The sequence below is a fragment of the Microbispora siamensis genome (genome assembly GCF_016863095.1).
GTDB lineage: Bacteria > Actinomycetota > Actinomycetes > Streptosporangiales > Streptosporangiaceae > Microbispora > Microbispora siamensis.
Window position 1 is genome coordinate 1 of sequence record NZ_BOOF01000003.1, and the last position, 228,273, is coordinate 228,273.

Genomic DNA, 228,273 nt, shown 5'->3' on the forward strand with positions numbered 1-228,273 from the left:
CGGGGGCGTCGTCGTGTTCCGGGCCGTCCACCACGATCACCGGGAATCCGGCCTCCCGCGCCTTGGCGCCCATCGCCCGGTCGGTGAGGAGCACCGTCGCGCCGGTGTCGTGCAGCACCCAGCGGATCCGGTCCACCGGATAGCTGTCGTGCAGGGGCACGTACACGCCGCCGGCCTTGAGCACCGCGAGCATCGACACGACGGCGTGCGGAGCGCGGCTCTGCAGGATGCCGACCCGGGACTCGGCGGTCACGCCCGCCGCTGTCAGGCGCCCGGCCAGCCTCGCGGCCATGCCGTCGAGCTCCGCGTACGTGAGGGTGAGATCGTCGGAGATCACGGCGCGCTCGTCCGGGCAGGACCGCGCCCACTCGGCGACCAGTTCGTGCACGCACCGGTCGGCGGGGTAGTCCCGCGCCGTGTCGTTCCACTCCACGAGCACCCGCCGCCGCTCGGCCTCGGTCAGCGGCGGCAACTCGGACAGCGGTACGGACGGGTCCGCGGCCACCGCGGCCAGCGTCGTCGTGAGCGTGGCCGCCATCCGCTCGACCGTGCCGGCGAGGAACAGCCCGGCGTCGTAGGCGATGGTCACCTCGATCGGACCGGCCACCTCGATCGGGCCGGTCCGCTCGCTCAGGACCACCGCCAGGTCCACCGGATCCGCCGGCGCTTCGCCCTGCACCACCAGCACGCGCGTCCCGGCCGGCGCGCCGCCCTCGGCGCGGGCGGCGAGCACCGTCTCCCCCACCGTGGCCAGGAAGGCCCCGAACGGCTGCGTGCCCGCCACCCGCGAGCGCAGGATCAGTTTCCCGGGGTGATCTCCGCCGGTGGCCACGCCCACCGCGACGTCCTGCTGACCCGAATAGCGGGCGAACAGCACCTGGCATGCGGCGACCAGAATCGTGAACAGCGAGGTGTGATGACGGGCGCCGAGCTTTCGCAGCTCGTCGGCGAGTTCTCCGGTGATCGTGAATCGGTGTGCGGCGGGGATGTGCGTGCCCGCCGCGGACCGGTGACGATCGGCCGGCAATAACAGCGGGACCGGATCCTCGATTTCCCGTACCGACATGGTCGACCTCCGTCATCGACGAATAAATCTGGATTTGACCCATTCAGGGAATGCCAGCTTCGCCCGGAATGATGGGATAGATCCATGTCATTGACTGGGTCGCTAAAAAGGATGGTCAACGCGTTCGCGCCTATTCGGCGCCGATGGTCTCCACCGGCCGCCGCCGCATGGCGACGCGCGCGGAGATCATGATGGACGGCCAGGCGACGAGGACGGCGGCCACGACGATGCCCGCGTAGGCGAGCGGCGGGATCGACGGCAGGGGCCGCCTGCTCACCGCGATGCCGATGCCGGCCAGCGAGGGAAGCGCGGCCAGAGTGCCGATGAGCACGGCGGCGACGGTGATGATGCGCGCCTCGCCGCGCATCATCGACAGCACCTGCTCGCGCCGGGCGCCGATCAGCCGCAGCATGGCGAACTCGCGTACGCGCGCCGCGGTGGCCATCACCAGGGTGTTCACCACCGCGATGGCGATGTAGCCGAGCAGGACCGCGTTGAGTATGAGGCCGACCGCGTCGCCTCCGGCCTCCGCGTCGTCCTGGGCGGCCATGAAGGACTCCCGGTCGGCCACCCGGGCCGTCGGGTAGGCCGCCAGGGCCTGCCGCAGCCCGGCGTCCCCGCCCGTCGCCCTGACCAGCATCCAGGAGTCGAGACGGTCGGTGGTGTGCCGAATCACCAGGTCGTGCGGGAGCGTGACGTCGCCGAAGCCGAGGCCCTTCTCGTAGATCGCCACCACCCGTGCCCGTACGGGGGTGCCGTCACCGAGGCGCAGGTCGACGGTCCCGCCGACGTCCGCGCCGACGGTGCCCGCGGCCATCCGGCTCAGCGCCACCGCCTCGCCGCTCAGGCCGGCGAGGTCGCCCCGCAGGACGCCGAGGTCCATGGTCGCCGCGATGCCCCCCGGCTCGACGCCCTGGGTGGGGAAGATCTTGTACTGCCGGCTGTCGCCGTCGGCGTAGGTGATCAGCGTCTGCGTCCGTACGACCGGGGTCACGTCCGACACGCCTGCCGTCTTCCGCAGCACGCCGGCCAGCTCCGGTGACAGTCCGGCGGCCGCGGGGGTCACGACGTAGCCGGCCCGGAGCCCGTCCACGACCTGGTCCTGCGCGGCGGCGCTCAGCGTGGTGGCGCTGAAGATCTGCGCGGCGGCCATCGTGACGCCCATGATCAGCGGCGTGGTGGCCGAGCTGAGCCGCCGCGACCTGGCGCGGGCGTTGGCGACGGCGAGGAACCCGCTGGCCCCCCGGCCTCGGTTCAGCCGCGGGCCGAGCAGGACGACGGCGCCGGTGAGCAGCCGGGGACCGAGCAGGGCGACGGCGACGACCAGCAGGAACGCCGAACTGCTCGCGCCCTCCACGGCCGACTCCCCCGGCAGCGCGATCGGCAGCACGACGGCGGCCGCCAGGGCGGCGGGGACGAGCAGCGAGCCGATCGTCAGCCGGACCCAGCCCAGCTTGCGCGGCTCCACGGCCGCCTCGCCGATCGCCTCGATCGGGCTGACCTTCGCGGCGCGCCTGGCGGCGATCCAGCCGCCCATCCGGGCGCCGGCCACGCACAGCAGCATGGCCGCGAGCACGGGCAGCGGGCCGACCACGAGCTCGAAGTCCTCGGGCAGCACGCCGACCGCGGCGAAGACCCGGTGGAACAGGAAGCCCAGGGCGATCCCCGGCACCGCGCCGGCCACCGCGCCGGCCGCGCTCACGAGGGTCGCCTCGGCTCCGATCATGGCGAGGACCTGCTTGGGCGTGGCCCCGATCGCCCGCAGCAGCGCCAGCTCCCGCCGCCGCTGCTGCACCGAGAGCGCGAGCGTGCCGGCGACCACGATCACCACGACCATCACCATGGTGGCGCCGAACGACAGGGCCAGTTCGATCACGAACGCCCGCGTCGCCCCCACGTCGAGCATCTCGGCGTCGCCGCGCTCGTCCCCGGTGTAGGTCACGACTCCGCGTACGGCCTTCTCGATGTCGGCGGCCAGTTCATCGGGGTCCGCCCCGGGCGCGGCCAGCACGCCGACCGTGTCCACCCGGTCCGGCTGCCCGGTGAGGCTCCGTGCCCGATCTTCGGTCAGGAACAGCGCGCCCTGCCTGGTCAGCGGCCCGCCGCGCGGGGTCACCAGACCGGCCACCCGGTAGACCGACGAGGTCGTGCCGACCGCCAGGGTCACCGTGCCGCCGACGGACACGCCCGCCTCCTCGGCGAGCCGGGACTCCAGCACCACCTCGTCCGGCGTCTGCGGCTGCCGTCCGGCGGTCAGCGCGAACGGGGTGAGCACCGCGGCCGGCCAGCCGTGGCCCAGCAGGGGCGCGCCGTCAGGACCCGCCAGCACCCGGCCGTCCTTCGTCACCAGGCTCATCGGGACGCTGACGTCCCCGACCGCGGCCCGCACGCCGTGCACGCGCCGCACCTGTTCGACCCGCCCGGCCGGCAGCCGGACCCGCTCGGAGTAGCGGGGGTCGACGTCCTCGGCGACCGGGAAGGTCTGCGGGGCGCCGGCCACCACCTCGGCCGCCCGATAGCGCTCGGCCGGGACACCGGAGGACAGGCCGGTCTCGAGCAGGATCCCGCTCGCGGTGAGGACGGCCGACCCGAACGCGACCGCGACGAACGCGGCCACGAATCCGCCCTTGCGGCCCTTGATGGTGCTCCAGGCCAGGGACAGCGCACGTCTCGACAACACCCGCCGCGTCATGTCACCACTCACCAAGGCGCGTCATGCGGTCGGCGACCCGCTCCGGCGTGGGCTTGCTCATGTCACCGGCGAGTTTGCCGTCGGCGAGGAACACCACCGTGTCGGCGTAGGAGGCGGCGACCGGATCGTGGGTCACCATCACCACCGTCTGCCGCAGGTCGTCCACGATCCGCCGTAACAGTTCGAGGATCTGCCGGCCGGTGCGCGTGTCCAGCGCGCCGGTCGGCTCGTCGGCGAACACGGCCTCGGGCTCGTGGATCAGCGCGCGGGCGACGGCCACCCGCTGCCGCTGCCCGCCGGAAAGCTGGCCCGGATAGTGGTCGTGCCGGTCGGCGAGGCCGACCTGGGCCAGCGCGGCACGCAGCCGGTCGTACGGAACGGGCCGGTCCGCCAGGCGGAACGGCATCGTGACATTCTGCTCGACGGTCAGCGCGTCCAGCAGGTTGTATGCCTGGAACACGAACCCGACCCGCTCACGGCGCAGCACCGTCAGCTGCTCCTCCTTCAGGCGCGACAGCTCCGTCTCCCCCAGCCACACCCGCCCGGAGGTCGACCGGTCGAGACCGGAGGCGCAGTGCAGGAACGTGCTCTTGCCCGAGCCCGACGGACCCATGATCGCGGTGAACGTGCCGCGTGGCAGCGCGATCGAGACATCGTCCAGCGCCCGCACCGCGTTGCGCCCACCTCCGTACACCTTGTTCACGGATTCCAACCTGACCGCGTATGTCATCGTCATTCCCGAAAGTTATGGAGAGCGCACTCCGACTCTGTCATCGTGCCCGACAATTACAGCGTCCGCCAGCCGTTCCGGCCCGAACATGCTTCCGAACTCGCTTATCAACCGAGACGTCAACAAGGCCGCCTCACGCGGCCGCACCTGGAATAATCTGGGGTCGCGAAATACCACCTCCAGCGGAGAACGGGCGTCCGCGTTTAACCGGCGGAGAAAAATCCTTGGGGCCGTGCCGCGCATCCGCGGAAACTGACGTGACATCCCCCTGCCCGCGCGAAACGAGCGCGACGCGCGAGCGGACACGTCATCTTCTTATCAAGGATTTCGCCCATGATCCCAGTGCATCTCGAACGCGCGGTCTTCGGAATCTACGCCACTCATTCACTGCACTTCGCCGACAGGTCGGGCGTGTTCGTCCATCTCGCCGACCACGGGAGCGCCACCGCCGCCGAACTGTCCGGCGCGCTCGGCGTCGACGGCGAGACCCTGGAGCGCCTGCTGCTCGTCCTGGTCTCCCTGCAGGTGCTCACCCGCACCGGGGAAGGCCGGTACGCGCTGGCCGAGGGAACCAGGCCCTACCTCGACAGCCGGGAGCCCCGCTATCTGCTGGGGTTCGTCGACCACCTGGTCGGCAGCACCGCACAGCGGTTCGGCCAGGTGCACGACTACCTGTCGCGCGGCAAGGCCGCCGTCGACGCCGAAATGCCGGACCCGTTCGCCACGCTCTACCGCGACGACGACTCCGTCCGGCGCTTCCTGACCGCGATGTGGCAGCTCAGCTTCCACGTCTCGCACGAGCTGGCCAGGCTCGCCGACCTCGGCGACGTCCGGCGGCTGGTGGACGTGGGCGGCGCGAGCGGCCCGTTCTCGGTGGCGGCCCTGCTCGCCTATCCGCGCCTGCGCTCGACGGTCTTCGACCTGCCCCAGGTCGGGCCCTACCTGGCGGAGAGCGCGAAGGCGTACGAACTCGGCGACCGGCTCACCTTCGCCGGCGGCGACTTCTTCCGCGACCCGCTGCCCGAGGGCGACTGCGTCGCCTTCGGCTACATCCTGTCCGACTGGGACGACGAGACCTGCGAAGGGCTGCTGCGCAAGGCGTACGACGCCTGCCGGCCCGGAGGCCGGGTGCTCGTCATGGAACGCCTCTTCGACCCCGACCGCGGCGGCCCGCTGTCGACCGCCGTGATGAACCTGTCCATGCACCTGGAGACCCAGGGCCGGCACCGCACTCCGGAGGAGTACCTGGGCCTGCTGCGGCGGGCCGGGTTCGCCGACTGCGCCGTCCGCCGCTCCACGGCCGACAAGCACCTGCTCGTCGGCCGGCGGAGCCCGGTGACAGTGGGGGCGAGATGACCACCGAGACCTTCCGTACGGCGTTCCCCGGGCACAGCGAGGCGCTCGCCGGCCTGCTGGCCTCGACCGCGCTCGCCGAGCTGAGCCGGGAGGAGCTGGCCGACCTGTCCCGCCGCTACGACGAGGCCGTGGCGGGGGACGACGTCGAGATGCGGCTCCTGACCCGTCCGTTCAGTCACCGCCTGGCGATTCCCGAGTACTACCGCTACACGGGGTTGCACGTCTTCGGGTGGTTCCTGGCCCAGCAGGACGACGCCTACGGCGGCGCCCTGCTGGCGATGCACGCGATCCTGACCGACCTGTCGGAACGGGAGCACGAGGAGGCGGCGCGGCACCGGGAGCCGCCCGGCCACATCGCGGAACGCCTGCGCCGCCTGGGGCCCGTCCTGGACCGGATCGCCGCCATGCCCGTGACGCCGCAGGGTGCGCCGCGCGGCGCGGACCTGGTGCGGAGCCTGGCGGGCGACGAACGGCTCCACCGGCAGGTGCTCGTGCTCAGGCGGTTCTGCGGTTTCCGCCGCTCGGACAAGCACGACGAGCACATCTTCATCCGGGCCGTGCAGGCGTGCGAGCTGACCTTCTTCATGACCAGGCTGGCCGCCCGCCGGGCCGTCTCGCTGGTCGAGCGCGACCGGGCCGGATGCCTGTTCTGGATGGACCAGGTGGACGCGTGCGCCGAACTGCTCAACGCGATCTTCCATGCGCTGAAGACGCTGACGCCCGAGCTGTTCCTCGGCTTCCGCGACGCGACCGGGGACGCGAGCGCGGTGCAGTCGCTGAACTACCACCTGATGGAGCTGGTGGTGTACGGCTACGACGATCGCAAGAGGGACACCTTCACCCGTTTCGACCATCTCCGGGTGATCGGCGATCCGCGGCTGCGGAAGTTCCGCTCCCTGCGGGACGCGGCCGGCACCAGCGAGGACCCCGAGGTGGCCGCCGCGTACGCCGCGCTGGAACGGCGGCTGCTGGTCTGGCGGGGCAGGCACTACGGATTCGGCCGCACGTACCTGCCGAACATGAAGGGCTCAGGCGGCACGGAGGGGGCCGGTTATCTCAAGCGGTTCGTCGAGAAGGACGGCCTGCCCTCGGGCCCCCGGCTCACCGACCCGGAGCAACTGCTGTCGGCGTTCGCCTTCCGCTGACGCCGAGCCGGCCGGCCGAGAGGGAGGGTGGGGTCGCCTCACCCTCCCTCTCCATGTCATGCCACCCTCGGTGTCGCCGCGCACGCCGGCCGCACCCGGACCACGACGAGCGGACCACGACGAGACCGCCGGGAAGGACTTCCCGGCGGTCTTCCTCTCCAGGGCTCGGCGACCGGCTCAGACACACCCCTCCTTGCTCGCCGCCGTCACGGCCATGGCCGTGTACGGGCACTGGAAGCCGATCCAGCGCAGCCGGGGCCACAGCCGCGACCACGGTTCGCGCGGCCCGCGGCACACCATGAACTCCTGGCCCGCGTCCGAGACGGGCAGGTCGACGGTGAACCGGCCGGCGGGGGTGCACTGGGCGAACAGCTGCGAGAACTTCGCCCGGTCCACGCCGATCGTGATGACCACCGTCTTGTCGTCGGCCGGGCGGCCGAAGTCGGCGTACGAGTTGTGCCCGCTGTAGGCGGGCGGCAGGCCGTAGGCGGGGCCGTACTTGTCGAGGGCGCCCGCCTGGCCGTAGTGGTTGCCGTAGAAGACCGCGTGCGACCGGTCCTCCGGAGGCAGCGCGCGGTAGACGGCGGCGGCCTGGGCGGTCAGCTCCGGCCATCCCGCCTGGTCGAACTGCGTGATGGCGAGCTGTGCCAGCAGCGGGTTGTCCGCGTAGGCCTGGATCGGCAGGACGGGCAGCAGCAGCACCGCGGACGTCACCAGGTTGGCGGCCAGCGCCACCCCGGCGAGGCAGCGGCGTACGGCGGTCCGCGCCCAGTCCGCCGCGACGACGCATCCGGCGGCCAGCAGGACGAACTGCAGCGCGCCGGCGTAGACCGCCTGCCCTCCGATGGCGATGAGCAGCGCGATCATGAAGAGGTAGGCCACCGCGACGAACCGGTACGGACGCCACTGGGCGCGGCGCAGCAGGGCCACCAGGCCCGCGATCCAGAACGGGGTCAGGAACAGCCCGACCACGAGGATCAGCATCGGCAGGAACGAGATCCGCGACAGGTCCGCGAGCGCGATCGACAGCGCGTCGGCCATCTCGAACTGCGGCCAGCCGTGCGTCGCCTGCCAGATCAGGACGGGCGAGGCGATGAGGACCGCGATCGCGGCGCCCGCCGGCACGTACGGGTGGAACAGCAGCCGGCGCGGCCCGCCGACCAGCATGCCCACCCCGATGGACAGCAGGAGCAGGACGAGCAGGTACTTGGCGTACAGGCCGGCGCCGACCACGACGCCCATCGCCAGCCACAGCCGGGGGTCACGGGTGCGGGCGAGCCGGATCGCCAGCCAGCAGACGGCGACCCAGACCAGGACGTCGAAATCGTTGGTGCCCAGGAGGTGCGCGGTGATCAGGGCGAGGCCCGACACGGCGGCGGCGACCGTCGCCAGGAGCTGCGCCCTCTGGCTTCCGCCCAGCTCGCGGGCGATGAGCCCGACGAGCACCACCGTGACGCCCATCAGCAGCGCGGGCACCACTCGCAGGGCGGTGAGGTTGTCGCCGAACACGGCGGTCTCCACCCTGGCGACCAGCGCGACCAGCGGCGGCTGGTCGATCTGCCCCCAGCCGAGGTGGCGGCCGGCCACCCTCGTGTACAGCTCGTCGAGGTGATACCCGTGCCGCCCGGACAGCGCGAGGACCATGGCGGCCAGGGCGGCGCCCACGCCCAGCGAGGGCCACCATCGCACGGGGGCGAGCGCCGGCTCCCCCGCGGCCACCCTGCCGGGTGTGCCGGTAATCGTCGCGGCATTCACGACATGACCTCCAGTTGCTTTTGTCGTCACCGCATCCGGGGCGGACGCGTCTGGCGGTTCCAGAATGTGACCGCCCGGCGCCGCGGGCAATCAAGTTGAATGGTGCAGAAATATGGCTCGCCGGCGGCGTGGCCTTCGGCTTTCGCGTACCCGTCAAATACCTGGCCGCGCGGCGAATTCCGGCGCAGCATCGACGCGGACCGGTTGTTTTTCCACTGCTGCGAGGACATGACATGGCGATGACAGGAAATGAGACCGCGCGGAAACAGGACGGGCCGGAGCCGGTCCCGTTGTCCAGAAATCGCGGTTACACCATCTTGTGGAGCAACATGTTCCTGTCGGAACTGGCGAGCGAGATGGTGTTCATCGCTTTTCCGCTGTTGCTGCTGGCGCACGCGGCCTCGCCGGTGGAGGTCGGGCTGCTCACCTCGGCGCTGGCCGCGGCACGGATGATCGCGAACGTCCCCGCGGGCGTGCTGGCCGACCGGTGGGACCGCAAGAAGATCCTGCTGCTGTCACAGGTGGTGCGCGGGGCGGCGATGGGCAGCGTCGTGGTCGCGCTGCCGCTCGGGTTCTACTCCTTCCCCCATCTCGCGCTCGTGGCCGTGCTCGAAGGCGTCTTCAGCTCGGTGTTCCAGCCCGCGGAGCACGCGGTGCTGCCGCAGGTCGTGCCCGCCTCCCAGCTTCGCGAGGCGCTCACGCGCAACGCCGCGCGCCCGTTCGCGGCTCTCCTGCTCGGCCCGGCGCTGGCCGGGTTCGCCTTCGGCGTGCACGAACTGGGGCCGTTCTCGATCGACGCCGGCCTGATGGCCGTCTCCGTCGCCGCGCTGCTGTTCCTGCGGCTGCCCCGCCGCCCGGTCACGTCCGCGGCGGACGCCGGACGAGAGCCGGCCCGGGACGCGCTGCTGGGCGGGTTCCGCTGGCTGCTGCGGCAGCCGGTGATCAGGACGACCGCGGTGTGGATCGTCTTCGTCAACCTCGCGTTCCACGCGCTCATCGTCGTCATCCTGGTGGCGTCGGGCGAGGCCGAGGTGGCCTCCGGGGAGATCGGGCTGATGATGGCCTGTTTCGGCGTCGGCGGGCTGCTCGGGGCCGTGGTGGCCGGCCGCCTGCAGGACGCGCTGCCCGCCCCCGTGATCATCATCGGTTCGTCGTGGGCCTTCGCCGCGATAGCGGCGTCGATGGCGTTCGTGCCGGGCGGTGTGCCGCTCGGAGCGCTGCTCGGGCTGGCCGCGGTGTTCCTGCCCGTCACGAACGCCACGATCGTGAGCTACCAGTTGTCGATCGCCCCGGACGAGATGCGCGGCCGGCTGAGCGGGGTCGTCGGCCTCTGCGCCGACCTCGCGGGAACGGTCGGCCCGGTGGCCGGCGGACTGACGGTCACCCTGGCCGGGGGCGGGGCGGAGAGCCTCCTGATATGCGCCGCGGCCCTGGGCGCCGTGGCGCTCGGAGCGACGCTCAGTCCGGCTCTCCGCCGTTTTCCTCGAATGCCGGTCAGTAGATAGTGCGGGATCGCGCGGTGAGCCGCCGGCCCCGGGACCTGCGCAGATCCCTCGCGATGTTGAGACGGCGCAACCACCTGTCGGTGCCGTCGAACCTGGGCGTGAACGCGTTCCGCCCGTGCACCATCCGGTAGTTGTCGATGAAACAGATGTCGCCGGGCCGCAGGACGATTTCGGTGAGCGCGGCGTCGAGCGCGCGGGTCACCTCATCGAGTGCCTCCTGCTCCGAACTTCCCTGAACGCCCTGCATGAAATGCGGATCGATGCGGATGTAGGGATCGTCGGGATCGCCGAACAGCACCGCGACCGCCGTCGGCGAGCGCAGTTCCTCCTCGACGATCTCCCGGCTGCTTCGCATGAGCGTGGCGGCCTTGCGGCCGAGCCCGCTCGCTTCCGCGGGCACGTGCGCGTTCTCTGCCCGGTGGGAGTGGTCGGGCAGGATCCGGAAGCGCTCCTGGCGCAGGACCTCGGCGGTGGCCTCGTCCAGCCGTATGTCGGCGACGTCGGCGACGGTGGTCGCGATCGCGTCGTGGTTGCGCATGCAGGCCAGCCCGAGGTAGTCCGTCCTCAGCGGGTGGAAGGCGTCCTCGGTGTGCCAGGTGAGCACCTCCTGCGAGCCCGAGCCGATCTGCTCGTGCTCGTGCCCCTTGATGGGCAGGATGTCGTGCATGAGATAGCCGTCCTGCTGCGTGGCCCAGCCGATGGGCTCGCCCAGCAGGGACGCCATCAGGTAGAAGGCGATGTCGTGCCGCAGCGTCGGCGACGGCACCGGCTTGTCCTTCCAGTGCGCCGGCGTGGGGCCGATCTCAGCGTCGTCGACGGGCAGCCCGGAGATCACGCAGGCGCCGTGGCGCTCGGCCGCCGTGAATCCGTTCAGCTCCGCGCGCAGCCGGCGCGGCAGCTCCTGCGCGTAGGTCTTGCCCTCGCGCTGGAACTCGGGCGACTCCACGCTCTCGTGGCGTTCGCACAGTTCCTCGACGAGTTCCCGCACGAGCGCGGTCTCGGTCTCGGTGAGCTTGATCGTGAGCACGGTCGGTCCCTTCACGGTGTGTTCATGGAAGTGATCAGGCTGGCCGGACGCATGTCGGTCCAGTTCGCCGTGACGTAGTCGAGCGCCGACTGCCGGTCGGTGGCGGCCTTGGCCACCGACCATCCCGCGGGCACCTCGGCGAACGCGGGCCACAGCGAGTGCTGGCCCTCCTCGTTGACCAGGACGTGGTAGGTGCCGTCCGGGTCCTCGAACGGGTTGGTGCTCATGGTGGATCCCCTTTTCTCGTGGTCAGTGAGCCTGGACGGGCTCACGGCGCTGCAGGAGCGCGACGCCCAGCGGCGTCAGTGTGTGGAGCACGGTGTTCCGGCTCCGTGAGGCGTTCGCCAGCCCGGCCCTGCGGAGGACCGTCGCGTGCTTGCTGGCGCCGGCCAGCGAGATGCCCAGCCGCTGGGCGAGCTCGCCGGTGGTGCAGCTCTCGGCGAGCGCCTGGAGCGCCGCCGCTCTCGTGTGCCCGACCAGGGCGCCGAGCGCCTGCTCGGGCGGGGCCTCGACGCCGATGACGTCGGACACGTCGGCCCGCATGGAGTAGACGAGGGCGGGCGGTCTCTCGTCGCCCCCGTCGATCACCACACAGGACCTGCCGCGCAGGAACAGCGACGGGCTGAGCAGCAGCCCGCGCCCGCGCAGCTCGACGTGCCGTTCCTCGTCGTCGCGGATCTCCAGCAGCGGCGGCTGCCATTCCACGTTGGGGTGCAGGGTGCCGAGCAGCCCCTCGACCCCCGTCGTGATGCCGATCCTGCCGCGAACGGCCCGCTCGGCCTCGAGGCGGCTCTGCACCCTGTCCCAGTACGGGACGACGGCCGCGCTGCAGAACTCGAAGACCAGTCCCGCCACCCGGGCGTCGGCGCCGCTGTCCGCGGCCCCGCGCCGGAACGTCTCCAGCAGTTCGGACAGTGCCCGGCGCTCGCGAAGCAGCGGCTCCAGGTCCGCGACGCGCGACCCGAGCCGCTGACGCACCTGCTTGCGCCAGCCGTCGAAGAACGCGCCGTTGCGCCGGAACAGGTCCAGCGCGAACACGCCCTCCGTCACCAGGCCGAGTCCCGCACTCATGCGAATTCGGCCCATATCCTGGACCGTGAAGTGAATCCTCAGCACACTTCATTAATTAGGGACGTGCGCTATCCCGGGACTACCGCACCCCTACCCGAGTGCTCGCGCGCGGGAGACGAGGGCCTATTCACCCCGCTCCGCGGACGCCGTCTCACCCGGCGCCGCCGACGCGGCCTGGGCGAGCAGCCCGTCGACGAGGGCCCGCAGTCCCTGGGGGTAGGTGTCCTGTGCGGCCAGCGTCCGCCAGCGGTCGCCGATGGCGACCAGGCGTGGCATCCGCGACGTGTCGAGGCCGCTGAAGAGGGGGTCGCCGTCCGTGGGTCGCCCGGCGTCCGCCGGTCGCTGGGCGGAGTGGGCGCGGACGAGGATCTCGCCGACGGTGTAGTACCAGATGTGGCGGAAGACGTGCACGGCCTGCTCGGGTGTGCATCCGTGGTCGATGGCTCCGGCCACGATGGTTTCGACCATCCACACTGATTCGCCGAGCCTGCCGACGAACCCGTCGGCCGTGAGGACCTCCGCGGCCCACGGCCAGGCCGCGAGGGCGTCGTGGATCAGAGTGGCGGTCGCGACGATGCGGTCCCGCGGTTCGCCGGGCAGGTCGGGCTGCGGGACCTGGTCCGCGTACTCGGTGATCAGCAGAAGCAGCAGGTCTTCTTTGTCCCGCACATGGTGATACAGGGTCATCGTCCCGATACCGAGCTCCGCGGCCAGCCGGCGAATGCTCAGCTTCTCCCAGCCGTCCCGGTCGATGAGCCGGCGGGCCGCCTCCAGGATCTCCGCCCGGGAGGTCACCGGTGGACGACCGGTGCGGCCGTGCGAGGCATTGCGTCGGGACACCGTCCCATCATTCCGTCCGGCCACTCCCTTCCGCCAACCGGGGCTTCGGCCGTCGACACCGAACCGGTTCCGATGTACTTTCGGTACGTGTACGAAAAGACCACGAGAACCGGCCAGAGGATGGGGGAACGGTGACGGACACGAAATCGGCGAGCGGACAACCGGTCGTCCACACGGCGGCTCGGCCAGGGCTCACCCTTGCCGCGGTGGCCGTGGTGCAGTTCATGGTGTCGGTGGACCTGTCGGTCGTGAACCTCGGACTCCCGCGGATCGCCGCCGGCCTCGGCTTCGGCATGATCGGCCTGACCTGGGTGATCCACGCCTACGCCCTCACCTTCGGCGGGCTGCTCCTCCTGGGCGGCAAGATCGCCGACCGCTACGGGCACAAACGGGTGCTGCTGCTGGGGCTCGCCGTCTTCGGCCTCGCCTCCCTCGCCGGCGGCTTCGCACAGGAGCCCGGCCATCTGGTGGCCGGCCGCGCCCTGCAGGGCATCGGGGCCGCCGCGCTGTCTCCGGCCGCGCTGGCGCTGCTGACCGTCACCTTCCCCTCCGGCAAGGCCCGCGTCCGGGCCTACGGGATATGGAGCGCGGTGAACGCCGCAGGCGGCGCCCTCGGCGTCCTGATCGGCGGTGTGCTGACCGAGTACGCGGGCTGGCGCTGGGTGATGTTCGTCAGCGTCCCGATGGCCGCCGTCGCGCTGGCCCTGGCCTGGCGGGGTGTCGCCTCCGCTCCGCCCACGGCTCCCGGCGGCCGCCCGGACGTGCCGGGCGCCGTCCTGGCCACTGCGGGGATGTCCCTGCTCGTGTTCGGTGTCGTCCGCACCGACCAGTACGCGTGGACCTCGCCTGTCACCCTGGCGACCCTGGCGATCGCCGTCGCGCTGCTGGCCGCGTTCGTCCACGTCGAGCGGACCACCGGCCGCGATCCGCTGATCCGCCTCGGCCTGCTGGCCAACCGCTCGGTCGCCGGCGCCAACTCCTACAACCTCCTCCTCGGCGCCGCCATGGCGTCGTCGTTCTACTTCGCGTCCCTCTACCTCCAGCAGGTACTCCATGCCAGTCCGACCGTGGCCGGGATCGAGTTGCTGCCCTTCGCGATCGGTGTGATCGCCGGCGCCGCAGTCGCCGTCAAACTCGGCTACCGTCTCCCGCTCCGCACCATGCTGGTCATCGGCGGGCTGGTGACCGCGACCGGGTTCGCCTGGTTCGGCCTGATCAGCGCCGACGGCTCCTTCCTCGCCGACGTCCTGGGTCCGTCGCTCGTCACCAGCGTCGGCTTCGGGCTCTGCCTCGGACCGGTCGTCTCCGCCGCCACCGTCGGTGTCGCGCCGAGCGAGACGGGCACCGCCTCAGGCTTGCTCGCCAGTTCACGCCAGATCGGCGCCTCACTCGGACTGGCCGCTCTCGGCACGGCCGCCCATGCGCGCACCGGCGAGACCACCACGTTGGAGGGTCTCACCGAGGGGTACGCGCTCGGCATGACACTCGCCGCGGCGCTCCTGGTCGGCGCCGTCCTCATCGCCTTCACCGTCCTGCCGCGTACGAACGCGGCCTCGCCGGCGGAGCACGGCAGCCGTGACCTGGTCCCCGAACCGGAATAGCCGGCCGTGCGACGAGTGAGGCGTTCACCGGCCCCGCTTTCCTGACGGCGGTCACGGCAACCTCGAGGACCAGCGCGGTTTCGGTCAGCGGTTCACCGTGACGACCCGGAAGGGACCGGAGACGGGGCTCGGCCGAACATGTGCGATCGCAACCAATGCGCCTCAATGATGTGGCAGGAATCCAGGGACCGGCGTAAAGGGATTGTCGGCACGGGGAAATGGCCCGACAACGCCTCCGATCCCATTTGTTTTCTGTTGCGGAAAGCGGTTGTTTGCGCATTGCTGGGCGACGGAGCCTTTTGTTACCTCTAGCGTGAGAATCAGGGTCTGGATCCAAGGTTCGATGGATCGATTCGCGCTCCGTGGTCCGGGTGTTCCCCGGAACAGTCACGGAGTCGACGGAGTGATACTCATGCTCAAGGAAGCACTGGCTGCTGGCGCGATCACGGCGTCGGCCCTCATCGTCCCGGTGACGATGCAGACGCAGCCGGTCAATGCGGCCGGCAGCACCGCGCAGGTCATGCAGAATCCGACACAGCCCTGCCCCGGAGGTAGGTGCCGTGGCCGTGAGCGCCACCGGACGTACGGCCACTATGGTCGCGAGCGCGGACGTGAACGCGAGCGCGGCCGGGAACGCGGACGTGAACGCGGCCGGGAACGCGGCCGATTCGAAGAACGCGGACGGGAACGCGGACGCGAGCGCGGACGGTTCGAGGAACGCGGGCGCGAGCGCGGCCGGTTCGAAGAACGCGGACGCGAACGCGGCCGATTCGAGGAACGCGGACGCGAACGCGGGCGCATGGAAGAGCGCGGGCGCGAGCGCGGACGGTTCGAGGAACGCGGGCGCGAGCGCGGCCGGTTCGAAGAACGCGGACGGGAACGCGGGCGATTCGAAGAACGCGGCCGGGAACGCGGGCGCATGGAAGAGCGCGGACGTGAACGCGGACGATTCGAACGCGAACCGCGGTAGCGGCATCAGCAGCGGGGAGAGTGAGGCAGCAACAGCAGCAAGGACCGGATAACCGCACATCGAACCTGCCGGACCCTCCTGCCCCACGAGGCCGTCGCCTCGCGGGGCTCTCCCCCTGCCGACGGGGCGGCCGGCCCGCTCGTCCGCATTTCGGCCGTCGCCGCGAAAGCGGATTCTCAGGCCTCCGCGATTGATTCAGGCCGGCGACGGCATCGGGCTTATCGCGACGCGATCCGACCCGTCGGGATGCGGTAGACGGACACGTGCGAACGCGACTCGGCGGTGAACTCGGTGCCGATCCAGTCCGCGTGCCTGGCCTCCAGCTCGAACCCGGCCAGCTGGGCCATGAGATCGAGCTCGGCCGGCCAGATGTACCGGTGGGGGCTGCGGAACAGCCGGGCCTGTCCGCTCTCGTCGAACCTGAAATGGTGCGACACGAGGTGTTGCCGCAGGACGTCGTAAGTGTCCAGGCCGATGTAGCCGGGTTCGCGGTGCCACACCACGGCCTCCTGGCCCGGCGGGAGCTTGCGCAGCTCGGGCACCCAGAGCTCGATCACGAAGCGTCCGCCGGGTGTCAGGTGGCGCGCGGCGTTGCGGAAGCACGCGACCTGCTCGGCCTGGGTGAGCAGGTTGGAGATCGTGTTGTAGACGAGGTAGACGAGCGCGTACTTCCCTGGGGCGGTGGCGGTCGCCATGTCGCCGACAACGACCGGAATCTTCGTTTCGTCCGCTTTCGTGCGCAGTTGATCGATCATCGGACGGGACAGCTCGATGCCGCTGACGGGCACCCCGCGCTCGGCGAGCGGGACGGCCACACGGCCGGTACCAATGGCGAACTCGAGCGCCCGCCCGTCACCCGCGAGATCGGCGAGGCGATCGACGGCCGGCACGAGGACCTCGGGCGCGAACATTCCGGTGCCCGGCGTGTCGTAGCGCTGGGCGGCGTCGGCGTTCCAGATCTCCTCCTGCCGCATGCTCCCCACGATCGCCATCGCCGTACGGCGCTGTCCAACGGTTTTCCGTCCGGCCGACGTCTTGTGCCGCGCGGCCCGGCGGTCCGGGTCATCCGATGGGCAGGGTGGGCGGGGCCTTGAACTCCAGCCACCGGCTGGTCTGCAGCGCGGCGACTGTGTGCGGCGCGCCCCGGGGGTGCAGCAGGGTCTGTCCCGGCAGCAGCTCGCACTCCTGCCCGTTCACGGTGCCCGCCAGATGGCCGGACAGCAGGTAGATGAAGCTGTCGTGATCGTGGAAGTGTTCCGGCGAACTCACCCCCTCCGGATACTCGATCTCCAGCAGTAGCCCGCGCTCGGTGCGCAGCGGCAGCCGGAACAGGGCGTGCCCGCCCAGCAGGGGCAGCCCTTCGACGGAGGTCATCGTCCGCCACGGGCGCCCGTCGTCGTCGCTCATCGTTTCCTCTCGAATCGGTTTCTGGCGCCGGTCGTCCACCGGGTCACAGCGGCGCCGGCAGGACCTCGACGTCATAGGCGGAGACGATCTCCTCCCCGGTCACCGGGTCGACGAGGGCGGTCTCCCATCGGGACGCGAACTGGTCCGGCCCCTTCACCATGGGGATCGTCCCGGACAGCAGGACGGTCCCGGTCCGGTGCAGCCCTGCCTGCCTGAGCACGTCCAGCCAGTAGGTGGGCGGCAGCAGCTCGGCGCAGGTGCCGTCCTGGATCAGGGCGCGCTCGTGCCCGACCCGGCCCACGATGCGGATCTCGTCCAGATGGCCGACGACGTCGGACAGCCTCCACGCCCTGCGGGCCAGGACGTCGGGCGCGGCGTTCTTGCTCCACGCCACCCCGTGCACCTCCAGCTCGCGGTCGGTGTGGTCGCACGCGCTCGTCAGCAGCACGTCGTCCGGCCCGGGGCCGGTCACGACCAGCGCCCACTCGGCCTCTCCCGACGTGCGCGCGTGCTGCGCCCGTACGAGGGAGGTCTGCCGGGCCAGATAGGGCGACACGGGGTAGAGGCACGGGGTCCTCTCCGGCGCCGGCACCCCCAGCTCGGCCAGTTCGTCGATGTGCGCCTGCACCTGCACCCGGTCGCGTCCGGCCCAGCCTGCGTTGAACACCTGGGTGACCTCGGTGGCGGCGACGGTGCCGTCGGGGAGCTCGAAGCTCAGTGCGGACACCTCCCAGCGCCTCCCTCCCACTAACAATCTGGCGTATGCGAATTGTATACAAAAAGTATGGGATGACCGTAGCGGGTGACGGCCTGAGCCGGTACCCGAGATCGGCGGCCTACAGGGCCAGGAGCGCCTGCGAGGTCTTCCCCAGGTGCGCGTCGATCGCTGCGTGCGCGTCGGCGACGGCGCCGGCGCGCACCGCCTCGGCGATCGCCCGGTGCTCCAGGCAGACGTCCTGCCAGCGCCCGTCACCGGCCCGCAGCGCGGCGATGCCCACCCGGACCTGCCGCTCGCGCAGCCCCGCGTACGTCCGCGACAGCAGCGAGCTCCCGGCCGCGTCCACCATCAGCTGGTGGAAGCGGCGGTCCAGCTCGATGAACGCCCGGGCGTCCCGCCGGGAGGCGTCGCCCGCCATCGCGGCCTGCTCCTCCAGCACGCCGAGCATCGCCGTCCCGGTCGCCTCCGCGTCCAGGCCGGGGACGGTCACGGCGTAGCGCTCGATGACCCCGCGCAGCTCCATCAGCTCGCGGATCTCCCGCGCGGACAGCGGGGAGATGTACACCCCCCGCTGGGGCAGCATCTTCAGCAGGCCCTCGGACGCCAGGATCAGCAGAGCCTCCCGCACCGGCGTCCGGGAGAGGCCGACGTCCTCGGCCAGCTGCTGCTCGTTGACGAACGTGCCCTCCCGGGCCGGATCGGACAACACCACCTCGCGCAGATAGGTCAAGGCCCGCTCTCGCCCGGTCAACCGCTGTCCGACACCATTCACGAGCACAATGTATACAAGTCGTAGACAGGGAAGGAAGCTCATGCGCGTCGCTATCGCCCAGGTCAACAGTGGTCCCGATCCCGAGGACAACCTGCGCCTCGTACGGGAGTGGACGGCCCGCGCGTCGGGCACGGGGGCCGATCTGGTCGTCTTCCCCGAGGCCATGATGCGCCGGTTCGGCCTGCCCCTGCGGGAGGTCGCGGAGCCGGTGGACGGCCCGTGGGCGGACGGCGTGCGGGCGGTCGCCCGCGAGTCCGGGCGTACGATCGCGGTCGGCATGTTCACCCCCGCACCGGACGGCCGCGTCCGCAACACGCTGCTGCTGACCGGTCCGGAGGTGGACACGGCCTACGACAAGATCCATCTCTACGACGCGTTCGGCTACCGGGAGTCGGACACCGTCGCGCCCGGAACCGACCCCGTGACCGCGACCGTCGCGGGGGTGCGGATCGGCTTGGCCACCTGCTACGACGTCCGCTTCCCCGGGTTGTTCACCCGGCTGGCGGGGCAGGGGGCGCAGGTCGTCGTGCTGTGCGCGTCCTGGGGCGACGGCCCGGGCAAGGTGGACCAGTGGCGGCTGCTGACCCGCGCCCGGGCGCTCGACTCGACCACCTTCGTGGTCGCCTGCGGCCAGGCGAGCCCGCCGGACGGTACGGGCGCGGGCTCCGCGCCGACCGGGATCGGGCACAGCGTGGTCGTCTCACCCTGGGGGCGGCCCCTCGCCGAGGCGGGGCCGGAGGCGCGGCTGATCGACGTCGAGATCGATCCGGACGAGGTCGCACGCGCGAGGGCGGCCATCCCCGTCCTCACCGACGCACGCCTGTAGGAATCGCGGACGCGCAGCCCCTCAGGCGGCCTGCCGGTCGCGGCCCGCGAAGTATCCGGCCGCGATCTGCGGCACCATGAGGCACACCACGAAGGCCAGCGGCCCCCGCCAGCCGCCGGTGTGCTGGTAGAGCGCTCCGACCAGGATGGGACCGGGAACCGACAGCAGGTAGCCGACGCTCTGCGCGAAGGCGGACAGCCGGATCACCGTCGCGCCGTCCCGGCCGCGCATCCCGATCATCGTGAGCGCCAGCGGGAAGGAGCAGTTGGCGACGCCGAGCAGCACCGCCCACAGCCAGGGCGCGGCGGCGGGAGCCGCCCACAGTCCGGCGTACCCGGCGAGCCCGAACACTCCGAGCAAGACGGCCATGCCGCTCTGGTTCCGCAGCCGCCCGGCGACGGCGGCCAGCACGAAGGACAGCGGCACCCCGAGCACCGAGGTGACGGCGAACAGCAGGCCGGCGGTCTCTGCCGACAGCCCGGCATCGCGGAAGACCTGGGGGAGCCAGCCCATGATGACGTACGCGGAGGTGGCCTGCAGGCCGAAGAAGACCGCGAGCGCCCAGGCCGTGGGGCTGCGGGCGACCCGTACATGCGTCCCGGCCCCCGTGGCGGCGTCCCCGCCCGCCTGCTGCCCGGCCTGCTGTTCAGCCCGCCGCCGGCCGTCGCGGGCGAGGGCGACCCAGGGCGGCACGGCGACGGCGGCGAGGACGGCCCAGGCGCCGAGGCCGGCACGCCAGTCTCCGCCGAACGCGCCGGCGAGCGGGACGGTGACGGCGGCGGCGGCCGAGGCGCCGAGATTGAGTGCCATGGAGTACAGGCCGGTCATCGTGCCGACCCTGTCCGGGAAGCGTTGCTTGACCACGACCGGCAGCAGCACGTTGGCGACCGCGATCCCGGCCAGTGCGAGGCCACTCAGCGCGAGGAACACCGGAGTGCTGCCGACGAACGGACGCAGGGCGAGCCCGAGCGCGACCGCCGCCATCCCGGCGAGGACGACGCCGTCCGGTCCGTGACGGCGGGCCAGGCGGGGTGCGACCGAGCCGACCAACGCGAAGCACACCGCCGGCACGGACGTGAGCAGACCGGCGACGGTGGCGCTCATCCCGAGGGCGGCGCGGGCCTCCTCGAGCACGGGCCCGAGACTGGTGACCACGGGCCGGAGGTTGAGCGCCGCCAGCACCAGGGCGGCGACCGCCAGGCGGCGCGTCCATGCGGCGGACCGGACGCGGCCCCGCCGCCGCTTCGCGGGGCTCCGCCGTGCCGCGTCGTCCTTCGGCGCCGTCACATCGCGAACCACCGGCTCGGTCCGGATTCCGGCGTCGTCCGGAACCACCTGGTCGTCCCCAGCCACCCTGTCATCCACGCGCTGTCATCCCGTAAACCACCTCGTCACCCTCAAACGACCAGGTCATCCTAAAATCAGCGCCTTATTCCGAAATCAACCGGGTCGCCCCAGAGCCGCGGCCGACCTGCCGCCTCCGGCGATCCCGCCCGCCCCACCGTCCTAATTGGGGGCTTGACACCCCATTTGTGGCGGAAAAAACTCGGAGCACTTCCGCTCCACAGCACCCCCGACTGCGGCCCCGTGAGCACGTGCCGCGAAGGAGACAGGCATGAGGCGATTGTTCGCCGTTCTCGCGCTGGTCGCAGGCTTCCTCCTGCCGGTGTCCGCGCGCGCCGACGCCGCCGTCGCGAACGTGGCCCCGTCCGCCACCGCCTCCGCCTCCTACACCTCACCCTGGGAGAGCGTGGCCGCCGTCAACGACGGCATCGGCCCGGCTCGCTCCGACGACAGGCGGAACCGCCGCTGGGGCACCTGGCCCGAGGCCGGCGAGCAGTGGGCCCTGCTGACCTGGCCGACCGCCCAGACGATCTCCTCGGTGCAGGTCTACTTCTTCGACGACGGAGGCGGCGTCCGGCTGCCGGCCTCGTGGAAGCTCCAGAGCTGGGACGGCGGCACGTACGTGGACATCCCGGCCTCCTACCCCACCGCGATCGACACCTACAACACCGTCACGTTCCCCGCCGTGACCACCACCCGGCTGCGCGTCGTCCTGCGCAGCGGTGAGGCGTCGGTCGGGCTGCTGGAGATCAGGGCGCTCGCCGACGCCGCCGGCCGGCAGAGCGACTGGAGCCCGCCGGCCGACCTGGTCGCGCCGCTCGACGAGGTCTGGCGGCACGCCGAGTCCGCGTCCACCGACCTGTACGGCTACCGCAACTACGCCTGGGACCAGATCATGGCCAACGGCGGCAGCGTGAACTACTGCGTCCGGTGGGACTCCGGCGCCCCGGTCTCCGCGGAGCTGCGCGACAGGATCCAGGCCGCGCTGGCCAGGTCGTTCAAGAAGTGGACGGACGTCATGGCGGGCCACAACGGCTGGCCGTACGTGGACGTGCCGCTGAAGGTGGTCGGCTGGGCCGTACGCGACCGCGCCCTGCTGCAGTGGAGCGACGACTCGGTGGACGTGTACGTCGGCGACCTGAGCGAGAACGCGCCGCAGTGCGCCGAGCCGTGCGGACGCCTGTTCGACCAGTCGGGCGCCTACTCCGACTGCCCGGGCGGCGCCTCCCACCACTACGACATGTCGCTGTGGCTCACCGAGGGCATGATCGGCGGCATGGGAGGCGCCTGGGGACAGCGCGTCGGCAGCGAGTATCTGGTGGACAACCTCGGCAGCGACGACATCCACATCCTCCTGCACGAGATCGGGCACGGTTTCGGCCTGAACGACTTCTACGACTGGACGCCGTCCGGGCAGTGCTGCTTCCTCATGAAGGCGGGCTCGGCCACGTCGATCACCGAGTTCGACGCGTGGATGCTGCGCGACGTCTGGCGGCACCTGAAGAGCCGCTACGGCTACTGACGCCCTTCCGGGCCGAGGCCGGATTTCGACATCTGTCGAAAACAGTCGTGATCAAGACAGAACGGTCGTCCGAAGACATTCCACACTTGCGTCCCTAGCATCGCCCTCTACGGGCCGAATCCCCCGGCCCGAATCCCCCCGATCGTTCTTGGAAGGTTTGCCGATGTCCTCATCGCGCCGGGTGACGCCTGGTCCCCTCCCTCCAGCCGCGTCACGCCGTACGGGAGCCGCACGCCGGGGCGCGGCGGCGCTGGGCCTCGCCGTCGCCACGACCGTCACGGGGCTCGCCGTGAACCCGGCCACCGCGGGCGCCGCCGCCGTTTCCGTCGGACCGGTGTTCCAGAACGGCATGGCCCAGCCGGTGTTCTCGACCAACCGGAACGACTGGATCCGCGAGGAGGTGTGGGTCGAGACCCCGGTCGACAGCGACGGCGACGGACGGGGCGACCGGGTGCACGCCGAGGTGACCCGGCTCAGGGAGACCGAGACGGCCGGCCTGAAGTCGCCCGTCGTGTACGAGGTCAGCCCCTACTACGCCGGCGGCAACCCCATCACCAACCACGACGTCGACCACGAGCTCAACGAGGCGCTCCGGCCGGGCAAGGGCTGGCTGAACCGCGGCGGCAAGGTGCTCGACCCGGCGGCCGACGAGCGCCTGGCCGCGGCGACCGCCGACGACGCCGGGACCGGCGGCGCGGACGCGTCCCTCGCGGCGACCGGCCCGCAGCCGGTCATCAGCACCAGCCACGAGTCCAACTGGCTGCCTCGCGGTTTCGCGGTGGTCCACGCCGAGTCGCTGGGCAGCGGCAAGTCCGACGGCTGCCCGACCACCGGCGGGCGCAACGAGACCATCGGCGCCCAGTCCGTCGTCGACTGGCTGAACGGCCGCGCCAAGGCGTACGACGCCTCCGGGCGGGAGGTCACGGCGACGTGGACGACCGGCAAGGTCGGCATGATCGGCACCTCGTACAACGGCACCCTGCCCAACGCGGTCGCGAGCACCGGCGTCGAGGGGCTGGAGGCCATCGTGCCGATCTCGGCGATCTCCAGCTGGTACGACTACTACCGGGCGAACGGCGCCGTCGTGGCCCCCGGCGGCTACCAGGGCGAGGACACCGACGTGCTCGCCGAGTACGTCTACACGCGCGCGGACAAGCAGGTCTGCCGCAGCGTCATCGAGGAGCTCGCGAAGGCGCAGGACCGCGTCACCGGCGACTACAACGCCTTCTGGGACGAGCGCAACTACATGAACGACGTCGGCAAGGTCCACGCCGCGGTGCTGGTCGCGCACGGCCTCAACGACTGGAACGTCAAGACCAAGCACGCCGCGCAGTGGTACGAGGCGCTCAAGGCGCGCGGGGTGCCGCACAAGATCTACCTGCACCAGGGCGGGCACGGCGGCTCCCCCAGCGTCGACGTGCTCAACCGCTGGTTCACCCGCTATCTGTGGGGTTACCAGAACGGCGTGGAGGACGACCCCCGCGCCCTGGTGCAGCGCGAGGACCGGACCCTGGTGCAGTACCCCGAGTGGCCCGACCCGGCCGCCGCGGACACCGAGCTCAACCTCGCTCCCGGCGCCGGCGGCGCGGCCGGCGTCCTCACCTCCGACAGGACCCGGACCGGCAAGCCGGTGACCGAGACGATCGTGGACGACGCCACCAAGCGGGCGCAGACCCTCGCCGACGCCGCCACCTCGCCCAGCCGCCTGGCGTACAAGTCGGAGGCGCTGACCGCGGCCGCCAGGCTCAGCGGCACCCCGCGGGTGTCGCTGCGGATGTCCTTCGACCAGCCGGCCGCGAACGTCACGGCGCTGCTCGTCGACTACGACCAGAACGGCAAAGCCAAGATCATCACCCGGGGCTGGATCGACCCGCAGAACCGCACGTCGGTCTCACGGACCGAGCCGGTCAAGCCGGGCACGCCCTACCGCCTCGACTTCGACCTGCAGCCGCACGACTACGTCTTCCCCGCGGGGCACCGGATCGGGGTCGTGCTGCTGTCGAGCGACTACGAGTACACCATCAGGCCCGCCCCCGGCGCGCGGCTGCACCTCGACACGACGAAGAGCACGGTGACGCTGCCGATCGTGGGCGGCGCCGGCGCGCTCACCCCCGCGAGCTGAGCCTCTCACGACACGCCGTCCCCGCCGGCCGACCTGGCCGGCGGGGACGGCGTCCGTGTGACTACAGCAGAGCCTCGCGATGCCGCCAGGCGAGGTCCAGCACGGCCGCGCCCGCCGCCTGCATCGGCTCGTCGCGGACGTACCGCCGCACGGTCTCCGCGTCGAACGGGACGCGGCCCACGACCTGGCCCTCGCTGTTGGCGGCGGCGACGTCGCCGAAGACGGCGTCGAACGTCTCCGCCTCCAGCACGGTCACCGTGAGGAAGTCGGTCGCGAAGGTCAGCGGATCGACTCCCACGCCCAGCACGAGGGAGCGCACCCGCCCGTCCTCGCGGGCGTCCGTCAGCAGCCGGTAGAGCGGCCAGCCCTCGTAGTCGAAGCCGTCGCCGTACTCCTCTCCCCGCCCGAGAAACTCCTCGGCGTACTCGCGGACCACGCACTTCCACAGGTCGAGGTCGGCCTTCTCCGCGCCCGCCGACTCGTGCGCGGGCTGGAACACCCCGACCGGCATGACCTGGAAGAGCCCGCCGCCGTGCGCCACCCGGGCCGGGTCGCGCCAGTGCAGGACGAACGACGTCTCCCCCGTACGGCGGTCGTGGCGCAGCGTCAGCGTCGAGATCGCGCAGAGCGCGGGCCGGCGGCGCAAATCGGTGGGGTCGCCCACGAGCGCGCGGAACGGCAGCGGCCGCCCGTCCCCATGCCCGGCGAACTCCTGCCCGGCGAGTTCGCGCGCGACGATTTCTTGCGCGACGGGCTCGTAGGCGGCCAGCTCGTGGGCGGCCGCCTCTCCCACGCTCACGCCGTCGAAGTAGCGCGCGCGGGTGAACGTCAGCTCCGGCCAGGCGACCTCCAGCAGCCGGTAGCAGGTGCGGTCCTCGAAGAGCCGGGGGCGGGCGAGAGCCCCCAGCGCGTCCGGGTAGGCGCCGGCGCCCTCCGGCAGCAGGGCCGCCGCCTCCGGCTCCCGGCCCGTGACGGCGGGGGCGGGCGCGTCCTCCACCCAGCCGAGCCGCACCTCACGCAGGTCGAGCGGCGTGGCCAGGGTCCATGGGGTCGCAGTCCAGCCGTCCCGGGTGAGCAGGCGGGTCGATCCGGCCCTCGCGAGTCCGGGATAGAGCCGATCCGCCACCGCGGCCAGCTCGTGCCTGCGCCCGTTCAGGCGTCGCCGTGTCTCGGCCCATTCCGGCCCCGACGGCCGCATCCGCACCTCCTCGTTCGATCTCACGAGTCCGCACCCTAACCGCTCACCCGAGGACCGTACGCAGCGCGCCTTCCAGCTCCACGAGGCCGGCCTCGGCGGGCGGCCGCCAGGCGATGATCCCATCCGGCCGCACGAGCACGGCTGGCGTGTCACAGGCGCCGCACGTCCTGCCCGCGGACGGACATGAGGACGCCGACCGCCGCGAGGCAGGCCACGACGGACGACCCGCCGTACGACACCAAGGGCAGCGGGACCCCGACGATCGGGAGCAGGCCGACGACCATGCCGACGTTCACGAACGTCTGGACGCCGAACCAGCACACGATTCCGGCCGCCGCGAGGGTGCCGTACGGCGAGGCGGCCCGCGCCGCGACGCGCAGCCCGCGCGCGAGAACGGCCCACAGCAGCAGGAGCACGAGCGCGGAACCGGCGAACCCGAGTTCCTCCCCCGCCACGGTGAAGACGAAGTCGGTGTGCTGCTCCGGCACGAAGCCGCCGCCGGTCTGGTCTCCCCGCAGCAGCCCCCGGCCGGACAGCCCGCCGGAGCCGACCGTGATCAGCGCCTGGGCGGCGTTGTAGCCCGCGCCCTGCGGGTCGGCGAGCGGGTCGGCGAAGGTGAGCAGCCGATGCACCTGGTGTGGCCGCAGCAGCCCGAGGACCCACGCGAGCACCGCGGCGGCCGCCCCGGCGGACGCGAGCAGCCCGATCCACCGCCAGCGCACCCCCGCCGCGACGAGCATGCCGAACGTGATCGCCGCGATGATCGTGAACGTGCCGAGGTCGGGCTGGAGCATGACCAGCCCCAGCGGCACGGCGGCCACGGCGAGCGCGAGCAGCACCTGCGCGCCGCGCGGCCGGTGCTCCCCGTCGGGCTGCTCCCCCAGCAGCATGGCGAGGATCAGCACGAGCGCCGGCTTGACCAGCTCAGACGGCTGCACCTGGAGGGCTCCGGCGCCGAGCCACGACTGCGCCCCGTTGACGGTGCGGCCGAGCGGGGTGAGCACGGCCAGCAGGCCCAGGCAGCCGAGCGCGTACAACGGCGGGGTCCAGGCACGCAGCGCTCCGTGGTCGGCCAGCGCGAACGCGACCATCACGACGGCTCCCACCGCCACGTTCAGGAGCTGCCGCCGCAGGTAGGTCCGCGGGTCCTCACCCTCCGCCGCCAGCCTCGGGCCGGTCGACGCCCACACCAGCACGACTCCGACCAGGCACAGCGCGCCCGCGGCCCCGGCGAGGCCCCAATCGGGGACGCCTCCGGCGACGCGGCGCGCGAGGCGGGCGGCGGACCGCGACGCGGACCGTACGGCGGAGCTGGCCGGCCGGACGGGCCACCGGTACGGGGCCGGGGGCGTCGGGCGCGGCCGGACGGGAGCCGGCACAGTCATCGCGGCCTCCCCGTGTCGTCCCACGAGCCCCTGGTTCCGGACAGGCCGGTGGTTCCGGACAGGCCTATGGCAGCGGGCAGGCCATCGGTCTCGGAGACCCCCGTGGTCTCCGGAAGGCCGGCGGGCGGGCGTCCGCCCGGCAGCGCGGCCCTCCTGCCGTCGAGGCCGTAGATGCCGGACCAGATCTCACGGGCGGCCGGGGCGGCCGCCTCGGCCCCCGTGCCGCCCTCCGACACCACGACGACCACCGCCAGGCGCGGATGGTCCGCCGGGGCGAACGAGGCGAACCAGGAGGTGTCGGCGGCTCCGTACGCCTCCGCGGTGCCCGTCTTGCCCGCCACCGGCACCTTGTCGAGCGGGAACCCGGCGAACGCCGGAGCGGCCGTGCCCGACCGGGGCACCTCGGCCAGGGCGTGCCGGATGTAGGCCAGCGTCCTGTCCGGCACCGGGAGGCGACCGGTCACCGGCGGGGTGATCTCCCGCAGCACCCGCCCGTCCCGGCCGACCACCGCTCTGCCGACCCGGGGGCTGAACAGCGTGCCGCCGTTGGCGAGGGCCGCGTACGCGCGGGCCAGTTGCAGCGGGGTGACGACCACGTCGCCCTGCCCGATCGAGAAGTTGGCGGCGTCACCGGCCGTCCACAGGTAGCCGTGGTCGCAGTTCTCCTTCGCGATGGCCGTGAGGTAGGCGGCGCGGCGCGGGTCGGTCCTGGCCACGGAGGGGTAGCCCGTCCGGGCGTCCGCGCACGTCTGCTTCCTCGTGCGCTCCCACGTCTCACGCTTCCAGGTCCGGTCGGGCACCCGGCCCGCGGCCTCGCCGGGCAGGTCCACGCCCGTACGGACGCCGAAGCCGAAGGCGCGGGCCATGTGCTGCATGGGGTCGGCGGGCCGCGGGGCGCCGTCGTCCTTCAGCCACAACCGGTGGGCGAACCGGTAGAAGATCGTGTCGCAGGACACCACGAGGGCGCGGTGGAGGTCCATGCCGCCGAGATTCGCCCCGCCGAAGTTGCGGAACGACCGGTCGCCGATCCGGTAGGAGCCGGAGCAGTCGTAGTGGCCGTCCAGGGGGTAGCCGGCCCGCGCCGCCGCGGCGGTGGACACGATCTTCCACGTGGAGGCGGGCGGCCACTGTCCCTGGATGGCCCGGGAGATCAGCGGCAGCCCGTGCGCCTCGCTCGTCAGGCGCGCGTAGTCGGCCTGCCGGATGCCGCCGGTCCACACGGAGGGGTCGTAGGCGGGGTATCCGGCGAGCGCGACGATCCGCCCGGTGCGCACGTCCATGACGACCGCCGCCCCCGAACCGGCCGCGCCCGCGACGCGCCCTGCCGCACGCTTCAGCGCCTTTTCCACCACCGCCTGGACGCGGGCGTCGATGCTGGTGACCAGCGTCGCGCCGGGGACGGGCGCCCGCTCGCGCACCGTGCGCACGGCTCGCCCCGCGCTGTCCACGACGACCTCGCGGCTGCCGGCCCGCCCGCTCAGATCGTCCTCGTACTGCGCTTCCAGTCCGTCGCGGCCTGTCGGTTCCGCGCCGCCCCGGCCGGCGCCGGAGGAGCCGGGCGCGAGGTAGCCCAGCAGGTGGGCGGCGAGCGTGCCCCGCGGATACTCCCGCACCGGCCGCCGCTCGACCCGTACCCCCGGCAGGTCGTCCTCGCGCTCCATGAGACGCAGCGCCACCCGCTCGCTCACCCCGCCCGCCACCGGCACCGGCTCGTACGGCGAGCCCGCCCAGCACGGCTTGTTCACCCCCGGCCCGCAGGGGCGCAGCCGGGCGGCCAACTCCTCTCGGGGCCGGCCGAGCAGTTCGGCCAGGCGGCTCAGCACCGCCCGCCCCCGGTCGGGCAGCCGGTCCAGCGCGGCGCGGTCGACGGACACCCGCACGGCCGCCCGGTCGCGCGCGAGCGGGCGGCCCCGGTCGTCCACGATCTCGCCGCGTACGGCGGGGACGACGACGCGGCGGGTGTGGTTCTCGGCGGCCATCCGGGCGTACCGGTCGCCGTCGAGGACCTGCACCTGCCACAGACGGCCGAGCAGGACGAGGAAGAGCACGGCCACGAGCAGGTGCACGACGAGCAGGCGGGAACGAGTCGGTCGTCGCATCATCACCGAGTTGACGTAAAGGTCGGCGAGCAGGGGGAACGGTCAGCCGCGGGGTTCTGGCACCAGGACGTTCTGGAGCCGGTCGAAGTCCTCGACACAACGGCCCGAGCCGAGCGCCACGGAGTGGAGCGGGTTGTCCGCGAGCCTGACGGGCATGCCGGTCGCCTCGGCCAGCCGCCGGTCGAGCCCGCGCAGCAGCGCGCCGCCTCCGGTCAGCACGATGCCGTTGCCGACCAGGTCGCCGGCCAGCTCCGGGGGGCACTGGTCGAGCGCGGTCTGGACCGAGTCGACGATCGCGTGGACCGGCTCCTCCAGGGCCTCGCGCACCTCCTCGGAGGACAGCGTCATCGTCCGCGGCAGGCCGGTCACCAGGTCGCGGCCCCGGATCTCGGTCGTGCGTTCCTCCTCGTGCTCCCACGCCGTCCCGATGTCGATCTTGATGCGCTCGGCCGCCCGCTCCCCGAGCAGCAGGGCATGCTCCTTCTTGACGTGGGCGATGATCGCCTCGTCGAGTTCGTCGCCGCCGACCCGCAGCGAGCGGGCCGTGACGACACCGCCGAGCGCGATGATCGCGACCTCGGTGGTGCCGCCGCCGATGTCGACCACCATGCTGCCGGTGGCCTCGTTCACGGGCAGGCCGGAGCCGATGGCGGCGGCCATGGGCTCCTCGATGATGTAGACGCGCCGGGCGCCGGCCTGGTAGCCGGCCTCCTTCACGGCGCGCTGCTCGACGGCGGTGGTGCCGCTCGGCACGGCCACCACCATCCGCGGCTGAGTCAGGTAGCGCCGCCGGTGGACCTTCTGGATGAAGTAGCGGAGCATGCGCTCGGCCACGTCAAGGTCGGTGATGACGCCGTCGGCGAGGGGGCGGATCGCCACGATGTTCCCGGGCGTCCGCCCGATCATCTGTTTCGCCTCGGCGCCCACCGCGACGATCCTGTCGGTGCGGGTGTCGACCGCCACCACCGAGGGTTCGTCGAGCACGATCCCGCGATCGCGCACGTACACGAGCGTGTTGGCCGTACCAAGATCGACTGCCATGTCACGGCCAAGCAGATCCAGAGAAAACCGCATCGCGATTCCCACAAGAAGATCGAAAAAGGCCGGAAGGATCCCCCAAAAGGGAGGATCAGTGGATCTACGGACATTTTACTCCGGCTAGCGATCTCCCTCACACCCGGAGGCTGCCCGTTTCGTTACGTTCACCGCTCTTGACCGTCCAACACAGCCGGGTATAAACACATACGAAACAACATCGAAACGGCGGTGAACCAACACGATGTACGCCGAGGAGCGGCAGCAGGAGATCCTGCGGGCGGCCCGCGACGCCGGCCGGGTCGACGTGGTGACGCTGGCCGAGCGGTTCGGCGTCACGACGGAGACGATCCGCCGCGACCTGACCGCACTGGAGCGCGCGGGCGTCCTGCGGCGCGTGCACGGCGGCGCCATCCCGGTCGAGCGCCTGGGGTTCGAGCCCGCCCTGGCCGCGCGGGACGAGGTGATGACGGCCGAGAAGGAGCACATCGCCAAGGCCGCCCTGGCCGAACTCCCCGAGGACGGCTCCGTGGTGATCGACGCGGGCTCCACGACGAGCCGGCTCGTGCAGGCGCTGCCTCCGGACCGCGAGCTCACCGTCGTCGTGAACTCGCCTCCGTTGGCCACGGTGCTGGCGGCCCGCCCCAACCTGACCGTGCTCATGCTGGGCGGCCGGGTGCGCGGCCGGACGCTGGCGACGGTGGAGGACTGGGCCATCCAGCAGTTGTCGCAGCTCAACGTCGACGTGGCCTTCATGGCCACCAACGGCTGCTCGGTGGCCAAGGGCCTGACCACCCCCGATCCGGCCGAGGCGGCGATCAAGCGGGCGATGATCGCCTGTGCCGACCGCGCCGTCCTGCTTGCCGACCACACGAAGTTCTCCGGCACCTACCTGGCGCGCTTCGCCACGCTCGGCGAGATCGACGTCGTCATCACCGACACCGGACTCGACCCCGACCAGGCCGCCGCGCTGGCCGCCGCGGGACCGGAGGTCGTCCGGGCATGATCCTCACGCTGACCCTCAACCCCAGCCTCGACCGCACGATCGAGGTCGGCGCGCTCACCCGCGGGGCCGTCATCCGGGCGGCCGCCACCCATCTCGACCCCGGCGGCAAGGGCGTCAACGTGTCGCGGGCCCTGCTGGCCAACGACGTCCGGTCGTGCGCGGTCATCCCGTACGGCGGCAGCGAGGGGCGCCGGCTCCTCGACCTGCTGTCGGCGGAGGGCATCGACATGATTCCCGTGCCGGTGGAGGGCCCCACCAGGTCCAACGTCGCGATCGCCGAGCCGGACGGCACCGTCACCAAGGTGAACGAGCCGGGCACCGCGCTGACCCCCGCCGAGCTGGACACGCTGGCGGGCGCCGTGCTCGACGCCGCCAGATCGGCCGACTGGGTGGTCGCCTCGGGCAGCCTCCCGCCCGGCGTGCCCGTGGACGTCTACGCCGGGCTGTGCCGCCGGTTCGCCGGCGCCGGCATCAACCTCGCGGTCGACACGAGCGGCCCCGCCCTCGTGTCCGCGGTGAACGCCGGCCCCGCGCTGGTCAAGCCGAACCGCGACGAGCTCGCCGAGGCCACCGGCACGTCGATCGCCTGTGTCGGCGACGTGCTCGACGCGGTCGGCAAGCTGCGCGCCATGGGCGCGCGGTCGGTCCTGACCAGCCTCGGTGCGGACGGCGCGCTGCTGGTCGAGGACGACGAGCAGGTCTGGTACGGCGAATGCGCGGTCGAGGAGCCGCGCAGCAGCGTGGGCGCGGGCGACGCCCTGCTGGCGGGCTTCCTCGCCGCCGGGGCCCGCGGCGGGGCGGCCCTCGCCGAGGGCCTGGCCTGGGCCGGCGCGGCCGTGGGGCTGCCCGGCAGCCGGATGCCCGGCCCGGCCGACATCGATCGCACACACGTCCGGATCGGTCCCCCCGACCCGGCCCGGCCGCTCACGCCACCCCCTCGCTCGGCGCTCGGGGGCGCTTGAGCGCGACGACCGTCCCTACCGATTCACTCGCCTCGCTCGCTCATACCCGGGGGATGAGCGCCACCCCCCACCAACCGGCCAGCCAGGCCGGTCGCCCCGGAAGGAGCACGTCAATGGCCACGCCTTATACCCCCACCGTTCACGGCACCGGTGTGCGGGCCACGATCCAGCGCTTCGGCGGCCATCTCGCCGGGATGATCATGCCCAACATCGGCGCCTTCATCGCCTGGGGCCTCATCACGGCCCTGTTCATCCCGACCGGGTGGCTGCCGAACAAGACACTCGCCGAGCTCGTCGGCCCGATTATCAGCACCCTCCTCCCGGTGCTCATCGGCTACACCGGCGGCCGGATGGTCCACGCCCAGCGGGGCGCGGTCGTCGGCGCCGTCGCCACGATGGGCGTGGTCGTCGGGGCGGACGTCCCGATGTTCCTCGGCGCGATGATCATCGGCCCGCTGGCCGCGCTGATCCTCAAGTACGTCGACCGGTTCACCTCCGAGCGGACCAGGGCCGGCTTCGAGATGCTGGTCGACAACTTCACCGCCGGCATCGTCGGCGCGGTGATGGCGATCGCCGGCGTCCTCGCCATCGGCCCGGTCGTGGAGAAGGTCACCGAGGTCGCGGGCAGCGGCGTCGAGTGGCTCATCACCCACTCGCTGCTGCCGATCGCGTCGGTCATCATCGAGCCCGCCAAGGTGCTGTTCCTCAACAACGCGATCAACCACGGGGTGCTCGGGCCGCTGGGCGTCGCCGAGTCGGTCAAGCACGGCAAGTCGATCCTGTTCATGCTGGAGTCCAACCCCGGCCCGGGTCTCGGCCTGCTGATCGCCTACCTGCTGTTCGGCCCGAGGTCCCTGCGTCCCAGCACCCCCGCCGCCGTGATCATCCACTTCTTCGGCGGTATCCACGAGATCTACTTCCCGTACGTGCTGATGAAGCCGCGCCTGATCCTCGCGGTGATCGCCGGCGGCGCCTCGGGCGTGCTCACCTTCCTGGTCACCGGGGCGGGCCTGGTCGCGACGCCGTCGCCGGGCAGCATCTTCGCCTACATGGCGGTGACCCCGAAGGGCGGCTGGTTCGGCGTGATCGCCGGAATCGTGGTCGCGACGGCCGTCTCCTTCGCCGTCGCCGCCGCGCTGCTGGGCTTCGGCCGCGCCAACGGCGACCAGGCGGACGACCCGGCGCCGGACGCCATCGCGAACGACACCACCGACACCCCCATCACGAGCGGCGACGACCGCGACACAACCGGCGAGACGGCGGCCGAGAGCGTGCCCGCCACCAAGGAGGCGTAGAACCGTGTCCAGCATCGAGGGCAAGGACGTCCGCAAGCTCATCGTGGCCTGCGACGCGGGCATGGGCAGCAGCGTCATGCTGGCGAGCACGCTGCGCAAGCAGCTCAAGGGCACCGCGGTCAGCGTGGAGCACACCCCGGTCAACTCGATCCCCGGGGACGCCGACGTGATCGTATGCCACACCGGGCTGGCCGACCGGGCCAGGGCGAGCGCCCCCGGCGTCGTGCTCGTGCCGTTTCAGGTCTTCATCGGCGACCCGGCCGTGGCGCGGGTCGTCACCGCCATCAAGAACGGGGGCACGATCGATGGCTGACCGGGCCGGCACGGCCCCGCTCCCCCTCGACCCCCGCGCCGTACGGACGGCCGCCACCGCCGCGGACGTCGAGGACGCCATCCGGCAGTGCGGCGCCGTCCTCCGGGAGGTCGGCGCGGTGGACGGCGGCTACACCGAGGCCATGCTCGAACGCGAGCGGTCGATCTCCACGTACGTCGGCGAGGGCGTCGCCATCCCCCACGGCACGCTGACCTCGAAGGAGGCGGTCCGCCACGACGCCATCTGCGTGCTGCGCTTCCCCGAGGGCGTCGACTGGCACGGCGAGCGGGTGACGGTGTGCGTCGGCATCGCGGCCCGCGGGGACGGCCACCTGCGGCTGCTGTCGGAACTCGCGCAGATCCTGCTCGACCCGGACCGTGCCGCGGCCCTGCGCGCCGCCACCGAGGTCGACGAGATCATCGAACTGCTGCAACCGGACGGAGAGGAAGACTCCGAGTGAAAGTCGCCCGTTTCCACGCTCCCGGGGACATCCGGCTGGAGGAGGTGCCCGAGCCCGTCGCCCGCCCCGGCGAGGTCAAGATCCGCGTACGCAACTGCTCGACGTGCGGCACGGACGTGAAGATCTACCGCTTCGGGCACCACCACATCAGGCCGCCCCGGGTGATGGGCCACGAGATCGCCGGGGAGATCGTGGAGCTCGGCGAGGGCGTCACCGGCTGGAACCCGGGCGACCGGGTGCAGGTGATCGCCGCGATCCCCTGCGGCGAGTGCGAGGAGTGCCGCCGGGGTCACCGCACGGTCTGCCCCAACCAGGAGTCGATGGGCTACCACTACGACGGCGGCTTCGCGCAGTACATGGTCGTGCCGGCCAAGGTGCTCGCCGTGGACGGGCTCAACCGCATCCCCGACGGGGTGGGGTTCGCCGAGGCGTCCCTCGCCGAGCCGCTCGCCTGCGTGCTCAACGGGCAGGAGCTGGCCCGTGTCGGCGAAGGCGACGACGTGGTCGTCGTCGGCTCGGGCCCGATCGGCTGCCTGCACGTGCGGCTGGCCCGCTCGCGCGGCGCGGCCCGGGTGTTCCTCGCCGACCTGAACGCCGAGCGCCTCACGATGGCCGCCGACCTCGTACGGCCCGACGCGGCGATCTGCTCGGGCGAGACCGACCTCGTGGACGAGGTGCTCAAGCTGACCGGCGGCCGGGGCGCCGATGTGGTGATCACGGCGGCGGCCTCCGGTGCGGCCCAGCAGCAGGCGTTGCAGATGGCCGCTCGGCAGGGCCGGATCAGCTTCTTCGGCGGGCTGCCGAAGGACGACCCGATCATCGCCTGCGACTCCAACCTCGTGCACTACCGGGAACTGACCATCGTCGGCGCCAACGGGTCGAGCCCGGCGCACAACGCCCGCGCCCTGCGGCTCATCGCCGACGGAGCGGTGCCGGTCGCCGACCTGATCACCCATCGCCTCGGCCTGGACGAGGTCATGGACGCCATCGACGTCGTCGCCCGCGGCGCCGCCATCAAGGTCACCATCGAGCCCTGAGATCCGAGAGGTACAGCGATGCCGGAAAGGACAGTGGCGGTCGCCTCGCGCTCCGGCCTGCACGCCCGCCCCGCCAAGATCTTCGTCGAGGCGGCGGCGCGGCAGACGGCGCCCGTGCGCATCCGCGTGGGCGACGGGAAGGCCGTCCCCGCCAACAGCATGCTGGGCGTGCTGACCCTCGGGGCCGGGCATGGCACCGAGGTCACCCTGGAGGCCGAAGGCCCGGGAGCGGAGGAGGCCCTCGCCGCCCTCGTGGACCTGCTGTCCCGCGACCTCGACGCCGAAGGGGCCGAGGGGGCCGCGGACCCCGGAGCCGCCGAGGCTTCCGGGGCCGCCTGAGCCGCCGGGGGCCGCCTGACCGGTGCCGAGGCTGCCCGGCCGCCCGGCCGGGCAGCCGTCCCGGACGGTAGGTGGGTGCTCGATCAGGGGGCGACGGCGCGGGCGACGCACTCGCGCAGGAGGGCCCGGCGGCGGTCGTGGTCGGCGGCGGGCTCATCCGCGGTGGCGGCGTAGAAGCCGCTGGCCGGGGACCAGGCACAGGCCATGGCGATGACCAGGGCGATCAGGTCGAGAGGGTCGCCCTGGCGGAGCCGTCCGGCGGCCTGGGCGGCGGCGATGGCGGCGAGTTTCGGTTCGTCGCGGGGGGTGTCGGTGAGGCGTCCTGTCGGACGTCGTTCCAGCCGCAGCCAGGCCATGAGGCGGACCAGTTCGGGATGGCGCAGGTTCTCGTCGTACATTCCCACGGCCCAGCCGGGCAGGTCGTCGGCGTCGAAGGCGACGGCGCTCATGAGCCGGTCGGCGTGGTCGGCGATCACCGCGTCGAACAAGCCGTCCTTGCTGCCGAAGTAGCCATAGACCTGGGCTTTGTTGGTGCGTGCGGTGGCGGTGATGCGGTCGATCCTGGCGCCGGCGATGCCTCTTTGCGCGAACTCCTCGGCGGCCGCGTCCAGAATCCGGCGCCTGGTCGCGGCACCCTTCGGTGTGGTCGGCAGCTCGGGCATGACCTCAGCCTAGCAGACAGACTAGTCGGTTTACTTCTCGGTCGAGTGTGCCCTACGCTGAAAAACAGACCGAATAGTCTGTTTGGAGGATCCATGCGTACCACCACCGGCTGGATGAGCACTGGGGGCGCCACCGCGCTGCGGCGTGTCCGGATCGAGCGCCGCGACCTGCGCGACGACGACCTCGCGGTCCGCGTCGACTACTGCGGCGTGTGCCACAGCGACCTGCACCGGATCGGCGGCCTTCTCGGCGAGGGCGCTCTGGTCCCCGGCCACGAGTTCACCGGCACGGTCACCGCCGTCGGCGTCGCGGTTACCGAGTTCTCGGTGGGCGACCGGGTCGCGGTCGGGACCGTCGTCGACTCGTGCGGGGTCTGCGAGATGTGCCGGATCGGCCAGGAGAACTTCTGCTACGAGGGCCCCGTCACCACCTACGGCGGGATCGACCGCGTCGACGGCACCAGGACCCAGGGCGGCTACAGCCGCGAGTACGTGGTACGCGACCGGTTCGCCTACCACCTGCCGGACGGGCTCGACCAGGCCGCCGCCGCACCGCTGATGTGCGCCGGGGTCACCGTCTGGGAGCCCCTGCGCACGGCCGGGATCGGGCCCGGGAGCCGGGTCGCCGTGGCCGGCCTCGGCGGGCTGGGGCACCTGGGGGTGAAGCTGGCCGCCGAGCTGGGCGCCGAGGTCACCGTCCTCAGCCGCACACCCGCCAAAGCGGAGGACGCCCACAAGCTCGGAGCGGTCGACACCCTGGTGACCACCGACGACCGGCAGACTCAGCGGGCACGCGGCAGGTTCGACCTCATCCTGGACACCATCCCCGTCGCGCACGACCTGTCCCCGCTGCTGCGCATGGCGGCCCTGGACGGCACCCTCGCCCTGCTCGGCTACCCCCTGGAGCAGGCGGTGCGGATCCTCGACCTGGTTCAGGGCCGCAAGAAGCTGACCTCCTCGGGCACCGGCGGCCGCCGCCACACCGGCGAGTTGCTGGACTTCTGCGCCGACCACGCCATTACGGCCGACGTCGAGGTGCTGCCCTCGGCGCGCGTTCAGGAGGCACTCGACCGCCTTGGCCGCGGCGACGTCCGCTACCGCTTCGTGCTCGACCTGTCCGACCTCGACCAGCCCGCCGACTCATGAACCGCGGCCGCTCCACAGCGCGCTCCCGTTCGTGGAGACTGGGAGGGCGGGGAAGGAGGACCAGCCGATGGTGGCGCGGACACGGGGGACGGCGGACTCGGACGAGCGCGACGAGCGCGACGAGTCGCGCTTCCTGCACCGGTTCTTTCTCCACCGGCGGCCCGCTCCCGCGCTGCGTCCGCTGGTCGCGTGGTACAGCGGCTATCGCGAGGCCGGAGTCCCCCCGGCCACGCATCGCGGCCTGCCGTCGCCCTACCTGACGATGATCGTCACGCTCGACGACCCGCTCGTCGTCACGGCGCACCCCGATCCAGGCACCCCGCCGGGGTCGTACGACACGCTGGTCGGCGGGCTGCACACGAGCCCGGCGCTGATCGAGCACGACGGGCGGCAGTCGGGCGTGCAGCTCGCGCTGACGCCGCTCGGCGCGCGGGCCCTGCTCGGGCTGCCCGCCGGGGAGCTGTCCGGGCTCGATCTGGACGGCGCCGAGGTGCTCGGCCGGCTGGCGGGCGAGCTGCGCGAGCGCCTGCTGGAGGCGTCCGGCTGGGACGAGCGCTTCGCGGTCCTCGACACGGTCCTGTCCCGGCACGCCCGCCCGACGCGGGCGCACCCGGCCGAGGTGGCGCGGGCGTGGCGGCGCCTGCTGGCCACTGGCGGGCAGGTCACCGTGTCCGGTCTCGCCCGCGACGCGGGCTGGAGCACGAGGCACCTCAACGCCCGGTTCCGGGAGGAGATCGGCCTGTCCCCCAAGGAGGCGGCGCGGGTCGTGCGGTTCGACCGGGCCCGGCGCCTGCTCCAGAGCGCGGTGGCGTCCGGCCGGCGGCTCACGCTGGCCGACGTGGCGGCCGAGTGCGGGTTCTACGACCAGGCGCACCTCGCCCGCGAGTTCGGCGCCCTCGCCGGCTGCTCGCCCAGCCGGTGGCTGACGGAGGACGGCGTGCAGTTCCGAAACGTCCAAGCCGGGACGGGGGACGGCTCGCCAGACTCGGTGGCATGAACGACACCACACCAGCACCCCAGGTATGGCCCACGCTGCGGGCCAGGGACGCACGCGCCCTGATCGCCTTCCTCGTCGAGGCGTTCGGCTTCGAGGAGACCGCCGTGTACGGCGAGGGCGACCGCGTCGACCACGCCCAGCTCTCCTGGCCGCACGGCGGCGGGATCATGCTGGGCAGCGTACGGGACACGCCGGACGACAAGTGGAACCTCACGCCCGGCTCCTTCGGCGCGTACGCCGTGACCGACGATCCGGACGCGTTGTTCGCCCGGGCGACCGCCGCGGGGGCGCGGGTCGTCCAGGAACTGCACGACACCGACTACGGGTCCCGCGAGTTCGCCGTCCGCGACCCGGAGGACAACCTCTGGTCGTTCGGCACCTACCGGGGCGAGCCGCGGAAGCCCTCCACCACGGGGTGAGGCAGGGGACTGACTCCCCACCATGGTTCCGGCGGTGCGCGGGATGGGCCGTGATCACCGCCGGAACCTGCCTTTACAGGATCTCCTCTCCTGAGGGCGTCGGGACGAATACCACGGCAAAAAGCGGAAAGGGAGGTATTGAAGAGGACAAACAGCTCAAACGAGATCAAATAGCGAGAGGAGCCGTCCCATGACGGACGTCTCGAGCATGGGACCGGAGCCCGGGGACGAGCGTCCGGTGCTGACCAACCGTCAAGGGCACCCGGTCTACGACAACCAGAACCAGCGGACGGTCGGCGCGCGTGGCCCGGCCACTCTCGAGAACTACCAGTTCCTGGAGAAGATGAGCCACTTCGACCGGGAGCGCATCCCGGAACGGGTGGTGCACGCGCGCGGCACGACGTCGTACGGCTTCTTCGAGGCGTACGGCATGTGGGGCGACGAGCCGATCGCCCGGTTCACGAGGGCGAAGCTGTTCCAGGAAGCCGGCAAGCGCACCGACGTGGCGGTGCGGTTCTCGACCGTGATCGGTGGGCGCGACTCGTCCGAGTGCGCCCGGGATCCGCGCGGGTTCGCCGTGAAGTTCTACACCGAGGACGGCAACTGGGACCTCGTCGGAAACGACCTCGCGGTGTTCTTCATCCGCGACGCCATCAAGTTCCCCGACGTGATCCACGCGCTCAAGCCGGACCCGGTCACCTTCCGGCAGGAGCCGAACCGGATCTTCGACTTCATGTCGCAGAGCCCGGAGAGCATGCACATGATCGTCAACCTGTTCAGCCCGCGCGGCATCCCGGCGGACTACCGGCACATGCAGGGCTTCGGGGTGAACACCTACAAGTGGGTGAACGACCGGGGCGAGACCGTGCTGGTGAAGTACCACTGGATGCCCAAGCAGGGGGTCAGGAGCATGACGGCCGAGGACGCCGCACGCATCCAGGCCCACGAGCTGGGCCACGCCACGAAGGACCTGCACGACGCCATCGAGCGCGGCGACTACCCGGAGTGGGAGCTGCTCGTCCAGATGATGAGCGACGACGAGCACCCCGAGCTGGACTTCGACCCGCTGGACGACACCAAGGTCTGGCCGGAGAACGACTTCCCGGCCAAGCCGGTGGGCCGGATGGTCCTGAACCGGACCGTGGACAACGTCTTCGCCGAGAACGAGCAGATCTCCTTCGGCACCGGCGTCCTCGTCGACGGGCTGGACTTCTCCGACGACAAGATGCTGGTGGGCCGCACGTTCTCCTACAGCGACACCCAGCGCTACCGCGTCGGGCCGAACTACCTGCAACTGCCGGTCAACCAGGCCAAGAACGCCGACGTGCGGACCAACCAGCGCGACGGCTTCATGACCTACCGGCAGGACCAGGGGGGCGAGAACCCGCACGTCAACTACGAGCCCTCGATCACCGGCGGGCTGCGCGAGGGGCAGTTCCCGACGCACGACGAGCAGGGCCCGGAGATCGTCGGAAGGCTCACCCGCAAGCGCATCCCGCGGACCAACGACTACAAGCAGGCGGGCCAGCGCTACCTGCTCATGGAGCAGTGGGAGCGCGACGACCTGGTGGAGAACTTCGTCACCATGCTGTCGCGGTGCGACCGGCCGATCCAGGAGCGCATGGTCTGGCACTTCCTGCTGGTCGAGGACGACCTCGGGCTCCGCGTCGGCGAGGGGCTCGGCATCACGCCGGACGACGTCAAGCACCTGGAGCCGCTCGCGAGCCAGGACCTGACCGACGAGGACAGGGAGCGCCTGGCCAACCTCGGCAAGAACGGCCCGCGCGACGTCTCGGGCCTGAAGATGACGCACTGCGTCCCCGACGAGCGGGCGACCGTACCCGCCATGTGAGATCCGCCGTGCGGATCAGGGCCCGGCCGGGAACTCCCGCGCCGGGCCTTTCACATGAGCCCGAGGGAGCGCCGTGCATGCGGCCCCACACCCGGAGCGCGAGCGCGACGGCCGCCGGAGGCAGATCCGGGAACGAGCGAGCGCCCGCGAGGGTCGTCCCCACCGGTCGCGGGGGCGGCCCTCATAGGGCTTCCCCGCCGGGGGCCGCTACCCTACGGGGAGGCTGCGATGTTGAGGAGTGTGCGACTATGCGCGTTATTGATGCTTTCCGGCAGGCGTACGGCGGCGAGCCCGCCGGAGTCTGGCACGCGCCCGGCAGGGTCAACCTGATCGGAGAGCACACCGACTACAACGACGGCTTCGTGCTGCCGTTCGCGGTGCCGTGGGGCGTCACCGCGGCGGTCAGCCCCCGCGAGGACCTCACCATCCGGATCTCCTCGCTCCAGGCCCCCGGCGAGGAGCAGGTGCTGGAGGACGTCGAACGGGCCGAGGGCTGGGCCCGCTACCCCGCCGGAGTCGTCTCGACGATGCGCGGCGCCGGGCTGCCGGTGCGCGGCGCGGACATCGTGATCGACGGCGACGTGCCCAAGGGCGCCGGGCTGTCCTCGAGCGCGGCCCTGGAGGTGTCCGTCGGGCTCGCTCTGAACGACCTGTACGGCCTGGGCCTGGAGCCGATGGCGCTGGCCAAGCTGTGCCAGAAGGCCGAGAACGAGTTCGTCGGCATGCCGTGCGGGATCATGGACCAGGCGGCCTCCGCGCTGAGCAAGGAGGGGCACGCGCTGTTCCTCGACTGCCGCTCGCTGGCCAGCCGCGCCGTTCCGTTCGACCTGTCGGCGTACGGCCTGCAGATCCTCATCATCAACACCGGCGTGCACCACGAACTGGCCGACGGGCAGTACGCCAAGCGGCGCCAGGACTGCGAGAACGCGGCCAAGCACCTCGGCGTCCCGTCGCTGCGGGACGTCACCGACCTCACCGCGGCCCTGTCCAGGCTCAGCGGCGACGAGCGGGCCCGCACCCAGCACGTCGTCACCGAGAACCACCGGGTGGAGGCCGTCATCGGGCTGCTGCGGGCGGGAGCCGTACAGGAGATCGGCGCCCTGCTCAACGCCTCCCACCTGTCGCTGCGCGACCAGTTCGAGGTCTCCTGCCCCGAGCTGGACGTGGCGGTGGAGGGCGCGGTCAAGGGCGGCGCGCGGGGCGCGCGGATGACCGGCGGCGGCTTCGGCGGCTCGGCCATCGCGCTCGTCGCCGACGACCGGGTGGACCGGGTCCGCACCACCGTGGAGCAGGCCTACGCCGAGCGCGGCTGGGCCGCGCCGACGTTCCTGCCGGCCACCCCGGCGGCCGGCGCCCACCGCGTCCGCTGAGCCTCCTACGTCAGGGGCGGGAAGTCCGGCGGCCGGCGTTCGAGGAAGCTCGCCACTCCCTCGGCGAAGTCCGGCCGCCGGAACGACTCCATCATCAGCCGTACGGCCTCGTCCCTGGCCTCGTCGAGCCCCGCCTGCCAGCCGCCCCAGATCTGCCGCTTGATGATCGCCATCGAGGCGGGCGAGCACTGGGTGGCCAGCTCCTTCGCGTACGCGACCGCCTCGGCGAGCAGCCGCTCCCCCGGCACCGCCCGTACGGCGAGGCCCATGGCGCAGGCCTCCGCGCCGGTGAAGACCCGGCCGGACAGCAGCAGGTCCATCGCCCGCGCCTGCCCCGCCAGCCGCGGCAGGATCCAGCCCAGGCCCCACTCGGCGACGAGCCCGCGCCGGGAGAACGCGGTCGTCCACTTGGCGTCGTCGGCCGTGACGACCACGTCGCACACGAGCGCGTGGACCATCCCCAGACCGGCGCACGCGCCGTTGACCGCCGCGACCACCGGCGTGCGCAGGGTGGTGGGGAACGTGTTGGGCCGCGGGTCCTGCTCATCCGTGTAGTCCCCGGACTGGATCGCCGTCAGGTCCGCGAAGTCGGCCCCGGCGCAGAAGCCCTTCCCCGCGCCGGTCACCACGATCGCCCGTACGGACGGGTCGCGGTCGGCCTCCTCCAGCAGGTCGAAGTAGCGCCGTCCCATCTCGGCGGTCCAGGCGTTCAGCCGTTCCGGCCGGTTCAACGTCAGGATCCGCACACCGCCGTCGTCCTCGGACAGCACCACCATCGTCGCCCTCCTTAACCCGAACTATGTTCTACACGGTTCTACATCAGGGGCGGGCGGTGGACGTAGGCCGGCGTGAGCCGTACGTCCTCGTAGTAGCGGTGGAAGACCGGCGTCGCGGCGCCGGACAGGGGCGGCACGATCCAGGACCAGTCGGCGGGGCAGACGCGCCCGCTGCGCTCCTCCCGCTCAAGATGGGTCAGGAACCGCCGCGCCTCGGTGTGATGATCGGTGATCGTGACGCCGTCCTCCGCGAAGGAGTGCAGCACGGCGACGTTGAGCTCCACCAGGGCCTGGTCGCGCCAGAGCGTCCGATCGTGGGAGGTGTCGAGGCCGAGCCGCTCGGCCACCACCGGGAGCTGGTCGTAGCGGTCCCGGTCGGCGAGGTTGCGCGCGCCGATCTCGGTGCCCATGTACCAGCCGTTGAACGGCGCGCACGGATAGGTGACGCCGCCGATCTCCAGCGCCATGTTCGAGATCGCCGGCACGGCGTGCCACTTGAGCCCCAGGTCGGCGAACCACGGGAAGGCCGGGTGCCGGAGGGGCACCTCCAGGACCACCTCGCGCGGCACCTCCCGCAGGACCAGGGCGCCCTTGGCCTCCACGACCAGCGGCAGGACGTCGAACCTCGTGCCCTCCCCACGCCAGCCCATCCGCAGGGCCCGCTCGGTGATCTGCGCGTTCGCCGGGTCGCCGAGGACCGAGCCGTCCTCGCGTACGTACCCGGCGTAGCGGATGAGCTGGTCGTTGAGGATCCGCGGCGCCCGCTCCCCCGGCCGGTCGGGGGCGAACACCGTGATCGTGGGGCGGATCCTGCCCTTCCCGGTGGCCGCCCTCAGGTGCTCGACGCACTCCTCGGCCACGCCGTCGGCGGTGTCCACGTGCCGCCGGTCACGAACCTGCAGCGACCGCCAGTAGAGGCGCCCGATGCATCTGTTGCTGTTGCGCCACGCCACCCGCGCGCCGAAGGTCAGCTCGCCCGTGGTGTGCGTGTACGTCCCCGTCTGGTCGATCTCCGCGAGGACCTCCCGGAGCCGGACCTCCACCGGGCCCGCCACCGGGTTCTCCGCGTGGTGGAGCCGGATGAAGTTCTCCGCCTCCCGCCTGTCGATCTCCTCCCCACGCTCCCGTACGGGCGCGGGGGTCTTCTTCGATTTACGCCAAGTCAGCACGACCGCCACACACTTCGCGCTCACGGGCGCCCCGCGCCGGTTCCGGGCCGGCGGTGACACCCTTCCGCAGTGGCCCTCACCCCACTGCGCCGTCCGTGGTCCGCGGCAGCCGCGACCGGTACGGCCACGGCGATCACATTTTCCGCGAAGTCCACGGATTTGTCCGCCAAATCCACACACCGGCGCAGAGGCGGTGCGCAACTCACCGATCGCTCGATCGGCCGCACGTCTCGAAGGACGCGACCGCTGTTATAGCGACCGGCGACCCGTACGTGGACACGAAAACCCCGGGGCGGTGGTCTGTGACCACCGCCCCGGGGTGAAATGCTCCCGCGATAGGACTCGAACCTATAACCTGCCGGTTAACAGCCGGCTGCTCTGCCGATTGAGCTACACGGGATCGTGCTGTACTGCTCTGCTCCGCTCGTTCCGGCCTTTCGGCTTTCCTTGCGGCGCGGAACTAGATTAGCGCACTCCGGGGGGTGTCTGTCACATCGATTCCGTCCGCGAGTCGTCGGGTCTTGATCGGCATACGGCAAAGAGCGCCCGGACAGCGGCAGGAGCCCGCCCGGGCGGGGCCGGGACGGCTGCTGTTGGATAGAGACAGGCCCTCGGGGTAGGGGGGCGGGGAACACGAGCGCGGAGGTGGAAGATGCGATACAAGGCGATGTTCGCCACCGGGCTGGCCGTCGGCTACGTCCTCGGCACGCGGGCCGGGCGTGAGCGCTACGAGCAGATCAAGCGTTTCGCGCAGCGGTTCGCGGACAGCCCCACGGTGCAGGAGGCGGCGGGGCTGGTCGGCGCCCAGGCCTCGAAGGTGGCGGGCAAGGCCAAGGACTTCGCGGGCGACAAGGTGCCGTTCCTGAGGAAGACGGAGACCTGGGAGCAGGCCGACAGGACCGACCGGGTCGGCACCGCCACCGGCTGGCCGGCCGGCGCCGACCAGATTCCCTGAGCGATCCCCGAGGCCGGGCCGCCCCATGGACGGCCCGAGACCAGACAGATCCCGGTCCGGCTCCGCCTCCCCGCGGAGGGCCGGCCCGGACGATGCGACGCGCCATCGGTGGGGCCCCCGGCATCACGCCGGGGGCCCCGCCGCTTTGGAAGGGCGCGGCGGATCGATCAGACGCCGAGGCTGCGGCGTACCTCTTCGAGGGCCTGCTCGGCGTGGGCGCGCAGGCCCGGGTCGTCGGCGTCGAGCCCCGGGTCGAAGATGAACTCCCAGCGCGGGGTGTCGTAGCCGGGGATGCGGCGCGCGACCAGGCGCACTCCCCCGCGGCCGTTGATGGTCACATGGCGGCTCGCGACGATCGTCGAGGTCACCCGCTCGCGGATCGTCTCCGGCAGCCTGCCCGGCTCCGGCAGGAGGGCCCGATGGACGGCTCCGTCCGTCATCGTGACCGTCACGCCCTCCTCGTCCCACACGGCCTTGTCCATCAGGTGCCAGGGCAGGCGCGGCCCGTCCGGCAGGTGCAGCGCCAGGGTGGTGGCGACGAGGTGGCCGCCCTCCGGCGTGGGCGCGTGGCTGATCGGGCGCTCGCCGCTCTCCAGGGCGAGAGCCGTACGGACCTCACGGGGCAGCCGGGAGCCGAACAGGCGGGACAGTGAGGGCTTCTGAGAGGTCAAGGGGGCACCGCCAGCGTACGACGACCGTTAACACCCCCGAGGCTATCCGGCGGCACGGTCTCGACTTCGCTCCCCCCAGACACATTTCAGGCGAGCCACTCCTGGAGTCCGGCGAGATGCCCGAGTTCCGACTCGACGCGCTGCCTGTCGTCCGTCGTGAGCTCCAGGCCACGCAGATCGGCGAGCCAGGCGTCGGTGGGCTCACCGAGGACCGTGGCCAGGTCGACAAGGTGACACAGGGCGATGGCCCGCTCGACCGGCGAGGCGTCCGCGCCGTGCCTGCGCACCGCGGACTTGAGCGCACGGAAGGCCTGAAGGTCGTCGTTCTTGAACTCGCGCAGGATCCGGGCGTTGTCGAGGGCCTTGGCCAGGCCCGTCAGCTTCTTCGAGCCGCCGTACTCCAACTCGGCCGGCTCGTCGCGCTGGATGAAGATGATCGAATTTCCGGACGGATCGGTCAGCGTGAACCGGGACGCGCCGGGCCGGTAGCGGGTGATCCGCGGTAGGCCGGAGCTCAGCACCTTCCCGTAGACCCGGCGCATCGCCGCGACGAACGCCGCATGATAGGGCGCCACGGCGTCGACCAGGACCAGGCAGCCTCCGGAATGCTCCCGGGCCGGATCCAGGTCCTTGGGCGCCGGGCCGAAGTGCAGCTGAAATCCGCTCCACTGCAGCGCCAGATAGACATAGGGCTTGCTCTGTTTGTAGGTCGCTTCGAATCCCAGCGCCTCATAGAACGCCAGGGTCTCCTCCACTGACACGCACGGCATCAACGGCACCGTCGTCTCGTTCGGCCGAATCGCGGACTCGCTCACGTCATCCACCTTCCAGGTCGTCCCGGCGATGGTCACACCCCACCGGACGACTCGCATATGGATCGTTCCAGCGCCCCGCCTCGCGCCATCAGACGCCGATGTTCACCTGGCCGCGCCGGGCAACACCCATAACGCGACGAGCGCCTCCCAGAGGGCGGGAGGCGCTCGTCCGCGGTCGAGGCGTCAGTCCAGGTAGTCCCGGAGCATCTGGGCCCGGGTGGGGTGGCGCAGCTTGGCCAGCGTCTTGGACTCGATCTGGCGGATGCGCTCACGGGTCACGCCGAACTCCCGGCCGACCTCCTCCAGCGTGCGGGGGTGGCCGTCGGAGAGACCGAACCGGAGCTGGATGATCCGCTGCTCGCGCTCCGACAGCGTGGCGAGGATGTCGTCGAGCTGGTCCTGCAGCATGATGAAGGCCGCGGCCTCCATCGGCACCACGGCGTCGGCGTCCTCGATGAAGTCGCCGAGGTCGGAGTCCTCCTCGCCGATGGGCGCCTGGAGCGAGACCGGCTCCTGCGCGATGCGCTGGATCTCCACCACACGGTCGATGGGCAGGTCCATCTCGGCGGCGATCTCCTCGGGGGCGGGCTCCCGGCCGAGGTCCTGGTGGAGCTGCCGCTGCACGCGGACCAATTTATTGATCGTTTCGACCATGTGCACGGGAATCCGGATCGTTCTCGCCTGGTCGGCGATCGCCCGGGTGATCGCCTGGCGAATCCACCAGGTCGCATAGGTCGAGAACTTGTATCCCTTGGTGTAGTCGAATTTCTCGACCGCACGGATGAGACCCAGATTGCCCTCCTGAATGAGATCCAGGAACAGCATTCCGCGCCCGACATAGCGCTTGGCGATGGAGACCACGAGCCTGAGGTTGGCCTCGATGAGCCGCTGCTTGGCGCGGACGCCCTCCCAGACCAGGTCTTCCAGCTCCGGCCGGGCGAACCTGGCGGCGGGACTCTCGCAGAGCTTGTCCTCCGCGAACAGGCCGGCTTCGATGGCCTTGGCCAGTTCCACCTCCTCCTCGGCGGTGAGCAGCGGAACCCTGCCGATCTCTCTGAGGTAGATCCTGACCAGGTCGCTGGTCGGAGCGCGTTTGCCGATATCCTCCTCGTCCGGCTTGCTGGGCTCCTCGTCGCCTTGCGGCTCGAGGACCTCAACCCCGTTCTCGGCGAGCATCCGCACGACGCGCTCCAGCGCGTCGGCGGGCAACTCGGATCGGTCGAGCGCGGCGGCCACGTCGTCAACCGTGACGCTCCCGCGTTCCCTTCCCTTCGCGACGAGGTCCGCCACCTGGTCTACCGATGGCGGCCTGCTTGGCAGCACCGATGCACCCACGCAACACAGTGTGCAGGAAAGGCACCACTAAATGGCAGGCCTATTTTTGTCACCCAAGGTAAGGCGGAAGTCAATACCGAATCGAGATCAAAACATATGTTTGGCGGCTGTGAGATCTGGAAAGGGACGTTTATTCAGGCCCCGCTGGCGCGTTCACGCAACACCCGTCGCTGCTGTTCCAGCGCCACGAGTTCGCCGAACAGCCGGTTGTACTCCTGCTGCTCCTCGACCGGGTTGAGCCGCTGCAGGCGTGACTTCACCTGCGCGACGGCCCGGCCGACCGCGACCTCCTGGATCTTGGCCAGGACGGCCGCGCCGTAGCGCTCCTCGACGTTGACGTCGGCGCGCACGGCCTCGACCGCGAACCGGGTCACGAGCGACCTCAGGTCGACGCCCGTCCCGTCCGGCGTCCCGGCGTCCGCCTGCTCCAGCAGCCGGTCGACCCACTCGCGCCCGCCGGGTCCTCCGGCGACGGTCCCCCCCGCCGCCAGGATGACCTCGTACAGCGCGACGTGCTCGGGCAGGGTGAACGTCGCCGCGCCGAGCGCGTCGAACTCCGGCCCGAGCAGCGCGGGCCGCTGCACGGCGAGCTTGAGCGCCTCCGCCTCCAGGCGGACGGCGGGGTCCAACGGCTCCTGCCGCGCCGGGCCGGGCCCCGCGGGCGCGGCACCACGCGCCCCCTGCTGTCTGCCCTGCTGCCCACCCTGTTGCCGGCCCGGGGCGCGCCCGCCCTCCTGCGTCCGCCCCACGACCTGCTGTACGCGCTGGATGACGAAGCCCTCGTCCATGAAGCCGAGCCAGCGGTCGAGGTCCACGACGTAGGTCTTGCGCAGCCCCGGGTCCTTGATCGAGCCCACGACGGGCGCGGCGGCGTCGAGCGCGGCCAGGCGGCCCTCGTTGGTGTTGAGGTCGTAACGGGACAGGATGCTGCGGATCGCGAAGGCGAACAGCGGCTCGCGGCCGGCGATCAGGTCGCGCACGGCGGCGTCGCCCTGCTTGACCCGCAGGTCGCACGGGTCGAGACCGTCGGGCTGCACGGCGACGAAGGTCTGCGTGACGAACTTCTGCTCGTCCTGGAACGCGCGCAGGGCGGCCTTCTGCCCCGCCGAATCGCCATCGAAGGTGAAGATCACCTCACCCCGGAACTCCGCCTGGTCGAGCAGCAGCCGGCGCAGGACCTTGATGTGGTCCTCCCCGAAGGAGGTGCCGCAGGTGGCCACGGCGGTCGGCACGCCGGCCAGATGGCAGGCCATGACGTCGGTGTAGCCCTCCACGATGACGGCCTGGGACCGCTTGGCGATCTCCCGCTTGGCGAGGTCCACGCCGTACAGCACCGAGCTCTTGTGGTAGATCGGGCTCTCGGGGGTGTTCAGGTATTTGGGGCCGTCGTCGGAGTCGAGCAGCTTGCGCGCGCCGAAGCCGATGACGTCGCCGGTGATGTCGCGGATCGGCCAGATCAGCCGGCCGCGGAACCGGTCGACGGGGCCGCGCCTGCCCTCGCGGGCCAGGCCGCCCTTGATCAGCTCCTGGGAGGTGAACCCGCGGGCCATCAGGTGCCGCGACAGCGCCTCCCACTCGTTGGGCGCGTAACCGACGCCGAAGTGCTCGGCGTCGGCCCGTTCGAAGCCGCGCTCGGACAGGAAGCGCCGCCCCGGGGCCGCCTCCGGGCTGGACAGCCGCTCTGCGTAGAACTCGGCGGCGGCCCGGTGCGCCTCGATCAGCCGCAGCCGCTCACCCTGCTCGCGACCGGGCACGTAGCCGCCCTGTTCGTAGCGGAGCTGGATGCCGGCGCGCTGGGCGAGCCGCTCGACGGCCTCGGTGAACGTCAGGTTCTCGATCTTGCGGACGAACGTGATGACGTCGCCGCCCTCGGCGCAGCCGAAGCAGTAGTAGTAGCCCCGGGCCGGGGTGACGTTGAACGAGGGGGACTTCTCGTCGTGGAAGGGGCACAGCCCCTTCAGGTTGCCCCCGCCCGCGTTGCGGAGCTGGATGTGCTCGCCGACGACGTCGGCGATCGGCGAGCGCTCCCGCACGAGCGCGATGTCCTCGTCACTGATCCGACCGCTTCGCCCTGCCACGCTGGCGAGTCTAGAGCCTGCCCCCGACAGACCGGACGCCCCACCGCGGGCGGTCGAGGACATGTCACGACTTTCCAGAACCGGTCGTGATGTGCGGCTTGGTCCGTTACAAAGGAAAGGTTCGGTAACGTCGACCAGGTGGAGATCATGCGATCGGGGAGACTGGCCGCCCTCGCCGGCGCCGCGTTCGTCGCGGCGTCCTGCGGCGCGCCCGCCGGGGTCGCGGGAGTGAGCACGCTGCCGCCCACCCCACCGCCGGGAGGCGGCGTCACGGCCGCCACGGACGACTCCCAGCCCGGCCACATCGTGCCTCCACCGGGGGACGCGCCGGTGCGGGTCCCGCCGCCGAAGATGTCCCCCTACACGTACGCCTTCCCCATCAAGGGCTGCAAGGTGTCGTACTCCCGCAAGCTGCTCGTGCTTCCCAAGACCACCATCTGGGCGGCCAAGGGATGCGCGTTCGTGTCGCCGGTGGACGGAGTGGTCCAGGAGGTCAACGTCAAGAACCTCTGGACGCCCTCGACCGACCGCGGCGCCGACCGGGAGGGCCGGTTCGTCACGATCAAGGGCGAGGACGGCGTGCTGTACCTCGGCGGCCACCTCGACTCCGTGGAGCAGGACGTCACGCCGGGCACCAAGGTCAAGGCCGGGCAGTTGCTCGGCCGGGTGGGCAACACGGGCAACGCCCGCGACACCGCGAGCAACCTCTACTTCGCCATCTCGTGGCCGGCCGAGCCGCAGTACTGGTGGGTGCGGCGGGGCATCGTGCCGCCGTGGCCCTATCTGGACGCCTGGGACGACGGCAACCGCACCGTCTCGCCGCGCAAGGACATGCTCACGCTGCGCAAGAAGCTGGGTGCGACCCCGCCCTGCACCCAGCTGTGCGGGTCCAGCTCGTCCGGGCAGCCCACGCCCACCCCGGACGAGACCAAGCCGCCCACGAAGAAAAAGAAGAACGGCGCCAACGACGACGACGTCGTGGTCATCCCGCTCTGAGCGGGACGCTCACCAAGGCACGGGTCCGTCCGCACCGAGCGTCGCGAGCTCGACCGCGACCGCCGCGCCCTGCGCCGCCGTACGCGGCAGGGAACTCGCCGGGCGCGCAGAGTGGCGGACCTCGACGGCGAGCCGCTGCCGCGGCGGCCCGAGGCGGCTCCCGAGGGCTTCTCCCGGCGCGGCGGGTCAGCCGGCCTTGAGGCGGTGCGTGGCCGCCGACAGGCGGCGGTGCCAGCCCATCGCGGAGGCGTCGGTCAGCGAGGCGATCTGGTCGACCACCGCGCGCAGCCGTCCCGCGTCGTCGGCGGCCTGCTCGAACTGCGGCCGCAGGGCGGGCTCCAGCGTCGCCGGGGCGCCGCGCAGAATGAGGTCGCCCAGCTCGGCGATGATCTCGCGCTGCCGGGCCTGGACGGCGTGGTGGGCCTCCCGGGACATCACGTAGCGGGCCGTCACCCCCTTGAGCAGCGCGCATTCCAGGCGGGTGGCCCTCGGCACCACCAGGTCCGCGTCGTACCGGTCGTGGCCGCCTCTGCCTCCCGGGGTGGGACGGCAGCCGTACGCCTCGCGCGTGGCGTCCTGGGCGGAGCGGCACAGCCGGCCGATGAGCGCGCTGGTGAGCCGCTTGAGCGCGGCGAGGTCGGCGAGCCCGGCGTCGAAGGCGGCCGGCCACAGCGGCTCGGCGAGCAGCCGGGCGAAGGTCTCCGACAGCTCCTCCATGCCGGCGTCGGGCGCGTACCACTCCCTCGTCAGGCGGCACACCTCCAGCCGTTCCTCGGGGTCCCGCAGGGCCGCCATGGTGACGTGGCCGCACGTCAGCGCGTCCTCCAGGTCGTGCACCGAGTAGGCCACGTCGTCGGCCCAGTCCATGATCTGTGCCTCGAAGCCGAGCGCGTAGTCGGGCGCCCCCTCCCGCACCCAGCGGAAGACCGGCAGGTCGTCGGGGTAGACGCAGTACGGCTGGCCCTCGCCGGCGAGCGGGACGCCGGGGACCCGGCAGGACGACCCGGCCCAGGGATACTTGCAGACCGAGTCGAGCGCGGCCCGGGTGAGGTTGAGCCCGGCGCTGCGGCCGTCCTCGGTGATGACCTTGGCCTCCAGCCGGGTCAGCAGGCGCAGGTTCTGCGCGTTGCCCTGGAACCCGCCGCACGGCGCGGCCAGTTCGTCGAGGGCGGCCTCCCCGTTGTGGCCGAACGGGGGATGGCCGAGGTCGTGGGCGAGGCAGGCGGTCTCCACCAGGTCGGGGTCGCAGCCGAGCACCTTGCCCATCTCCCGGCCGATCTGCGCGCACTCCAGGGAGTGGGTCAGCCGCGTACGGGGGCTGTGCAGGCCGGTGCAGTCGGCGGGGGCCACCACCTGCGTCTTGGCGGCGAGCCTGCGCAGCGAGGCGCTGTGGAGCACGCGTGCCCGGTCCCGCTCGAACGCGCTCCGCTCGGGGTTGCCGGGCGGCTCCGGCACCCACCGTGCCTGGTCGTGCTCGTCGTAGCGGGCCATGCGTCCTCCTTCCCTGTGGCAAGCCCCGTGGCGGCGGGGAATGGAGCGTACCCGCGAAGGTCCTGTTTCACGACAGATCCGGTAGTCCGATGGAAGATTGCCCTCTTGTCCGGTAAGCGGTCGCGAGCGATACTCGGTTTTTCCCGCCCTGGCGCTTCCGAGGAGGAGCCCTGGTGGTGGACAACGAGCTCGCGGAGGTCCTCCGATCCGGGCCCTTCGAGCGTGCCCTGCGGGCGGCCATCCGCGCCCGGGGGCTTAGCCTCGACCGCCTGCACGCACGGCTGCGCGAGCGGGGCGTCCATGTCAGCCTGTCCAGCCTCAGCTACTGGCAGCGCGGCCGGTCCCGGCCCGAGCGGGCCGCCTCGCTGGCGGCGGTCCGGGAGCTCGAAGGCATCCTGTCCCTGCCGGAGTACGCGCTGATCGGCCTGCTCGGGCCGCCCCGCCCCCGGGGCCGGCGGCCGGGGACGCTCACCGTGCTCAGCCACCACGAGCAGGTGGTGGTGGGGGCCGGCCGGGGGCACCGGGTGAGCGCCCGGGTCGTGCTGCGGGCCGCCGCGCCGGGCCTGGACCGGTACGTGGTCGCCCATCAGCCGGGCACCCGGCTGCTGCGTACCGAGGGATGCCGGCCCGGACGCGGCGACGACGACGGGACCGGGCCCCTGACCGAACTGATCTTCCCGCACCCGCTCGCCCCCGGCGAGACCCACATCGTGGAGTACGTCACCGCCGTCGCCGCCGCCGACCGGTACGACCGGCGCCTGCGCGACCCGGTCGAGCAGCATCTGGTGCAGGTGCGGTTCACGGGCGGGCGGCTGCCGGTGCGGTGCTTCCACACCTGGTCCCCGGACGCGTCGGCGCCGCCCGGGGACGCCGGTGAGCTGCGCGTCGACGCGTTCGGGACCGCTCACCTGGTGGACACCGGCGCCCGGCCCGGCGTACGCGGCATCCGCTGGGAGTGGGTCTAGCGGCCGTGTATATGCCGCGCTCCCCCGGTGGCGCCGCTGGTAAAGCTCAAGGGAGTGTGATCGAGCCCGTCTTCGTATCCGGTCGAGTGCTCGAACGAGGTCAACGCCAGGGTCGCAGGGCTGTGGACAACGCTTCGCGGCCCAGCGACTCTTTCCAGGCCAGGTGTCCGTCGGGCCTGATCAGCAGTGGTTCTCCGAATCCCTTGAGCTCGCTCACAAGGCGGCTGTCCACAGGCTCGCCCGAGGCGTCGGCCAGGATCGGGCGACCCGCGCGAAGGTGCTCGAACAGCCGCGTCCCGTCGGGCAGGTCCCGGTCGGGTACGCGCGGTCCGAGTCCATAGGAGATGTCCAGCCCCGTGATCATCATGGCGATCTTCCAGTTCGCGTCCGGCGTCGCGAGCATGTCGCCCACGTGCTTTCGAAGCGCATCCACGTGCGCGCCGGGTGCGCTCAGCGCGCTCTGCGCGCGCGTGTTCGACAGCACCCGGGCGCCCACGGGGTGCCGCTCTTCGTGGTACGTGTCGAGCAACTCCTCGTCGGCGCTCCCTCGCACGACGAGCGCCAGCTTCCAGCCGAGATTGAACGCGTCCTGCAGCCCGGTGTTCAGCCCCTGACCCCCGGCCGGCGAGTGGACGTGCGCCGCGTCCCCGGCCAGCAGCACACGCCCGGAGCGATAACACGCCGCCTGCCGCGCCACGTCGGTGAATCGCGAGATCCACCGTGGACTGTGCATCCCGAAATCGGTGCCCGCCACCCGGATGAGCATCGCCCGCAGATCTTCGAAGCCGATGGCCGTCGAGTCGGCAACGGTTGCCCCGGCCTCATCCACGATCACCCGCCGCCACCCCTTCTCGAAGCCGAGCACCGAGAAGTTTCCCCGTGGCGTTCGCTGGAGCAGAAACTGCTCCGCGGGCGGGTCGGCGAGTTCGACGTCCCCGAGGATCGACGTGGTGGTCGCCGGCGTGCCCGGAAAGTCGATGCCCGCCAGCCGGCGCACCACACTGCGGCCGCCGTCACAACCGACCAGATAACGCGTCTCCACGGGCCCGGCCGTGGTCTCGACCACGACCGTCTCCGCGGCTGCCAACGCCGCTGCCGCCCCCGCGGCCTGCGACGCCGCGCTCGCCGACGCCGGCCCTGGGCGTAGGCCCGTCACCTCGACCCCGCGGCGAATCCGAACGCCCAGCTCCCGGGCGCGAGCCTCGAGCAGCCGCTCGATCCGGCGCTGGACGATCACCAGCAGGAACGGATACCGGGTCGGCAGCCCCGACAGGTCGAGCGGCAGTCCGGCGAAGCGCGTACCCGGCAACGGACGCCCCTCGGCCAGGAACGGGTCGAGCATCCCCCGCTGATCGAGCACTTCCAGCGACCGCGGATGCAGCCCGCCCGCCCTCGAGTCACGCGTGGGCTCGGTCAGCCTTTCGAGTACCAGCACATCCACCCCGGCGAGCCGCAGCTCGCACGCCAGCATCAGGCCGGTCGGGCCGGCGCCGGCGATGACCACGTCTTCCATGATCGCCCCTAACGCTATTAGAGTAATCTCGAACGGCGTTAGATTTAGCTCTAACGGTGCTAGATTGTCAACCGTGCCCATCACACCCGACCTGATCGCCCGGACCGGCCTGCGGCTGCTGAACGACGTCGGCCTCGACGGCCTGACCATGCGGACACTCGCCAAGGAGCTCGACGTCCAGGCACCCACGCTCTACTGGCACGTCAAGAACAAGCACGAGCTGCTCGACCTGATGGCCGGGCTGATCACGGCCGAGGCGGCCGACGGCGTCGAAGGCCCCAGCCGCAACGAGACCTGGCAGGAATGGATCGCCGGCCTCGCACGCAGGATGCGCGACGCGATGCTTCGCTACCGCGACGGCGCCAGGGTCACTGCCGGGTCCTACTCGACGGGTCCGTCCATCGGGCGGACGTTCGAACTGGTTCTGCGTACGCTCACCGACGCCGGCTTCTCGACCACCGAGGCGGCCCGCGCGTTCCCCGCCGTCCTGCACTACGTCGTGGGCTTCACGATCGAGCAACAAGCGCGTACGGGCGAGAATTACGAAGGCCCCAACCCCTATGCGCAGACGATGACCATCGACGAAACCCGGTATCCCCTGACGGCAAGCGTGACCAAGGAGCTCTACGCCGTCGACAGCGACGACCATTTCGAGCACGGCCTACGCATCGTGCTGGCGGGCATCGAGGCCGTTCGTCAGAAGGGCAGTTCAGTAAGCGGCAGTTGATCGACGGGATCCGCCGGCGGGTTCGCACCGACGCGCCCGGGCGCATCGGCATGCCGCCGGGGCGCGCAAAAGGGGGATCTGCAGGCCGAGCCGCCCGGCGGCAGGTACGGCGCCGAGCAGGCCGATCACGGGCTGGGGCGTTCTCGTGGTGGGCTGACGGCTAGGGTCGCGGGGCGCCGTGAGCGGCGGTCCTGGCGAGGCGGACGAGCTCGGCTGCCGGGCCGGTCAGCCGGGTCCTGGCCCGCCACACCGCGAACAGCGGCCGCCGCAGGTCGAGACCGGCGACGGGCACCTCGATCAGGCGTCCGTCGCGCAGTTCCGCGGCCACGGCGAGGTGGCTGAGAACCGCCGGGGCGACCCCGGTCTCCACCGCCACCTTCACCGCGGCGTTGGAGGACAGCTCCAGGATCGGCGGGGCGACGTCCGGGCCGGTCAGGAGGCGGTCGAGGGCGTAGCGGGTGCCCGAGCCGGGTTCGCGCACCACCAGCGGCGTCGCGGCCAGGTCGGCCCGGCTCAGCGGTTCCCCGCGCGGTGGTTCCCCGTCCAGAGATTCGCCGCGCAGTGGCTTCCCGCGCCGGGCCCACGCGTGACCGGGGGCCACCACGACGACGAGCCGGTCTTCCGCGACCGGCCAGGAGGTCAGCTCCCGCGGCACGACGGGCGACTCGATGAAGCCCGCGTCGATCTCGCCGTCCGTCGCCATCCGGCAGACCTCGCCGGAGTTGACCACGCGCAGCCCCACCTCCACGTCGGGCAGCACGCGGCGCAGCGTCACCAGCCAGCCGGGCATCAGGTATTCGGCGACGGTCATGCTCGCGGCCACCCGTACGCGGGCGTCGGTCCGCCCGCAAAGCGCCCGCACCCCCGTGAGCAGGTCGTTCGCGGCGGCCAGCGTGGCGCGGGCCCAGTCCACGACGACCTGGCCCTGCGGGCTGAGGCGCGAGCCCGTGGTCGAGCGGTGCAGCAGCGGCACGCCCAGCTCCCGCTCCAGCGTGTCGAGCCTGCGGCTGGCGGACGCCTGCGTGATGCCGTGCAGCTTCGCCGCCTTACCGAGGCTGCCCTGCTCCGCCACCAGGAGCAGCAGTTCGAGGCTGGCCAGATCCGGCCACCGTACGGTCATACGGCAACCGTATGACCTCTTGCGAAATCGGTGGCTACCGGGGCATATGGGACTTCGCGACGATCTCCGCATGCTTCCGTCTCCCACGCGGACCACCGCTGCCCGTTCCCCGCTCCCGGGACTGCTCGCGACGGCCGCCGGGGTGGCCCTGGCCACCGCCGTCAACGCGCTCGTCCCCGCCGTCAGCCCGCTGATGGCGGCGCTCGTCCTCGGCGCCCTCATGACCAACCTGGGCCTGTCCTCACCCGCCCTGCGTCCGGGGCTCGAGTTCGCGGCCAGAGGGCCGTTGCGGCTCGGGATCGTCCTCCTCGGCGCGCAGCTCGCCCTTCCCGACGTCCTCGCCCTGGGACTCCCGGTGGTGCTGCTGGTCGTGGTGACGGTCACCGCGACCTTCTTCGGCACACAGTGGCTCGGCCGCAGGCTCGGGTTGGGGCGGGAGCTGTCCCTGCTCGTCGCGACCGGTTTCTCCATCTGCGGGGCGGCGGCCGTCGCGGCCATGGACGGGGTGACCGACAGCGACGAGGAGGACGTCATGACCGCGGTCGCCCTGGTGACGCTGTACGGCTCGCTCGCGATCGCCGTACTGCCGCAGGCCGGGGGTCTCCTGCACCTGTCTCCGGAGGCGTTCGGCGTCTGGGCCGGCGCCAGCGTGCACGAGGTGGCCCAGGTCGTGGCCACCGCGCAGGCTGTGGACGGGGCGCAGGCCGCGGGCGGGGCGGCGCTCACCACCGCGGTGGTCGTCAAGCTGACCCGCGTGGTCCTGCTCGCCCCCCTCATCGCCGGAGTCACCCTCTGGCGCCGCCGTACGGCCGCTCCCGCTGAGGGCAGGAGGCCGCCCGTCGTGCCCCTCTTCGTGGCCGGCTTCCTCGCCATGGCGGCCCTGCGCAGCCTCGGCGTCCTGCCGCCCGCGTCGCTGGCGGTGCTGAAGACCGCGGAGACCCTGCTGTTCACCGCCGCGCTGTTCGGCATGGGAGCGGCGGTCCGCCTGCGCGCGCTCCTGCGCACCGGCCGCCGCGCCGTCACGCTGGGCGCCCTCTCGACGGCCCTTGTCACGCTGGTCGCCCTCGCCGGCGTGACCGTGCTGGTATGACCGTGCTGGCGTGATCTCCGATGGATCAGGCGCCGCAGTACGCGGACTCCTTGCCGATGACCCGGTAGACGCAGTCGGCGTACTGCACGAGCAGCAGCGCGGCCGCCCGGTTGCGGGAGGTCTCCCTGTCGATCACCTCGTCGGGCGGGTAGAAGCCGGGGTTGCTCCTCTTGGGGTACATCTCGAACGTGTACGTGAAGATCTTGTACGTGCCCCACATCCAGTCGTCGATGGAGCCGTCGGTGATGTAGAGGTCGCTCGCCTGCTCGGCGGTGTACCCGTTGGTGGCCGCCATGCTCCGGCCGAGGGCGGCGTGCGCGTCCCGGTCGTCCCGCGTCATGCCCGGGCCGGTGTCGGCCGTCGTGTACCCGTACGGCCACAGGACGAGCTCGCTGTAGGTGTGCCAGTCGATGGCCGCCTTGATCTGCTGGACGCCGCCGACCACGCGGCCGCGGACGAAGTCGGCCGCCGCCCTGACCTCCGGGGCCGACTCGGCGGCCGGGCCACGGTAGGTCTCGCTCGACGGGGTGCCGGACGAGCCGCCGCAGCAGCCCCACCTGTAGCCCCAGTTGCGGTTGAGGTCGGTGCCGACGCTGGAGGTGCCGGAGTTGGGCTGGCGGTTCTTGCGCCACGACCGGTAGGAGCCGGTGGCGATGTCGTACTCGCCGCCGTCGGGGTTGAGGTCGGGCAGGATCCAGATCTCCCGCGTGTTCACCAGATCGGTGATCTGGGCGTCGCCGCCGTAGTTGTCGGTGAACAGGCGCAGCAGGTAGATCGCCATCTCGACGGTGAGATGCTCGCGCGCGTGCTGGTGCGCGGTGAACAGCACCTCGGGCTCGTTCTCGTCGACGCCCACGTTGTCGCTGATCTTGACGCCCATCAGGTCGCGGCCCTCGTACGAGCGGCCGTAGCTGAACCTGCGCGCGATCGTGGGATGGGCGGCGACGACCTGGTCGACCAGCGTGCTGAGCTCGGCGTAGTTGTGGTAGCCGGAGTCCCCCGAGGGGAAGTCGAAGGTCTGCGGGCCGCCCGTCTCGGCGGGGGGTGCCAGTTCGGTGACCGTGAACCCGAGCCTGCGGATGGCGTCGGCCTCCTGGAGGGTCGCGGTGACGACCATGCTCCGGCCGTGCACCTCGTCGACCGCGGCCCCGGTGCGGGCCACCGCGCTGCGCTGCGCGACGGTGGCGGGGCCGTCCACCTGGTACTGCCTCGACGTCGACGGCTCCTGACCCGCCTGTCCCTCCTGTCCCGCCGTGCCCGTCACCGAGGTCGTCAGCGACAGGGCCGGGGAAGCGGGGGCGACGCCGAGCAGTGCCGCGAGGGTACAGAGCAACGCGAAGACAGCACGGCGCCTCCCCGGCGACGGCAGGCGGCGACGTCTTCTCACTCCACGCCCTCCCTTGCGGTAGGTACGTAGAGTGATCAGATCAGGCGGCCGGCTTCAACGGTCACCGGGCCGTGTCGCGCGACCCGGTGAACCGTCTCCACTCCGACCTGGTCATTCCACAATCAGTCCGGATGTTCTGTGGAATTTCACCTCATCGCGTATCGGACTCCGCACAGGTCAGCGCCGCACGGCCCGCCTCCAGCCGGGCCACCGGAATGCGGAACGGCGAGCAGGAGACGTAGTCGAGGCCGATCTCGTGGCAGAAGTGCACAGAGTCGGGGTCGCCGCCGTGCTCGCCGCAGATGCCGAGCTTGAGGTCCGGCCGCGTCCGCCTGCCCTCTTCGACCGCGATCCGCATCAGCCGGCCGACGCCCTCCCGGTCGACCGACTCGAACGGCGAGACCCCGAAGACGCCGAGGTCGAGGTATCTGCCGAAGAAGGCGCTCTCGACGTCGTCGCGGGAGAAGCCCCACGTCATCTGGGTGAGGTCGTTGGTGCCGAACGAGAAGAACTCGGCGGCCTCGGCGATCTGCCCGGCCGTCAGCGCCGCCCTCGGCACCTCGATCATCGTGCCGATCGCCGCCTCCACGCCCGCCTCGGCGAGGATGCCCTCAGCCTCCTCCCTGACGATCTCCAGCTCCTGCACCGCGCCGACCAGCGGAATCATGATCTCCGCACGGGCGTCCTCGACCCGCCGGGCCGCCGTGGCGATGGCCCGCACCTGCATGGCGAACAGGCCGGGGATCGTCAGGCCGAGCCGTACGCCGCGCAGGCCGAGCATCGGGTTCTGCTCGTGCAGCCGCTTGACCGCGTCGAGGAGCCTGCGGTCCCGGTCGTCAGCCCCTTCTCCCGCCCGTTCTTCCGCGAGGGCCACCTTCACGGCCAGGTCGGTGAGGTCGGGCAGGAACTCGTGCAGCGGCGGGTCGATCAGCCGGATCGTCACCGGCAGCCCGCGCATGGCCGTGAAGATGCCGGTGAAGTCGCCGGTCTGGAGCGGTTCGAGCGCGTCGAGCGCGGCCTGCCGCTCCTCGGGCGTCGTGGCCAGGATCAGGTCCTCGACGAGCCGCCGCCGCTCCCCCAGGAACATGTGCTCCGTACGGCACAGCCCGATGCCCTGGGCGCCGTAGCGGCGGGCGCGGGCGGCGTCCTCGGGGGTGTCGGCGTTGGCCCGTACGGCGAGCCGGCGTGCGGAGTCGGCGTGGGTCATGATCCGGTCGACGGCCCGCACCAGCTCGTCCTCGGCGGGCTCGCCCTCGAAATACCTGGCGACCGGCGAGGCGGTGACCGGGACCTCACCGAGGTACACGGCTCCGGTGCCGCCGTCGATCGAGATCACGTCGCCCTCGTTCACCACGATCCCGCCGGGGGCGGTGAAGCGGCGGGCGTGCGGATCGACCTCCAGTTCCTCGGCCCCGCACACGCAGGTCTTGCCCATCCCGCGGGCCACCACGGCGGCGTGGGAGGTCTTGCCGCCCCTGGAGGTGAGCACGCCGTGGGCCGCGATCATCCCGGCGAGATCGTCGGGGTTGGTCTCCCGCCGTACGAGGATGACCGCCTCGCCCTGCCCGGCCAGCTCGACGGCCCGCTCGGAGCTGAAGACGGCCCTGCCCGCGGCGGCGCCGGGCGAGGCGTTCATACCGGTGGTCAGCCTGCGGTTGCCGGCCGTCGCGGCGAAGCGGGGGAACATGAGCTGGGCGAGCTGGTCGCCGGTGACCCGGGTGAGCGCCTCGTCCATGTCGATCAGGCCCTCGTCCACGAGCTGCGTGGCGATGCAGAAGGCGGCGGCAGCCGTGCGCTTGCCGACCCGGGTCTGCAGCATCCACAGCTTGCCGCGCTCGATCGTGAACTCGATGTCGCACAGGTCGCGGTAGTGCCGCTCCAGCGTCGCCATGATGTCGAGGAGCTCGCGGTAGGCCTCCGGGTTGATGGTCTCCAGCTCCTGCAGGGGGACGGTGTTGCGGATGCCGGCGACGACGTCCTCGCCCTGGGCGTTGCGCAGGTAGTCGCCGTAGACGCCCTGGCGTCCCGAGCCGGGGTCGCGGGTGAAGGCGACCCCGGTGCCGGAGTCCGGGCCCATGTTGCCGAACACCATGGCGACGACGTTGACGGCGGTGCCGAGGTCGGCGGGGATGCGCTCCTGGCGGCGGTAGAGGATCGCGCGCGGGGCGTTCCAGGAGTCGAAGACCGCCCTGACGGCGAGATCCATCTGCTCCCGGGGGTCGGCGGGAAAGTCGCGGCCCGTCCGCTCCCGGACGATGCCCTTGAAGGTCTCGACCAGCCGCTGGAGGTCGGCGGCGTCGAGGTCGGTGTCGTCCCGCTCGCCCTTGAGGGCGTCCATCGCGTCCTCGAACAGCTCGCCGTCGATGCCCAGGACGGTCTTGCCGAACATCTGGATGAGACGGCGGTAGGAGTCCCACGCGAAGCGGTCGTTGCCCGACTGCTTGGCCAGCCCGAGGACCGAGTCGTCGTTGAGGCCGATGTTGAGGACCGTCTCCATCATTCCGGGCATCGAGAACTTGGCCCCCGACCTCACGCTGACCAGCAGCGGGTCGTCCGCCTGGCCGAGGCGCTTGCCCATCCGTGCTTCCAGGGCGGCCAGATGCTCGCCGATCTCCCCCTCCAGCCCGTCGGGCATGCCCCCGTGACTCAGGTAGTGGCGGCACGCCTCCGTGGTGATCGTGAAGCCGGGAGGCACGGGGAGGCCGATGTTGGTCATTTCCGCCAGATTGGCGCCCTTGCCACCGAGTAGGTCTTTGAGGTCCTTGTTGCCCTCGGTGAAGTCGTAAACGTACTTGGGCATGCGACGCTCCTTCGCCGACTTCAATAAAACCGCGGACGCGGCCCGCAACCGGACTGTACCTAGGAAAAGCAGCACCAAACCTCACCCTTCGCCACATATGACGTCTAAGCAGGTCGCAGGCATCGAACAGGTCTAATCCAATCAAAGAACGGCCATTTTTCCGGTGGCCGCAGAGTGGTATAAACCAATTCGCCACCAAGGACGACGTGAAGGCTCCCCGGCGCGGGAGGGGAAATGGTTTAGACCATTGTCCGGTAAGGCGGAGTTCCGGTGAGTCGGCGGTGCGGTGGAGACGGCGTGCGATATAAACGAGGCACCCTCCGAATACAGTCGAACACGGAGGGTTGTCAGTGTCGCGAGCGATGTCGCGAGTGGTATCGGCGCGGGCGGCGGCGCGAAGGGTCTGGCCGGTGCTGGCGGCGGCGGTCGCCGGGCTCGGCGCGATGACGGCGGCCACCGGCTGCGGGGGCGCGCGGGTCACTCCGGAGGAGTTTGCCTCGGGCACACCCTCCCTGTCGTGGAAGGCGTGCGAGGAGACGGCCTCCTCCTCCGGCTTCGAGTGCGCCACACTCCAGGTGCCCCTCGACTACGCCAAACCGGAGGGCAAGAAGATCGACATCGCACTGGTCCGGCTGCGGGCCACCGACCAGAGCCGGCGGATCGGCTCCCTGGTCTTCAACTTCGGCGGGCCCGGCGGCTCCGGCGTCACGACGCTCATCAACGCGGCCCACGCGTTCTCCACCCTGAACAGCCGCTACGACCTCGTCAGCTTCGACCCGCGCGGCGTGGAGCGCAGCAGCGGCATCCGCTGTCTCAGCGGCCCGCAGATGGACCAGTACATGAGCAGGGAGCCCAGCGAGAACGCCGCGGCCGAGACCAAGCTCGTCAAGGGCTTCGCCCAGGCGTGCGAGCGCAACGCGGGCTGGATTCTGCCCTACGTCGGCACCGTCAACGCGGCACGCGACATGGAGACCCTGCGCGTGGCCCTCGGCGAGCCACGCCTCAACTACTTCGGCTTCTCCTACGGCACCCACCTCGGGGCGGTGTACGCCACGCAGTTCCCGAAGAAGGTGGGGCGCATGGTGCTCGACTCGGCCGTCGATCCCTCGGTCAGCATGCTCGACATGGCCAAGACGCAGGCGCTCGGCTTCCAGAAGGCGTACGAGGACTATCTGGCCGACTGCACCAAGACGCGGACGAGTTGCCCGCTCGGCGCCGACGCCCACGCCGCGAACGCCACCGTGCTGAAGCTCCTCGACACCCTGGCGCGCACGCCGGGGAAGGTCGGCTCGCGCACGGTCACCGAGGACATCGCCAGGGCGGGCATCACCCAGGCGCTCTACAGCAAGTACACCTGGCCGCTGCTCACCGAGGCGCTGGACGAGGGCAGGAAGGGCAAGCTCGACGGCCTGCTCGCGCTGGCCGACCAGTACGCCGGGCGGCAGCCGAACGGCACCTACTCGACCCTGCAGTTCTCGCTGCCGGCGGTGCTGTGCGTCGACAGCACCGACCGGCCCTCGGTCGCCCAGGCCGAGGAGCTGGCCCGGCGGCTGGAGAAGCGGAGCCCGGTCTTCGCCTCGACCGCGATCAGCGCGGGATCGTGCAGCGTCTGGCCGGTGCCCGGGGACGACGCCGCCAGGCACGTCGACGCCACCGGGTCCGGCCCGATCCTGGTGGTCGGCGTGACGAACGACCCGGCCACGCCCTACCAGTGGGCGCCGCGCCTGGCCGAGCAGTTGCGCACCGGTGTGCTGCTGACGCTGAACGGCGAGGGCCACGGCGCGTACGGCCAGAACCAGTGCATCGACGACAAGGTCAACGCCTACCTGCTGGAGGGGACGGTCCCGGCCAAGGGGACGCGCTGCGGCTGAGCGCGCTCCCCCGCTCGTTCACGGCGCCATCCACTGCGCCCTCCACTGCACCACAGTGCGGCTCGCTCCGGCGCTCAGCGTGCCGCTGACACCCTGCCGCTCAGCGTGCCGTCCGCAGGGCGCCGAGCCCGGCCACCACGTGGTCGACGATGCCGTACTCCCTGGCCTCCTCGGCGGTGAACCACCGGTCCCGGTCGGAGTCCGCCTCGATGCGTTCGAGCGGCTGATTGGTGTGGAAGGCGATGCGCTCGGCCAGGGTCTTCTTCGTGTGCCGCATCTGCTCGGCCTGGATCGCGATGTCGGCCGCCGTGCCGCCGATGCCGCCGAGCGGCTGGTGCATCATGATGCGCGCGTGCGGCAGGGCGTAACGCTTGCCCGGCGCGCCGGCGCACAGCAGGAACTGCCCCATCGATGCGGCCAGGCCCATGCCCACGGTGACGACGTCGTTCGGCACGTATTGCATGACGTCGTAAATCGCCAGACCGGCCGACACGGAACCACCGGGGGAATTGATGTAAAGGCTGATGTCCCGTTCGGAGTCCTCCGCGGTCAGCAGCAGCAGTTGCGAGCAGATGCGGTTGGCGATGTCGTCGTCGACCTCCTGGCCGAGCACGACGATGCGCCGTTCCAGCAGCTTACGGCCAAGATCTCCGAAGGCGAACCGGTCGGCGGCGGGGTCGCCGGAGCGCGCGTGGTGGTCCATCTGGTCTCCCTGTTCCGGTAGTCGGGTCATGCCGCGACATTAGTCCCGGAACCCGGGAAGAGGCCTGCCTATTTCACTCTGAGCACATTTCTTCCATGAGCAAATTACGCTAGGAGCATATTCCGCCTTTAGCGCATTCACGTCAGGGCTCGGCCCGGAACGCCCGGCGGTAGGCGCCCGGCGTCGTGCCCATGATCGTGAGGAAGCGCCGCCGGAGGTTGGTGGCCGAGGAGAGCCCGACGCGGCGGGCGACGGCGTCCAGCGGGAGGTCGGAGGACTCCAGCAGGTCCCGGGCCGTGGCGATCCGCTGGGCGAGCAGCCACTGCCCGGGGCTGGTGCCGAGCTGCTCGGCGAACCGACGGGCGAGGGTGCGCGCCGAGACGCCGGCGTGTGCGGCCATCTCCTCGACGGTCAGCGGTTCACCGAGTCTCTCGATGATCCACTCCAGCAACGGCGCGAGCGTGTCGTCGATCTGCGCCGGGTGCGGTGGCGCCGAGTACTGCAACTGCCCGCCCTCGCGGTGGGGCGGCATGACCATGGTCCGTGCGATGTGTGCGGCGTACCGGGCGCCCTGGTCGCGGCGGACCAGGTGCATGCACAGGTCGATGCCGGCCCCGGCGCCGGCGCTGGTGGCCACGTCACCGTGGTCCACGTACAGCGGATCCGGGTCGACCCGGATGCGCGGGAAGCGCGCGGCGAGCTCGTCCGCCAGCTTCCAGTGGGTGGTCGCCCGCCGTCCGTCCAGCAGACCGGCGTGTGCCAGCAGGAAGGCGCCTGAGCAGATGCTCACCACCCTGGCCCCGCGGGCATGCGCGCGGCCCAGAGCCCGGACGACCGCGGGCGAGGGCGGCTCCTTGACGGGCAGCCAGCCCGGGACGACCACGGTGTCCGCCCGGTCGAGCGCGTCCAGCCCGTCGGTCACGAGCATGTCGTACCCGGCGTACGTCGCGACCGGGCCGGGGCGCTCGGTGCACACGCCGAACGCGTACCGCGTCGGAAGTCCCTGCCGCTCGATCCCGAACACCTGAGCCGCGCAGGCGAGTTCGAAGGTCGATTGCCGTGGACGGACGAGGGCCACCACTCGATGCATGGCAGGAAAGTACCGCATGATGTCTTTTCTGACGCTCGGCGAGGCGACGGCCGGCCGCCAGGCTGGCCCTCATGACGACAGAACAGAACACGCCTGCGTGTGTGTGGTCCGCCGTCCAGGACGCTCCGGTCCGTGAACTCTTCCCCGGCATCCGGCTGCGCCCGCTGTGGGCCGGGGACAACGGTGCGAAGGCCTTCGTGCTGGAGATGGACGCGAACACCCGCTGGCAGGGAGTCGACGTCCACGAGCCGGGGCCCGAGGAGGTCTTCGTGGTCTCCGGCGTCTTCAACGACGGCGAGCGGGACTACCCGGCCGGCTCCTTCATCCACGCCCCCGCGGGTTCCTCACACGTCCCGCAGACGACGACGGGCTGCACGCTGTTCCTCTTCTATCCGGAGGGTTAGCGGCGGACGGGCGAGCGCCTTCCGGGACCCGGAAGGCGCTCGCCCGGCTCACGGCGCCAGGGCCTGGACCTCCAGCAGGCCGGTCGAGTAGCCGCTGCGCGAGGTGAAGTTCAGCCGGATCCGCGTGGTGGTGACCGGCGAGAACGTCACGGTGTTGAAGGTGTTCGGGGCCACGCCGCAGGCGCTCGCCCCGGGTACGTTCTGCCAGGCCGAGCCGGTCCAGTACTGCACCGAGCAGGACGCCGGCAGGTCGATGCCCTGGTCGTCGTCGAACCAGTAGGCCCGCACCCGGTTGAGGGTGACCGCGGCCGGCCAGTCGTACTGCACCCACTGGGCGCCCTGCTGCGGCCAGTTGCCGTACACCGCGTGGGCCCGGTCGGCCGAACCGGCCGGGGTGTAGCCGTCGTTGATCGCCGCGAGGCTCTCCCAGGAGGACACGTACGACGTCGAGGCGGTCGCGGTCAGCGCCTTGTTGTCACCGCCGGTGCCGCCGCCCCTGGTCTGGATCACCTTCTGGATCGTGCCGTCGGCGTTGAAGTAGAGCTTGTCCACCGCGACGGACCTGCGGAAGTTGCCGCCGCCCGGCGCGTCGGCCGTGTGGTAGACCATGTACCACTGCCCGTTGAACTCCACCACCGCCGCGTGACTCGTCGTGGAGCTGACCTGGTCGAGGATCACGCCCCGCTGGGTCCAGGGCCCGAGCGGGTTGCTCGCGGTCGCGTAGCGCTGGCAGGCGTAGCTGGACGAGGTGACGCAGCCGTTGGTGTCGTTGGCCGCGTAGACCATGTAGTAGACGCCGTTCCGCTTGAACATCCACGGCGCCTCCCAGTAGTTGGTGAGGCCCTGCGGCGTGACGACCGAGCCGTCCAGCTCGATCATGTTGGACTTGAGCTTGGCCGCCCGCACTCCCCAGTAGCCGCCCCAATAGATGTACGCCTGCCCGTCGTCGTCCGTGAACACCGTGGGGTCGATGTTCAGCGGCGACGAGTTCGGGGTGCTGTCGCTGATCAGAGGGCCGCCCTTGGCGTCGTGGAACGGGCCGAGCGGGCTGTCGCCGACCGCCACGCCGATGTCCATCCATCCCGGCCCGTTGCCGTTGACCGGGACGTACCAGTAGTACTTCCCGTTGCGCGGCTCCACCTCCCCCGCCCAGGCGTCCGCGCCCGCCCAGGAGAAGTCGGCGATCGACAGCTTCGCCCCGTTGTCGGTCCAGGTGTTCGCGTCCGTCGACGAGAGCACGTGCCAGTCGCGCATGGAGAAGTTGGTCGCGCCGGGGGCCGCCTCATCGTGCCCGGAGTAGATGTACATCGTGTTCCCCACCACGAGGGCGGCGGGGTCGGCCGTGTAGATGGAGGTGATGATCGGGTTGGCGGCGTACGCGCCGCCCGCCAGGACCAGCACCAGCGTGGCCGCGATCGCGGCCACCGAGGACAGGCGCCGGCGCCATGAGCGTCGTGACATGGATGAAGTGCCTTTCCGCGAGGGGTTACAAGCCTGTCGAGTGGAGATCGGCGATCTCGGCGGCGGTCAGCGCCTAGCTGTAGATCCGCAGCGAGTCGACCGCGCCCCGCAGGTAGGGGTCGCCGGCGTACTGCGAGCGGCCGATCCAGTTCCCCGTGGTGGAGCCGAGGTCTGGTGGAAGGGCCGCAGGGTCACCTGGCCGGTGCTCGCCGTCGCCGTGTAACGCAGCGGCGTCGAGGTCGCCGTGATCGTGGCGGGGTCGAGCGCGGGCAGGGCGCCGAGGTTCGTCGTGCCGTACCCGCCGGCGAGGACGATCGGGCCGACCCTGACCGCCTGCACCGTCGCGTCGTCCGGTGCGGCCTCCCGGGTCAGCGGGGTGGGCAGGTCGACGTCGACGACGTCCCCGCTGTTCCAGGTGCGGGTGAGCGCGGCGTACGTGCCGGAGGTGAGGGCGTCGGTCCCGGCCGCGAGCGGGGTCGAAGACCTCGGCATGGTCGAAGTACTGCGCGGTGGCGAGATGGGCGGGGTCGCCGGTGAGCTGGTAGAGGTTGGTCAGCACCTCGTTCATGCCGCCGAACTCGGTGTCGAGCATGTTCTGCCGCTGCGTGTAGCTGAGCCGATCGCAGCGCAGCTTGACCCAGGCGGCCATCCCGAGCAGGACGGTCAGCGCCTGGGCGTTGCCGGTGAGCAGGTGCGCGTCGAGCAGCCCCGCCATGATCTTGTGGAGGGTGTAGTAGGGGGCCCAGACCTGCCGGCGCGCCTCGACGCGGTCGATGAAGCTCTCGGGGAAGGCCGACAGGTAGCCAGCGTTGAACCCGGCGGTGGTCGCGCGGGCCTGGCATCCGGCCAGCTCGGTCACCAGGTAGTCGCTTTTGAACTCCGCCGTGCCGGTCGAGGCGTACGCCTGGGACAGGGCGGACAGCAGGTGCCCGGTGGAGTGGCCGCGCAGTTCGGTGCTGGGCGACTCCCAGCCGCCGCAGGGCGTGGCGGACGACGCGAGGCCGACGTTGCGCCGGAAGGCGTGCAGAAGGCGGTCGGGGTCGAGGAACGACAGGTAGCTGTGCGTACGCCCGGCGTTGGCCGCTAACGGCCCGCCCAGCAGGCGCACGGCCGTCAGCGGGAACGCGTAGGCGGCGACGCCGATGTCGGGACGGGAGGCGGCCGCGGCGGGGCGGGCGGTCCCGAGGGCGCCGAACGCGCCGGCCGCGAGCAGGGTTCTGCGTGAGACGCTTCTGGGGGGTTCTGGCATGGCTGTCTCGTCTTCCGTCGGAGTGGGGGGTGCGGGGGAGGCCGCTCGCCTCCCCCGCCTGACGCGTTACGAGCCGTACGCCTTGACTTCGAGCAGCCCGACGGAGTAGCCGGAGGCGCTCTGCAGCAGCACCCGCAGGCGGGTGGTGCTGACGGGGGTGAAGGTCACGGTGTTGTACTGGTCGGCCGTGACCGGATAGCCGCTCGCCCCGGCGACGTCCACGTAGGCGCTGCCGTTCCAGTACTGGAGCTTCCACGACGCCGGCAGGTCGATGCCCTGGTCGTCGTCGAAGAAGTAGACCTGCGCCCGGCCGACGGTCACGGCCGACGGCCAGGTGAGGGCCGCCCACTGCTCACCCTGGTTGGGCCAAGTGCCCCAGCGCGGGTTGACCGTGTCGTTGGACGACGGCGGGTCGATCCCGTCGTTGATCGCGGCGACCGACTCCCACGACGAGGTGTACGACGCGGAGGGCGTCGCCGACTGGGCCAGGTTGGTGACCGGCGGCGGGTTGGTGCCGCCACGGTTGTAGATCTTGATTTCGGTGAGCCCGCTCTTGGCTCCGGACGGGTTGGTCATCAGCACCCGCACCCGCTGCGCGGTCACCGGGCTGAACTTGACCAGGTTGTAGTTGCCCTGCGGGGTGGCGGGCGTCTTCGCCTGGCCGCTCACGGTGGTCCAGGTGCCGCCGTCGAGGTACTGGATCTGGTAGGCCGACGGCGGCCGGTAGGCCGTGCTCGCCGGGCGGCTGTCCTTGAAGTAGAGCCTGACCTCGTCGAAGGTCTTGGCGCTGCCGAAGTTCACCTCGTACCAGTCCTGGGCGTTCGGCGAGCCGGCCGCGCCCCAGAACGGCTCGTTGATCGGGAATCCGTCCACGGCGGAGGCCGTGGTGGTGCCCGAGCCGGTGTAGGAGGCCGACACGGTGGCGCCCTGGGCGAGGTCGGTGAGGTTCGCGGTGATGTCGGCTCCGGCCTTGGCCAGCTCGTCGACCACCCGCGGGTCGGTGTGGACGACCTGCTGCGGCGCCTTCATCCCGGCGACCGCCTGGTTGTAGGAGACGGTCCCGGTGGCGCCCCCGGTGAAGGTGACCGACCCGGTCGCGGGGTCCCACACGAACGGCGCCAGCCGGTCCACGGTCACGGCCCGGGCGCCGTTGACGTAGATCGAGTAGCCCTGCGGCACCCCGGCGTACCGGGTGACGCCGTCGGACGGGTCGTCCCAGACGATCGACAGGTCGGCGTCGCGGTAGCGGATGTCGTTGACGGCGAAGTGATCCCAGCCGATGTCGATGGGCGACAGCTCCACCTTGGCGTCGTCGCGCGGGCGCAGCCCGGCCACGTCCTCGATCAGCGTCCAGTTGCTGCTGCCCAGGATGTTGTGGTGGATCCACGACCGGTAGGTGATCGACGAGCCGTTCCAGTTCGCCCAGAACTCGTTGGCGTCGGGCCAGCGGGTGTCGCCGCCCACGTACTGCGCCCAGGCGTTCCAGTAGAGCAGCTTCTTGTAGTCGTCCTTGGTGATGTAGGAGCTCGGGTAGTTGCGGATGGCCGAGGAGAACAGCCGGAACTGCACGGTCGAGTTGATCGTGGAGAAGTTGTTGCTGCCGGGGTTGCCGGCCGCCGCCGCCTTGTCCTTCTGGTTGGCCGTGTAGAAGGGGAAGACCGGATACTCGGCCGGGTCGGCGAACAGCCGCAGCGCCTCCCGGTAGGTCGCCGTGTTCGGCATCAGGCCCACCGCGTACGGGTAGAAGTTGTTGATCTCCTTCCACGGGTCGAGCGTGTTCGTCGCCACGTGGCGGTGCTCCAGCACCCGGTTCGACGGGTCCCACAGCACGTGCGGTCGAGGTTGCCACTGCGCCAGTGGAACGACACGGCGTCGGCGTCGTTGCCGGTGAGGGCGCCCCAGTCGTACTCGATCAGCCCGTTGCCGTCGTGGTCGTAGTAGGAGAGCTGGCCCTTGGCGTCGCCCTCGGCGTACTTGGCGAGGTTCGCCGCGACGGCGGGCGGCCCGCCGTGGATCTGGTAGCTGCGCCAGGCGGCCTCACCGATGTACTGGGTGTAGCTGTTGGACCAGTTGGCGGGGTCGCCCGGGTTGTCGAGGAACCGCCCGCCCTTCGACACCTGCCCGGCCGACAGCCAGTCGCCGTACGCGTAGAGCGGGGTGCGCAGATACTTCAGGTCGTCGATGTGCATCGGCTGGGTGAGCACGATGGCGTTGTTGTAGCCGAGCGCGCCCTCGACGGAGGTCGGGAACTGGTAGGTCTGGCCGGGCAGGTTCGCGTCGAGGTTGTTGAACCGCATCAGCCACCAGCGGTAGTAGTAGTTCTTCGTGATCGCCGGCTCGGGCGAGTCGAAGTAGGGGATGTTGTCCGCCCACCACCGGTTGTAGGCCCGCACGTGCGTGGCGAACGCGGTGGCGGCGTCGTAGCCCTTGTAGGCGTTGTATTCGCTCAGCGAGTCGGGGATCTCGTCGGTGACGAAGCCCATGACGAGCTTGACGGTGACGGTGGCGCCGGCCGCGATCGTCACCGAGCGGTTCAGTCCCCCGCTGGAGACGGTGAACCCGTCGCCCGACAGCCGGGGGCGGATCGTCGTGAGGTTGTTGAAGGCGTTCACGGTGCCGGTCAGCTCGTTGCCGCTGCCCGAGGTGGCGTACGGCGAGGTGGCGCGCAGTTGCAGGGTGGTGGAGGCGGTGCCGCCGTTGGTGATCGCCAGGTTGGCCACCGCGACGTTGTTGTCCGTGATGAACTTCGTCTGCTCGATCCGGACGTTGCCGCTGGTGTGGACGCTCTTCCAGTGGCTGGGGGTCTGCTTGCGCTGGGCGGTCTGCTCGGTGAACGTGCCCGGGGTGACGGCGACGGTGAAGGCGCTCTGGTCGTTGATGCTCTCGATGTAGGCGACCTTGCCGGCGAAGCCGAGCGTGCCGGGGGTGTGGGTCTTCATGAACAGGGCCCGGCCGCGCGTCATGAGGATGCCGCCGTCGGCGTCGGAGGGGTCGCTTCCGCCGGTGCGGCTGAGCAGCCGGTCGATCCAGAAGTCGGTGCCGGAGCTCTCGGAGTCGTAGACGGCCCGCAGCATGTTCCCCGTGCTGTAGCCGACGGGCGGCGTGGGGATGGCGGGACCGGTGAACGTGGGATAGCCGATGGTCTGGGCGGCGGAGGCGTCCTGCCTCGGCACCATGAGGGCGCCGATGACGAGGCAGAGCACCACCGCCACGGTCAGGGATCTGAACCGGGGATGGACGAACGCCGGCATCACGTCACCTCCTTCGGGGGTGGTTGGGGGGACGGTCACCCGGGGGCGGATGCCGCGCTTGAGCCCACAATCGATGCCGAAAAGGTTTTCGGCAACGTTAACTTTCGGTAACGAGATCAGCGCGCAGGCGGCATTGATGGCGGCGCGCTCGCCCGCATATGGTCAGGGCGTGCGGGTGCCTTCTCCCGCGCCTTTTCTGAAATGTCTTTCGAAAGGATTTCGGTGGGCCGACGTCGTTCCGGAATGGTGACGCTCACCGACGTCGCCGCCCGGGCCGGGGTCTCGGTGGCGACGGCTTCCAAGGCCCTGAACAACCGGGCCGAGGTCGCCGAGGAGACCCGCGCCCGGGTGCGGCGGGCCGCGGCCGAGCTGTCCTTCCGCCCCAACGCGCTCGCCCAGGGGCTGATCTCCGGCCGCACCCGCACCATCGGGCTGCTCACCGACGAGCTCGGCGGGCGCTTCTCCATGCCCGTGCTGCTCGGGGTGGAGAACGCGCTGGGCAACGAGGAGATGTCTGTCGTGCTGTGCGACGCGCGCGGCGACGCCATCCGGCGCCAGCACTACATCCGCACGCTGCTGGCCCGGCAGGTCGACGGGTTCGTCATCCTGGGCGAGAGCAACGACGTGCGGCCGTCCCTGACCCGGGACATCCCCGTGCCGGTGGTCTACGTGTACGGCGAGTCCAGCGACCCGGCCGACCTGTCGATCCTCGCCGACGACACGGGAGGGGCCCGGCTGGCCGCCGGTCATCTGATCGCGCTGCGCCGCCGCCACATCGCGCACATCACCGGTCCCGAGTCCTACCGGGCCGCCCGCGACCGGGCCGCCGCCCTGCGCGCGGCACTGGACGAGGCCGGCCTCGATCTGGCCGGTGGCGAGCCGTTCTTCGGCGAGTGGTCGCGCCGGTGGGGCCGCCACGCCACCCGGATGCTGATCACCGCGGCCCCCGAGGTGGACGCGATCTTCTGCGGCAACGACCAGATCGCCGACGGCGCCTGCGAGGCCCTGGCCGCCCTGGGACGGCGCATCCCCGACGACGTCGCGGTGGTGGGCTACGACAACTGGGAGGCGCTCGCGGCCGACTGCCGCCCGCCGCTGACGACCATCGACCTCAACCTCGAACAGCTCGGCGCCGCGGCGGTCGAGCACCTGTCGGCCGCCCTCGACGGGCACCGCACGTCCGGCGTCGTACGGCGGACGGGGCGGCTGGTGGTGCGGGAGTCGACCGGCCCGCTCCCCCGCCGCCCCGGCAACTGAAATCCACGGAGAATTACCACTCCGCGATTATCGCCAATATGTCAGAAAAGGTTTTCGCAATGAAACTTTCAGCGGGCTTCAGGCAGCCAGACCCGCATCGTCGCGGGCCCCCGGTTGCCCCAGCGGTGGTAGGGCACGAGCCACAGCACCATCGGCTCCCCCTGCTCCGTCCGGGCCTCGCCGTACGGCCAGCCGTCGTCCTCGGCGACGACGTGACGGGCGGCGACCTCCAGGGACGGCCCGCGCTCCACCGGTGGCGTGGCGGTGCTGACCTCGATCTGCGACAGCAGCGGCGCGTCTCCGGGCGACTCCGCGCAGTAGACCAGGGGCCCGCGCTCGACCGCCACGCACCCGCGCACGGCGTCCACCCGGGGATCGGCGCGGACCCAGCGCGGCGACATCGGGATGTCGAGACGGACCTCCTCGCCCTGCTGCCAGGAACGTTCCCACTCGTGCCGGCCGCCGCCCGCCCAGCCCGGGACGCGCACCGTGATCCGGCGCGGGTCCGCCGGAGCCTCCTCGACGGTCAGCGTCACCGAGCCCGACCAGGGGTAACCCGTGGAGACCCGCACCCGCAGCCCGTCGTGGCCGATGACCGACGGCGTGATGTGCTGGACATGGATTCCCCGCTCGTCGGCCGTCGCGAGGTAGGCGGGCAGGGAGGCGAAGGTGCGGGCGAGGTTCGTGGGACAGCACGACACCTCGCGCCAGGGGGCGCGCAGCCCGCCCTCCGCACGCGGGCTGACCCCCTCGACCTTCTCCCCCGGCACCCGCACCTGGAGGGGGTTGGCGTAGAAGAACGACTTCCCGTCGAGGGCCGGCCCGGCGGCGACGACGTTGTAGAGCGTGCGCTCGGCCAGGTCCGCGTAGCGGGGGTCGCCGGTCGCCAGCAGCAGCCGGTGGGCCAGCATGACCGACGCCACCCCGGCGCAGGTCTCGTTGTAGGCGCGGTCGGGCGGCAGCTCGTAGTCGTCGCCGAACGCCTCCCCCGAGTGCCGCGACCCCATGCCGCCGGTCAGGTACGTGCGCCGGGCGACCGTGCGCTCCCACTGCCGCTCGACGGTCTCCAGCAGTTCCTTGTCGCCCGTCTCCACGGCCAGGTCCACGACCCCGCAGGCCAGGTAGAGCGCGCGTACGGCATGGCCGCGGAACACCTCGGCCCGCCGTACGGGCAGGTCGTCCTGGTAGTAGGCGCGGCCGAACTCGATGTCGGCGAGCGCCGGCAGCCCGCGCCGCTCGACGAACCTGCGGGCCATCTCCAGGTAGCGTTCCGCGCCGGTCTCCCGGTAGAGCTCGACCAGCGCCATCTCGATCTCCGGGTGCCCGCAGACCTCCGTGCCCTCCATGAACGTCGCGCAGACGTGGTCGGCGGCGCGGCGGACCACGTCCCACAGCTCGTCCTCGCCGTGGGTGCGCTTGCGGGCGATCCCGGCCTGGATCAGGTGGCCGTAGCAGTACAGCTCGTGGCCCCACTCCAGGTCGGTGTACCGCGCGCCGGGCCACTTGGTGTTGAGGTAGCCGTCGGCCTCCTGCGCCGCGGCGACGACGCGGGTCAGCTCCTCGATCCGCGGGTCGCCCGCCCAGGCCATCGCCTCCATCAGCTTGTAGACCTCGGAGTCGCTGAACTCGCGTCCGCGCCGCGGCTCGCCCGCGAAGTTGCCGATCCACCCCACCCGCTCCATCCACGTGTAGCAGTGGTCGATGATCGTCTGGGTCGGCTGCGATCCCCAGAACCCGGGGAGCAGGCGGACGCCCGGCAGGCCGAGGGGGGTGAGGGCGCCGGAGGAGGGCGCGACGGGACTAACCACGCAAGGCTCCTGACATGAATCCGCGGACGTAGTAGCGCTGCAGGACGAGGAAGAGCAGCAGGCAGGGCACCGCCATGACCATGACGCCGGCCTGCAGCATGCCGTAGTCGATCGCGCCGAACGTCTTCTGCGTCATGCTGACGACGGCGACCGGCAGCGGGAAGCTCGACCCGTCGTTGAGCAGGATCAACGGCGCGAAGAAGTCGTTCCACGAGGCGAGGAACGCGAACAGGCCGACGGTGATCAGGCCAGGCCGCACGGCGGGCAGCAGGATGCCGATCAGCGCGCGCAGCGAACCGCACCCGTCGACCATCGCGGCCTCCTCCAGCTCCTTCGGGACGGCCTCGAAGGAGTTGCGCATCATGTAGGTGGCGAAGGGAAGCTGGAACATCACAAAGACCAGGGCCAGCCCGACCAGGGAGTTCTGCAGCCCGACGTACCCGAGCAGGACGTACAGCGGGATGAGGATGGTGGCGTACGGCACCATGAGGATCGCGAGCGTGGCCAGGAAGAGCAGATTCTTGCCGGGGAAGCGGAACCGGGCGAACGCGTAGCCGCCGAGCGCCGAGACGACGACGGTGCCGGCGACCGTGATCACGGACACCAGGAGGCTGTTGCCGAAGTAACGCGGCAGGCCCTCGCCGAACCGCGCCATCTGCGCGTAGTTGCCGAGCGTGTAGCCGCCGTCCTGTCCCCGCAGCGAGGACCAGCCGCTCCACAGCAGCGGGAACAGGAACAGCACGGCCAGCGCCGACCGGGACGAGTAGTACCTCATCTCAGGACCTTCAACTGGAGGGTGTTGAGCGCGACCAGGACGGCCAGCAGCACGACGGAGATCGCGGCGGCGCCGCCGAGGTCGAACTTGAAGAACGCGTTGCGGTAGATCACCATCACCATCGAGACCGTGCTGTTGTCGGGCCCGCCGTTGGTGAAGATGAAGAACTGGTCGAAGGCGAGCAGCGACCCGGTGATGCTGAGGATCAGCATCAGCGCGAGGGTCGGGCGCAGCAGCGGCAGCGTGATCCGGGTGAACACCTGCCAGCGGGACGCGCCGTCGGACCTGGCCGCCTCGTAGACCTCGACCGGGATGGACTGCAGGCCGGTCAGCAGGATCAGCATGTTGAACCCGGCGAAGCGCCAGAGCACCAGCACGATCGTGGAGGTGAGGGCCATGTTCGGCGTGCCGGTCCACTTCACGCCGAGGAACCCGAACGGGCCGACGTCGTTGTTGAGCATGCCGTAGAACAGCAGCGCCGCCGCGGCGAACCCGACCGCGCCGGGCAGGAAGAACGCCGTACGGAAGAAGCCGACGCCGGGCCGGCGCTCCTGCACGAGCAGCGCGAGGCCGAGGGCCAGCGCCGACAGCAGCACCGTGATGATCGCGGTGTACTTCAGCGTGAAGACCACGGCGCCGGGGAACAACGGGTCGTCGGCGATCTTCGCGTAGTTCGCCGGGGCGTTGAACGTCGGCGCCCCGAGCAGCGGCCACCTGTGCAGCGACATCACGACGACCAGCACGAGCGGGGCGAGGAACAGGGTGAGGACGATCACGGCGGTGGGCGCCGCGTAGGCCATCCCGGCCAGCGCGCGCAGGGTGCCCGGACGGGCCGGGGCGCGTCGGCCCCGGCCCGCACGGGCCGCCGTCACATGGACAGTGCCACTCACTGGGCCTGCCATCACTGCTGGAGGGACTGGTTGACGGACTCGTTGAGCGAGGCGACCTTCGAGGCGTCCCCGAAGACGGCCTCACGCGCCAGCCTGAGCCACGGCCCCTGCGGGTCGTTGAACGTCTGGCCGAACTTCAGCGCGTACGGCGTCCTGCCCTTGGCGACGAGCGAGTTGATCAGCACCACCCGCGGGTCGGCGGACGAGTACTTGTTGTCCGCCAGGTCGGTGCGGGCCACCACGTCCTTGTTCTTGGCCATGACCTCGACCTGGGCCTCGTCGGAGACCGACCAGGACAGGAAGTCCCACGCCTCGTCCGGGTGCTGGGAGGTGGCCGAGATGCCGACCGAGTCGCCGCCGACGAAGGTGGACTCGCCGCCGTCGGGGCCCGCGATGGGCGCGACGCCGATCTTCATGTCCGCCGGCATCGACCCGAGCGTGGTGGACGGCATCGGCATCACGCCGATCTCGCCCTTGGGGAAGAAGCCGGTCCAGGTCGGCCCCTGCTCCTCCTTGGTGGTCGGTCCGGTGACGCCCTTCTCGTACAGGCTCCGGTAGATCGCGAAGACGTCGGTCATCGGCGGCTTGTCCACCAGCGACTGGGTGCCGTCCTCGTTCATCACGTCGCCGCCCGCGGCCCAGACCGACGGCCAGAACGTGAAGACGTAGCAGCCTCCGCAGTTGCCGCCGAAGAAGGTGCCGTGGACCTTGCCGTCCTTGCCCAGCTTCTCCTGCACGGTCGTGGCCTGCTCGGCGAACTCCTTGAGCGTGGTGGGGCCCTTCTCCGGGTCGAGCCCCGCCTTCTTGTAGAGGTCCTTGTTCCAGAACCAGACCGACAGGTCGAGGGTGTGCGGCAGCGTGTACTGCCGGTTCTCGTACGTGCCGAGCCGCATGTGCGAGGGGGCCAGCGCGTCCTTGAACGGGAGCTTGGCGATCCGGTCGGTGATGTCCAGGAACAGACCCTGGGAGGTGTAGTTGGGCACGAAGATCACGTCGGCGGCGAAGATGTCGGGGAGCTGCTTGGCCCCCGCCGCCGCGGCGATCCTCGGCTGATAGTTGTCGGTGGGGATGACGGTCAGCTTGACCTGGTTCTTGTGGGTCTTGTTGTAGGCGTCGACCAGGCGCTGGCTCTGCGCCTGGGTGGCGGCGCGGGTCCACATCGTGACGGTGACCGGGCCGCTCGACCCGGCCGATGCCGATCCCGCGGGCTCGCCGCCGCCGCAGGCCGCGAGTGCCGCGGCCAGGAGCGCTGCGGCCGTGATCGCCGGCAGTCGTCTGAACATCGGTGCTCCTTACGGGGGGTGTGCCGTGCTGGCAGGTGCTCCTCGCGTGAAGATCACGGAAAATGACCTAAAAGGTTTTCGGAAACGTAGCCGCAACATACGCCGCCGTCAATGGCATGCCTAGTCCTTGCGTCATCACGGAACGGCGACTATCTTCGGCAAGGCCGTAGTCGCCCACAGTCTGAAAAGGTTTTACGTATCGATGGCTCCTCCGCAACGACCCGCCACGATCACCGACGTGGCCGCCCTCGCGGGGGTCTCGATCGCGACCGCGTCCAAGGCGCTCAACGGCCGGGGACAGGTTCGCGCGGAGACCCGCAGGCGCGTCTTCCAGGCAGCGGAAGAGCTGTCGTTCCAGCCGAACGCGCTGGCCCGCAGCCTGCTGACCGGATCCACCCGCACGATGGGCCTGCTCACCAGTGACAGCGTCGGCCGTTTCGGCATCCCCGTGCTGCTCGGCGCCGAGGACGCCTTCGGCGCGGGTGAGATGGCGGTGCTGCTGTGCGACGCCCGCGGCGACGCCATCCGCGAGCAGCACCACATCCGCACACTGCTGACCCGCCGGGTGGACGGCCTCATCGTCGTGGGCGAGAGCACCGACCCCCGGCCCTCGATAAGCCGCGACCTGCCCGTGCCCGTCGTGTACGCCTACGCGCCGTCCGACGACCCGGACGACGTGTCGTTCGTGCCCGACGACGTGGACGGTGCGGCGCAGGCCGTACGGCACCTGGTGACCCTCGGCCGGCGCAGGATCGCGCACGTCACCGGCCCGCAGCACTACCAGGCCGCCCAGGACAGGGCGGCCGGGGTGACGCTCGCGCTGGAGGAGGCGGGGCTGCCGATGTCCGGCGGCCAGGTCCTGTACGGCGTGTGGTCGCAGCGCTGGGGACGGCAGGCCGCCGAGGTGATCCTGCGCGCCGATCCCGAGGTGGACGCCGTCGTCTGCGGCAGCGACCAGATAGCGGCCGGCCTCGTGGAGGCCGCGCGGGAACGCGGGCGACGGGTGCCGGAGGACCTCGCGGTGGTCGGCTACGACAACTGGGAGGTCCTGTCCACGGAGACCAGGCCCCCGCTGACCACGGTCGACATGAACCTGGAGGTGCTCGGCCGCACGGCCGCCCAGCACCTGTTCGCGGCGCTCGGCGGCCGGGCCACCCCCGGCGTCCACCGACTGCCCTGCCGCCTCGTGATCCGCGAGTCGACCGTGTAATTGCGACCCTTGGCCGCCCCGGAGGACGACCGCCACCGGTGAACGCCGGACGTCGCCCGTCCGTCCATCGCCGCATTAAGATCCTCGGCCGCCCCGAAGGGCGACCGCCACGCCGAGCGCCCAGATCTTCAGGTAGTGGTCGTGGGTGTTGCGATCCCCGGTCGCCCCGGAGGGCGACCGCCACCGAGGTAGCCGTCAAGGTGGCCGGATGGTACTGGGGCGTTGCGATCCTCGGTCGCCCCGGAGGGCGACCGCCACGCCCTGCGGAAGAACGAGCGGCCGCGTCACGAGAGCGTTGCGATCCTCGGCCGCCCCGAAGGGCCACCGCCACTCACGATCATGGCCCCGATGTTCAGGAGCTTGTCGGTTGCGATCCTCGGCTGCCCCGAAGGGCGACCGCCACAGCACCTGATAGGCATCATGCCTGATGAGGCGTCGTTGACCATGAATGCTAATTTTCATATCAAGTTACAAATCGGGCCATAACTCCTTAAGGAGCTATGGCGTGTCGCATGAGCACTTGTGGTTCCGAACTACGGGAGCCGTAGGAGTACAAGGTAACTTCACCCCGATCGGAATCGATGCTATAGGAGGGCGATGCCCTCGGCCGCCGAAATCAAAGATCATGGTTGGGCGCGAAAGCCCGGCTACAAGAAGCAACGGTGCTGTCCTGTGGACGGGATTCCTCCGAACTTGCTGAAATTGTCGGTCGCCTCTCCTACAGTTCAGCTCTCGCAGATCTTCCGCATAGAGAGGCGACCGTGGCCGGACCTTTGTGGGCGCACAGTGCCCGGGATGGTGACGGGCTTCGTCATGAGCTCGGTGACCATTTGCGTGGAACGGCCTGGCGGGCGGGTGCCTTCGGCGAGGTCTTCGACGCGGGACCTCTCGCGGCCCACTGCGGGCTCGTCCACGATGTTGGGAAGGGCTGCGACGATTGGCAGTGCGGGCTGATTCAGGCTGAGAGCCGTAAGGGTCCGGTGGGCGTTCCGCATAAGCACGCAGGCACCTGGCTGCTGGATCGACAGAACCTGGGCATTCTGGCCGCGGTGGTGTTCGGGCATCACGGCGGACTTCCGAGCCGGTCGCGGCTGAAGGAGGAACTGCGCTTCGCTGACACTGATCCCCTTGTCGCCGAGGCGATCCGCCGAGTGGAGAAGGTGGTCCCGGAGATCCACCCCGTGGCACCTATTGCGCTGCCGCGCTGGCTTCCCGAGGCGGCAAATCAGGACCCCGTACGCGCTGGATCTGCTGGTGCGCATGGTTTACAGCACGGTGGTGGATGCGGATTTCCTCGATACGGAAGCACATTTCGCAGCTGCACCGCGACCGATGCATCCGATCGCCGCGGCTGATCTGGCTGAGCGGTTCGAGCGGGGGCGCCGGGACATACTGGACGGCGCCCGGCCATCTCCGGTCGACGGGCTACGCCAGGCGGTGTACGAGCAGTGCCTGGAGGCTGCGCTAGGTCCGCAGGGGATCTATCGGATTCCCGCTCCGACCGGCTCAGGCAAGACGCTCGCGGCGGGTGGATTCGCGGTGCACCATGCTCGGCGTCATGGCTTGAAGCGGGTCATCGTGGCGGTGCCGTTCATGTCGATCACTGAGCAGAACGCCGCCGTCTATCGCAACCTCCTGGAGCAGGACGGCGATGCCCATCCTGTGGTGCTGGAGCATCACAGCGGTGTCGATCTGGACGACGGCACGCCAGGGCGGCCGTGGCAGAGCCTGGCGGCGGAGAACTGGGACGCCCCGTTCGTGGTCACCACCACAATCCGGTTGTTCGAGTCCCTGTTCAGCAACAAGCCTGCGGCGATGCGCCGGGTGCATCGGCTGGCCGGCTCGGTGATCGTGCTCGATGAGGTCCAGGCGCTGCCGGACCGGTTGCTGATCCCGATCGTGTCGGCGCTGCGCACGTTGACCCGGTGGTTCGGCGCCACGGTGGTGCTGGCCTCGGCGACTCAGCCGCCGTTCGAGCTGCTGTCCCCCCTTCGTGGAGAGCGGATCAGGGACGTGATCGCGGAGCCGAAGCCGCTGTATGCAGCGTTGGGGCAGCGGGTGCGGTACCGGTGGCTGCTGGATCCCAAGCCCACGATGGCGCAGGTCGCCGCGCAGGCTGCGGCCAAACCGCAGGTGCTGGTGGTGGTGAACACGACCCGGGACGCCGCCCGCATGCATCGGCTGATGGAGGAGCATCGTCCCGCGCTGCACCTGTCCACGCGGATGGCGGCCGCGCACCGGCGCAGCACGCTGGAGGAGATTAGGAAGCGTCTGGCGGCGGGCGAGCCGGTCGCCGTGGTCAGTACGCAGCTGGTCGAGGCGGGTGTCGACCTGGACTTCCCGGACGGGTTTCGTGCGGCTGCCCCGGCGGACTCCTTGCAGCAGGCCGCCGGGCGGGTCAACCGCAGCGGACGCCTGCCGTACGGGACGGTCACGATCTTCGACCCGGAGGACGGCAACGAGGCCGCCGGCATCTTGTACGGGCCAGCGCTGCAGGCCACCCGCGACCGGTTCGGGCCAGACTGCCCACCCGACGATCTGGACGCGCTGCAGCAGTACTACCAGGCCAGATTCGACTTCCACAACGTCGAGCAGGCGGGGCAGGAAATTCAGAAGGAACGCGTGGCCCACGAGTTTCCCCGCGTTGCCGAGCTGTTTCGCATGATCGATGAATGGACCGTTCCCGTCGCGGTGCGGTACGGCGACACCGATGAACTGGACCGGATCCTGGCGTACCTGCGCAATGGCCGCCCCGGGGCGGGGGCCCAGTTGCGGGCGTTGCGCCCCTACCTGGCCACCCTGCCGCGTGGTGCCGCCCGCCGGGCGGTGGAGGAAGGACTGGCCGCGCCCGTTATCGGTGACCTTCTGGAATGGCTGGGCGACTACCACCCGCAGCGAGGCATTGAGATCACATCCCCCGACCCTCAGGAGTTGGTGTTTTGACCACCCGTCGTGCTCACCATCCACCACCCCCGCTCGTGGTGGAAGTCGAGGCACCGTACGCCTGTTTCACCCGGCCGGAGTTCAAGACGGAACGGCTGAGCTACCCGATGATGACCCCGTCGGCGGCCAAGGGCGTACTGGAGGCGATCTTCTGGAAGCCGGAGTTCTCCTATGTCATCCAGCGGATCGAGATGCTCAAGCGGATCCAGTGGGCGTCGTTTCGCCGCAACGAGGTCTCCTCGATGTTGACCATGGCGTGGGTGCGGGAGGCGATGACGGACGCCTCCGTCCGCTTCGATGCCGAAGCCGACCGTGACCAGCGCAACATGGTGTGCCTGCGCGATGTCGCCTACCGGATTCACGCCCAGGTACGGCTGCGCCCGCACACCACCGATCCCGAGGCCAAGTACCGCGATCAGTTCCGGCGCAGGGTCGAGCGGGGCGCCTGCTTCTCCCAGCCGTTTCTCGGCGTCCGGGAGTTCTCGGCGTCCTTCCGCCCGAAGACCGGCCAGAATCCGTTTCCTCATGACGAGGTCCTGGGGGTGATGCTGCACAGCATCGACTACCGGCCCGAGGGCGAGACCTACCGGTGGTTCCACGCCGTACTCGACAAGGGCGTCATGGAGGTCCCGCGAGAAGGCGTCGAGCTGCCCGGCGCCGCGGCGCGTACCGGCGGCAGGGGGTGAGCGTCGGATGCTGATCAAGCAGCTTGCCGCGCACGCCCGTGACCGGGAGGGTCTTCCCGCGCCGTATTACCGCAACCGCAGCGTGCGCTGGGCGATCGACCTGGATGCCGACGGACGCCCACGAGGTGGCCGGCTGGTGGACTTGAGCAGCGCCGAGGCCAAGGCTGGGGCGCTGCTGGACACCCCGTACGCGCAACGCTCAGGCATCGGGTCGCTTCCGTTCCTGCTCACTGACACCTTGCAGTACGTGCTGGGAATGCCGAAGGACAACAGCGACAAGCAGGTTGCCGACGCCCGCCGCCGCGCGCGGGATTTCGCCGAGCTGGTCTACCGCTGGGCCAAGGACGAGCCCCTCGCCGCACCCGTGGTCGCCTTCCTGGAACGTGGCGCCTCCTCCCAGATCGAGATTCCCCCTGAGGCAAAACCGTCCGACGTGGTGGCGATCAGGACCGATCAGGGATGGCTGCACGCCCTGCCTTCCGCCGCGACGGCATGGGGACAAATCGTCCGCGAGCGCAAAGGCTCAGCCGGCGGCCAGGGCATCTGCCTGTCGTGCGGGGATCTCGCGCCGTTGCTGGACACCATCCCCGAGCCGGTCAAACCGGGCGCGATCCCTGTAGCGGGCGGCCGGGGCCGCGATGCCCAGCTGGTGTCCATCAACAAAACCGCCCAGGGCCGGGGCGGTATCACCCAGCTGGCCAACACCCCGATCTGCGACACGTGCGGCGGGCAGGCCATGTCGGTGCTGAACGCGCTGCTGGCCGATCCCCACCATCGCTATCGCGGCAGCGACAGCGTCCTGGTGTGGTGGCTGCGCCGCCCCGCGCCGATATCGCTGCTCGGCGCCGTACGCGACGCCCAACCCAACGACGTCAACGCGTTCATCGAGCAGGTACGGCTTCCGCCCGCCCGCCGCGCCGTCTGGCTGGACGGCAACGCCTTCTACGCCGTGACCCTGTCGGCGAACCAAAGCCGGGTGGTCATCCGCGACTGGGTCGACGTCCCCTTGAGCGACCTGTGTGAGCGGGTGAATGCCTGGTTCGCCGACCACGCGATGTGCGATGTCTGGGCGGAGGGCCCTCAGCACGTCGCGCTGTGGCGTATGGCCGCCGCACTCGGCCGCTACGGCAAGCAGGGCTACGTCAGGGACACCGCGCCCAAGTCAGCCGAGCGGGACCTCATGGCGGCGGCTCTGCGCGGTACCCGGCCACCCGCATACCTGCTGGCCAGCCTGATCCACCGCATCCGAGCCGACGGCCGTGTCGATCTTCCCCGTGCTGCTCTGCTGCGGCTGCTGCTCACCCGTGCTGTCCCCGCCATGAAGGAGATCCTGGTGGACCGTCTCAACCCCGACACCGACGACCCCGCCTACCTGTGCGGACGCATGTTCGCCGTGCTGGAAGACATTCAGCGCGCCGCGCTGGACAACATCAACACCACGATCGGGGACAAGTTCTTCGGCGCGGCCATGGGCAGGCCGCTGCCGGTGCTGACCATGCTGCGCAAAAACGCCACGGGCCACCTGCGGCGGCTGCGTGGCAGCAGCAAGAAGGCCGCCGGCATCGCCTTGGACAGGCGCCTGGACGAGATCGTCCAGAAGTTCACCACTGAGATTCCCGCCACCTTGGACCTGCCTGGTCAGGGCCGGTTCGTCCTTGGTTATCACCAGCAGCGGGCCGCCGGCCGCGAAGCCGCCCGCGCTGCCGCCGCGCTCAAGGCCGCCGCTGCCGCCGAATCCGAATCCGCCTGATCTCGTCGTTCTCATCCCCCGAAAGGAATCCGCTGGACATGTCCGTCCACCTCGACCCCGCACGCAAGCACGACTTTGTCTTCCTGTTCGACGTCCGCGACGGCAACCCCAACGGCGACCCCGACGCGGGAGGCATGCCCCGTACCGACCCCGAGACCGGGCAGGGCCTGGTCACCGATGTCGCGATCAAGCGCAAGATCCGCAACATGGTCGCCCTCCTCAACGAGGGCATGCCCGGCTACGACATCTACGTCGAGACCGGCACCTCCCTCAACGCCCAGCACGAACGCGCCTACGCTGCCCTGAACCTGGACCCCAAGCAGCGGCGCAAGTCCGAGATCGAAGCCCAGCAGTGGATGTGCCAGACCTTCTACGACGTCCGCATGTTCGGAGCCGTCATGTCCACCGGCACCAAACCCTGCGGACGCGTCCAGGGCCCCATGCAGCTCACCTTCTCCCGCTCCATCGACACCGTCCTGGCCCAGGAGCATGGAATCACCCGGGTCACCCAGACCCGCCAGGAAGACATCGACAAGGGCGAGTCCACCGAGATGGGCAACAAGCACGTCATCCCCTACGGCCTCTACCTCGGGCACGGTCACTTCAGCGCACCCCTGGCCCGCCGCACCGGCGTCACCAGCCAGGACCTGGAGACCTTCTGGCGGGCCATGACCCTCATGTTCGAACACGACCGCGCATCCACCCGCGGCGAGATGGCCATGCGCCGCCTGCTCGTGTTCAGCCACGACGACCCGTTCGGCCGGGCCCCGGCCCACGAGTTGTTCGACCGCGTCCAGGTGGAGCCGAAGAAAGCGACACCACGCGCGTTCACCGACTACACCATCTCGATCGACGACGACGCTCCCGAGGGGGTCACCCTCACGCGCGTCCTCGGATGAACGAGCCGAGTCCGCGGGCCGCAGGCACCGGCCCGCCCAGCTGACCCTGTCGGCACTCGCCACTTAAAAAGTGAGTCAGAGAATTCTTGCCGCCTGTCGCTGTCCAACGCGGCCGTGGGGTCGCAACATGCTGGGCTCGGACTGGGCAGGGGGCAAATGGCGCGGCGGTCGCCCTCCGGGGCGATCGAGGATCGCAACTCCACGAGCCTGCCGTATCAGAACTCCTGGGACCGAGTGGTGGCGGTCGCCCTCCAGGGCGACCGTGGATCGCAACTTGTGGACCTGGATGTAGTGACCGATCTCCACAATCGGCGGCGGTCACCTTCTGGGGCGGCCGTAGATCGCACATCTCTGTGCGGGCCTGCTCCTGCGGGCCAGCACGGCGTGGCGGTCGCCCTCCGGGGCGGCCGTGGATCGCAACTTGGTGTAGGTCGGCGTGCCGGTGTACACGTGCCGCGTGGCGGTCGCCCTCCGGGGCGGCCGTGGATCGCAACGTGGGTGCCTTGGCCCGGTTAAACGCCGGCGACCGGGTGGCGGTCGCTCTCCGGGGCGGCCGTGGGTCGCAACGGCGACGGCGTGTCCGAGGACACCAAGAGCCTGGGTGGCGGTCGCCCTTCGGGGCGGCTGTGGGTCGCAACCATGCCGGGTCGAGTGCCACGACCGGGTCGGCTGGCGTGGCGGTCGCCCTCCGGGGCGGCCGTGGGTCGCAACCCCAACACTGGGGCCCAGGGCGTGGCCCAACTGTCCGGGTGGCGGCCACCCTATGGGGCGACGGTGAGTCGTAACCGCTCGGCGTCCTTTACGCGGCGGGTCGCGGACGGTGGCGGTCGCCCTCCGGGGCGGCCGTGGGTCGCAACACCCAGCAGCAGATCCAAGCCGGGTATGCCGGCAATGTGGCGGTCGCCGTCCGGGGCGGCCGTGGGTCGCAACGAGCAGGGCCGTCGTCCGGCCGCTCTAAACCAGCACGGTAGCGGTGGCCCTCCGGGCGGCCGTGGATCGCAACCTCGACAACCCCGGCGGCACCCGGGCCGCTGCCACGTGGCGGTCGCCCTCCGCGCGGCCGTGGGTCGCAACTGCGCAAGGCTCTCCGCCGCCCCGCCAGCCCCACCCGGTGGCGGTTGCCCTCCGGGGCGGCCCTGGGTCGCAACGTGTAGCAGTAGAAGTTCACGCCCGGGCAGGCGTGCAGTGGCGGTCGCCCTCCAGGGCGGCCGTGGGTCGCAACAGGTTCGGCGCGTACGTGTGCCGCCACTTCGGCGCCTGGTGGCGGTCGCCCTCCGGAGCGGCCGTGGGTCGCAACTTCGTCCGTGGGGATGCGCAACACGATGACACGGGAGTGGCGGTCGCCCTCCTGGGCGGCCGTGGGTCGCAACCGGCGCACCGCGAGGTACCCGAGCTGCCGGTCGGTGGGTGGCGGTCGCCCTCCGGGGCGGCCGTGGGTCGCAACTGCGCGAGGCCCTGGGCGAGGAGCAGTACCAGCGGTGGCGGTCGCCCTCCCAGGCGGCCGTGGGTCGCAACGGCGTTGGTGTAGACGAAAAGGTCAGCGGCGCCGCTGTGGCGGTCGCCCTCCGGGGCGCCCGTGGGTCGCAACTTCTCCGGCCTGTTCACCGACATCCAAGCGTGGGTGAGGTGGCGGTCGCCCTCCGGGGCGGCCGTGGGTCGCAACTCCGCGGCCGACCTCAGGTTGATCCTGCGCGGCATCTCGTGGCGGTCGCCTCCGGGGCGGCCGTGGATCGCAACTTCCTGGCTGACCACGCGGGCATTTCACCCGCGACCTGGTGGCGGTCGCCCTCCGGGGCGGCCGTGGGTCGCAACGTTCCGTGGGAGCAGCTCCCCCGCGTCATACAGTGGCGTGGCGGTCGCCCTTCGGGGCGGCCGTGGATCGCAACCAATACAGGCCGCCCGGCATCGGCTGAGGCATACCTTGTGGCGGTCGCCCTTCGGGGCGGCCGTGGGTCGCAACCTCATGGACGGCCTGAACGCCGTCAAGACCCGCCAGGGTGGCGGTCGCCCTCCGGAGCGGCCGTGGGTCGCAACGCGTACACCTTCCAGCGGTACGCGAACGCCATGCAGTGGCGGTCGCCCTCCCGGGCGGCCGTGGGTCGCAACCTTGAGCGTTGCCCGCAGCGTGTTGCTGCCGCCCGGGTGGCGGTCGCCCTCCGGGGCGGCCATGGGTCGCAACAACGCGCCCGGCTTGGTGACGTACTGGCCTTTGGGCGGCGGTCGCCCTCCGGGGGCGGCTGTGGATCGCAACATAGGCGTTGGCGACAACACGATGCTGGCGTTATCGAGGAAGGCCGGATTCGCGACCATCTCTTCGTACGAGGCCGCTGGAGAGATTCAATCGTCCGCTCGATCCTCGAACACGAATGGCGACCGGCTGGCACAGGATGACGCCCCTGACGCCAGCCTGAGGAAGTGGTCGAAAGGACGACCAAGCTGATGTTCATAGCGGAACGGCGAGATCCCGCGCCCCTTCGATCTTCCCGCGCCCCCGACCTTCGGGGAACGATGATCGGCACCTGACGACGGGTGCCGGGCACACCAAAGAGCGCCTGTCCGGAAATTTCCGGACAGGCGCCTCCTCGCGATGATCAGTCGTTGAGGTGCTGGCGCAGGTACGACTCGACCTGGTCGAGCGCGACCCGCTGCTGGGCCATGGAGTCCCGCTCGCGGATCGTCACGGCCTGGTCCTCCAGGGTGTCGAAGTCGACCGTGATCGCGAACGGCGTGCCGATCTCGTCCTGGCGGCGGTAGCGGCGGCCGATGGCGCCCGCGTCGTCGAAGTCCACGTTCCACCGGCGGCGCAGCCGGGCCGCGAGGTCGCGGGCCTTCGGCGACAGGTCGGCGTTGCGCGACAGCGGCAGCACCGCGACCTTGACCGGGGCCAGGCGGTGGTCGAGGCGCATCACGGTCCGCTCCTCCATCACGCCCTTGGCGTTGGGCGCCTCGTCGACCGTGTAGGCGTCGAGGAGGAAGGTCAGCGTCGCGCGGTCCACACCGGCCGCCGGCTCGATGACGTAGGGCACGTAGCGCTCGCCCGACTCCTGCTCGAAGAACGACAGGTCGGTGCCGGACGCCTTGCCGTGCGCGGTGAGGTCGAAGTCGGTGCGGTTGGCGATGCCCTCCAGCTCACCCCACTCGCCGCCGGCGAAGTTGAAGCGATACTCGATGTCCACGGTCCGCTTCGAGTAGTGGGACAGCTTCTCCTTCGGGTGCTCGTAGAGCCGGAGGTTGTCCTTGTTGATGCCGAGGTCGACGTACCAGCGCAGGCGCTCGTCGATCCAGTACTGATGCCACTCCTCGTCCGTGCCGGGCTTGACGAAGAACTCCATCTCCATCTGCTCGAACTCACGGGTGCGGAAGATGAAGTTGCCCGGGGTGATCTCGTTGCGGAACGACTTGCCGATCTGGCCGATGCCGAACGGGATCTTCTTGCGGGCCGACTGCTGGACGTTCAGGTAGTTGATGAAGATGCCCTGGGCGGTCTCCGGCCGCAGGTACGCCAGGCCCGACTCGTCCTCCACCGGGCCGAGGAACGTCTTCAGCAGGCCGCTGAACTGCCTGGGCTGGGTGAACGCGCCCTTGTTGCCGCAGTTCGGGCAGGTGATGTCGGCCAGGCCGCCCGCCGGCTCGCTGCCGTGCTTGGCCTCGTACGCCTCGATGAGGTGGTCGGCGCGGTAGCGCTTGTGGCACGCCTGGCACTCGGTGAGCGGGTCGGTGAAGGTGTCGACGTGGCCGCTGGCCTGCCAGACCTCGCGGGCGAGGATGACGCAGGAGTCGAGGCCGACGACGTCGTCGCGGCCCTGCACCATGGCCTTCCACCACTCGCGCTTCACGTTGTTCTTGAGCTCGACACCGAGGGGGCCGTAGTCCCAGGACGCCCGCAGGCCTCCGTAGATCTCGCTCGACGGGAAGACGAGCCCGCGGCGTTTGGCGAGGCTGACGATCGTTTCCAAGACGTCGGTGCGACGTGCCATCAGTGGAACTCCATCCGGCTGGGTGTCGGCGTTGAGATCGGGGTCAGCGTGCGTTGTCCGCTGAAGCGGGCGGGCCGGCCCGGCCGCCGTGCCGCGGCTGCGGGACGTCCGGCCACCTGCCCGGATCCGTGCTCAAGCTTAGGGGAATCCGGCGCCCCCGCGCTCAAGCCTTGCCCACGGTCCCCGCGCTCGCCCCCTCGCCCGGCAGCGTGTAGACGCCCTCGAAGGCGCTGGGCTCGTTGATCATAAGGGTCATCAGGGGATACATCACCATGCGGGCCGCCGACAGAGCCCGCCGGTAGTAGCCCGCGCCCTCCCACTCGCTGACCACCGCCCACAGGGCCGGCTCGTCCACCGACCTGCCGATTTGGCCGCGCAGGTATCCCGGCTGCGCGGCCAGCAGGTCGAGGATGTCGCGCGCCTGGGCGGCGAACTCGTCGGCGCGGGCGCCCGGCACCGAATAACGGATCACGGCGAGCATGTCGCCCAGCATGCCACCCCTCGCGTACGCCCCGCCGGGGAGGGGGGCGACCCGGGCGGAAGGATCACGGCGGCGACGGGGCGAGGCGGCCGGAAGGAGCACCGCGGGCGACGCGACGGGCGACGTGGGCGGAACAAGTACGGCGGGCGACGCGACGGGGCGAAGATTGGGCGGATGCGCACTAGGCTCGAACGCGTGGGAAGCGAAACCGAACCGCCGCGCCGTCAGGTGCCGGCCCATCCTCTGGCGAGGAAGCCTCCCGCCCAGGGGAACGCGGCGTCCCCGCGGGTGCGGCGGCCGCTGCCGCAGGGCGAGCAGTTCTTCACGCCCGGCGCCACCGGGCTGCGCGCGGAGGTCGAGCGCAAGAGCGCCGCGCCGCTGGTCTTCCTGTTCCAGCAGCCCCGCTGGGTGATCCCGCTGGTCATGGTGGCCCTGCTGATCGCCGGGCTGGTGGTGCCGGACTGGCGTGGCGGGGTGGCCGTGCTTCCGGTGCTCGCGTTCATCGCCTGGCTGGCCTACCTGTCGTGGCCCTCGCTGCGTCTGGTGGGCCGGTTGCTGCGTGTGGCGGTCGCGACGTTCCTGGTCCTCCTCGCCGCCACCCGTTTCGGCCTGATCTGACGCGAACCGGCCTAACCTGGTAGGTCGTAGGGCGAAGCCGTACACAGGAGTCCTGATGACGAAGAGCCGTGACGCCGTTCACGAGATCCTCCGCCAGAGCCGGGGGTTCCGCAGCGCGCAGGACGTGTTCGCCGAGATGCGCGCGGTCGGCTCGAAGATCGGCCTGACGACCGTGTACCGGGCACTCCAGTCGCTCTCCGACGCCGGCCGGGTCGACGTGCTGCGAACCGACGAGGGCGAGTCGGTCTACCGGGCCTGCCAGACCGACACGCACCACCACCACCTCGTGTGCCGGGAGTGCGGGCGTACGGTCGAGGTGGCCGGGCCGGACGTGGAGCGCTGGGCCGAGGTCGTCGGGGCCGAGCACGGCTTCATCGACGTCACCCACACCGTGGAGGTCTTCGGCACCTGTTCCTCGTGCGCGCAGGCGGCCGCGTCGCACGCGGAGGCGGCCGGAAAGAGCTGACCCCGCCCCGCGCGGGCTCCCCGAGAGGTACGCTGCCTGCGCCGCGACAGGGACCGCCGCGACAAAAGGGAGATGGCGTGCCGTTCAGCCATGACATGGTGTACTCGCTGGCGACGGTGGTGGACCTCATCAACACCGGCGCCGGCGAGCGCGACGGGCTCGCCGAGGTCGGCGACCTGGAGGAGTTCGTCCGCAGGCGGGAGGTCAGCGGGGTCGGGGTGGTGACCCGGCGGGACCTCGCCGAGGTCCAGGCCCTGCGCGAGGAGTTCCACGCCGTGTTCACCGCACCGGACCAGCCGACGGCGGTCACCCTGCTCAACACGCTGCTGCAGCGCACCCGCATCACGCCGCACCTCGCCGAGCACGACGGCCATCCCCTTCACGTCCACTACTTCGCGCCGGGCTCGTCGGTCGCCGAGCACCTGGCCGCCGACTGCGGCGTCGCCCTCGCCCACGTGCTCGTGGAGAACGAGCGGGATCGCCTGCGCACGTGCGCGGCGCCCGACTGCTCCCACGTCTTCGTGGACGAGTCGAGGAACCGCTCCCGGGTCTACTGCGACAGCCGTACCTGCGGGAACCGCATGCACGTCGCCGCGTACCGGGCCCGCCGCCGCGACGCCTCCTGACACCGGGCTCCCGCTACCGCCCGGTGTCTCAGCTCCGCGCCACCTCGTTCGGAACGGCGCCGCCGTACCTGCGGTCGCGCTTGGCGTAGATCTCGCAGGCCTGCCACAGGTCCCGTCGGTCGAAGTCGGGCCACAGCTGGTTGAGGAAGACCATCTCGGCGTACGCGGACTGCCAGAGCAGGAAGTTGGAGGTGCGCTGCTCGCCGGACGAACGCAGGAACAGGTCCACGTCCGGGATCTCCGGCTCGTCCAGGTAGCGGGCGAAGGTCTTCTCCGAGACCTTGTCGGCCTTGACCCGGCCCGCGGCGATGTCGCGGGCGAGCCGCACGGCCGCGTCCACGATCTCCGCGCGGCCGCCGTAGTTCACGCAGAACTGGAGGGTCAGCGTGCTGTTGCCGACCGTCATCCGCTCGGCGTCCTCGAGCTCCTTGATCACGCTCTTCCACAGCCGCCCGGGACGCCCGGCCCAGCGGACCCGCACGCCCATCGCGTTGAGCTGGTCGCGCCGCCGGCGGATGACGTCGCGGTTGAACCCCATGAGGAAGCGCACCTCGTCCGGCGAGCGCCTCCAGTTCTCCGTGGAGAAGGCGTACGCCGACAGGTAGGGGATGCCGATCTCGATGGCGCCCTCGATGACGTCGAACAGCGACGCCTCGCCCATCTTGTGCCCCTCGGTCCTGGGCAGCCCGCGCGCCTTGGCCCAGCGGCCGTTGCCGTCCATAACGATCGCCACGTGTCGCGGCAGCAGGTCACGCGGGATGGCGGGCGGGGTGACCCCGGACGGGTGCGGAGAGGGAGGACGGACCATGTACCGAGGGTATTGCGTCCCGACCGGTCCTCAGGCGCGCGAGACGTGCGGATCCCGTGCGGATTCCGTGCGTTCCCCACCCCACGCCGACGCCACCGAGAACAACCTCCAGACCCCGGACCCCCGCAAGGGCCACTCAGATGATCCTCGCTTCGCTTGCGGTCATCTGAGCTGCCCACACCGGGGGACGACCCCCGGACCCCCGCGGGGCCGCTCAGATGATCCTCGCCTCGCTTGCGGTCATCTGAGCTGGCCACTCCCGCTCCACATGACGTAGCGAGCGGATGCCGTGCTCCAGGTGCCACTGGAGGTACGCGGCGACCAGGCCGCTGCACTCGGCGCGGTGGCGGGACTCGGAGGCGTCGGCGGCCGCCCAGTCGCCGCGCAGCAGGGCGATCATCAACGCGATCGTCTCCGCGGCGGGCACCGCGGCGCCGGCCGGGCGGCAGGCGCCGCACACCACGCCACCGGCGACGATCGCGAACGCGCGCACGGCCTCCGCGCCGCACCGCGCGCACTCCGACAGCGCGGGGGCGTAGCCCGCCACGGCCAGCGAGCGCAGGAAGAACGCGTCGAGCACCAGCCGGGCCTCGTGGCCGCCTTCGGCGAGCGTGCGCAGCCCGCCGACCAGCAGCAGGAACTGGCGCAGCGCCGGCTCCTTCTCCCCCACCGTCAGCCTGTCGGCCGTCTCCAGCATCGCGGTCCCCGCGGTGTACCTGGCGTAGTCGGCCACGATCGCCTCGCCGTACGGATGCAGGGTCTCGACCTGGGTGATCACGTCGAGCGACCTGCCGCTGTGGAGCTGCAGGTCGACGTGGGAGAACGGCTCCAGCCGCGCGCCGAAGCGCGACATGGTCCTGCGCACGCCCTTGGCCACGCCGCGGACCTTGCCGGTGCGCCGGGTGAGGATGGTGATGATGCGGTCGGCCTCACCCAGCTTCTGGGTGCGCAGCACGACGCCCTCGTCCCGGTAGAGGCTCACCCCGCCATCGTATGGGTGCGCGCGGGCGTCCGCCCCGCCAGACGGGCATTCGCCCCGTTGATGGTCATGAATGGTGAAAATTCGGTAATGATCCGGCGACGATGCCGGGTGACGAACCCTCCCCAAGCTGTACATCCAGGGACCGTACGGTAAACCTGGGGTGCATCGGTTCAACCGAAAGGTCACTAAGCTTTGGCTTCCGGCGGACTTCCCCGCGCCGGTCAAGCCTGAGGGCCTGATCTCCCCCCGTTGCGTGAAAGGTTGCCATGACCCGCGTGGTCCTGCTGGGCGCCCCGCCCGGCCCGATCAGTCCCCCGCCGCCCGGCGGCCAGCCCGCCCTGCCCGCGGCCATCACGCTGAAATCGCTGCCCGGGGCCCCCTCCGCGTACGACAGGCTGCTCGCGCAGGCCGCCGCTCTGGACCCCGAGCCGACGACGATCGCCCGGCCGGGGGACGCCGCCGCCTACCGCAGGCCGTACGGACGGGTGGTGGAGAGCCCCGACGTCGCCGGCGACCTGCGCGCGCTGGCCGACGCGGTCGAGGGCGCCGACGAGAACCTGCTGATCCTGCCGGCCGACTCGCTGGTGCACGACGAGCTGATCTACCAGATCACCAAGGCCAAACGGGGGGCCATCGCACTGGTCGTCCGGCAGGAGCGGCAGGAGCAGGGCGAGAACGACCCTCCGGCGGAGGAGGAGGTGCCGATCGAGGAGGCGGAGCCCGAGATCGGCGAGAAGGTGATCGAGGGGCTGCCCCAGCGCACCCGCATCGGCCGGAGCCGGATCATCTCGGTCGGCACCGCCTACCACGCGGTGACCCGGCCGAACGCGGCGCTGCTCGGACCTCTCCACCTCCACCAGCGGCACCTGCAGACCCTCGCCGAGGTCGCCCGCGAGCTGGCGGACATGGCCCACCTGTTCGGCCCCGAGGACGACGTGACCGAGCTTCTCGTGCTCGGCCTGGTCCGGCGCGGCGTGTCGGTGGGCCGGCGGGGCCGCCGCGACCTGTTCTTCCGCCGCGTCCGCAGTCAGGCCGAGGCCGACGAGGCGCTGGCCGAGATGGCGGGCTTCAACGAGGACCGGGCCCGGCTGAACAACGCCGTGAAGGGCGCCGACGGCTTCTTCACCACGTTCTTCGTCAGCACCTACTCGCGCTTCATCGCCCGCTGGGCGGCCCGCCGGGGGCTGACGCCCAACCAGGTGACGCTGATCTCGATCGCTCTCGGCCTGCTGTCGGCCGGCGCGTTCGCCACCGGCACCCGCTGGGGAGCGGTGGCCGGCGCGGTCCTCATCTACTTCGCGTTCGTCTTCGACTGCGTGGACGGCCAGCTCGCCCGCTACGCGCGCAAGTTCGGCGTGCTCGGCGCCTGGCTGGACGCCACGTTCGACCGGTTCAAGGAGTACGCCGTCTTCGTCGGACTCGCGGTCGGCGCGACGGTGTCCGGGCAGTTCGGCGACGGCGAGGGCGTCTGGACGCTGGCGCTGGTCGCGCTGGCCCTCCAGTCGGTCAAGCACCTGCTGGACTTCTCGTTCGGCGCGGCGAACCGGCGCAAGGCGCCCGTGCCGCTGCCCACGCTGGACCTGACGGTCGCCGACGACCGTCCGCTGCGGGAGGCGCTGGAGCAGCGCAGGGCGAGCCGGAGCACCGGCGTGCGCGGGCTGCTGAAGCTGTGGACCAAGGCCGGCAAGTTCCGCCCGGTCCACTGGGCCCGCAAGATGATCGTGTTCCCCATCGGCGAGCGTTTCGCCGCCATCGCGATCACCGCCGCGTTCTTCAACCCCCGGGTGACGTTCCTCACGCTGATCGTCTGGGGCGGCGTCGCGGCCACCTACACCCTCACCGGACGTCTCCTGAGGTCGCTCGCATGATCACTCAGCCGCAGGCCACCACGCCGCTTCCGGACCCGGACGAGGAGCGCCGCCGCATCCAGACCGCGCGCCTGCTCGCCTACCGCGACGACGGCCCGCTCGCCACCGCGCTGAAGGGCTCCCTGGGCCGGCTGCTGCCGCCCGTGCCCGCGACCGTGGTGGCGCTGATCGCGATCGTGGCGCTGGCCGTCGCCGGCGCCCTCACCGACGGCCCGATCCTGCTCGTGCCCGTCGCCGTGCTGCTCGTGCTGGTCCTGCCCACCGCGGGCCGCGACCACCTGGGGCGGTTCGACTGGATCACTCCCCCGCTGCTGCGCGCGGCCGAGTTCATGACGATCATCCTGCTCGGGCTGGCCGAGGACACGCCCAAGTGGCTGCTGTTCGTGCTGATCTACGTGATCGGCTACCACACGTACGACACCGTCTACCGCACCCGGCAGGGCATCTGGCCCCCCGCCTGGCTCTACCAGGCCGGGCTCGGCTGGGAGGTCCGCCTGCTGGTCCTCGGCGTGGGCGCCGCCGCCGGATGGCTGACCCCCGTGGCGGCCGTCCTCACGGCGTACCTGCTCGTGCTGTTCGCCGTCGAGAGCGTCACGAGCTGGGTCCGGCTGGACAAGGCCTCCGCGCAGGCCCAGGCCGACCAGGACCTGGAGCAGTCGCCCGAGGAGGCCGCCGAGCAGGTCACCGGCGAGGCCGAGCAGGGCTGACCCGGCGGGCCCCTGGCGGGACGGCGGGCTGAACGGCCGATGATCCGCATCCGCGTGCTCGGCGCACTCGAAGCCGAGGTCGACGGCGCGCCCGCCCAGCTCGGCGGGCCGCGCCAGCGCGGCGTGCTCGCGCTGCTCGTGGCGGCCAGGGGCGAGGTCGTCTCGGCCGACCGGCTGATCGACGACCTGTGGCGCGGCGAGCCGCCGGCCAAGGCCCTCGCCTCGCTTCAGACGTACGTCGCCAACCTCCGCAGGGCGCTGGAGCCCGGCCGCCCGCGCAGGACGCCGGCCCGCGTCCTGGTGAGCGCCGCGCCGGGCTACGCGCTGCGGCTGGACGGGCACGACGTGGACGCCTGGCGCTTCGAGCGTCTCGTCGCCGAGGCGCGCGAGGCGGCCGGGAACGATCCCGCACTGGCCCGCGCGCTCCTCGACGAGGCGCTGGGGTTGTGGCGCGGCGCGGCCTTCGCGGAGGTAGCCGACGAGGAGTGGGCGGCGCCGGAGACCGCACGGCTCGAGGAACTGCGGCAGAGCGCCCGTGAGCTGCTGGTGGCGACCACGCTGCGCTCGTCCCACCCCGCCGACGCGGTGCCGATGGCCGAGGTGCTCACACGGCGGCAGCCCCTGCGTGAGGAGGGCTGGCGGCTGCTCGCGCTCGCCCTGTGGGGCAGCGGGCGGCAGGCCGACGCGCTGGCCGCGCTGCGCCGAGCCCGCGCGACGCTCTCGGAAGAGCTGGGCCTCGACCCCGGCCCCGGGCTGAGCGAGCTGGAGCAGGCGATCCTGACCCAGCGGACGGACCCGCTCGACGCCGCGCTCCGGCCCGTCTCTCCACCACGCCCAGCGCCGCCACACCCAGCCCCGCCACGTCCGGCGCCCGCCGTCCCGCTGCCGGCCCGCCCGGCGGAGCACCGTACGGCGGAGCACCGTACGGCGGGGCCGGAGCGCACCGAGCTGTTCGTGGGACGCAGGGCCGAACTGGACGCGCTGAAGACGGCCGCGGCGGAGGTCTTGTCCGGCCACCCGCGGATCGCGATCGTGAGCGGCGAGGCCGGCGCCGGGAAGTCGGCGCTGCTCGGCCGGCTGCTGGACGGCCTGTCCCCCGAGCACTGGCTCGTCACCGTGGGACGCTGCCCGGAGGACGAGGGCGCGCCACCCGCCTGGGCCTGGGTGGAGGCGTTGCGCCCGCTGGCCGCGGTCGCCCCGCCGGGCGGTCACGCGCCCGCGCTGTCCCCCCTGCTCGGCGACGGCCAGGTGGCCGAGGACGCCGCGGCCGGGCGGTTCCGCATGCACCGCGCCGTCGCCGCGTGGCTGCGCGAGGTCTGCGGTCACGGCCGCGCGCTGGCCGTCGTCCTGGACGACCTGCACCGGGCCGACGGGGAGACGGTGGCCCTGCTGAGCTCGCTGGCCGAGGAGCTGATGGGCGGCGGCGCCCGGGTCCTGCTCGTGGTGGCGTTGCGCCCCTCCGAGGTGACCGACGCCCACGAGGACGCCCTCGCGGCGCTCGCCCGGCGCCGTCCCGTGCGGGTGCAGCTCGGCGGACTGTCCCCGGCCGAGGTCGAGACGCTGGTCACCGCGGTGTGCGAACGGCCGGTCGACCGGGCGACCGCGGTCGCGCTGTCCGACCGCACCGGCGGCAACCCCTTCTACGTCTGGGAGAGCGCCCGCCTGCTGGCGAGCGAGGGAACGCTCTCCGGCGACGTGCCCGAGGGCGTGCGCGACGTGCTGCGGCGCCGCCTGGCCCGGCTGCCCGCGACGGCCGTCGGCGCGCTGCGCCTGGCGGCCGTGGTCGGCAGGGAGGCCGAGGTCGAGGTCCTCGTCCGCGCCGCCGGCACCGGCGAGGACGTCGTGCTCGACGGGCTCGAGGCTGGCGTGATCTCCGGCCTGCTGACCGAGCCCGCCCCTGGCCGGGTGCGCTTCGTCCACGCGCTGGTGCGCGACACCCTCTACCAGGACCTGCCGGGAATCCGGCTCGCCCGCATGCACGCGCGGGTCGCCGACGCCCTGCGCGCCCTGCATCCGGACGACCTGACCGCGCTGGCCCACCACTACGCGAGGGCCGCCACCTCGGCCACCGCGCTCGCGGCCGTGGACTACTCGGTGCGGGCGGCCGAGCTGGCCACCCGGCGGTACGCCCACGACGCCGCCGTCGGCCTGCTGGCGCAGGCGCTGGAGTGCTTCGAGCGGGTCCCCGACGCGGCCGACCGGGACGCCAGGCGGGTGGAACTGCTGGGTCTGCTGCTGCGGGCCCGGGTGCGGGCCGGGGACGTCGTGGGGGCGAGGGCCACCCGACGGCAGGCCGTGGACGTCGCCGAGCAGGCGGGCCGTGAGGACCTGCTCGTCGCCGCCTTCACGTCCTGGACCGAGGCGACGCCCTGGCACATCCGCCCGTACGGCACGGTGGACGGCCGCACGGTCGAGTTGCTCACGCGGCTGCTGCGCCGTACGGACCTGAAGCCGGTCACCCGCTGTCTCCTGCTGACGGCGCTCGTCGGGGAGCTCGAGGGCGAGAACGACCCGCGTGCCGCGGCGGCGGCGCGGGAGGCCGAGGAACTCGCCGAGCGGGCCGGCGACGTGGGCCTGCGGGCGATGGCGATCGTGCTGCGCAGCAAGGACATGTCGTTCGAGCGGGCGCCGCACGAGCGGGCCGAGCTGGCGCGGCGGCTGGGCGCGCTCGCTGACGAGCACGACCTGGTCGCCTACCGCTGGTACGCCGAGTACACCCTCGCGACCGCCGCGGGGGCGACCGGCGACGTGGCGGCGCTGCGCCGGCACCACGGCCGCGCGCTGGAGATCGCCCGCACCTACCGCATGGCGGAGGCGGAGTCGGTCGGCATGTGCGGCGTGGCGATGCTCGCCCACATCGAGGGGCGTCTCGGCGAAGCGGAGCGGCTGTACGGCCTGATCCACGAGAAGATGCGCCGCGAGGGCTCGATGCACGCCGACGGCCTCCACGCCATGGCGATGACGACGGTGCGGATCAGCCAGGGGCGCATCGGCGAGCACGAACCGGTGCTGCGCCTGCTCCACGAGCGGTACGGCGGGGTCGGCGACGCCTACGCCCTGGCCCTGCTCGCGAACGGGCGCGTGCCGGAGGCGAGGGCGGTGCGCGTGCCCGGCGCTCCGCTGCGGCAGGACTACTACCACGCGGTCTTCGCGACGCTGCGCGCGATGGCGGTGGTGGCGCTGTCCGCCCACGGGCCGGTCGAGCGGGAGGAGGTGCGGATGCTGACGGAGGTCCTGCTGCCGCTGCGCGACCAGGTGCCGGGCGCGCCGTCCACGTCGCTGGCGCTGCGGCCGGTCGCGCACACGCTGGGCGAGCTCGCCCTGCTCCTGGGCCGCCCGGAGGAGGCGGCGGGGCACTTCTCCCGCGCCGTCGAGGTGGCCCGGCGCTGGGGCGCGCCGCTGTGGGAGCGGGACGCCCAGGCCGCCATGTCGCGGCTCGGCTGATCTCGGGAAAGGCGGCCGATCAGCAGGCGAACGGCCGCTCAGGCGGCGGGCGAGGCGTCGAACAGCGCCCAGACCACCTTGCCACCGCCGCGGGTGAGGATCCATCCCCACGCCGCGGTCAGCGCCTCGACCAGGTGCAGCCCCCGGCCCGATTCCGACAGGTCGCTCCAGGGCGAGACCGCGGGCACCAGGGCGCTGGCGTCGCTCACGCCGCAGCCGATATGAAACCGGTGCTTCACCAGCCTCAGCCGGATCGGCGGGGCGTCGGCGGGATCACCGGGGGCGTGCCTCAGCGCGTTCGTCACCAACTCGGACACCACGAGCTGCGCGTCCGGCACGAGGCCGGGGACCCCCCAGCCGCACAACGTCCTGGCGGTGAAGTCACGGGCCGCGGCGGCGGACGTGGTGCGCCCGCGAAAGGTACACGTCGCCGACGGAGGCAGGGACAAGCCGGCGACGTCGTCCCGCTCGAACATCGAGGTCAACCACGGAGGCGCTGTCGCGGCTCCCGGGCCCGCCAGGTCTGCTGTCATCGCCGATCCCTCAGGTCTCACCCATTACATGATGTGAATTTCCCTGCCGTCGTGTATCTTGCCCTGTGCCTTGCGGATGCAAGCACGCGTGCACGTGCAAATGTCGCGCGTCCCCGACTTTCCGTGGAAGTTCCCAGAAAAGACGGCCTCACCCCGGTCCGGTAGGATGATCAACCCGATTGGTTCACCAGGGATTTTTCCGGGAGCGCCGCCGATGGAGCGATCGTGAACGCACAGGCGGACAGCACCGCCCCCGTACCGGTCGGGATCGCCCGCGGCGGCCCGACGGCCCTGCGGCTTCTGCTCGGGGCCCAGCTCAGGCGACTGCGCCGGCAGAGCGGCATCACCCCCGAGAAGGCGGCCCGTGCCATCCGCGGGTCGCACGCCAAGATCAGCCGGCTGGAGCTCGGCCGGGTCGGCTTCAAGGAGCGGGACGTCGCCGACCTGCTCACCCTCTACGGCATCACCGACGCCGACGACCGTGCCGTGCTGCTCGACCTGGCGCGGCAGGCGAACATCCCCGGCTGGTGGCACAAGTACAGCGACGTGCTGCCGGGATGGTTCGAGTTCTACGTCGGGCTGGAGGAGGCGGCGTCCGTCATCCGCTGCTACGAGCTGCAGTTCGTGCCCACGCTGCTGCAGACGCCCGAGTACGCTCGGGCACTCGTCCTGCGGAGCAGCGTGGGGCGGTCCGCCGACGACGTCGATCGGCGCGTGGACCTGAGGATGCGCCGGCAGGAGCGGCTGACCGGGCCCGAGGCGGCGACCCTGTGGGCCGTGATGGACGAGGGGGCGCTGCGCCGCCCGATCGGCGGCCGGAAGGTGATGCGGGCCCAGTTGGAACACCTCATCGAGGTGACGAAGCAGCCGAACATCACGCTGCAGATCGTGCCGTTCGACCACGGCGGGCACGCCGCGTGCGGGGGGCCTTTCACGATCCTGCGCTTCGAGGCGCCCGAGCTGCCCGACGTCGTCTACCTGGAGCAGCTCACCAGTGCCCTCTATCTGGACAAGCCCGAGGACACCGAGGCGTACACGCAGGTGATGAACGAGGTGTGCGTGGACGCCCGGCCGGCCACGCAGACCGGCGCGTTCCTGGAGGAGCTGCTCGCCGACCTCGGGTGAGCTACCTTCTGGAGAAGAACGCCTGGCAGGTCTCGGCGAAGGCGACCGCCCGGGCGGTGGGCCGCACGCCGCGCACCGAGGCGAGCACGACGTCGAGCGCGGGCACGTCGTCGCTGATCGGGACGCACGCGACCCGGCCGCCGTCGTAGGTCTGGTCGTTCTCGGCCCGCTGGTTGAGTATCGAGTAGCCGTGCCCGCCCGCCACCAGTGAGCGCGCCGTCTCGTAGCTCGACGTGCGGAACCGTACGCGTGGCTCGGTGGGATAGATGGCCCGGAAGTAGTCGCGGCTGCGCGGCAGGTCCAGCAGGATCATCGGCTCGGCCGCCAGGTCCGCCAGCGACACCGTCTCCGCCCGGGCCAGCGGATGCTCCGGCGGCAGCAGCGCGTACGGCCTGGCCCGGGTGAGCGTACGGATGTCGAGATCGAGGGCGAGATCGATGGCGTAGACGAGGGCGACCTCGCACCGCCCGTCGAGCAGGGCCGACTCCATGGCGGAGATCTCGCCCTCCGCGACGCTGACCCGCACCCCCGGATACCTCTCGGCGAACTCGCGCAGCAACCGGGACAGGTAGAACGGCGCGAGCGTGGTCAGGCAGCCGACGGCGAGCTCACCGGTCAGCGACCCCGCGAGGCCCCGCGCCGACTGGGCGAGCGCCGCGGCGTGGGACAGGAACTCCCGGGCCTCGACGAGGAAGCGCTCGCCCGCGCGGGTCAGCGAAAGACCGCGGGCGTGGTGGCGGATCAGGAGCTGAACTCCCAGCTCCCGCTCCACCTGGGCGATGGCGGCCGAGATCGCCGACTGCGCCACCATGAGCTCTCTGCTGGCCGCGGTCATGCTGCCGAGCTCGGCCGCGGTTACGAAGTAACGCAGCTGGACGAGGGTGAAGTTGACGTCCGCCACGCCACCCATTGTGACCGTCCAAGTGCCCGACGGCGCCCGCAAACCGGTATCAACTTCGAATGCCTTTTCCTAGCCCTGATCAGGCGTTTTCCCTTTGGAAACGACTGGTGCCCAGGGTAACGCCCAGGACGGCGAAGGCCAGGGACACGACGACCCCCCACACCAGGGCGGACGACGCGTAGGAACCGGCGAACAGCGCGCGCAGCCCCTCGACCGCGTACCGGAACGGCGTGAGCCGCGACACCACGTCGAGCCAGGCGGGGGCGAGCGACATCGGCAGCAGCGCGCCCGACAGCAGCATCAGCGGGACCACCAGGGTGGACATCACGGGCGCGAACAGCTCCTGCCGCAGCGTGAGCGCCGCCGTGTACGACAGCGACGCCATGCCGACCGACAGCACGGTGGTCAGCAGCAGCGCCGCCAGCACCCCCGCGAGCGGCGCCCGCAGGCCCAGCGCGTACGCGGCCACGTTGATCGCCACCGCCTGGATCAGCAGCACGACGCAGTCCCTGAGCACCCGGCCGAGCAGCAGCGTCACCCGGCTCACCGGCGTGACCCGCAGCCGTTCGAGCACCCCGAACCGCTGGTCGAACACGATGCCGAAGCCCGCCATCCCCGCGCTCGTCAACCCGAGCTGCACCAGCAGGCCGGGCACGAGGACGGCCCACGAGCCCACGCCGCTGCGGTCGAACAGCGGGCCGAACAACACGAGGTAGAGGAACGGCTGCAGGGCGCTGAAGACCAGGCTGAACTTGTTGCCGAAGGATGCGCGCAGGTAGTGCCCGGTCAGGACGGTGAGGGCGGTCACGCGGCGGCTCCCTCGCGCAGCTCGCGGCCGGTGACGGCGAGGAAGACGTCGTCGAGCGTCCGCGCGCCGTGCTCGGACTTCAGCTCGTCCGGGGCGCCCTGGGCGACGATCCGGCCGTTGTCGATGATCAGGACGCGGTCGCAGAGCGCGTCGGCCTCCTCCAGGTAGTGCGTCGTGAGGAAGACCGTCAGACCGTCCCGCTCGCGCAGCCGCCGCACGTGGTCCCACAGGTTGGCGCGGCTCTGCGGGTCGAGCCCGGTCGTGGGCTCGTCGAGGAAGAGCAGCTCGGGCCGGTGGAGCAGGCCCATCGCGATGTCCAGCCGGCGCTTCTGGCCGCCCGACATCGTGACCGTCGTACGCTCCTCGACCCCGGGCAGGTCCAGCTCGGCGAGCAGGGTGGTCACCCGTTCGCGGGCCTGCTCCTTGCTCAGTCCGTACAGGCGGGCCTGGAGCACGAGCTCCTGTCCCACCGGGGAGAACGGGGCGAACGCGCCGCCCTGGGCGACGTAGCCGATGCGGCGGCGTACGGCCGCGGGGTCGGCGAACAGGTCGGCGCCCGCGACCGTGGCGGTGCCGGACGTGGGGCGCAGCAGCGTGGTCAGCATGCGCAGCGTGGTGGTCTTGCCCGCGCCGTTCGGTCCGAGGAAGCCGACGATCTCCCCCGCGGAGACGTCGAGATCGATCCCCCGGACGGCCTCGACCGGGCCGAAGGTCTTGGTGAGCCCTCTGGCGTGAATCATGCCGGGTAGAGTAACACCAAATTTGGTGTCACTTAAAGTTTGTGCTCGCCCTTACAATCGAGACGTGGAAGAGGGCCTGCGGGAGCGGAAGAAGCGGGAGACCCGCCAGCGGATCGCCGACATCGCGATGGGACTGTTCCTGCAACGGGGGTTCGACAACGTCACCGTGGCCGAGGTGGCCAGGGCCGCCGACGTGTCGGTCAACACGGTGTTCAACTACTTCCGCACAAAGGAGGACCTGTTCCTCGACCGCAGCGAGGAAAGCGAGGACATGCTGGCCCGGGCCGTGCGCGAGCGCCGCGCGGGCGAGACGGCGGTCGAGGCGGTGCGGCGCGACTTCTTCGAGGCCCTCGACGCCGGCGACTGGCGTTACGGGATGAGCGAGGGCCTGGACCTGTTCACGCAGCGGGTGCGGGAGAGCGTGGCGCTCCAGTCACGGGCGCGCATGCTCGACGTCAACCGGGAGGAGCGACTGGCCCGGACGCTCGCCGAGGAGGCCGACGCCGATCCCGACGACCTGACCCCCTGGCTGGTGTCGGCGCAGATCTGCGCCGTCGTCCGCGCGCTGACCCGCCACTTCGCGATGCGGCAGATGGCCGGCGAGGACGCGGCGCTGATCAGGGCGGACGTCAGGGAGCACGCCGAGCGCGCCTTCGACCTGCTGGAGCGCGGGGTCGGCGACTACTGCCTGCGCCCCGAGCCCGGATCGCTCAGGCTCCCGCAAGCCGGCGAGCGCTCCACACCAGCGCCTCGGTGACGCGGGCCTGCGACAGGCCCAGGGTGTGCCGCTGGAACTGGTAGACCTCGGGCGCGAGCGGCGCCAGCACGGCGTCCGCCGTTCCCTCCGGGTCCGGCACCCCGGCCTCGGTCAGCAGCATCCGCACGTGTGCGCGCCAGAAGCGGTAGGCGCCGGTGCCGAACCGCGCGCTCCCGGTCTCGGCTCCCAGCACGAGGTGCAGGTGACGCTCCAGCAGGTCGATCATGGCGATGTAGAACGCGGCGAGCCGGTCGGCCGGTGAGGCCCCCGGGCCGAGCGGCGGCGGGCCGTTCAGGATGTGTCCCTGCACCTGCCGCTCGTGCTCGTCCAGCAGGGCCGTCGCGATCGAGGCGGGGTCGGGATAGCGCCGGTAGAGCGTGGCCCGCCCCACCCCCGCCGCCTTGGCGATCTCGTCCATCGTGACGTGCCGCGCGTCCCTCGTCGCGAAGAGCCGTTCGGCCGCCTTCAGCACGCGCATGCGGTTGCGCGCGGCGTCCGCCCGTTCCCGCACCGGCGCCGGCCGGCCCGGTTCGAGGTCGAGCACGGGCAGTTCCCGGCCGGCGCCGGCCGGCGTGGTCCCCTCCGGGGGAACGCGGCCGTTTCTCCGGTTCCCACCGGGATCGGTCAACCCGTTGGTCATGAGGACATCCTAATCCCCGGCGGAACGATGTGGACAGAGCGTCCACTTTTGCCTTACGCTCATCCGGACACGATGTCCGGTTCTGGGCCGGCTTCTCAAAATCCGGTTCTTTCAGAAGAGGGATCGCGATGCATGCCCTGTTCCTCGCCTCGGCACTGCTGGTCGGCTGCTTGCTGGCAGTGCAAGCCTCGGTGAACCTCCAGCTCAACAAGGCGGTCGGAACGCCGTACGGCGCCTCGACCCTGCAGCTGAGCGTGGCGACGGCCCTGCTGGCGCTCCTCGCGGTCGCCGTCGGGGCGATCGGCGCCGTCCGCCTCGTGCCCGGTGTCCCGTTCTGGCACCTGCTCGGAGGTCTGGCCAGCCCGCTCTACATCACCAGCGGGATCCTGCTCTTCCCCCGGCTCGGCGCGCTGGCCGCGGCGGGCCTGTTCGTGACCGGCCAGATGTTCGCGTCGCTGGGGCTGGACCTGTTCGGCCTGCTCGGCATCGCGCGCAGGCCGCTCAGCGCCGGCGTCGCCCTCGGCGCGCTCGCGGTCCTCGCCGGCATCACGGTCGTCATCCGGGGACAGCGCCCGGCGCAGACGCCGCCTTCGCCGGGGCCGGCGCCCGGCGGCGCTCCCGGCGCTCCCGGCCGTGCCGGGACGGCCACGGTCACCGCCCCGGCCGCGACGGCGGCCGTACGCCGGACCGGCGGACTCGGCCAGGGCGGCTGGATCCTGCTGGGCATCGTGGCCGGCGCCGTCCTGCCGGTGCAGGGCGCGGTCAACGCCGCGCTCCGCAAGGACATCCACCAGCCGGTGACCACCGCGATGATCAGCTTCATGGTGGCCACGATCACCATCGCCGTGGTGCTGGCCGTCCTGCTCGCCACGGGCCGCACGCCGCGCCCGCAGTTCGCCCCGCTGCGCACGATGCCCTGGTGGGGCTGGCTCGGCGGCGCCTGCGCCGCGGCGTACGTCACCGCGACCTTCACGCTCATCCCCACGATCGGCGCCGCCACCACCGTGGCGCTGACCGTAACGGGCCAGCAGGCCGCCTCGGCCGTGATCGACAACCACGGCCTCCTGCGGCTGCCCCGGCGCCCGCTCACCGCACCGCGCCTGACCGGTCTCGCCCTGCTCATCGCCGGCTCGGTGCTCGTCCAGCTCACCTGAGCGCCCCCCCGACACAAGGAGAACGTCGATGACGACGACACTGACCCCGGAACCCGGCACCATCATCATCTTCTCGGACATCTGGTGCTCCTTCGCGCACATAGCCGTGCACCGGCTCCACAAGACCCGGGAACGGCTGGGCCTGACCGGCCGGGTGCGGTTCGACCACCGCGCCTTCCCCCTGGAACTGCTCAACGACGCGCCCAGCCCCCGGCCGGGGACCGACAGCGAGGTGGGCCGGATGGCCGCGCTGGAACCCGACGCGGGATGGCAGCTGTGGCAGGCGAAGGACTGGCTGTACCCGTCCACGACGCTGCCCGCGCTCGAGGCCGTCCAGGCGGCCAAGGAGCAGGGGTTCGCGGCGTCCGAGCAGCTCGACCTGGCGCTGCGGAGGGCCTTCTGGGCCGAGTCGCGGTGCATCAGCCACCGTAAGGTCATCCTGGACGCCGCCGCGTCCACCGGCGTGGTGGACGTGGACGCCCTGGCGGCCGCACTCGACGACGGCCGGGCGCGCAGGACGCTGTCCGAACAGGCCGCCGTCGCGGCGACCGAGCGGGTGAACTGCAGCCCGCACCTGTTCCTGCCGGACGGCACCGACCACGCCAACCCCGGTATCGAGGTCGGCTGGGCCGGCTCGTACGGCATCGGCTGGCCCGTCGTCTCCTCCGACGACCCCAGCGTGTTCGAGGACATCCTCAAGCGCGCCGCCCCCTGACCGAAGCCCAACCCGGTGCGTCGACCCCGCCGCCGGTGGCATGCCCGGGAGCATGCCGGGCGCGGCGGCTGTATACAGGTCCACGTGAGGTTGGACGAGCTTGATCGCGCCATTATCCGGGCCCTCGTGCAGGACGCCCGGGCGACGTACGCCGAAATAGGCGCTCACGTTGGGTTGTCGGCTCCGGCCGTGAAGAGGCGGGTCGACCGGCTCATCGCCAGTGGCGCGATCACCGGCTTCAGCGCCCGGGTGGAGCCGTCGGCCCTCGGCTGGACCACCGAGGCGTACGTCGAGCTGTACTGCCGGGGCAAGACCTCACCCGCGGAGATCGGCATGGCCGTGTCCCGGCACCCGGAGGTCGTCTCGGCCTGCACGGTCACCGGCGAGGCCGACGCGCTGCTGCACATCCGCGCGACCGACGTGCGGCACGTCGAGCGGGTGATCGAACGCCTGGCGGCCGAGCCGTTCGTGGTCCGCACCAAGAGCTCGATCGTGCTGTCGCGGCTGATTAACGGATCGCTGCAGAACGGGTGAAGGACGCAACCGATCCACACGTGATCGCAACGCGGGCGCATTGGATTGTCGCCTTCCGATTCCTACGCTGAAGTCCCGTTCACCCGGTTTCCCGCTTGGAGTCGACGATGACACTCGCGCCAGCCGCCGAGACCACGGACAGTGGTCGTACGGGCACGGCCCGGCACTTCCTGATGTGCCGGCCCGAGTTCTTCACGGTCTCGTATTCCATCAACCCGTGGATGCATCCCGAGAAGGGCGCCGACACGACCAGGGCGCTGCGGCAGTGGGAGAGCCTCCGGCAAGCCTACGAGGACCTCGGCCACACCGTGAGCCTGATCGACCCGATCGAGGGCCTGCCGGACATGGTGTTCGCCGCGAACGGCGCGCTCGTCGTGGACGGCCGGGTCTACGGGGCCAGGTTCGCGCACCCGGAACGCGCCGCCGAGGGCCCCGCCTACCTGCGGTGGTTCGTCGAACGGGGATACGAGACACTGGAGGCGTCCTTCACCAACGAGGGCGAGGGCGACTACCTGACGCTCGACGAGATGATCCTGGCCGGGACGGGCTTCCGCACCGACGTGGCGGCGCACATGGAGGCCCAGGAGTTCCTCGGCCGGCCGGTCGTCACGCTGCGCCTGGTCGACCCGAGGTACTACCACCTCGACACCGCCCTGTTTCCGCTGGACGGCCACAACGTGGCGTACTATCCGGAGGCGTTCAGCGAGGGCAGCAGGAAGGTGCTGCGGCGGCTGTTCCCCGACGCCGTGATCGCCACGTCCGCGGACGCGGAGGTGCTGGGCCTCAACGCGGTGAGCGACGGCCGCAACGTCGTCGTCAACGCCGAGGCGACCGGGCTGATCCTGGAACTCAAGCGCCGTGGCTTCGAGGTCGTCCCGGTGGACCTCGGCGAACTGCGCAAGGCCGGCGGCGGGCCCAAGTGCTGCACCCTCGAGATCCGGCCGAACAGGGAGATTCGATGAACAGCGAGGAACTGATCCGGCTCAGCGAGAGCCACAGCGCGCACAACTACCACCCGCTGCCCGTCGTGATCAGCTCGGCCGAGGGCGCCTGGGTCACCGACGTGGAGGGCAAGCGGTATCTCGACTGCCTGGCCGGCTACTCCTCGCTGAACTTCGGCCACGGCAATCCCACGATCCTCGCGGCGGCCCGAGAGCAGCTCGACCGGCTGACGCTGACCAGCCGGGCGTTCTACCACGACCGGTTCGCCGCGTTCGTGACCGGCCTTTCCGAGCTGTGCGGCAAGGACATGGTCCTGCCGATGAACACCGGCGCGGAGGCCGTCGAGACCGCGGTCAAGGTCGCCCGAAAGTGGGGTTACGAGGTCAAGGGCGTCGCCCCCGACCAGGCCAACATCGTCGTGATGGAGGACAACTTCCACGGCCGGACCACGACCATCGTGGGCTTCTCCACCGACCCCGAGTCGCGGGACGGCTTCGGCCCATTCTCCCCCGGCTTCCGGATCGTCAAGTACGGCTCGGCCGAGGCGGTCAGGGAGGCGATCGACGAGAACACGGTGGCCGTGCTCCTGGAGCCCATCCAGGGCGAGGCCGGCGTGCTGGTCCCGCCGGACGGCTACCTGGCCGCGGTCCGGGAGATCTGCACCGACAACAACGTGCTGTTCGTGGCCGACGAGATCCAGTCGGGCCTCGGCCGCACCGGCGAGACGTTCGCCTGCGACCACGAGCGCGTCGTCCCCGACCTGTACGTCCTGGGCAAGGCCCTCGGCGGCGGCGTGGTCCCGGTCTCCGCGGTCGTCGCGAACGCCGACGTCATGGGCGTGATCGGGCCCGGCCAGCACGGTTCCACCTTCGGCGGCAACCCGCTGGCGTGCGCGGTCGGCGACGCGGTGATCGGGCTGCTGCGGACCGGCGACTACCAGGCCAGGGCCCGCGAGCTCGGCGCGTTCCTGCACGCCCGCCTGGCCGACCTCGGCCCCGGCGTGGTGGCGGTGCGCGGGCGCGGGCTGTGGGCGGGCATCGACATCGACCCCTCGCTCGGCACCGGACGGCAGATCAGCGAGGCGCTCATGCGCCGCGGCGTGCTCGTCAAGGACACGCACGGCTCGACGATCCGCCTCGCGCCGCCGCTCGTCGTCTCCCGGGACGACCTGGACTGGGCGGTGGACCAGCTCAGCGCGGTGCTGCGGGAGGCTCGGGCCTGATCCGCACCGTGTCCTGATCGCCGGTGTCGGTGAACCACGTCACCGTGGCCTCCCCGGGCGCCAGGTCGATGGCGGTCATCATGTTGGGGAACCAGGGTCCCTTGCTGATGCGCCACCGCAACGGCGGCCGGGGAAGGCCCCCGGCCCTGGCCAGCACCCCGCCGAGCACGCCCGCCAGCCCGAACGACGCCACGATGTTGGCGAAGCGCAGGGTGCGGCTCAGCGGGTTGCGGATCGGCGAGCAGACGATCTGGTGGACGCGCCCGCCGCCCCGGCGCCGTACGGACGCCATGTAGGAGTAGTGGACGTCTCCCGACAGCAGCAGGACGGTCGCCGGCGGCCTGCCCCGGCCGCCCGAGGCGACGTCCAGCACCGCGTGCGCGAGTTCCTCGAACGACCGGCGGAAGGCCCCCCAGTGCTCCAGGTCGAGAAACTGCCGCACCCGCTCGCCCCACCGCGCCGCCCGGCGGCCCCAGATGCCGTCGCAGACCGCCTCGTTCCAGCTCTCGACGTGGTGGATCCCCGCGGGCAGCAGGATCGGCAGCGAGGATCCTATGAGCAGGTGGTCGAAGTCGCCGGTGGCGTGCTTGTCGAACCAGTCCCACTCGCCGGGGTCGAGCATCCGCCGGCGTCCCGGCTCCAGCACCCGGGCGCTGCGGCTGTCCAGCACGATCAGCCGGCTGCCGCCCAGGTCCCTGTGGTAACTCCAGCGCACCGAGTCGGGCTCCTTGTCGGCCCGCCGGGCGAAGGCGTCGAGCGCCTCGTCGCCGCCGCCCGCGCGCAGCGCGGCCAGCACGGGATCGGCCGCCCGCTCGGCCGGGGGCAGGTTGCCCAGGTGCTGGTAGATGTAGTACGAGCCGAGCGCGGAGACGATGCGCCGCTCCCACCAGGGCACCTCGGCCATCTGCTCGCGCCAGACGTTCGAGGTGTTCCAGTCGTCCCTGACGTCGTGGTCGTCGAAGATCATCAAGGTGGGGACCGTGGCCATCAGCCAGCGGACCGGAGGGTCGGACCACGCCTGGCGGTACAGCTCGGCGTACTCCTCGAAGTCGACGACCTCCTCGGGCCCGTCGTCCCTGCGCCCGGCGATGAACTCCTTCATGTCCGGGGTGAGCTCGTCGGCGTACACCTGGTCGCCGAGCAGCAGGATCAGGTCGGGCCGCTCGTCCGGCGACTCCATCAGGCGCAGGCCGTACGCCCGCAGGACGTCCGGGCCGTGCGTGCGCACGTACGGCTCCTCGTGCGGCACGCTCGTACGGCAGGAGCCGAAGATCAGCCGGTCGAGGCGGGTCAGCGGGCGGATCACGCTCGGCGGCAGGCCCTCTTCCGGCCACACCCGCCGGTCGTCGAGTTCCACCTCGTAGGCCACCGGGCCCTCGACGCCGACGTCGAGCAGGGCGTAGTGGTGGCCGTGCACGGTGAAGGTGCGCTCCTCGGAGCAGGCGTCGCCGGCCCGCACACGGACCGTGCAGGGCTCGGAGGTCTCCACCCAGACGGTCGCGGCGGCCGCGTCCACATGGCGCAGCAGCGGGCCCAGCACAAGTTCCGGCACAAACCCTGTCTACTGCAAAAGGACGGCAAAGCGCGACTTGCCCCCGTCCGTCCACCGTCATTCACGGATCGTGCGCCGCCTATGCGCCGGAACGGCGAAATGCCGCCCGGCGATCTCCGTATTGGCCTATATCGCGACCATCCGGCGCACGGTTTGATCCAGATGTCGCTCCTCCCGGTCCGCCTTCCGCTGCCGTCAACGACGACGGCACACGGGGTCCGGGGGACGGCCGCCCTTTCCGACAGGAGAACACCAGAATGACCGTCACGGACTTCCCGACAACGGCGTCGGGGGTTCGGTCTCCGATCCCCGACCTCCATGCCCCCTCACCGGGTGAGCGCGCCCTCGCCGCCGCCCGCTTCCAGCTCGCCGAGGCGTCCCGGTTCCTCGGCCTCGACGACGGCATGCACCACATGCTCGCCACGCCCCGCCGCTCGCTGACGGTCTCGGTGCCCGTACGGCGCGAGGACGGCCGCCTGGAGGTGGTGCAGGGCCACCGCGTGCAGCACAACCTCTCGCGCGGGCCCGCCAAGGGCGGCATCCGCTTCCATCCCGCCACCGACCTCGCCGAGGTCACCGCCCTCGCCATGTGGATGACGTGGAAGTGCGCCCTCGTCGGCATCCCGTACGGCGGGGCCAAGGGCGGCGTCGCGGTGGACCCGGCCACGCTGACCACCCGCGAGCTCGAACGCGTCACCCGGCGCTACGTCAACGAGATCCTGCCGCTCATCGGCCCGGAGAAGGACATCCCCGCGCCCGACGTGGGCACCGACGAGCAGACCATGGCCTGGATCATGGACACCTACAGCGCGAACGCCGGCTACTCGGTCCCTGGCGTGGTGACCGGCAAGCCCACGGCGCTCGGCGGCTCGCTGGGCCGCGCGGGCGCGACCTCGCGCGGGGTGCAGATCGCCGCGCTGCAGGCCCTGGCCCGGACGAGGGGGGCGCGCTCCCCGGAGGGCACGACCGTGGCGGTGCAGGGCTTCGGCAAGGTGGGCGCGCTCGCCGCCCAGTATCTCGCCGACGCCGGCTGCCGGGTCGTGGCCGTCTCCGACGCGGGCGGCGCGGTCGTCCGGCCCTCCGGCCTCGACGTCGCCGCGCTGCGCGCCCACGCGGCCGAGACCGGGACGGTCCACGGCTACCGCGACGCCGACCCGCTCTCCCGCGACGAGCTGCTCGAACTCGACGTGGACGTGCTGGTGCCGGCCGCGCTCGAAGGCGTGATCACGGCGGACAACGCGCCGCGCGTACGGGCCCGCCTGGTCGTGGAGGGCGCCAACGGGCCCACCACACCCGAGGCCGACCTGATCCTGGCCGGCAACGGGACCACTGTGGTCCCCGACATCCTGGCCAACGCCGGCGGCGTGATCGTGTCCTACCTGGAGTGGGTGCAGAACACCCAGGCGTACTCCTGGAGCGCCGGCGAGGTCGAGGTGAAGCTCCGCGACCTGATGGAGAACGCCTACCGTGCGGTCGCGGACCTGGCCGCCGAGCGCGACCTCACGCTCCGCCAGGCCGCCCACGCGATCGGGGTGGGGCGGGTGGCCGAGGCCCACCGGATGCGGGGCCTCTACCCGTGAGGCCCCTGACGTCCATCTGAGACGGCGACGATGACCGCCTCCCGGGAATATGCGGCTTCCGGGAGGCGGTCAGGCCGTCGCGGCCGTCACGATCTCTTCGCACAGCTCGTGGGTCGCCAGGGCGTCGTCGGCCGTGAGGATCCGTCCCTCCCGGACCGCGGCGAGGAACTCCCCGCAGATCTGCTCGATGCCGCGCTGCCGCGTCGCCGGGACCCAGTCGCCGCGCCTCGTGAGGACCTCGTCCCCGCCGAGGTCCACCACGTCGCCGAGGTTGACCACCCGCCGCTTCCCGCCGCCGCCCATGACCTCGCAGGTCTCCTCGGCCGCGCCGCTGGTGCGGCTCATCACGCCGACGGCGGTGAAGCCGTCGCCGCCGAGCGTCAGCACCACGTGTTCGAGCAGGCCGTCCCGCACCCTGGTCCTGATCACGGTGTCGGTGACCGGCCCGGGGGCGAGGAAGCGCAGCGTGTCGGCCACGTGGATGAAGTCGTCGAAGACCACGGTCCGCGGGTCGCCGGGCAGGTCACGCCGGTTCTTCTGCATCACGACCACGTCGCGCGGCAGGTCGCGCAGGGCCGCGTACGCGGGGGCGTGCCTGCGGTTGAACCCGACCATCAGCGACCTGTTCCGCTCGTGCGCCAGCCGTACGAGCCCGGCGGAGGCGGCGGCGTCGTAGGCGAGCGGCTTGTCCACGTAGACGTGCACGCCCGCCTCCAGCAGCGTGGTCACGATCGGGACGTGCGCGGTGGTGGCCGCGTGCACGAAGGCCGCGTCGATCCCGGCTTCGGCCAGGCCGTCCACGGAGGTGAAGCGCGCGCCGATCCGGTAGGCGTCGCCGAGCCGGTCGAGAGCCGCCCGGTCGCGGGTGCACAGCAGCGGCTCGATGCCCGGCGTCGCCGCCAGCACCGGCAGGTAGGCCTTCTCCGCGATGTCGCCCAGGCCGATGATCCCGACTCTCATGCCCGGGAGACTATCGCCGTCGTTCCGGCGCCTTTCAGCGCCCCCGCCACCACGCCACCGTCTCCTTCACCCCGTCCTCGACCGGCGTCGGCGCGAAGCCGAGCACCTCCTGGGAGGCGGAGGAGTCGAGCACAAACGGCCGGTCGAACTGATAACGGGTCTCCCCCAGCTCGCGCAGGAACGGCGATACGAGGCCCCCCGCCTTCAGCGTCCACGACGGCAGCCGCCGCAGGCGCGGCGCCGGGACGCCCGCGGCCTCGCACACCATCTCGGCGTACCGCCGCATGGTGAAGGGCGGCGCGGTCGGGACGTGCCAGGGCCGGCCCCACGCGCGCTCCTCCTCCGCGGCCGCCGCCAGCGCCCGCACGACGTCGGGCAGGTACGTCCAGCTGTGCGGAATGTCGGGGTCGCTGATGACGGTGGCGGGCTTGCCCGCGAGCAGGGGTTCCAGGAGCCGCGGCCCCACGTACGACTGGTCGGACGACCGCGGCCCGTAGTAGTCCGAGCCGCGCACCTCGGTGACCCGCACCCGGCCGGCCTCGTGCGCGACCCGCATCTCCTCCCACATCCGCGCCCTGACCATGCCCTTCGTGCCCGTCGCGGCGAGCGGCAGATCCTCGGTCATCGGCCCGTCCACCGGGCCGTACCCGTACAGGTTGCCCAGCGTGACCAGGACGGCCCCGGACGACTCGGCGGCGGCCAGCAGCGAGGCCGCGATCGGCGGCCAGTCCAGGGGCCACCGGTGGTAGCGCGGGTTGGCGCAGTTGTAGAGCGCGTCGGCTCCCTCGGTGAGCCGCCGCATCACGGCCGCGTCGGCCGCGTCGGCGGCGACCGGCGAAATCCCTGGGTGCTCGGGGCCCGAGCCCGAACGGGTGACGAGGGTCACCTCGTGCCCGCGCTCCGCCAGCGTCTCGGCGAGCCCGCCGCCGACCTGTCCCGCTCCGACGATCACATGCCTGCCCATCGCTTCTCCTTCAGACCTGATCCGTCAGCAGCCGCAGCACGCCGTCCACGACGTACACGACCGCGAACACGACGCCCGCCGTGACGAGGCCGGAGGCCGCCAGCGCGGCCGCCCCCGCCCCGAACCACACGACCTCGAAGGCGGCGCGGGCGAGACCGTGCAACTGGTGCGGCGCCTTGCCGCCCGCCATGAACAACCCCCAGAGCGTGGCGAACACGGCCGGCCCACCGAGGCCCAGAAGGATCTTGACCAGGACGTTCGCCTGCACGGTGAACCCCCAGTAGGCCAGCGAGATCAGCACGCCCAGTTCCAGGAAGAACATCACTGCGGGGATCACGCCCTTGGCCACGGTGAGCATCGGCACTCCTTGCGGTTGTTGCTCCGTTCCGAGAGCAATGCTCTCTTATTAGAGCGATATTCGTCAAGAGCACTGCTCTCTAATCGCTCAAGTGCTCTGTTAGCCTGGCCGCATGAATGCGAGCAGGACCGCGCGGGAGCGGGTGAGAGCTGAGCTGATCAAGGAAATCACGGACATCGCCCGGCGACATCTGGCGACAGAGGGAGCCACGGGCCTGTCCCTGCGGGCGGTGGCCCGGGAGATGGGGATGGTCTCCTCGGCGATCTACCGCTACTTCCCCAGCCGCGACGACCTGCTGACCGCGCTGATCATCGATGGATACAACGCGCTCGGGGAGGCCGTCGAGCGCGCCGACGCCGCCTGCGCCCGCGACGACTTCTTCGGGCGCTGGCTCGCCGTCTGCCGGGCCGTACGCGAGTGGGCCCTGGCCCATCCGCACGAGTACGCCCTGCTGTACGGCTCACCCGTGCCGGGCTACGCCGCTCCGCAGGACACCATCGCGCCGGCGGTGCGGGACACGGCCGTGTACGGACGGATCGTCGCCGACGCCCACCACGCAGGCAGGCTCGCCCCTCCCCCGATCTGCCCGCCGCCGCCGGCGGTCCTGGCGGAGGACGCGGAGATCGTACGGTCGCTGATGCCGGACGTGCCGGACGACGTGATCGCGCGGGCGATCACCGCATGGACGGGCCTGTTCGGGATGGTCAGCTTCGAGCTCTTCGGACAGTTCAACAACACGATCACCCACCGCGCCGAGCTGTTCGAGCACAACATGACCTGCCTGGCCCGCCTCATCGGCTTGCCCGACTAGGAAGCACGGACTCGGCCTGCCCGAGCAGGCGACACGCGGGCCGTGCTTGCCTGGCCTCGCTCAGGAGTCGGCCGGTTGATGAGCGGCGCGCACAAGCCCGGACTCGTAGGCGCCGATCACCAGTTGGGCACGGTCGCGCGCCCGCAACTTGCTCAGCAGCCGGCCGATGTACGTCTTGACGGTGCCGTGGCTGAGATGGAGGTACTCGGCGATGTCGGCGTTGGACAGGCCGCGTGCCACGAGCACCAGGACCTCACGCTCGCGCGCCGTGAGGACGTCCAGCGCGGGCCCTGGGGCAGGGCGGGCAGAGGGAAGACGAGCAAACTCGGCGATCAGGCGCCGGGTCACCGAGGGCGCGAGGAGGGACTCTCCGGCGGCGACGGTGCGGATGCCCGCCAGCAGGACCTCGGGGGAGGTGTCCTTGAGGAGGAACCCGGCCGCGCCGGCCCGCAGGGCCCCGTACACGTACTCGTCGAGATCGAAGGTGGTGAGGATGAGGACGCGTGTCGCGGCCGTCTCGGGAGATCCGGCTAGGCGCCGTGTCGCCTCGATGCCGTCCATGTCGGGCATCCTGATGTCCATCAGCACCACGTCCGGGTGTAGTCGACGGGCGCTTTCGACGGCTTCGGCGCCGGTGCCGGCCTCGCCCACCGCGGTCAGCCCCGGGGCGGTGTCGATCAGCACCCGGAAGCTGCCTCGGAGCAGAGGCTGGTCATCGGCGACGAGCACCCGGATCGGATCGGTCACGCGGTCGCCTCCTTCGGGCTGACGGCTGTGCCGTGAGCGGGTTCGGGCGGGAGACGAGCCGACACGGCGAACCCGCCGCCGGGCCTTGGCCCGGCCTCCAGCGTCCCCCCGTACATCATCACGCGTTCGCGCATCCCCACGAGACCGTGACCGCCGCTGAGACCCGCCCGGCCGGACCCCGGCGCGTTCCCGGCTCCGTCGTCCACCACCTCGACACGCACGCCTCCGCGTGCATCGGCGGTGATCGCCACCTGGCAGTGCGTTCCGTCGCCCGCATGCTTGATCACATTTGTCAGCGCCTCCTGCACGATCCGGTAGACGGTCAGCGCCGTCCCCGCCGGGAGAGGGGCGGCCAGTCGGGTGCGAAGCCCGGTGCGGATTCCCGCCTGCTCGGCACGCCGGATGAGGGGCGGCAGGTCGTCCAGCCCGGGAGGGGGAGCCGTGCCGGGGCCTGGCGCGTGTTGCCCGGCGGCGTCGCCGCGCAGCACTCCCAGGGCGCGCCGCATGTCGGTGAGCGCCTCCCGGCCGGTCTGCTCGATCGCCTGGAGGGCGTCGCGCGTCTCCTGGGGGCGTTCCTCCGCCACGTGGTTGGCGACCGCAGCCTTGACGACGATCACGCTGAGGCTGTGCGAGACGATGTCGTGCAGTTCTCTGGCGATGCGCAGGCGTTCCTCGGCCAGCGTCTGCTCGGCCAGGCGCCGGTCCCTGCGGGCGGCTCGACCTCGCCGTTCACGCACCACGCGGCCCGCGGCCCACGCGGCGCCGACCACAAGCCACACGAGCGCCGCCGTCGCGACGGCTTCGGGCCAGGGGCCGGACGGTGTCAGGACCGCCTCCCCGGCGACGACCGCGGCTGCCGAGACGACGAGGGTCAGGGCCAGCGCCGCCGAGGCCCGGCGCGCCGGCTCGGCGAGCGCCACCGCGTAGACGGCCAGGGCCGCGGGGATGTACGGGTCGCGGGTGATGTCGAGAAGCGTCGCCGCCGCCGATGCGCCCACAACAACGGCGAGGGCGGGCAGTGGCCGAAGACGCCGGACGGCCAGCGGCGCTCCGACACAGGCGGCGATCAGCCACGCCACCCAGGAAGGGCCGGAGAACCCGGGCAGGCCGTCAGAGGCGTCCTGGCCGCCCAGCGCCACATACGCGGCGACCACGACGACCGCCACGCAGGCATCGAGTATCAGTAGATGCGGGCCTGTCGGGAGACGCCACCGCGCTGAGTGCATCGCACGACGATACCGATGGCCACTCATCCGGCCTGTCCGAAAAGGAACATCACGGTGCCCACGACGCCCACCATGACAAGCCTTCCGACGACCGTGGCCGTTCGCGGTGCCGGCCCGGTGCGCATCGCGGCAACGCCCAGAGGGACGAGCGCGACGCACAGCCCGGCGGCAGCGGCCACCGACCAGGAGGTCGTTCCCTTCAGCACGCCCAACGGCATCGCCGACGCGAGGGCCAGAGCCGCCGCACGCACCGGTCCGAGCACCCGCGAGCGGTAGGCGCCGACGGCCAGGAGAACCCAGCCGCCCATGATCGCGGCGTTCAACGTGCTGAAGACATGGAACGCGCCGTAGGTCTCGCTCACCGTTCGTGTCGCCGACGCAACTCCGTGGACGGTTACCAGGTGGAGGCCGAGATGGTCCACACCGGCGTGAAACGTCCGGGCGAACAGGCCGAGGATCGTGAGCACCCCGCCCCACACCGCCAGTTCCCGGAGTGTCTCACCGATCCTGGCGGCGAGGAGCACGACTCCCGGCCACAGCAGCACCCATCCGGCGGCGACGAGGCTGTACGAGGCCGTCATGAGGTCGGGATGGTGCTCGTACGCGCTCAGTTGCGCGGGGAAGAAGAAGTCGAAACGCAGGCGCAGCAGTACGCCGGTGAGCAACAGCAAAGGCCCGGCGACGAGGGATGCGCCGCCCACCCAGCGTCCCGGAAAGACAGGGTTGGCACCAGTGATTGACGGAGTCGTTGCACTCATGGGGGCAACGATGCCGCCGCCGCACACGCCGGGTCGTCGGAGTGGGGACCACACTTCCGGATCTGACCGTGGTCGTATCGACGTGCCCGGTTGTCGTCTCCGGTCCGATGATCCGCGGTAACCGTCTCGACCGCATCGGCCCGGCCCAGCGTGCGGGATCGGGTTGGCTCCCGGGTCAGAGCTGGTGGGCGCCGAGGCGTCCTTCGAGCAGGAGGAGCAGCTCGCCGAGCAGGTCTCCCAGCTCCCGCCGCCGGTCGGCGCCCATCGCCGCCAGGAGATCGCTCTCGTAACGCAGCTGCCGCGGCAGGAGCAGGTCGGTGAGCGCGCGGCCCTCATCGGTGAGCGCGAGGTGGGAGACCCGCCGGTCGCGCTCGCCGGGCCGGCGGCTCACCAGCCCGCGCTCCTCCAGGACCCGCAGCCGCTTGGTGACGGCCGCCCCCGAGGCGAAGGTCTCCCTGGCGATCTGGCCCGGGGTGAGCTCACGGTCGAGCCGGCGCAGGGCGGCGAGGACGTCGAACTCCGGCCGGGTGAGGCCGTACTCGCGGAGGGGCGCGTCGCCGGCCTGCTGGAGCAGCAGGACGCACCGGGTGAGGCGGCCCATCACGGCGATCGGCGCGGTGTCCAGCTCGGGGTGGACACGCCGCCACTGGCGTATCACCTGCGCGACGACGTCCTCTGCGACGCTCTCGGGCGCCTCCTCGGCGATGTCCTCCACGCCCCGATCCTCAGTCCTGGGTCCGTTCGCAGCCGACTCTATCCCGGGCCGGTGCGGCCAGCCGCGCCAGCAGGCGGTGCCCCTCGTGCTCGGCCCGGGCGACCTGCTCCTCCGGCAGCGCGCGCTGCCACCACTCGCCGGCCGCCACGTCCGCGGCCCGGCGCAGCTCCACGAGGGCCTCGACGAGCAGGCCGCGAACCCGCGCGATCTCCCCCGGCTCACCGGCGCCGACCGCCAGCAGGCGCCGGGCGGCCGCCTGGGCGTCGGCCACACGCCGCAGCGCCGCGTCGATCCGCCCGGCGCTGCGGCGGTTGGTCACCAGCGGGCAGCCGAGCAGGCCTGCCACGACGCCCACGGCCGTGTCCAGCCAGCGGTCGCTGATCAGCCGCCACGCGGGCTGATAGCCGGGCAGTTCTGTGAGCAGGAGGGCCATCGGCGTCACGCACACCGTGCCCAGCCAGTAGTTGCGGGTCATCAGCGCCTCGGTGCAGAACTGGAGGGCCAGCGTGAGCAGGACCAGGGCGAGCGCGCCCGTACGGCCGATCGGCAGCAGCGCCGTGAAGACGAGCAGGCCGACCACGCTGCCGAGGGCGCGCTGAAGGGCCCGGTGCCATGACAGCGTGGCGTTGGCCTGGAAGACGGACGCGGCCGTGACCACCGCCCAGTAGGGGTGACCGACTCCCGCGGCGAGCGAGACCAGCCCGGCGAGGGCGGACCCGACCGCGACGCGTACGCCGATCGGGAACAGCGGGGAGGCGGGATGGAACATGCGCAGCAGGCCGGGTCCGCCCGGCGCCGCCCGTTCCAGCGCGATACCCGCGAGCCCGGCGGTCCCCGTCTCGCCGAGGCTCACCTCGGGCACCGGCCGGTTGCGGCGCACGTCGGCGGCCCAGCTCGCGAAGAGACCCGCCTCGTCGTGGGACACGGCCGGGAGGGACGCCTCCACCCGGGCCAGGAGGCGTTCGAGCGCGTGCCTGCCCGGCCCCTCGGGCGACGGGAGCAGCGTGTGCCACGCCGCGTTCACCGCCGCCGCCGCGTCATGCCGGGCGCGGGCGACCGCCGCCCCCTCCGCGCGGGCGAGCCGCACGGCGGCCTCCAGCGCGCGGGCCACCGCCGTGCGCTGGGGCCCCTCGGGCCGTACGAACGCGGGAGCCATGCAGACCAGCCACGCGAGCGCCGCGGCGGCCGCGACGAGCGCGAGGTGGAGGGGGATCTCCCCGAGCCGCTGCGGCAGGAACGCGCAGGTCGCGCTCATGAACGTGAAGATCAGGTTGCCCGGCGGGCCGATCCGGGCGGCGTCGCACGCCACCTTGTGCGCGGCGGCCAGCAGCGCCGCCACCAGGACCAGGACGGGGGCCGACCGGGTGAGCCCGGCCGCGGTGAGCGCGACGCCCACGCTGACGACCATGCTCGTCGCCACGCCGAGCAGGGTGCGGGCCCTGACCCGGTACGGCAGGCCGTGCGCGTAGAGGGCGCACATGGCACCGGCGGAGGTGTAGACCGCCAGGTCCAGGCGGTCCAGCAGGAGCAGGACCGCGTCCGGCACGGCGAGGGTGATGACCGCGCTGAGCGCGTTCTTGTGCCAGACGTCCCCCAGCCCGCCGATCCGGAACACTCCACGCAACGGCAGCCGCCCTCGCATCGCCGGCCTCATGATCCCCCGTTCTTTCGCAAGTGTTTTACCCGTGAAAGATATCAGGCCGCCGAGTGCCCTGGTCCCACTGGCGGCGACCCCCATCGAGCCCGCGCCCGGGTCACGCGATCAGGGTCTACGCCTGGAGTATCAGCAGCTCGTAGATGCGTTGGACCAGTTCGGCAAGGAGCCAGCACGCGAGGCCGGCGGCCACCAGCCTGATTCGCTCGTCTTCCTTGAAGACGGCCAGGGCCAGGCAGACGAATCCTCCCAGCAGCAGGATCAGCGTGATCAGGACAATCATGAACAGATCGTGGTACGCCCGATCAACCAGAGGCAAGCGCCGGCGAACGGGAAGCACGGGAGTTCCCACGGCGAACCGTGTCGATCATGAGACATGCGAAAGGCGGCAGTCGGGGATTTCCCGGTTGCCGCCTTTCGCGTGTTCACGACCGCCTTGTGGGCTGGTCAGAGCATATGCTTGCGATTTTGTGCAAGGTCACGGGCAGTGCGACCGCAGGTCCTGCGGTTCACTGCGAAGTCCAGGGGATGTCAGGCGCGGGTGGCGCGGTTGACGGCGGAGATGATGGCCTTGAGCGAGGCGCTCGTCGTGTTCGCGTCGATGCCGACGCCCCACAGGACCTGCGTGCCGTTCGGTCCGCCGACCTCGCACTCCACGTACGACGCGGCCTTGGCGTCGGCGCCCGCGCTCATCGCGTGCTCGGTGTAGTCGAGGACCCGCACCGGCACCCCGATGCTCTCCAGCGCGTCGCAGAAGGCCGAGATGGGGCCGTTGCCGACGCCCTCGATCTCCCGGATCTGGCCGTCGACCCGCACGTCGGCGCTGATCGCGTCCTTGTCGTCCACGGTGGAGGTGTGCCGGTGGGCCAGCAGGCCCAGGCGGCCCCAGGGGCTCGCCGGGTTCGGCAGGTACTCGTCGGAGAACCGCTCCCACATCTCGGCCGCGGTGACCTCGCCGCCCTCGGCGTCCGTACGGGCCTGGATGACGCGGGAGAACTCGATCTGCAGACGGCGCGGCAGGTCGAGCTGGTGGTCGGCCTTCATGATGTAGGCGACGCCGCCCTTGCCCGACTGGCTGTTGACGCGGATCACGGCCTCGTAGGTGCGGCCGATGTCCTTGGGGTCGATCGGCAGGTACGGCACGGCCCAGGTGAACTCGTCGACCGGCACCCCGGCGGCGGCCGCGTCGCGCTCCAGGTGCTCCAGGCCCTTCTTGATGGCGTCCTGGTGGGAGCCGGAGAAGGCGGTGTAGACCAGCTCGCCGCCCCACGGGTGGCGGGGGTGCACGGGCAGCTGGTTGCAGTGCTCGACCACCCGCCGGATCTCGTCCATGTCCGAGAAGTCGATCTCCGGGTCGACGCCCTGGGAGAACAGGTTCATGCCCAGCGTGACCAGGCAGACGTTGCCGGTCCGTTCGCCGTTGCCGAACAGGCAGCCCTCGATCCGGTCGGCGCCGGCCATGTAGCCCAGCTCGGCGGCGGCGACCGCGGTGCCGCGGTCGTTGTGCGGGTGCAGCGACAGCACGATCGAGTCCCGGTAGGCCAGGTGGCGGTGCATCCACTCGATCTGGTCGGCGTACACGTTGGGGGTGGCCATCTCGACCGTCGCCGGCAGGTTGACGATCACCTTGCGGTCGGGGGTGGGCTGCCACACGTCGTTGACGGCGTTGCAGACCTCGACGGCGTACTCCAGCTCGGTGCCGGTGAAGGACTCGGGCGAGTACTGGAAGTAGATCTCGGTGCCCTCCATCTCGGCCGCCAGCTTCTTGCACAGCTTGGCGCCCTCGACGGCGATCGCGGTGATGCCGTCCCTGTCCTGGCCGAAGACGACCCGGCGCTGGAGGGTGGAGGTGGAGTTGTACAGGTGGACGATCGCCTGGCGGGCGCCGCGCAGCGACTCGAAGGTCCGCTCGATCAGCTCGGGCCGGGCCTGCGTCAGCACCTGGATGACCACGTCGGAGGGGATGCGCTCCTCTTCGATGATCTGGCGGACGAAGTCGTAGTCGGTCTGCGACGCGGCGGGAAAGCCGACCTCGATCTCCTTGTAGCCCATCCGGACCAGCAGGTCGAACATCTTCAGCTTGCGGTCGGAGTCCATCGGGTCGATCAGCGCCTGGTTGCCGTCGCGCAGGTCCACGGCACACCAGCGGGGCGCCTTGGTGATGACCTTGTCGGGCCAGGTGCGGTCGGCCAGCCGTACGGGCTCGAACGGCGTGTAGCGCTGGAACGGCATGGGGCTGGGCTGCTGCTCATTCATGATTGCTCCTCGTCGGGCGCACGGCGAGTCCCGGGCATGACGTTGCCGTCGATTCATTCGGGAAAGGGGCGCCGTTGGATGAAACCAGGGCGGCCGACGCGCATGACACTCGCACCGCGGCGAGGGAGCCGGCCTCTTACAGGCCCTCGCCGCGGCGGATAAGAAGGAGTCCGCGCAGCATGCCAAGCAGACTAGCAGACGCCCTCGATGGGACGAGACACCCGATCACATTTCGAGACGGAGCCCCAGGTTAGGGTGACTCGTGACGAAGGAGGCCACATGAAGGACGACGAGATCCTGAAGCGGATCAGCGAGCTGGTCGACGAGGAGCACTCCCTGCGCGAACGGCTGGTCGCGGGCGAGCTGACCTCCGAGGAGGAGCACAACAGGATCAGCTCGCTGGAAGAGCAGCTCGACCGCTGCTGGGACCTGCTGCGCCAGCGCCGCGCCCGGCGTGACGTGGGCGAGGACCCCGACTTCGCCTCCCCCCGTCCGGCCGACGAGGTCGAGAACTACATGCAATAGAAGAACCACATGCAATAGAGCCCTCACCGCCGCCGTTCCACGATGTGAAAATCAGTCGCGCCCCTGACAACGCGTGCGGAATTCTTGTCGGCATGCGGATGAAGCGCGTCGCCCCCATCGAGAACGACGCCGAGCAGGGGGAAGACGGCCCGGCGGGCCACTCTCCTCTGGCCGGTCTGTACGACATCGCGCGGGCATGCGACCATCCGGGTCCGGCGATGTCGTGGCGGCACTTCAGTGCGAGCGTCCGGAGCGGGTCCGGTGGCGAACGCGCCGAGGCGTGGGCGGCGTGCGACAGCCGCCCGATCAACGGCGGCCCGATCAACGACCGCTCGATCAACGACGGCCACGTCGACGGCGGTGAAGACGACGGCAGTCAGGTCGGCGGTGACCAGGTCGTCGGCGGCTACGTCCTCCACTTCCCCCAGGACGACAACACCCATCTCGCCCTTCTCCGGCTGATGACGCATCCGGGCCGCAGGCGCGAGGGCATCGGCGGCGCGCTGCTCGACCACGCCATCGGCCGGGCGCGGGACGAGGGCAGGCGCGTCCTGATCGCCGAGGCCCCGGCTGACGGTCCGGGCACGCCCTTCGCCAAGGCCCGCGGGTTCTCCCCGGCCTCCACCGAGACCCGCCTGGTGCTCGACCTGCGTACGACCGACTGGTCCGGCCTCGAACTCCTCCGCGCCCGAGCAGTGCGGCACGCCACGGACTACTCGCTCGAACGGTGGGCCGGGCCGACCCCGGACGACCTGCTCGGCGACATGGCCCGCCTGGCGGAGGGCATGAACGACGAGCCGCTGGGCGACCTCGCGATGGAGGACCAGCGCTGGACCGCCGACCGCGTGCGCGCCCGCGAGGAGATGCTCACCCGGGCGGGCCAGCGGACGTACACGATGATCGCCCGGTGCACGGCCAATGGAGAGCCGGCGGGGTTCACCCAGCTCGTGGTGGACGCCGAGCGGCCGGAGGGGTGGGCCCGTCAGGGCGCGACCACCGTCCTCCCGCCGCACCGCGGCCGTCGGCTCGGCCTGGTGCTCAAGCTCGCCAACATCACCTGGTTCCGCGCCTGCGAGCCGTCGGTGGAGCGTGTGATCACGTGGAACTCCGTCGCGAACCCGCACATGCTGGCGATCAACGAGGCGATGGGCTTCGAGGTCTTCGACACCTGGCACCAGTGGCAGCTCGACATCTGACCGGGGCCGGCCGGCCTACTTCGTCTTCCGGGTGTAGACGACGCGGTCGACCAGCCGTTCGGCTTGGCCGGGCGGGGTGAAGTACAGGTCGAAGGTGTGCCGGTCGTTCGACCTGATGGTGATCACTGTGCGCATCGGTATGGTCTTCCCGACGTACTCCGGGCCGAGCACTCCGGGGTCGGTGAACGTCCCGGGCAGCGACAGCACGTTGCTGCCCTCGGCGAGTGCGGGGCCGCGATAGGTCATCGCGGTGGGGGTGACGCTGTCGAAGGTGGTCCACTCGTAGCGCCGGTCGATGGTGGAGAAGCCGAGGATCCCCAGCCGGTAGTACGGGTGACCGCCGAGGACGCCTTCGGCCTCCTCCTCCAGGAACCGGCCGCCCGTCTTGGCGATCCACCGCGTCCTGACCGTGATGTCGCGGGAGACGACCGGCTTGCCGTCGCCGCCGAGAAGGTAGTTGTACTTGGTGGCCTTCCAGGTGCCGACCAGCGGGTCGAGCCGGCGATGGAAAGGCCCCGGCTCGAGCGGACCGGCGGCTGCGCTCTGGATCCGCGCGGCCGGCGCGGCGACCGGCGCCGTGGCGGCGGCCGGCGCGCCGGTCAGTGCCAATACGGCCGCGGCCGAGACGACGGACAGGGACAGTCTCTTCAGCACGGGTGTCTCCATGGGCTGCGAGGGGCCGGCAGGCGAGGTGGTGTGGGCGCGCCGGCGTGAACGATCTCGGCCGCGGACGGCCCGGCTCTCGTACGCCGAGCCGGCGGCGTGACGTACGGGATCATGACATCGGCGGAAGCGGGGCTGATAGTGTCCCGGTCATCGGCTAGATGTGCATTTCGCACGGTTCACGGGAGGGTCCCGGCGAGTGGGGCGAACCGCGGACGACCTTCCGCTCCGGCTGGCCAGGGCCATGTTGTGGGCCTCGTTCGGCATCCTCGCCTACATCCGCGCGTTCAGCGCTCTGGACAACGGCGCCGGTCCGCTCGGGGTGCTGCTCCCGATGGCGTCCTACCCGCCGCTCATCGCGCTGTCGATGTGGTGCTGGAGCCCAGCGGTCCGATACAGGCTCCTCGCCGCCGTGGTGCTGCTCTACTTCCTGCCGATCCCGTTCGTCGGCGGGTCCTGGGAGTGGATCCCGTGGACGGTGGCGGCCGCCGTCCTGTGCGCGCTCCCCACGCGGATCGCCTGGCCGCTGTTCGTCCTCATCGTGGCCGCGGCCGGCGCGTCGGCCCTCCTCCCCGCCTACCCCTATCCCGGGTTGGAGGTCCAGGGCGGTCTCGGCTACATGATCGTCACGGCGGACGACGGTCTCATCGTCTTCGGCCTGTCCAGGCTCGTCATGGCCGTCGCGAGACTTCACCAGACCCGCGAGGAACTGGCCCGGACGGCCCTGTCGAGGGAACGGCTGCGGCTGGACGGAGAGCTGCGGCGCCTGCTCGGCGGGAAACTCCAGGCGATCGCTTTCCGGATGCGGACCGCGGCCCGGCAGGAACCGGGCGAGGCGCGGCACTCCCTCCGGGAAGGGATCGAACTCGCGCGGCGCACCCTGGCGGAGGTGCGTGCCACGGCCGGCGCCTACCGCGCCGATGCCCCCGAGACGATCTCGCCGCCGGCCGAGTCGCCGCGGCTGGCGCGACGGGTGCTGCTCGCGGTCCTGCTCATCCAGTGCGTGCTCGTCCTGAAGAACCTGGCCTACGTCCGCCCCGGCGACTGGCCGGCCTTCGCCTTCGCGACCGTCCTGCTCGTCGTCATCGCGGTCCTTCAGGTTCTTCCGCAGTCGCGGACGGTGCTGGTCGCGCAGAGCCTGCTGATCCTGCTGCCCCTGCCCGTCTTCCCCGACGCCTGGGACCGCCTGCTGAGCGTCTTCACGGGCAAGCTGCTGCTCAACGTACGGCCGCCGCGCTCCTGGGCGATCGTCGGAGTCGTCCTGGCCGGGCACCTCGCCTGGTTCCTGCACCGCGTCGACAGCGATTTCCTCTTCATCGACGACCTCCCCGCCGCGCTGAGCAACTTCGGCGGCCACGTCATGATCATGTGGCTGGTGTACTGCCTCGGGCGGCTGAGCGGGCTCCTCACGGTGCTGGAGCGGACCCGGCACGAGCTCGCCGAGGCGGCGGTGCGCCGCGAACGACTGCGGATCGCCGGTGACCTGCACGACATCCTGGGCTACAGCCTGTCGGCGGTCGCCCTGAAGGGTGAGGTGGCAGAACACCTGCTCGGCACCGACCCCGCCAGGGCCAGGACCCAGATCGCCGCACTGGGGTCACTGGTCGACCGGGCCCTGGTCGAGCTCGGCTCCATCACCGGCGATCGGGTCGAACTACGGTTGAGCGGTGAGATCGACGCCGCCCGCGAGGTGCTGGCGGACGCCGGGATCGAGGCGGTGGTGCGCGTCGAGACGGGGCCGCTTTCCGCGCCGGTCGACACCGCGCTGGCCGCGGTGCTCCGTGAAGGCGTCACCAACGTCCTGCGCCACAGTCAGGCCCGCACCTGTGAGATCGCCGTGTCGGGAACTTCTGGCGGCGTACGGTTGCGGCTGGTCAACGACGGCGCCGCCGTGCAGGCCACCGTACGGGAGGGATCGGCGCGGCCGGAGCGGCGCGGCACCGGGCTCGACAGCATCGCGGCGCGGACCAGCGGACGGGTCACGGCGGGACACCGCGCCGGTGACAGCTTCGAGGTGCTCGCCGAGTTCCCCGCACCGGCCGGACCCGGTGGCGGTCCGGAGGGCTTCCAGCCGGGTGCGGGCACGCCGGCTCTCCCGGGGTCGGGACCGCTGGCATGATCCTGTCGATCGGATGCCGGTCGAGGCCGTTCGTTCGAGGGCCGGGAGGGTGATGAGCGTGATTCGCGTCCTCATCGCGGAGGACATGCACATCCTCCGCGAAGCGCTGGTCGAGCTGCTGTCCCTGCACGACGACATCGAGGTGGTGGCGGGGGTGGCCTCCGGCCTGGAGATCGTGCCCGCGGCGCTGGAGCACCGGCCCGACGTGGCCGTGATCGACATCGATCTGCCGGGGCTGGACGGCGTGGCCGCGGCCGCCGAGCTGCGCAGGGCGCTGCCCGGATGCGCCGTCCTGATCCTGACGGCGCTGACCAAACCGGGCGTCCTGCGCAGGGCGCTGGGTGTGCAGGTCGCCGGCTTCGTCCCGAAGGACATCCGGCCGGCCGAGCTCGCCGCGGCGATCAGGACCGTCGCGGCGGGGGGACGCGCGGTGGACCCGTCGCTGGCGCTGGTCGCGCTGGAGGCGCCGGAAAGCCCGCTCAGCCAGCGCGAGACGGAGGTGCTGCGCATGTCGGCCACGGGCGCGCAACCCGCCGAGATCGCCGAGCGGCTCTTCCTGACCTACGGCACGGTGCGCAACTACCTCACCTCGGCGGTCGCCAAGCTGGGGGCCCGCAACCGGGTCGACGCCATCCGGATCGCCACCGAGTCCGGCTGGATCTAGCCATGTGCGAAATGCACATCGGCCCCGTTACTGGGGCACTAACGGCCTCCTCCGGCCTTCTGCCACGCTTTCGGTGAAGTGAACCAAGATCCACCGAACGGCGTCCGCCGCGTGCCGCGGCTCTGCCGTCTTGTGCGCAGGAGATGTCATGGGAAAGACAGGCGACCACGCCCCGCAGCGGGCGGCGGCCCTCGCAGGCGCCGGGGCACGCTGATGGAGCCCACCGAAGTCCTGCCGATCGTCGCGATCCTGTCGATCGTCACCGTCGAGTTCGGCGGGCACGCGCTGCTGCGTTTCGTCACCACCGACCGCGACAGGCTCGGAGCCCTCCGCGAGCGCTTCTTCCGCGCCGGCCACGCGCACGCGGGTGTGCTCCTGGTGCTCTCACTCGTCTATCTGCTGTACCTGCCCCGCGCCGGGTTCCCCGACGGCCTGGAATGGCTGTGCGGCGCGGCCCTGCTCGCCGGAGTGCTGGCCCAGTCGGGCGGGTTCTTCCTCCACCTCCGCATCGGCGAGGAGGGCCGCACCTCGTACGGCACGGCGCTCACGCGGACCGGCGCCCTGCTCCTCGCGGCCGCGCTCATCGCCCTGGCGGCCGGACTCATCCGGGCCGCGTAAACCCCTCTTGTGAGCGAACGGAGATGTGAATTGATCCTGGTGACCGGCGCGACCGGGAACGTCGGCTCGGAACTGGTCAAGGCGCTGCTCGGGGCGGGGGAACGGGTGCGGGCGCTCGTCCGGAACCCGGCGGACGCCGCCCTGCCCCCTGACGCGGAGCCCGTCGGCGGCGACCTCAACCACCCGGAGAGCCTGACCGAGGCGTTCGACGGTGTCCGCCGTGTGTTCCTCCTGCCGGGCTACGACGACATGCCCGGCCTGCTGGCCCGCGCCCGCCGGGCCGGGGTGGAGCGGATCGTGCTGCTGACGGGCGGCTCCGCCGCACTGGAGGACATGACCAACGCCGTCTCCCGCTACATGGCCCTCTCCGAGCGTGCCGTGCGGGCATCCGGCCTGCCCTGGACCATCCTGAGGCCGAGGTCGTTCATGTCCAACGCCCTGCGCTGGCTCCCTCAGTTCGAGGCCGGCGACGTGGTGCGCGTGCCGTTCGCCGGCGTGCGCACCGCCGCCGTCGATCCCTTCGACATCGCCGCCGTGGCGGCCCGGGCACTGCTGGACGACGGGCACGACGGCCTGATCCACGAAGTGACCGGCCCCCAGGCGCTGCTGCCCGCCGACCAGGTCGCCGTCCTCGCCAGGGTGCTCGACAGGGATCTGCGCTGCGAGGGCCTGACCGACGCCGAGGCCCGGGCCGAGATGGAGGCGCAGATGCCCGCGCAGTATGTCGACGCGTTCTTCCGGTTCTTCGTCGACGGCACGCTTGACGAGTCGCAAATCCACCCCACGGTGCGGGAGGTGACCGGACGCCCACCCCGCACCTTCGAGCAATGGGCGACCGCCCACGCCGACGCCTTCCGCCGGATTCAGGCCGTTTGAGGCGTGGACGCCGAGCCGCGCTCGGCATCCCCCTACGGGCGCAGGTCGGTCCTGGCCTCGCCGGTGACCGGATCGTACGGAAAGGAGAGATGCTGGTGGATCATCACCCACGCGCCGTCCCGCCTCTCGAACACGCGGGTGCCGCGTGACCACGTCTCGGCGCTCTCGCCGCCGGCCTGCCCGACCCGGATGTGGTTGAGCCCCCACGCGACCGCCAGGTCCTGCCTCACCAGGATCTTGAGGTCCGGGACGTCCCAGCTCACGCCGTCCTCGGCGGCGTCGAGGCCACGCGCGCAGACCTCGCGGACCGCCTCGACGCCGCGGTGCTGCAGCGGCTCGTCGTGCTCGTAGGAGACGACGTCGGCGGCGATGCCGGCCATGAGGCCGTCCAGGTCTCCGGCGGCGGTGCCGGCGAACCACCGGCGGTGCAGTTCGCGCACCTCCTCCTCGGCCGTTCCGGAATCGGCGTCCGGCTCGACGTACGGGAACGAGTGGTGCTCGTGGGCGATCACCCATCGGCCGTCCTGCCTGCGCAGGCCGAGCGTCAGCCGCAGGCGCATCCGCGGGTTCGCCGCGAGCTCTTCCGGGCTGCCGCAGCGCAGCAGGGCGTGGGCGAACGCGACGTCCTCCCCCGCGGTCACGTCCAGCGACTCGATCTCGAAGCAGGCACCCTGTGCCTGCCAGGCGAAGAAGGGCGGCCACGTCTCGCGGTAGGCGTCCAGGCCGCGCACGCCCTCGTACGGCGGCGGCACGTCGAACATCACGATGTCGTCGGCGTGGTCGGCGACGACCCCGTCGATGTCGCCGCGGTGGACCGCCTCGGCCCAGCGCTCGATCAGGTCGCGGATCAGCTTGTGGTCGTCGGTCATCCGGCTCGGTCCTTCCGGGTTGTCGCGCTGATGATTCCTGTCAGCACCTACAACCCGCGGCGACCGCCGGACTCATCGCTCTATCCGAGTGTCAGTTCCGCCGGCAGGCCGAACGCCGGCAGGTGGGCGTCCAGGAACGAGACCACCTCCGCGATCAGCGGTCCGCGCAGGGCGAGCAGGTCCAGGCCCGCGGCGGCGTAGACGCCGCGGTCGTCGTCCCAGAGGTACGTGCCGAACGCGACCTGCCCGTTCGCCCGCGCCGGCAGAAAACGCCAGCGCCGGTTCCCTGCCGTCTCCAGCAGGAAGCCGCGGATGCCGTCGTGCCCGTGGAACCAGGCCGTCAGCGGCGGCATCGAGTACTTCGCGTCATGGGTCAGCATCGCCACGATGGCGTCCACGTCCGCGGCCTCCCACGCGGCGGCGTACCGCCGGGCCGTCTCCCGCCACGCCGGTTCGCCGAGCAGGCCGAGGGTCCGCTGCTGGGTGGCCGGCGGGACCAGGCGGCCGAGCGTGGCGTGGGCCCGCTGCAACGCGCTGTTGACCGCGGCGACGGTCGTCTCCAGCAGGCCGGCGACCTCGCCTGCGCCGTAGCCGAGGACGTCGCGCAGCAGCAGCACGGCCCGCTGCCGAGCCGGCAGGTGCTGCAGCGCGGCGACGAAGGCCAGCTCCACGCTCTCCCGCGCCAGGGCGCGCGCCTCAGGGCCCAGCTCCGCCGTCCAGCCCATCAACCGGTCGGGGAACGGCTCGACCCACGCCGCCTCGGCCGCCGGCGCGCCTCCGGGGCTCAGATCGGCGGGCAGCTCGCGCCGCCCGCGCCGTTCGATGAGCGTCAGCGACCTGTTCGTCGCGATCGCGTACAGCCAGGGCCGTACGGAGCCGCGGTCGTCGGAGCCAGGGTTCTCAGAGTCGGTGTCCTCGAACCGCGGCAGGGCACGCCACGCCCGGTCCAGCGTTTCCTGGACGACGTCCTCCGCGTCGTGGACCGACCCGAGCATCCGGTAGCAGTGGGCGCGCAGCTCGTCCCGCAGCGGCCCGACCAGGCGCCCGAAGGCGTCGCCGTCACCCGAGCGGGCCGCGGCCAGCAGTTCCGCGCGGGACCACCCTGTCCCGCCCATGAGATCCTCGTCCACCATCCCATCCTCACGCCGTGCGCGGTCGGCGGCCCGGCAGAGTAAGAATCTTGGCGGATGCCGCGCTCTTGGGAAACAGGGGACGAGAATCATGCTCAGGTCGAATCTCGAACGGCAGGGGATCACACGCGTGGGAGGCGGCCTGGCCGCCCTTCTCGTCGCGTTGTCCGGATGCGCCGGCGACGCCGTCGAGCCCACCGGCGGCTCGGACGAGCGGAAGACGCCTGGCGTCACCGCCCGCAGCCCGGCCCCGGACGGCGCCGCGAGCCCTGGGGGGACCCTGGGCAGGGCGGTGCCCATGGCACACCGGCAGGGTCCCGCGCACGTGGAGGTCGTCGCGCTGAACCGGACGTCGGCCACCACGGTGACCGGCCGTTTCAAGGTCGTCAACGACGGTCGGACCGGGCTCGACCTGTCGATCAGTCTGTTCGAGGGCGGAAGGGGGGCGGACAGCAGCTCGCTGGTGGCCGGCGGCATCGGACTGCTCGACGGCCGGGGCAGCAAGCTGTACATGCCGCTGTCCACCACCGACCACACGTGCCTGTGCTCCTCGCTGGCCGGCACGACGATCGGGCCGGGCGAATCGGTGGACGTTCACGCGGTGTTCCCCGCGCCTCCGCCGGACGTACGGCGCGTGACGGTGACGATGCCGCTGACCGTGCCGGTCCAGGACGTGCCGATCACGGACGGCCCGCTCCGGCCGGCGGCGGACCAGACGATCGACCCGGCGTCGGTGGACCTGGCGCCGCCGCGGGTGCTCAGCGTGCACAGCCGGGCCGAGGGCGACGAGCGTTCGGTGGACGAGGACGCCGACGGCCGCGCCGTACGGCTGTCGGCCGATGTGCTGTTCGCCCTGAACAAAGCCGAGTTGACCCCGCGGGCGAGCGCGCTGCTGAAGGAAGTGGCCGGGCAGATCGACGCCTCCGGGGACACCACGGTCGAGGTCGACGGTTACACCGACACCACGGGGAACGACGCCATCAACCAGCCGTTGTCGGAGCGGCGCGCCAAGGCCGTGGCCGACCGGCTCAGGACGCTGGTCACCCGGGGTGGCGTCACCTTCCGGACCGCCGGCCACGGCTCGGCGGACCCGGTGGCCTCCAACGCCTTCGAGGAGGGGAGGCGCAAGAACCGGCGGGTCACCGTCCGGTTCACGCCTCCGCCGCCCTCGTCGCCCTCATCGTCCGCCACGGGTCAGTCCTCGGGCGGGCAGCCCTTCGAGTGGACGCCCGGCGAGGCCCCGGTGTCCGGCAGCGCCGCGTTCACCGCCGACGGCGCCAAGGATCTTCGGGTCGAGGTCAACGGCGCGCATCGCGACTCCACCGGCCTGACCACCGTGGTCTGGTCCGTTCGCAACACCGGGCAGTCCGACGTCGAGCTGCAGTCGGCGTTCGAGCAGGATCAGCGGTATCACGGCATGTTCAGCCCCTCCCCGAGCGGCACCGACGGCGTCACCCTGCTCGACCGGTCCGCCAAGATCTGGTACTACCCGTTGCGCGACTCCGGCGGGCAATGCGTGTGCACGTCCATGTCCCGCACGGCCGCCAAGAGAACGCTGGCGCCCGGAGAGAGCGTCACCTACGCCGGCGTCTACCGGCTGCCCGACGAGGTGCGGAGCGTGGACGTCGACTTCCCCTGGCACGGCACGGCGGGCGCGCGGGTCGAGGGAGTCGCGATCGGATAGCCGGAACTCCGCACGCCAGGCTCCACGTCGCAGGCTCCGCATGACAGGAGGAAGCGGTCGGGCCGTGCGCAGTGCCGGGTCCGGACGGCCCCCACCGCATGGGCGGTGCGGAGCCTCCGGCGCGGCCGAAGGCGTTCACACGTGCGATCGCTTCCTCCCTTCCAGCGTAAACGCGGGGCCGCGACCGGCGACAGGGCTCAGACGGACAACAGGCGGTGAACCTCCTCGTCCTGGAGCTCCCGCGCGGGGCCGGACCTGACGACCCGTCCGGCGTCGAGGATCACGAACCCGTCGGCCAGCCGCAGCGCGAGGTCCAGGTACTGCTCCACCAGCAGGATCGCGAGGCCGGTCGCGTGCAGGCGTTCGACGGCCTCCTCGATCTCCAGGATGATCGACGGCTGGATGCCCTCGGTCGGCTCGTCCAGGATCAGCAGCTTCGGCCGGGTGACCAGGGCCCGGGCCATCGCGAGCTGCTGCTGCTGGCCGCCGGACAGGAAGCCCGCCGGCCGTTTGAGCAGCGGCTTGAGCCGGGGGAAGACCTCCAGCGCCTCCTCCAGCGCCGCCCGGTCCCGGTGCGCGGACGCCTCCAGCGTGACCAGGAGGTTGTCCATCACGCTGAGCTGGGGGAACGTGTCGTGCCCCTGCGGCACGTAGCCCATGCCGAGCCGTACGCGCTGGTCAGGGCGCAGCCGGGTGACGTCCCTGCCCTCGAACGTCACCCTCCCGCCGGTCGCCGGGAGCACGCCCATGACGGTGTCGAGCAGGGTGGTCTTGCCGACCCCGTTGCGGCCCATCACGCAGACGAGGCGGCCTGCGGGCACCTCCAGCGAGACGCCGAAGAGCACCCGGGCCCGGCCGTACCCCGACTCCAGTCCCTCAACGGACAGCATCCTCGGCACCCTCCCGCGCCCGTCCCAAGTAGATCTCCTGTACGCGCGGGTCGGCCCGCACCTGCTCCACCGAGCCCTCCGTCAGCACCCTGCCCTCGTGCAGCACGGTGACCTGGGAGGCGTAGCGGCGCAGGAAGTCCATGTCGTGCTCGACCACGATCACGGTGTGGTCGCGGGCGACCTCGGTGAGCAGTTCGCCGGTGCGCTCGCGCTCGCCGGAGGACATCCCGGCGACCGGCTCGTCGAGCAGCAGCAGCCGGGGCCGCTGGACGATCAGCATGCCGATCTCCAGCCACTGCCGCTGCCCGTGGGACAGCACCCCCGCCTTGCTGCCCGCCAGCGAGGCCAGGCCGGTCGTCTCCAGCGCCGCCGTGACCTCCTCCGACACCCCGCGCCTGCGCCGCAGCAGCGACCAGAGCGGGCGGCGGAACGACGCGGCCAGGTCGAGGTTCTCCAGCACGGTGAGCTCCTCGAAGACCACCGAGGTCTGGAAGGTGCGGCCCACGCCGAGCCGGACGATCTCGTGCTCCCTGCGGCCCAGGAGGTCGTGCCCCTCGAACCGCACCGAGCCCCCGGTGGGCCTGGTCAGGCCCGTGATCACGTCGATGAGGGTGGTCTTCCCCGCGCCGTTCGGCCCGATCAGGAAGCGCAGCTCACCCCGCCCCACGGTCAAATCCACACCGTCGAGCGCCCGGAAGCCGCCGAAGGCGACCTCCAGACTCCGTATCTCCAACAGCGCCTCGGTCACGTCCGTGCCTCCCTTCTCCGTACGAGGTTGGCGGCCAGGCCCGCGATGCCGCTGGGCGCCAGCGTCATGACGAGCACGAACAGGGCGCCCTGCAGGTAGAGCCAGGCGTCCGGAAGCTCCTCGCTGAAGTAGGTCCGCGCGTACCCCATGACGACCGCGCCGAGCACCGCGCCGGCCAGCGCGAACCGGCCGCCGACCGCCACCGCGACGACGAGTTCGAGCGAGGGGACGACGCCGAGCAGGGCCGGCGAGATGATGCCGACCACGGGGACGAACAGCGCCCCCGCGATGCCGGCCATGCCCGCAGAGACGGCGAAGGTCAGCGTCTTCACGGTGGCCGGGTCGTAGCCGAGGAAGCGCACGCGGTCCTCGCCGTCCCTGACGGCCAGCAGCAGCCGCCCGAACCGGCTGCGGACGAGTTGCCTGGCGCCCAGGTAGAGCGCCCCGAGCACGATCGCGACCAGCAGATAGAGGCCCCGCTGGGTCTCGTCGGCCGCCACGTCCCTGCCGAAGAAGTCGAAGAAGTTGGTCAGGCCGTTCGTGCCGCCGGTCAGCCCCTGCTGCCCGACCAGCAGGATCACCAGCGCCGCCGCCAGCGCCTGGGTGAGGATCGCGAAGTACGCCCCTCGTACGCGCTGGCGGAACACCAGCGTGCCGAGCAGCAGGGCGACCGCCACCGGCAGCACGACGACCATGGCCAGCGCGAAGACCGGGTTGCCGAACGGCTTCCACAGCGCCGGCAGCTTCTCCACCCCGCTCCAGACCATGAAGTCGGGCAGGTCCCCGGCGGCGTCGTTGAGCTTGAGATACATGCCCATCGCGTAGCCGCCGAGGCCGAAGAACACCCCCTGCCCGAGCGTGAGCATGCCGCCCTGGCCCCAGGCGAGGCCGATGCCGAGCGCCACGATCGCGTAGCAGAGATACTTGGCCAGCAGGCCGAGGCGGAACGGCTCCAGCAGCAGCGGCGCCGCCACCAGGGCGAGCACCGCCACGGCCGAGAACACCGCCGCGAACGCCGCCGGGCCCTGCCACCGCCGTACGGACACCGCGGGGGCCGTCATGTCAGCGCCCGCGACCGGACGAAGAACAGCCCCTGCGGCCGGACCTGCAGGAAGCCGATGATCGCCACGAAGACCACCACCTTGGCGAGGCTGGCGTCGCTCCAGAACTCGGCGTAGGAGTTCAGCAGGCCGAGGCCGGCCGCGGCCAGCACCGCGCCGCGAAGCTGGCCCAGGCCGCCCGCGACGACCACGAGGAACGCGTCCACGATGTAGTACGTCCCGAGCGTCGGGCCGACCGGCCCGATCAGTGTGAGGGCGACCCCCGCGACCCCGGCGAGGCCGGAGCCGATGAAGAACGTCCGCTGGTCGACCCGCCCGGTGTCGATGCCGCTGGTGGCCGCGAGCCTCCTGTTCTGCATCACCGCCCGCATGCGCCGCCCCTGCCCGGTCCTGTTCATGTACGCCCAGATCGCGAGCACCGACGCCGCGGCGAGCGCCATGATGAACAGCCGGTTGTACGGCAGGATCCCGACGCCGCCGCGCAGCCAGGCGGGCGAGGCCACCTGCACGTTGGGCGCCCCGAACAGGTCCCTGGCCAGTTGCTGGAGCATGAGGCTGACGCCCCAGGTGAGCAGCAGCGTGTCGAGCGGGCGGCCGTAGAAGCGCCGGATCAGCGTGCGCTCCAGGACCAGGCCCATGAGCCCGGCGACCACGAACGCGGCCGGGAGGGCGATCAGGAACCCCACGCCCTGGAGCAGGTAGGCCGTGTAGGCCCCCGCCATGATGAACTCGCCGTGGGCCATGTTGACCACGCCCATCTGCCCGAACGTGAACGTCAGCCCGAGGGCGATCAGCAGCAGGACCGCTCCGATCGACAGCCCGATCGGCAGCTGGTTGAGCACTCCCTCCATGGCGGCCGTCAGACCAGGCCGCCGGCCCAGGAGTACGTCTTGAGGTAGGGATCCGGCTTGATCGGCTCGCCGGAGTTCCACACCTCCTTGATCTGGCCGTCCGGCTGGACGACCCCGATGCGCGCGGTCTTGTAGACGTGTTGGTTGTCGCCGTCGATGGTGACCTTGCCCTCGGGGCGGTCGAGGGACACGCCGCCGGCGGCCTTCTTGACGGCCTCCACGTCGGTGGTCCCGGCCTTCTTCACGGCCTCGGCCCACAGGTAGACGGCGTTGTATCCGGCCTCCATCGGGTCGGAGGTCACCTTGTCGGCGCCGTACTTCGCCTTGAACGCGGCGACGAACTTCTGGTTCGCGGGGGTGTCGGTCGTCTGGTAGTAGTTCCAGGCCACGAGGTGCCCGGCGACGTTGTCGACCCCGATGCCCCTGACCTCCTCCTCGGCCACGGACACCGACATGACCGGCATCTGGTCGGCGCTGATCCCGGTGCTCTTGAGCTGCTTGAAGAACGCGACGTTGCTGTCGCCGTTCAGGGTGTTGAAGACCGCGTCCGGCTTCGCCTCGACGATCTTGTTGACGAGCGTGCTGTACTCGGTGTGCCCGAGCGGCGTGTACTCCTCGCCGAGGATCTCCATCCCGTTCGCCGCGGCGTACGCCTTGATGATTTTGTTCGCGGTTCTCGGGAAGACGTAGTCGCTGCCCACGAGGAAAAGCCTTTTCTTGCCCTTCTCCTTCAGGTAGTCGAGCCCGGGGACGATCTGCTGGTTGGTCGTCGCGCCCGTGTAGAAGATGTACGGCGAGCTTTCCAGTCCCTCGTACTGGACCGGATACCACAGCAGAGCCTTGCGTTTTTCGAAGACGGGAAGCATCGCCTTGCGGCTCGCCGACGTCCAGCCGCCGAAGACGGTGGCGACCTTGTCCTGCGCGATGAGCTTGGTGGCCTTCTCGGCGAAGGTCGGCCAGTCGGACGCGCCGTCCTCCACGACGGGCTCCAGTTTCTTGCCCAGCACGCCGCCCGCCGCGTTGATCTCGTCGATCGCGAGCAGTTCGGCGTCCCTGACCGTGACCTCGCTGATGGCCATCGTGCCGCTGAGTGAGTGGAGAATGCCCACTTTGATGGTGTCGGAGCCCCCAGAGGAGGCGCCCGTGTCATTCGTGGACGATTGCCCGGCACAGGCCGCGAGCGTCACGGCCGCCAGCGTGAACACCGCTCCGGTGCGCCATAATGAGTTACGCAAATGCCTCTCCCTTGCCGCCGCGGTCCCCGCGCCGATCCGTCTGCCGTCAAGGTGAGCGCGCGGTATTTCCCGCCGAAATCCCGGCGGTTAACAACTCATTAGCGAGGGCTCACCGCCGTCCGGATACGCATACGAAATCAGCGGGTAACGCGGGGGAAACGCCGGGTACTTATCGTCCCGCCATGCGGCTCACTCCACACGAACAGGAACGGCTCCTCATCCACGTCGCCGCGGGCGTGGCCCGCGAGCGGAAGGAGCGCGGCCTTCGCCTCAACCATCCGGAGGCGACGGCCCTCATCGCGTCCTTCCTCCTGGAGGGCGCCCGCGACGGCCGCAGCGTCGCCGACCTGATGGACGCCGGCCGCAAGGTGCTGCGGCGCGAGGACGTCATGGAGGGCGTGCCCGAGATGCTGGAGTCCGTCCAGATCGAGGCCACCTTCCCCGACGGCACCAAGCTCGTCACCGTCCACAACCCGATCGCATGAGCGAGCGAAGCGAGCGAATCGGTCAGCACGGCGCGACGAGCTTCACGGGCGTGCCGGGCGAGATCCTCTGCGGCGACGGCGACGTGCCGCTCAACCCCGGCAGGGAGCGGATCACCCTGAGAGTCGTCAACACGGCCGACCGCCCGGTGCAGGTCGGCTCGCACTACCACTTCGCCGCCGCCAATCCGGGCCTGGAGTTCGACCGGGAGGCGGCCTGGGGCACCCGCCTCGACATCCCGGCGGGCACCGCGGTCAGGTTCGAGCCCGGGGTGGAGCGCGACGTCACGCTGGTCCCGATCGCCGGCCACCGCGTCGTACCGGGCCTTCGTCCCGAGTGGGCCGGGCCTCTCGACGGGAGGATCGATGTCTAGCGTCGAGCGCTCCCGTTACTCCGCCCTGTACGGCCCGACGACCGGGGACCGGGTGCGCCTGGCCGACACCGACCTGTACGTCGAGGTGACCGAGGACCTCTCGATGGGGCCCGCCGGAGCGGGCGACGAGGCCGTGTTCGGCGGCGGCAAGGTCATCCGCGAGTCGATGGGGCAGGCGCGCACCACGAGGGCCGAGGGCGCGGCCGACCTCGTCATCACCGGCGCGGTGATCCTCGACTACTGGGGCGTGGTCAAGGCCGACATCGGCGTGCGCAACGGCCGGATCGTCGCCATCGGCAAGGCCGGCAACCCCGACACCATGGACGGCGTCCACCCGGACCTCGTCATCGGTCCGTCCACCGAGATCCTCGCGGCCAACGGCAAGATCGTCACGGCGGGCGCGGTCGACTCCCACGTCCACCTGATCTGCCCGCAGATCCTCGACGAGGCGCTCGCCTCGGGCGTCACCACGGTCGTCGGCGGCGGCACAGGACCCGCCGAGGGCACGAAGGCCACCACCGTGACCGGCACCTGGTATCTCGGCCGGATGCTGGAGTCGCTGGACGCCTATCCGGTCAACGTGGCCCTGCTCGGCAAGGGCAACACGGTCAGCGAGGAGGGACTGCTCGAACAGCTCAGGGCCGGGGCGTCGGGCTTCAAGCTGCACGAGGACTGGGGCACCACCCCGGCCGCGATCGACGCGTGCCTGCGGGTCTGCGACGCCACCGGGGTGCAGGTTGCCATCCACACCGACACGCTGAACGAGGCGGGGTTCGTGGAGTCGACCCTGCGGGCCATCGGCGGCCGGGCGATCCACGCCTACCACACCGAGGGCGCCGGAGGCGGACACGCCCCGGACATCATCACGGTGGCCTCCCACGCCAACGTGCTGCCGTCGTCCACCAACCCGACCCGGCCGCACACCGTCAACACCCACCACGAGCACCTGGACATGCTCATGGTGTGCCACCACCTCAGCCCCTCCATCCCCGAGGACCTGGCGTTCGCCGAGTCGCGGATCCGGCCGACGACGATGGCGGCCGAGGACGTCCTGCACGACATGGGCGCGATCTCGATGATCGGCTCGGACTCCCAGGCCATGGGCCGCGTCGGCGAGACGATCATCCGTACGTGGCAGACGGCGCACGTGATGAAGCGGCGCCGCGGCGCGCTGCCGGGCGACGGCCCGGCCGACAATCTCCGCGCCCGCCGCTACGTCGCCAAGTACACGATCAACCCGGCGATCGCCCACGGCCTGGACGCGGAGATCGGCTCGGTGGAGGCAGGCAAGCTCGCCGACCTCGTCCTGTGGAGCCCGGCCTTCTTCGGGGTCAAGCCGGACCTCGTCGTCAAGGGCGGCGTCATCGCCTACGCGCAGATGGGCGACGCGAACGCGTCGATTCCGACGCCGCAGCCCGTGCTCCCCCGCCCGATGTTCGGCGCGGCCCCGGCCACCGCCGCCGCGACCTCGCTGCACTTCGTCGCGCCGCTCGCGCTGGATGACGGCCTGGCCGACCGCCTGGCCGTCGGCAGACGGCTGGTCCCCGTGGCCGACGTACGCGCCCGGCGCAAGGACGCGATGCCGCTCAACGACGCCCTGCCCGACATCCGGGTGGACCCCGACACCTTCGCCGTCCACGTGGACGGCGAGCTGATCGAGCCCGCCCCGGCCGAGTCGCTGCCGATGGCGCAGCGCTACTTCCTCTTCTGACATGGACGGGGACGCGGCGCTGCTGCTCCTGTCCGACTCCCGGCTCCCGGCCGGCGGGCACGCGCACTCGGGCGGCGTGGAGGAGGCCGTACGGCTGGGCGAGGTCACCGGCACCGGCGACCTGGCGCGGTTCCTGCGCGGCAGGCTCGCCACCGCCGGCCTCGTCACCGCCGCCCTCGCCGCTGCCGCGTGCGAACTGGCCGCCGCGGACCGGGAGCTCGGCGCCGGCCTTGACCCGGGGGCACCGCCCGAGAACGGCGCCGCGGACGGCGTTCCGCTGTGGCGGCGGCTGGACGCCGAGGCCGACGCCCGGACGGCCTCGCCCGCCCAGCGGGAGGCCGCCCGCACGCAGGGGCGGCTCCTGCTGCGCACAGCCCGCCGGATGTGGCCCTCGGCCGCCCTGGACACGCTCGCGCGGGCCGTGCCGGAGGGTCCGCACCACCCCGTCGCGCTCGGCGCGGTGGCGGCATCGGCGGGCTGCACGCCCCGCCAGGCCGCGCTGGCCGCCGCGTACACCTCGGTCACCGGCCCGGCCACGGCGGCCGTACGGCTCCTCGGCCTCGACCCGGTCACCGTCCACCGCCTGCTCGCCGACCTCGCCCCCGCGCTCGGCGACACGGCCCGCGCCGCCTGCGCATCGCTCGACGACGCGGTCCCGGCGGACGGGGAGCCGGACGAGTGCCGGGCGGAAGAGCACCCGGGACGGCAGCCCGGGCGGCACGCGGCATGGCGGGCGCGATGGCGCGCGCTGCCGGGGCACAGCGCGCCCGCGCTCGACCTCCTGGCGGAGGGACATCTGACCAACCCGATGAAGCTTTTCGTCTCCTGACATCCGCGCACCGGCCACCGCACGAGAAAGAGCAGGTACCCGATATGGGCGCTCACCACGACGACCTCCACGACGCGGCCGAGCCGCACGGGCGGGCGCTCCGCCTCGGCATCGGCGGGCCGGTCGGCAGCGGCAAGACCGCCCTGGTGGCGGCGCTGTGCCGCAGCCTCGGGCCGTCGCTGCGGCTCGGGGTCGTGACCAACGACATCTACACCACCGAGGACGCCGACTTCCTGCGCCGCGCGGGAGTCATCGACCCGGAACGGATCCTCGCCGTGCAGACCGGCTGCTGCCCGCACACCGCCATCCGCGACGACATCGCGGCCAACCTGGACGCCGTCGAGACGCTGGAGGAGCGGTTCGGGCCGCTCGACCTCGTGATCGTCGAGAGCGGCGGCGACAACCTCACCGCCACGTTCAGCCGGGGCCTGGCCGACCGGCAGATCTTCGTGCTCGACGTGTCGGGCGGCGACAAGGTGCCGCGCAAGGGCGGGCCGGGGGTGACCTCGGCCGACCTGCTCGTGGTCAACAAGACCGACCTCGCGCCGATGGTCGGGGCCGACCTGACCGTGATGTCCCGCGACGCGGCGGCCGTACGGGACGGCAAGCCGGTGCTGTTCACGTCGATCAGGGAGGACAAGGGCGCTCACACCGTGGCGGAGTGGGTGACGCGCATGGTCGACGCCTGGCGGCGCGAGCACGGCGAGCCACACCGCCACGCCCTCCCGAACGCCGCCCAGCAGGCTCCGGCGTCCTGACCGGCATGACGGCCGTCACCGCGCGTGCGCTGATCAGGACGGAGGCCGCGAGCGGAGGCCGGACCCGGCTGGAGACGCTGCGGTCCGACCCGCCGCTGACGCTGCGCCAGACCGGCCCGCGGCGGGTCCACCTCGTCTCGACGGGCGCAGGACCGCTGCGCGGGGACCGCCTCGAACTCGGCGTGGACGTCGCCCCCGGCACGTCGCTGGAGGTCCGCTCGGTGGGCGCCACGCTGGTGCTGCCGGGTCTCGCGGACACCCCCTCGGTCATGGTCGTACGGGCGCGGGTCGGCGCGGGCGCCACCCTGCACTTCTCCCCCGAGCCGACCGTCCTCGCCGCCGGATGCGCCCACCGCCTCGTCGTACGGCTCTCACTCGCCGAGGACGCCACGGTCTTCTGGCGGGAGGAGATCGTCTTCGGGCGGCACGGCGAACGGCCGGGACGCGGCCACGCGCGGTTCGACGTGACCGTGGCCGGACGGCCCCTGCTCCGCCAGGACCTCCTGGTGGGCGAGGAGGCGGTGGACGGCAGCCCGGCCGTCTACGGGGACGCCCGGTGCGTCGGCTCGACCCTGATCGCGGGACCCGCCTGGGCCCCGCCCGCCGTGCCGGACGTCAAGCGCGAGCGGCGGGCCGTGCTGGGGGACGGCTGGGCGGCGCTGCCGCTGGCCGGTCCCGGCGTGCAGGTGTGCGCGCTCGGCTCGGACGCGGTCCAGCTCAGGGAGCGGCTGCGGCGCGGCGAGCAGGCCGCGGCCATCGCGCCGCCACCACCGGGACCAGCCGCCACCCGAGCATCCGCCATCCCAGCACCCGCGCCACCGGCCACCCCGGCACCGGCACCACCGGCCACCTCAGCACCCGCGCCACCGGGCACCTCAGCACTCGTACCACCGGCCACCCCGGGCGCCGCCTCGGCGCGGGCCTCACGTGCCCGAGCGCCCGGCGCCCGGTCGGCCGGCGATTCCAGGGCTGAAACCGGCCGCCTCGGGCCGTAGCCTGGTGATCGTGTCGGAACCCACGCAGTATCCCGGCAGACCGAGGCGAGGCACCGGCGTGGCCGGCGTCCTGCGGGCCGCCGGCGTGTTCGTCGCGGGGTTCGCGCTGGCCGTGACCGCGCTGCTCCCGTGGGCGGGCCTCACCGCCGAGTTCGGCATCCTCGACGCGTCGCTCACGCACGCGGTGCGCGGCGTGGACGCGGGCCCCGGCTGGTTCGTGATGGGCGCCGGGGTTACGGCGATGCTGCTCGGCGTGCTCGGCGCGACGCGAAGCTGGCTGTTCACCGGGCTGGCGATCCTGCCCGGCGCGGTGGCCGCCTTCGCGCTGGCCATGTTCCTCGCCGACCCGCGCGACCTCGTGGGCCGGCTCGACTTCCAGGTCTCCGGGCTGCTGCGGGTGCACCCGACGATCCAGTACGGCTGGTTCGCCGGCCTGCTGGCCTCGGTCGCGCTGGCGGTGCTGGCCGCCGCCGCGCTGCTGCGCCGCCGGTGACGGCCGTCAGTCGTAGAAGCCGAGACGCCGCAGCTGCTTGGGGTCGCGCTGCCACTCCTTGGCGACCTTGACCCGCAGGTCGAGGTAGACGCGGGTGCCGAGCAGCGCCTCGATCTGCTGCCGGGCGCGGGTGCCCACGTCCTTGAGCCTCGTGCCGCCCGGGCCGATCACGATCGCCTTCTGCGACGGGCGCTCGACGAACATGTGCGCGTACACGTCGAGGAGGTCGTCGCGGCCCTCCCGGGGGTGCATCTCCTCCACGACCACCGCGATCGAGTGGGGCAGCTCGTCGCGCACGCCCTCCAGCGCGGCCTCCCGGATCAGCTCGGCGACCAGCACCTGCTCCGGCTCGTCGGTCAGCTCCCCGCCGGCGTACAGCGGGGGCGACTCCGGCAGCCGCTTGACGAGCACGTCGGCGAGGACGTCGAGCTGCTCACCGCCCTGCGCGGACACCGGGACGATCTCCGCGAACTCGGCCAGCGCGGACACCGCGAGAAGCTGGTGCGCGACCTGCTCGCGGGTGGCCAGGTCGCACTTGGTGACGACCGCCACCACCGGGGTCTTCTTGACGGCGGCGAGCTTGTCGACGATGAACCGGTCACCCTTGCCGATCGGCTCGTTGGCCGGGACGCAGAATCCGATGACGTCGACCTCGGTGAGCGTGGACAGCACCAGGCTGTCCAGCCGCTCTCCCAGCAACGTGCGGGGACGGTGGAATCCGGGGGTGTCCACGATCACCAGCTGGGCGTCCGGCCGGTGGACGATGCCGCGGATGGCCCGCCGCGTGGTCTGCGGCTTGGACGAGGTGATCGCCACCTTGGTGCCGACCAGGGCGTTCATCAGCGTGGACTTGCCGACGTTGGGCCTGCCGACGAAGCAGGCGAAGCCCGCACGGAAACCGCTCGATTCGGCGTCCACGTCAGATGTACCGGCCCTTCAGCGAACCGTCGGGGGCGGCCAGGAACAGCGTGCCGTTGCCCATGTCCTCGACGACGGCAAGGTCCTGCTCCGCCGGGTCGTCGGCCTCGGTGACGATCGCCGCCGCCTCCAGGGCCTTCGCCCCGCTGGACACGGCCATGGCCACGGCCGCCTGGAGGGCCGAGAGCCGGAGCGAGGGCAGCGCCACGGTGGTCGCGGCGTACGTCCGGCCGGTCTCGTCGCGCACCGCGGCGCCCTCGGGGGTGCCGCCGCGCGCCCGCGCCGACCGGGCCAGCGTGATGATCTTGTTGTCCTCGGGGTCCAGCGTCTGTGTCACGCGTCAAGCGTACCGACCTCGCGGACGAGCAGCCGTGCCAGTTCGGCCGTGCGGGCGGGGTCGGGCGGGGTCAGGCCCGCGTGCACGAGCGCGATCAGCGTGTGGCCGGAGCGTGCGACGACCACGTGCATCCGGTAGGGGTAACCGCCCACCTTCCCGGACAGGGCCCGGCCCGCCGCGTCGGCCCCGCCGATGCCGGGCAGCGGCGCCCGCGCGGCCGTCAGGCGGTCGTACGGCGTGCCGCCGTCGGCCGTCGCGCAGTGGGAGAGTGCGTCGCGGAGCGCGGCCAGGTGCCCGGCCGCCTCGCCGCCGTCGTAGACGGCGACGCCGACCCCGGCGAGCTCGCCCGCGTGCGCGCCCTGGTAGGTGGCGGCGGCCGTGCCGCCGAGCCCCTCGCGCGGGGGCCTGCCCGCGGCCGCGTCGAACAGCAGGCGGCACGCGCGGGCGCGGGGACGGAACGGCGGACGCCAGGGCGCCCGCGCGTGGCTGAAGAACCCCTCGGGAAGGTCGTCCATCCTGCCGAGCACCGCCCGCGGACGGCTCGCGTCCGCCGCCTTGCCGGGCGCCCGTACGGCGGCGTACGTGACCGCGCCAGTGCCGCAGGCACCGGTGGCCAGGACCAGGCAGCCCGCGACGGCCGCGTGGACGATGCGCATACCCGCCTCCCCGCTTTGCCGGAGGTTTTCCTTCCCCGGACCGCGAGCGGGTAATCACATTGCGTAATCAATACGGGGCTCCCACCCGAACCGGGTGAGAGCCCCGCACCGATTACGGATCCCCCATGGGAGGCTCCGGTGCGCCGCGAACCCCCTCCCGGCGCGCCGGACTCCCCAACGAGGCGCCCCGAACCCCTTCTGAGCGCCTGGGACAACAATGGCCTGACACGCTTGCAGCCCGGTTGAAAGACGCTTGCAGTCCCGGAGGGCGACGGGTCACTCGTGGTCGGCGCCGGCGGCCACGACCTCGTCACCCGTCGCGAGCTCCTCGCGGCGCACGACGACCGTGCTGATCCGGTTGCGGCGTCCGGCCAGGTTCTCGGCCGTCAGGCGCAGGCCGCCGACGACCGCCTCCGACCCCGCGATCGGCACCCGGCCCAGGGCGTGCGCCAGCAGGCCGCCGACCGTGTCGACGTCGTCGACCTCGATCTCGGTGTCGAACAGCTCGCCGAGCTCGTCGACCGGGAGCCGCGCGGTCACCCGCACCGCCCCGTCGTCCAGCCATTCGACCCGCGGGGCCTCCTGGTCGTACTCGTCGGCGATCTCCCCGACGATCTCCTCGATGACGTCCTCGATGGTGACGAGGCCGGCGGTGCCGCCGTACTCGTCGATGACGATGGCGAGGTGGATCTGCCGCGCCTGCATCTCACGCAGCAGTTCGTCGATCGGCTTGCTCTCCGGCACGTACGTCGCGGGGCGCATGAGCTCGTCCACCCGCACGCCGCCGTCGCCGGTGTCCTGGATGCGGCGGACGATGTCCTTGAGGTAGGCGATGCCCACCACGTCGTCCTCGTTCTCCCCCACCACGGGAACCCGGGAGAACCCGCTGCGCAGGGCCAGCGAGAGCGCCTGGTTCAGCGTCTTGCCGCGCTCGATGAAGACCATGTCGGTGCGCGGCACCATGACCTCGCGCACCAGCGTGTCGCCGAGCTCGAAGACCGAGTGGATCATCTCGCGCTCGTCGGGCTCGATGACCCTGCGCTGCTCGGCCAGGTCGACGAGGTCGCGCAGCTCGGCCTCCGAGGTGAACGGGCCCTCGCGGAAGCCCTTGCCCGGGGTGAGCGCGTTGCCCAGCAGGATCAGCAGCTCGGGCAGCGGGCCGAAGATCCGGGTCAGGCCGTACACGATGGGCGCGCTCGCCAGCGCCACCGGCTCGGCGTGCTGGCGGCCGAGCGTACGCGGCATGACCCCGACGATGACGTAGCTCACCAGGATCATCACCACGGCCGCCAGCGCGTACGCCTGCCCGCGGTCGCCGAGCCAGTCGATGAACAGCAGCGTCGTGATCACCGTGGCGACGAGCTCACAGCTCAGGCGCAGCAGGAGCACCAGGTTGAGGTAGCGCGGCGGGTCGGCGACGATCGCCTGCAGCCGCACCGCGCCCCGCCGCGCCTCCTTGACGAACTCCTCCGCGCGCACCCGGGAAATGCGGGTCAGCGCCGTCTCCGCGCTCGCCAGCAGGCCGCCGGCCACGATCAGGAAGACGGCGGACAGCAGCCAGCCGTTGCTCACGGCTTACGCCGCACCTCCCGCCAGGCGCCGAGCAGTTCGTCCTGCAGCCCGAACATCTCGGCGTGCTCCTCGGGCTCGGCGTGGTCGTAGCCGAGCAGGTGCAGGATGCCGTGCGTGCACAGCAGCTCCAGCTCGTCCTGCGCGCTGTGCCCGGCCTCGGCGGCCTGCTTGGCCGCCACCTGGGGGCACAGCACCACGTCGCCGAGCAGCGCCGGGTCGGGGGACGCGTCCTCGTCCCGGCCGCCGACGTTGGGCCGCAGCTCGTCCATGGGGAAGGCCAGCACGTCGGTCGGACCGGGCTCCCCCATCCACTGCTCGTGCAGCTCGGCCATCGCCGCCTCGTCGATCACCAGGATCGACAGCTCGGCCAGCGGGTTGATCCCCATCCGGCCGAGGACGTGCCCGGCCAGCTCGACCAGCGCCGACTCGTCGACCTCGACGCCGGACTCGTTGGCCACCTCGATGCTCACGGGGTCTCCTCACCCGTCATGGTCGTGCTCACCGCCGGTTGTTCCGCGGCCGCTTGTTGATCGCGCGCGGCTCCGACGCCATCGCGGCGTCGTAACGGCCGTAGGCGTCGACGATGTCGCTCACCAGCTTGTGCCGTACGACGTCGGCGCTGGTCAGCCTGCTGAAATGGATGTCCTCGATGCCCTCGAGGATCTGCTGGACGACCTTCAGGCCGCTCTCCTGGCCACCGGGCAGGTCGATCTGGGTCACGTCGCCGGTGACCACGATCTTCGAGTTGAACCCGAGCCGGGTCAGGAACATCTTCATCTGCTCGGGCGAGGTGTTCTGCGCCTCGTCCAGGATGATGAAGGCGTCGTTGAGCGTCCGGCCGCGCATGTAGGCGAGCGGCGCGACCTCGATCGTCCCCGCCGACATCAGCCGGGGGATCGAGTCGGGGTCGAGCATGTCGTGCAGCGCGTCGTACAACGGCCGCAGGTACGGGTCGATCTTCTCGTAGAGCGTGCCGGGCAGGAAGCCGAGCCGCTCCCCCGCCTCGACGGCGGGGCGGGTGAGGATGATCCGGTTGACCCGCTTGTTCTGCAGGGCCTTCACGGCCTTCGCCATCGCCAGGTACGTCTTGCCGGTGCCGGCGGGGCCGATGCCGAAGACGACGGTGTGCCTGTCGATCGCGTCGACGTACCGCTTCTGGTTGACCGTCTTCGGCCGGATGGTGCGGCCCCGCGCGGACAGGATGTCCAGGGACAGGACCTCGGCCGGACGGTCGGTGGCCTGCCGCAGCATGTGGATGCTGCGCTCGACCGCGTCGGGGGACAACTCGGCACCCGACCCGACCAGTTCCACCAGCTCCTCGAAGAGGCGCACGACGACGCCGCTCTCCTCGGGACTGCCGGTGATCGTGATCTCGTTGCCCCGCACGTGGATGTCGGCGCTGAAAGCGCCTTCGATGACCCGCAGCAGCTCGTCACCCGACCCGAGGAGGCTGACCATCGGCTGCCCCTCGGGGATGACTACCTTGGCCTGGGTCTTGTGGATGTGCTGTGACTCGGACATGGGCGGCCCTTGCGGCCCTGATCGCCTCCCTAGTTCCCTCCCCACTTTAGTGCCCTCCCTCCAATCTTTGCCCCGTCGCGTCGCCCAGAGCGGCACCTCGCTGCGTTGTCGTCGTCGCCGATGACGCTGTCATCGGCTCCTCCTCCGCCTTGCGATGCACCACTCTGGACACCGCCCCGTCCGGGCAAATCTTGTCGGTCGGGCACTGTCGCTCAGCCGGGGGGCCAGGTGAGGCCTCGGCCGCCGAGGACGTGCGCGTGGACGTGGAAGACCGTCTGCCCGGCCCCCTGCCCGGTGTTGAACACGATCCGGTAACCGGTCTCGGCGACGCCCTCCTGCACGGCCACCGCGTGACAGGTCTTGAGCAGGTCGTCGGCGAGGCCGTCGTCGGCCGCCGCCAGCGCGGCGGCGTTCTCGTGGTGGGCCTTGGGCACGACGAGGACGTGGGTGGGGGCCTGCGGGTTGATGTCGCGGAAGGCCAGCGCCCGCCCGGCCTCCAGGACGATGTCCGCCGGGACCTCCTTGGCCACGATCTTGCAGAAGAGGCAGTCGCTCACGCGCGAAAGCCTAGCCGTTGCCGGTAGTTGATGACTGCAATGATCCCCCGGGCTAGTGTGAGTGTGCGAGACTGCACCAGAAAACCCCCCTAGTGTCGGGCGAGGACACCGCTGGGCCATGCCCCCTCATGATTCGGAAGAACGTAAACCCCCCGGGGATGACGAGCGTCCTATCGATGTGACCACCGAGACCCTCGTGGCCGACAGGTCGTTGGGGACGGTGCCCGTCGGGTGGGATGCCGACATGGCCGTGACGGCGCTCTACAGCGCTCACTATCGGTCACTGGTGCGTCTCGCCGTGCTGCTGGTGCGTGACGTGGCCAGCGCGGAAGAGGTCGTTCAGGATGCGTTCGTCGCCCTTCACGGCGCCTGGCGCAGGCTGAGAGACACCGACAAGGCACTGGCCTACCTTCGCCAATCGGTCGTGAACCGATCGCGTTCCGTGCTGCGGCACCGCGCGGTCGTCGAGAAGTACGCGCCCAAGGGGCTGCCGGACGCGCCGAGCGCGGAGAACGGCGCGATCGGTGAACTGGAGCGCTCGGCCGTCATCGAGGCGCTGCGGAGCTTACCGACCCGCCAGCGCGAGGCGCTGGTGCTGCGATACTACGGCGACCTGTCGGAGGCCGAGATCGCACATGCGATGGGGATCAGCAAGGGCGCGGTGAAGAGTCACACGGCCCGCGGCATGGCCGCACTACGGATGGCACTGGAGCAGTTCTCATGACCTTCCCGCCCGACGACGAGTACGGCGAGTTGCTCCGCCGTGCCCTGCGCGCGGAGGCGGACTCGGTCGTGCCGTCTCCCGAAGGACTCGAGATCATCCGCGGGCGCATCGAGCAGCGCGGTCTGCGCGGCCTGCGGAACATGCTGTGGTGGCGCGTCGGAGCGGCCGCCGCGGGAGCCGTGCTCGTGGCGGGCGCGGTCGTGATGGTCGTCCCCGGCCTGCGCGACCAGGTGGCGCAGTCCACGGGCATCGCTCCCGCCGGCGACGAGCGCGAGGACGAGGGGGACACCTCGTCGGTGAGCCGGCCGCCCAACCTGGCGCCCTCACGTCCGGTCGTGATCGTGCCCGTCACCCCGAGCCCGTCCCGCGGACGGCCCGCCCCGTCCCCGACGCACAGGGTCGGCGCGACCACCAGGCCGTCGCCGTCGCCGTCCGATCCCTGCATCACGCCCACCCCCCGGCCCGGGGTGATCGAGCCCGACGCGGCCCTCCCGCCGACGTGCTCGCCGACGTCGGTGACGCAGCCGCCCGCGGTGACGCCCTCGGCCTCGCGCCGTCCCTCGACGGCTCCGCCCACGTCCGCGCCCGCGGTCACCCCGAGCACGACGCCCACGGAGACGGCCACGACCGACTCGGCGACCGAGACGCCCACTCCCTGACCCGGCCCGCCCGTCATCCCGGGGTATGACGCGGCGCTCGCCCGATCACCGGGGGTCGCATCGGTAGATCGTCACGCGGCCGGAGGGCGTCGCGCCTCCTCGTTGAAATCCTGATCACGCAACTGACAGAGATCAGGATCGAAAGAGGCGAGACATGCCCGAAATGTGGCGGAAGCGGGTGGGCGCGCTCGGGGCGGCCCTGGCCCTCACCCTGGTGGCCGCGGTCCCGGCGTCCGCGGCGCCGTCGGTGGTGACGACGGCACCGGGAATTTCGACGGTCACCGGGATCCGGCTCTCCCTGCCCGCCCCGTCGGGGCCGCTGCCGGTCGGCACGGTCCCCGTACGCCTGGTGGACCGGTCGCGTCCCGACCCCTGGGTGAAGGGACGGCCCTACCGGGAGCTGATGGTGAGCGTGTGGTACCCCGCCGCCCGCGCGCCGGGGCGCCCGGTGTCCTCTCACCTGCCGCCGCTGGTCGCCGCCGACCTCGACGCCACGTCGGCGCCCGCCCTCCTCGGCGTACGGCCCGGGCAGGTGGACTGGGCGGCGACCCGCACGCACGCCCGCCTGGACGCGCCCGTACGGCCGAGGGCCGGCGGCTACCCGGTGGTGCTGTACTCCCCGGGCTACATGGTGCCGCGCTCGCTGGGCACGCTCGCGGCGGAGGACCTGGCCTCGCGCGGCTACGTGGTCGTCACGGTCGACCACACCTACGAAGCGTCCGCCGTCGAGTTCCCCGGCGGGCGGCTGGAGCGTGCCCGGGTGCGGGCGGACAGCACGGCCGACGCGATGAAGGCCCTCGACGTCAGGGTGGCCGACCTGCGGTTCGTCCTCGACGTGGTCACCGCGCGGCACACCGGGCTGCCCTCGTCGCTGCGCAGGGCGCTGGACACCACCCGCGTGGCGGCCCTGGGCTTCTCGATGGGCGGCGCGGCGACGGCGCGGCTGATGTACGCCGACCACCGGGTCAAGGCGGGCGTGAACCTCGACGGCTCGCTCTTCGGCGAGGTGACCGAGCGCGGCCTCGACGGCCCGTTCCTCCAACTGGCCGCGGACAGGGACGACCCTTCGTGGGAGACGTTCAGGAAGCAGCGCCGGGGCTGGAAGCGCGACCTTCGGCTCGCCGGAGCGGAGCACTACTCCTTCACCGACCTGCAGGCGCTGGTCCCGCGGATCTCGAGCGGCCTTGGCACGCCGTCCGAGATCGTCGGCACCGTCGACCCGGTCCGTTCGATCGCGGCCCAGCGTGCCTACGTGGCCGCGTTCCTCGACCTGCAGCTGAAGGGCCGCGAGACCCGCCTGTTCGACCGGCCGAGTCCCGCGTTCCCCGAAGTCGGCTTCCTCGGCTGACCCTCACCAGCGGCCGCAGCGGGACAGCAGGACGGCCGCCGCGGCCACGCCCGCCGTCGAGGTGCGCAGCACCGTCGGCCCCAGCAGGGCCGGCGTGGCTCCCGCCTCCCGCAACGTGGCGATCTCCTCCTCGGTGACGCCGCCCTCCGGGCCGACGACCATCACGATGTCGCCCGGCTCCTCCGGCAGGGGCAGGCGGCTCAGCGGCTCGGCGGCCTCCTCGTGCAGCACGACCGCGAGCGCCGCCGTGGAGACGAGCGAGCCGACCGCCGCGGTCGTGGCCTGCTCGGTCACCTCGGGCAGATGGAAGCGCCGGGCCTGCTTGGCCGCCTCGCGCGCCGTGCCGCGCCAGCGGGCGAGGGCCTTGGCGGCCCGGTCGCCCTTCCACTGGGTGACGCAGCGGGCGGCGGCCCAGGGGACGATGACGTCGACCCCGGCCTCGGTCATCATCTCGACCGCGAGTTCGCCCCGGTCGCCCTTGGGCAGGCCCTGGACGACCACCAGCCTCGGCCGGGGCGGCGGGACCTCGAACCGGCGCAGCACCTCGGCGGTCAGCGAGTCCTTGCCGGCCGCCGTGACCGTGCACTCGGCGACCCGCCCCGCGCCGTCGGTCAGGTCGATCCGCTCCCCCGGGCGCAGGCGGCGTACGGCGGCGGCGTGCCGCCCCTCCGGCCCGTCGAGCACGATCGTGTCCGCCGCCTGGCCGGCCGCGTCCGACAGGAACACGGGAACAGTCATGCGATCAGCTCAGCGGCCGTTGAAGGCGTCCCGCAGGCGGGAGAAGAAGCCCTGCTGGCCCGGGGAGAATTTGCCGGGCGGCCGCTCCTCTCCGCGCAGCTTCGCCAGCTCGCGCAGCAGTTCCTCCTGCTGCGGGTCGAGCTTGGTCGGCGTCTCGACGTTCACGTGGATCAGCAGGTCGCCCCTGCCGGTCTCGTTGAGCCGCTGGACGCCCTTGCCGTACAGGGGGATGACCTGGCCGGCCTGGGTGCCGGGCCGTACGTCGATCTCCTCGGCGCCGTCGAGGGTCTCGATCGTGATCGAGGTGCCGAGCGCGGCGGCGGTCATCGGGATGTGAACGGTGCAGTGCAGGTCGTCGCCGCGCCGTTCGAAGATCTGGTGCGGCCGCTCGACGATCTCCAGGAACAGGTCGCCGGGAGGTCCGCCGCCGGGGCCGACCTCGCCCTCGCCGGCGAGCTGGATGTGCGTGCCGTCCTCGACGCCGGCCGGGATCCTGACCTTGATCGTGCGTCGGGTCCTGACCCGCCCCTCGCCCGAGCACTCCATGCAGGGGTGCCGGATGACGCTGCCGTACCCGCCGCACTGGGGGCAGGGTCGGGAGGTCATGACCTGGCCGAGGAACGAACGGGTCACCTGCGAGACCTCGCCGCGCCCGTGGCACATGTCGCAGGTGTCGGGGTGCGTGCCTGCCGCCGCCCCGGAGCCCTGGCAGACCTCGCAGACCACGGCCGTGTCGACCACGATCTCGCGGGTCGTGCCGAAGGCCGACTCCGCCAGGTCGAGCTCGACCCGGATGGTGGCGTTGCGGCCCCGGCGGGCACGGGAGCGGGGCCCCCGCGCGGCGCCCGCCGAGCCGAAGAAGGCGTCCATGATGTCGCTGAACGGGAAGCCCGCGCCGAAGCCAGCGGCGGCCCCGGCGCCCGCGCCGCCGCCGAACGGGTCGGCGCCCATGTCGTACATGCGGCGCTTGCCCGCGTCGGACAGCACCTCGTACGCCTGGTTGATCTCCTTGAACCGCTCCTGGGTCTCCGGATCGGGGTTGACGTCCGGGTGCAGTTCGCGGGCGAGACGGCGGTACGCCTTCTTGATCTCTTCCTGGCTGGCGTCGCGTCGTACGCCAAGGGTCGCGTAGTAGTCGTTGGACACTTATGACCCCGCCAGGATCTGGCCGACGTAACGCGCCACCGCGCGCACCGCACCCATCGTCACCGGATAGTCCATTCGTGTCGGGCCCAGCACTCCGAGCCGGGCCAGTTCCTTGTCACCCGAACCGTATCCGGCGGCCACGATAGAGGTGCCGCGCAGCCCGCTGTAGGGGTTCTCGGATCCGATCCGGACGGTCAGTTCGGACAGCCCGCCGGTCTCCCCCAGCAGGCGGATGAGGACGACCTGCTCCTCCAGCGCCTCCAGCACGTCCCGCAGGCCGACGCTGAAGTCGGCGGCGGCGAGGTTGGCCGTACCGCCGAAGACGATCTTCTCCTCGTGCCGCTCGACGAGCGTCTCGAGCAGCACGGACAGGATCGTGGCCGCCACCGGCCTGTCCTCGGGAGGCAAGCGCTCGGGAACGTCGGCCACGGTCTCCGGCACCCGGGACAGGCCGCAGCCGTCCAGGCACGCGTTGAGCACGGCGCGCAGGTTCGCGATCCGGTCGTCGGCGATGGCCTCGGGCAAGTCGACCACCCGCTGCTCGACCCGCCCGGTGTTCGTGATCAGCACCAGCATGACCCGGCGCTCCGCGAGCGGGACGATCTCCACGTGGCGGACCGACGACCTGGTGAGCGAGGGGTACTGGACCACCGCGACCTGCCGGGTGAGCTGCGCGAGCAGCCGGACCGTGCGCATGACGATCTCGTCGAGGTCCACGGCCCCGGCGAGGAAGGTCTCGATGGCCCTGCGCTCCGCGCCGGACAGCGGCTTGATCTGCGACAGCCGGTCGACGAACAGGCGGTATCCCTTGTCCGTCGGCACCCTGCCGGCACTGGTGTGCGGCTGGGTGATGTATCCCTGCTCCTCCAGCGCCGCCATGTCGTTGCGGATCGTCGCCGGGGAGACGCCGAGGTTGTGCCTGTCCGCCAGGGCCTTCGACCCCACCGGCTCGTTGGTGGACACGTAGTCCTCGACGATGGCGCGCAGGACGGCGAGCTTGCGGTCGTCGAGCAATGTGTCACCTCCCTGTGCCTGGAAACACCGACTCTGGCACTCTGTGTTCCCGAGTGCCAAGTGTACGGCTACCACCCCACGTGGTGCGATAACGCAGGGGACACCAAGAGAGCGCAGGGCACCAAGACAGCACAGGGCACCAGGACAAGCGGATTCCAAATCCCCCGCAAGCCACGTGGTCGACTCTTGTTTCCATGCACGAGAACCAGACCCCCGATGTGACCATGCGGGTGCCCCGCCCCGTGCCCCCGGCCGACGTGACCTTGCGGATGCCGCACCCCTTCCCCCCGCCGTACGGCGGTTCCCGGCCGATCCGGCCCCGGCTGCTGTGGATCTTCCTCTCCTGGGCGCTCTTCGTCGTCCTGCTGGTGGCGGGCGTCGGCGGGTTCGCCGGCGGCCTGTTCTCCACGATCGGCGACGCCGCACCCACGACGACCTTCTCCGGCGGGCAGTCGGTGAACGTCGCGCTCGACCCCGCGGACAAGCCGGCGATCTACGCGGCCGTCGACCAGCCCACCGACGTCCGCTGTCAGCTCGGCGACGGCGCCGACCCCCGGGTGCGGCTGACCCGGCCCGCCGTCTCCCAGACCGTCACGCTGAACGGCACGACCTGGGAGCTGCTGTTCGAGGCCGGCGTGCCGAAGGCGGGCGCCTACCCACTCGCGTGTGAGGGCGACGGAGTCCGGTTCGGCGTCGGCAAGCAGCTCGCCGGCGAGGCCGGCTCTCTGGTGGGCGGCGCGATCGCGCTGCTGGCCCTGCCCACCGTCGGTTTCCTGGCCGCGCTGATCGTGACCATCGTCGTGCTCGCGCGCCGCCGTCGCGTGGTGTGATTTGCTAGCGTTCCCCGCATGTACGGGCGGGACGTGCTTTCCGGAGACTGGCGGCGGCCACGGCGGGGGCAGATCCCCGAGATCCCGGCCGAGCCCGACCTCGTGGTCGAGGACGCCGAGGGCCGCTTCTGCGGCGCGGTGGTGGCCTGCGACAAGGAGGCCGTGACGCTGGAGGACCGGTTCGGCCGGCGGCGGGTGTTCCCGCTGACGCCCGCCGGATTCCTCCTCGAAGGCAAACCGGTGACGCTGGTGCGCCCCCAGGCCGGCCCGAAGGGGCCGCTGCGGAGCGCCTCGGGGTCGATCGCGGTCGAGGGCCTGCGCGCGCAGGTCGCCAGGGAAAGCCGCATCTACGTCGAGGGCGTCCACGACGCCTCGCTGGTGGAGAAGATCTGGGGGCACGACCTGCGGGTGGAGGGCGTCGTCGTCGAATACCTGGAGGGCGTGGACGACCTCCCGGCCATCGTCGAGGAGTTCGGCCCCGAGCCGGGCAGGCGGCTCGGCGTGCTCGTGGACCACCTGGTGCCCGGGTCGAAGGAGAGCCGCATCGCCGCCCGGGTCTCCGGGGACGACGTGCTCGTCGTCGGGCATCCGTTCGTGGACATCTGGCAGGCGGTCAAGCCCCGGGTGCTCGGCATCCCCGCCTGGCCGGACGTGCCGCGCGGCGTGCCCTGGAAGGAGGGCGTGATCGACGCCCTCGGCTGGCGGATGGACCCCCAGGAGGCATGGCGGCACATCCTGGGCCGGGTCACGACCTACGCCGACCTGGAACCCGAACTGCTCGGCCGCGTGGAAGAACTGATCGACTTCGTCACGGCTCCGGATTAGGGGGTCAGGTCCCGGACCACGGCGTCCGCGAGCAGCCTGCCGCGCAGCGTGAGCACTGCCCGGCCCGCCTTGAACGCCTCCACCTCCAGCAGGCCCTCCGCCAGCGCCCGCGCGCACGCCGTACGCGCCTGGGGAGCGAGGTCGGCGAGCGGGAAGCCCGAGTCGAGACGCAGCTCCAGCATGACCCGCTCGACGGCCCTGTCCTCCGCCGACAGCACCTCGCGGGCGTGCGCGGGCGAGGTACCGGCCGCCAGACGGGCGGCGTACGCCGCGGGGTGCTTGACGTTCCACCAGCGGGTGCCGCCGACGTGGCTGTGCGCCCCCGGCCCGGCCCCCCACCAGTCGCCGCCGGTCCAGTACAGCAGGTTGTGGCGGCAGCGGGCCTCGTCGCCCGCCGCCCAGTTGGAGATCTCGTACCAGCTCAGGCCGGCGGCCGTCAGCATCTCCTCGGCGATCAGGTAGCGGTCCGCCGCCACGTCGTCGTCCGGCATCGGCAGCTCGCCGCGCCGGATCCGGGCGGCGAGCCGGGTGCCGTCCTCGACTATCAGCGAGTACGCCGAGACGTGGTCGGGGCGGGCGGCCAGCGCGGCCTCCAGGGAGGCCCGCCAGTCGTCGTCGCTCTCCGCCGGCGTGCCGTAGATCAGGTCGAGGTTGACATGCTCGAACCCGGCCGCGCGGGCCTCCCGTACGGCCTCGGCGGGCCGGCCGGGGGTGTGCCGCCGATCGAGCACGGCCAGGACGTGCTCGCCCGCGCTCTGCATGCCGAAGCTCACCCGGGTGAACCCGCCCGCCCGCAGTTCCTTCAGGTAGGTCTCGTCCACCGATTCCGGGTTGGCCTCGGTCGTCACCTCGGCGTCCGGCCGCAGGCCGAACTCCTCGCCGATGGCGTCGAGGATCCGTACGAGGTCGGCGGCGGGCAGCAGGGTCGGCGTCCCGCCGCCGAAGAAGACGGTCTCCACGGGCGGCGCGGCGTCTCCCAGCACGCGCCGGGCCAGCCGTATCTCCTCGACCGCGGTGGCGGCGTAGTCGCGCTGCGCGGCGCCGGGCCCCAGCTCGGCCGCCGTGTAGGTGTTGAAGTCGCAGTAGCCGCAGCGCGTCGCGCAGAACGGCACGTGGACGTAGAAGCCGAACGGACGGGAGCCGAGCGCGTCGAGGGCCCCGGACGGCAGCTCGCCGCTCGCGGGGACGGGATCGCCGTCGGGAAGCACAGAAGGCACGCTCTCCAGTCTGCCGCCACTCACGCCCTGCCATTGACGCCCTGATCACCGCGGTCTACGATCGCGACAATTTACAGGAAACTTTCCTATAAAAAAGCGCTCGGGAGGCCGGCGTGCTCATGAGAAGGACCCTCGCCGTGGCGGCCGCCGCCACCCTGGCGGCCGGGCTGGTGCCGTCGGCGGCCCAGGCCACCACCGGCGGCGACCGATACAAGCGGGTCGCCTACTTCATCCAGTGGGGCATCTACGGACGGAACTTCCACGTGAAGGACGTGGAGGCCAGCGGCGCCGCCGGGAAGCTGACCCACCTCAACTACGCCTTCGGGTTCGTCGGCCCCGAGGGCACCTGCTACTCCGCCGACCCCTGGGCCGACTGGCAACGCCCCGTACCCGCAGAACAGAGCGTCGACGGCGCCGCCGACACCGACGACCAGCCACTCAAGGGCAACCTCGGCCAGCTCAAGAAGCTCAAGGCCCGCCACCCCGGCCTCAAGGTCCTCATCTCCCTCGGCGGCTGGACCGGCTCCAAATACTTCTCCGACGCCGTCCTCACCCCCGAATCCCGCACCAAACTCGCCGCCTCCTGCGTCGGCCTGTGGCTCAAGGGCGACCTGCCCGGCCTGCCCCCCGGCGCCGCCGCCGGCGTGTTCGACGGCATCGACCTCGACTGGGAATGGCCCGGCTCCGCCGGAAACGACGGCAACGTCATCCGCCCCGAGGACAAGCAGAACTTCACCCTGTTCCTCGCCGAACTACGCCGCCAGATGAAGGCCCACGACCGGCGCGACGAACTCACCGCCTTCCTCCCCGCCGCGGCCGCCAAGATCGACGCCGGCTTCGAGGTACGCAAAGTCTTCGACCAGCTCGACTTCGCCACCGTCCAGGGCTACGACCTGCACGGCCCCTGGGAGAACCGCACCGGCCACCAGGCCAACCTGCTCACCGACCGCCGCGACCCCAACGACGTGAAGTTCAGCGTCGACCAGACCGTACGCGACTACATCACACGCGGCGCACCCAAACAGAAGATCGTCATCGGCGTCCCCGCCTACGGCCAGGGCTGGACCGGCGTCACCACCGGCGGCGACGGCCGCTACGCCACCGCCACCGGCCCCGCCCCCGGCACCTGGGCCCCCGGCAGCGACGACTACAAAAACCTCGTCAACAAACCCGGCAAGCGCTACCGCGACCTGCTCACCGGCACCCAGTGGCTCTACGACGGCAACGAGTTCTGGTCCTACGACGACCCCGCCGTCATGCTGCAGAAAGCCGCCTACATCCGGCTCAAGGGCCTCGGCGGCTCCATGCTCTGGTCCATCGACCAAGACGACAACAAAGCCTCCCTCACCACCGCCCTCTACTCCATCCTCCGCTGAAGCCTCGGCCCCGGGGAGGGGTCCGCACGGTTCCCTCCCCCGGTCGTACGTCATTGAGGACGCGATTTGTTGGCGGGGTACGAGAGCTGAAAGAAGAAAGAGCTCGCACCCCAGAAGCAGTTGATCAACGAACTACGGCGCGAGAGCAGGCGCACAGGGTGGCCAAGGAGCGCAGGCAAACTCGGCGCATCGTTGACGGGGCCGACATACGGCGGCGCCGGTATCTGCCCGAGGACCAGGGCGGCCTTTCAAGGGGCACCAAGCGCGCGATGGTCACGGATGCGTTCCACGCAGTGATCGTCCATCCCGTGGGCAAGGGCATGGGGTCGTGGGGCAACTTCGACCCGAACGCGCTCGGACCCATCTGGCGCGAGGACTGATGGAACTCCGCCCGCCGGTGTCCGCGTTTATCTTTTTGTGAGACTTCCTTCGGCCAAAGCCGTGACGTTCGGCGTGTTCTCGCTCCTTTTCCTGACACTCACCGTTTTCTTGGTCATCGAAATGAATCAGACGAGAACGATTCTGGCGCGGGGGGTTCGGGCCGAGGCAATGATCGTCGACGCACAGCATTACCGATATAGGGGAGATCTCGTAGTAGTGAGATTCTCCACTCCCACCGGAGAACACGTCACAACCGACGTGTCGGATTCGATCGATGCTTCAGAGATTCATCCTGGCGACTCCATGGACATCGTCTATGATCAGGTCCATCCTGAGCGCGTCATCAGCGCAGGGATTACCAGCATCTCCCACTATTACGCACTTATCCCCCTGTCGATCATTGGGGTGATCGCAATGGCATGGTTATGCATACGATCCTGGGCCCTGCCACTGTCCCGGGCATGACCGGTCCGACCGATAGCGTGAGCGCATACGTTCTCTGGGGTGGTACATCTGAAAGGGCAAAGGGGCTCCGTCCGCGACAGGGCGGAAAGACATTCACAACAGCGAGCAACCGGCCGCGACAGATTCGAGCACAGGGGGAACCACCGGGCAACCAACAAAACGGATAAGCCGTTCCGCTGGAGGGACCCGGCCCAGCGGTAGGCCCCCTGGACATGCTCATTGGGTCCAATGGCTGCGCTGGCTGAGGAGTGGTGCAAGCGGCAGCTCGAACGCTCGCCCCGGTGGGGCGTCGACAAGTGGCGGCGGCTCGCCGCCATCCACGGTGCCGAGTACGTCGGCGACGCGCACGACACCGCCTCCGACAGCGGGAGGGACGCCGCGTGAGTGAGCAGTCTCTCCTCTCCCCCATGTGCCCACCGCGACCTGCTCACCGGCACCCAGTGGCTCTACGACGGCAACGAGTTCTGGTCCTACGACGACCCCGCCGTCATGCTGCAGAAAGCCGCCTACATCCGGCTCAAGGGCCTCGGCGGCTCCATGCTCTGGTCCATCGACCAAGACGACAACAAAGCCTCCCTCACCACCGCCCTCTACTCCATCCTCCGCTGACGGGCCGTGCGGAAGGGGCGCCCTGCCCCTTCCGCACCACAGCCGGGCGACCGCTGACGGCGCGGGCTTATTGACGCCCTGACGGCGTGGGAAACGGCAAGAGCCCGCTCGGCGAGCCCGCTTTCTGTCGGTGGGACCTGCTGTACTGCTGACGGTCCCAGCACAGCTGGCCTGAACCGATGAGGAGGGGTGTTCATGGCCTTCCTGTCCATCCACACCATGACCGGCGACGCCGACGATCTACTCGCCCGTAAGCAGCGGCACATGGATCCCGTGGTCGAGCGCCTCGCCCCGAGGCACGGCGCGATCCTCTCGATCACCAGCGCGACCGACGAGGGCATCATCACCGTGAATCTGTGGCAGAGCGCCGAGGGAGCCGCCGCCTTCAGCAGGGAACCGGAGGCGCTTCAGGCCCAGAAGGACTCCGGTCTCCCCATGCCGTCGAGCTTCCAGCGCTTCACGGACGCGACCGTCACCTACTATCGGGACACCCAAGGCTGACTGATGTACCGCGTGGCTTCCTTGCCTGGGCAGGCGTTCTGCGGAACCTTCGTGTTGTCCGGCCCGAACGGGGATTCGTCGAGTCCGAGGCCCGTCCAGTAGACGCCGAAGGCCGCCTGGGGCGGCCCGTTTCCGGGGCGGACGGCGAAGAACTCCGAGACGTAGCGCTGGCCGTCCATCGTCCTGCCGTGCAGTTCCAGCAGCCACCCGCCTTCCGAGTGGCCTTTCTGCGGGATGCGCACCGCTCGTTTCACCTCGGGCTTGCCGCCGGGCAGCAGGCACGAACGGAGAGCAGCATCGAGAAGCGTCGCGCAGGTGTCGGTGCCGCGCACATGCCGCGAGCAGAATCCGGCGACACCGTTCTCCGCCACGCCGCTCACGATCTTGGCGAGCGTGGACTCGGCCATGTCCTGGGTGAATTCGACCGGTGGAGGTTTCGCTTCACCCGGCGCGGCCGTGCAGCCCGCCGCGCACGACACGAGGGCGGCTGCGGCGATCAGTCGTGCGGTCAGGGACATGAGGACGCCTCACGCGGCTGGGGGTCGGCCCGTCATTCTACGGAAGTGCCCTGCACCGGCGGGCCACGGCCGGAACCGAAGGCGTGGGCACTTGGTGATCAGGACGCGACCACGCCGGTCCGGGTCCCGAGCACGCGCTCGGCGATCCGGTCCCACTTGTCGCTGTGGCCGGGGAGGGCGAGGATCCGCAGCAACAGGTCCCCGTCGCCGTGGTAGGCCCGGAACGACTCGGCGATCGTCACGCTGTCCGAGGGCCGGTAGAGCACCTCGATCTCGTCGCCGGCGCCGAGCTCGCCCTGTTCGATCACCCGGAAGTACGCCCCGGTGCGGTTCTCGTCGGTGAAGCGCTTCACCCAGCCGCGCTCGTCCAGCCAGTTGCGGAACACCACGCAGGGGACGCGGGGGGCGGTGACCTCCAGGACGGCCGTGCCGACCCGCCACCGCTCCCCGAGGACCGCGCCGGTCACGTCGGCCCCGACCGTCGTGAGGTTCTCCCCGAACTGGCCGTCGCGCAGGTCACGGCCCATCCGGGGCTCCCACCAGTCGTAGTCCTCCCGCGCGTAGGCGTACACCGCCTGGTCCGGGTGGCCGTGGTTGGCGACGTCGGCGCGTTCGTCGCCCTCCAGGCCGTTCTCGTGTACGGCTACCCGGCCCTCGGCCTTCCGCTTATCGATCGCCGTACGCCGCAGGTTGCCGGCCCACTCGGCGTCGACGGCCCGGCCCACGTTCACAGAGAGGATGCGCATGGCCAAACGTTAACGGATGGTCATGTTTCTCCGCGATGCTATTAAGTTCTGGTCAAACCAGGCGGTGCCTACTTCTTGTTCTTGTCCGGGGCCTCGGACGAGAGGGCGGCGACGAAGGCCTCCTGGGGCACCTCCACCCGGCCGACCATCTTCATCCGCTTCTTGCCCTCCTTCTGCTTCTCCAGCAGCTTGCGCTTACGGCTGATGTCGCCGCCGTAGCACTTGGCGAGGACGTCCTTGCGGATGGCGCGGATGTTCTCCCTGGCGATGACGCGGGCGCCGATCGCGGCCTGGATGGGCACCTCGAACTGCTGCCGCGGGATGAGCTCCTTGAGCTTCTTGGCCATCTCCACGCCGTAGGCGTACGCCTTCTCGCGGTGGACGATCGCGCTGAACGCGTCCACGGTCTCGCCCTGCAGCAGGATGTCCACCTTGACCAGGTCGGCCTCCTGCTCGCCGGACGGCTCGTAGTCGAGCGAGGCGTACCCGCGGGTCTTCGACTTCAGCTGGTCGAAGAAGTCGAAGATGATCTCGCCGAGCGGGAGCGTGTAGCGGATCTCGACCCGGTCCTCCGACAGGTAGTCCATGCCCTGGAGCTGCCCGCGGCGGCCCTGGCACAGCTCCATGATCGCGCCGATGAACTCGGCCGGCGCGAGCACCGTGGCCTTCACCACCGGCTCGAAGATCTGGCCGATCTTCCCGGCCGGGAACTCCGACGGGTTGGTGACGACGTGCTCCTTGCCGTCCTCCATGATCACCCGGTAGATGACGTTGGGCGAGGTCGAGATCAGCGACAGATTGAACTCGCGTTCCAGCCGCTCACGGACGATCTCCATGTGCAGCAGGCCGAGGAACCCGCAGCGGAAGCCGAAGCCGAGTGCCGCCGACGTCTCCGGCTCGTAGACGAGCGCGGCGTCGTTCAGCCGCAGCTTGTCGAGGGCCTCGCGCAGCTCGGGGTAGTCGTCGCCGTCGATGGGATAGAGCCCCGAGTAGACCATCGGCTTGGGGTGCTCGTATCCGCCGAGGGCCTCCGCGGCGGGCTTGGCCGCGTTGGTGACCGTGTCGCCGACGCGCGACTGGCGCACGTCCTTCACGCCGGTGATCAGGTAGCCCACCTCGCCCACGCCGAGGCCCTGGTCGGACGGCATCGGCTCGGGCGAGATGACGCCGATCTCCAGCAGTTCGTGCTGCGCGCCGGTGGACATCATCAGCACGCGCTCGCGCTTGGACAGGTGGCCGTCGACCACCCTGACGTACGTCACGACGCCCCGGTAGGTGTCGTACACCGAGTCGAAGATCAGCGCCCGGGCGGGGACGTCGGCGTTCCCGACGGGCGCCGGGACGTGCTCCACGACGTGGTCGAGCAGTTCCTTGACCCCCACACCGGTCTTTCCGGACACGCGCAGCACGTCGGCGGGGTCGCAGCCGATCAGCCCGGCGATCTCCTCGGCGTACTTGTCCGGCTGCGCGGCGGGCAGGTCGATCTTGTTGAGCACCGGGATGATGTGGAGGTCGGCGTTCATGGCCAGGTAGAGGTTGGCCAGCGTCTGCGCCTCGATGCCCTGGGCGGCGTCCACCAGCAGGATCGCGCCCTCGCACGCCTCGAGCGACCGGGACACCTCGTAGGTGAAGTCCACGTGGCCCGGGGTGTCGATCATGTTGAGGACGTGGCCGTTCCACGGGAGCCGCACGGCCTGCGACTTGATGGTGATGCCCCGCTCCCGCTCGATGTCCATGCGGTCGAGGTACTGCGCGCGCATCGACCTGTCGTCCACCACGCCGGTGAGCTGCAGCATGCGGTCGGCGAGGGTCGACTTGCCATGGTCGATGTGCGCGATGATGCAGAAGTTGCGGATCAACGCGGGGTCGGTCTGGCCAGGCTGAGTGCGCACCGAGGTCCGTTTCGACAAGATGATTGACTGCTGATCGGGCGGGCCGTCCGCCTCGACTCGCGCTCGGCGGGCCCCCCCGAGGCTGGCGGACCAGCCACCCTCCATGGTGGCATGTCCGGATGCTTGCCTTGACCACCAGACGTGTTCTGCGATTAGCCGCCGTCGTCGTGGCCGTACCGCTCGCGCTCGCCCTGGTCGGCGCCGCCGCGCTGCGTCTGCAGTTCGCCGGCACGCCGGCCGGATGGGCCAGGACCACCGGCCACGACGCCCTCTGGATGGGCCACGCGTGGGTGGACGGCCGCCGCACCGAGGCCGACGTGCGGGCCCTCGCCGTACGACTGCGCGCGAGCGGGATCAGGGACGTGTACGTCCACAGCGGGCCGTTCAAGTACGACGGGACCCTGCCACCCGACCGCTACGCCAATGCCGGAAATTTTCTGAAATGGTGGCGGAAGAACGTGCCCGGCGTCCGGGTGTCGGCCTGGCTCGGCCAGACGGTCAACGACAACGGCAAGCCCCACCTGAGCCTGGCCGACACGGCGACGCGGGCCCGCGTCGTGGCGGGCGCCCGTGACCTGGTCACCCTCGGATTCGACGGGATCCACTACGACTTCGAACCGGTCTCCGACGGGGACGGGCCGTTCCTCAGCGTCCTGCGCGAGACGCGGCAGGCCATCGGCGCCCGGCCGTTGTCGGTCGCCACCCAGCAGATCGAGCCGCTGACCGGCCTGCGCGCCCCCACCGCCCTCGCCATCGGCCACGACAAGTACTGGACGCCGGACTACTTCCGCCAGGTCGTCGGCCTCACCGACCAGGTGGCGATCATGACGTACGACTCAGGGACGCCCCTGCCGTCCCTGTACGGCGGCTACGTCGCGCGGCAGACCTCGCTCGCCCTCGACCTGGTGCCCGAGGACAAGACCCTCCTCATCGGGGCTCCTGCGTACCACGACCACGGCGTGGCGTACCTCGACTACGCCGAGAGCGTCGAGGCCGCCGCCGAGGGCGCGCGGCTCGCGATCAGCGAGCACGGTCCGCGAACCGAGTTCGGCCTGGCCCTGTACGTCGACTTCGCGGCCACGGAGGAGGACTGGAGGGAGTACGAGCGGGCCTGGGTGCGCGGCGGCGCAGGAGGAGCCGTCGAGTCGTCGGGCGGGCGGGCCGATGTGCGGACCGCGGTGGCCGCGTCGCGATAGCATGAGCGAGGGCGGCCCCGTCGTCGTGATTTGAGCGGCGACCCGGGCTGTTGGTATCCTGTCCAACTGCGTGTGGCGCGCCCTCTCACCAGCCCGCGCGCCCCATCCGACCAAGACTTAACACTGAGGCTTTCTTCGTGGCGAACATCAAGTCCCAGATCAAGCGCAACCGGCAGAACGAGAAGCGCCGGCTGCGCAACAAGGCCGTCAAGTCGTCCCTGAAGACCGCGGTCCGCAAGTTCCGCGAGGCCGCCGACCAGGGCAACGTCGACGACGCCCTCGTCGCGCTCAAGGCCGCGTCCCGGCAGCTCGACAAGGCCGTCAGCAAGGGCGTCATTCACAAGAACCAGGCCGCCAACCGGAAGTCGGCGATCGCCAAGCGCGCCGCCGCCCTGCAGGCCGCCAAGTAGTTCACGCAAGGCGCACGCCGCATCTCCCCTCGCGGGGGATGCGGCGTTTTCGCGTACCCGCCGCCGGACCTCAGGCGGGCACGGGCGACTCCACCGCCTCCTCGGTCGTACGCCGCCGGACCTCGGGCAGGGCGAGCACGGCCAGGTTGACCACGGCCACCAGCACCGCCGCGGTGAGCAGCGGAGCCGCGGCGCCGGCCCAGGCGGCGACCGGCGCGGCCGCCGCGAGCCCGAGAGGCCGGGCCGCGTAGGAGATGAGCACGTCGAACGAGTCCACCCGGCCGAGGGCCTGAGGCTCCACACGCTGCTGCACCACCGTCTCCCACAGCGGCGACAGCATCCCCACCCCAAGCATGGCGACGACGTACGCGGCGGTCACGACCACGGCCGGCGCGGAAAACGCCGTGGGGAACGCGAAGGCGACGAGCGGGCACGCGTAGACCGCCGCCCCGACGGCCGCCACGGCGAGGGGCCGCCGGATCGGCAGCCTGGGGGCCACGAAGACGCCGAGCACCGCCGCCACCGTTCCCGCCTGCGCGACGGCCACCCAGACCGGCTCCCCGCCCAGGCTGCGTACGGCGATGACCGGGCCGAGGGTCAGCAGGACGCCCGCCCCGAGGTGCCAGACGCCGTGCCCGGCCACGCTGATCAGGAACCAGCGGTGCCGCCGCGCCTCGCGCCACCCTTCCCGCAGGTCGCCGAGGAAGTGATCGCGTACGGCCGCCGGCCGGGGAGCCGTGACCAGGCCGCCCAGCGTGACCGCGGACCCGGCGAACAGGACCCCCGTCAGCAGGAAGGACCAGCCCGGGCCGAGCCACAGTGTCAGTCCTCCGGCGAGCGCGGGGCCGGAGATCTGGGCGAGGCCGGCGGCCACCCCGACGTGGGCGTTCACCCGCAGCCGGCGCTCCGCCGGCACCACTCCGACGACCAGCGGTGACACCGCCGGGACGCCGAAGGCCACCGCGGCTCCGGTGAGCGCCGCGAGTCCCGCCATCACGGCGATACCGGGGTGCCCGAGGAGGAGCAGCGACCCCAGTGTCACCTGGGCGGCGCAGCGGACCAGGTCGGCCACGAGGATCACCCGCCTCGGCGGGAAACGGTCCGCCATCACTCCGCCGACCGGGAGCAGCAGGAGCATGGGCAGCGTCTCGGCGACGAGGACGACACCGAGATCGAGGGCGGAGCCGGTCACCCTGATGACGGCGAGGGTGAGCCCGGTGGGGATGAGGGCGGTGGCGAGCGCCGCGACCGTCCGCCCGGCGACCAGACGTGCAATCATGCGAGGGAAAGTATTTCGCCAGCGAAGCTTTCGTCAACGTATTTTTATCTGGCGTAGGATTGACCCGTGGACGACTCGGTGGACCGGCACATCGCGCGGTGGCGCGGGAAGGCGCCCTTCGACGAACGTGTGGAGGCGATCGTCACCCGCATGCAGTTCCTGGTGAAGCACCTGGCCCAGGCCAAGGACGGCGCGCTGGCCGCGGTGGGCCTGCAGGACTTCGAGTACGAGACCCTTCATTGGCTCGGCGCCCGGGGGGAAGGCGGCCGGGCCACCCCCTCGGAGCTCGCCGCCGAGTTGAAGGTCTCCCCCGCCGGCATGACGGGCCGCCTGGACACCCTGGAGAAGGCGGGGCTCGTCCGGCGCATCCGCAGCGCGGAGGACCGTCGCCGGGTGGACGTGGAGCTGACGAGCGAGGGCCGCGCGATCTGGCTCAAGGCGATGGACCTGCGCGGAGAGGTCGAGGACGCGATGGTGGGCGTCCTGGGGCCGGACGACCAGGACGTCCTCGCGGCGCTGCTCAAGCGGATGCTGCTCCGTATGGAGAACCCCGGCCGCGCCTGAGCCGATGGCGGAAGCGGCTCAGCGGGTGCCGCGGCTGGCCACGATCGTGTGGACGGCCTTCTCCAGCGCGTACGCCGGGTCGGTGCCGCCGCCCTTGACCTGCTCGTCGGTGGTGGCCACGGCCTGCAGGGCGGCGGAGATCCCCTCCGGCCCCCAGCCGGCCAGCTGGCGCTTCACCCGGTCGACCTTCCAGGGCGGCATGCCCACATGGCTCGCGAGCTGGCCGCCGCGCAGGTTGCGGGGCGCCCCGCCCACCTTGGCGAGCGAGCGCAGGCCTCCGGCCAGTGCGCTGACGATCAGCACCGGCGCCACACCCGTGGCGAGGGCCCACCGGACCTGTTCCAGCGCCTCTCCCAGGCGGCCCTCGATCGCCAGGTCGGCGATGGTGAAGCCGCTGACCTCGGCGCGTCCCCGGTAGTACTTCGCGACCGCCGCCTCGTCGATGTTCTTGCCCTCGGTGTCGAAGGCGAGCTGGCTGCAGGCGGCCGCCAGTTCGCGCAGGTCGCTGCCCACGGCGTCGAGCAGCGCCTGGGCGGCGCCGGGCGAGATCGAGCGGCCCTCCCTGCGCACCTCGGCCTTGATGAAGTCGAGCCGCTCTCCCGCCTTCGTCGGCTTGGCCACGGTGACGACGTCGGCGCCCGCCTTCTTCACGCCGTCCACCAGTGCCTTGCCCTTGACTCCGCCAGGATGGACCAGCACCAGCACCGTGTCGTCGGCCGGATGGGCGGTGTATTTCACGATCTCGGCGATGACGTCCTTCGAGAGGTCCTGTGCCCCCCGGATCACGATGACCGACCGATCGCCGAACAACGAGGGGGAAGCGAGCCCGGTCAGCTCCCCCGGCTCGACCTTGCTCCCCTGAAGGTCGTGCAGCTCCGCTCCCGGGTCCTCGGCGCGTACCGCCGCCACGATGGAGCCGACGGCGCGATCGGCCAGGAACTCCTCGTCGCCGATGACCAGGGTCACGGGTGCTGGGTTCGCCATGTGACGCAGCATGCCACGCCCAGGCTGCCGGGGCACATCCGCCTTCCGCCTCCACGACGGATCCCAGCGCCCACGGCCGAGTCCGACCGGACGACGCCGACCTCGTCAGGCCGGGACATGCTGCGGGAGGCCGCGTCGGAGGCGGACGACGTGATCCCGCAGCGGGCCGGGTGCCGGCCGGAGGAGGCGGCGGTCGCGCCGGCCCGGCGCGGAGTCAGGGCCTCGGTCGTCCGTCTCGCGCCGGCCGTGCACAGCGCTTGCGCCGCTGCCGCCGCGCAGACGCCCGCTGTCCGCCTGCCGCTGCCGCTGCCGTGTTGCGGGGGTACGGGTCTGCCGCTCAAATCGCGGTGAACCCGCCGTCCGCCGCGACCACGGCGCCCGTGATGAAGCTCGAACGCGGCGATGCGAGGAAGCAGAGCACCTCGGCGATCTCTTCCGGCTTGGCCACCCGGCCGAGCGGCTGGGCGCCGGCGAAGGACGCCAGGTACGCACGACTGTCGGAGCGGAAGGTGTCGAGGAAGTCCGTCTCGATGACGCCCGCGGCCACGATGTTCGCCCGGATGCCCAAGGGCCCGCCCTCGACGGCGAGCACCTTGGTCAACTGGGCCAGTGCCCCCTTGGACGCGCTATAGGCGGCGCCCTCGGGCAGCGCGACCGTGCAGACGTAGGAGCCCGTGCTCACGATGGCTCCACCACCAAGGCTCCGCATCGCACGGAACGCCTCGCGGGCAAAGAAGAAAGAACCCCGGGCGTTGACCGCCATCACGGCGTCCCAGTCCTGCGCCGTCGTCTCTGTGATCGGCTTGTTGAGGGTGCGCCCGGCGTTGTTGACCAGGATGTCGAGACCGCCGAAGACATCGACGGCCTCCCGCACCGCGAGGTGGGCGGTCGCCTCATCGGTGACATCGCCGACAAGGGGGTGCACGCCCGGAAACTCGGTGGGCAGCTCCTTCACCCCGGGGCGTTGATCGACGGCGACGATCTGTGCGCCGCGGTGGTGCAGCAGCCGGACGGTCTCCTTGCCCACGCCGCGCGCGGCCCCGGTGACGAGGGCGACCTTTCCAGCGAACTCGGCGGTCTCGGCGGACGGATTCGCAGGTGTCATTGTCCATTCCTTGGGTGGTGCGGTCAGACGCCGGTCGCGAGGCGCCTGAATCGCCTCGCGATGACGCGGCGGCAGACTTTTCTGCGCGCCGTCCTGCGTCCGCTGCTCAGTAAGCGGTGAGCCCGCCGTCGACCACGAGCTCCGAGCCGGTGACGAACGAGGAGTCGTCGCAGGCGAGAAAGAGGAAAGCGGGTGCGATCTCGTCGGCACGGCCGGCCCGGCGCATCGGGGTGCGCTGGATGTCCGGTTGTTGATCGCCCTGCTCGTCCAGGAGATCCTGGATCATCGGCGTCGCGATGACGCCGGGATGCACGGAGTTGACCCGCACTCCCTGCCGCGCGTACTCGACCGCGGCGGTCTTGCTCAACAGACGCACCGCGCCCTTGGACGCCTGGTAGGCCGCGGCGGCGCCGCTTCCCACGAGCCCGAGCACCGATGACGTGTTGATCACAGACGCGTTGCCGCTCGCGCGCAGGAGCGACATCGCCGCCTTCATACCGAGCCAGGTGCCTTTCTGGTTCACGTCGATGACGCGGTCCCAGGCGTCCTCCCGCGTGTCCTCGATGCCCGGCCAGTCCACGATGCCGGCGAGGTTCACCAGCACGTCCAGCATGCCGAACCGGTCGCGCACGACGCCGATCACGTTGTCCCACTCCCACGCGGAGGAGACGTCGAGGCGGGCGGCAACGACCTCCGCGCCACGCGCCTCGATCCGGTGGGCCAGGTCGCGCAGGGGCCCTTCGGCGACATCGGTGATCACCAGCCGGGCGCCTTCGTCGGCGAACAGTTCGGCGGTCGCCGTGCCGATGCCGCCGGTCGCGCCGGTGATCAGCGCGACCTTGCCGGCGAGTCGTTGCCCTGTCATGGAAATCCCCCTGTGTCTCGTTGTGCCGATCTCTGGGTCGGGTCTTGTGGCGTTGCGAGCGCCGGTCATATGCCGGTGAAGCCGCAGGCGATCTCGGTCATGACGGCCTCTCCTCCCGGTACAGCACGAGGTGCTCGTGATAGAGGACCCCGTCCCGGATGTCACCCGTCGCGGTGAACCCGGTGTCGTCGACGTAGTCGAGGTGGCTGCCGGTCACCGTGTACCGGCCGGTGTACGCGCTGCGCCGCTCGCCGCGGGCCTCGTCGTAGCGGCCGTCCGGCAGCAACTCCTGGCGGATGTAACCGTCCGCTGTCACCCACATTCCGATCACGTCGACGTTGTCGTCATCGGCGATCTGGGACATGGCGGGCTCCTTTCCTTTGCTCACTCCACGCGGTTCTGGCTCGCTCCACCGAGTCTGCGCAGGTCGGGAGGCATCAACCAGGACGTGTGCTGCCTGGGTGCGGCGCACCCAGGCAGCACGGCGGAGCCGCCGCATAGCCTGAGCACATGGACAGCAACCATCTGGGGGACTTCCTGCGCGCCCGCCGCGCCGGGCTGCAGCCGGGGGACGTCGGCATGGCGAGCTACGGGGCCCGCAGAGTCGCCGGGCTGCGCCGTGAGGAGGTCGCCGTCCTGGCCGGAGTGAACGCCGACTACTACACCCGCCTGGAACAAGGGCGCGAGCGCAACCCCTCACCCCAGGTGCTCGACGCCCTCAGCCGCGCGCTGCGCCTCGACGCAGATGCCCGAGCGCACCTGCACCTGCTGGCCGGGACGGCGCCGGGCTACCGGCCCTCCGCCCACGTCGCCGACCGGGTCAGCCCGGCGCTGCGCCAGTTGATGGACGGCTACCCCAGCACTCCGGCATTCGTCATGAGCCGAACCCTGGACATCCTCGCCACCAACTCCCTGGCCGACGCCCTCTACACCCCGTTCGAGCCGGCGGACAACCTGGCCCGCATGACCTTCCTCGACCCCGCGGGCCGAGGCTTCTACACAGACTGGGACCGAGCGGCCCAGGCCACCGTCGCCAATCTGCGCCAGGCAGCAGGCTTCGATCCGGACAACCCGCGGCTACGCGAACTCGTCCGCACCCTCACCGAGCACAGTGTGGACTTCGCCCGCCTCTGGAACGCTCACACCGTGCGCGGCAAGACCCAGGACGCCAAGCACTTCCTCCACCCCGACGTTGGACCCCTCACGCTCACCTACCAGGCTTTCGACGTACGCGACGCCCCCGGCCAGCAGCTTGTGATCTACCATGCCGAGCCAGGCAGCGCCAGCGCCCAGGCCCTCGATCTCCTCGGCTCCATCCACGCCACCCGGCGCCGGGCCGAACCACGTCCGCACCGTTGATCGGCAGGTCAAGAGCACTTCCACGGCCAGAGTCCGCCACCCCGGTATTCCGCGCGAACAGGCCGCTGCCGAACGAGGCGCACGTGCCCGCGCCGGGTGCGGAAACCACCGTTCCACTCGTGATCTTCTCGCACGGCTCCACCCGCTCACTTGCCCCGTACGACTACGGCGAGGCCGTTGTGGGCGGCGACGACGGCGATGTCCCCCGACAGATCGGTGCGGTAGGGCCGCATGCCGAGCCAGCGCAGACGCCGCAGCGTCAGCGGGGCGGGATGCCCGTAGTCGTTGACCGCGCCGACGCTGATGAGGGCGGCCCGCGCGCCCGTGGCGGCGAGGAAGGCCGGCGCCTGCCGGGACGACCCGTGATGGGGCACTTTCAGCACGTCGACCCGTGGCAGGCCGCACCGCACCAGAGCTTCCTGTGCCTCCGTCTCCAGGTCCCCGGCGAGCAGGGCCGCCCCCGGCCGCGGTCCGGACCAGCGGACCAGCAGCACGACGCTGGCGTTGTTGGCGGTCGTCCCCTCGCCGGTGCCCTGCGGCGCCACACCGGGCTCGGGGGCGAGCACGGTGATCTCGCTCGGCCCGAATCGCCACCGCATCCCGGGAACCGCCTGCCATTCCGGGATCCGGGCCGTCCTGAGTTGCGCGGAGACGCGCCCGGCCTCGCCCTCCGGCACGCGGCCCGGGCTCACGACCACCGCACCCACCGCGCGGCGGCGCAGCACGCCGGGCAGCCCGCCGACGTGGTCGAGGTGAGGGTGGGTGAGGACCACGAGCGGCACCTGCCGCACTCCGAGAGCGCGCAGGCACCGGTCGGCGGGGCCCGGCTGCGGCCCGGCGTCGACCACCACGGCCCGGCCGGGACCGGCCGCCAGCACCAGGGCGTCCCCCTGCCCGACGTCGCAGACGACCAGCAGCCATCCCGGCGGCGGCCAGGGCGACACCACCGGCATGGCCACGAGGGCGGCGAGCAACGCTCCCGCGGCGAGCGCCGCCACGACGCGCCTGCGCGCGCGGCCCCGCAGGACGAGCCATGCCGCGACGGCCGCCACCGTGAGCGCGGCGACTCCCGACACTCCCCCGAGCCACTCGGCCGAGGCGAACGGAAGGTCCGCCGCCCGTTGCGCCACCGCGATGATCCAGCCCACGGCCCACCCGGCGGGGCGTACCAGCAGCCGGGCCAGGTCCATGCTCACCGGGGCGATCACGGCGGCCCCGAACCCCAGCACCGTCGCGGGCGCCACCGCGGGCTCGGCGAGCAGGTTGGCCGGGATCGCGGCCAGGTCGAGGCGTCCGGACATCAGCACCAGCAGGGGCGTGACGGCCGCCTGCGCCGCGGCGGTCACGGCCAGGGCCTCGGCGAGCAGGCGGGGCACCCGGCGGGCCGTCAGACGGTCGCGCCATCGGGGCGCGATGACCAGGATGCCGCCGGTCGCGAACACCGACAGCGCGAAGCCCCACTGCCGCGCGAGCCCGGGATCGAACACGACCAGTCCCAGCACGGTCGCCGACAGGGCGGCCACGCCGTCCCGGCTGCGGCCGGTGCCGAGTGCCACGGCGGCGACGGTTCCCATGACAAGGGCTCGAAGCACGCTCGGCGACGGCCTCGCCACGACCGAGAACGCGATCATCGCGACGACCGCGACCACGGCCCGGAGGGCCAGTGGCAGGCCGGCGAAGCGCCCGAGCACCAGCACGGCGCCCGCCACGATCGCCAGGTTGGTGCCGGAAACCGCGGTGAGGTGGCCGAGTCCCGCCGTCGCCAGGTCGAGCCGGACCTCCTCGTCGAGGCGCGACACGTCGCCGACGACCAGGCCGGGCAACAGACCACGCTGGTCGTCCGGCAGCACGCCGCTCGCCTCGCGCAGACCCGTACGCAGCACCCCGGCCGCACGCTGCACGGCCGAGGGCGCACCGATCGGCTCGGGCGGCCCCCGGACGAGCATCACGGCCGCGACCGGCTCACCCGGCTCGGCCTGGCCCAGCCGCCCGCGCACCCTGACCCGCTGGCTCGGCAGCAGCGGACGCCACCCGTCGGCGGGACCGAGCAGCACGACGGGCACGTCCACGACGAACCGCTCCTGGGCGGCCGACACCAGCAGCATCCGGGCCCGGACGACCGCCGTCTCCCGCCGGGACACCCCGCCCTGGTGCGGCCGGATACGCGGATCGTCGGTGATCTCGGCCTCGGCGGTCACCGTGGCGTCCCGGCGGGCCAGTTCCGGCACCGGCCCGGTCGTCACCCCGTGGACCGTGAACGCCGTCACCGCGGCCGTGACGGCCACGGACGCGAGCACGGCGAGCGCGATCCTGACGGCGGCCCCGGGCGCTCCCGTCGGGCCGGGGAGCCCCCCGCCGACGCGCGATCCTGCCTCGGCGACGCCGCCCCGGCCACGCTCTCCTGCCGGAGCCACGGTGGGGTCCATGTGGGTGCGGCGCCGCGCCACCGCCCAGGCGACGGCGCCCGCGACGGCCGCGGCCACCGCCACGGCGGCTCCGGCGACGTCGGGGCAGCCGAGCAGCACGAGTGCCGTGAGCCAGGAGGCCACCGCTGGAGCGGCCAGCGCCGCCGGACCGGAGACCGTCCTGCCGCGCCCAGGCTGATCATGACCCGGCCGATCACGGCCCGGTTCATCACGTCCCTGCTCCTCCTGCCCCAGCTCGTCGCGGTCCTCGGGGAGGTCGTGGGGGCGGCCGACGGCGGTCACACGGAGACCTTGTCGCGCATCTCGGCGAACTTCCTGTCTCCGATGCCAGGGACGTCCTTCAACTGGTCGACGCTCTGGAAACCCCCGTGCGCGTCCCGGTAGTCGACGATCCGCTGCGCGATCACGCCGCCGATCCCGGGCAGCGCGTCGAGTTGCTCGGCGGTGGCGGTGTTGAGGTTCACCACCCCGCCCCCAGGCACCCCCGGCACCATGCCCGGATCACGGCCGGAAGCGGGTCCCGCACCGGCCGTCGCCGGGCTTCCGGCGACGATCTGCTCACCGTCCACCAGACGCCGGGCCAGGTTGATCCCACCCGGATTCGCGCCCTTCCGCAGACCTCCCGCGGCCTCGACAGCGTCGGCGACCCGCGAGCCCGACACGAGGACGTACACCCCCGGCTTGCGGACCTTGCCCGTCACGTACACCACCACTCGCGTCGACGGGCCGGGGGTGGCGGCAACGGTGCCACCGGTGCCCGCGACGTAGGCGGTCGCGCCCGGCCCTGCTCCGGCTCCGACTCCGGTTCCGCGGGCCGGGGCCGGACGCGAGGTCTCGCCTGGTGCCGCCCCGGGGCCGGCGGCATGGTCGGCGGCAGGGTCCGCAGCAGGGCTGAGGTCGCGAACCGCGGCGGCCGGGAGCGGCGGGGCGATGGGCTCGGCCACCGGCCTCGACCGCCAGGCCAGGACCCCGGTGACGACGGCGGCGAGCAGCCCGGCGGCCACCAGCGCCCGCAGCCCCGGCATGCCCGGGTCGAGCCGTGGCAGGGTGCGGCCGAGGGCCTGTCGCCCGCGCGTTCGCAGGCACCGCACGGTCGTCCCCGGCCCGTCCGCGCGTCCTTCCCGCCGATCGGCGACCTCCTCGGGCATCCCGAAGGTCTCCTCCCGGTAAGGACCGTCCTCGACCTCCGCCGGATGCTCCGGCACGTACGTCTCCGTACGGACGAGATGGGGAGCACCGAACGACGGCGGCGGCCCGGGCGGGGACGGCGTCGACCGCAGGCGGGCGGACGGGGGAACCGGATCGAGCGGACGCAACAGCCCGCGCAGGCGGGACTCGCCGGCGACGCCGCGTGCGGCCCCGCGAAACTCCTTGCTTCGCACGCCATGGACGGTAGGCATGTGCCAGGGCCCCGCCCGGCGCCGAACGCGATTCTGTGGACAACCCGCGAACCCCCGGAGTGTCCGCCGGGCGAGGGGCGAGAGGTCCGGACGCACCACTCGGCCCAGCGCGCCCGGGTCCAGGGCGCGGCACGGGCACGTGTGCTTCCGCCCGCGCGGCAGGACAGCCTGGCACGGCGGACCGACGCCCCGGACGGCGCGGCCGTCCTTGGCGTCGGCGTTTCGGCGAGCGGCAGGTTGGCCACGTACCCCAGGCACGGCGCGAAAACGGCCGGGTACCCAGGCCGATCCGGCTATCGAGGGGTTCAGTCCGCGGCGGCGGGGGCGACGGTGACGCCGAGCATGCCGGGGCCGACGTGGGCCCCGAGGACCGGCCCGATCTCGGCCACCCACATCCGTACGAGCCTCGGCAGTCGTGCCGTCAGCCCTTTCGTGAGCGCCTCGGCCCGCTCGGCCGCCATCAGGTGCTGCACGGCCACGTCGACCGGCCGGTCCCCGGCCGCCTCGACGGCCAGGTCCTCCAGGCGGGCGAGGGCACGGCTCGCGGTGCGGACCTTCTCCAGCACGCCGATCTCGCCGTCGGCCATGCGCAGCAGCGGTTTGATCGACAGCGCCGACCCCAGGAGGTTGGTCACCCGGCCGATGCGGCCGCCGTGCCGCAGGTAGTCGAGCGTCTCGACGTAGAAGAACGTGCTCGCGGCAGCGGCCCGCCGCCGGGCCACATCGGCCACTTCGGCGCCCGGGGCTCCCGCCACGGCCGCCCGCGCGGCGGCCAGCACCGCGAAGCCGAGGCCCATGGCGATCGACCCGCTGTCGACGACCTCGACCGGTACGGGGGCTTCACGCGCGGCCAGACGCGCGGAGTCGGCGGTCCCGGACAGCGCGCCGGACAGGTGGACGGAGACGATCTCGGCGGCGCCGTTCGCGGCGGCCCGCCGGTAGACGTCCGCGAAGCGTTCGGGGGCCGGGCGTGAGGTGACGATCGGCGAGCGGTCCTTGAGTGCGTGCGCGAGAAGACCGGCGTCGAACGGGGTCACGTCGTCGATCTCACGATCGCCCAGGAGCACCTGAACCGGTACGACGGTGATGTTCCATCTGCCGGTCGCCTCGGCGCCGAGGTACGCCGTGGAATCCGTGACGACAGCGACAGATGGTGACATATCGCGAGATTACCCAGCGGTGATCGCCCGGCAACCTCTTCGTGAACGTTCAGGCCACCGTTTACTGGACTGGTACGCCGCCCCGCCAGACGCGGCGCGGCTTGAGGCCGAACGACCAGGCGAACGCGCCCTCGTGGTCGGCGTCCCACTGGACGATGTCGGCGAGGCGGCCGGGGGCGAGGATGCCGCGGTCGGGCGCGCCGAGGACCTGGGCCCCGCCCAGAGTGGCGGCCCGCAGGGCGTCTCCGACGCTCATCCCGAACGCCGCCACCGCGAGGCTGATGACCAGGGACATCGAGGTGATGCCGCAGTGACCGGGGTTGTGGTCGCTGCCGAGCGCCACCGGGACGCCCTGGGCCAGCATCCGGCGCACCGGCGGGAGGTGGCCCACCTGCAGGGCCGCGCCCGGGCAGACGACGGCGGGCACGCCGTACCTCGCCATCAGGGCGACGTCCTCGTCGGAGGCGTGGTGGAGCAGATCGGCGGAGGCGCAGCCCATCTCGGCCGCGAGCTGGACGGCGCCACGCCGGTTGTAGGCGCCCGCGTGGATGCGCGGCAGCAGCCCCACGTTGCGGCCGGAGGCCAGCACCCAGCGGGCCTCCTCCGCGGTGAAGTGGCCGTCGTCGCAGTAGACGTCCACGCTGTCGGCCCCAGCGCCGGCGGCGTCCGCGCACCACGAGGCCACGGCCTCGACGTAGTCGCGCTGGCGGCCGAAGTATTCCGGCGGCACCACGTGGGCGGCCAGGAACGTGACGTGGACCCGCGGCATCATCGGCTCTTTCTCGAGCTCACGCAGCAGCCGCACGTCGGCCAGCTCGCCGTCGCGGGTCAGGTGGTAGCCGGTCTTGGCCTCGACGGTCGTGGTGCCGCTCAGCAGCCACTCGCGCAGCCGCTCGCGGACCCCGTTGCACAGCGTCCAGGGGTCGGTGCCGCGCGTCACGGTGACGGTCGAGCCGATGCCGCCGCCCGCCGCCGCGATGGCCGAGGCGCTGGATCCTCCGGAACGCATCGCCATCTCGGCGTAGCGGTTGCCGGCGTACACGGGGTGAGTGTGCGCGTCGATGAGGCCGGGCGTGACGAGCGCGCCGCCGAGGTTCTCCACGTGGTCGACGTCGACGATGTCGTCCACGACCCCGGGAACGCTCTGCGGGAGGTCGGCGGCCCGGCCGACCCACGCGATCCGGTCGTTGTGCACCAGGATCGCGGCGTTGCTGCACACATCGTGCCCGGTCCAGAGCCGGCCGATGTTGGTGAGAAGGCGAACGGTCATCCGACCACCTGCCATACACCCCGGGACGACGAACGGCCCCCGCCTGCGGGCGCCTGGCCCGCCGGGTCCGCTTCGTGTCCGGACGTCATTGGGGGGTCTCCTGCCTCATCGCGCACCGATGTTGTGCGATGACCCTACCGCCGGGATATCGAACCCGGGCGATTCAGTTCAGTTACGGTATTTCACTGGTGGGCTTGATGTACAGGGTTAGCGACAGAAACGTACGCCGGTCTCATGCGCCTCATCGCGCATCAGTCGTCTCACACGCTGCGAGATCAGGATCGACCCGACCGATCCGATGTCCGCGAACGCCTTGGAAAGGGTGACCGCACTGCCTGGTGTCATGTTGTTACCCACGCCATAAGGTCCCATTAGGCTTTCCTTATCGTAGCAAGGGCAACCGCCGGCGGGCCACCGACACGCTGGAGGTGACCCGCCGACGAGAGGCGTCAGACGGTCTCGACGGGCTTGGCCACCCGGTCCAGTTCCGCGTACAGGTCGGCGAAGACCCGGGCGTGCAGGATCGTGCCGTCGCCGGTGTGCTCCAGTGACAGGACCTCGCCCTCGCTGTGCGCCCGCGCGATCAGGTCGCCCCTGTCATACGGCACCAGCAGCCTGACCTCGTGGTCGAGACGGGGAAGCTCCCGCTCGATCATGGACATCAGGTCGCCGATCCCGGCCCCGGTGCGGGCGGAGACGACGATGCTGTGCCGCTCCTTCATCGTCAGCCGGGTCAGCACGACGGGGTCGGCGGCGTCGGCCTTGTTGACGACCACGATCTCCGGGATGTCCCGCGCGCCCTCGATCTCGGCCAGCACCTCGCGGACGGCCGCGATCTGCGACTCCGGGTCGGGGTGCGACCCGTCCACCACGTGGAGGATCAGGTCGGCGTCCCCCACCTCCTCCAGCGTCGAGCGGAACGCCTCGACGAGCTGGTGGGGCAGGTGGCGTACGAAACCGACCGTGTCGGCCAGCGTGAACAGGCGGCCCTCGGGCGTGCGGGCCTTGCGCACGGTCGGGTCGAGGGTCGCGAACAGCGCGTCCTCGACCAGCACGCCCGCGCCGGTCAGCCGGTTGAGCAGCGACGACTTGCCGGCGTTGGTGTATCCGGCGATCGCCACGGCCGGCACCTCGCGGGCCTGCCGCCGGTGCCGCATGGTCTGCCGGGCGGTCGACATCTCCTTGATCTGCCGCCGCAGCTTGGCCATCCGCTCGCGGATCCGCCGCCGGTCCAGCTCGATCTTGGTCTCGCCGGGGCCGCGGCCGCCGATGCCGACGCCGCCGGCGGCGCGGCCGCCGACCTGGCGGGACAGGTTGCCACCCCAGCCGCGCAGGCGGGGCAGCAGGTACTGCAGCTGCGCCAGCTCGACCTGCGCCTTGCCCTCGCGGCTCTTGGCGTGCTGCGCGAAGATGTCGAGGATCAGCGCGGTCCGGTCGATGACCTTGACCTTCACGACCTCTTCGAGCTGGCGGAGCTGGCCGGGGGTCAGCTCGCCGTCGCAGATCACGGTGTCGGCGCCGCTGGCGGCCACGATGTCCCGCAGCTCGACCGCCTTGCCCGATCCGATGTAGGTGGCGGGGTCGGGCCGGTCGCGACGCTGGATCAGACCCTCCAGCACCTGCGATCCGGCGGTCTCGGCCAGCAGCTTCAGCTCCTGCAGCGAGTTCTCCGCGTCCAGTGCGGTGCCGCCCGCCCAGACGCCGACCAGGACGACCCGCTCCAGCCGGAGCTGCCGATACTCGACTTCGGTGATGTCTTCGAGCTCTGTCGACAGACCCGCTACGCGGCGGAGCGCCTGGCGCTCTTCCAGTTCGTAATCGCCCACGGCGAGGTCTTCGGGCTCGTTTCGCATATATGTCATCTCTACTAGACAGAACAGTCGGACACCCCGATGCCTTCCCGGCCCCCGGATGCCTTCCGTCGATGGTGACACGACCCCCGGGACGTGCGCACTCCCTTATGCGCTCAGTTCTTTACGGCGCAGTTCTTACGGGCGCAGTTCGGCGAGGAGTCGCGCGCTCTGCTCCGCCCAGTAGTCCAGCCCCAGGCGGAGGTGGATCTCGTGGGCCCGTCGGGCGTGATCGAGGGCCCGTTCCCGGTCGCCCATCGCCGCCGACAGCATCGCCAGCGCCTGGTGGATGGCGCCCCAGCCGGCCGTGCCGTGGCCGTGCAGGGCCAGCCGGTCCCCGTACGGCGCCAGCCTGTCGTACAGGCCCGAGGGATCGGGGACGCCGAGCCGAGCCGCCACGTACGACCAGATGACGGCGACGAACTCCCCCGACCAGTCATCGGGAATCGTCGTGCCCCATCGGGCGATCAGGCTCCTGGCCAGCTCGCGATCGCCCACGTCGAGCGCCGCGAGCACGGCTATGGGACGTAGCGGGTCGTTCCGCGGCTGCGACGCCGCCGTGACGACCTCCTCGAGGATGTCGGCGACCCTGCCCTGTCCCCGCCGGCAGGTGTAGAGCATGGTCGTCCGCACGACGCCCAGGCCCCACATGCTGCTGTCGCCGAAGACCTCGCCGAGCTCGCCGACGAGGTCTTCGACCTCGTCCCAGCGGCCCTCCAGGGTCAGCCGCGCGGCCTGGGCGATGCGCACCATGGCCGTCAGCTCAGGGCTTCTGACCTCCTGCAGCAGATGCTCGGCGCGGGCCAGATCCCGGTCCCATTCGGCCAGCTCCCCCACCCTGAACAGGCACGACATCCGGCGTACCCGGGCCACGATCTCAGCCGCGGCGGGAAGATCGGGCACCGCGAGCATCTCCTCGGCGGCGCGGAGGCGCTCGTTCTCCCGCTCCGGCACCCAGGACGCGATCATGTAGTTGTTGAGCACCTGGAGGAGCAGGGCGGGGTCGCCTATCCTCCGGGCGATCTCCACGGCCTCCACCACCATCGCCTCGCCCTCCGCCCGGCGGGGCCCGTAGTTGAGCTCGATGCCGAGAGTGCCGAGCAGTGCCGCCCGGTGGGCGTCGTCCAGCGGGCCCGCCAGCAGGTTCTCGAGGAGGGCGACCGTGTGGTCGTCGACCACTCCGTACGATCGCCAGTTCCAGACGCTGAGCGTGCCGAACACCGTCAAGGCCTCCACCAGGGCCACCCGGTCGCCCGTGCCCTCCGCCAGCTCGATGGCCTCCTCGAGTGCCGCCTGTGCCCGCGCGGCGTCCCCGACGACGCGCAGCGACCGGCCCAGTTCGATCAGCAGGCGGCACCGCCTGGCCGGGTCGCGCGTGCCGAGGGCGAGCAGCGCCTTGTCCCACAGCTCGACCGCCTCGTCGTACGCGCGCTGCGCGGTCGCCTTCCTGGCCGCCCTCGCGGCGTAGTCGACGGCCTTGCCGGCTCCCCCGACCCGGGCGGCCATGGCGAAGTGGTGGGCGAGGACGGGCAGGCGCGCCGTCCCGTCGCCACCGGGGAGCGACGCAGGCGGCGCCGTCGGCAGGGACTCCAGGGCCTCCGCCACGCACAGGTGGAGCCTGGCCTTCTCCAGGCGGCCGAGCCCCGCGTAGAGCGCGTCCCGCACCAGGGCGTGCGAGAAGCGGTAGTCGAAGCCTCCCGGCGCCTCGGCGAGGATGCCGACGGCGACGGCGGGCTCGAGCAGCGACATCACCTCCTCGGCGGGGGTCTCCGTCAGCGCCTCCAGCACGTCGAGGCTGACGTCGCGGCCCAGGACGGCGGCGCGGCGCAGCAGGTCCCTGGTGGGATCGGGCAGCCGCGCGACCCTCCGCCCGATGACCTCCATGACGCCTTCGGGCACGCCCAGCGACGCGGCGTCGAGCCGGTGCTCGCTGCCGAGCAGCCGCAGCAGTTCGCCGAGATAGAAGGGGTTGCCGCCGGTGCGCAGGTAGAGCACCTCGGCGAGCGCCGGGTCGGTCAGGTCGTGCCGCCGCAGGAACGCGCCGACCTCCTCCGCGGTGAACGGCGCGAGGGCGAGCCGTTCGGTGCCGGGCTCGCGGGTGAGGGCGGCGAGGGTGTCGCGCAGCCGCTCGGCCTCCCTGCCCGGCTCCGGCCGTACGGTGGCGAGGACCAGCACGGGCCTGCGGTGCAACTCGGCCGCGAGGAAGGCGAGCAGCCGCAGCGAGGCGGCGTCCGCCGCGTGGAGGTCGTCCAGCACCACCATCGTCGGCGTGCCCGACCCGGCGAGCGCGGCCAGCACGCCCTCGTACAGCTCGAAGAGCGCGGCCTCCGGGTCGGCGGCGGCGTCGCCCTCGCCCGCGAGGAGCCGCGCCGCGGCCCGGCCCCGGTCCCCCAGCTCGCGCAGCGCCTGCAGCCAGGGCCAGAACGGCGGGGCGGCCTCGGCCTCCACGCAGCGGCCCCAGACGACCGTGACGCCGCGCGCCTCGGCCTCCTCTGCGGCGATCTGGGCCAGCCTGGTCTTGCCGATTCCCGGCTCACCGGTCACCAGCAGCACGCCGCCGCGGCCCCGCCGTACGGCGCCGAGCCGTTCGCCGAAACGGGCGAGTTCGCGCTCGCGCGCGACGAGGGCCGCGGACGGCGGCTCGGCCGCGGAAAGGGACCGCTCCTCGGCGGGCGGGGCGGCCGGGCGCGCGACGGCGGGCGCTTCCAGGGGCGCGGGCGCGTCCAGGGCCGGCGACTGCTCCAGCACGGCCTGCTCCAGCCGCCGCAGCTCGGGGCCGGGCTGCAGGCCCATCTCCTCGGCGAGCAGGGTCCGCACCCGGCGCAGCGCGCCGAGCGCGTCGGTCTGCCTGCCCGACCGGTAGAGGGCGAGGACGAGCAGGCTCCACAGCCGCTCGCGGTACGGGTACGCCTCGACCAGCCGCTCCAGGTCGGCCACGCAGGAGGGCCCGTCGCCCACGGCGAGCCTGGCCTCGAACCGGTCCTCGACCGCCACCGCCCGCAGCTCGGCCAGGCGCGCGATGGCGGGCTGGGCGAACTCGTAGGCCGCGAACTCGGCGAGCGGCTCGCCCCGCCACGTCTCCAGCGCCCGGTCGGTCAGCGTGAGCACCTCGGCGTACTCACGCCGGGCGAGCGCCCTGCGGCCGTCCTCCACACAGGAGACGAAACGCGCGAGGTCGACCTGACCGGGCGCGACGGACAGCAGGTAGCCCGGCTCTCGGGTGAGCAGCACGGCCGGGGGCGTGCGCGGCCGGCGTCCCGGTTCCAGCACCTTGCGGAGGTTGGAGACGTACGACTGCAGCGTGGCGGTGGCGCTGGAGGGGGGCTCGTCCGCCCACAGCTCGTCGATCAGCCGGTCGAGGGAGACGATCCTGCCGGGTTCCAGGGCGAGGACGGCGAGCACCGCCCGCTGCTTGCGCGGCCCGAGGTCGATGACGCGGCCGTCGCCGCCGGTGACCTCGAAGGGGCCGAGCAGCCGGAAGGACAGCGAGTTCATGACCGAAAACCCCTCTGATCGCTGCGGCAAGCGTAGAGCCGGGACGAGCCCTACCGGAACGGTCCACTTGTGGGCCACTTGGACGGTCTCCAAGCCGCGCCCATGCCCGCTCCGATCCCCGTGCTCCACGGTGGTCCCACACGAGGAACCCACGATGGGGAGGAGAAGAGATGGACCAGGTGAAGGCGCTCGGCGCCGATCTCCGCCGGGTGGTGCGCGGCCGGGTGCTGGTGCGCGGCGACGAGGGCTTCGACGAGAGCCGGCGTCCCTGGGACATGGCCGTCGACCAGCGGGTCGCGGCGGTCGTCGAGGCGCGGGACGCGCACGACGTCGCGGCCGTGGTGGGCTACGCGAACCTCGCCGGGCTGCGCGTCGCCACCCAGCCGAACGGGCACGCCCCCGCCGCCTTCGACGACGCGATCCTGCTGCGCACCACGGCGTTGCGCGGCCTGACCGTACGGCCGGCGGAGCGGGTGGCCCGGGTGGAGGCCGGCGTCTCGTGGGGCGAGGTGCTGACGGCGGCGGGCGAGCACGGGCTGACGCCCCTGGCGGGCAGCACGGGGGTCGTCAGCGCCACCGGGTTCACCCTGGGCGGGGGCCTGAGCTGGTTCGGGCGCAGGTACGGCTTCGCCGCCGACAGCGTGCGCGCGTTCGAGGTCGTGAACGCCTCGGGCGAGCACGTGACCGTCACGGCCGGCAGCGACCCCGAGCTGTTCTGGGCGCTGCGCGGCGGCGGGGGCGACTTCGCGGTGGTGACCGCGATGGAGATCGACCTGCACCCGGCGCCGGTGCTCTACGGCGGGCGGATCCTGTGGCCGGCCAAGCGGGCCGCGGAGGTCCTGGCCGCCTTCCGCGCCACCACGGCCGAGGCGCCCGAGGAGCTGACGGTCTGGTTCCACCTGCTGCAGTTCCCGCCACTGCCCGAGCTGCCCGAGCCGCTGCGCGGCCTGTCGGCCGTGACGATCGAGGTCACCCACCTCGGCGACCCGGACGAGGCGCGGGCCCTGCTGCACCGGTTCGACCGGATTCCCGAGGCCGTCTTCGACACGCGCGGCCCGATGCCGGTGGCGAACCTCGCGGACGTCTGCGCGGAGCCGACCGACCCGACGCCCGCGCTGCTGCGCTCGGAGCTGCTCACCGGGCTCGGCGACGCCGAGGCGGCGGCGCTGCTGGCCGCCGCCGGGCCGGGCACCATCGCGCCGCTCGCCTACGTGCAGATCCGTCACCTGGGCGGGGCGCTGGCCCGGGTGAACGAGAAGGGCGGGGCCTGCGGCCACATCGCGGAGCCCTACCTGCTGAGCACGCTCGGGGTCCTCGCGGCGCCCGGCATGGCGGAGGGGATCCGGCGGCGGCAGTCGGCCGTCGCCGACGCGGTGGCGGGGGTCGCGAGCGGCCGCACGCCCTTCACCTTCCTCGGCCACGGGGAGTCGGCGGCCTCCGCCTTCCCGGCCGGGATCCTGGCCCGCCTCCGGGAGATCAAGCGCCGCCGCGACCCGCACGGCGTGATCCTCGGCAACCACCCCGTCCTCGGCTGACGGCGGCTCATCCCTCCAGTTCGGCGAGGAGCCGCGTGCTCTCCCCCGCCCAGTGGTCCAGCCCCAGGCGCAGATGCGTCTCGTGGGCCCGGCGCGCGTGGCGCAGGGCGAGCCCGCGCTCGCCCGTGGCGTCCGCCAGCTCGGCCAGGACCAGGTGGGTGGAGCCCCAGCCGGCGCCGCCCATGCCGCTGACCACGAGCCGTTCCCCGTACGGCGCGAGCCTGCGGTAGAGGGCGGCGGGGTCGGGCACGCCGAGCCGGGCGGCGACGTGGCCCCACACGACGACGAGCAACTCGGCGGTCCAGTCGTCGCGGATCTCACCGCTCCAGCGCTCCGCCAGCCGCCGGGCGAGCGCGGCGTCGCCCACATCGAGGGCCGCCAGCGCGGCGACCGCGCGCAGCGGCACCATGTCGGCGTCGTGCGCCCGGGAAACCAGCCGGTCGGCGATCTCGTCCACCCGGCCCTGCCCGCGGCGGCAGGTGTAGAGGGTGACCAGGCCGGGGTAGTCCAGCCCCCACATGCTGAACCCGGAGATGAGCGCGGTGAACTCCTCCGCGAGGCGTTCGGCCTCCGCCCAGTCGCCGCGCATCGTGCGACCGGCGGCCTCGGCGATCCGCGCCATCCCGGTCATCTCGGGACGCTTGATCTCTTCGGCCAGCCGGGCGCAGCGGGCGAGGTCGCGGTCCCATTCCGCGAACTCGCCCGCCCGCAGCAGGTGCGCCATGCGGAAGACACGGGCGACGGCCTCCGCCGTCGGGTCCAGGGGAAGGGCGAGCATCTCCTCGACCGCCCGGCGGCGCTCGTCCTCCCGCTCGGAGACCCAGGCGGCCATCACGTAGTTGTTGAGCGAGCGGGCCAGCAGGCGGGGGTCGCCGGTGCGGCGGGCCAGCCGCACGCCGTCGGCGGCCAGCCGCTCCCCCTCGGCCCGGCGCGGCGAGTAGTACAGCTCCAGGCCCAGGGTGCCCAGCAGGGTGGCCCGCTCCGCGTCGCCGAGCGGCTCCTCCAGCAGGCCCTCCAGCAGGGCGACGGACTCGTCGTCCACGGCGCCGTAGTGGCGCCAGTTCCACACCGACATGCCGCCGAACACGGTGACGGCCTCGATCAGCGTCGCGCGCTCGCCGATCGCGGCGGCGAGGCCGATCGCCTCCTCCAGGGCCGACCTCGCCCCGGCGACGTCGCCGACCGCGCGCAGCGCCTCGCCGCGGCGCACCAGCAGCGCGCTCCGCCGGGCGGGGTCCGCCGGCCCGAGGGCGGCGAGGGCCCTGCCCCACCACTCCACCGCCTCGTCGTACGCGCAGCCGGCGGCGGCCTGCCGGGCGGCCAGGACGGCGTACTCCACCGCCTTGGCGGCCCCGCCCGCCCGGGCGGCCGCCACGAAGTGGTGGGCGAGCACGGACGCCTCGACCCCCGCAAGCGTCTCCAGCGCCTCCCCTGTGCGCAGGTGCAGCCGCGCCGCGCGCACCCGGCCGAGACCCGCGTAGAGGGCGTCGCGGACGAGGGCGTGCGAGAACCGGTAGTCGAAGCCGGGCGCCTCGACGAGCAGCCCCGTCGCCACGGCCGGTTCGAGCCGCAGCATCACCTCGTCCGCGCCCACGCCGCAGGCGGCCTCCAGCGCGTCGAGGCTCACCTCGCGGCCGAGTACGGCGGCCGCCTCCAGCAGCGCGCGGGTCTCCTCCGGCAGTCGCGCGACGCGGCGGCCGATGACCTCGCGCACCCCCTCTGGCACGCCGACGGAGGCGGCGTCGAGCCGGTGCTCGCTGCCCAGCAGCCGGATCAGCTCGCCCAGATAGAAGGGGTTGCCCCCGGTGCGCTCGTGGAGCAGCGCGGCGAGCCGTGTGTCCGGCAGGTCGCGCCCGGCCAGGTAGGCGGCCACGTCCTCCCGGGTGAACGGCGGCAGCGTGAGGCGCTCCGCGCCGCGTTCGCGGGCGAGCACGGCCATCGTGTCGCGCAGTTGCTCGGGGTCGCCGCCCGGCTCCGGACGGATCGTCGCCAGCACCAGCACCGGCGACCGGTGCAGTTCCCCGGCCGCGAACGCGAGCAGGCGCAGGGACGACGCGTCGGCCCAGTGCAGGTCGTCGAGGACGACGAGCGCCGGCCCCGCCGCCCGGAGGGCGGCGGCCACCCGCTCGTGCAGCTCGAACAGCGCGGCGCCGGGGTCGCCGCCGGGTGTCCGTCCCGGCGTTCCCCCGGACAGGGCGGCCAGCGCGTCCGCCGCGTCCGGGCCGAGGTCGCGCAGCACCCGCAGCCAGGGCCAGAAGGCGGGGGCGCCGGTGTCCTCGGCGCAGCGGCCCCAGGCGACCGTCATGCCCAGGGCGGCCGCCTCGTCGGCCGCCGCCTCCGCCAGGCGGGACTTGCCGATGCCCGCCTCCCCGGCCACCAGCAGCACGCCGCCCCGGCCGCGCCGGGCCTCGGCCAGGCGTGCGGCCACGCGTCCGAGCTGCTCGCGCCGGGCGACGAGCCCGTCGTGGACGACAGTTCCCGGCGTGGTCCCGGGCGGGACGGCCGTCACCGGCGCGGCGGCGGGGGCGAGCAGGGCGGGCCCGGGGCCGTCGAGGTCCGGCGACTGGCCGAAGACGGCCTGCTCGAGCCGCCGAAGCTCGGGGCCGGGCTCCAGGCCCAGCTCCCCGGCGAGCAGCTCCCTGACCCTGCGCAGCGCGGCGAGGGCGTCGGCCTGCCGTCCGGATCGGTAGAGGGCGAGCACGAGCAGGCTCCACAGCCGCTCCCGGTAGGGGTGGTCCTCCACCAGGCGTTCGAGGTCGGGCACGCACGATCCCGCGTCGCCGAGCGCCAGCCGGGCCTCGAACCAGTGCTCGGTGGCCGTGGCGCGCAGCTCGGTCAGCCGCGCCACGACCGGCTGGGCGAACTCGTACGCGGTGAACTCGGCGAGCGGCTCGCCCCGCCACGTCTCCAGCGCGGCGCGCAGCGACTCGGCCGCGGCGGCGTGCTCGCCCCGGGCGAGCGCCCGCCCGCCGTCCTCGGCCAGCGCGGTGAAGCGGACCAGGTCCACCTGGCCGGGCGCCACCGCCAGCAGGTAGCCGGGCTCGCGGGTGACCAGCACCTTCGGCGGCGTGCGCGGCGGCCGGCCGGGTTCGAGCGCCCGGCGGAGCTGGGAGATGTACCCCTGCAGGGTCCCGGTCGCGCTCGACGGCGCCTCGCCCTCCCACAGCTCGTCGATGAGACGGTCGAGGGAGACCACGCGGCCCGGCTCCAGCGCGAGCACGGCCAGCACGGCACGCTGCTTGGGCGTGCCCAGGTCGACGGCCCGGCCGGTGGCGTCGGTGACCTCGATCGGGCCGAACAGGCGAAAGTCCATCGTTCCTCATCGCGAGACGTGTACCGGAAATCGGACTCCTACCGTAGGACCAGACGATTCCGAGCCGATTCCCAATCATCGCCAAACGGGATGTAGCAGGGTTGATCGCGAGCGGGGCCGACCGGCGCCGCCGGACGCAGCAGGAGGAGAGCGTGACAACCCTGGGAACCGACCTTCGCCGCACGGTACGCGGGCAGGTCCTCGTCCCCGGCGACGACGGATTCGAGACCGCGCGGCTGCCGTGGAACCGGGCGGTCGACCAGCGGGTGGCCGCGATCGTGGAGGTCGAGGACGCGGCCGACGCCGCCGCCGTGGTCCGCTGCGCGAGGCTGGCCGGCCTCGCCGTCGCGGCGCAGCCGAGCGGGCACGGCGCCACGACCCGCCTCGACGGGACGATCCTGGTGCGCACCGGACGGCTGCGCGGCGTGGAGGTCCTGCCGGAGCGGCGGACCGCCCGTGTCGAGGCCGGCGTGCAGTGGGGCGAGTTGCTGACCGCGACCGGCAAGCACGGGCTGACCGGCCTGCCGGGCAGCTCCCCCGTCGTCAGCGTCACCGGCTACACCCTCGGCGGCGGGCTCGGGTGGTTCGCCCGCAGGCACGGCTGGGCGGCCGGCGCCGTACGCGCCTTCGAGGTGGTCGGCGCCGACGGCGCCCAGGCCCGCGTGACCGCCGACTCCGACCCCGACCTGTTCTGGGCGCTGCGCGGCGGCGGGGGCGACTTCGCGCTGGTGACGGCGATGGAGCTGGACCTGCACCCGGCGCCGCTGCTGTACGGCGGGCGCATGCTGTGGCCCGCGGAGCGGGCGCCCGAGGTGCTCGCCGCCTACCGGGAGGTGACCGCCGCGGCGCCCGCGGAGCTGACCGTCTGGTTCGCGATGGCGAAGTTCCCGCCGGTGCCCCAGGTGCCCGAGCCGCTGCGCGGGCTCGCCGTGGTCGCGGTGGACTCGACGTTCCTGGGCGGCGAGGAGGAGGGGCGCGACCTGCTGCGGCGGTTCGAGGACATCCCCGGCCTGCTGAACGACAGCCGCGCGGCGATGCCCCTGGACGCCCTGGGCGGCATCTGCGCCGAGCCGACGCAGCCGGTGCCCGGCGCGGGCCGCGGCGAACTGCTGACCGGGCTCGGCGACGCCGTGGCGGACGACCTGCTCGCGGCCGTGGGCGACGTCGCCCCCTTGGCCACGGTGCAGGTGCGCCACCTGGGCGGCGCGCTGAGCCGGCCCGCCGACGGCGGCGGAGCGTGCGGGCACATCGCCGAGCCGTACCTGCTGAGCATGATCGGGCCGGTCCTGTCGCCGGAGGCCGGGCAGGCGGTCAAGGCGCGGCTGGCGGAGATCGCGCGGGCGATGGCGCCGCACACGACCGGCCGCAAGCCGTTCACCTACCTGGGCGGCGACGAGAAGGCCGCCTCGGCGTTCGACGCGGACACGCTGGCCCGGCTGCGCGAGATCAAGCGCCACCGCGACCCTGACGGCGTCTTCCGCGCCAACCAGCCGGTGCTCGGGTAGCTACAGTTTGTTGACCTCGGCGTCGCCCGCTCCCGTCTTCACGACGATCGTGCGCGGCGCCGAGTGATCGACGGGAACCCCGATCTTCCCGTCCCCGATGCCGGTCTCGACGGTCACGTTGTACGTCGCCGCCGGCACCCACAGATGGGCGTCGCCCGCACCGGTCTCCGCGCGCACCAGGTCGGGCACGGCGGTGAACCGGAGCCTGACGTTGCCCGCCCCGGTGTTGGCCGTCACCTGCTTGCCGGCCAGGCCACGGCTGTCGACGTCGCCGGACCCCGTGGTCACCTCCACCGGGCCGGTCGCGTTGCGCAGGGTGACGTTCCCCGACCCGCTGTCGAGCTTGAGCCTGACGCCATGCGGCACCTCGACCCGGTAGTCGACCCAGCAGTTGTCGCACTCGTACGCCAGCGTGAGCGTGCCGCCGCTCACGCTGTGGCCGTCGGCGGGCTTGTCGCCCCGCCAGTGCCGGGTCTCGGTGACGTGGACGCCGGTCCTGCCGGTCTCGGTCACCACGATGTCGCCCGCCCCCGTGTGGGCGTCGATGGCCGTGACCGCGTCCTTGACGTCGTAGGACATCGTGTCCTGCTCCCCGCCGCCGATGTTCAGCTTCACGTCGCAGGCCGCCACGGCGAGGCTCATTCCCAGGACGGCCCCCACGACGGCCATCGTCTTGTGTCTCATGTCCTCGATCTTCGGCGATGCGTCGGGCGTCGCCCATCGGGGAATCCCCGGACCGCCCCCTGAGGAAGTCCCTGGCGTTGACCCCCGGCCATCCCCTGAAGTAGCGTCGATTCCACGATTCAGAACTATTTTTCCGGAAGGTGGAAAATGACGGAAGGCGTCGAGATCACAGGCCCCCTGCTGGACCGGTTCGACGAGATCCTCACTCCCGAGGCCCTCGGCTTCGTGGCCACCTTGCAGCGCGAGTTCGACCCCAGGCGCAGGGAACTGCTCGCCGCGCGTCAGGTGCGGCAGGAGGAGCTGTCCGCGGGCGGCATGCTCGATTTCCTTCCCGAGACCGCCCACGTCCGCGAGTCCGAGTGGCGGGTCGCCCCGCCGGCTCCGGGGCTGGAGGACCGCCGGGTCGAGATCACCGGTCCCGTCGACCGCAAGATGACGATCAACGCACTCAACTCCGGTGCCAAGGTCTGGCTGGCCGACTTCGAGGACGCCAACTCCCCGACCTGGGAGAACACGATCAACGGGCAGCTCAACCTGCGCGACGCCCTCGACCGTACGATCGACTTCGAGTCGGGCGGCAAGACGTACGCGCTGCGGCCGGACGAGGAGCTGGCCACGATCGTGGTCCGCCCGCGCGGCTGGCACCTGCCGGAGAAGCACATCCTGGTGGACGGCGCGCCGATGTCCGGGTCGCTGCTCGACTTCGGCCTCTACTTCTTCCACTGCGCGCGGCGGCAGATCGCCAAGGGCCGGGGGCCGTACTTCTACCTGCCGAAGATGGAGTCGCACCTGGAGGCGCGGCTCTGGAACGACGTGTTCGTCCGGGCCCAGGAGCTGCTCGGCATCCCCAGGGGGACGATCCGGGCGACCGTGCTCATCGAGACCTACCCGGCCGCGTTCGAGATGGAGGAGATCCTCTACGAGCTGCGCGAGCACTCCGCGGGCCTCAACGCCGGCCGCTGGGACTACCTGTTCAGCGTCATCAAGAAGTTCCGCACCCGGGGGCGGGAGTTCCTGCTGCCCGAGCGCAACGCGGTGACGATGACCGCGCCGTTCATGCGGGCCTACACCGAACTGCTGGTGCGCACCTGCCACAAGCGCGGCGCGCACGCCATCGGCGGCATGGCGGCCTTCATCCCCTCCCGCCGCGACCCGGAGGTCAACAAGGTCGCACTGGAGAAGGTGCGGGCCGACAAGACCCGGGAGTCGGGCGACGGTTTCGACGGCTCCTGGGTGGCCCACCCCGACCTCGTGCCGATCTGCCGCGAGGTGTTCGACGGCGTGCTCGGCGACCGGCCCAACCAGCTCGACCGGCTGCGCGAGGACGTCCACGTCACGGCCGAGGACCTGTTGTCGGTGTCCAAGACCCCCGGCGAGATCACCGAGGCCGGGCTGCGCAACAACGTGGACGTCGGCCTGCGCTACCTGGCGGCCTGGATGGGCGGCAACGGCGCCGCGGCGATCCACAACCTGATGGAGGACGCGGCGACCGCCGAGATCTCCCGTTCGCAGGTCTGGCAGTGGATCCACAACGACATCACGCTGGCCGACACCGGCGCGGTGGTGACACGGGAGCTCGTCGAGCGGATCATCGAGGAGGAACTGGCCGGGATCGCCGCCGGGCCGGGCTACGACGAGAAGCTCTACGCGCAGGCAACGGCGCTGTTCAAGGAGGTCGCCCTTGACGACGACTTCGCGGAGTTCCTTACGCTTCCGGCGTACGAGCGGATGCCGTGACGATGTGAGGGGAAGCGGGAGCCGATGTCCGAGCTCGAACGGCTGACGGCACGGCTGGCGGCCGTGCTCCCGCCGGACGCCGTCATCACCGACCCCGTACGGCTGCGCACCTACGAGTGCGACGGGCTGACCGTCCACCGGGCCACGCCCGGGGTGGTCGTGCTGCCGGGGACGGCCGAGGAGATCGCCGCGGTCGTACGGCTGTGCGGCGAGCACGGCGTGCCGTTCGTCGCGCGGGGGTCGGGCACCGGCCTGTCGGGCGGCGCCCTCCCCCGCACGGACGGCGTGCTGATCGTCACCTCCCGCATGCGGCGGATCGTGGAGATCGACATCCCGAACCGCCGGGCAGTGGTGGAGCCCGGGGTGACGAACCTGGCGATCACCGAGGCGGTCCGCGACCGGGGGTACTACTACGCCCCCGACCCCTCCAGCCAGCAGGTCTGTTCGATCGGCGGCAACGTGGCGGAGAACTCGGGCGGCGCGCACTGCCTCAAGTACGGCTTCACGGTCAACCACGTGCTCGCCGCCGAGATCGTCACGCCGGACGGGGAGATCGTGGAGCTGTCCGCCCAGGACCCGGGCTACGACCTGCTCGGCGCGTTCGTCGGCTCGGAGGGCACGCTCGGCATCGCCACCAAGATCACCGTACGGCTGTCGCGGGCGCCCGAGGCGGTCACGACCCTGCTCGCCGCCTTCACCGGCATCGAGGCCGGCGGGCACGCGGTGTCGGCGATCATCGCGGCGGGCGTCGTGCCCGCCGCCATCGAGATGATGGACGCGCTGGCGATCGAGGCGGCCGAGGCCGCCGTCCACTGCCGCTACCCCGCCGGGGCGGGAGCCGTACTGGTGGTGGAGCTGGACGGCCCGCGCGCCGAGGTGGAGCACCAGTTCGCCGAGGTCGAGCGGATCTGCCACGAGAGCGGCGCCTTCGAGATCCGGGTGGCCGCCTCCGCCGAGGAGCGGGCGGCCATCTGGAAGGGCCGCAAGTCGGCGTTCGCCGCCGTGGGCCGGATCAGCCCGGCGTACATCGTGCAGGACGGCGTGGTGCCGCGGACCGCGCTTCCCCGCGTGCTCGCCGGGATCGACCGGCTGCAGGAGGAGTACGGCATCCGCGTGGCCAACGTCTTCCACGCGGGCGACGGCAACCTCCATCCCCTCGTGCTGTTCGACGACTCCGTGCCCGGCGAGGCCGAGCGGGCCGAGGCCGTGAGCGGGCGCATCCTCGACCTGTGCGTCGAGCACGGCGGGTCTATCACCGGGGAGCACGGCGTCGGCGTGGACAAGGCCCGCTACATGCCCCGGATGTTCACCGAGGACGACCTCGACACCATGCAACTCGTGCGGTGCGCGTTCGATCCCCGTGGTCTCGCCAACCCCGGCAAGATCTTCCCCACCCCGCGCCTGTGCGGCGAGGCGCCGGGAGTGCGCAGGGGCGCTCACCCCCTGGTCGAGGCCGGCCTCGCGGAGCAGTTCTGATGGACGCGCGGGACGCTCTGAAGGCGCTGGAGGCGACCGGCGTGGCCGGGCGCGCGGCCGGCGACGGGGACGAGGTCGCGGGCGTGCGGCCGCGCTGGGTGGCGCTGCCCGAGTCGGCCGAGGAGATCGCGGCCGTGATGCGGGTCTGCGCCGCGCACGACCTGGCCGCCGTCGCGACGGGCGGCGGGACCAAGCTGCACTGGGGCGCCCCGCCCGACCGCTGCGACGTGCTCGTGGACCTGTGCTGCATGAACCGGGTGCTGGAACACGCGGCGGGCGACCTGGTCGTCCGGGCGCAGGCCGGGGTGACCGTGGAGGCGCTGGCGCGCGCTCTGGCCGAGGGTGGTCAGGAACTCGCGCTCGACGTTCCCGTCCCATGCACCACGGTCGGCGGGCTGCTGGCCACCGGGATCGCCGGGCCGCGCAGGTTCCGGTACGGCACGGCCCGCGACCTGCTCATCGGCGTCACGGTCGTGCTCGCCGACGGCACGATCGCGAAGTCGGGCGGGAAGGTCGTCAAGAACGTCGCCGGATACGACCTCGGCAAGCTGTTCACCGGCTCGTACGGCACGCTCGGGATCATCGCGGACGCCACCTTCCGCCTCCATCCCCTGCCCGCCGCCCGCGCCTGGGTGACGTTCACCGTCGAACGTCCGGTGACGGAGACCGTCGAGCCCTACGTGTACGAGGGCAGGACGTTGGACACCACGAGCTTCGAAGCGGCCGCGGCCCTGCACGCCGTGATCCCGGCGGTGACCGAGTCACCACTGGAGCCGAGCGCGGTGGAAGTGGACTGGCCCGACGTGGCGGGCCCCTGCACGGTGGCGGTCCTGGTGGAGGGCGCCGCCGCGGCCGAGCGCGCCAAGGCGCTGTGCGGCCTCGTCGGCGACGCCACGGGCGGGGTGGTCCAGGTGAGCGAGGAGCCGCCGCCGTGGTGGGGGCGCCTGCCCGAGCCGCCGGGGCCGGACGAGCCGCCGGGCCCCGAGGGCCGAGCCGCGGACGGCGGGGAGATCCTGCTGGAGGTCAGGAACGTCCCCTATCGGCTGGCCGGGAGCTTCGTCGAGCCCTTCTGCGCGGCCCGCACGGCGGACGTGCGCGCGGCGGTGCGCGGTTCCCTGGCCTCGCACGTGTTCCACGTCGCGTTGCCGCCGGACACCGAACCCGGCCGGGTCGCCGGCTTCACCGGCGTGTTGCGCGACGACATGGAGGCGGACGGCGAGGGCCGCGTCGTCGTGCTCGCCGCGCCCCCGGAGGCCGCGCGCCGCCTCGACCGGTGGGGGCGCGTCGGCGCGCTGCCGCTGATGCGGCGGGTCAAGGAGCGGTTCGACCCCGATCGCCGGCTGTCGCCCGGCCGTTTCATCGGAGGCATCTGGTGACTCCTCCGCTCCCTGAAGGAAGCGGCTTCTCGCTAAGCCGCTTCCGCAGCGTCGCGAAGGGCAAGCCCTGCCCTGAGAATGTTCCTGGCCGCGTTCACGTCAGCGTGTTCGGTGTGCCCGCACGCCGTACAGGCGAACTCGGCTTGGGTGAGGCGGTTGTCCTTCGCGCAGTGCCCGCACCGCGAGCAGGTGCGGGAGGTGTTGGCGGGGTTCACCGCGATCAGCTCGCGACCGGCGCTTTCAGCCTTGTGCGCGAGCACACGCAGGAACACCCCCCACCCCGCGTCCAGGATGCTCCGGTTCAGCCCCGACTTGGCCGCGACGTTCCGCCCAGGCTGGATGATCGTGCCCGACGCGGACCGGGTCATGTTCGCGATCCGCAGGTCCTCATGCACGATCACGTCATAGCCGCGGACCAGGGTGAGCGCGGCCTTGTGCGCGCCGTCCAACCGCTGGCGGCGCACCTTGGCGTGCAGCGCGGCGACGCGCGCCACGGCCTTACGGCGACGCGTGGACCCGCGCTTTTTACGGGCGAGGTCCCGCTGGGCGGCGGCCAGCCGGTCAGCGGACGCGGCCAGGTGCCGCTGGTTTTCGATGTGGTCGCCGTCGGATGTGGTGGCCAGCGACGCGACGCCCATGTCGATCCCCGCGACCGCGCCCGTCGCGGGCAGGGGTTCGGCGGGCACCTCGTCGCACGACAGCACGACGAACCAGCGGGCGCCTTCCCGCTTGACGCTGATCGTCTTGACGGTGCCGAGCACACGGCGGTGCTGGTGGACCCGGACATGCCCGATGCCCTGCAGCCGCACGTAGGTCGCGGCCGGGTTTTCGGGCTGGGAGTCCCACCGGCAGCCGTCGCCGTCCTTGGGCCACTCCACGGTGTCGAACCGGCCCCGCCCTTTGAACCGGGGAAACCCCGGCGTGCGCCCGGCTCTCATGCGGGCGAAGAACGCCACAAACGCCTTGTCCAACCGGCGGAGCGTGGCCTGCTGGGAGGAGAACGACCATCGGCCCTGACCGGTGGGGTCGTCGGCGCGGATGTGCTTCAACTCGCCCGACTGGCCGCCGTACCGGACCCTCACCCCGGCTCTGCGGTAGGCCGTACGGCGGTGCTCCAAGGCGGCGTTGTACAGCTCCCGGTGGTCGTGCAGGCACTGCGCGAGCGCGGCGGCCTGCCTACGGGTGGGGCGCAGCAGGAACTTGAACGACCGGCGCACACCCACCTCCCACATTCGGTAATCAGATCATCACGCTACTGGAAGGCACCGACAAAACCCGGAAGGAAATCTGTGATGCACAGACCACGCAGGTCAGGACACGTTCGGGCCTTGGCTGCCCTCCCCCTCCCGATTCCCCCGTCGCCTCAAGGCGACGGTCCCCTCGTGAGACGTTGATGGACCCCGAGCTGATCAGGGACTGCGTCCACTGCGGGTTCTGCCTGCCCACCTGCCCCACGTACGTGCTGTGGGGCGAGGAGATGGACTCCCCGCGCGGGCGCATCCACCTCATGGGGCAGCACGTCGAGGGCACCCCGCTCACCGACGCGATGGCCGGCCACTTCGACGCCTGCCTGGGCTGCATGGCGTGCGTCACCGCGTGCCCGTCCGGAGTGCGGTACGACCGATTGATCGAGCAGACGCGCGCGGTCGTCGAGCGGGAGCACGTGCGCCGCCCCGACGAGCGCGCGATCCGGGCGCTGGTGTTCGCGCTGTTCCCCCACCGGCGCAGGCTGCGGGCGATGCGGCTGCCGATGCGGCTGGGCAGGCGCCTGCAGCCGTTCCTGGAACGGGTCAACCCCTCCCTCGGCGCGATGGCCGAACTGGCGCCCGCCGTCCCCCGGCCCGTACGGCTGCCGCCGCTGGTGCGGGCGAGGCGACGGCGCAGGGCGCGGGTCGGGCTGCTCACCGGCTGCGTGCAGGGCGAGTTCTTCCCCCAGGTCAACGCGGCGACGGCCCGGGTGCTCGCGCTGGAGGGCTGCGACGTCGTGATCCCGCCCCGGCAGGGCTGCTGCGGGGCGCTGTCGCTGCACTCGGGCCGCGAGGCCGAGGCGCGCAGGTTCGCCCGCCGCACGATCGCCGTCTTCGAGCGGGCCGGCGTGGACGCCGTGGTGGTGAACGCGGCGGGCTGCGGGTCGAGCATGAAGGACTACGCCGAGGTGCTGGCCGGCGAGCCTGCCTGGGCGGCCCGCGCCGGGGCGCTGCGGACCCGGGACCTGGCGGAGTTCCTGACCGAGCTCGGACCGGCCGCCGAGCGTCACCCGCTGCCCGTCACGGTCGCCTACCACGACGCCTGCCACCTGGCCCACGCCCAGGGCGTGCGCGCCCAGCCGCGTGAGCTGCTGCGCGCGATCCCGGGGCTGGAGCTGCGGGAGGTCGAGGAGTCCGCGATCTGCTGCGGGTCTGCGGGCACCTACAACCTCTTCCAGCCGGAGGCGGCCCGGCAACTGGGCGACCGCAAGGCCGAGCGGGTGCTCGCCGCCGGCGCCGACGTCCTGGTGTCGGCGAACCCGGGATGCACGATGCAGATCGCGGCCTCCGTCCGCAGGGCGGGCAAGGGGGAGATCCGGGTCGCGCACACGGCCGAGGTGCTCGACGCCTCGCTGCGCGGTCTCGAACCCGGCATGCTGGGACGGTCCCCGCATCGAGGATGACACCGCCGCCGAGGAGGATGCAGTGAGCGTGCAGAGCGTCGACCGGGCGCTGGACGTGCTCGAGGCACTGTCCGAGCACGGCGGCCAGGCCGGCCTGTCGGAGATCGCGGCCACGACCGGCCTGCCGTACGGGACGATCCACCGGCTGTTACAGACGCTGCTGGCCCGTGGGTACGTCCGGCAGGAGTCCGACCGGCGCTACGCCCTCGGCGGAGCGCTCGTGCGGATCGGCGGCGTGGCCGAGCGGATGCTCGCGGTCTGGGCCGAGCCCTACCTCGCGAGGCTCGTGGAGCTGTCCGGCGAGACCGCCAATCTCGCCGTGCTTGAGGGCGACTACGTCGTCTACGTGGCCCAGGTGCCCTCGCCGCGCAGGCTGCGGATGTTCGCCGAGGTCGGCCGCCGGGTGCTGCCGCACAGCACGGCCGTCGGCAAGGCCCTGCTGGCCGGTCGGGACGACGCGGAGGCGGTGTTCCGGCGCACCGGGCTGCCCCGCCGTACGGACCGGACGATCACGGCGGTCGGCGAGCTGCTGGAGGAGCTCGACCGGGTGCGCGCCCGGGGGTACGCGCTCGACCTGGGTGAGGAGGAGAGCGGCGTGCACTGCATGGCCGTGCCGGTCCACGACGGCGGGCGGGCCTTCGCGGCGATGTCGGTGTCCGGGCCGGCCGAGCGCATCGACGCGATCGACCGCGAGGAACTGGCCGCGATGCTGCGCAAGGTGGCCGAGGACTTCGGCGCCGCCGTCTTCCACTCCTGACCGCCGCTTCTGAAGACCCGACCGGATCGGTCAGTATGGGGTCATGTGCCGAAGCATCAAGACCCTGCGCCCGCCGTTCACCGACGAGGTGACCGAGGAGGACATCCGGGCGGCGGCCCTGCAGTATGTCCGCAAGATCTCCGGCTTCCGTGCGCCCGCCGCGCACAACGCCGAGGCGTTCGACCGCGCGGTCGAGGAGATCACGCAGGCCAGCACGGCGCTGCTGGCCTCCCTCCAGGTCCGCGGCTCGGCCGCCCGGTAGCCGTTCTAAACGCGTTCGAGCAGGGAGACGAGTCGCTTGCGGCTGCCGTCGTCCAGTTCGTCGCTGCTCCACCGTTCCCCGATCCGCAGGGTCGCGCCGCCGTACAGCACGAGCTCGGCGTCCAGCGGGACCTGCTTGTGGATCCGGACGCCCTCGATCTCCTCGAAGGCGACGAACCGGTTCCGCTCGGCCAGGCTCACCGCGGACGTCGCGGCGAGCAGCTCTCGCATGCGCTGCCGCCCGTTGTCCGACTTTCCGGGGTCCGCGACCAGGACGAGCCCGGTGGTCAACACGAACAGGTCGTGCTCGACTCCGTCCGCCCGGACGTTCGCCAGCCCGCCGACGACGTCGGAGCCGAAGGTGCTCGGGGCCGTGTCCGCCGGTACGGCCCGGTGGATGTCGACGCCGAGCGCGGCCAGCTCCCCGAGTGCCTTGTCCAGGCCGCCCGGTGTGACCGCGAGCTTCGCGATTTCCTCCAGCGGCAGCTCGGTGCCGCGCACACCGCGGAACTCGGCCGGGCCGCTCCAGGAATGCCACCACCGCGCGACGCCGGACCGCAACGCGGCGAGCCGGAGCAGGGTCTCCAGCGGCTCGGCGAACAGCGGGCCCGCCTCCCGCCGGGTGGCCGTCGGGAAGAAGGGCTGCGCGATCGTCGTGAGCTGCCCGGCCGCGATGTACTCGGTCACGTCGGCCAGCCCGGCCACAGGCCGGCCGACCGTACGGGCGATCATGCGGAAGACCGCGTCGGCCTCGCGCTGCACTCGCGCGGCGAGGGCCGCCGCGGTGAGGTCGGGCCAGGGCAGCAGGGTGCGCTCTCCGCTGTCGATCGCCACGCGTTGCAGGGCGCGACCGGCCTCGGCGATGTCCGCGAGCAGCATCGCCGCCGGCCGCGTGTCGGGTGACGCCGTCGTGTGAGGCGCCGCCGCGAGGGCGGCGAGCCGTTCGGACAGGGGCGGGTGGGTGTCCCACCGGGAGCCGCTGTCGTCCGGCTCGTGGGCGCGCAGTTCGTCCAGCTCGTCCCGGCGCGCCTCCACCAGTGCGCCGAACCCGGCGAACAGGTCGGCCGGGGCGTACCCGGACTCCCAGCCGAGGTGGACGTACTGGCCGAGGAAGAAGCTCCATGCGGCGTCGAGGACGCGGATCTCGCGCAGCGCGCCGGCCGCGGCGTCGGCTCCGGCGGCCCGGGCCGACGCCAGGTCCGCCTCGAGTTCCTGGCGGCGCGACACGGCGTGGTCGACCAGGAGGTAGAGGCGGGCGTATCCCCGGAAAATCCATCCCGCCGGGTTGTTCGGGCCGATCCGCTCCAGCGTGTGAGCGATCACCAGCCTGCCCCGGTACGCGGGAGCGGACAGGCGGGTGTGCCGCTCGGAGTAGTGCCCGAGCTCGTGCGCGAGCACGGCCCGCATCTGCGCCACGGTCATCGTCTGCAGCAGCGGCAGCCCGACGTAGAGGCGCCGGTGTCCCCCGGCGAGGCCGAGGAAACGCGATTCCTCCTGTACCGCCGCGTTGGCCTCCGCGGTCAGCCAGATCTCGTCCGGCATCCGGGTGCCCGCCTCCGCCGCCAGGTCGCGGACGGCCGCCCACAGCATCGGCGCCTGGTCGGCGGGCATGAGCAGGCCGTCGGGCGGCTCCGGGCGGGAGCGCACCGCGCGCCACACGCCGCGCCCGACCGCCCAGGTGCTGGCCGCGAAGAGCGGCCACAGCAGCTTCACCACGACCAGCCCGGCCAGCACGGTGGACAGCCACACGCCGAGCGCCAGGAGCCCGGCGACCTGCGCGGCCGCCAGCACGAAGAACCCCGCGAGCATGGCCAGGCTGATCCCGGCCCGTATGCTGTTCGCCAATTCACTCGCTCTCAATAGAGTTGATCGGCTATTTATGTACCATCCGTCGCATGTCTCTTAGGCTTTTTCGGAGAAGAAGCGGAAATATCGATATCGATCCGGCTATGGGCGATCCGGGAGCCGCGGGGCTGCGGTCGGTGCTGATCGCCCGTGACTGGCGTTCCGCCCAGTCCTTTCTCGGATCCGTCACCGATCCGGACGACCGGGCCTTCTATCTGAACGTCTGCGGTTCCGTGCAAGGCATGCAGGACTGGATCGACGAATGGATCGCGGCCGAGCCCGATTCGACGCTCCCGCTCCTGGTGAAGGGCGCGCACGGGATCAAGTGGGCGTGGGAGGCCCGGGGCGCGGCCGTCGCGGAGATGACCAGCGAACAGCAGTTCCGGGAGTTCCACCGGCGGCTCAAGGTGGCCGAGGACTGTCTCGACGAGGTCGTCGAGCGCGACCCGGACGACGTGGCGGCGTGGTCGTTCCTCGTCGTCTCCGCTCGGGGCCGCCAGGTGGGACGAGAGGAGACGTTGCGGCGATTCCACGCGGCGACGAGCAGGCATCCCGGGCACGTGCACACGCACTCGCAGATGCTGCAGTGGCTGTGCGCGAAATGGTTCGGCAGCGAGGAGGAGATGTTCGCCTTCGCCCGGCGTGCCGTCACCGATTCGCCTCCGGGAAGCCCGCTGGGCAGACTCGTCGCCGAGGCGCACCTGGAGAAATGGCTGTCGCTGGACCGGGGTGAGGACGAGGAATACATGGCGCGGCCCGACGTCCGGGCCGAGTTGCGCGCCGCCGCCGACCACTCCGTGCGGCATCCGGCCTACCGGCGGCGGCCGGGCTGGCCGGAAGACCACAACGTGTTCGCCTGCGCCTTCGTCCTCGCGGGTGACCACGTCGCGGCCAGGGAGCGGTTCGAGGCGCTCGGGGACCTCGTCACCGAAAGGCCCTGGAGCTACCTGGGCGATCCCGGCAGGGTCTGCGCCAGGATGCGCCAGGTCGCGCTCCGGCACGCCTAGTCACACGCCTGGATGATCTATTCCAAGGGATCGGCTGCGCGCATGAGGCGAGGGAGCCCAAAGTGCGGTTGTGACGCCAGACCTGGACTCCCTCGCCACCGCACTGTAGGTGAAGACCGACGACGCGCTGAAGGCATCGCCGCATCTCCCGCCCTGGCGACCGGCTGCCGGGATTACCCCCGCCTGGAACGGCACCACGGCCGAACACCCGCCGGCGTCGTCGCCCGCGTCATGCAGCGCATCCTCACGCTGACCACCGCCATCTGGCACAACGACCAGAGCGGACAGCCCGTCCTGCGCTCACTGACCGCCTACGACCACTAACCCTCCGGACCGATCATGTACGTGGACGCTGCCAGCGTGCGCAGGACATCGAACTCGTTGCCCTCGGGATCGGCCATGACCACCCAGCTCCGGCCGGAGCCCTGGCCCACGTCCACCTTGGCGGCGCCGAGGCCGAGCAGCCTGGCCACCTCGTCGTCGGTACTACCGTCGATCGGGCTGACGTCGAGGTGGAGCCGGTTCTTCACGGTCTTGCCCTCAGGCACCCGAATGAACACCAGAGTGGGCGGCATCTGGCGAGCCCGGACCTCCTCGACGGTCGGCTCCCAGGAGCCGATCTCGACCTTGCCCTCGCTCCGGTCGATCACCTTGAAGTCCAGGACCGCGCACCAGAAGGCCGCGAGCCGCTCCGGATCGTGGCAGTCGACAACCAACTCGGTGAACCTACTGGTCATGACTTCTCCAGACAGTGCGGACGGGGGCTAACCCTTGGAATCGATCATCTAGTCGCACCCGGGCAACCGGGTCCAAGCGAACCACAAGTGCCGGGCGCGACAGTGGCCGCATGGGACTGATCTCCGACTTCCTCATGGCCCGGCGGCTACGCAGAGGGCCCACGCTGCTGCTGCCGTACGCGCCCGACCCCGCGACCGTGCTGGAGACGGTGCGGCTGCACGACCCGCAGGCCGGGCCGTACGGGCGGGGGTTCAAGATCGGTGAGAACGTCGAGCTGCGCGGGCCGGTCGCGCTGACCCCGGAGCTGGCGGCCCGGGCGGGCCTCCCGGCGGGCTGGGCGGCCGCGTTCTTCGCGCGCAACATCGACAGCGAGGCGGGCGGCGACTTCTCGCGGCCGAGCCTGCTCGTGCGGGGCCTGGCCGAGCGGCTCGGTGGCCGGGAGCACCCGGAGTGCCAGGAGGAGCCGCCGGAGGACCTGGCCGAGGTCACCGGCGGGCGGCTCATCCCCGTGGACGAGGTGATCGGCCTGCTCGCGGACGAGGTGCCCGGCCTGGAGGTCACGACGGTGACCGACGCCGGCACGACGCTGCTCACCAGCGCCGAGAGCCCGATCGAGGTCTTCGTCACCGAATGGGACGGCGATGACGTGACGTACGAGCTGTCCGCGGACGGCGGTTACGGCACCGGCGTTCCCGCCGCCGCCCGGCGGGCCGCCCTCGCGATCGCCGACCGCACCGGCGGGGTGGCCCGCGACCACAACGGGTTCCTCATCACCGGCTGAGCACATCGGATGGAACCGGCCCGGCGGGTCCGGCGGAGTAGGGGCGAAGGGCGCGACGGCGCCCACGGAAGGATGCCCCTATGAACGGACAACACGGGTGGTGAGGACGGTCTCCGGCGACACGCGCTTCCCCGCGGCGGCCCCGGGTCGCTCGCCCGTCGGCTCCCGCGAGGCCGAACCGTACGGCGCCGAGCCGAACGGCGCCGGGCCGGACGGCGCCGAGCCGAGCGACGCGGGGCTGATCGAGGCGTCGCTGACGGCGCCCGAGCGGTTCGCCGGCGTCTTCGACCGGCACGCGGACGAGATCCACGCCTACGCCGGACGCCGTCTCGGCCCCGAGCACGCCGACGACGTCACGGCCGAGACGTTCCTCGTGGCGTTCCGCAAGCGGCACCGCTACGACACCTCCCGGCCGGACGCGCGGCCCTGGCTGTACGGCATCGCCGGCAACCTCATCTCGGGACACCGCCGGTCGGAGGTACGCCGGCTGCGGGCGCTCGCCCGCGCGCCGCGCGACGCCGGCGAGCGCGGCGCCCACGAGGAGGAGCGCGGAGCGGAGCGGGCGAGCGCCGCCGCCCTGCGGCCCGCCCTCGCCGCCGCGCTGGCCAGGCTGTCGGCCGCCGAGCGTGACCTGCTCCTGCTGGTCGCCTGGGCCGACCTCTCCTACGAGGAGGCGGCCGAGGCGCTGAAGATCCCCATCGGCACGGTCCGCTCGCGCCTGCACCGGGTGCGCGCGAAGCTGCGCCGCCATCTCGACCTTCCCGAGGAGAACGTGTGATGACCGACGAGATCGACCTGGTGGCGCGGGAGCGGCCCGACGTCGCGCCCTACTCTCTGGCGGCCAAGGCGGCCGTACGGCGGCGGCTGGCCGACCCGGCGGGCCGTCGCGCCCGCCCGCGCCCGCGTCCGTACCTGTTTCTGGCGGGCGGGACGGCGCTGCTCGCCGCGGCGGCGGGCGTCGTCGCCATCACCACCGTGCTGACGGAACCGGAGGCCCGGCCGGCGAAGGTGAGCCCGGGAGTCGTGACGCTGCCGAAGGTGTCGGCCATGTCGGCCGAGGAGGTGCTGGGCAGGGCGGCCCGCGCGGTGACCGACCTGTCGCCGCGTGACGACCAGTTCGTCAGGGTCAGCTCCCAGACGATGTACGAGGCCGACGTGGTCGGCGAGGGCGAGAAGGAGTCGCGCTACCTCTACCGGACGAAGCGGACGATCTGGCTGTCCGCCGACGGCACGAGGGACGGCGCGCTGAAGGTCGAATATCTGGAGCCCCACGCCTACCCCGGCTGGCCGATCCCGCCGGAGGCGTACAAGGAGAAGGGCACCGAGTGGATGCGGCTCCCCGCCTGCAACAGCGTGCGGGACACCGCCTACACGAACCTGAAGAAGCTGCCCGCCGACCCGGAGAAGATGCGCGGCTACCTGTACGACCGGCCGCACGGCGACAATCCGCCCGACACGGGGGCGTGGACGGCCGTCGGCGACCTGCTGCGGGAGACGTACGTGCCGGCGCCCCAGCGCGCGGCGCTGTTCAAGGCCGCCGCCACGATCCCCGGGGTCACGGTGACCGAGAACGTCGAGGACGCGGCGGGCCGGACCGGCATCGGCGTCGGCCGGATCTCCGGCGGGGTGCGTGAGGAGATCATCTTCGACCCGTCCACGTATGAGCTGCTCGGGGAGCGCGGCATCGTGGTGGACGAGAAGGAGGCGAAGGCGCCCGCCGGGAGCCTGGTGGCCTCGACCGCCCAGCTGGAGGTCACGGTCGACGACACCGCGCCCGAGGTGAAGGACCCCGACTCCGGCTGCCTCTGATCCCCCGCCCGTACGGGCGGCGATTTGTCGGTGGTGATCTCTAGCCTCCGGCACATGACAAACGCGACGCAGGCGTACAGCTACGCCGCGCCTTCGATGCTGGTGGACGGACGTCTCGGGCTCTCGACGTCCGGCGGCAGGGCCCTGAGCGGCCCCGCCGTGGCGCCGAGGTTCTTCAGCGGGGTGGTCACCCAGGCGGCGCCCGCGGCGGCGGCCCTGCTCGGCGTGGCCGATGTGGCCCTCACCCGCTACCACCAGCCGCGTCCGGGGTGGACGCGCGATCCGGTCGTCACGTGCGGCGGCGACCGGCTGCGGTTCGAGTCGTTCTCCGCCTGTGGCGGGGTGTACGCCCGGCTCGACCTGCTCGAGAACGCCCTGGACGGCGAGGTGTTCGACCGGGGGACGACCAACGTCGACGTCAACGGCCCGCTGCGGGAGGCGCTGGCCCGGGTGGGCGCGCGCGACCCGCTGCACCTCGGGGTCGGCGCGGACGAGCTCACGGTGACCACGCTCGACGGCGCGGTGGTGGAGAAGAAGGTGCCGCTGCCCGAGCGGTGGCTACGGGGGTTCGCCGAGGTTCAGGTGATCGCGGCGCGCATGGACCTGCGGGCCGAGTTGCACGGCATGAGCGCGGTGCGGTTCCTGCGGTCCCTGCCCAAGCGGGCGACGGCCGACCTGTGGGTCGCCCCCTCGGGCCGCGACCTGCGCGTCACCGACCGGCCCGGCCCAGGAGCGGTGTGCCTGTCCGGCGTGGGCCGCCTGGCGACGCTGCTGCCGCTGCTGCGCTTCGCGAGGAGCCTCAAGGTGTACGGCCCGGCCTCCCCCGGCGGCCCTGCGTCGAGCGCGTGGGAGCTGGATCTGCCCGGCATGCGCTACACACTGGTCCTGTCGCCGGAGCGCTGGCGCGGCTTCTCCGGAGAGGGCGCGGTGCTGGCCGACCTCGCCACCGACGAGGCCGAGGCCGACGCCGACGTGGTGGGCATGCTGCTCAACTTCGAGCCCGAGGTGGAGATCGGCCTGCTGGCCGACCGCGCCGGGCTGTCCTCCACGCGCGTACGGGCCGCCCTCACGCAACTCGGCACGGCCGGGCGGGTCGGCTACGACCTGTCCGAGGCGGCGTACTTCCACCGTGAGCTGCCCTACGACAGGGAGCACGTGCAGCACCTCAACCCGCGGCTGACGGCCGCGCGGGCGCTGGTCGAGACCGGCGCCGTGGAGATCACGGGCGACACGGCGCGCGTCCGGACCGGCGGCGGGCTGCGGGAGGTGGGCCTGGCCGACGGATCGTGCACCTGTCCCTGGTGGTGGGACCATCGCGGTTCGCGTGGGCCGTGCAAGCACGTGCTCGCGGCCAGGATCGCCGCGCGGGCCACCACGGACACGGGCGTGGAGTCCGGCCTGGAGACGAGCTCGGAGGCGGCCCGATGAGCGCCTGGCAGGAGGTGCGCGACCTCGTCACCGCGCGGGAGACGAGTACGCTGGCCGACCGCGTGATCGCGCTCACCGAGGCCGAGCGTACCGAGGTGGGCAGACGGCTGCCGGACTTCCTCAAGGAGATGCGCGACACCGCCACGCAGATGGCCCGCGAGAGCCAGCGGGACCACCACGACGACGAGGACCCTTGGCTCGCCTGGGAGCGCCGCCGGACCGTGCGGGACGCCCTCGCCGAGTTCGGCGCGCCGCTGCGGATCGCGGGGGCGGGGACGATCTCCGGGCCCGCCGCCGCGGCCGCCTGGCTGAGCCGCCGCGAGCTCTACCCGGAGTGGGCGCCGGCACCGGACCCTGCCGAGGTGGTCCGCGTGCTGGTCACCCGCCCGGCCGAGTGGCAGGCCGACGTGGCGGCCCGGCTCGCCGGAAAGATCCGCAGAGCGAACGACGATCGGGTCGCCCCGCTGGTGCTCGCGCTGCTGCGGGCCTCCGGCGTGACGCCGCCCGCGCACGACCCGCTCGTGGTCGCGTGGCTTACTGGCGAGGCGGCGGCCGGCGATCCGCTGCTCGGCCCGCTGCTGCCGCGCATCTTCGAGGCCGAGGGCGCGGGCCGCGCCCTGCGTGAGGAACGGCTCACGCCGTCGCCCACCCGGTGGCTTTCCCTGATCCAGCGGCTCCTGCGTGCCGGACGGGTGTCGCGGGCGGAACTCCTGGACGGCTGCGTGAGCCGGTTCCTGCGTGGGGGCGACGCCGCTGACCTGCGCTTCTTCGTGCGCCTGCACGAACTGATCGACCCGGGGCCGCAGGAGGCGGCCGAACGGGCCCGGGACTACCTGCGGCTGCTTCCCGCCGCCCCCGGCCCGGTCGCCGAGCTGGCCCTGGCTCAGATCAACCGGTCCGGCCCGCACGACGACGCGGACGTCCAAGAGGCGATCGAGGCGCTGACCTTCAGGGCCGAGGCCAAGCTGGCCCGCGCCGGCCTGACCCTGCTGGACCGGCAGGTGCGGCAGAGGTCCGCACGCGCCGGCGAACTGGCTCCCGCGCTCGTCACGGCGTTCGCTCACGCTTCCGACGACGTGCGGCGGCGAGCGGTACGGATCGCGCTCAGGCACGCCGCGGCGTTCGGCGCGGACGCGAAGGTGATCGCCGACGCGGTCCCGCTGCTGCCCGCCGAGCTCGGCCGGGAGCTCGCCGCCGTGTTCGGGGGCGAGGTCGCGGCCGAGCAGACGCCGGAGCCGTTCACTCCCGCGCCGCTGCCCGTCCTCCCCGAGCCCGGCCCGTTCCCCGCACCGGCGGTGGACCGGACCGCAGGGGAACTCCACGGATGGGCGGCGTGCGAGCAGTGGCTCGCCGGCTTCGTCGAGCGGGTGGGCAGGGACCGTGCGGCCCTGCGCGAGACGCTCACCCCCGTCTTCCGGGACTCCTTTCCCTATCTGTACGGCCTGGAGCGCTGGCTCGATCCGGAGGCATGGATCGCCGCCCTGGCGAAGGAGGTGATCGCTCCCGGCACCGATCCCGGCGTGCCCGATCCGGAGCCCGTCGATCCCTGGGCGGGGTCGAGCTTCTCCGTGTGGGTCAGCGCCGTGCCGCCCGAGGAGACGGACGACCACGAGGACGGGCCGGAAGATCAGGACGGCCCGAAAAACGAAGACGGCTCGGAAGACGAAGACGGCTCGGAGGACGAGGCGGCACCCGGGCCGGCCTTCGGCGACCTGCCGGAGCACGTCCGGGAGGAGATCTTCCGCGAGATCCTCGAGATCGGGGTCTCCACCGAGCGGGTGGCGGCGATGCGCGACGGCAGGCCCGTGCCTCCCCGCGATCCCGGCGAACCGGAGTTCCGGGTGGGGATCATGTACTCGGGCTTCCGGCCGCTGTTCGGCAAACCGGAGGAGCCCGACCCCGCGGTGGAGTTCCGCCGCCGCGCCCGGCTGCCGGAACCCGCGCGCGTCTCCCCGCCGCACATGTTCCTGCTGCACCGGCTCAGCGAGATCTACCGGGCGCTTCGAGAAGGGACGCTGCCCCCCGTCCTGCTGGCGACGCCGACGGTGACGACCGGGCACCTCGATCCCGGCGTGCTGGTTGACCGGCTGGAGCTGTGCGCCGCCGCGGGCACGGAGCCACTGCCCGCCGACCTGCAGCAGGCGTTGCTGCGGCTGCCGAGGGGGGCTCCCCCCCTCGTCGCCGAACGCGCCGGACGCGTGGGATCACGGGCGGCGTCGGCCGTCGCCGCCTGGCTCGCCCGGGGCGGCCTGCCCGACCCGGAGGCGGGGCTGAAGTGGGGCTACATCCAGGGTGCGCAGGAGCACCTGTTCGAGGAGCGTGACCCGGGGCACGTCGAGCAGGTGCGGCTGGTGCCGGTGCTGCGGGCGGAGCCGACCGGGCACCCCCTCATCGACGAGTTGCTGCGCGAGCCGCCGAAGTGGCGCTGGGACGATCACGGCTACGCCATGGACTGGTGGCCGTCGATCCTCCCGTCGCACCGTGAGGTCGTCTCCGTCAACTACCTGCCCCACCTGCTCTACCAGTGGAACCAGCCGGGGGTCTATCCGCCGTACCTGGAGGCCCTCGCGGACGCCGACGGCCCGGTCGGGGACGCGACCGCGCTCATCCTCGCCTACTTCCTGGCCGAGCGTCGCCCGGACCCGGTCCCTGTGCTGCTGCGGATGACGAGCCGGGGAGCCCTGGACGCCGAGGCGGTCGGCCGTCAGCTCGCGCTGCTGATCCGCCACACCTGGTTCGAGCCCCGTCCGGTGCTGGCATCGCTGCGGGAGGCCGCGCATCAGGGGGCGCACGAGCAGGTGTGGGAGATCTTACGCAGCCTGCTGCCGGATCTGCTGCCCTTCGCCGGAGAGCGGCCGAAGGTCACTCATACCGAGGCGGTGACGCTCGCCGCCGACGTGGCCGCCTGGGTGGGCGCCCGCGGCGAGATCCCGGTCGTGTCGGCGCACGCCGCCACTGGCCGGGCGAGCCGGGGAAGCCGCTTCGCCCGGGAGTGCGCACGCCTGCGTGACCTGCTCGCCGGATGACGTCAGGCGCTACAGAAGGCGATCTCCCCTAAGATCGTCCTTCTTGTCTCGGGAGGGCGCGGAGTGATCCGAGAGCGTGCGGGGTGGATCGCGGCCGGGGTCCACCTGACGGTGTCGGCCGTCGGCGCCGTGGTCACGGCCGTCACCGGGCGTCTCGACGCCCTCTGGGCGGCCGTCCTGTGGTATCCGCTCGACGACTACTCCTCGATGGGTTTCGCCGAGTCGCCCACCGCCGCTGTGACGGGGGCGGTGGGTCTGCTCACGATCCTCGCGCTCAAGACCTGGATGCTCCGCCAGGTCTTCACCTTCCCCCCGCCCGCGGCCCGGCCCGCCGACCGGCGGGCGGTCTGGCTGCGGCGTCTGCTGTACCTGGCCGTCGCCCACGCCCTGATCCCCCCGCTGCCGGTCGCGCCGCTTCCCGACGTCGTCGGCGAGGCGCTCACACTGGCCCTGTGGTGCCCGCTGCAGGTGCTGTTCGCGCTGACCCTCCGCGGACGGCTCCGGGTGTTCGCGCTCGTCACCGCCTGGCCGGGGTCGGCAGGCCTGGCGATGATCGCGATGGACGAGGTGCCCGGGGCGCGGGCGCCCCGGTTCGTCCTGCTCGCCTGCCTGGCCATAGCGGCGGCCTGGCAGGTGGCCGTGCTCTTCGGCCAGCACCGCGACGGCCGCTGGAGCCGCGACACCGTCACGGCCGGCTGGCGCCACGTCACCGTGACGCTGGCGACTCCCCTCGCCGCCGCGGCCGTCCTCTCGGTGTTCGTCTACAACGACGTACCGCTGATGAAGATGCTGGAGGAGTTCGACGTCTTCCTGGCGGTGTGGCTGGCCCGCTCCGCCCACGAACTCACCGGCCCTCACGGCACGCCCCCGGAGCGTACGCCGCTCCGGCCGTCCGGGCCGGTCCTGCTGGCGGCCGTCCTGCTGCCGTTCCTCGTGCTGGTCGGGCCGGAGGAGACCGGGCGCCCCGCCTACACCGGCTGGTGGTACGAGGGGCCGCCCGAGGCGCTGCGGCCCGAGGACGGGGCACGCGCGGGCGACGAGAGCCACGTCGCGGAGGCCAACGCCCGCTGCCGGGACCCGTGGCCGAGGGTGCGGGCCCGGCGGCAGGGCACGGCCGCGTACTTCCTGTTCGAGGGCGGGGGATACGGCGTGTACGACCCGGACGACACCAGCGAGGGCGAGGACCCCTACGCCGCCGTGGACGACGGGTTCCTCGGCGCGGCGGGCAGTTCGGCGGTCGTGATGACCTACGGCGAGAACGAGCCGATGTGCCTGACCGTGAAGGCGTTCGGCTCCGCTCCCCCGCTGCGCTTGACGGGCTGGGAGCGGGTGGCCGAGATCGGCATCGTCAGCCGCAGCGGCCGCCTGGAGGTGCCCTCGTACGCCGACGGCGGCGACGAGGGCGCCGGGGCCCGGCTGCCGAACCTGGCGGTGAAGGGTCCCGGACGCTACCGGCTGCGGGCCTACGCCCGGGGGCCAGAAGGGGCCGAGGAGCACCTGGTCGTCGTGTTCCCCGGCCGGTCGGCCAGGAAGGTCGTCTACCGCTGAGCCGCGCCCGTTACTTGCACTGCTCCAGCATGGCCGCCTTGTCGGCTGAGGTCACCGGCAGGTCGTACTTGAGGGCGACCTGGGCGAACCGCACGACGTAGGAGCAGCGGATGTCGCGGCTGGGCGGCAGCCAGGTGGCCGGGCCCGAGTCGCCCTTGGAGCCGTTGGTGGAGCCGTCCACGGGGATCAGGTTGAGCGGGTCGTTCGCGATCTGCTTGCGCTTGCTCTCGCTCCACCGCGACGCGCCCATCTGCCAGTCGTACGACAGGGGCATGACGTGGTCGATCTGGACCTCCGCCGCGTGCGACTTGCTCCAGTCGATGGTCTTGCCGGTGTACGGGTCGTACAGGGTCATGGAGGTGATGACGCAGTTCGACCCGCTGCGATATTTGATGTCCTTGCCGTCCCGCTTCAGCAGGTCGTTGCGGGTGTCACAGCCGTTGCGCCCCCACGGGACGCCGTCCACGTTGTCGGCCCAGGCGTAGCCGAACTTGTCGCGGTCGTAGCCGGTCTTCGGCCCCCGGCCCTTCGTCGCCACCTTGTCGATCAGATCGCGGGCCTTCGCCCGGTCCTTGTCGGACGTGATCGCCTTCAGGCCGGGGCCGGTGCCGTCGGGATTGTCGAGCGGGTTGACGCCCCGCTCCGTTGCGGAGTCGCCCTTCGCGCCGCCGCCCTTGCCCGTGGGGCCGCCGTCGAGTTCCGGCATGGGCCCGCAACCCGCGAGTACGGCCACCGCCACCGAGATTCCGGCGATCGACACAGCGATCAACCGGTTGCCACGCCCGCCCACTGCCACCCCTAGGTAATGAAATATCCCCCTCAGATATAGCAAAGTGCAAAAAAGTGGCAAAGGAGGCGCGCACAAGAGCCGCGGCATTGCGACGTTTGCCGTTCACCGACGGCGCCGCCTCGGGCGAGAACCGCGGCGTACGACGAGGGGCGCGGCACGCCGTGCGCGCCACGCCCCTCGGACGGACCCGGTGAGAGCCCGGTGGATCAGATGCGGTGGTTCGGACAGGGGTTCAGGCCGGAATCCAGTCCTGCCAGACGATCTTGTTGGCGTCGACCCACTTCTTCGCGGCCGCCTCGGCGCTCATCTTGTTCACCGCCATGTCGTAGGCCACGGCGTTCTGGTCGTCGTTGGTCCAGCTCCAGTTCTTGATGAACTCGTATGCCTTGCCCCCGGTCTGGGCGAACTTCACACTGACGATCTTGTCGAGCAGGTACGGCGGATAGTCGCACTCGATCGTCCTGACGTTGTCGTCACACCCGATGGCGTACGGCGGAAGGTTGATCTTGACGAGCTTGAGCTGGTTGAACAGCCACTGCGGCTCGTAGAAGTACATCAGCAGCGGGGTCTCGTTCTCGGTGGCCTTGCGGGCCGCCGCGATGAGCGCGTCCTCGCTGCCGGAGTAGACCACCTTGTACGGCAGGTTCAGGTTCTTGATCAGCGCCTCGTCGTTGGTGACGAACGACTTGTCGCCGGCGAGGAACTGACCCAGGCCGTCGCTCTTGTCGGTCTTGAACAGGTCCTTGTACTTCGGCAGGTGATGCCAGTCCGTAATGTCCGGATATTTCTGGACCATCCACTCAGGGACGTACCAGCCGATGACGCCCTTGTTGCCGTTCTCACCCGCGGTGATCGCGACCTTCTTGTCGTCGATGTACACCTTCTCCAGCTCCGGGTGGCTCCAGTTCTCCAGGACGACGTCGACCGTGCCCTTCTCGAAACCCTTCCAGGAGTCCGCCTCGTCGCTCTCGATCTGCTCGACCTTGTAGCCGAGCTCGTGCTCGAGGAGATAGGCGACGACCGCGGCGCTGGCCTCGTAGCCGATCCAGGCGTTGATCGCGAGTCGCACGGTCTTCGTGCCGCCCCCGGCGCCTGCTCCGGCGGCGTCATCCGAGCTCCCGCCACCGCAGGCGGTCATCGCCAGCGCGAGCGTCAGCGCGCCGGCAAGGAGACGGATCCTCATATGTGACCTCACCTGGTGTGATACGGGCGGCCAACGCGAGCGGCGGGGCCGCGGCGACACCGGCAGGGTATTCCACCGGCAGGCGGGAGCGGCCGCGATCCGTGAGGATCGCGGCCGGCGGTGCTCGCGCCCGGACGCGCGCGGAGTCGTGACGCTCACATCACTTGGGCATCCAGGCCTGCCACTTGGCCGTGTTCGCCTCCACCCACTTCTTGGCGGCGTCCTCGGCCGGCATGCCGTTGTTGGTGATGTCGTCGGCCACCGCGTTCTGGTCGTCGTTCGTCCACTGGAAGTTCTTGACCAGCTCGTACGCCTTGCCGCCGGTGTCGGCGAACTTCTTGCTCACGATCTTGTCGAGGTCGTACGGCGGGTAGCCGCAGGCGACCTTCTTGGGGTCGCTGTCGCAGCCCTCCTCCCACACCGGGAGGTTGACCTTCACCAGCTTGACCTGGTTGAAGAGCCACTGCGGCTCGTAGAAGTACATCAGCAGCGGCTTCTTCTGCTCGCTCGCCTGCTTGGCGGCCTTGATCAACGCGGCCTCACTGCCGGCGTACACCACCTTGTAGTCGAGCTTGAGGTTCTTGACCAGCGCCTCGTCGTTGGTGACGAAGGACGGGTCGCCGTCGAGAAGCTGGCCCTTGCCGTCCGACTCGGAGGTCTTGAACAGGTCGGCGTACTTGTTCAGGTTCTTGTAGTCGGTGATGTCGGGGTACTTCTGCACCATCCACTCGGGCACGTACCAGCCGATGACGCCCTTGTTGCCGGTGCTGCCCGCCTCGACGGCGACGTTCTTCTCCTCGATGTACTTCTTCTTGAGGTCCTCGTGGCCCCAGTTCTCGATGACGACGTCGACGGCGCCCGACTCCATGCCCTGCCAGGACGGCTCCTCGGCGAGCGTCACCTTCTCCACCTTGTAGCCGAGCTCGTGCTCCAAGAGGTAGGACACGACGGCGGCGCTGGCCTCGTAGCCCACCCAGCCGTTGATCGCCATCTTGACCGTGCCCGCCGGGGACGCGCCCGGCGCAGCCGCGGAGTCGTCCTCGACCTTGGCCCCTCCGCAGGCGGCCGCGCCGAGGCCGAGAACGAGAACTCCTGCGATCAGGCGTGACTTCTTCATGCGTTCCTCTTCTTGTGGGGAGAGCGGCGCCCGTTGGCGCCTTGGGTGATCCGGTCGAGCATGACTCCGAGGAGGACCAGGGCGACGCCCGCGGCCAGGCCCTTGCCGTAGTCCTCCTGCTGCGCGAATCCGGCCACGACGTCGTACCCGAGGGCCCCTGCGCCGACCAGCGCGCCGATCACCACCATCGCCAGCGTCATGACGATGCCCTGGTTCGCCGCCAGGAGCAGCGAGCCGCGGGCCATCGGCAGTTGCACCTTCCACAGCAGTTGCCGATCGGTGGAGCCCGCCGATCTCGCCGCCTCCATGACGGTGCCGGGGACCGCCCGCAGACCGTCCTCGACCACGCGCGCGACCACCGGCACCGCGTAGATGAACGCGGCCGTGATCGCGGTGAAGCGGCCGTTGCCGAACAGGGCCACGGCGGGCAGCAGGTAGGAGAACGACGGCATCGTCTGCGCGGCGTCCAGGAGCGGCCGCAGCACCGCGGAGAACCACCGGGACCGCGCCGCCGCCACGCCGAGCGCGAGTCCGGCGGCGATCGTCATCACGGCGCCGACCAGCACCATCGTCAGCGTCTGCATGCCGTGCTCCCACAGGCCGAGCGCGGCGACGCCCAGGAGGCAGGCGGCGGCGACCAGACCGGCCGCCAATCCGCTCACCCGCCAGGCGAACACCAGCACCGCCGCCGTGACCAGCCACCAGGGAGCGCTGGTCAGCACGTCCTGGAGCGGGTTGAGAAAGCCGTACGCGACGGTGTCGTTGAGGAAGCCGGTGAAGGTGTACCAGTGCGCCTCGATCCAGTCGGCCACGTCGTTGATCGGCCGGACGATCTGCACCTGCCACTGCTCGGGGAACTCCTGCGCCAGCACGGGGGTCAGGGCGAGCCCGGCGGCCGTGAGGACGGCGAAACCGCCCCAGCGGACGGCCTGAGCCCGGGTACCGCCGTCGCGTCGCTGCGCCGCCGCCCGCGTCATGCGGTCGAGCACGATGGCGATCAGCACGATCGCGATCCCGGGCACCAGCGCGGCGCCCACGTTGACCCGGGCGAGCGCCCGGATCAGGTCCTCGCCGAGGCCCGGCGCCGCGATCAGCGCCGTCAACGGCACCATCGACAGAGCCGCGGCGATCGTCTGGTTGACGCCCAGCATGATCGTGTTCAGCGCCAGCGGCAGGCGGACCTTGCGCAGCGTCTGCCAACGGGTGGCGCCCAGAGACTCCGACGCCTCCACCGTCACACCGGAGACCCGCTCGATGGCCAGCGCGGTGATCCTGATGGCGGGCGGCATCGCGTAGATCATCGTCGCGATCGTCGACGACGCCGGCCCGATGAGGAACAGCAGCACCATCGGCGACAGGTACGAGAACGTCGGCATGATCTGCATGACGTCGAGCACCGGCGTCACGATCCGCCGGACGCGGGGCGAACGGCCGGCCCAGATCCCCAGCGGGATGCCGAACAGCAGCGACAGCACCACCGCGGACAGCGTCAGCGCGAGCGTCTCGACGCTCGCCTCCCAGAACCCGAGCACGCCGAGGCCGGCGAAGCCCACGAGCGAGACGAGCGCGATCCGCCAGCCGCCCGCGAGCCAGCCGAGGCCGGCGGCCAGGCCGACGAGCCCGGGCCACCCCAGCGCGACCAGGGCGCCCTGTATCAGCGCGAAGACCTCTGCGGCACCCAGGCGGAGGTAGTTGACGACGTACAGGAAGATCGGGTTGCTGTTGCGATTGGCGTCCACCCAGTCGCGGGCGTCGTTGAGCCAGTGGAACAGGGTGGCGTCGTCGTCGTGCGGCAGCACGGACTTGCCGCGGAAGGCCACGTAGAGGGCCACCCCCACGACCACTCCGGCGACCGGCGCGACCCATCGCGGCAGGCGCCGGACCCGCGCCGGAGCCGGCACCGGCGGGGCCGCCTGCACAGGTGCGCTCACCACCTACGCCTCCCCGGGCGCGCCGGTGGAGGCGACCCATGCGCCCCCGCGCGTCCTCGCCTCGGCGGTCGCGGAGGTGTCGCCCTCGTTCCTCGCCGGCTGCTCCTCCTGAGCGTCCTCGCCGGGCTGCTCCTCCTCGCCGGCCTCCCCGGAGGCGACGGGCTCGTCCCCACCGGACTCCTCCGAGCCGCCGGACTCCCCGGCAGGTTCGTCGACCGGCTCCTCGGCAGGCTCCTCAGCGGGCTTTTCGGCGGACTGCTCGATCGGGGCGGCGACGACCACGGGCCCGGGCTCGGGGCGTACCGCGCCGAGGAGATCGACGCGGCTGACCACGCCGACCAGTTCGCCGTCCGCGACGACCCGGATGGGCCGGTCGGAGGCCATCGCGGCCGGGACGGCGTCGTGGATCACGGTGTCGGCGGGGAGTTCGGGACCGTCGAGCGGCTCGTCCGGCTCGGGGGCGCGGGAGATCCAGCGCAGCGACAGCACCTGCGCCCTGGGAACGTCCCGCACGAAGTCGGCCACGTAGTCGTCGGCGGGCGCGCCGACCAGTTCCTCAGGGGTGCCCACCTGCACGATCGCGCCCGCCCGCATGATCGCGATGCGCTCGCCGAGCTTGAGCGCCTCGGACAGGTCGTGCGTGATGAAGACCATGGTCTTGCCGACCTCGCGGTGCAGCCGGATGACCTCGGCCTGCATGTCGCGGCGGATCAGCGGGTCGAGCGCGCTGAACGGCTCGTCGAACAGCAGCACCTCGGGGTCGACGGCGAGGGCCCGGGCCAGCCCCACCCGCTGCTGCATGCCGCCCGACAACTGCTCGGGATAGGAGTCCTCATGGCCCTCCAGCCCGACCAGCGACAGGATGCTCCGGGCCTTCTCGTGCCGCTCGGCCTTCCCGACGCCCTGGATCTCCAGGCCGTAGCCGACGTTGTCCACGACCTTGCGGTGCGGCAGCAGCCCGAAGTGCTGGAAGACCATGCTCACCCGGTGGCGGCGAAGCTCCCGCAACTGCTTGGCCGACATCGCGCGCACGTCCTGACCGTCGATGCGCAGTTCGCCCGCCGTCGGCTCGATCAGCCGGGTGAGACACCGCACCAGCGTCGACTTGCCGCTGCCCGACAGACCCATGACGACGAAGACCTCGCCGGGCCGTACCTCGAAGCTGACGTCCCTGACGGCGGCGGTGCACCCCGTCTTCGCCCGCAGTTGCGCGGGCTCAAGGTCGGCGTCGGGGCTGCCGATGATCCGGTCGGCCTTGGGACCGAAGATCTTCCAGAGCCCGCGAACGTCGATCGCGGCTGTGCCCACTCTGATTCCCCTCACTTGGCGCTCGCCCGCGAGGCGGTGTGGACGCCCGGAAACGCCAAAGCACGGCGCGAGGCTGCCGCTCGCACGCCGTGAATGAAGAGCGGGGGGCCAACGACTCCTCAGGGCACACGCACAGGCGTTGCGCTATGCGCAACACGGATCCTGTTTGACAACAGGTCCGACGCTAGAGCTATACCGCCCTCAGATGGTGAAATATGTCACATAATCTTCATATCGTGACCGTCTGGTGATCTTTTTCCCCATAGGGCCTTACCGGTCGGTGAGGGCGCGGCGTCGAGGCGTGAGGACCGACCCGGAGAGGCGAGACGGCACCGGGAGTGCCGGGATCAGGTGGCGAGAATGCCTCCGTCGACCGGGAGCACCGCCCCGGTGACGTACGAACCGGCGTCGGAGGCGAGGAAGACGGCGGCGGCGACGAGTTCCTCCGGGTCGCCCGAGCGCTTCATCAGGACCCGCTGCTCCCGCATGCGGTCGAGGTAGCCGTCGGGATACTGCGCGGTCATCTCGGAGTCGAAGAAGCCCGGCTCCAGGCAGTTGACCCGGATGCCCCGGCGCGAGGTCCACTGCTGGGCGAGGTCGCGGGTGAGCCCGACGACCGCGGCCTTCGACGCGCTGTAGGCCGCCTGCGGCAGGCCGGCCGTGGTCTCGCCGAGCACGCTGCCGATATTGACGATCGACGACCCCGGCCGCATGACCCGGGCGCAGGCCTGGGCCATCCAGTAGGTGCCGTTCAGGTTGACGTCGAGCACGCGGCGGAACTCGCCGGGCGTCTCCCGCAGGGCGGGCACGGCCGTGCCGACGCCCGCGTTGTTGACCAGGACGTCGACGCGGCCGAACTCGCCCATGGCCGCGTCGACGAGGGCCTGGCACTCCTCGGGGACCGACACGTCGGTCGGGACCGCGAGGCAGCGGCGGCCGGTCTCCTCGACCAGCCGCCGGGTCCGCTCCAGGCCCTCGGGACGGCGGGCCCCGATCACCACGTCGGCGCCCGCCTCCGCCAGGCCCCTGGCGAAGGCGACGCCGAGCCCCGACGAGGCCCCCGTCACGATGGCCACCTTGCCGTCGAGACGGAACCGGTCCAGGATCACGCCGCCTCCTCGCTCAAGAATCGAACCCGACTCTAGAGCAGGGTTTCGCCAGGGCGACGGGCAGGCGGATCAGAGGCCGTACTCCTTGGAGATCCGCTCGTGCCGCTCGGCCTCGATGCCGACCTCGCGGGCGAGGTCGAGCCACGCCAGCGGGTGGGACCACTGCTCGGTGACGTCGTCGAGAACGGCGTCCAGCTCCGCCGGCCGCACGGTGGGCGGGATCGCGATCCAGCCGAACACGCCCGGAAGCTGCTCACCGGTGGCCGGGTGGGTGACGCGGTAGTTCTCGTCGCTGTAGACCCACATCGGCCAGCCGCGCTCGGCGAGGACCTCGTTGAACTCGGCCCACTCGTCCTCGGACGGCGCCGCGCCGTCGAAGAACCAGCTCGTGTAGCCACCCGGGCGCAGCATCGTCACCCCGGCGAACGGGATGACGAAGCTCTCCCGCTCCTGCTCGTCCTCCGGGATCGGCTCCAGCGGCCGGGGGTCGATCACGACGACGTCGCCCGCGTTGTACTCCATGCCGCGCGGCTGCGGGATCGCCAGGCGCGCGGTGGCCGGGCCGGTCCGTACGGCGAGCACCTCCCGCTGGCTGCCGTCGGGGGCCGGGAGGATCACCCGGACCAGGTGCCACTCCTCCTCGATCGGGCCCTCTCCCGGCTCGATCGGCATGCCGAGCTTGGCGCCCGCGGCGCGCACGGTCGCCCAGTCCTCCACGGCGGTGGACAGGACGATGAGCCGCCAGACGTCCTCCTCCTCGCCCTCTTCGGACTCGAGCAGCGGCTTGAGGATCTCGGCCGCCTTGGCGTTGTCGCCGAGCTGCTGGGCGGCGCCCGACCACAGGCGGCGCGCCTCCAGCCCGCCCTCGTGGGCGACCGCCTGCTCGGCCTCGGCCGCCGTCTGCTCCCAGCGCTCGCGGGCGCGGTGGAGCCGGGCGAGCGCGAGGTGCGAGCGGGTCTCCGGCAGCCGTCCCGCCAGGGTCTCCACCCGCTCGTCCTGCCGGGCCTCGATGAGCAGGCCGGTGAGATAGGAGATGTCCTCGTCGCCGGCGGCGGCCGGGGCGCCGTCCTCGACGATCGTCTTCCAGTAGATGTCGGCGCCCACTGGGGCGTAGCCCAGGAACCCGAGCGTCGTGGTGTGGCGCCGGGTGGCCTCGAGGTCGGTGCCGGACAGCGGCCACAGCCAGCCCACCCACCGCTCGGGGTCGGCCGTGCGGCCGTCGGCGGCGTCGAAGTAGGCCACCAGCTCGTCGCGGGGGCCGGGCGGGGGCAGCTCCTTGGCGGCGTCGGCCGCGGCGCGCAGCTCGGCCACCCGTTCGGCCAGTCCCTCGCTGACGCGGAGGTCGGCGATCACGGCCTCGGCGTAGTCGGCCAGCAAGCGGGCCTGCCACAGGCCCTGCCGAGCGACCGCCAGGTGCCCGGCCGTCAGCGCGAGCTCGAACCTGGCGCGGTGGCCGCCCACGCTCTCGAAGTAGGCGATCCACTGGCGCAGGATGCGGCCGAGCTGCCACGTGTTGGCGATCGAGCCGCCCGCGGTGAGCATGCGGACGGTGCGCGCCCACTCCACCCATTCGCGCGCGTGGTCGCCCACCACGTCGAGGTCGGGCAGCGCGTCGACGGCCTCCTCCAGACGGCCGAGCGTGGCCAGCACCTGCGACCTGAGCAGGTTCTCGCGGCGGCCCTTCGCGACCGGGTCGTCCGGCTTGAAGCCGGTCGAGGCGTCGAGCGCGGTCAGGGCGTCGTCCGGGCGTCCGGCGGCGAGCAGGGCCCGCGCGGAGGCGGCGCCCAGCTCCCAGCTCGCCTCGCGTCCCTCGCCGCGCAGGCGCTCGACCGCCGCCTCGGCGTACGCGACGGCCTCGGCCGCCTGGCCCGCGTCGATCAGGGCCGCGACGTACTGCGTGGCCAGGCCGGAGAAGGCGAGGGAGTCCGGGCCGACGCCGTCAAGGGCCGCGCCGAGGGCCGCCAGCCGGGTCTCGGCGTAGCCGGGGCCGTCGGTGTTGGCCTGGGCCATCGCCAGGACCTCCACGGCGCCGGGGGCGGCGGGACAGTCGCTGACGTCGTCACGCTCGGCGAAGTCCGCCAGCGCGACGGCGTCGTCGAGCGCGGCCGCGCCGATCGCCCGGTCGCCCACCCGCCCCAGCAGGTGCCAGTAGCGCGCGAAGAACTCCAGCCACGGCTTCTCCAGCGTCTCGGCGTGCTGCGCGATCGCCGGCGCCACGACGTCGAGCTGGGCGAAACGGCCCTCCAGCGCCTGCGCGGGCACGTCACCCAGCGCCATGGCCAGCCCCGTGTTGCCCGCCTCGTGCAGTTCACGCTGGGTGCCACCGACCCAGGCCCAGATGTCCACGTCCATGAGCAGTCAGTCTGCCAGGTCGCCGACCATGACCCAAACAGCACGCGGCCTCGGGTGTACGGGCGCGTCAGCGCGCCAGGGCCGCCTGGGACGCCTCCCGGAGCAGGCCGCAGAGTTCCGCGAGCTCCGCCGGGCCGAGCGCCGCGTACGCGCGGGCGACGAGGTCGTCGGTCAGCTCCTCCGCCCCGGCCCTGCGCTGCTCCGCCTCCGCCGACGGCTCGGGATAGGGCTCGGGCCAGGCGAGGAAACGGGCGACGTCGGAGCTGCGGTCGTACGGGACCGGGGTCCCGGTGTTGCCCGCGCCCACGAGGGTGGCCTCCAGCGGGTCGAGTCCGTGCGCCACCACGGCCGTCGCGTGCCGGGCGCCGCGCAGTTCCCGTACGACGTGGAGCAGGTGGGCCGCCAGGGCGGGTCCGCCGCCTGGCCGCGGCAAGGCCCGCCATCCGGCGAACAGCGGCGCGCAGAACGGGTCGGCGCCGTCGGCGACGACGGCGAGCAACTCCGCCAGCCGGTCGGCGTTCCCGAGCCCGGCGAGCCTGCGCCGTCCCCAGTCGTGGCAGGCGCCGGCGTAGAGCGCGACGGCCTCCTCGGCCGGGAGCTTGCGTCCGCCCTCCCATGACTGTCTGACGTGCCCGGCCGGGAAGAAGACGACCGCCGCGAGCACGACGTCGGCGTCCACCTCGCCGAGGACGCCGCACCTGCCCCGGAAGTACATCTCCCGCGGACCGAGGCCGTGGCGCTCGCACAGCGCCTTGACCTCCCGAGAGATCATGAAACCTCCGCCGAGGGCCCCGATGGCCGCCTTCGTCTCCACCACCGCGTCGCGCGGGTCCATGCGCCCTCCTCGGTCTACTCTCCAGACCCAGGGTGGCGGATCAGAACAAGATTCTGCAAGTCTCCGAAACGATCAGAGGACGGCGGGCCACTCCCCCGAGGCGACGAGGACGGCCGGCCCGGCCAGGTAGCTCGTGTCCTCCTCCAGCGTGACGGTGACCGTGCCGCCGAGCACCCGGACCTCCCAGGTGCCGGTGGTCTCCCCGGCGGCGTGGGCGGCGGCGACGGCCGTCGCCACGGCCCCGGTGCCGCACGAGCGCGTCTCCCCGGAGCCCCGCTCGTGCACCCGCATGGTCACCTTGTGGTCGCCCACGGCGTTGAAGATCTCGACGTTCACACCCTCGGGGTAGTCCGCGCGGTCGAAGTCCGGCTCGCGTGCGAGGTCGAACCCGGCCACCGGCTCCTCCACGACGCATGCCAGGTGGGGGTTGCCCATGTTCACGTTCACGCCGCGGCACTCGCGCCCGTCGACGACCGCGCGGCTCTCCCCCAGCACCCGCGGCCTGCCCATGTCCACGGTCACGTCGCCCGTCGCGCCGAGCCGTACGCGCTTGGGTCCTCCGCGGGTGGCGACGGCGAACTCACCGGGCGCCGCGAGGCCCGCGTCCACGAGGTAGCGGGCGAAGACCCGGACGCCGTTGCCGCACATCTCGGGAATGCCGCCGTCCGCGTTGCGGTAGTCCATGAACCACTCGGCCTCGCCCGCCTGCCCGGCCACCTCGGGGCAGAGCTTGGTGCGCACGACGCGCAGCACCCCGTCGGCGCCGATGCCCGCGCGCCGGTCGCAGAGCGCGACGACGTCCGCCGCGGACAGATCCAGCGTGGCGTCGGCGTCCGGCAGGATGACGAAGTCGTTCTCGGTGCCGTGGCCCTTCACAAACCGCATGGCAGAAGTCTAGGAGGCGCCGGTGATCACGGCGATCGCGCGGTCGGCCAGGTCGGGCGCGTCGAACGGCAGCCACACCACCCGGGGGTCGCGGCGGAACCACGACTCCTGCCGGCGGGCGAACCTGCGGGTGGCCCGCACCGTCTCCTCCCGGGCCTGCTCCTCGGTCCACTCCCCGGCGAGGAAGCGCAGCACCTGCGCGTACCCGAGCGCCCGGCTGGCGGTCCTGCCCTCGGCCAGGCCGCGCGCGGCGAGGGCGCGCACCTCGTCCACCAGCCCGGCCTCCCACATGAGGACGACCCGGCGCTCGATCCGCTCGTCGAGGACCGGCCGCGGCACCTCGACGCCGATCTGCACGCTGTCGTAGACCGCGTCGTACGACGGCATCGTGGCGGAGAACGGCCGGCCGGACAGCTCGATGACCTCCAGCGCGCGGACGATCCTGCGGCCGTTGCTCGGCAGGATGTTCTCCGCGGCCACCGGGTCGAGGCCCTTGAGCCGCTCGTACAGGGGCGCCGGGCCGGTCTCGGCGAGCTCCTTCTCCAGCCGGGCCCGCGCGTCCGGGTCGGTCCCGGGGAACTCCAGGTCGTCGATAGCGGCGCGCACGTAGAGCCCGGACCCGCCCGCCAGCACGGGCACCCGGCCGCGGGCGCGCAGGTCCTCGATCAAGGGGCGGACGAGCCGTTGGTATTCGGCCACGCTGGCGGTCCGCGTCACCGGCCAGATGTCCAGCAGGTGATGGGGGACGCCGCGCCGCTCCCGCACCGAGAGCTTGGCCGTGCCGATGTCCATGCCCTCGTAGAGCTGCATGGAGTCGGTGTTGATCACCTCGCCGCCCAGGCGGAGCGCGAGCTCGACGGCCAGGTCGGACTTGCCCGCCGCGGTCGCGCCCACGACGGCGATCACAGGTAGCTGCCCCACACCGTCCAGTGTCCCAGCGGCGGGGAGGTCACATGTCCCAGTCGAGGGTGGGCGGCAGGTGGCCTTCGAGGGTGAGCAGCCACCGCTTGGACTCCACTCCCTCGCCGCCGCTGAAGCCGCCGAGCCCGTTGCTCGCGACGACCCGGTGGCACGGCACGATGATCGGGATCGGGTTGGCGCCCATGATCGAGCCGATGGCCCGCGCCGGGACCCCCGTGCCGCTCCGCGCCGCCAGTTCCCCGTAGGTCACCACCTCGCCGTACGGGACGGTGGCGAACAGCGTGCCGAGGACCTGCCGTTGCAGCGGCGACATGAGCCGCCAGTCCACCGGGACGCGGAACTCCTTCAGCTCGCCCCGGAAGTACGCCGACAGCTCCTCCCCGGCGGCGGCCGTACGGGCCGGGTCGTCGGCGACGGCCATCCCGAGGCGATCGGCGATGCGCTCCCTGAGCAGGGGGTCGTCCCGGAAGTGCGTCGCGGCGACCCCGTCCTCGGTGACGGCGGCCAGCACGTCGCCCAGCCTGGTCGGTACGGTCGCGAACGCCACCGTGCTGCTGTCCATGCGTCCCATTCTGCGCGTCACCGGGCGGGGTAGGGTGATCGGGTGCTGGTCGCCGCTGCCGTCTGCCCGCATCCTCCGCTGCTCGTCCCGCAGGTCGCCGGGGCCGCCGCACCCGAACTCGACAACCTGCGCGCGGCCTGCGCCGCGGCGGTCGGCGCGCTTCTGGACGCCCGCCCCGACGTGCTGGCCGTGGCCGGCGGCGCGGACGTCGGCGCGTCGTTCCCGGGGAACGCCTCGGGGACGCTGCGCCCGTGGGGCCCCGACGTCCGGGTCGGCCCGGGGGATCCCGTCCTGCCCCTGTCGCTCACGATCGGCCGCTGGCTGCTGGAACGGGCGCACGCGTCCGGTCACGACCTGCCCGCACTGCGGTTCGAGGCGGCCGGATTCGACGCGCCGCCGGCCGAGTGCGCCGCCCTGGGCCGCCGCCTGGCGGAGTCGGCGCGTCGGGTCGCGCTGCTGGTCATGGGCGACGGCTCGGCCCGGCGCACCGAGAAGGCGCCGGGTTACGTCCATCCCGGCGCCGTGCCGTACGACGAGATGCTCGCCGCCGCGCTCGCCTCGGGCGACACGGGTCGCCTGCTCGGCCTCGACCCGGACGAGGCGCGGGAGCTGTGGGCCGCGGGCCGGGCGGCCTTCCAGGTGCTCGGCGGCGCGGCGCGGGGGGCGCCCGCGCCGGTCGCCTCAGAGCTGCTGTACGACGACGCGCCGTACGGCGTGGGCTACTTCGTCGCCCGCTGGACCTGGTAGTCCCCACGCTTCGGCACGGGGACGCGCATGAGGTCGCGCGCCGTCACGACGTCCCCCGCGTAGGACTTGCGCACCTCGTCCACGAAGCGCGGCTCGTCCGCCGTCGTGTAGCGCTCGGAGAAGTGCGTAAGCACCAGGCGCCGCACCCCGCAGGCCGCCGCGATCTGACCCGCCTGGGCCGCCGTCAGGTGTCCGTACTGCGCGGCCATCGCGCTCTCGTCCGACAGGAACGTCGACTCGATCACCAGCAGGTCGACGCCGTCGGCGAGGGCGAACGCCCCGTCGCACAACCGGGTGTCCATCACGAAGGCCGCGCTCTGCCCCGGCCTGGGGGCGCTGCACTCGTCCAGCGTGACCGTCGAGCCGTCCGGCGTCGTCAGCGAGCCGTTCCGCTGGAGCTCTCCGATCATCGGACCGCGCACGCCCCGCCTGGCCAGTTCCTCGGGCAGCATGCGGCGCCCGCCCGGCTCGTCCACGCGATAGCCGTACGACTGGACGGGGTGCGACAGCGGCCGCGCGGTCAGCGTCACGGGGCCCGACGGCCAGCGGACCACCTCGCCGGAGACCGGGCGGGGTGTGATCACGTCGGTGTCGGCGAACGCCGACGCGTTGCGCAGCCTGCGCCAGTAGATCTCGCCGCTCGCGGGGTAGGCCGCCCGCACCTCGTGGTTCACCTTGTCCCTGGCGATCCGCTGGACCACGCCGGGCACCCCCAGGCAGTGGTCGCCGTGGAAGTGGGTGACGCAGATCCAGGTGACGTCGTGGGCGCTCACCCCGGCGTGCAGCATCTGCCGCTGCGTGCCCTCCCCCGGGTCGAACAGGAACCCCTCGCCGTCCCAGCGCAGCAGGTAACCGTTGTGGTTGCGGTGACGGGTGGGCACCGCGCTCGAGGTGCCGAGGACGACGAGTTCACGAACGGACACACCGCCGATGCTAGGCGCTCGGCCCGGGCCAGATGTGCAACAAGATTTCCGCAAGAGGCATTGCGTAATGGTCGTTGCTGATCCAGAGTGTGGGTATGACGAACTCGGAGATCCGCACCGTCACCGACTCGCGGGTGCTCGCGGCGATGTCCCACCCGCTGCGGCGCCGCCTGATGGACATCCTGACCGTCGAAGGTCCCGCGACCGCCAGCATGCTGGCCGAGCGCACCGGTCAGGCCGTCGCCAACGTCAGCCACCACCTGCGGGTTCTCGGCTCCTGCACGCTCATCGAGGAGGCGCCCGAGCTCGCCCGCGACCGGCGCGAGCGCTGGTGGCGGATGGTCTCGGCGAGCCTGCGCTGGTCCTCGCGGGACTTCGCCGACGACCCCGCCTCGGCCGCCGTCGCGGCCGCCGCCGAGTCGCTGAACCTCGACTTCCACATGAACGCCGTCCGCGCCTGGTGCGCCGCGCCCGAGGCGGAGCAGGAGGCCTGGGACGACAGCGCGTTCTCCATGGACAAGTGGCTGCGGCTGACCCCGGACGAGCTGGCCGAGGTGTCCCGCGAGCTGTCGGCCGTGTTCCAGCGGTGGGCCGGGCGGGAGATCCCCGACGACGGGCAGCGGCGCGAGACGGTGTTCGTCTTCGCCCACGGCGTCCCGGCCCGCCCATGAGCACGGCCACGAGCACGGCCACGAGCACGGCCACGCCCGAACGCCCCGCCCGGCGCGGGCTGCTCCACCACCGCGACTTCCGCCTGATCTGGATCGGGCAGACCACCAGCAGGCTGGGCAGCACGATCAGCGCCGTGGCGCTCCCCCTGGTCGCGGTCTCGGCCCTGGACGCGAGCCCGCTGCTGGTCGGCGTGCTCGCCGCCGCCTCCTGGCTGCCGTGGCTGCTGGTGGGGCTGCCGGCGGGCGCGTGGGTCGACCGGCTGCCCCGGCGGCCGGTGATGGTCGCCTGCGACCTCGTCTCGTCCGCCCTGCTTCTCAGCGTGCCGGTCGCCGCCTGGTGTGGCGCGCTGACCTTGGCGCACCTGCTGACCGTCGCGTTCCTGACCGGCGTGGCGTCGGTGTTCTTCCAGACGGCCTACCAGGCGTATCTCCCCAGCCTCCTCGCCCGGGAGGACCTCGCGGAGGGCAACGCCAAGCTCCTGGGCACCGACTCGGCGGCGACCGTGGCCGGCCCGGGCCTGGCGGGACTGATCACACAGGCGTCCGCCGCGGTCACGGGACTGCTCGCCGACGCCGTGAGCTTCCTGGTCTCCGCCGCCTGCCTGTTCGGAATCCGCGCCCGGGAGGGCGCCGATGAACGCCGCGAGGCGGGGGCGCGTGTGACCGATGGGGCAGGTGGGACGGCCGGGCCGCCTGGCACCGCCCGGCTACGCCGGGAGATCGGCGAGGGACTGCGGTTCGTCGGCCGGGACCCCTACCTGCGGGTGCTCACCGTCGCCGGCGCGTTCAGCAACCTCGCCCTCACCGGGCAGCAGACGATCCTGGTCGTCTTCCTCGTCCGCGTCGTCCACGTCGCCCCCGGCGCGGTGGGTTACCTGGTGGCGGCGGGCAGCGCGGGAGGGATGCTCGGCGCGTTCGCCGCCACCCGGCTGTCGCGACACTTCGGCACGGCCCGCGCCCTGGTGCTGTGCCAGCTCTGCACCGCGCCGTTCGCGCTGCTCACTCCTCTCGCGGCACAGGGCTGGAGACTGTCGCTCGTCGTGCTGGGAGGCTCCGTGGTCACCGCGGGCGTCGTCGCCGGAAACGTCATCAGAGGTGGCTTCCGGCAGGCGTACGTGCCCTCCCACCTGCTCGGCCGGGTGGTCGTCAGCATGCAGTTCCTGAACTTCGGCGCCATCCCGGCGGGCGCGCTCGCCGCGGGGGCGCTCGGGGACACGCTCGGCGCGGGACCGACAATGTGGCTGACGGCGGGCGGCGTCGCGCTGGCCGGCCTCCTCCTGCTCATCGGGCCTCTCCACCGTCAGACGAACCTCCCCGCGCGTCCTGCGGGCCGCGATGACGAACACGCCCTTTAGCGCAAAAGTCACGTTATTAAGTAGCAGCAGCTTCTATAAGCGATTCGACTGGGAGAAATGCGGATCATCCGGATCCTCCGCAGGGCCTGCCGCGGATCTCCCTGGTTCCAGGACTCATCCGGAAGCCGCCCCCTCCGTCTTTCCGTTGCCCCCCGGCGGCCCTTCCCCGGGCCCTGCCGGGCGTGCCCGCGCCCGCCACTCCCGCCCTCGCCGGTGCAGGGCGGACGGGCGTTGGACCAAATCGGAAATCAGCGGAATGCGCGGCCGGCCACCGTTGGCTTCACTTGGTACGGCGCCGCTCACAAATTATGGTCGGGTGGCGCATTGGAGTTC

General features: G+C 71.8%; 205 protein-coding genes, 1 tRNA gene and 3 pseudogenes. 98 read left to right on the forward strand and 111 right to left on the reverse strand.

Features of this window, described 5'->3' with window-relative positions:
- The 3 genes from Msi02_RS03085 to Msi02_RS03095 all read right to left on the reverse strand — a co-directional run.
- The coding region (locus tag Msi02_RS03085; protein ID WP_204046979.1) for an AMP-binding protein at positions 1–1,066 on the reverse strand (1,066 nt) is incomplete at its 3' end.
- A gap of 130 nt (positions 1,067–1,196) precedes the next feature.
- Positions 1,197–3,758: an FtsX-like permease family protein gene (locus tag Msi02_RS03090; RefSeq protein ID WP_204046980.1), complete on the reverse strand. Its 2,562-nt coding sequence runs from the start codon at positions 3,756–3,758 to the stop codon at positions 1,197–1,199.
- A gap of 1 nt (position 3,759) precedes the next feature.
- A complete protein-coding gene (locus tag Msi02_RS03095) occupies positions 3,760–4,461 on the reverse strand; it encodes an ABC transporter ATP-binding protein (RefSeq protein ID WP_306291629.1) in 702 nt (233 codons plus the stop codon).
- 360 nt (positions 4,462–4,821) lie between these two features.
- Between Msi02_RS03095 and Msi02_RS03100 the strand changes: the two genes are divergently transcribed.
- Both Msi02_RS03100 and Msi02_RS43820 read left to right on the forward strand, forming a co-directional pair.
- Complete coding sequence (locus tag Msi02_RS03100) at positions 4,822–5,844, forward strand: methyltransferase (protein WP_204046981.1); 1,023 nt, start codon at positions 4,822–4,824, stop codon at positions 5,842–5,844.
- On the forward strand, positions 5,841–6,989 hold the full coding sequence (locus tag Msi02_RS43820; RefSeq protein ID WP_204046982.1) for a tryptophan 2,3-dioxygenase family protein: 1,149 nt from the start codon (positions 5,841–5,843) through the stop codon (positions 6,987–6,989). Before Msi02_RS03100 ends, Msi02_RS43820 begins: the two co-directional genes overlap by 4 nt.
- A 177-nt stretch (positions 6,990–7,166) precedes the next feature.
- On the opposite strand, the gene Msi02_RS03110 is transcribed toward Msi02_RS43820, so the two are convergent.
- Entirely contained in the window at positions 7,167–8,744 is a 1,578-nt protein-coding gene (locus tag Msi02_RS03110) for a glycosyltransferase family 39 protein (protein WP_204046983.1), read from the reverse strand.
- 239 nt (positions 8,745–8,983) lie between these two features.
- Here Msi02_RS03110 and Msi02_RS03115 point away from each other — a divergent pair, with 239 nt between their 5' ends.
- Positions 8,984–10,249 (forward strand): MFS transporter, encoded by a 1,266-nt coding sequence (locus Msi02_RS03115; RefSeq protein ID WP_275414076.1) that lies wholly within the window; start codon positions 8,984–8,986, stop codon positions 10,247–10,249.
- Here the strand turns inward: Msi02_RS03115 and gntD are convergent.
- The 4 genes from gntD to Msi02_RS03135 form a co-directional block, all read right to left on the reverse strand.
- A complete protein-coding gene (gene gntD, locus Msi02_RS03120) occupies positions 10,239–11,291 on the reverse strand; it encodes a guanitoxin biosynthesis L-enduracididine beta-hydroxylase GntD (RefSeq protein ID WP_204046985.1) in 1,053 nt (350 codons plus the stop codon). The genes Msi02_RS03115 and gntD overlap by 11 nt on opposite strands.
- A complete protein-coding gene (locus tag Msi02_RS03125) occupies positions 11,288–11,503 on the reverse strand; it encodes an MbtH family protein (RefSeq protein ID WP_079314335.1) in 216 nt (71 codons plus the stop codon). Before Msi02_RS03125 ends, gntD begins: the two co-directional genes overlap by 4 nt.
- A gap of 22 nt (positions 11,504–11,525) precedes the next feature.
- Positions 11,526–12,347, reverse strand: a complete 822-nt coding sequence (locus Msi02_RS03130) for an ArsR/SmtB family transcription factor (protein WP_204046986.1) — start codon at positions 12,345–12,347, stop codon at positions 11,526–11,528.
- 123 nt (positions 12,348–12,470) lie between these two features.
- Positions 12,471–13,187 carry a TetR/AcrR family transcriptional regulator gene (locus tag Msi02_RS03135; RefSeq protein ID WP_204046987.1) on the reverse strand — a complete coding sequence of 239 codons (717 nt, stop codon included), beginning with the start codon at positions 13,185–13,187 and terminating at the stop codon, positions 12,471–12,473.
- Between the two features lie 131 nt (positions 13,188–13,318).
- Here Msi02_RS03135 and Msi02_RS03140 point away from each other — a divergent pair, with 131 nt between their 5' ends.
- On the forward strand, positions 13,319–14,788 hold the full coding sequence (locus Msi02_RS03140) for an MFS transporter (protein WP_239108075.1): 1,470 nt from the start codon (positions 13,319–13,321) through the stop codon (positions 14,786–14,788).
- A 412-nt stretch (positions 14,789–15,200) separates the two neighbouring features.
- Positions 15,201–15,758 carry a hypothetical protein gene (locus Msi02_RS03145; protein WP_204046988.1) on the forward strand — a complete coding sequence of 186 codons (558 nt, stop codon included), beginning with the start codon at positions 15,201–15,203 and terminating at the stop codon, positions 15,756–15,758.
- Positions 15,759–15,976: 218 nt separating this feature from the next.
- Here the strand turns inward: Msi02_RS03145 and Msi02_RS03150 are convergent, their stop codons facing one another.
- The 4 genes from Msi02_RS03150 to Msi02_RS03165 form a co-directional block, all read right to left on the reverse strand.
- The gene (locus tag Msi02_RS03150) at positions 15,977–16,750 is read right to left on the reverse strand and encodes a class I SAM-dependent methyltransferase (RefSeq protein ID WP_239108076.1); all 774 of its coding nucleotides are present in this window, start codon (positions 16,748–16,750) and stop codon (positions 15,977–15,979) included.
- Positions 16,751–16,820: 70 nt separating this feature from the next.
- Positions 16,821–17,165, reverse strand: a complete 345-nt coding sequence (locus Msi02_RS03155; RefSeq protein ID WP_204046989.1) for a cupin domain-containing protein — start codon at positions 17,163–17,165, stop codon at positions 16,821–16,823.
- A 43-nt stretch (positions 17,166–17,208) separates the two neighbouring features.
- Entirely contained in the window at positions 17,209–17,892 is a 684-nt protein-coding gene (locus tag Msi02_RS03160; RefSeq protein WP_204046990.1) for a DUF2848 domain-containing protein, read from the reverse strand.
- A gap of 109 nt (positions 17,893–18,001) precedes the next feature.
- On the reverse strand, positions 18,002–18,655 hold the full coding sequence (locus Msi02_RS03165) for a GntR family transcriptional regulator (RefSeq protein WP_239108077.1): 654 nt from the start codon (positions 18,653–18,655) through the stop codon (positions 18,002–18,004).
- Between the two features lie 40 nt (positions 18,656–18,695).
- On the opposite strand from Msi02_RS03165, the gene Msi02_RS03170 reads away from it, so the two are divergent.
- Positions 18,696–19,481, forward strand: coding sequence for a carbon-nitrogen hydrolase family protein (locus Msi02_RS03170; protein WP_204046992.1), 786 nt, complete (start codon positions 18,696–18,698; stop codon positions 19,479–19,481).
- Positions 19,482–19,502: 21 nt separating this feature from the next.
- On the opposite strand, the gene Msi02_RS03175 is transcribed toward Msi02_RS03170, so the two are convergent.
- Entirely contained in the window at positions 19,503–20,834 is a 1,332-nt protein-coding gene (locus Msi02_RS03175) for a CynX/NimT family MFS transporter (RefSeq protein ID WP_204046993.1), read from the reverse strand.
- A 262-nt stretch (positions 20,835–21,096) separates the two neighbouring features.
- Between Msi02_RS03175 and Msi02_RS03180 the strand changes: the two genes are divergently transcribed.
- Positions 21,097–22,347: a discoidin domain-containing protein gene (locus tag Msi02_RS03180; RefSeq protein WP_204046994.1), complete on the forward strand. Its 1,251-nt coding sequence runs from the start codon at positions 21,097–21,099 to the stop codon at positions 22,345–22,347.
- Between the two features lie 163 nt (positions 22,348–22,510).
- On the forward strand, positions 22,511–24,469 hold the full coding sequence (locus tag Msi02_RS03185; RefSeq protein WP_204046995.1) for a Xaa-Pro dipeptidyl-peptidase: 1,959 nt from the start codon (positions 22,511–22,513) through the stop codon (positions 24,467–24,469).
- Positions 24,470–24,530: 61 nt separating this feature from the next.
- Here the strand turns inward: Msi02_RS03185 and Msi02_RS03190 are convergent, their stop codons facing one another.
- From Msi02_RS03190 to Msi02_RS03205, 5 genes are read right to left on the reverse strand one after another with little or no spacing between them, the layout of a single operon-like run.
- The gene (locus Msi02_RS03190; RefSeq protein ID WP_204046996.1) at positions 24,531–25,691 is read right to left on the reverse strand and encodes a hypothetical protein; all 1,161 of its coding nucleotides are present in this window, start codon (positions 25,689–25,691) and stop codon (positions 24,531–24,533) included.
- 19 nt (positions 25,692–25,710) lie between these two features.
- On the reverse strand, positions 25,711–25,806 hold the full coding sequence (locus Msi02_RS44400; protein ID WP_373308236.1) for an aromatic-ring hydroxylase C-terminal domain-containing protein: 96 nt from the start codon (positions 25,804–25,806) through the stop codon (positions 25,711–25,713).
- Between the two features lie 10 nt (positions 25,807–25,816).
- Complete coding sequence (rodA, locus tag Msi02_RS03195; RefSeq protein ID WP_204046997.1) at positions 25,817–27,052, reverse strand: rod shape-determining protein RodA; 1,236 nt, start codon at positions 27,050–27,052, stop codon at positions 25,817–25,819.
- Entirely contained in the window at positions 27,049–29,151 is a 2,103-nt protein-coding gene (mrdA, locus tag Msi02_RS03200) for a penicillin-binding protein 2 (protein WP_204046998.1), read from the reverse strand. The genes rodA and mrdA overlap by 4 nt, the downstream gene beginning before the upstream one ends.
- 42 nt (positions 29,152–29,193) lie before the next feature.
- Positions 29,194–30,225, reverse strand: a complete 1,032-nt coding sequence (locus tag Msi02_RS03205) for a rod shape-determining protein (RefSeq protein ID WP_239108078.1) — start codon at positions 30,223–30,225, stop codon at positions 29,194–29,196.
- A gap of 205 nt (positions 30,226–30,430) precedes the next feature.
- Between Msi02_RS03205 and Msi02_RS03210 the strand changes: the two genes are divergently transcribed.
- The 7 genes from Msi02_RS03210 (at position 30,431) to Msi02_RS03240 (ending at position 35,598) form a co-directional block, all read left to right on the forward strand.
- A complete protein-coding gene (locus Msi02_RS03210) occupies positions 30,431–31,192 on the forward strand; it encodes a DeoR/GlpR family DNA-binding transcription regulator (protein WP_204047000.1) in 762 nt (253 codons plus the stop codon).
- Positions 31,189–32,154 carry a 1-phosphofructokinase gene (gene pfkB / locus Msi02_RS03215; protein WP_204047001.1) on the forward strand — a complete coding sequence of 322 codons (966 nt, stop codon included), beginning with the start codon at positions 31,189–31,191 and terminating at the stop codon, positions 32,152–32,154. Before Msi02_RS03210 ends, pfkB begins: the two co-directional genes overlap by 4 nt.
- Positions 32,155–32,267: 113 nt before the next feature.
- The gene (mtlA, locus tag Msi02_RS03220; RefSeq protein ID WP_204047002.1) at positions 32,268–33,449 is read left to right on the forward strand and encodes a mannitol-specific PTS transporter subunit IIC; all 1,182 of its coding nucleotides are present in this window, start codon (positions 32,268–32,270) and stop codon (positions 33,447–33,449) included.
- Between the two features lie 4 nt (positions 33,450–33,453).
- Positions 33,454–33,762 carry a PTS sugar transporter subunit IIBC family protein gene (locus tag Msi02_RS03225; protein WP_079312333.1) on the forward strand — a complete coding sequence of 103 codons (309 nt, stop codon included), beginning with the start codon at positions 33,454–33,456 and terminating at the stop codon, positions 33,760–33,762.
- Positions 33,755–34,222: a PTS mannitol transporter subunit IIA gene (locus tag Msi02_RS03230; RefSeq protein WP_204047003.1), complete on the forward strand. Its 468-nt coding sequence runs from the start codon at positions 33,755–33,757 to the stop codon at positions 34,220–34,222. The genes Msi02_RS03225 and Msi02_RS03230 overlap by 8 nt, the downstream gene beginning before the upstream one ends.
- The gene (locus Msi02_RS03235) at positions 34,219–35,259 is read left to right on the forward strand and encodes a zinc-dependent dehydrogenase (protein WP_204047004.1); all 1,041 of its coding nucleotides are present in this window, start codon (positions 34,219–34,221) and stop codon (positions 35,257–35,259) included. The genes Msi02_RS03230 and Msi02_RS03235 overlap by 4 nt, the downstream gene beginning before the upstream one ends.
- Positions 35,260–35,277: 18 nt before the next feature.
- Complete coding sequence (locus tag Msi02_RS03240; protein ID WP_204047005.1) at positions 35,278–35,598, forward strand: HPr family phosphocarrier protein; 321 nt, start codon at positions 35,278–35,280, stop codon at positions 35,596–35,598.
- A gap of 83 nt (positions 35,599–35,681) precedes the next feature.
- Here the strand turns inward: Msi02_RS03240 and Msi02_RS03245 are convergent, their stop codons facing one another.
- Positions 35,682–36,260: a TetR/AcrR family transcriptional regulator gene (locus Msi02_RS03245; RefSeq protein WP_204047006.1), complete on the reverse strand. Its 579-nt coding sequence runs from the start codon at positions 36,258–36,260 to the stop codon at positions 35,682–35,684.
- Positions 36,261–36,353: 93 nt separating this feature from the next.
- On the opposite strand from Msi02_RS03245, the gene Msi02_RS03250 reads away from it, so the two are divergent.
- The 5 genes from Msi02_RS03250 to galK all read left to right on the forward strand — a co-directional run bounded on the left by Msi02_RS03250 (position 36,354) and on the right by galK (position 42,044).
- Positions 36,354–37,406, forward strand: coding sequence for an NAD(P)-dependent alcohol dehydrogenase (locus Msi02_RS03250; RefSeq protein WP_204047007.1), 1,053 nt, complete (start codon positions 36,354–36,356; stop codon positions 37,404–37,406).
- A gap of 67 nt (positions 37,407–37,473) precedes the next feature.
- On the forward strand, positions 37,474–38,403 hold the full coding sequence (locus tag Msi02_RS03255) for a helix-turn-helix domain-containing protein (protein ID WP_204047008.1): 930 nt from the start codon (positions 37,474–37,476) through the stop codon (positions 38,401–38,403).
- Entirely contained in the window at positions 38,400–38,822 is a 423-nt protein-coding gene (locus Msi02_RS03260) for a VOC family protein (protein ID WP_204047009.1), read from the forward strand. Before Msi02_RS03255 ends, Msi02_RS03260 begins: the two co-directional genes overlap by 4 nt.
- 190 nt (positions 38,823–39,012) lie before the next feature.
- Positions 39,013–40,674, forward strand: coding sequence for a catalase (locus Msi02_RS03265; protein ID WP_204047010.1), 1,662 nt, complete (start codon positions 39,013–39,015; stop codon positions 40,672–40,674).
- Between the two features lie 248 nt (positions 40,675–40,922).
- On the forward strand, positions 40,923–42,044 hold the full coding sequence (gene galK, locus Msi02_RS03270) for a galactokinase (RefSeq protein WP_204047011.1): 1,122 nt from the start codon (positions 40,923–40,925) through the stop codon (positions 42,042–42,044).
- A 5-nt stretch (positions 42,045–42,049) separates the two neighbouring features.
- On the opposite strand, the gene Msi02_RS03275 is transcribed toward galK, so the two are convergent.
- The 3 genes from Msi02_RS03275 to Msi02_RS03285 all read right to left on the reverse strand — a co-directional run bounded on the left by Msi02_RS03275 (position 42,050) and on the right by Msi02_RS03285 (position 44,389).
- Positions 42,050–42,820, reverse strand: coding sequence for an enoyl-CoA hydratase-related protein (locus Msi02_RS03275; protein WP_204047012.1), 771 nt, complete (start codon positions 42,818–42,820; stop codon positions 42,050–42,052).
- Between the two features lie 38 nt (positions 42,821–42,858).
- Positions 42,859–44,013 (reverse strand): nitric oxide synthase oxygenase, encoded by a 1,155-nt coding sequence (locus Msi02_RS03280; protein ID WP_239108079.1) that lies wholly within the window; start codon positions 44,011–44,013, stop codon positions 42,859–42,861.
- 303 nt (positions 44,014–44,316) lie between these two features.
- Positions 44,317–44,389 (reverse strand) — tRNA-Asn (locus Msi02_RS03285).
- 252 nt (positions 44,390–44,641) lie between these two features.
- On the opposite strand from Msi02_RS03285, the gene Msi02_RS42955 reads away from it, so the two are divergent.
- The gene (locus tag Msi02_RS42955; RefSeq protein WP_239108080.1) at positions 44,642–44,944 is read left to right on the forward strand and encodes a YtxH domain-containing protein; all 303 of its coding nucleotides are present in this window, start codon (positions 44,642–44,644) and stop codon (positions 44,942–44,944) included.
- A 167-nt stretch (positions 44,945–45,111) separates the two neighbouring features.
- On the opposite strand, the gene Msi02_RS03295 is transcribed toward Msi02_RS42955, so the two are convergent.
- The 4 genes from Msi02_RS03295 to dnaG form a co-directional block, all read right to left on the reverse strand.
- Entirely contained in the window at positions 45,112–45,615 is a 504-nt protein-coding gene (locus tag Msi02_RS03295) for a hypothetical protein (RefSeq protein ID WP_239108081.1), read from the reverse strand.
- A gap of 86 nt (positions 45,616–45,701) precedes the next feature.
- On the reverse strand, positions 45,702–46,430 hold the full coding sequence (locus Msi02_RS03300; protein ID WP_204047013.1) for a DUF8817 family protein: 729 nt from the start codon (positions 46,428–46,430) through the stop codon (positions 45,702–45,704).
- Positions 46,431–46,613: 183 nt separating this feature from the next.
- Positions 46,614–47,753, reverse strand: a complete 1,140-nt coding sequence (gene rpoD / locus Msi02_RS03305) for an RNA polymerase sigma factor RpoD (protein ID WP_079312297.1) — start codon at positions 47,751–47,753, stop codon at positions 46,614–46,616.
- Between the two features lie 146 nt (positions 47,754–47,899).
- Complete coding sequence (gene dnaG, locus Msi02_RS03310) at positions 47,900–49,843, reverse strand: DNA primase (protein WP_239108082.1); 1,944 nt, start codon at positions 49,841–49,843, stop codon at positions 47,900–47,902.
- A 147-nt stretch (positions 49,844–49,990) separates the two neighbouring features.
- Between dnaG and Msi02_RS03315 the strand changes: the two genes are divergently transcribed.
- Positions 49,991–50,839, forward strand: coding sequence for a M23 family metallopeptidase (locus Msi02_RS03315; RefSeq protein ID WP_204047015.1), 849 nt, complete (start codon positions 49,991–49,993; stop codon positions 50,837–50,839).
- Positions 50,840–51,025: 186 nt separating this feature from the next.
- Here the strand turns inward: Msi02_RS03315 and Msi02_RS03320 are convergent, their stop codons facing one another.
- Complete coding sequence (locus tag Msi02_RS03320; RefSeq protein ID WP_204047016.1) at positions 51,026–52,330, reverse strand: deoxyguanosinetriphosphate triphosphohydrolase; 1,305 nt, start codon at positions 52,328–52,330, stop codon at positions 51,026–51,028.
- Positions 52,331–52,503: 173 nt separating this feature from the next.
- Here Msi02_RS03320 and Msi02_RS03325 point away from each other — a divergent pair, with 173 nt between their 5' ends.
- On the forward strand, positions 52,504–53,295 hold the full coding sequence (locus Msi02_RS03325; RefSeq protein WP_239108083.1) for a hypothetical protein: 792 nt from the start codon (positions 52,504–52,506) through the stop codon (positions 53,293–53,295).
- A 100-nt stretch (positions 53,296–53,395) separates the two neighbouring features.
- Here the strand turns inward: Msi02_RS03325 and Msi02_RS03330 are convergent, their stop codons facing one another.
- A complete protein-coding gene (locus Msi02_RS03330) occupies positions 53,396–54,808 on the reverse strand; it encodes an FAD-dependent monooxygenase (protein ID WP_239108084.1) in 1,413 nt (470 codons plus the stop codon).
- Positions 54,809–54,881: 73 nt separating this feature from the next.
- On the opposite strand from Msi02_RS03330, the gene Msi02_RS03335 reads away from it, so the two are divergent.
- Entirely contained in the window at positions 54,882–55,535 is a 654-nt protein-coding gene (locus Msi02_RS03335) for a TetR/AcrR family transcriptional regulator C-terminal domain-containing protein (protein WP_204047017.1), read from the forward strand.
- 160 nt (positions 55,536–55,695) lie between these two features.
- On the opposite strand, the gene Msi02_RS03340 is transcribed toward Msi02_RS03335, so the two are convergent.
- Positions 55,696–56,655, reverse strand: a complete 960-nt coding sequence (locus Msi02_RS03340) for a LysR family transcriptional regulator (protein WP_204047018.1) — start codon at positions 56,653–56,655, stop codon at positions 55,696–55,698.
- Positions 56,656–56,725: 70 nt separating this feature from the next.
- Between Msi02_RS03340 and Msi02_RS03345 the strand changes: the two genes are divergently transcribed.
- Positions 56,726–57,745, forward strand: a complete 1,020-nt coding sequence (locus tag Msi02_RS03345; protein WP_204047019.1) for a YeiH family protein — start codon at positions 56,726–56,728, stop codon at positions 57,743–57,745.
- 25 nt (positions 57,746–57,770) lie between these two features.
- On the opposite strand, the gene Msi02_RS03350 is transcribed toward Msi02_RS03345, so the two are convergent.
- Together Msi02_RS03350 and ppdK are read right to left on the reverse strand one after the other, a co-directional pair.
- On the reverse strand, positions 57,771–59,078 hold the full coding sequence (locus tag Msi02_RS03350; protein ID WP_239108085.1) for a M14 family metallopeptidase: 1,308 nt from the start codon (positions 59,076–59,078) through the stop codon (positions 57,771–57,773).
- Between the two features lie 205 nt (positions 59,079–59,283).
- Entirely contained in the window at positions 59,284–61,932 is a 2,649-nt protein-coding gene (gene ppdK, locus Msi02_RS03355) for a pyruvate, phosphate dikinase (RefSeq protein WP_204047020.1), read from the reverse strand.
- A gap of 362 nt (positions 61,933–62,294) precedes the next feature.
- Between ppdK and Msi02_RS03360 the strand changes: the two genes are divergently transcribed.
- Positions 62,295–63,803 carry an alpha/beta hydrolase gene (locus tag Msi02_RS03360; RefSeq protein WP_204047021.1) on the forward strand — a complete coding sequence of 503 codons (1,509 nt, stop codon included), beginning with the start codon at positions 62,295–62,297 and terminating at the stop codon, positions 63,801–63,803.
- 100 nt (positions 63,804–63,903) lie between these two features.
- Here the strand turns inward: Msi02_RS03360 and Msi02_RS03365 are convergent, their stop codons facing one another.
- Together Msi02_RS03365 and Msi02_RS03370 are read right to left on the reverse strand one after the other, a co-directional pair.
- Positions 63,904–64,506, reverse strand: coding sequence for an ATP-dependent Clp protease proteolytic subunit (locus Msi02_RS03365; protein ID WP_204047169.1), 603 nt, complete (start codon positions 64,504–64,506; stop codon positions 63,904–63,906).
- A 142-nt stretch (positions 64,507–64,648) separates the two neighbouring features.
- Positions 64,649–65,596, reverse strand: coding sequence for a GlxA family transcriptional regulator (locus tag Msi02_RS03370; RefSeq protein ID WP_239108086.1), 948 nt, complete (start codon positions 65,594–65,596; stop codon positions 64,649–64,651).
- A gap of 71 nt (positions 65,597–65,667) precedes the next feature.
- Between Msi02_RS03370 and Msi02_RS03375 the strand changes: the two genes are divergently transcribed.
- Positions 65,668–66,000 carry a cupin domain-containing protein gene (locus tag Msi02_RS03375; RefSeq protein WP_079312273.1) on the forward strand — a complete coding sequence of 111 codons (333 nt, stop codon included), beginning with the start codon at positions 65,668–65,670 and terminating at the stop codon, positions 65,998–66,000.
- 48 nt (positions 66,001–66,048) lie between these two features.
- Here the strand turns inward: Msi02_RS03375 and Msi02_RS03380 are convergent, their stop codons facing one another.
- The 4 genes from Msi02_RS03380 to Msi02_RS03395 form a co-directional block, all read right to left on the reverse strand.
- Positions 66,049–67,461: a family 43 glycosylhydrolase gene (locus Msi02_RS03380; protein WP_204047023.1), complete on the reverse strand. Its 1,413-nt coding sequence runs from the start codon at positions 67,459–67,461 to the stop codon at positions 66,049–66,051.
- Positions 67,462–67,534: 73 nt separating this feature from the next.
- Positions 67,535–68,710 (reverse strand): beta-L-arabinofuranosidase domain-containing protein, encoded by a 1,176-nt coding sequence (locus Msi02_RS03385; RefSeq protein ID WP_204047024.1) that lies wholly within the window; start codon positions 68,708–68,710, stop codon positions 67,535–67,537.
- A gap of 66 nt (positions 68,711–68,776) precedes the next feature.
- The gene (locus Msi02_RS03390) at positions 68,777–70,540 is read right to left on the reverse strand and encodes a discoidin domain-containing protein (RefSeq protein WP_204047025.1); all 1,764 of its coding nucleotides are present in this window, start codon (positions 70,538–70,540) and stop codon (positions 68,777–68,779) included.
- A complete protein-coding gene (locus Msi02_RS03395) occupies positions 70,432–71,961 on the reverse strand; it encodes a hypothetical protein (protein WP_204047026.1) in 1,530 nt (509 codons plus the stop codon). The genes Msi02_RS03390 and Msi02_RS03395 overlap by 109 nt, the downstream gene beginning before the upstream one ends.
- 222 nt (positions 71,962–72,183) lie before the next feature.
- On the opposite strand from Msi02_RS03395, the gene Msi02_RS03400 reads away from it, so the two are divergent.
- Positions 72,184–73,218, forward strand: a complete 1,035-nt coding sequence (locus Msi02_RS03400; RefSeq protein WP_239108087.1) for a LacI family DNA-binding transcriptional regulator — start codon at positions 72,184–72,186, stop codon at positions 73,216–73,218.
- 68 nt (positions 73,219–73,286) lie between these two features.
- Here Msi02_RS03400 and Msi02_RS03405 read toward each other — a convergent pair whose 3' ends face one another.
- From Msi02_RS03405 to Msi02_RS03420, 4 genes are read right to left on the reverse strand one after another with little or no spacing between them, the layout of a single operon-like run.
- Entirely contained in the window at positions 73,287–75,026 is a 1,740-nt protein-coding gene (locus Msi02_RS03405) for a glycoside hydrolase family 127 protein (RefSeq protein ID WP_204047028.1), read from the reverse strand.
- On the reverse strand, positions 75,019–75,801 hold the full coding sequence (locus tag Msi02_RS03410) for a carbohydrate ABC transporter permease (protein ID WP_204047029.1): 783 nt from the start codon (positions 75,799–75,801) through the stop codon (positions 75,019–75,021). Before Msi02_RS03410 ends, Msi02_RS03405 begins: the two co-directional genes overlap by 8 nt.
- Positions 75,798–76,691 (reverse strand): carbohydrate ABC transporter permease, encoded by an 894-nt coding sequence (locus Msi02_RS03415; protein ID WP_239108088.1) that lies wholly within the window; start codon positions 76,689–76,691, stop codon positions 75,798–75,800. Before Msi02_RS03415 ends, Msi02_RS03410 begins: the two co-directional genes overlap by 4 nt.
- A gap of 11 nt (positions 76,692–76,702) precedes the next feature.
- Entirely contained in the window at positions 76,703–77,974 is a 1,272-nt protein-coding gene (locus Msi02_RS03420) for an ABC transporter substrate-binding protein (RefSeq protein WP_079312261.1), read from the reverse strand.
- Between the two features lie 202 nt (positions 77,975–78,176).
- On the opposite strand from Msi02_RS03420, the gene Msi02_RS03425 reads away from it, so the two are divergent.
- The 6 genes from Msi02_RS03425 (at position 78,177) to cas7c (ending at position 85,462) form a co-directional block, all read left to right on the forward strand.
- On the forward strand, positions 78,177–79,184 hold the full coding sequence (locus tag Msi02_RS03425) for a LacI family DNA-binding transcriptional regulator (protein ID WP_204047031.1): 1,008 nt from the start codon (positions 78,177–78,179) through the stop codon (positions 79,182–79,184).
- A gap of 629 nt (positions 79,185–79,813) precedes the next feature.
- On the forward strand, positions 79,814–80,539 hold the full coding sequence (locus Msi02_RS42960) for a CRISPR-associated endonuclease Cas3'' (RefSeq protein WP_239108089.1): 726 nt from the start codon (positions 79,814–79,816) through the stop codon (positions 80,537–80,539).
- Positions 80,445–82,127 carry a CRISPR-associated helicase Cas3' gene (gene cas3, locus Msi02_RS03430; RefSeq protein ID WP_239108090.1) on the forward strand — a complete coding sequence of 561 codons (1,683 nt, stop codon included), beginning with the start codon at positions 80,445–80,447 and terminating at the stop codon, positions 82,125–82,127. Before Msi02_RS42960 ends, cas3 begins: the two co-directional genes overlap by 95 nt.
- 38 nt (positions 82,128–82,165) lie before the next feature.
- A complete protein-coding gene (cas5c, locus tag Msi02_RS03435) occupies positions 82,166–82,813 on the forward strand; it encodes a type I-C CRISPR-associated protein Cas5c (protein ID WP_204047032.1) in 648 nt (215 codons plus the stop codon).
- 7 nt (positions 82,814–82,820) lie between these two features.
- Positions 82,821–84,563: a type I-C CRISPR-associated protein Cas8c/Csd1 gene (gene cas8c / locus Msi02_RS03440; protein WP_204047033.1), complete on the forward strand. Its 1,743-nt coding sequence runs from the start codon at positions 82,821–82,823 to the stop codon at positions 84,561–84,563.
- Between the two features lie 38 nt (positions 84,564–84,601).
- A complete protein-coding gene (cas7c, locus tag Msi02_RS03445) occupies positions 84,602–85,462 on the forward strand; it encodes a type I-C CRISPR-associated protein Cas7/Csd2 (RefSeq protein ID WP_204047034.1) in 861 nt (286 codons plus the stop codon).
- 2,591 nt (positions 85,463–88,053) lie between these two features.
- Here the strand turns inward: cas7c and Msi02_RS03450 are convergent.
- Both Msi02_RS03450 and Msi02_RS03455 read right to left on the reverse strand, forming a co-directional pair.
- Positions 88,054–89,439: a glycine--tRNA ligase gene (locus Msi02_RS03450; RefSeq protein ID WP_079312255.1), complete on the reverse strand. Its 1,386-nt coding sequence runs from the start codon at positions 89,437–89,439 to the stop codon at positions 88,054–88,056.
- 163 nt (positions 89,440–89,602) lie between these two features.
- Entirely contained in the window at positions 89,603–89,920 is a 318-nt protein-coding gene (locus Msi02_RS03455; RefSeq protein ID WP_079312415.1) for an antibiotic biosynthesis monooxygenase family protein, read from the reverse strand.
- A 195-nt stretch (positions 89,921–90,115) separates the two neighbouring features.
- On the opposite strand from Msi02_RS03455, the gene Msi02_RS03460 reads away from it, so the two are divergent.
- The 3 genes from Msi02_RS03460 (at position 90,116) to Msi02_RS03470 (ending at position 91,630) form a co-directional block, all read left to right on the forward strand.
- Positions 90,116–90,538 carry a DUF6703 family protein gene (locus Msi02_RS03460; protein WP_239108091.1) on the forward strand — a complete coding sequence of 141 codons (423 nt, stop codon included), beginning with the start codon at positions 90,116–90,118 and terminating at the stop codon, positions 90,536–90,538.
- A 55-nt stretch (positions 90,539–90,593) separates the two neighbouring features.
- Positions 90,594–91,004: a Fur family transcriptional regulator gene (locus tag Msi02_RS03465; protein WP_079312251.1), complete on the forward strand. Its 411-nt coding sequence runs from the start codon at positions 90,594–90,596 to the stop codon at positions 91,002–91,004.
- 77 nt (positions 91,005–91,081) lie between these two features.
- Entirely contained in the window at positions 91,082–91,630 is a 549-nt protein-coding gene (locus Msi02_RS03470) for a CGNR zinc finger domain-containing protein (RefSeq protein ID WP_239108092.1), read from the forward strand.
- 28 nt (positions 91,631–91,658) lie between these two features.
- Here Msi02_RS03470 and Msi02_RS03475 read toward each other — a convergent pair whose 3' ends face one another.
- Together Msi02_RS03475 and recO are read right to left on the reverse strand one after the other, a co-directional pair.
- A complete protein-coding gene (locus Msi02_RS03475) occupies positions 91,659–92,438 on the reverse strand; it encodes an isoprenyl transferase (RefSeq protein WP_079312249.1) in 780 nt (259 codons plus the stop codon).
- A 214-nt stretch (positions 92,439–92,652) separates the two neighbouring features.
- Entirely contained in the window at positions 92,653–93,420 is a 768-nt protein-coding gene (gene recO / locus Msi02_RS03480; RefSeq protein WP_204047035.1) for a DNA repair protein RecO, read from the reverse strand.
- A 266-nt stretch (positions 93,421–93,686) separates the two neighbouring features.
- Between recO and Msi02_RS43825 the strand changes: the two genes are divergently transcribed.
- From Msi02_RS43825 to Msi02_RS03495, 3 genes are read left to right on the forward strand one after another with little or no spacing between them, the layout of a single operon-like run.
- A complete protein-coding gene (locus tag Msi02_RS43825; protein ID WP_204047036.1) occupies positions 93,687–95,288 on the forward strand; it encodes a CDP-alcohol phosphatidyltransferase family protein in 1,602 nt (533 codons plus the stop codon).
- Complete coding sequence (locus Msi02_RS43830; RefSeq protein WP_204047037.1) at positions 95,285–95,995, forward strand: DUF5941 domain-containing protein; 711 nt, start codon at positions 95,285–95,287, stop codon at positions 95,993–95,995. The genes Msi02_RS43825 and Msi02_RS43830 overlap by 4 nt, the downstream gene beginning before the upstream one ends.
- Positions 95,996–96,034: 39 nt before the next feature.
- Entirely contained in the window at positions 96,035–99,439 is a 3,405-nt protein-coding gene (locus tag Msi02_RS03495; protein WP_204047038.1) for an ATP-binding protein, read from the forward strand.
- Between the two features lie 38 nt (positions 99,440–99,477).
- On the opposite strand, the gene Msi02_RS03500 is transcribed toward Msi02_RS03495, so the two are convergent.
- Entirely contained in the window at positions 99,478–99,972 is a 495-nt protein-coding gene (locus tag Msi02_RS03500; protein ID WP_204047039.1) for an ATP-binding protein, read from the reverse strand.
- Positions 99,973–100,197: 225 nt separating this feature from the next.
- On the opposite strand from Msi02_RS03500, the gene Msi02_RS03505 reads away from it, so the two are divergent.
- Positions 100,198–101,097: a Sco1979 family transcriptional regulator gene (locus Msi02_RS03505; RefSeq protein WP_079312241.1), complete on the forward strand. Its 900-nt coding sequence runs from the start codon at positions 100,198–100,200 to the stop codon at positions 101,095–101,097.
- Between the two features lies 1 nt (position 101,098).
- Here the strand turns inward: Msi02_RS03505 and Msi02_RS03510 are convergent, their stop codons facing one another.
- The 3 genes and pseudogenes from Msi02_RS03510 to Msi02_RS03520 all read right to left on the reverse strand — a co-directional run.
- Entirely contained in the window at positions 101,099–102,007 is a 909-nt protein-coding gene (locus Msi02_RS03510) for a LysR substrate-binding domain-containing protein (RefSeq protein ID WP_079312239.1), read from the reverse strand.
- A gap of 70 nt (positions 102,008–102,077) precedes the next feature.
- Positions 102,078–102,806 (reverse strand): ABC transporter permease, encoded by a 729-nt coding sequence (locus Msi02_RS03515; protein ID WP_204047041.1) that lies wholly within the window; start codon positions 102,804–102,806, stop codon positions 102,078–102,080.
- A gap of 71 nt (positions 102,807–102,877) precedes the next feature.
- Positions 102,878–103,546: pseudogene (locus Msi02_RS03520) on the reverse strand (ABC transporter ATP-binding protein); the annotation flags it as partial.
- 64 nt (positions 103,547–103,610) lie between these two features.
- Here Msi02_RS03520 and Msi02_RS03525 point away from each other — a divergent pair.
- Positions 103,611–104,303: a TetR/AcrR family transcriptional regulator gene (locus Msi02_RS03525; RefSeq protein WP_079312233.1), complete on the forward strand. Its 693-nt coding sequence runs from the start codon at positions 103,611–103,613 to the stop codon at positions 104,301–104,303.
- Here the strand turns inward: Msi02_RS03525 and Msi02_RS03530 are convergent.
- Entirely contained in the window at positions 104,257–104,943 is a 687-nt protein-coding gene (locus tag Msi02_RS03530) for a TetR/AcrR family transcriptional regulator (protein WP_204047043.1), read from the reverse strand. The genes Msi02_RS03525 and Msi02_RS03530 overlap by 47 nt on opposite strands.
- A gap of 128 nt (positions 104,944–105,071) precedes the next feature.
- On the opposite strand from Msi02_RS03530, the gene Msi02_RS03535 reads away from it, so the two are divergent.
- From Msi02_RS03535 to rocD, 5 genes are all read left to right on the forward strand, one after another.
- The gene (locus Msi02_RS03535) at positions 105,072–106,097 is read left to right on the forward strand and encodes a DMT family transporter (protein WP_204047044.1); all 1,026 of its coding nucleotides are present in this window, start codon (positions 105,072–105,074) and stop codon (positions 106,095–106,097) included.
- Positions 106,098–106,125: 28 nt separating this feature from the next.
- Positions 106,126–106,812: a DsbA family oxidoreductase gene (locus tag Msi02_RS03540; protein ID WP_204047045.1), complete on the forward strand. Its 687-nt coding sequence runs from the start codon at positions 106,126–106,128 to the stop codon at positions 106,810–106,812.
- Between the two features lie 84 nt (positions 106,813–106,896).
- Positions 106,897–107,346 carry an Lrp/AsnC family transcriptional regulator gene (locus Msi02_RS03545; RefSeq protein ID WP_204047046.1) on the forward strand — a complete coding sequence of 150 codons (450 nt, stop codon included), beginning with the start codon at positions 106,897–106,899 and terminating at the stop codon, positions 107,344–107,346.
- 107 nt (positions 107,347–107,453) lie between these two features.
- Positions 107,454–108,308 (forward strand): dimethylargininase, encoded by an 855-nt coding sequence (ddaH, locus tag Msi02_RS03550; protein WP_079312225.1) that lies wholly within the window; start codon positions 107,454–107,456, stop codon positions 108,306–108,308.
- Positions 108,305–109,510: an ornithine--oxo-acid transaminase gene (gene rocD / locus Msi02_RS03555; RefSeq protein ID WP_079312223.1), complete on the forward strand. Its 1,206-nt coding sequence runs from the start codon at positions 108,305–108,307 to the stop codon at positions 109,508–109,510. Before ddaH ends, rocD begins: the two co-directional genes overlap by 4 nt.
- On the opposite strand, the gene Msi02_RS03560 is transcribed toward rocD, so the two are convergent.
- A complete protein-coding gene (locus Msi02_RS03560; RefSeq protein ID WP_204047047.1) occupies positions 109,479–111,062 on the reverse strand; it encodes an alkaline phosphatase D family protein in 1,584 nt (527 codons plus the stop codon). The two genes, rocD and Msi02_RS03560, sit on opposite strands and share 32 nt — an antisense overlap.
- 257 nt (positions 111,063–111,319) lie before the next feature.
- On the opposite strand from Msi02_RS03560, the gene Msi02_RS03565 reads away from it, so the two are divergent.
- On the forward strand, positions 111,320–112,642 hold the full coding sequence (locus Msi02_RS03565) for a Glu/Leu/Phe/Val family dehydrogenase (RefSeq protein ID WP_204047048.1): 1,323 nt from the start codon (positions 111,320–111,322) through the stop codon (positions 112,640–112,642).
- Positions 112,643–112,711: 69 nt separating this feature from the next.
- On the opposite strand, the gene Msi02_RS03570 is transcribed toward Msi02_RS03565, so the two are convergent.
- From Msi02_RS03570 to Msi02_RS03580, 3 genes are read right to left on the reverse strand one after another with little or no spacing between them, the layout of a single operon-like run.
- Entirely contained in the window at positions 112,712–113,602 is an 891-nt protein-coding gene (locus tag Msi02_RS03570; RefSeq protein WP_204047049.1) for a Gfo/Idh/MocA family protein, read from the reverse strand.
- 34 nt (positions 113,603–113,636) lie between these two features.
- Complete coding sequence (locus tag Msi02_RS03575) at positions 113,637–114,566, reverse strand: NAD-dependent epimerase/dehydratase family protein (protein WP_204047050.1); 930 nt, start codon at positions 114,564–114,566, stop codon at positions 113,637–113,639.
- 10 nt (positions 114,567–114,576) lie between these two features.
- Complete coding sequence (locus Msi02_RS03580) at positions 114,577–114,924, reverse strand: YrdB family protein (RefSeq protein WP_079312213.1); 348 nt, start codon at positions 114,922–114,924, stop codon at positions 114,577–114,579.
- Positions 114,925–115,036: 112 nt separating this feature from the next.
- Between Msi02_RS03580 and Msi02_RS03585 the strand changes: the two genes are divergently transcribed.
- Positions 115,037–115,735 (forward strand): TetR/AcrR family transcriptional regulator, encoded by a 699-nt coding sequence (locus Msi02_RS03585; protein WP_204047051.1) that lies wholly within the window; start codon positions 115,037–115,039, stop codon positions 115,733–115,735.
- A 60-nt stretch (positions 115,736–115,795) separates the two neighbouring features.
- Here Msi02_RS03585 and Msi02_RS03590 read toward each other — a convergent pair whose 3' ends face one another.
- The 7 genes from Msi02_RS03590 to leuA all read right to left on the reverse strand — a co-directional run bounded on the left by Msi02_RS03590 (position 115,796) and on the right by leuA (position 123,091).
- Positions 115,796–116,482: a response regulator gene (locus Msi02_RS03590; protein WP_204047052.1), complete on the reverse strand. Its 687-nt coding sequence runs from the start codon at positions 116,480–116,482 to the stop codon at positions 115,796–115,798.
- Positions 116,479–117,735, reverse strand: a complete 1,257-nt coding sequence (locus tag Msi02_RS03595) for a sensor histidine kinase (RefSeq protein ID WP_444543481.1) — start codon at positions 117,733–117,735, stop codon at positions 116,479–116,481. Before Msi02_RS03595 ends, Msi02_RS03590 begins: the two co-directional genes overlap by 4 nt.
- Positions 117,732–118,409 (reverse strand): hypothetical protein, encoded by a 678-nt coding sequence (locus Msi02_RS03600; protein WP_204047054.1) that lies wholly within the window; start codon positions 118,407–118,409, stop codon positions 117,732–117,734. The genes Msi02_RS03595 and Msi02_RS03600 overlap by 4 nt, the downstream gene beginning before the upstream one ends.
- A 232-nt stretch (positions 118,410–118,641) precedes the next feature.
- Complete coding sequence (locus Msi02_RS03605; protein WP_239108093.1) at positions 118,642–119,181, reverse strand: MarR family winged helix-turn-helix transcriptional regulator; 540 nt, start codon at positions 119,179–119,181, stop codon at positions 118,642–118,644.
- A gap of 10 nt (positions 119,182–119,191) precedes the next feature.
- Complete coding sequence (locus Msi02_RS03610; protein ID WP_239108094.1) at positions 119,192–120,823, reverse strand: FUSC family protein; 1,632 nt, start codon at positions 120,821–120,823, stop codon at positions 119,192–119,194.
- 127 nt (positions 120,824–120,950) lie between these two features.
- A complete protein-coding gene (locus Msi02_RS03615) occupies positions 120,951–121,118 on the reverse strand; it encodes a hypothetical protein (protein WP_204047056.1) in 168 nt (55 codons plus the stop codon).
- A gap of 248 nt (positions 121,119–121,366) precedes the next feature.
- On the reverse strand, positions 121,367–123,091 hold the full coding sequence (gene leuA, locus Msi02_RS03620) for a 2-isopropylmalate synthase (protein WP_239108095.1): 1,725 nt from the start codon (positions 123,089–123,091) through the stop codon (positions 121,367–121,369).
- Positions 123,092–123,370: 279 nt separating this feature from the next.
- Here leuA and Msi02_RS03625 point away from each other — a divergent pair, with 279 nt between their 5' ends.
- Both Msi02_RS03625 and Msi02_RS03630 read left to right on the forward strand, forming a co-directional pair.
- Positions 123,371–123,616 carry a DUF2630 family protein gene (locus Msi02_RS03625; RefSeq protein WP_204047057.1) on the forward strand — a complete coding sequence of 82 codons (246 nt, stop codon included), beginning with the start codon at positions 123,371–123,373 and terminating at the stop codon, positions 123,614–123,616.
- 92 nt (positions 123,617–123,708) lie between these two features.
- Positions 123,709–124,812, forward strand: coding sequence for a GNAT family N-acetyltransferase (locus Msi02_RS03630; RefSeq protein WP_204047058.1), 1,104 nt, complete (start codon positions 123,709–123,711; stop codon positions 124,810–124,812).
- Positions 124,813–124,827: 15 nt separating this feature from the next.
- Here the strand turns inward: Msi02_RS03630 and Msi02_RS03635 are convergent, their stop codons facing one another.
- Positions 124,828–125,466: a DUF1579 family protein gene (locus Msi02_RS03635; RefSeq protein WP_204047059.1), complete on the reverse strand. Its 639-nt coding sequence runs from the start codon at positions 125,464–125,466 to the stop codon at positions 124,828–124,830.
- A 208-nt stretch (positions 125,467–125,674) separates the two neighbouring features.
- Here Msi02_RS03635 and Msi02_RS03640 point away from each other — a divergent pair, with 208 nt between their 5' ends.
- The 4 genes from Msi02_RS03640 (at position 125,675) to Msi02_RS03655 (ending at position 129,752) form a co-directional block, all read left to right on the forward strand.
- Complete coding sequence (locus tag Msi02_RS03640) at positions 125,675–127,594, forward strand: sensor histidine kinase (protein ID WP_204047060.1); 1,920 nt, start codon at positions 125,675–125,677, stop codon at positions 127,592–127,594.
- 58 nt (positions 127,595–127,652) lie between these two features.
- Positions 127,653–128,258: a response regulator transcription factor gene (locus Msi02_RS03645; protein WP_079312407.1), complete on the forward strand. Its 606-nt coding sequence runs from the start codon at positions 127,653–127,655 to the stop codon at positions 128,256–128,258.
- Positions 128,259–128,471: 213 nt separating this feature from the next.
- Positions 128,472–128,876 (forward strand): hypothetical protein, encoded by a 405-nt coding sequence (locus Msi02_RS03650; RefSeq protein ID WP_204047061.1) that lies wholly within the window; start codon positions 128,472–128,474, stop codon positions 128,874–128,876.
- Between the two features lie 39 nt (positions 128,877–128,915).
- Positions 128,916–129,752 carry an NAD(P)H-binding protein gene (locus Msi02_RS03655; RefSeq protein WP_239108116.1) on the forward strand — a complete coding sequence of 279 codons (837 nt, stop codon included), beginning with the start codon at positions 128,916–128,918 and terminating at the stop codon, positions 129,750–129,752.
- A 32-nt stretch (positions 129,753–129,784) separates the two neighbouring features.
- On the opposite strand, the gene Msi02_RS03660 is transcribed toward Msi02_RS03655, so the two are convergent.
- Complete coding sequence (locus Msi02_RS03660) at positions 129,785–130,621, reverse strand: SgcJ/EcaC family oxidoreductase (protein WP_204047063.1); 837 nt, start codon at positions 130,619–130,621, stop codon at positions 129,785–129,787.
- An 80-nt stretch (positions 130,622–130,701) separates the two neighbouring features.
- Positions 130,702–131,754 (reverse strand): sigma-70 family RNA polymerase sigma factor, encoded by a 1,053-nt coding sequence (locus Msi02_RS03665; RefSeq protein WP_239108096.1) that lies wholly within the window; start codon positions 131,752–131,754, stop codon positions 130,702–130,704.
- An 88-nt stretch (positions 131,755–131,842) separates the two neighbouring features.
- Between Msi02_RS03665 and Msi02_RS03670 the strand changes: the two genes are divergently transcribed.
- Positions 131,843–133,435 (forward strand): OmpA family protein, encoded by a 1,593-nt coding sequence (locus Msi02_RS03670; protein WP_275414077.1) that lies wholly within the window; start codon positions 131,843–131,845, stop codon positions 133,433–133,435.
- A 197-nt stretch (positions 133,436–133,632) separates the two neighbouring features.
- Here the strand turns inward: Msi02_RS03670 and urtE are convergent, their stop codons facing one another.
- Genes urtE through urtA form a run of 5 tightly spaced genes read right to left on the reverse strand, consistent with a single transcriptional unit; the run spans position 133,633 to position 138,190 of the window.
- Entirely contained in the window at positions 133,633–134,325 is a 693-nt protein-coding gene (gene urtE / locus Msi02_RS03675) for an urea ABC transporter ATP-binding subunit UrtE (RefSeq protein ID WP_079312194.1), read from the reverse strand.
- Complete coding sequence (gene urtD, locus Msi02_RS03680) at positions 134,312–135,073, reverse strand: urea ABC transporter ATP-binding protein UrtD (RefSeq protein WP_079312192.1); 762 nt, start codon at positions 135,071–135,073, stop codon at positions 134,312–134,314. Before urtD ends, urtE begins: the two co-directional genes overlap by 14 nt.
- Positions 135,070–136,134, reverse strand: a complete 1,065-nt coding sequence (urtC, locus tag Msi02_RS03685; RefSeq protein WP_204047064.1) for an urea ABC transporter permease subunit UrtC — start codon at positions 136,132–136,134, stop codon at positions 135,070–135,072. Before urtC ends, urtD begins: the two co-directional genes overlap by 4 nt.
- Complete coding sequence (urtB, locus tag Msi02_RS03690; RefSeq protein ID WP_204047065.1) at positions 136,131–136,985, reverse strand: urea ABC transporter permease subunit UrtB; 855 nt, start codon at positions 136,983–136,985, stop codon at positions 136,131–136,133. The genes urtC and urtB overlap by 4 nt, the downstream gene beginning before the upstream one ends.
- Before the next feature lie 8 nt (positions 136,986–136,993).
- Positions 136,994–138,190 carry an urea ABC transporter substrate-binding protein gene (urtA, locus tag Msi02_RS03695; protein WP_239108118.1) on the reverse strand — a complete coding sequence of 399 codons (1,197 nt, stop codon included), beginning with the start codon at positions 138,188–138,190 and terminating at the stop codon, positions 136,994–136,996.
- Between the two features lie 212 nt (positions 138,191–138,402).
- On the opposite strand from urtA, the gene Msi02_RS03700 reads away from it, so the two are divergent.
- From Msi02_RS03700 to Msi02_RS03730, 7 genes are read left to right on the forward strand one after another with little or no spacing between them, the layout of a single operon-like run.
- Positions 138,403–138,705, forward strand: coding sequence for an urease subunit gamma (locus tag Msi02_RS03700; protein ID WP_030506285.1), 303 nt, complete (start codon positions 138,403–138,405; stop codon positions 138,703–138,705).
- Positions 138,702–139,076 carry an urease subunit beta gene (locus tag Msi02_RS03705; RefSeq protein WP_204047067.1) on the forward strand — a complete coding sequence of 125 codons (375 nt, stop codon included), beginning with the start codon at positions 138,702–138,704 and terminating at the stop codon, positions 139,074–139,076. The genes Msi02_RS03700 and Msi02_RS03705 overlap by 4 nt, the downstream gene beginning before the upstream one ends.
- Complete coding sequence (locus tag Msi02_RS03710; RefSeq protein WP_204047068.1) at positions 139,069–140,787, forward strand: urease subunit alpha; 1,719 nt, start codon at positions 139,069–139,071, stop codon at positions 140,785–140,787. The genes Msi02_RS03705 and Msi02_RS03710 overlap by 8 nt, the downstream gene beginning before the upstream one ends.
- 1 nt (position 140,788) lies before the next feature.
- Positions 140,789–141,616: an urease accessory protein UreF gene (locus Msi02_RS03715; RefSeq protein WP_204047069.1), complete on the forward strand. Its 828-nt coding sequence runs from the start codon at positions 140,789–140,791 to the stop codon at positions 141,614–141,616.
- Positions 141,617–141,660: 44 nt separating this feature from the next.
- Positions 141,661–142,374: an urease accessory protein UreG gene (gene ureG / locus Msi02_RS03720; protein WP_204047070.1), complete on the forward strand. Its 714-nt coding sequence runs from the start codon at positions 141,661–141,663 to the stop codon at positions 142,372–142,374.
- Between the two features lie 5 nt (positions 142,375–142,379).
- Entirely contained in the window at positions 142,380–143,369 is a 990-nt protein-coding gene (locus tag Msi02_RS03725; RefSeq protein WP_204047071.1) for an urease accessory protein UreD, read from the forward strand.
- A 10-nt stretch (positions 143,370–143,379) separates the two neighbouring features.
- Positions 143,380–143,862, forward strand: a complete 483-nt coding sequence (locus Msi02_RS03730) for a hypothetical protein (protein WP_204047072.1) — start codon at positions 143,380–143,382, stop codon at positions 143,860–143,862.
- A 6-nt stretch (positions 143,863–143,868) separates the two neighbouring features.
- Here the strand turns inward: Msi02_RS03730 and era are convergent, their stop codons facing one another.
- The 7 genes from era to Msi02_RS03765 form a co-directional block, all read right to left on the reverse strand.
- Positions 143,869–144,780 carry a GTPase Era gene (era, locus tag Msi02_RS03735; RefSeq protein WP_079312178.1) on the reverse strand — a complete coding sequence of 304 codons (912 nt, stop codon included), beginning with the start codon at positions 144,778–144,780 and terminating at the stop codon, positions 143,869–143,871.
- A 1-nt stretch (position 144,781) separates the two neighbouring features.
- Entirely contained in the window at positions 144,782–145,117 is a 336-nt protein-coding gene (locus Msi02_RS03740) for a cytidine deaminase-like protein (RefSeq protein WP_193203550.1), read from the reverse strand.
- Positions 145,114–145,773 carry a hypothetical protein gene (locus tag Msi02_RS03745; RefSeq protein WP_204047073.1) on the reverse strand — a complete coding sequence of 220 codons (660 nt, stop codon included), beginning with the start codon at positions 145,771–145,773 and terminating at the stop codon, positions 145,114–145,116. Before Msi02_RS03745 ends, Msi02_RS03740 begins: the two co-directional genes overlap by 4 nt.
- Before the next feature lie 276 nt (positions 145,774–146,049).
- Positions 146,050–147,345: a hemolysin family protein gene (locus Msi02_RS03750; protein ID WP_204047074.1), complete on the reverse strand. Its 1,296-nt coding sequence runs from the start codon at positions 147,343–147,345 to the stop codon at positions 146,050–146,052.
- Positions 147,342–147,815: an rRNA maturation RNase YbeY gene (gene ybeY, locus Msi02_RS03755; RefSeq protein WP_079312172.1), complete on the reverse strand. Its 474-nt coding sequence runs from the start codon at positions 147,813–147,815 to the stop codon at positions 147,342–147,344. The genes Msi02_RS03750 and ybeY overlap by 4 nt, the downstream gene beginning before the upstream one ends.
- Before the next feature lie 28 nt (positions 147,816–147,843).
- Positions 147,844–148,866 carry a PhoH family protein gene (locus tag Msi02_RS03760; RefSeq protein WP_079312170.1) on the reverse strand — a complete coding sequence of 341 codons (1,023 nt, stop codon included), beginning with the start codon at positions 148,864–148,866 and terminating at the stop codon, positions 147,844–147,846.
- 212 nt (positions 148,867–149,078) lie between these two features.
- The gene (locus tag Msi02_RS03765; RefSeq protein ID WP_239108097.1) at positions 149,079–149,423 is read right to left on the reverse strand and encodes a histidine triad nucleotide-binding protein; all 345 of its coding nucleotides are present in this window, start codon (positions 149,421–149,423) and stop codon (positions 149,079–149,081) included.
- A gap of 244 nt (positions 149,424–149,667) precedes the next feature.
- Here Msi02_RS03765 and Msi02_RS03770 point away from each other — a divergent pair, with 244 nt between their 5' ends.
- The 3 genes from Msi02_RS03770 to Msi02_RS03780 all read left to right on the forward strand — a co-directional run bounded on the left by Msi02_RS03770 (position 149,668) and on the right by Msi02_RS03780 (position 152,154).
- Positions 149,668–150,147 carry a SigE family RNA polymerase sigma factor gene (locus Msi02_RS03770; RefSeq protein ID WP_204047176.1) on the forward strand — a complete coding sequence of 160 codons (480 nt, stop codon included), beginning with the start codon at positions 149,668–149,670 and terminating at the stop codon, positions 150,145–150,147.
- Positions 150,144–150,806 carry a hypothetical protein gene (locus tag Msi02_RS43835; RefSeq protein ID WP_204047076.1) on the forward strand — a complete coding sequence of 221 codons (663 nt, stop codon included), beginning with the start codon at positions 150,144–150,146 and terminating at the stop codon, positions 150,804–150,806. Before Msi02_RS03770 ends, Msi02_RS43835 begins: the two co-directional genes overlap by 4 nt.
- Positions 150,807–150,960: 154 nt before the next feature.
- Positions 150,961–152,154 carry an alpha/beta hydrolase family protein gene (locus tag Msi02_RS03780; RefSeq protein ID WP_239108098.1) on the forward strand — a complete coding sequence of 398 codons (1,194 nt, stop codon included), beginning with the start codon at positions 150,961–150,963 and terminating at the stop codon, positions 152,152–152,154.
- A gap of 3 nt (positions 152,155–152,157) precedes the next feature.
- On the opposite strand, the gene Msi02_RS03785 is transcribed toward Msi02_RS03780, so the two are convergent.
- The 3 genes from Msi02_RS03785 to hrcA are packed head-to-tail and all read right to left on the reverse strand — an operon-like array spanning position 152,158 to position 155,052.
- Positions 152,158–152,892, reverse strand: coding sequence for a 16S rRNA (uracil(1498)-N(3))-methyltransferase (locus Msi02_RS03785; RefSeq protein WP_204047077.1), 735 nt, complete (start codon positions 152,890–152,892; stop codon positions 152,158–152,160).
- A gap of 9 nt (positions 152,893–152,901) precedes the next feature.
- A complete protein-coding gene (gene dnaJ / locus Msi02_RS03790; protein WP_204047078.1) occupies positions 152,902–154,038 on the reverse strand; it encodes a molecular chaperone DnaJ in 1,137 nt (378 codons plus the stop codon).
- A complete protein-coding gene (gene hrcA / locus Msi02_RS03795) occupies positions 154,039–155,052 on the reverse strand; it encodes a heat-inducible transcriptional repressor HrcA (RefSeq protein ID WP_079312158.1) in 1,014 nt (337 codons plus the stop codon).
- A gap of 194 nt (positions 155,053–155,246) precedes the next feature.
- Here hrcA and Msi02_RS03800 point away from each other — a divergent pair, with 194 nt between their 5' ends.
- On the forward strand, positions 155,247–155,882 hold the full coding sequence (locus Msi02_RS03800) for a hypothetical protein (RefSeq protein ID WP_204047079.1): 636 nt from the start codon (positions 155,247–155,249) through the stop codon (positions 155,880–155,882).
- A gap of 18 nt (positions 155,883–155,900) precedes the next feature.
- Positions 155,901–156,707 carry a DUF3097 domain-containing protein gene (locus tag Msi02_RS03805; RefSeq protein WP_204047080.1) on the forward strand — a complete coding sequence of 269 codons (807 nt, stop codon included), beginning with the start codon at positions 155,901–155,903 and terminating at the stop codon, positions 156,705–156,707.
- Here the strand turns inward: Msi02_RS03805 and hemW are convergent.
- The gene (hemW, locus tag Msi02_RS03810; RefSeq protein ID WP_204047081.1) at positions 156,704–157,924 is read right to left on the reverse strand and encodes a radical SAM family heme chaperone HemW; all 1,221 of its coding nucleotides are present in this window, start codon (positions 157,922–157,924) and stop codon (positions 156,704–156,706) included. The genes Msi02_RS03805 and hemW overlap by 4 nt on opposite strands.
- A gap of 119 nt (positions 157,925–158,043) precedes the next feature.
- Here hemW and Msi02_RS03815 point away from each other — a divergent pair, with 119 nt between their 5' ends.
- From Msi02_RS03815 to Msi02_RS03840, 6 genes are all read left to right on the forward strand, one after another.
- Positions 158,044–159,300: a glycoside hydrolase family 18 protein gene (locus Msi02_RS03815; protein ID WP_204047178.1), complete on the forward strand. Its 1,257-nt coding sequence runs from the start codon at positions 158,044–158,046 to the stop codon at positions 159,298–159,300.
- 158 nt (positions 159,301–159,458) lie between these two features.
- The gene (locus Msi02_RS03820; RefSeq protein ID WP_204047082.1) at positions 159,459–159,680 is read left to right on the forward strand and encodes a hypothetical protein; all 222 of its coding nucleotides are present in this window, start codon (positions 159,459–159,461) and stop codon (positions 159,678–159,680) included.
- Between the two features lie 61 nt (positions 159,681–159,741).
- On the forward strand, positions 159,742–160,146 hold the full coding sequence (locus tag Msi02_RS03825) for a DUF3592 domain-containing protein (RefSeq protein ID WP_204047083.1): 405 nt from the start codon (positions 159,742–159,744) through the stop codon (positions 160,144–160,146).
- Between the two features lie 228 nt (positions 160,147–160,374).
- Complete coding sequence (locus Msi02_RS03830; protein WP_204047084.1) at positions 160,375–160,530, forward strand: hypothetical protein; 156 nt, start codon at positions 160,375–160,377, stop codon at positions 160,528–160,530.
- A complete protein-coding gene (locus Msi02_RS03835) occupies positions 160,531–160,755 on the forward strand; it encodes a glycosyl hydrolase family 18 protein (protein WP_239108099.1) in 225 nt (74 codons plus the stop codon).
- Between the two features lie 195 nt (positions 160,756–160,950).
- Positions 160,951–161,256: a hypothetical protein gene (locus tag Msi02_RS03840; RefSeq protein WP_204047085.1), complete on the forward strand. Its 306-nt coding sequence runs from the start codon at positions 160,951–160,953 to the stop codon at positions 161,254–161,256.
- Here Msi02_RS03840 and Msi02_RS03845 read toward each other — a convergent pair.
- The 3 genes from Msi02_RS03845 to lepA form a co-directional block, all read right to left on the reverse strand.
- Complete coding sequence (locus Msi02_RS03845) at positions 161,235–161,774, reverse strand: hypothetical protein (protein ID WP_204047086.1); 540 nt, start codon at positions 161,772–161,774, stop codon at positions 161,235–161,237. The genes Msi02_RS03840 and Msi02_RS03845 overlap by 22 nt on opposite strands.
- 98 nt (positions 161,775–161,872) lie before the next feature.
- Positions 161,873–162,520, reverse strand: a complete 648-nt coding sequence (locus tag Msi02_RS03850; protein WP_204047087.1) for an MOSC domain-containing protein — start codon at positions 162,518–162,520, stop codon at positions 161,873–161,875.
- 68 nt (positions 162,521–162,588) lie between these two features.
- On the reverse strand, positions 162,589–164,412 hold the full coding sequence (lepA, locus tag Msi02_RS03855) for a translation elongation factor 4 (protein WP_239108100.1): 1,824 nt from the start codon (positions 164,410–164,412) through the stop codon (positions 162,589–162,591).
- A gap of 119 nt (positions 164,413–164,531) precedes the next feature.
- On the opposite strand from lepA, the gene Msi02_RS03860 reads away from it, so the two are divergent.
- Positions 164,532–165,608: a glycoside hydrolase family 18 protein gene (locus tag Msi02_RS03860; protein ID WP_239108101.1), complete on the forward strand. Its 1,077-nt coding sequence runs from the start codon at positions 164,532–164,534 to the stop codon at positions 165,606–165,608.
- Between the two features lie 137 nt (positions 165,609–165,745).
- Positions 165,746–166,018 carry a 30S ribosomal protein S20 gene (gene rpsT / locus Msi02_RS03865; protein WP_079312124.1) on the forward strand — a complete coding sequence of 91 codons (273 nt, stop codon included), beginning with the start codon at positions 165,746–165,748 and terminating at the stop codon, positions 166,016–166,018.
- A gap of 70 nt (positions 166,019–166,088) precedes the next feature.
- Here the strand turns inward: rpsT and Msi02_RS03870 are convergent, their stop codons facing one another.
- The gene (locus tag Msi02_RS03870) at positions 166,089–167,297 is read right to left on the reverse strand and encodes an MFS transporter (protein WP_204047090.1); all 1,209 of its coding nucleotides are present in this window, start codon (positions 167,295–167,297) and stop codon (positions 166,089–166,091) included.
- A gap of 66 nt (positions 167,298–167,363) precedes the next feature.
- Between Msi02_RS03870 and Msi02_RS03875 the strand changes: the two genes are divergently transcribed.
- Positions 167,364–167,861, forward strand: a complete 498-nt coding sequence (locus Msi02_RS03875; protein ID WP_204047091.1) for a MarR family winged helix-turn-helix transcriptional regulator — start codon at positions 167,364–167,366, stop codon at positions 167,859–167,861.
- Positions 167,862–167,879: 18 nt separating this feature from the next.
- On the opposite strand, the gene holA is transcribed toward Msi02_RS03875, so the two are convergent.
- Positions 167,880–168,845: a DNA polymerase III subunit delta gene (gene holA / locus Msi02_RS03880; RefSeq protein ID WP_204047092.1), complete on the reverse strand. Its 966-nt coding sequence runs from the start codon at positions 168,843–168,845 to the stop codon at positions 167,880–167,882.
- 117 nt (positions 168,846–168,962) lie between these two features.
- Here holA and Msi02_RS03885 point away from each other — a divergent pair, with 117 nt between their 5' ends.
- Entirely contained in the window at positions 168,963–169,196 is a 234-nt protein-coding gene (locus Msi02_RS03885) for a hypothetical protein (protein ID WP_204047093.1), read from the forward strand.
- On the opposite strand, the gene Msi02_RS03890 is transcribed toward Msi02_RS03885, so the two are convergent.
- The 3 genes from Msi02_RS03890 to Msi02_RS03900 form a co-directional block, all read right to left on the reverse strand.
- Positions 169,183–169,950 carry an SDR family NAD(P)-dependent oxidoreductase gene (locus Msi02_RS03890; RefSeq protein WP_204047094.1) on the reverse strand — a complete coding sequence of 256 codons (768 nt, stop codon included), beginning with the start codon at positions 169,948–169,950 and terminating at the stop codon, positions 169,183–169,185. The genes Msi02_RS03885 and Msi02_RS03890 overlap by 14 nt on opposite strands.
- Before the next feature lie 106 nt (positions 169,951–170,056).
- Positions 170,057–170,815, reverse strand: a complete 759-nt coding sequence (locus tag Msi02_RS03895; protein WP_204047095.1) for an SDR family NAD(P)-dependent oxidoreductase — start codon at positions 170,813–170,815, stop codon at positions 170,057–170,059.
- A gap of 97 nt (positions 170,816–170,912) precedes the next feature.
- Positions 170,913–171,179 (reverse strand): Atu4866 domain-containing protein, encoded by a 267-nt coding sequence (locus Msi02_RS03900; RefSeq protein WP_204047096.1) that lies wholly within the window; start codon positions 171,177–171,179, stop codon positions 170,913–170,915.
- 146 nt (positions 171,180–171,325) lie between these two features.
- Here Msi02_RS03900 and Msi02_RS03905 point away from each other — a divergent pair, with 146 nt between their 5' ends.
- Positions 171,326–172,174: a helix-turn-helix transcriptional regulator gene (locus Msi02_RS03905; RefSeq protein WP_204047097.1), complete on the forward strand. Its 849-nt coding sequence runs from the start codon at positions 171,326–171,328 to the stop codon at positions 172,172–172,174.
- Between the two features lie 146 nt (positions 172,175–172,320).
- On the opposite strand, the gene Msi02_RS03910 is transcribed toward Msi02_RS03905, so the two are convergent.
- From Msi02_RS03910 to Msi02_RS03935, 6 genes are all read right to left on the reverse strand, one after another.
- The gene (locus tag Msi02_RS03910; RefSeq protein WP_239108102.1) at positions 172,321–174,882 is read right to left on the reverse strand and encodes a ComEC/Rec2 family competence protein; all 2,562 of its coding nucleotides are present in this window, start codon (positions 174,880–174,882) and stop codon (positions 172,321–172,323) included.
- The gene (locus tag Msi02_RS03915; RefSeq protein ID WP_239108103.1) at positions 174,879–175,982 is read right to left on the reverse strand and encodes a ComEA family DNA-binding protein; all 1,104 of its coding nucleotides are present in this window, start codon (positions 175,980–175,982) and stop codon (positions 174,879–174,881) included. Before Msi02_RS03915 ends, Msi02_RS03910 begins: the two co-directional genes overlap by 4 nt.
- Before the next feature lie 323 nt (positions 175,983–176,305).
- Positions 176,306–177,160 (reverse strand): DegV family protein, encoded by an 855-nt coding sequence (locus tag Msi02_RS03920; protein ID WP_204047098.1) that lies wholly within the window; start codon positions 177,158–177,160, stop codon positions 176,306–176,308.
- 61 nt (positions 177,161–177,221) lie between these two features.
- Complete coding sequence (gene hutI / locus Msi02_RS03925; RefSeq protein WP_079312108.1) at positions 177,222–178,430, reverse strand: imidazolonepropionase; 1,209 nt, start codon at positions 178,428–178,430, stop codon at positions 177,222–177,224.
- Between the two features lie 449 nt (positions 178,431–178,879).
- On the reverse strand, positions 178,880–180,283 hold the full coding sequence (gene hflX / locus Msi02_RS03930; protein ID WP_239108104.1) for a GTPase HflX: 1,404 nt from the start codon (positions 180,281–180,283) through the stop codon (positions 178,880–178,882).
- Between the two features lie 135 nt (positions 180,284–180,418).
- Positions 180,419–183,775: an ATP-binding protein gene (locus tag Msi02_RS03935; RefSeq protein WP_204047099.1), complete on the reverse strand. Its 3,357-nt coding sequence runs from the start codon at positions 183,773–183,775 to the stop codon at positions 180,419–180,421.
- A 170-nt stretch (positions 183,776–183,945) separates the two neighbouring features.
- Between Msi02_RS03935 and Msi02_RS03940 the strand changes: the two genes are divergently transcribed.
- Positions 183,946–185,310 carry an FAD-binding oxidoreductase gene (locus Msi02_RS03940; RefSeq protein WP_204047100.1) on the forward strand — a complete coding sequence of 455 codons (1,365 nt, stop codon included), beginning with the start codon at positions 183,946–183,948 and terminating at the stop codon, positions 185,308–185,310.
- Positions 185,311–185,317: 7 nt separating this feature from the next.
- On the opposite strand, the gene Msi02_RS03945 is transcribed toward Msi02_RS03940, so the two are convergent.
- Positions 185,318–188,623 (reverse strand): ATP-binding protein, encoded by a 3,306-nt coding sequence (locus Msi02_RS03945; RefSeq protein ID WP_204047101.1) that lies wholly within the window; start codon positions 188,621–188,623, stop codon positions 185,318–185,320.
- A 152-nt stretch (positions 188,624–188,775) separates the two neighbouring features.
- On the opposite strand from Msi02_RS03945, the gene Msi02_RS03950 reads away from it, so the two are divergent.
- Positions 188,776–190,128 carry an FAD-binding oxidoreductase gene (locus Msi02_RS03950; RefSeq protein WP_204047102.1) on the forward strand — a complete coding sequence of 451 codons (1,353 nt, stop codon included), beginning with the start codon at positions 188,776–188,778 and terminating at the stop codon, positions 190,126–190,128.
- On the opposite strand, the gene Msi02_RS03955 is transcribed toward Msi02_RS03950, so the two are convergent.
- A complete protein-coding gene (locus tag Msi02_RS03955) occupies positions 190,129–190,812 on the reverse strand; it encodes a DUF4097 family beta strand repeat-containing protein (protein WP_204047103.1) in 684 nt (227 codons plus the stop codon).
- Between the two features lie 147 nt (positions 190,813–190,959).
- Here Msi02_RS03955 and aceB point away from each other — a divergent pair, with 147 nt between their 5' ends.
- From aceB to Msi02_RS03970, 3 genes are read left to right on the forward strand one after another with little or no spacing between them, the layout of a single operon-like run.
- Positions 190,960–192,549 (forward strand): malate synthase A, encoded by a 1,590-nt coding sequence (gene aceB / locus Msi02_RS03960; protein ID WP_204047104.1) that lies wholly within the window; start codon positions 190,960–190,962, stop codon positions 192,547–192,549.
- A gap of 24 nt (positions 192,550–192,573) precedes the next feature.
- On the forward strand, positions 192,574–194,025 hold the full coding sequence (locus Msi02_RS03965) for an FAD-linked oxidase C-terminal domain-containing protein (protein ID WP_204047105.1): 1,452 nt from the start codon (positions 192,574–192,576) through the stop codon (positions 194,023–194,025).
- The gene (locus Msi02_RS03970) at positions 194,025–195,401 is read left to right on the forward strand and encodes an FAD-binding oxidoreductase (RefSeq protein ID WP_204047106.1); all 1,377 of its coding nucleotides are present in this window, start codon (positions 194,025–194,027) and stop codon (positions 195,399–195,401) included. The genes Msi02_RS03965 and Msi02_RS03970 overlap by 1 nt, the downstream gene beginning before the upstream one ends.
- Before the next feature lie 32 nt (positions 195,402–195,433).
- Here Msi02_RS03970 and Msi02_RS03975 read toward each other — a convergent pair whose 3' ends face one another.
- Positions 195,434–196,633, reverse strand: a complete 1,200-nt coding sequence (locus Msi02_RS03975) for an RNA-guided endonuclease InsQ/TnpB family protein (RefSeq protein WP_239108105.1) — start codon at positions 196,631–196,633, stop codon at positions 195,434–195,436.
- 161 nt (positions 196,634–196,794) lie between these two features.
- On the opposite strand from Msi02_RS03975, the gene Msi02_RS03980 reads away from it, so the two are divergent.
- Genes Msi02_RS03980 through Msi02_RS03990 form a run of 3 tightly spaced genes read left to right on the forward strand, consistent with a single transcriptional unit; the run spans position 196,795 to position 199,070 of the window.
- Positions 196,795–198,051: a (Fe-S)-binding protein gene (locus tag Msi02_RS03980; RefSeq protein ID WP_204047107.1), complete on the forward strand. Its 1,257-nt coding sequence runs from the start codon at positions 196,795–196,797 to the stop codon at positions 198,049–198,051.
- 22 nt (positions 198,052–198,073) lie between these two features.
- Positions 198,074–198,808, forward strand: a complete 735-nt coding sequence (locus tag Msi02_RS03985) for an IclR family transcriptional regulator (RefSeq protein WP_239108106.1) — start codon at positions 198,074–198,076, stop codon at positions 198,806–198,808.
- 43 nt (positions 198,809–198,851) lie between these two features.
- Positions 198,852–199,070: a DUF2277 domain-containing protein gene (locus Msi02_RS03990; RefSeq protein WP_139576177.1), complete on the forward strand. Its 219-nt coding sequence runs from the start codon at positions 198,852–198,854 to the stop codon at positions 199,068–199,070.
- 5 nt (positions 199,071–199,075) lie between these two features.
- Here Msi02_RS03990 and Msi02_RS03995 read toward each other — a convergent pair whose 3' ends face one another.
- Positions 199,076–200,914 carry a M48 family metallopeptidase gene (locus Msi02_RS03995; protein ID WP_204047108.1) on the reverse strand — a complete coding sequence of 613 codons (1,839 nt, stop codon included), beginning with the start codon at positions 200,912–200,914 and terminating at the stop codon, positions 199,076–199,078.
- A gap of 104 nt (positions 200,915–201,018) precedes the next feature.
- On the opposite strand from Msi02_RS03995, the gene Msi02_RS04000 reads away from it, so the two are divergent.
- Entirely contained in the window at positions 201,019–201,921 is a 903-nt protein-coding gene (locus tag Msi02_RS04000; protein ID WP_204047109.1) for a hypothetical protein, read from the forward strand.
- Positions 201,922–202,104: 183 nt separating this feature from the next.
- Positions 202,105–202,245 (forward strand): annotated as a pseudogene (locus Msi02_RS44750) (IS982 family transposase); the annotation flags it as partial.
- Here Msi02_RS44750 and Msi02_RS04010 read toward each other — a convergent pair.
- On the reverse strand, positions 202,242–202,658 hold the full coding sequence (locus Msi02_RS04010; RefSeq protein WP_204047110.1) for a VOC family protein: 417 nt from the start codon (positions 202,656–202,658) through the stop codon (positions 202,242–202,244). The pseudogene Msi02_RS44750 and the gene Msi02_RS04010 overlap by 4 nt on opposite strands.
- A gap of 110 nt (positions 202,659–202,768) precedes the next feature.
- On the opposite strand from Msi02_RS04010, the gene Msi02_RS04015 reads away from it, so the two are divergent.
- The 6 genes from Msi02_RS04015 to Msi02_RS04040 all read left to right on the forward strand — a co-directional run bounded on the left by Msi02_RS04015 (position 202,769) and on the right by Msi02_RS04040 (position 211,251).
- A complete protein-coding gene (locus Msi02_RS04015) occupies positions 202,769–203,440 on the forward strand; it encodes a hypothetical protein (RefSeq protein ID WP_204047111.1) in 672 nt (223 codons plus the stop codon).
- A gap of 100 nt (positions 203,441–203,540) precedes the next feature.
- Complete coding sequence (locus Msi02_RS04020) at positions 203,541–204,218, forward strand: RNA polymerase sigma factor (RefSeq protein WP_204047112.1); 678 nt, start codon at positions 203,541–203,543, stop codon at positions 204,216–204,218.
- Positions 204,218–205,249, forward strand: coding sequence for a CU044_5270 family protein (locus tag Msi02_RS04025; protein ID WP_204047113.1), 1,032 nt, complete (start codon positions 204,218–204,220; stop codon positions 205,247–205,249). Before Msi02_RS04020 ends, Msi02_RS04025 begins: the two co-directional genes overlap by 1 nt.
- A 54-nt stretch (positions 205,250–205,303) precedes the next feature.
- Positions 205,304–206,677 (forward strand): SWIM zinc finger family protein, encoded by a 1,374-nt coding sequence (locus Msi02_RS04030; protein WP_204047114.1) that lies wholly within the window; start codon positions 205,304–205,306, stop codon positions 206,675–206,677.
- Positions 206,674–209,703 (forward strand): DUF6493 family protein, encoded by a 3,030-nt coding sequence (locus tag Msi02_RS04035; RefSeq protein WP_204047115.1) that lies wholly within the window; start codon positions 206,674–206,676, stop codon positions 209,701–209,703. The genes Msi02_RS04030 and Msi02_RS04035 overlap by 4 nt, the downstream gene beginning before the upstream one ends.
- Before the next feature lie 63 nt (positions 209,704–209,766).
- Positions 209,767–211,251: a hypothetical protein gene (locus Msi02_RS04040; RefSeq protein ID WP_204047116.1), complete on the forward strand. Its 1,485-nt coding sequence runs from the start codon at positions 209,767–209,769 to the stop codon at positions 211,249–211,251.
- 10 nt (positions 211,252–211,261) lie between these two features.
- Here Msi02_RS04040 and Msi02_RS04045 read toward each other — a convergent pair whose 3' ends face one another.
- From Msi02_RS04045 to Msi02_RS04095, 11 genes and pseudogenes are all read right to left on the reverse strand, one after another.
- Positions 211,262–212,011 (reverse strand): HNH endonuclease family protein, encoded by a 750-nt coding sequence (locus Msi02_RS04045; protein ID WP_239108107.1) that lies wholly within the window; start codon positions 212,009–212,011, stop codon positions 211,262–211,264.
- Between the two features lie 262 nt (positions 212,012–212,273).
- Positions 212,274–213,224, reverse strand: a complete 951-nt coding sequence (locus Msi02_RS04050) for an ABC transporter substrate-binding protein (protein ID WP_204047117.1) — start codon at positions 213,222–213,224, stop codon at positions 212,274–212,276.
- Positions 213,225–213,384: 160 nt separating this feature from the next.
- On the reverse strand, positions 213,385–214,341 hold the full coding sequence (locus tag Msi02_RS04055) for an ABC transporter substrate-binding protein (RefSeq protein WP_204047118.1): 957 nt from the start codon (positions 214,339–214,341) through the stop codon (positions 213,385–213,387).
- Entirely contained in the window at positions 214,338–216,272 is a 1,935-nt protein-coding gene (locus tag Msi02_RS04060; RefSeq protein WP_239108108.1) for an ABC transporter permease, read from the reverse strand. The genes Msi02_RS04055 and Msi02_RS04060 overlap by 4 nt, the downstream gene beginning before the upstream one ends.
- Positions 216,273–216,572: 300 nt before the next feature.
- Positions 216,573–217,595: pseudogene (locus Msi02_RS04065) on the reverse strand (quaternary amine ABC transporter ATP-binding protein); the annotation flags it as partial.
- Positions 217,596–217,927: 332 nt separating this feature from the next.
- Positions 217,928–218,689, reverse strand: coding sequence for an SDR family NAD(P)-dependent oxidoreductase (locus Msi02_RS04070; RefSeq protein ID WP_239108109.1), 762 nt, complete (start codon positions 218,687–218,689; stop codon positions 217,928–217,930).
- Between the two features lie 69 nt (positions 218,690–218,758).
- Positions 218,759–221,041: a tetratricopeptide repeat protein gene (locus Msi02_RS04075; protein WP_204047120.1), complete on the reverse strand. Its 2,283-nt coding sequence runs from the start codon at positions 221,039–221,041 to the stop codon at positions 218,759–218,761.
- A gap of 67 nt (positions 221,042–221,108) precedes the next feature.
- A complete protein-coding gene (locus Msi02_RS04080; RefSeq protein WP_239108110.1) occupies positions 221,109–221,876 on the reverse strand; it encodes an SCO6745 family protein in 768 nt (255 codons plus the stop codon).
- 72 nt (positions 221,877–221,948) lie between these two features.
- The gene (gene dapF, locus Msi02_RS04085; RefSeq protein ID WP_204047121.1) at positions 221,949–222,761 is read right to left on the reverse strand and encodes a diaminopimelate epimerase; all 813 of its coding nucleotides are present in this window, start codon (positions 222,759–222,761) and stop codon (positions 221,949–221,951) included.
- Positions 222,762–222,770: 9 nt separating this feature from the next.
- Positions 222,771–223,682, reverse strand: a complete 912-nt coding sequence (gene miaA / locus Msi02_RS04090) for a tRNA (adenosine(37)-N6)-dimethylallyltransferase MiaA (RefSeq protein WP_239108111.1) — start codon at positions 223,680–223,682, stop codon at positions 222,771–222,773.
- A gap of 28 nt (positions 223,683–223,710) precedes the next feature.
- Positions 223,711–224,244 carry a methylated-DNA--[protein]-cysteine S-methyltransferase gene (locus Msi02_RS04095; protein WP_204047122.1) on the reverse strand — a complete coding sequence of 178 codons (534 nt, stop codon included), beginning with the start codon at positions 224,242–224,244 and terminating at the stop codon, positions 223,711–223,713.
- A 42-nt stretch (positions 224,245–224,286) separates the two neighbouring features.
- On the opposite strand from Msi02_RS04095, the gene Msi02_RS04100 reads away from it, so the two are divergent.
- The gene (locus tag Msi02_RS04100; RefSeq protein WP_204047123.1) at positions 224,287–224,991 is read left to right on the forward strand and encodes a class III extradiol dioxygenase subunit B-like domain-containing protein; all 705 of its coding nucleotides are present in this window, start codon (positions 224,287–224,289) and stop codon (positions 224,989–224,991) included.
- Here Msi02_RS04100 and Msi02_RS04105 read toward each other — a convergent pair.
- Positions 224,964–225,914 (reverse strand): ribonuclease Z, encoded by a 951-nt coding sequence (locus Msi02_RS04105; RefSeq protein WP_204047124.1) that lies wholly within the window; start codon positions 225,912–225,914, stop codon positions 224,964–224,966. The two genes, Msi02_RS04100 and Msi02_RS04105, sit on opposite strands and share 28 nt — an antisense overlap.
- A 95-nt stretch (positions 225,915–226,009) precedes the next feature.
- On the opposite strand from Msi02_RS04105, the gene Msi02_RS04110 reads away from it, so the two are divergent.
- Both Msi02_RS04110 and Msi02_RS04115 read left to right on the forward strand, forming a co-directional pair.
- A complete protein-coding gene (locus Msi02_RS04110; protein ID WP_204047125.1) occupies positions 226,010–226,585 on the forward strand; it encodes an ArsR/SmtB family transcription factor in 576 nt (191 codons plus the stop codon).
- Positions 226,582–227,940, forward strand: coding sequence for an MFS transporter (locus Msi02_RS04115; protein WP_204047126.1), 1,359 nt, complete (start codon positions 226,582–226,584; stop codon positions 227,938–227,940). Before Msi02_RS04110 ends, Msi02_RS04115 begins: the two co-directional genes overlap by 4 nt.
- Positions 227,941–228,273 lie beyond the last annotated feature (333 nt).

Excerpts from the sequence above, each read along its gene's own strand:
- Msi02_RS03090 (WP_204046980.1), bottom strand. The coding sequence starts at position 3,758 with ATGACGCGGCGGGTGTTGTCGAGACGTGCGCTGTCCCTGGCCTGGAGC.
- Msi02_RS03100 (WP_204046981.1), top strand. The coding sequence starts at position 4,822 with ATGATCCCAGTGCATCTCGAACGCGCGGTCTTCGGAATCTACGCCACT.
- Msi02_RS43820 (WP_204046982.1), top strand. The coding sequence starts at position 5,841 with ATGACCACCGAGACCTTCCGTACGGCGTTCCCCGGGCACAGCGAGGCG.
- Msi02_RS03115 (WP_275414076.1), top strand. The coding sequence starts at position 8,984 with ATGACAGGAAATGAGACCGCGCGGAAACAGGACGGGCCGGAGCCGGTC.
- Msi02_RS03125 (WP_079314335.1), bottom strand. The coding sequence starts at position 11,503 with ATGAGCACCAACCCGTTCGAGGACCCGGACGGCACCTACCACGTCCTG.
- Msi02_RS03130 (WP_204046986.1), bottom strand. The coding sequence starts at position 12,347 with ATGAGTGCGGGACTCGGCCTGGTGACGGAGGGCGTGTTCGCGCTGGAC.
- Msi02_RS03145 (WP_204046988.1), top strand. The coding sequence starts at position 15,201 with ATGCTCAAGGAAGCACTGGCTGCTGGCGCGATCACGGCGTCGGCCCTC.
- Msi02_RS03150 (WP_239108076.1), bottom strand. The coding sequence starts at position 16,750 with ATGGCGATCGTGGGGAGCATGCGGCAGGAGGAGATCTGGAACGCCGAC.
- Msi02_RS03155 (WP_204046989.1), bottom strand. The coding sequence starts at position 17,165 with ATGAGCGACGACGACGGGCGCCCGTGGCGGACGATGACCTCCGTCGAA.
- Msi02_RS03170 (WP_204046992.1), top strand. The coding sequence starts at position 18,696 with ATGCGCGTCGCTATCGCCCAGGTCAACAGTGGTCCCGATCCCGAGGAC.
- Msi02_RS03180 (WP_204046994.1), top strand. The coding sequence starts at position 21,097 with ATGAGGCGATTGTTCGCCGTTCTCGCGCTGGTCGCAGGCTTCCTCCTG.
- Msi02_RS03185 (WP_204046995.1), top strand. The coding sequence starts at position 22,511 with ATGTCCTCATCGCGCCGGGTGACGCCTGGTCCCCTCCCTCCAGCCGCG.
- rodA (WP_204046997.1), bottom strand. The coding sequence starts at position 27,052 with ATGACTGTGCCGGCTCCCGTCCGGCCGCGCCCGACGCCCCCGGCCCCG.
- mrdA (WP_204046998.1), bottom strand. The coding sequence starts at position 29,151 with ATGCGACGACCGACTCGTTCCCGCCTGCTCGTCGTGCACCTGCTCGTG.
- Msi02_RS03205 (WP_239108078.1), bottom strand. The coding sequence starts at position 30,225 with ATGCGGTTTTCTCTGGATCTGCTTGGCCGTGACATGGCAGTCGATCTT.
- Msi02_RS03210 (WP_204047000.1), top strand. The coding sequence starts at position 30,431 with ATGTACGCCGAGGAGCGGCAGCAGGAGATCCTGCGGGCGGCCCGCGAC.
- pfkB (WP_204047001.1), top strand. The coding sequence starts at position 31,189 with ATGATCCTCACGCTGACCCTCAACCCCAGCCTCGACCGCACGATCGAG.
- mtlA (WP_204047002.1), top strand. The coding sequence starts at position 32,268 with ATGGCCACGCCTTATACCCCCACCGTTCACGGCACCGGTGTGCGGGCC.
- Msi02_RS03230 (WP_204047003.1), top strand. The coding sequence starts at position 33,755 with ATGGCTGACCGGGCCGGCACGGCCCCGCTCCCCCTCGACCCCCGCGCC.
- Msi02_RS03240 (WP_204047005.1), top strand. The coding sequence starts at position 35,278 with ATGCCGGAAAGGACAGTGGCGGTCGCCTCGCGCTCCGGCCTGCACGCC.
- Msi02_RS03245 (WP_204047006.1), bottom strand. The coding sequence starts at position 36,260 with ATGCCCGAGCTGCCGACCACACCGAAGGGTGCCGCGACCAGGCGCCGG.
- Msi02_RS03250 (WP_204047007.1), top strand. The coding sequence starts at position 36,354 with ATGCGTACCACCACCGGCTGGATGAGCACTGGGGGCGCCACCGCGCTG.
- Msi02_RS03255 (WP_204047008.1), top strand. The coding sequence starts at position 37,474 with ATGGTGGCGCGGACACGGGGGACGGCGGACTCGGACGAGCGCGACGAG.
- Msi02_RS03260 (WP_204047009.1), top strand. The coding sequence starts at position 38,400 with ATGAACGACACCACACCAGCACCCCAGGTATGGCCCACGCTGCGGGCC.
- Msi02_RS03265 (WP_204047010.1), top strand. The coding sequence starts at position 39,013 with ATGACGGACGTCTCGAGCATGGGACCGGAGCCCGGGGACGAGCGTCCG.
- galK (WP_204047011.1), top strand. The coding sequence starts at position 40,923 with ATGCGCGTTATTGATGCTTTCCGGCAGGCGTACGGCGGCGAGCCCGCC.
- Msi02_RS03275 (WP_204047012.1), bottom strand. The coding sequence starts at position 42,820 with ATGGTGGTGCTGTCCGAGGACGACGGCGGTGTGCGGATCCTGACGTTG.
- Msi02_RS42955 (WP_239108080.1), top strand. The coding sequence starts at position 44,642 with ATGCGATACAAGGCGATGTTCGCCACCGGGCTGGCCGTCGGCTACGTC.
- Msi02_RS03315 (WP_204047015.1), top strand. The coding sequence starts at position 49,991 with ATGCGATCGGGGAGACTGGCCGCCCTCGCCGGCGCCGCGTTCGTCGCG.
- Msi02_RS03320 (WP_204047016.1), bottom strand. The coding sequence starts at position 52,330 with ATGGCCCGCTACGACGAGCACGACCAGGCACGGTGGGTGCCGGAGCCG.
- Msi02_RS03330 (WP_239108084.1), bottom strand. The coding sequence starts at position 54,808 with ATGGAAGACGTGGTCATCGCCGGCGCCGGCCCGACCGGCCTGATGCTG.
- Msi02_RS03340 (WP_204047018.1), bottom strand. The coding sequence starts at position 56,655 with ATGACCGTACGGTGGCCGGATCTGGCCAGCCTCGAACTGCTGCTCCTG.
- Msi02_RS03345 (WP_204047019.1), top strand. The coding sequence starts at position 56,726 with ATGCTTCCGTCTCCCACGCGGACCACCGCTGCCCGTTCCCCGCTCCCG.
- ppdK (WP_204047020.1), bottom strand. The coding sequence starts at position 61,932 with ATGCCCAAGTACGTTTACGACTTCACCGAGGGCAACAAGGACCTCAAA.
- Msi02_RS03360 (WP_204047021.1), top strand. The coding sequence starts at position 62,295 with ATGTCGCGAGTGGTATCGGCGCGGGCGGCGGCGCGAAGGGTCTGGCCG.
- Msi02_RS03365 (WP_204047169.1), bottom strand. The coding sequence starts at position 64,506 with ATGGACCACCACGCGCGCTCCGGCGACCCCGCCGCCGACCGGTTCGCC.
- Msi02_RS03370 (WP_239108086.1), bottom strand. The coding sequence starts at position 65,596 with ATGCATCGAGTGGTGGCCCTCGTCCGTCCACGGCAATCGACCTTCGAA.
- Msi02_RS03375 (WP_079312273.1), top strand. The coding sequence starts at position 65,668 with ATGACGACAGAACAGAACACGCCTGCGTGTGTGTGGTCCGCCGTCCAG.
- Msi02_RS03380 (WP_204047023.1), bottom strand. The coding sequence starts at position 67,461 with ATGTCACGACGCTCATGGCGCCGGCGCCTGTCCTCGGTGGCCGCGATC.
- Msi02_RS03385 (WP_204047024.1), bottom strand. The coding sequence starts at position 68,710 with ATGCCAGAACCCCCCAGAAGCGTCTCACGCAGAACCCTGCTCGCGGCC.
- Msi02_RS03395 (WP_204047026.1), bottom strand. The coding sequence starts at position 71,961 with ATGCCGGCGTTCGTCCATCCCCGGTTCAGATCCCTGACCGTGGCGGTG.
- Msi02_RS03410 (WP_204047029.1), bottom strand. The coding sequence starts at position 75,801 with ATGAGGTACTACTCGTCCCGGTCGGCGCTGGCCGTGCTGTTCCTGTTC.
- Msi02_RS03420 (WP_079312261.1), bottom strand. The coding sequence starts at position 77,974 with ATGTTCAGACGACTGCCGGCGATCACGGCCGCAGCGCTCCTGGCCGCG.
- Msi02_RS03425 (WP_204047031.1), top strand. The coding sequence starts at position 78,177 with ATGGCTCCTCCGCAACGACCCGCCACGATCACCGACGTGGCCGCCCTC.
- cas3 (WP_239108090.1), top strand. The coding sequence starts at position 80,445 with ATGGTTTACAGCACGGTGGTGGATGCGGATTTCCTCGATACGGAAGCA.
- cas8c (WP_204047033.1), top strand. The coding sequence starts at position 82,821 with ATGCTGATCAAGCAGCTTGCCGCGCACGCCCGTGACCGGGAGGGTCTT.
- cas7c (WP_204047034.1), top strand. The coding sequence starts at position 84,602 with ATGTCCGTCCACCTCGACCCCGCACGCAAGCACGACTTTGTCTTCCTG.
- Msi02_RS03450 (WP_079312255.1), bottom strand. The coding sequence starts at position 89,439 with ATGGCACGTCGCACCGACGTCTTGGAAACGATCGTCAGCCTCGCCAAA.
- Msi02_RS03455 (WP_079312415.1), bottom strand. The coding sequence starts at position 89,920 with ATGCTCGCCGTGATCCGTTATTCGGTGCCGGGCGCCCGCGCCGACGAG.
- Msi02_RS03465 (WP_079312251.1), top strand. The coding sequence starts at position 90,594 with ATGACGAAGAGCCGTGACGCCGTTCACGAGATCCTCCGCCAGAGCCGG.
- Msi02_RS03475 (WP_079312249.1), bottom strand. The coding sequence starts at position 92,438 with ATGGTCCGTCCTCCCTCTCCGCACCCGTCCGGGGTCACCCCGCCCGCC.
- Msi02_RS43825 (WP_204047036.1), top strand. The coding sequence starts at position 93,687 with ATGACCCGCGTGGTCCTGCTGGGCGCCCCGCCCGGCCCGATCAGTCCC.
- Msi02_RS43830 (WP_204047037.1), top strand. The coding sequence starts at position 95,285 with ATGATCACTCAGCCGCAGGCCACCACGCCGCTTCCGGACCCGGACGAG.
- Msi02_RS03495 (WP_204047038.1), top strand. The coding sequence starts at position 96,035 with ATGATCCGCATCCGCGTGCTCGGCGCACTCGAAGCCGAGGTCGACGGC.
- Msi02_RS03500 (WP_204047039.1), bottom strand. The coding sequence starts at position 99,972 with ATGACAGCAGACCTGGCGGGCCCGGGAGCCGCGACAGCGCCTCCGTGG.
- Msi02_RS03510 (WP_079312239.1), bottom strand. The coding sequence starts at position 102,007 with ATGGGTGGCGTGGCGGACGTCAACTTCACCCTCGTCCAGCTGCGTTAC.
- Msi02_RS03530 (WP_204047043.1), bottom strand. The coding sequence starts at position 104,943 with ATGACCAACGGGTTGACCGATCCCGGTGGGAACCGGAGAAACGGCCGC.
- Msi02_RS03535 (WP_204047044.1), top strand. The coding sequence starts at position 105,072 with ATGCATGCCCTGTTCCTCGCCTCGGCACTGCTGGTCGGCTGCTTGCTG.
- Msi02_RS03540 (WP_204047045.1), top strand. The coding sequence starts at position 106,126 with ATGACGACGACACTGACCCCGGAACCCGGCACCATCATCATCTTCTCG.
- ddaH (WP_079312225.1), top strand. The coding sequence starts at position 107,454 with ATGACACTCGCGCCAGCCGCCGAGACCACGGACAGTGGTCGTACGGGC.
- rocD (WP_079312223.1), top strand. The coding sequence starts at position 108,305 with ATGAACAGCGAGGAACTGATCCGGCTCAGCGAGAGCCACAGCGCGCAC.
- Msi02_RS03565 (WP_204047048.1), top strand. The coding sequence starts at position 111,320 with ATGACCGTCACGGACTTCCCGACAACGGCGTCGGGGGTTCGGTCTCCG.
- Msi02_RS03570 (WP_204047049.1), bottom strand. The coding sequence starts at position 113,602 with ATGAGAGTCGGGATCATCGGCCTGGGCGACATCGCGGAGAAGGCCTAC.
- Msi02_RS03575 (WP_204047050.1), bottom strand. The coding sequence starts at position 114,566 with ATGGGCAGGCATGTGATCGTCGGAGCGGGACAGGTCGGCGGCGGGCTC.
- Msi02_RS03580 (WP_079312213.1), bottom strand. The coding sequence starts at position 114,924 with ATGCTCACCGTGGCCAAGGGCGTGATCCCCGCAGTGATGTTCTTCCTG.
- Msi02_RS03585 (WP_204047051.1), top strand. The coding sequence starts at position 115,037 with ATGAATGCGAGCAGGACCGCGCGGGAGCGGGTGAGAGCTGAGCTGATC.
- Msi02_RS03595 (WP_444543481.1), bottom strand. The coding sequence starts at position 117,735 with ATGAGTGGCCATCGGTATCGTCGTGCGATGCACTCAGCGCGGTGGCGT.
- Msi02_RS03610 (WP_239108094.1), bottom strand. The coding sequence starts at position 120,823 with ATGCGAGGGCGGCTGCCGTTGCGTGGAGTGTTCCGGATCGGCGGGCTG.
- Msi02_RS03615 (WP_204047056.1), bottom strand. The coding sequence starts at position 121,118 with ATGATTGTCCTGATCACGCTGATCCTGCTGCTGGGAGGATTCGTCTGC.
- leuA (WP_239108095.1), bottom strand. The coding sequence starts at position 123,091 with ATGAATGAGCAGCAGCCCAGCCCCATGCCGTTCCAGCGCTACACGCCG.
- Msi02_RS03625 (WP_204047057.1), top strand. The coding sequence starts at position 123,371 with ATGAAGGACGACGAGATCCTGAAGCGGATCAGCGAGCTGGTCGACGAG.
- Msi02_RS03630 (WP_204047058.1), top strand. The coding sequence starts at position 123,709 with ATGCGGATGAAGCGCGTCGCCCCCATCGAGAACGACGCCGAGCAGGGG.
- Msi02_RS03650 (WP_204047061.1), top strand. The coding sequence starts at position 128,472 with ATGGAGCCCACCGAAGTCCTGCCGATCGTCGCGATCCTGTCGATCGTC.
- Msi02_RS03660 (WP_204047063.1), bottom strand. The coding sequence starts at position 130,621 with ATGACCGACGACCACAAGCTGATCCGCGACCTGATCGAGCGCTGGGCC.
- Msi02_RS03665 (WP_239108096.1), bottom strand. The coding sequence starts at position 131,754 with ATGGTGGACGAGGATCTCATGGGCGGGACAGGGTGGTCCCGCGCGGAA.
- Msi02_RS03670 (WP_275414077.1), top strand. The coding sequence starts at position 131,843 with ATGCTCAGGTCGAATCTCGAACGGCAGGGGATCACACGCGTGGGAGGC.
- urtE (WP_079312194.1), bottom strand. The coding sequence starts at position 134,325 with ATGCTGTCCGTTGAGGGACTGGAGTCGGGGTACGGCCGGGCCCGGGTG.
- urtC (WP_204047064.1), bottom strand. The coding sequence starts at position 136,134 with ATGACGGCCCCCGCGGTGTCCGTACGGCGGTGGCAGGGCCCGGCGGCG.
- urtB (WP_204047065.1), bottom strand. The coding sequence starts at position 136,985 with ATGGAGGGAGTGCTCAACCAGCTGCCGATCGGGCTGTCGATCGGAGCG.
- Msi02_RS03700 (WP_030506285.1), top strand. The coding sequence starts at position 138,403 with ATGCGGCTCACTCCACACGAACAGGAACGGCTCCTCATCCACGTCGCC.
- Msi02_RS03705 (WP_204047067.1), top strand. The coding sequence starts at position 138,702 with ATGAGCGAGCGAAGCGAGCGAATCGGTCAGCACGGCGCGACGAGCTTC.
- Msi02_RS03710 (WP_204047068.1), top strand. The coding sequence starts at position 139,069 with ATGTCTAGCGTCGAGCGCTCCCGTTACTCCGCCCTGTACGGCCCGACG.
- Msi02_RS03715 (WP_204047069.1), top strand. The coding sequence starts at position 140,789 with ATGGACGGGGACGCGGCGCTGCTGCTCCTGTCCGACTCCCGGCTCCCG.
- ureG (WP_204047070.1), top strand. The coding sequence starts at position 141,661 with ATGGGCGCTCACCACGACGACCTCCACGACGCGGCCGAGCCGCACGGG.
- Msi02_RS03725 (WP_204047071.1), top strand. The coding sequence starts at position 142,380 with ATGACGGCCGTCACCGCGCGTGCGCTGATCAGGACGGAGGCCGCGAGC.
- Msi02_RS03745 (WP_204047073.1), bottom strand. The coding sequence starts at position 145,773 with ATGCGCATCGTCCACGCGGCCGTCGCGGGCTGCCTGGTCCTGGCCACC.
- Msi02_RS03760 (WP_079312170.1), bottom strand. The coding sequence starts at position 148,866 with ATGTCCGAGTCACAGCACATCCACAAGACCCAGGCCAAGGTAGTCATC.
- Msi02_RS03770 (WP_204047176.1), top strand. The coding sequence starts at position 149,668 with ATGGCCGTGACGGCGCTCTACAGCGCTCACTATCGGTCACTGGTGCGT.
- Msi02_RS43835 (WP_204047076.1), top strand. The coding sequence starts at position 150,144 with ATGACCTTCCCGCCCGACGACGAGTACGGCGAGTTGCTCCGCCGTGCC.
- Msi02_RS03780 (WP_239108098.1), top strand. The coding sequence starts at position 150,961 with ATGCCCGAAATGTGGCGGAAGCGGGTGGGCGCGCTCGGGGCGGCCCTG.
- Msi02_RS03785 (WP_204047077.1), bottom strand. The coding sequence starts at position 152,892 with ATGACTGTTCCCGTGTTCCTGTCGGACGCGGCCGGCCAGGCGGCGGAC.
- Msi02_RS03800 (WP_204047079.1), top strand. The coding sequence starts at position 155,247 with ATGCACGAGAACCAGACCCCCGATGTGACCATGCGGGTGCCCCGCCCC.
- Msi02_RS03805 (WP_204047080.1), top strand. The coding sequence starts at position 155,901 with ATGTACGGGCGGGACGTGCTTTCCGGAGACTGGCGGCGGCCACGGCGG.
- Msi02_RS03815 (WP_204047178.1), top strand. The coding sequence starts at position 158,044 with ATGAGAAGGACCCTCGCCGTGGCGGCCGCCGCCACCCTGGCGGCCGGG.
- Msi02_RS03830 (WP_204047084.1), top strand. The coding sequence starts at position 160,375 with ATGGCTGCGCTGGCTGAGGAGTGGTGCAAGCGGCAGCTCGAACGCTCG.
- Msi02_RS03840 (WP_204047085.1), top strand. The coding sequence starts at position 160,951 with ATGGCCTTCCTGTCCATCCACACCATGACCGGCGACGCCGACGATCTA.
- Msi02_RS03845 (WP_204047086.1), bottom strand. The coding sequence starts at position 161,774 with ATGTCCCTGACCGCACGACTGATCGCCGCAGCCGCCCTCGTGTCGTGC.
- Msi02_RS03850 (WP_204047087.1), bottom strand. The coding sequence starts at position 162,520 with ATGCGCATCCTCTCTGTGAACGTGGGCCGGGCCGTCGACGCCGAGTGG.
- Msi02_RS03860 (WP_239108101.1), top strand. The coding sequence starts at position 164,532 with ATGCTTGCCTTGACCACCAGACGTGTTCTGCGATTAGCCGCCGTCGTC.
- Msi02_RS03870 (WP_204047090.1), bottom strand. The coding sequence starts at position 167,297 with ATGATTGCACGTCTGGTCGCCGGGCGGACGGTCGCGGCGCTCGCCACC.
- holA (WP_204047092.1), bottom strand. The coding sequence starts at position 168,845 with ATGGCGAACCCAGCACCCGTGACCCTGGTCATCGGCGACGAGGAGTTC.
- Msi02_RS03885 (WP_204047093.1), top strand. The coding sequence starts at position 168,963 with ATGCTGCGGGAGGCCGCGTCGGAGGCGGACGACGTGATCCCGCAGCGG.
- Msi02_RS03890 (WP_204047094.1), bottom strand. The coding sequence starts at position 169,950 with ATGACACCTGCGAATCCGTCCGCCGAGACCGCCGAGTTCGCTGGAAAG.
- Msi02_RS03895 (WP_204047095.1), bottom strand. The coding sequence starts at position 170,815 with ATGACAGGGCAACGACTCGCCGGCAAGGTCGCGCTGATCACCGGCGCG.
- Msi02_RS03900 (WP_204047096.1), bottom strand. The coding sequence starts at position 171,179 with ATGTCCCAGATCGCCGATGACGACAACGTCGACGTGATCGGAATGTGG.
- Msi02_RS03905 (WP_204047097.1), top strand. The coding sequence starts at position 171,326 with ATGGACAGCAACCATCTGGGGGACTTCCTGCGCGCCCGCCGCGCCGGG.
- Msi02_RS03920 (WP_204047098.1), bottom strand. The coding sequence starts at position 177,160 with ATGTCACCATCTGTCGCTGTCGTCACGGATTCCACGGCGTACCTCGGC.
- hutI (WP_079312108.1), bottom strand. The coding sequence starts at position 178,430 with ATGACCGTTCGCCTTCTCACCAACATCGGCCGGCTCTGGACCGGGCAC.
- hflX (WP_239108104.1), bottom strand. The coding sequence starts at position 180,283 with ATGCGAAACGAGCCCGAAGACCTCGCCGTGGGCGATTACGAACTGGAA.
- Msi02_RS03935 (WP_204047099.1), bottom strand. The coding sequence starts at position 183,775 with ATGAACTCGCTGTCCTTCCGGCTGCTCGGCCCCTTCGAGGTCACCGGC.
- Msi02_RS03940 (WP_204047100.1), top strand. The coding sequence starts at position 183,946 with ATGGACCAGGTGAAGGCGCTCGGCGCCGATCTCCGCCGGGTGGTGCGC.
- Msi02_RS03945 (WP_204047101.1), bottom strand. The coding sequence starts at position 188,623 with ATGGACTTTCGCCTGTTCGGCCCGATCGAGGTCACCGACGCCACCGGC.
- Msi02_RS03955 (WP_204047103.1), bottom strand. The coding sequence starts at position 190,812 with ATGAGACACAAGACGATGGCCGTCGTGGGGGCCGTCCTGGGAATGAGC.
- aceB (WP_204047104.1), top strand. The coding sequence starts at position 190,960 with ATGACGGAAGGCGTCGAGATCACAGGCCCCCTGCTGGACCGGTTCGAC.
- Msi02_RS03965 (WP_204047105.1), top strand. The coding sequence starts at position 192,574 with ATGTCCGAGCTCGAACGGCTGACGGCACGGCTGGCGGCCGTGCTCCCG.
- Msi02_RS03970 (WP_204047106.1), top strand. The coding sequence starts at position 194,025 with ATGGACGCGCGGGACGCTCTGAAGGCGCTGGAGGCGACCGGCGTGGCC.
- Msi02_RS03975 (WP_239108105.1), bottom strand. The coding sequence starts at position 196,633 with ATGTGGGAGGTGGGTGTGCGCCGGTCGTTCAAGTTCCTGCTGCGCCCC.
- Msi02_RS03980 (WP_204047107.1), top strand. The coding sequence starts at position 196,795 with ATGGACCCCGAGCTGATCAGGGACTGCGTCCACTGCGGGTTCTGCCTG.
- Msi02_RS03990 (WP_139576177.1), top strand. The coding sequence starts at position 198,852 with ATGTGCCGAAGCATCAAGACCCTGCGCCCGCCGTTCACCGACGAGGTG.
- Msi02_RS04000 (WP_204047109.1), top strand. The coding sequence starts at position 201,019 with ATGGGCGATCCGGGAGCCGCGGGGCTGCGGTCGGTGCTGATCGCCCGT.
- Msi02_RS04010 (WP_204047110.1), bottom strand. The coding sequence starts at position 202,658 with ATGACCAGTAGGTTCACCGAGTTGGTTGTCGACTGCCACGATCCGGAG.
- Msi02_RS04015 (WP_204047111.1), top strand. The coding sequence starts at position 202,769 with ATGGGACTGATCTCCGACTTCCTCATGGCCCGGCGGCTACGCAGAGGG.
- Msi02_RS04025 (WP_204047113.1), top strand. The coding sequence starts at position 204,218 with ATGACCGACGAGATCGACCTGGTGGCGCGGGAGCGGCCCGACGTCGCG.
- Msi02_RS04030 (WP_204047114.1), top strand. The coding sequence starts at position 205,304 with ATGACAAACGCGACGCAGGCGTACAGCTACGCCGCGCCTTCGATGCTG.
- Msi02_RS04035 (WP_204047115.1), top strand. The coding sequence starts at position 206,674 with ATGAGCGCCTGGCAGGAGGTGCGCGACCTCGTCACCGCGCGGGAGACG.
- Msi02_RS04050 (WP_204047117.1), bottom strand. The coding sequence starts at position 213,224 with ATGAGGATCCGTCTCCTTGCCGGCGCGCTGACGCTCGCGCTGGCGATG.
- Msi02_RS04055 (WP_204047118.1), bottom strand. The coding sequence starts at position 214,341 with ATGAAGAAGTCACGCCTGATCGCAGGAGTTCTCGTTCTCGGCCTCGGC.
- Msi02_RS04075 (WP_204047120.1), bottom strand. The coding sequence starts at position 221,041 with ATGGACGTGGACATCTGGGCCTGGGTCGGTGGCACCCAGCGTGAACTG.
- Msi02_RS04080 (WP_239108110.1), bottom strand. The coding sequence starts at position 221,876 with ATGGACCCGCGCGACGCGGTGGTGGAGACGAAGGCGGCCATCGGGGCC.
- dapF (WP_204047121.1), bottom strand. The coding sequence starts at position 222,761 with ATGCGGTTTGTGAAGGGCCACGGCACCGAGAACGACTTCGTCATCCTG.
- Msi02_RS04095 (WP_204047122.1), bottom strand. The coding sequence starts at position 224,244 with ATGGACAGCAGCACGGTGGCGTTCGCGACCGTACCGACCAGGCTGGGC.
- Msi02_RS04110 (WP_204047125.1), top strand. The coding sequence starts at position 226,010 with ATGACGAACTCGGAGATCCGCACCGTCACCGACTCGCGGGTGCTCGCG.
- Msi02_RS04115 (WP_204047126.1), top strand. The coding sequence starts at position 226,582 with ATGAGCACGGCCACGAGCACGGCCACGAGCACGGCCACGCCCGAACGC.